Below are 229158 nucleotides of genomic sequence, written 5' to 3'. Positions count from 1 at the left end.
GAAGAGCTCGGAGACGACGCCGCGGAACACGTTCGTTCCTGCCCCGGCTGCGCAGCCGAATACTCCAGCCTCCGCCGCGCCGTCGTGGCGGCAAAGCCCGGACCGGCCGCCATACTCGAGTCGCCCGGGCCGCAGGTATGGGCCGGAATCCACAGCGCGCTGGGGCTTTCCTCCGCAGTCGCCGCTGACCCGCTGGGATCCCCGACATCGTCGGGCTCCGGCCGCCAGTCCTCACCGCCGCAGCCACAGTCGCCGACCGGCACCGTGACGGCGCTTCCGTCCGGCGAGGCGGGCTCTGGCCGGAAGCCGGACCGTAGCGGCGGATCCGGCTGGCTGCGCCGTCCCGGGGTGTGGCTGGCGGCCGCCGCGGCCACAGCGCTGCTGGCGGCTGGGGTCTTCTGGTCCGTGCAGCAGAACCAGCCGGTGGTGACCCCGCTGGCCCAGGCCGAACTGGCGCCGGTAGACCAGCATTCCGCCACCGGATCGGCGCGGGTCGTCGAGGCCAAGGACGGGCAGCGCACGCTCGAGGTCCGGGTGGACAAGAACGAAGCCCGGGGCTACCAGGAGGTCTGGCTGATCGCGCCCGATCTGACCCGGCTGGTGAGCTTGGGCGTGATGACCTCCGAGTCTGGAACTTTCCCGGTTCCGGCCGGGCTGGACCTTGCCGAATACCCGATCGTGGACGTGTCCGACGAGCCTGTGGACGGCAACCCCGCGCATTCCAGCGTGAGTATTGTCCGCGGAATCCTGGCCTCCTGAACTGATCGCCCCCTCTTGCCAGCGACCCCCGGCGAGAACATAGTTGAGGGAATTTACCACTCCACCGCGGGAGGCAGGCGACCATGTTGAACAATGAGGTGCCGGGAAGCGGACTGCTGCAGGGCAAGACCGCGCTGATCTACGGTGCGGGCGGGTCCATCGGCGGGGCGGTGGCCCGGGCGTTCGCGGCGGAGGGCGCCTTCGTGCACCTTGCAGGCCGCACTGAGTCGCGGCTGGAAAAAGTGGCCCGGGACATCCAGGAGGAGGGCGGCCGGGCGGAGACCGCCGTCGTCGATGCCCTGGACGAGGAACAGGTCGACGCGTTTGTGGATCGGGTGGCCAAGAAGAACAAAAGGATCGACATCTCCTTCAACCTCATTTCGTTTGGGGACATCCAGCAGCCGCTGATGGACATCGACGTCAACGACTTCACCCAGCCCATCACCCTGGCCACGCGCACCCACTTCATCACCACCAGGGCAGCGGCGACGCACATGATCAGGCAACGCTCCGGCGTGGTGCTGATGTTCGGAGGCTCCGGTCCCCAGACCATGCCCGGACTCGGCGGCTTCAAGGTGGCCCTGGACGCCATGGAGGGGCTGCGCCGGCAATGGGCCCTGGAACTGGGGAAACACGGCATCCGCGTGGTGACGATGGTGTCCGGTGGCATCATCGAGACGATCCCGTGGCAGGCGGAGGGGCGTGAGGAAATTGTGGTGGAGATAGCCAGGACGGCCCACCTGAACCGCACCGCAACGCTGGCCGACGTCGGAAACGTCGCCTGTTTCGTGGCTTCGGACAAGGCCGGGGCCATCACCGACGCCACGGTCAACATCTCCGCCGGCGCGATTGTGGACTACTAGCGGCTAAGCCACCAGGTTCGCTGCTGCGCCATCCATGTGCTCGAGGATGGTCTGCCGGGCGAGCGAGGCGTCGCCGGACTCGATCGCGGTGACGATCTCGTAGTGCCTGTCGACGCTCATGTTGCTGACGGCACGTTCCACCCCCGCGTACATGATCGACATGCGGATGGAACCCTCAAGGGACTCCCAAGAATGCAGCAGCGTCTCGTTGCCGGTGAGGCGGCACATCGTCCGGTGGAACTCCAGGTCGGATTCGATCCGCTCCTCCAAGCTGCCCTGGGCGGCGGCCGCCATGGCTTCGATCGCGGTGCGCAGCGAAGCGGTGACCTGCACGCGGTCCGGGAGTTCGCACAGGGTCCGGGCGGCGAGCGATTCGAGCGCGGCGCGCACGGCGAAGATGTCGCGGATTTCCTTGGCGTCAAGGTGGCGCACCGACAGCCTGCCCCGCGGCCCGGCAGATAACAGGCCCTCCTGCTCCAGCTGGCGGAGAGCCTCCCGCAGGGTGCCGCGGCTGATCTGGAGCATGTCCGACAGTTCGGTTTCCACCAGGTGCCGTCCGGGTTCGAGTTCGCCGCTGGTGATGGCGATGCGCAGCGCGGACAATGCCTGTTCGCGAAGACTCTTCTTCTCGAGTCCCAGCAACGGTGCTGCAGCTCCGGCCATGGCGGGTGTCCTCAATATCGCGGGGTCAACAAACTACTGTCAACCGTTGGTGTGTTAACTGTCGATCTTACGGGAGAAGCGCGGAACAGGCCGGTGCCTGCGCCGCGCTTCTTTCGCTTCTGCGAACTATCCCAGTTCGGCGAGGACTTTCGCCACGATCTTCTGGACCGTGAGCCCGTAGCGGTCGTGCAGGGTGGGCAGCGCGCCGGCGTCCAGGAACTCGTCAGGCAACGCTACCGGCACCACCCGCTTGCCCAGTCCGGCCGTGACGACGGCGGCGGCGACAGTTTCGAAGAGCCCGCCCACCACGCTGTGGTTCTCCAGCGTCACCGCGAGGCGGTCCGTGTTCAGCTGGGCCAGTACCGTAGCGGCGTCGAAGGGTTTGATGGTGGGGGTGTGGACGACGGCGACATCGACGTGGTGCGCCGCCAGGGCTTCCGCCGCCTGCAGCGCCCGCATGGTCATGAGCCCGCTGGAGATGAAGACAACGTCGGCGCCTCCGCGCAGGACTTTCGCCTTGCCGAGTTCGAAGGTGTAGTCGTACTCGTCCAGCACGGTGGGGACGTTGCCGCGCAGCAGCCGCAGGTATGTGGGCCCCGGGCTGGCCGCGAGCTGGGGAACTGCCTGCTCGATGTCCAGGGAGTCACACGGATCCACGATGGTCAGGTTGGGCATGCCGCGGAAGATGGCCATGTCCTCGGTGGCCTGATGGCTGGGGCCGTAGCCGGTGGTCAGGCCGGGGAGCCCGCCGACGATGTTGACGTTGAGGTTCGGTTCGGCGGCGTCCAGGCAGAGGAAGTCGTAGGCGCGCCGTGCCGCGAAGACGGAATAGGTCGACGCGAAGGGGACCAGCCCGGTCTCGGCCAGGCCTGCCGCGGCGCCGAAGAGCAGTTGCTCGGCCATGCCCATCTGGAAGAAGCGTTCCGGGAAGGCCTGGGCGAAGATGTGCATGTCCGTGTACTTGCCCAGGTCCGCGGTCAGTCCCACGATCTTGTTGTTTTCCTGCGCGGCCTTGACCAGGGCGTGGCCGAACGGCGCGGAGGTGGTCTTCTGGCCGGGGTCCGCGAAGGACGCGATCATGGCCGAGGTCTTCAGCTTCGGTGCTGTGCCCTTCACTGCGGTGGTGGTGTTCATCGGTTGGCCTTCTCGTTGTGTCCTGCGGTCAGCTGCTCACGGCAGGTCTGCCATTCGTGTTCCTCGATACGCATAAAGTGCGCCTTCTCCCGGTCTTCGAGCAGCGGAACGCCGCGGCCGACCTTGGTGTCGCAGAGGATGACCGAGGGACGGCCCGTGGCGGCGGCCTGGGCGGCGGCGTTGTCGAACGCTGCGAGCAGGGCCCCGACGTCGTTGCCGTCCACACGCTGGGTGTACCAGCCGAAAGACCCCCATTTTTCCGTCACGGGTTCCGTACGGAGCACTGTGTCGGTTTTGCCGTCGGCCTGCAGGGCGTTGATGTCCACCATGGCCGTCAGGTTGCCGAGCTGGTGGTGGTGGGCCCCCATCGCGGCTTCCCAGGTGGAGCCTTCGTCGAGTTCGCCGTCGGAGAGGAAGTTGTAGACCCTCGCCGCCGAGCCCTGGTGGCGCAGGCCCAGGGCGATGCCCACGGCGATGGAGAGCCCGTGGCCGAGGGAGCCGCCGGAGATTTCCATTCCGGGGGTGTACGTGGACATCCCGGACATCGGCAGCCGGGAATCGTCCGAGCCGTAGGTGTCGAGTTCCTCTACCGGGATGGTCCCGGCCTCGGCGAGGGCCGCGTAGTGCCCGATCGCGTAGTGGCCCGTGGAGAGCAGGAAACGGTCACGTTCTTCCCACTCGGGGTCCTCGGCGCGGAACCGGAGCTGGTCCGCGTAGACGGCGGCGAGCATGTCCGCGGCGCCCAGGGCCTGCCCCACGTAGCCCTGGCCCTGGACCTCGCCCATGTTCAGGGCGTGGTGCCGGATCCGGTAGGCGGCGCTGCTGACGCGTTGTGTGCGTTCGGTTGCGGTCTCGCCGGGGATCCTCCCGGAGGTGTGCAGTGCCTGTGTTGCTGCCATCAGACGTTCACCGACTCGGGGGTGCTTTTGCTGGCCTCGTCGGCGAGCCGGCGCTCACGCTTGCCCCAGGTTTCGCGGGTCGCGATGGCGGCGCAGAGGCCGATGGCGGCGTACGTGCTGAAGAGCAGGGCCGGGCCCATCCAGCCGAAGCTGACGAAGAGCAGCGTGGTGATGAAGGGGGTGAAGCCGGAGACCATGGCCGAAATCTGGTACGCAAGCGAGGCGCCGGACGCGCGGGTCTTCGCCTGGAAGAGCTCCGGGAACCAGGCGCCCTGGGCGCCGGCGAGGGAGTTCTGGCATACGGCGTAGGAGATCGCGAGCGTGGCGATGATCAAGATGAACAGGCCGGTGTTGACCAGCAGGAACATGGGGATTCCGAACAGCAGCGCGAAGGCGCAGGACCAGATGTAGAGGGGCCGGCGGCCGACGCGGTCCGTCAGGCGGGCCCAGGCCATCGTGGCGAAGATGCCGATGGCCGAGGCGATGCAGAGGGCCACCAGGGTCTGGGTCTTGTCTGCCAGCTGCTGGGTGTGAAGGTAGGAAATCATGTACGTGATGGATACGGCGTAGCCTGCGGTCTCGGCGATGCGGAGGCCGATTCCCTTGACGATGTTGCGCCAGTCGGTCTTGATGACCTCGACGATCGGGGACTTTACGATGGCGCCGCTGTCTTTGACCTCGTCAAAGACGGGGGACTCGGGAACCTTGGAGCGGATGATCAGGCCGACGGCGACGAGCACGATGCTGGCGAGGAACGGGATGCGCCAGGCCAGTTCGCCGCCGAGCTGCACGCTGAAGAGGAAGACGAGGTTGGCCAGCAGGAGTCCGACCGGGAATCCGGCCTGGACGATGCCGGTGTACTTGCCCTTGGACTTCCACGGCGCGTGTTCGTAGCTCATCAGGATCGCGCCGCCCCACTCGGCGCCGAACGCCAGGCCCTGGACGATGCGGACGAAGACGAGCAGTGCCGGGGCCAGCAGGCCGACCTGGCTGTAGGTGGGGAGCAGGCCGATCATGAAGGTGGCGATGCCCATGAGGATCAGCGATGCGACCAGGACAGGTTTACGGCCGAGCTTGTCGCCGAGGTGGCCGCCGATGATGCCGCCGATGGGACGGGCGGCGAAGCCGACGCCCAGGGTTGCGAAGGCGGCGAGGGTTCCTGTGACCGGGTCGCCGGTGGGGAAGAACGCGGTGCCGAAATACAGGGCGGCTGCCGTGCCGAAACCGATGAAGTCGTAGGTTTCGATCACTGCGCCGACGCCGGAGCCGATGGCGACCCGCCTTGCGTCCTTGGTGCCGTGGACCGGGCCCCTCATGGTCAGAGCTTCATTGCTCATGGTGTTTCCCTTTCGAATAGCGGCTGACGCCTCGGCGCCATCACTGTCGACTGTTAACAAATGATACGCCAGTGTGACCCCCGCCATACCTCAATGTCAACAGTCAACTTCAAAGGTTGACTGTTGACAGTCGACTCCGTAGTGTGGTCCACATCACCACCGCCCCCGGGCATGACCAGAGGATCAACGATGATGTTCAACTCCCGACTTGGCTGCTCGTCCATCAGCTTCCGGCACCAGGACCTCCCCACAGCCCTCCGCACCATGGCGGACCTCGGCTTCGAGGAGATCGACCTCGGCGCCCTCCCGGGTGTCTGCGACCACGTCCCCTACGAACTGGACCTGGCCGCCGTCGCAGTCGTTGTTGCTGAAGTAGCGGCCTCCGGCCTGCGGGTGCGTTCGGTCAACGGGGACATCGGGGACCTCAACGCGGTGCTCGACGCCGGCGCGGCGGCGGCCCGCGAACGGCACCTGACGGCGCTGCTCACCCTTACGGCCGATACCGGGGCGAAAGCACTGGTGCTTCCCTGCGGAGCACTTGACCACGAACCGGTCCGGAGCCTCGAGGAGGACCTCGACACCATCGCTGCCGGCCTGATCCACGCCGGACAGCGCGCAACAGGGTTCGGCGTCGAACTCTGGACCGAATCCCTGCACTTCCTCCGGTTCTGCTGGAACCTCGAGCGCGCCGAACAGCTCGCCCGGCGGTTGGCCGGGTCCGGCGTCGGAATCGTTATGGACTTCAGCCACATCGTCGCCGCCGGCGAGGAGCCCCTCGAATACCTCCGGCGCCACGAGGGACGGATCTCCCACGTCCACCTGCGCGACGCGGTGCCGGGAAACATCAACCTCAGCATCGGCAACGGCCACGCGGACTTCGGCGCAGGACTCCGCGGACTCGCGGCGCAGGGCTACGCCGGCCATTTCTCCCTCGAACTCGAAACCCGGGACGTCACTCACGAGGAACGCCCGGCCGCGGCCGCCAAAGCCGCCAGCTTCATCCGACCTCATCTGACCGCCGGTTGCTCCGTAACTGCCGTTATGAACCCTCAAAACGGCCGTTGTGGAGCACTCGATCCCCAGCAAGACAACACACACCATTCAAGGAGCATCATGAGCAACACCATCCAGCGCACCGCAGTATTGACCGGAGCCACGTCTGACCGGGGCATCGGCATCACCACGGCACGCCGCTACGCCAATGACGGCTGGGCGGTCGTGATCCTGGACCTCGACGGCGAGAAGTCCGCCAAGGTGGCCTCGGAGATCGGTAACGAATTCAACGTCCCGGCGTTCGGCCATGAGATCGACGTCGCCAACGAGGGCTCAGTCAACGCCGCCTACCAGGCCGTCGCGGCCGAAGTCCGTTCCGGCAACCTTCCCCCGGTCGGCGCCCTGGCCAACATCGCCGGCATCACCTCGCCCGTGCCGTTCCTGGAAACCACGCTGGAGCTGTGGAACAAGGTCATGGCCGTGAATTCCACGGGCACGTATCTCGTGACCAAGGCCTTCCTGCCGGACATGATCGCCAGCGGCTGGGGCCGGATCGTCAACATGTCCTCTGTCTCGGCCCAGCGCGGCGGCGGCGTCTTCGGCAAAGTCCCGTACTCGGCCGCCAAGGCCGCCATCCTCGGCTTCACCAAGGCCCTGGCCCGTGAAATCGGCAGCACCGGCGTGACCGTCAACGCCATCACGCCCGGCGCGGTGGACACCAACATCCGGGTCGGCAGCACGGAAGAGCAGGAAGCCGCCATCAACGCCGGCATTCCCTTGGGACGGAACGCCAGCACCGAGGAAATCGCGGCCGTCATCACCTTCCTGTCCTCTGAGGAATCCGCCTACCTCACGGGAACCACCATCGACATCAACGGCGGAAGCCACATCCACTAGCAGCCTTCGCCGCCGAAGCTTAGAGAGCCCAAGATGACCAGAATATTCAACGACCCGTCCGACTTTGCCGAGGAAGCCCTGGCCGGCTTCTGCGACCTCCATTCGGATCTGGTCCGGCAGGTGCCAGGCGGTGCCGTCCGCCGCCGACGTTCCGTCAACCCCAAAGTGGCCGTGCTGGCCGGCGGCGGCTCCGGCCACTACCCGGCCTTCGCCGGACTCATTGGCGCGGGACTGGCCGACGGCGCCGTGGTGGGAAACATTTTCACCTCGCCCTCGGCGCAGCAGGCGTATTCCGTCGCGAAGGCCGCGGAGAACGGCGCCGGCGTCGTCTTCGCGTACGGCAACTACGCGGGGGACGTCATGAACTTCGGGATGGCCAGCGAGCGGCTGGCCGCAGAGGGGATCGCCGTGGAGAACGTCCTGGTGACGGACGACATTGCCAGCGCCCCGCCGTCGGAATCCGGCAAGCGCCGCGGCATCGCCGGGGACTTCACCGTCTTCAAGGTCATGGGCGCCGCCGCCGAAGCGGGGGCCAGCCTGGCCGACGTCGTCCGGCTCGGCCGCAAGGCGAACGAGCGGACCAGGAGCATCGGGAGCGCGTTCCATGGCTGCACTTTCCCGGGAGCCGAGGCGCCGCTGTTCACTCTCGAGGACAGGAAAATGGGCCTGGGCCTGGGTATTCATGGCGAGCCGGGGCTGTTTGACACCGAATTGCCGCCAGCGAGGGAGCTGGGACAGGAACTCGTCTCCCGCGTGCTCGCGGAGACGCCGCACGGTGCCGGAGCGCGGATCGCTGTGATCCTCAACGGGCTCGGCTCCACCAAGCACGAAGAGCTGTTTGTGCTGTGGCTGACCGTCGCCCCGCTGCTGCGTGCCGCGGGCTACACACTCGTGATGCCGGAGGTCGGTGAACTGGTCACCAGCCTGGACATGGCCGGCGTCTCGCTGACCGTCACCTGGCTGGATGAGGAGCTGGAACCGCTTTGGACGGCCCCGGCCGAAACACCTGCCTACAGGCGTGGAACGGCGGCGCTGCCGGCAGGGGACGCATCCGCCGAACAGGCCTCCGACGACGCCGCCGGCACCGAAGCCTTTGAAGCCGGGGCGGGCTCGCGTGCCTACGCGGACAACTGCCTGGCTGCCCTCGGCGCCGCCCGCGACGCGCTGCATGAGGCCGAACAGCGGCTGGGCGACCTCGACGCCGTCGCCGGCGACGGGGACCACGGCCGGGGAATGGTCCGCGGAATCGATGCGGCGGCCGCGGAAGCCGCGGAGATTTTCGCCCGGGGCGCGGGTGCCGGCGCCGTGCTGGTCGCGGCGGGTGACGCCTGGGCCGACAAAGCCGGCGGCACGTCCGGCGTGTTGTGGGGCGCCGGCCTGCGGGCCTTCGGCGAATCCCTGGGCAACGAGCATGCCCCCGGCGTGGACGAGCTCGCCGCGGCCGTTCAATCCTTTGCCTCCCGGATTGTTGAACTTGGCCACGCCGAGGTAGGCGACAAGACTATGGTGGACGCGCTCATCCCGTTCACGGAAACGTTCTGCAGGCTGGCAGGAGGAGGGTCCACGCCCGAGGCGATGTGGGTGCAGGCCGCCGGGGCAGCCACCGCAGCGGCGGAACGCACCGCCGCCCTGCGTCCGCGCAAGGGACGCGCCCGTCCGCTGGCGGAGAAGAGCCTGGGGACGCCCGATCCCGGGGCCACCTCGCTGGCCATGATCTTCAGCATTGTTGGCCCGCACCTTTCCGCGGTCCGCCACACGGCCGGGGCGCACTCATGAGCGGCGCGCTGGCAGGCACCCCTGCCGCCGCCGTCGTCTCGGACGGACTGCCGATGGGCATCCGGCTTGTCCTGGGCGCCGACGAGGCCGGTGTCGACTACAAGAACCGGATCCTCGAGGATCTTCGCTCCGATCCGCGGGTCAGCGAGATCATCGACATCGGCGTCAACCGCAGCGACGCCCCCGCGGAGTTCACCCGGCCCTACCCGTACGTGGGCATCGCTGCCGGGGAGCTGATCAGGGACGGGCACGCGGACCGGGCCATCCTGTTCTGCGGCACGGGAATCGGTGTGGCCATCGCAGCGAACAAAGTGGACGGCATCCGCGCGGCCACCGCCCATGACTCGTTCAGCGTGGAACGTTCGGTGCTGTCCAACGACTGCCAGATCCTGACGATGGGACAACGCGTGGTGGGCGTGGAACTCGCCCGCCGGCTTGCCCGGGAGTGGCTGGGCTACACGTTCGACCCCTCGTCGGCCTCGGCGGACAAGGTCAAGGTACTCACGGACTTCGAGGGCTGCTGAGCGGGGCTACCCGACTGTCACCTTGATCCGCTGCACCACGTTGTTGCCCATGCCCTGGTAGTTCCAGGCCTGCTCCAGCGGCTGGGCGGCACCGGTGGCGTCCGTGGCGCGGCAGGCCAGCTCGTGTTCGCCGGGGTCAGCCACCCACGGCAGGGACCAAGCGCACCAGGCGAAGGGCGCGGGCGGGTGCTCCAGGTGCGCCCGCGTCCACTTGCCGTCGATTCCCACATCGACGCGCTGCACCGCGCCCTCGCCGGACCAGGCCCGGCCGGTCAGCATCACCGGCCCGGCCGGCACGATCCGGCTCCTGGTGAAGAAGTCCGGTACGCCCGGCGGGACCATAAGCGAGCGGACCTTGATCCACGTGACGGGCGTGCCGGCGTCGTCCGCGTCCTGCTGATAGCGGTACGAGACCGTCTGCTGGAACCCGTCGAACGGTTTGGTCAGCACCTTGATCGAGGAAAGCCACTTCACGCTCGCCATGCCGTACCAGCCCGGGACCACCAGCCGCAGCGGGTAGCCGTGCTGCGGCGGCAGTTGATTGCCGTTCATCTGGTAGGCGAGGACGATGTCGGGCCGCAGGGCCTCGGCAATCGGGAGGCTCCGGGCAAACTGATGCCGGACGCCGCCCTGGATTCCGCTGTCGGCGCCGGTGAACACCACCTCCACAGCATCCTCCTCGACTCCGGCCTGGGCCAGCAGGTAGGCGAGCGGGACCCCGGTCCACACTGCGGTGCCGACGGCCTCGAGCTGCCAGGGCTGGCTGAGCGGACGGGGCCGCAGCAGCGACCGGCCGTTGCCGGCACACTCCAAGGTCACGGGGATGGTGATCCGCGGCGCCCGGCGGAGCGCCTTGAGGTTGAGCTCCAGCGACCGCTGCACGGCGCCGCCGATCTGCAGATGCCAATGTTCGGCGTCGATGAACGGGATGTCGAAGTGGGTGAGCACATAATGCAGCCCGGGCGGGGTGGTGTCACTCTGCAGGGCCTCCAGCGGCATTGAGTGGTTCCGCACCGCGAGCTGGAGTTCCTCCGCCGTCAGCGGGCCATGGCTCGGTTCGCCGGGGTGCGGCGTGAGCTTCCGTCCGTGGCGCGGCGTCTTCAGGATGGAGGAGTGTCGGGACATCTGCTTTGGCATGGCGCTGCGATTCTGCTCCGGACCAGCCCGGTTTTGGACCGGTGTCACCCTATTCAGGTCTACGCCGCAGCCCGGAGCCCGTCAATACTGGGCCGGACCGGGCGCCCGTGACCGCGCGGGCGGCTAGATCGTGTGCGCCTCGGCCAGGAACTGCGCCAGTCCCAGAGGTTCACGGCCGGTGAGTTCGTGCACGGCCGACGTCGGCCCGGCCAGTTCGCCCGCCGCGATAGCGGTGTAGGTGCTCACCCAGGCGTCCACCTGCCACGGCGCAGCGCCATAGGAAGCCCTCGAGGCGTAAGCCTCCTCGACGGTCTCATTCTGGAAAGTGATGGTCCGGCCGGTTCCGGCGGTGAGGAGGTCGGCGGCTGTGGCCAGGGAGATGTCCTCGGGTCCGGTGAGGTCGTAGGTCCTGCCGACATGCAGGGCCGGGTCGCGGAGCACGGTCACGGCGGAGCGGGCGACGTCCACCCGGGCCACTGCGGCCACGACGCCGTCCCCGGCGGGTCCGCGGATTACGCCATCCTCGCCTGCCAGGAGGGGCATGAAATCCAGATAGAGGTTGTCCCGCAGGAAGGTGTAGTCCATTCCGGACGCCTTGATCCATTCCTCCGTGGCGTAGTGGTCCTGGGCCAGCGTGAAAGTGGAATCGGGCGCGGCACCGAAAAATGACGTGTAAACGATGTGCTGCACCCCGGCGGCCATTGCTGCGTCCACGAAGGCGTAGTGCTGCTGCAGCCGGTCTTCGGCCTCGGCGGCGGAGACCATAAACAGCGTCTTTACCCCGTCCAGCGCACCCTTGGCCTGGACCGAGTCCATGTAGGTGCAGATGACAGGGACGGCGCCTTCCAGGTCCGGGGCCCGGGCGGCGTCGCGCACCAGCAGCCTCTGCGGGCTGCCGGCCTCGGCCAGCAGCCTGGCCACCAGGCCGCCCAGGTTCCCGGTGGAACCGGTGACGGCGAGCGGGGGCAGGCTTGTCATCGGACTAGGCTTCCCGGGAGGCGGGCGACTTGGTCTGCGCCGGGTCCCGTTCGGCGAGCGAGCCGATCGCGGCGTCGATCTTCTCCATGATCCCGGCGTCCAGCTTCACACCGGCGGCCGCCACGTTCTTCTCGATCTGGTCCGGGCGGGATGCGCCCATGATGGCGGAGGCCACGTTCGGGTTCTGCAGGACCCAGGCGATACTCAGCTGTGCCATGGTCAGCCCGGCCTCGTCGGCGATCGGCTTAAGCTGCTGCACACCGGTGAGGACCTCGTCGGACATCCAGCGCTCGATCATTCTCGAGCCGCCCTTGGCGTCCGTGGCACGGCTGCCCTCCGGGGCCGGCTTGCCGGGGTGGTATTTGCCGCTCAGCACACCCTGGGCTATCGGTGACCACACAATCTGGGAGAGGCCCAGCTCCTCGGACGTCGGAATCACCTCCGCCTCGATAACGCGCCACAGCATGGAGTACTGCGGCTGGTTGGAGATCAGCTGGAAACCGAGTTCCTTGGCGAGGGCATGGCCGTCGCGGATCTGGCCGGCCGTCCATTCGCTGACCCCGATGTAGAGCGCCTTGCCCTGCCGCACGACGTCGGCGAAGGCCTGCATGGTCTCTTCCAGCGGGGTCTCGTAGTCGTAGCGGTGGGCCTGGTAGAGGTCCACGTAGTCCGTCTGAAGCCGGGTCAGCGAGCCGTTGATGGCCTCCATGATGTGCTTGCGGGAGAGGCCAAGATCGTTGTGGCCCTTGGGCCCGGTGGGGCCGAAGACCTTTGTGAAAATCTCCAGCGACTCGCGCCGCTCCTCCCGGAGGGCCTTGCCGAGAACGGTCTCCGCGGCCGTGTTGGCGTAGACGTCGGCCGTGTCGAAGGTGCTGATACCGGCGTCGAGCGCGGCCCGGACGCACTGCGTGGCGACGTCGTTCTCCACCTGCGAGCCGTGCGTGAGCCAGTTGCCGAAGGTGATTTCCGAGATCTTGAAGCCGCTGTTCCCCAGGTATCTGAATTCCATGGGTTTCACCGTAGCCGACTTGCCTGCCAGGGGTAAGGCCTCAGCCGGCTTTGCGCTCCTGGGCCTGCGGCTTGGGGCGCTGGTGGTCCTGGGGCGGTCCAAAGGGCGTCCCCTGGGGCTTCCGCGGCAACGGCAGCCGGCCGGGAAGGGACACCAGCGAGCCCGTGTCCAGCATGGACTTCGCGGCGGGCATCGGGGCTTTCCTGAAGGCCGGCGGGACGGTGCCGAGCTGGCCGTTCCGGTCCGTGGCTGACTCCACCAGCGGCGCCACGGCCCTGATGTCCCGGGCCGGAGCCGCGGGGCTGGGCAGTTCGCGGACCGAGACCTTGACGGCGGGGGCCGCCTCCGCCTTGGCGCGCGCGGCGGCGCGGGCATCGGCCTGCGCGACGGCGGCAGCCCAGTCCGGCGACAGGGCGGGTTCCTTCTTGGCGGGCCTTTCGGGTTTCGCCGGTTTGCCAGCGTTCGCTACTCTCACCGGTTTCGTGGCCTTCGGCGGCCGGGCGTGTTCCGTGGTTCCGATGGTCCGGACCGGGCGGTCCCGCTGGACGGTTTCGGCGGGTCGGTCGGTTCGCCCCGCGGTGCCCAGCAGCCCGCGTCCCACAGCCATGATGGTCACAGCGGCCAGCCGCCCGAGGCCGGCAATAACCAGCGTGGCCACAAAAACGAGGAAGAGGCCGAAGAACATGACCACCGCCACACCGAGGGTCCCGAGGAAGGTCAGGTTGAGGGCGATGGTTGTCGGATCTTCCATTTCACCTCTCCTTGCCGGCCTTGCCGCGACGCTTCCCGCCGAGGGCGGCGGGCAACAGCACCCCTTAACCATACGGACTTTTTTCCGGGGACACGCAGGCGTCCCACGTCTTCGCTGAGCCGTGTCAGAGCTGTTATGCGATTCGCTGACCCCTCGGTGGCGGGCCGTGCGTTTATAGTCTGAAGGAGCCCTGCCGGTGTGATCCGGCCCCCGAAAGGACACATGTGACACCCCCAGCCGATGCCCAGCCGGAACAGCCCCCGTTCCACGGCAACTGCCCCTGCCTGTCCGGGGAGCAGTACGCGGACTGCTGCGGGCGTTTCCACGCCGGCGAGGCGGAAGCCCCGACGGCGGAGCAGCTGATGCGCTCCCGGTACAGCGCCTTCGTGGTGCTGGACGCCGGCTACCTCCTGCGCACCTGGCACCCGGAGACCCGGCCGGCCTCACTGGAACTGGACCCGGACATGCAGTGGCGCCGGCTGGACATCATGTCCACTGCACGCGGCGGCCCGCTGGACACCGAGGGGACCGTGGAATTCAAAGCCCACTTCCGGCACGGCGCCGAACGCGGCGTCCACCACGAGACGAGCCGCTTCCGGCGCCTAGACCGCCGCTGGTACTACCTTGATGAAGCCCCCGGACGGTCGCCTGCCTAGCGTTCCTCGACGGTGTCCACCGGGGTGAAGCCGGCGCGGTCCACCTTGCGGTGGAAGTGCATGCCGGCGGTTCCACCGAGGACGGCGCCCACCAGGGCCACCGCTGCCACGACCACTGCGGCGATGATGCTGGTGGTGGTCAGTTCGCCCTCGTTGACCGGGATGCGCGGGAAGCTGTTGAGCTGGGCCAGGATATTGTACTGCTGGCCGGCCACGACGCCGAGGATCGCGACGACGATCGCGGCGATGAGGGCCCAGACCCACACCATCAGGCCCTGCTTGGCGCCGTTGAAGCGCGCCATCCGGCCGGCCACGTAGCCGCCGGAGTAGTAGGACACGAACAGGATGACCAGCAGCACGATGATGCCAACCATTCCCACCGTCTGGTCGCCGGAATTCACGGCCGCGTTGACGTCGGTGTTGGTGGCGAGGCCGACGGCGGTGCCGGCGGCGGCGACCAGCGCCGTCAGCAGGACTGCCATGCCCGTGGCGGCGAGCCAGCCGAAGAAGGCTGAACCGATCTTGATCCCGCCGAACTGCTCTTTCTCACGGGCCACCACGGTTTCCCGGGTGTGGACCTCTTCGACGACGGTGTCATGCACCGGCTCGTCGTGGCGCACGGCGGTCACGGGCTGGCTGCGCGTCGGCTCGGTGCGGACCGGTTCTGCGCGGACCGCTTCGGCCCGCGTGGGTGCGCCGGCTGCTGCACCGGTCGGGATGGCGCGGGTCTCGTTTGCGCCGGCAGTGTCATTGCGGGCAGCATCCTGCCGTGCGTCGTGGATCCGGGCTTCCTGGCTGACGGCCGCATCCTCGTCACGGGTGCGTCGGGGAGTGCGATCTTCGGGGCCTGCTGGGTTGCTCATGAGGACTGCTCACTTTCACTGAATGACCCGGGCCCATTGCTTGAGCCGGGCACCGCAAGGCGGAGACCCGCGTGCAGGTCTCATGTTCAGCTAATCACGGGCAGCAGGAGGTAGCAAGGATGCTTACTATCTATTCTGAGTGGCGCGCCCCCGGGGCGGCTGCCGGATCAGCGGTACTTCCGGTGCAGGTTCTCCTTGACCGAGGCTCGGGGACTGGCATCGGCAATCCAGGGTCCGGTGCCTTCGGACTGGTCCAGTACGCCGGCCTCGAGCCACTCGTAGTCGCCGGCCAGGACATTGCGGGCGAGCACGTGGTCGCCGTCGTCGGTGTTCCTCCACAGCTGGTCGAAGTACTCCTCCACCCGCACGCGCGCCTGCTCGCAGTACGCCTCGGCAAGTTCGTACGCGGAGGCCCCCTTCTCCGGATCGGTCCGCAGCAGCATTTCGGCCCGGGAGCAGCAGGCGGCCATGGCAAAGAGTTCTGCCCCGATGTCCACGATCCGGCCCAGGAACGCCTGTTTGTGCTCGAGCTTCGCCTGCCAGCGGCCCATCCCGTAAAACGTCTGCCGGGCCAGCCGCCGGGAGGAGCGCTCAACGAAGCGGAGCTGCCTGGCGAGCCGGCCGAAGTCGCTGTAGGAACGCGGGTCCATACCGGCGCCGGCGACGAGCTTCGGAAGCCACTTCGCATAGAAGCCGGATGCGCCGACCGCGGCCTTGGCCTTGTCGGACAGGCTGGAATCTTCGGAGGCGAGGGCGCCGGCCGCGGCGAGGTGCGCGTCCACAGCTTCCCTGGCGATCAGCAGTTTCATGATTTCCGAGGACCCCTCGAAAATCCGGTTGATCCGGAGGTCACGGAGCTGCTGCTCAGCCGGCACCGCGCGCTCGCCGCGGGCCTCCAGCGAGTCCGCTGTTTCGAAGCCGCGGCCGCCGCGGATCTGCACGAGCTCGTCGGCGATCCGGCAGGTGATCTCGGTGGACCACAGCTTGGCCAGGGCCGCCTCGATCCGGACGTCTTTCTGCCCGGCGTCGGCCGTTTCGGCGGTCAGTTCGAAGACGGCGTCGAGGGCGAAGGCGCTGGCCGCAATGAACGCAATTTTCTTGCCTACGGCCTCGTGCCGGCCCACCGGCCGGCCCCACTGGGTGCGGGCATTTGACCATTCCCGGGCGATCTTCAGGCTCCATCTCCCGGAGGCGACGCAGAGCGCCGGCAGCGCGAGCCGGCCGGTGTTGAGGGTAGTGAGGGCGATTTTCAGGCCCTGTCCCTCCCGTCCCAGCCGGTTGGCCGCGGGCACCCTCACCTGGTGGAAGCGGGTGACGCCGTTCTCGATGCCGCGCAGGCCCATGAAGGCGTTGCGGTTTTCCACCGTAATGCCGGGGGAGTCCATTTCTACGACGAAGGCGCTGATGCCTCCCTTGTGCACCGTGCCGTCGGCGTCGGTGTGGGAGGGGACCACGGCCATGATCACCACAAGCTCGGCGATCACGCCGTTGGTGGTCCAGAGCTTCACGCCGTCCAGGACGTAGGACCCGCCGTCGTCCGAGGGGACGGCGGTGCTGCCCATCCGGGCGGGGTCGCTGCCGACGTCGGGTTCGGTCAGCAGGAACGCGGTGATGGCGCCGGCGGCGCAGCGCGGCAGGTATTCCTGCTTCTGCGCGGGGGTTCCGAAGACCTTGACGGGCTCGGGAACGCCGATGGACTGGTGCGCGGAGAGCAGGGCGCCGAGGCTGGGGTGTACGGAGCACAGCATTGCCAGCGCCCGTCCGTAGTACACCAGCGAGAGTCCCAGTCCGCCGTAGTCGCGGGGGATCTTCATGCCGAAGACCCCCAGCTCGGCCAGCCCCCGGAGGTACTCGTCGGGGATCCGGGCTTCGCGCTCTATGGTGCGACCGGACATGGTGCGGCAGTAGTCGGTCAGGCGGGCCATGAACGCTTCCCCGCGTTCGACGTCGTCCGCCGGGGCTTCCGGCCAGGGGTGGATCAGGCTGAGGTCAAAGCTGCCGAGGTAGAGGCCCTTGGCGAAGCTGGGCCGGTCCCAGCTGGTCTCGCGGGCGGCTTCGGCGATGGCCCGCGCGTCCGCTGCGGTTGCATCGGGGCCCAGCGTCCCGGGCGGGACCGGGGCCCCGGCGGCCGGGCTGTCGGCTGGATTGTCAGTGGCTGGATTCTCAACGGCGGAGCTCATCGGGCATCTCCTCTAACCGGGGTTACCGGCTCGAGCCCTGGATCCGCCGTGGGTGGAGGACCCTTCAGCTGTCCCGCAATACTACCCGCGGGTAGGTGCCCGTACTAGGGGCCGTTTGGCCCATAATTTCGGCCGCGATATCCCCGACAAAGTCCCCGGCGAAGTCACCCGGAAGCTCCACCGTGGAGGCGTGGTGGACCAGCCGGTCCCAGGCGTGGTTAATGCCGTGGACCAGCCGCAGCAGGATGTTTGCCACGATGATCCAGGCGAGCCGGCCGACGCCCACCAGCACCAGGGCCGCGAACGACGCCGTCATCATGAAGACTGTCAGTACCAGGGCAAACACCAGGGTTCCGATGAACACCAGCGTTCCTGTTTCCACTGCGCTTAGGTCGAACTGCATTCTTCCTCCTGCACCATTGCTTCGGCTGAATCAGTAGCCCGAGCGTAGGGTGGGGGAAGGGCGCTAGCCAGAGTCGGGAGCCCGTGCCGCGGCTCTTGATACGGGATCGAAATCCTACCGGGGCGTAGGTCACGGACCGGTTGCGGAAACCTCACGGCCCGCCCGTTGCAGCCGGCTTAGCCTTGGATCAGTCGTCGTCCCGCTCCGGGGTGCCCTGGCTCAGGACCTGGAAGTCGGAACCGAGCTGCACCTCAACCTGCGTGCCGTCGTTCAGCCGCACCTCCACTTCATAAGCGGAGCCGCCCTCGTTCTCGCGTTCCACTTCGCTTACCGTGCCCTGGCCGACCGTGGCGAGGGCGGCATTGCCCGCCTTGTCCCGGTCCTCGGCGTTCAGCGCGGGCAGGTTGGAATCGTCGTCCTGCCCGGGTGTTTCGGGGGTGTCCGCCCGGAGTGGACGGTCGAGGTTTACCGCGGCAACGCCGGCATCCGGAAACCGGAGTGCGGTGGTCTGGGTGCTGGCTGCAACTGCCACAGTTGCGCCGCCCAAGATGGCGGCCGCTGCCGCTATCCCCGTGATCAGTACTGCTTTTTTGCCCATCGCTGGCTCCTCTCACGTGCTGTTCACAGTCTGCTCCTGAAGAGAGCGGCGCACAACGATGAATGCAAACCGGGGCCTGCGTTAACCTTGTAGCTGGCAGTTTTTCCGTACCGCTGCCCCATCCGGATCCCACGGCAGCTGAAGGAGAGTGCGTGTCCCGCTCCGCCCTGTCCTCCGCCGACGCCATCAGCGCCCGGCTGCGGGACCTCGAACTCCTCACCAAGGGGCCCGCCTGGGCATTGACCCGCTCGGCGCCGTGGGTGATCGCCGTGCTGCAGGCGTCCTTTACCCGGACCCGGCCGCAGCTTCCGCTGGAACAGTTCCACGCCGACGTCGACGCCTTCCTGGAGCAGCTCCGCCGCCAGGATCCGGGGCTGGGCGGCTCGGCCAACGGGAAGACGTTTGGCGACGAGTGGACCCGGAAGAACTTCCTGACCCGCCGGAACCAGTCCGGCCAGATCGTGTACGAAGTCACCGAACCCGCGGCCCGTGTCCTCGCCTTCCTCGACAGCCTCTCCAGCGAACGCTCCACCCTCAACGGCTCGCGGTTGGGCACACTGCTGGGCGACGTCGAGAAGCTCGCCAACGAGACCAATCCGGACCAGAGCGCCCGGCTGGAGTCCCTCGAGGAGGAGATCGGCGAACGCCGCCAGCTGATCGAGGACATCAGCTCCGGGGATTTTGATGGCCTGCTCGACGACGAGGAGGCCGTCGAGGCGGCCGGGAACATCCTCGACCTCGCCGCCAGCCTGCCCGCGGACTACAAGAAGATGCGCGACCGGATCGAGGAGCTGGTGGGGGAGCTCCGCAACCAGATCATCGAGGAATCCCTGAGCAAGGGCGCCACCATGGCCCAGGTGCTCGAAGCGGACAAGCGGCTCCGGCAGAGCCCCGAAGGAAGGACCTTCCGTTCCTTCACTGCGTTCCTGGAGGACCCGCAGCAGCAGTTGCGCTTCCGTTCGGCGATCGGCGAAGTGCTGAGCCGGCAGTTCGCTGATGACCTCAGCCATGACGAACGCGAGACGCTGAAGAACCTCGTTGCGGAACTGCGCACCCAGCACAGCCAGATCCAGCGGATCTACGGCAAGCTCAGCGAGAGCCTTAACACCTACGTCCAGAGCGACGACTTCCGCCAGTCCGTCCGGCTCCGCAAAGTCCTCAGGGAGGCTGAGCAGGCCATCCGGTCCCTGCCGTACGAACGGGAACGCCCCGGGCTGGTCCGCGGTCCGGTGCTGTTCAACGCCGGCTTCGAGTCCCTGGCCATGGTCAAGCTCTTCGACCCGGACGAGTTCGCGGCCCCGCCCAGGCTCGCTGACCCGATCGCCTTCACCGACTCGGACAGGGTGCGCTCGCCGAGGACCGGTAAAGCCAGCCCCGAGGCCATCCGCGGCGCGTTTGCCGGCGCGTCCACCCTGGCCGAGGCCTGGGAGCAGCTCCCGGCCGACGAACGCCACATTAACTCGATCCGCGCCCTGCTCTCCCACGCCCTGCACGAGGGGGCCGGCTTCGACCGCGGCGCCTGGGACACTCTCGACTTCGAACAGATCGACGGCTCCACGCGCACCGCGTACCTGCCGGTCGTCACGCTTAAGAAGGACTGAAGATGACTGAAACTTCCCACGACACGCAGGCCGTAGAGACCGAGGACGGTCACGCAGAGCCGGAGGCCGGCCAGGCCGGGCACGTCCATGCCGCCCCCTTCTCTGTCACCCCGCGGGACACCTTCGTCGACGGCGCTGCCCTGTTCCCGGGCGACACCGGAGTGCTTCCGATGAAGGTCCGCCAGGCCCTCGTGAAACTCCTTAAGGGCCCGTATATCGACGGCGGCCGGGACGAAAAGCTCTGGACCACGCTGCTGGACAACCAGCTGATCCTGCGCAGCCGCCTCTCCGAGCTCTTCCTGACGCTGCAGCTGGACCACGAACGCAAGGTGGCCGTGCTGCGGCCCGTGGACCCCGAGGCCGTCGGCGGCAGTACCCGCTCCAGCATCCTGCGCCAGCAGCGTGCCTTGAGCCGGGTCGAAACCATCGTGCTGCTCCGCCTGCGCCTGCTCCTGGACCGCCATGTCACAGCGCAGACGGACCCCACGATCACGCGCGAGGAGATCGCCGAACTGGTGGCCCACTACCAGCCCTCCGGCCAACAGGACGCCCTCCGCGATTCCGACGTCGTCAACCGCGCCATCACCAAACTCCTGGCCCGCCAACTCCTCCTCACCACAGGCCTGGACGAGGTCTACACCATCTCCAACGCCCTCCCCCTGGCCCTCCCCTTCGAAAACATCGGAGACATCCCCGGCCAGATCGAAGCCCTGGTAGCCGCCTCCACCGACCAGTCCGGCACGGAGCCGCTGCTGGAGCTCGACGGCGACGCGGCAGCTTCCGCAGACGACGACACGGAGGACGAAGCTGATGCCGCGGCTGAAGGCGACCCGGACGACGACCCGGATGCCGAAACGGTCGCCCAAGGCGACCTGACAAACGAAGACGACGACGGCGATGCCGCCCCGGGAGTGGCATCGGGCCTGTCGGAGCCGCGCGCTGAGCTGATCGAAGATCAGCTGCGCGGCGAAGGGGCGGGGGCGGCATCGCCGTCGTCGTCGAACGCAACCACGAACGGAGCAACCAAGTGAGCATCGCGACCATGCTGCCCATGGGCGAGCTCACCAACCCGGGCCAGATGCGCCTTGCCCTCGTCCAGGTCGTCAACTGGGGCACCTTCCACGGCGCCCACACGATGCACGTGGACCGCAACGGCACCCTGCTGACGGGCAATTCCGGCGTCGGCAAGTCCACACTGTTCGACGCGATGCTCCGGGTCTTCGATGCCAGGCCGCGGTCCAACGAGGCTGCGGCCCAGCGCGCCGGCGGCGCAGTCGAGGACAAGCGCACCACGTTCACGTACATGCGCGGCAAGGTGGGGGACAAGGCCGTCGGCGAGGGCTCGGCCAGTGCCTTCCAGCGGCCCGGGGCGACGTGGTCCGCCGTCGCCCTGACGTTCGACAACGCCGCGGGCACCCGGGTGACGGTGTCGGCACTGTTCGACCTGCCCAAGAACGGCACGGAGTCCAGCGTCGGACGGTACTACCTCATCGACAACAAGCCGCTGGATCTCGCGGCGATCGAGGGCATCGCGGAGAAGCGCTTCACCAAGTCGGCGCTGGACGCGATCTTCCCGGACGCCCAGATCTTCGACGTGCACAAGGCTTTCGCCGAACGCTTCCGGCGACTGCTCGGCATCAACTCGGACCAGGCACTGCCGCTGCTGCGCGTCATCCAGGCCGGCAAGGGCCTCGGCGGAAGCGTCAACAACTTTTTCCGCGACCAGGTCCTGGACGCGCCCGCCACGCTCACGGCGGCGGACGACGTCGTCGAGGAATTCAGCAACCTGATGTCCATCCGGCAGCGCCTGGAGGATGTCCGGCAGCAGCGCGACCAGCTGGCACCGGTACCCGGGCTGAACAAGGACTATGCCCAGTCCCTGCTCGACGCGAACCGGTTCCGGGAGCTGGCCGGGGAGGAATTCGAGGCGTACCGGCAGCAGCTGGCCGTCACCGTCCACGAGAAAACGCTGGCCCGGTTCAAGGACCTGGCCCAGGCGAAGGCCAAGGAACTCGGCGCCGAGCGCGGCATCCGGGACGGCCTGGCCAAGGACCTCCGCCAGCTCGAGGCGGACTACAACAACCAGGGCGGCAACGCCATCTCCGCGATCGAGCAGTCGCTCGAGAACGCCCGGGTGGGGCTCAAGCTCCGCCAGCAGGTGGAGGAATCGGCGCGCAAGGCACTCTCGGACGCCGGCCTGGAACTTGAGTGGACAGCGGCGGGCTGGGAGCAGGCGCACGAGCACGCGGCCGCCCGCTCGGCTGAGCTGAAGGACGACTCGGAGGCGCTCAAGGAGCTGCGCTTCGAGGCGTTCGACGGCCACGCGACCAGGAAACGAGAGCTTGCAGCGGCCCAGCAGGAGCTGGTTTCGCTCAAGACCCGCAAGTCCCTGCTGCCGCCGTCGAGCATCGAGAACCGCAGCGCCATCTCTGCGGCCACGGGCGTCCCCGAGGAGCAGATGCCGTTCGGCGGCGAGCTGATCGACCTCGCCGAGGGCCAGGAGCAGTGGCGGCCCGCGGCCGAGCGCGCGCTGCGCAGCCTCGCCACGACGCTGCTGGTCCCCGGCGAGCACTTCGCCGCCGTCACCCGCTACCTCAACGACCATTCCGTCCGTGGCTCGCTGCGCGCGGTGGACGCCTCCAAGCCCCTCGCCGGCGGCGCCTTGGCCGTGGAGGACGCGGCCGACGGCGATCTGCTCACCAAGCTGGACATCCTCACCATGGGTCCCAGCGCTGGGGCCGGGGAGTGGATCCGCGAACGGATCGCTGTCGATTTCGCCTACCCGTGCGTGGAGGACCCCGACGAGCTTGCCCGGCTGGACAAGGGCCTGAGCCTGGGCGGCGTCGTCAAGCGAAACCGCCACACGGTGGAAAAGGACGACCGTTTCACCGGCCGGCAGGACTATGTCCTGGGCTTCGATAACGCCTCCAAACTGGAGCTCGTGGCGGCCCAGGTTGAGGACCTGCAGCAGGAGCTGGCCAAGGCCGCCGAACTCGCGCAAAGCCGGGAGGAATCACATCAGGGGATGAGCCGTCAGCTTGAGGCCCTGCGCCGCGTGGCTGAGGACCACCGGCCCTGGGAACAGGTGTCGGCCGCGGTGGCCGCGGACGAACTCGCCCGGATCGAGCAGCGCCTCAAGGACGCCCTCGCCGCGCAGGCGGACCTCGAACCGCTGCGCGCCAGCATCGAGGCGGCCCGGCACAAGCACCAGTCCAGCACCGAGGCCGCAGCCGTGCTGCAGAGCGAATACAAGGCCGTCGACTCGCAGCTGACCACGGCCGATTCCTTGCTGGACGCCGCCAGGGCGCGCCTGGAGCAGTCGCCGCCGTCGGAAGCCACCGTGGCGGCGCTGGAACCGTACTTCACCGGCTTCGGCGATATTACGGAAATGCACGAGCTGGACAACCTCGCCAACCAGGTCCGGACCCGGCTCCTCGCCGAACTGCACACGGCCGAATCCCGCGGGCAGGCCACGTCGGAGCGGCTCACCCGCATTTTCGAGGGCTTCGTGCGCGAGTGGGGAACGTCGATTTCCGCAGACCACGGCACCTCGATCGGCGCCGCAGGGGAGTTCGAGGCCCGGTACCACGCCATCGTCAGCGACGGGCTGCCCGCGCAGGAGGCCGAATTCCGGCAGTTCTTCAACCAGCGCACGCACGAATCCTTTTCCACCCTGCTGCACCTGCTGGACGAGGAACGCCGCTCCATCACCAGCCGGATCCTGCCGCTCAATGGGATCCTGTCCGCGGTCAACTTCCACGAGGGCAGCTTCCTGGAACTCGACATCAAGCCGACCCTGCCGGCCACGGCCAAGCAGTTCAAGGACGCCATCCAAAACGCCCTCAAAGTCCGGCACACGCGGCCCGGGAAAGCGGCGGCTGCAGCGTCCGGTTCTGCGTCCGGGCCGGAAGCGGACGACGACGCCGAGCTCACCAACCGTTACAAGTCGCTCGAGACGCTGGTGAAGCGGCTCGGTTCGCAGACTCCGGAGGACCGGCGCTGGCGTGCGGAGGTGCTGGACGTCCGCGGCCACCTCTTCATCCAGTGCAAGGAGCACCGCGAGGTGCAGGGTTCGAAGAAGGGTTCACGAAAGACCGAGGTCTTTATGCACGCGGACACCGGCTCGATGTCCGGCGGCGAGCGGCAGCGCTTCACGGCCTTCATTATGGCCGCGGCGCTGAGCTACCAGCTGGGGATCGCCGAGCAGGGCTTCACCACGTACGGCACGGTGATGATGGATGAGGCCTTCGTCCTGGCCTCGGAGGAATTCGCCGGTGCCGGCATCAAGGCTCTTCATGAATTCGGCTTCCAGTTGCTCTTGGCCGCGCCGGAGAACGTGATCGACCTGTCCCGGCACCTCGGCTCCGTCACCGAGATCCTGCGCGACAAGCGCACCAACCGCTCCGGGGTGCTCACCGCCCCCGTGATCGGCCCGCGGCCCGGCTCCGAGGGAACCTGGCGCTCCGAGGCAAACCCGGTGGACATCGTCCTCCGCTGAACGCAGGCGGGCGGCTTGCCGGCCCGCCCTTCCTTGCCCGCCCACCGCAACGCGGGGTCACTTACAGCCCAAAATCCCCACCGGGATGGGCCGTAAGTGACCCCGCGTTGCTGTTTCAACGGGGCAAGACCACGATCTGGGTCAATTACGGTACGAAAAGTTTGCTTAATTCCGGCAAGGATAGGCTAGCCTTACTTAGGTTCGCATCATTGACCTAAGGAATCCCATGCCTCTCCCCGCCCCGAGCCGCGCCCTGCCCAGACGCCGCTTCCTTCGCGCCACTGGACAGGCGGCTGCCGTCCTGGCCGCCGTCGCCCTCTCGCTGACAGGCTGCTCCACCGGCCCGACAAACTCGACCGCGGCAGATGCCCCCAGCCAGTCGGCCAGTTCCGCTTTCCCGGTGACCATCAAGCACGCGTTTGGCGAGACGACCGTGAAGGAACAGCCGAAGCGGGTCGTCACGGTTTCCTGGGTCAATGACGATGTGGCGATTGCCCTTGGCGTGGTTCCGGTTGGCGTCCCGAAGAACGAATGGGGCGGCAATGACCAGGGCTCCACCCCGTGGAAGGACGCCGCCCTCGAAAAGCTCGGTGCCGGATTCGGTTCCGACAAGGCCCCGGTCCAGTTCTCCGAGGCCGACGGCGTCAACTTCACCGAAATCGCCAAGCTCAACCCCGACGTTATCCTCGGCGCCTACTCCGGCCTGACCGAAGAGGACTACAAGAAGCTCAGCGAAATCGCCCCCGTCGTGGCCCACCCCGAGGTGGCGTACGGAACCTCCTGGCAGGATTCCACCACCATCATCGGCAAGGCCCTCGGCAAGGAAGCCGAAGCCACCAAGCTGGTCGCCGCCACCGAGGCCACCATCCGGGACAAGGCCGCGAAGTATCCGCAACTGGCCGGCAAGAGCTTTATCTACGGCAACCTGGACCCCGCCGCCACCGAGAAGATCAGCCTGTACACGGGCAATGACAACCGCCCCCGGTTCCTCAGCTCCATCGGCATGACACAGGCTCCCGTGGTGGACCAGAACTCCAATGGCTCCAAGGAGTTCTACATCCCGTGGTCCGCCGAGAAGGCCAACGAACTCGACTCGGACATCTTCGTGACCTGGGTCGCCGACGCAGCCGCAGCCGCAGCCGTCCAGGCCGACCCGCTGATGGCGCAGATCCCTGCGGTCAAGAACCGCGCGCTCGTCGCGGACACGGACAACACCCTCACGCTGTCCATCTCCGCGTCCTCGCCGCTGAGCCTGCCGTGGTCCCTGGACACCTTCCTGCCGAACCTCGCCGCGGCAGTGGACAAGGCAGCGAAGTAGCCACCTCGCCATGAGCCCACTTACGACGACGGCGGCCCCCGCAGCCGCCCGGCCCGCCCCGAAGCCCGCCACGGCTTCGGCCACACCTGCCCGGGGCCGCCGTGCGCTGTGGCTGCTGGCCGCCGTCGTCGTCCTTGCGCTCGTGACAGCGTCGTCGCTCGCGGTCGGCGCCCGGGGCCTGGCCCTGGAAACCGTCTGGCAGGCGCTGACCGGGTTCGATCCGGCCAACGGCGACCACGCCGTGGTCCATGCCCGGATCCCGCGCACCGGCCTTGGCCTGCTGGCCGGCGGCGCCCTCGGGCTCGCCGGTGCGGCCATGCAGGGCGTGGCGCGCAACCCCCTCGCGGACCCGGGCATCATCGGCATCAACGCCGGGGCCGCGCTGGCTGTCGTCACCGGAATCTACGTGTTCGGTGTGTCCTCGCTGACTGGCTATATCTGGTTCGCGTTCATCGGCGCCGCGGCCGCCGCCGTGCTCGTCTACCTGATCGCGTCGCTCGGCCGGGACGGGGCGACGCCGGTGAAGCTCGCCCTCGCGGGCGCCGCCCTGAGCGCTGGACTCTTTTCGCTGATGAACGTCATCCTGGTGTCCAGCCGAGACACCCTGGACCGCTTTCGGTTCTGGCAGGTGGGCGGAATCGCCGGCCGGGACTGGTCCGTGATCCTCCCGGCCCTGCCGTTCCTGCTGCTGGGAGCCGCGACATTGCTCGCCACCGGCCGGATCCTCAACAATCTGGCCCTCGGCGACGACGCCGCGCGCGGCCTGGGACAGCGTGTGGGGGCCGCCCGCGGCATCACCGCCCTGGGAATCGTCCTGCTCTGCGGATCCGCCACGGCGCTGGCCGGGCCGATCGGCTTCGTGGGCCTCATCATTCCGCACGCCGTCCGCTTCCTGACCGGTCCCGACTACCGCTGGATCCTCCCGTTCTCGCTGATCCTGGCCCCGGCCCTGCTGCTGGCCGCCGACGTGATCGGCCGGGTCATCCTGCTTCCGGGCGAAGTCCCCGCCGGGATCATGACTGCGCTCATCGGGGCCCCGGTGTTCGTCTGGCTGGTCCGGCGCGGCAAGGGGGCCGGGCTGTGACACTCGCCGAAGCCAAAACCCCCGTTGACCTATCACTTACGGTCGCCAAAACCGTTGCTGAGCGACCAAAACTGATAGTGCAACACTGGCGGACCGGCGTCCTGGCCCTCGCCGTCGTGGCGGTCTTCGCCGCGAGCGTGCTCCTAGGCAGCTACACCGTCACCATCCCCGACTTCTTCCGGATCCTGGGCGCGCACCTTACCGGCGGAGAGAGGATCCCGGGCGCCAGCTTCATTGTGATGGAGCACAAGCTGCCGCGGGCCGTCGTGGGAACGCTGATCGGCGCCGCGTTCGGGCTGTCCGGCGCACTGTTCCAGACCATGCTCCGCAATCCCCTGGCCAGCCCCGATGTCATCGGCATCAGCTACGGTGCCAGCGCCGCGGCGGTGACGGCAATCGTCGTCTTCGGCGCCACCGGCGCCGTCGTTTCGGGTGCGGCCTTCGCCGGCGCGCTGGGCGTGGCCACCCTCATCTACGCCATCTCCCGCAGCGGATCCCTTGGGTCCGGCGGGCAACGCGGCGACGCCGCGGGCAGCCGGCTGATCCTGGCCGGCGTGGGCGTCGCGGCGGCCCTCCACGCCGTGGTCAGCTTCCTGCTGACGAGGACGGACATCCGCACGGCCGCCGACGTCCTGGTCTGGCTCAACGGCTCGCTCAACTCTGCAAACTGGGACCGGGCCGGGGTCCTCGGCACCGCACTGCTGGTGCTGGTGCCCGCCGTCGTACTCCTCGCGGGACCGCTGCGCATCCTCGAACTCGGCGACGACACCGCCGCGGGCCTCGGCGTCCGGGTGGGCGCGGCGCGGCTGGCGATCGTGATCACCGCCGTCGGACTCGCCGCGGCGGCGACGGCGGCAGCCGGGCCGGTGGCGTTCGTCGCGTTCCTCGCTGGTCCGATTGCGCGCCGGTTCGTCCGCAAGGCAAGCCTGCCGGCGTCGGCCCTGACCGGCGTGCTGATCGTCCTGAGCGCCGACTACATCGCTGCCAATATCGCACCGCTGCTGCTCGACGGAACGGTCCTGCCGGTCGGTGTCATCACCGGCGCCCTTGGTGCCCCGTTCCTGCTCTGGCTGCTCGTCACTTCCAACCGAAAGGACGCCTGAGATGGCAACCCTTCAGACCTCAGGGCTGACGCTGAAATACGATCAGCGGACCGTGATCGAGGGGCTCAGCACGGAGATCCCCGAGGGCAAGGTGACCATGATTGTCGGCGCCAACGCCTGCGGAAAATCCACCCTGCTCCGAGGCCTAGCCCGGCTGCTCAAGCCCGCGGCCGGCAGCGTCACCCTGGACGGCCGGGACCTCCACAGCCGCCCGGCCCGCGAAGTGGCCCGCACCCTGGGCCTCCTCCCGCAGCACCCCACCGCGCCGGACGGCATCACCGTCCGGGACCTCGTGGGCCGCGGCCGCTACCCGCACCAGGGCTTCTTCCGGTCCCGGCCGGCAGGCGGTTCGAAAGAGGACGAACGCGCCGTGCAGCAGGCGATGGCCGCCACCGAAACACTGGAACTCGCGGGGCGGAACGTCGACGAACTCTCCGGCGGGCAGCGGCAGCGCGTGTGGATCGCGATGGCCCTGGCCCAGGAAACCGAAGTGCTGCTGCTGGATGAGCCCACCACTTATCTGGACCTCACCCACCAGGTGGAGGTCCTGGACCTCATCACAGACCTCAACCGGCAGCGCGGCACCACCGTGGCGATCGTCCTGCACGACCTCAACCTCGCGGCCCGGTACGCGGACCACATCATCGCCATGAAGGGCGGACGGATCGTGGCCGAAGGAAACGCCCGCACCGTGGTCACCGAGGACATGGTCCGCGACGTCTTCGGCCTCGAGTCCCGGGTGCTCCCCGACCCGGTATCCGGCGCGCCCCTGATCATCCCGCTGGGCCGCCACCACGCCGATTCCCCGCACACCACAACCCTGGAGCTGGTCCCATGACTGCCAAGACCCCCGCAATGGAACATGCCCCGGCGGCCCTCAGGACCGCACCCGCCACCGAACCCATGACCCTGGCCTTCGAAGTCCAGGTCACGGCGGTCCAGCAGCTCGGCCCCAACTTCCGGCGGATCACCTTCGGCGGCTATTCGCTGCGGGACTTCGGCGTCAGCGGCAGCACCCTGGACCTGCGCATCAAACTCATGATTCCGTCGCTGGCCGCGGACGGCACCGCCCTGCCGTTGCCGGAGTTCCGTATGGAACAGACCGGCTGGTACCGCGAATGGCTGGCCATGGATCCCGCGACCCGCGGCTCCATGCGCACCTACACCGTGCGGCAGGAACGCCTTGACGCCGTCTACCCGGAACTCGACGTCGACTTCGTGCTGCATTTTGACGACGCCGGCCACGGCGGGCCGGCGGCCAACTGGGCCCTGAACGCCAAACCGGGTGACACCCTGACCCTGATCGGGCCCAACAACCGGGCCGCGCACTGCGTCACGGCCGAAACCTACTCGGGGATCGAATGGCGTCCGGGCCTGGCCCAGCGGGTCCTCCTGGCCGGAGACGAGACCGCCGTCCCCGCCATCAGCGCCATCCTCGAGAGCCTGCCGCCGTACGTGAGCGGTCACGCCATCTTGGAGGTCCCGGAGGCCGGCGACTTCCAGGGCATCACAACAGCCGCCGACATAGAGATCACCTGGCTTGCGCGCGGTGCGGCGATCGGCCGGTCGCGTCCGCACGGCGAACTGCTGCAGGAGGCGGTCCGGGCCGCCGTCACGCGCCCGGGCTGGGTAGGGCTCCGCTCAACGCCGGAACCGGCCGCCGGCCCCGAGCCCGAGGACGTCAACGTGGACCGCGACATCCTGTGGGAGATCCCGGCCCGGATGGATGCCGCGGCGATCAGCGCCAGCCGGAATCCGGACAAGCCCGCCGGGGCGATGCCGTTCTACGCCTGGATCGCCGGTGAAGCGGGCGTGGTCAAGGAGATGCGCCGTTACTTGGTGCGGGACGTGGGGATTGACCGGAAGCAGGTCGCGTTTATGGGGTACTGGCGGCAGGGGAAGGCCGAGCTCTAGGCGACGCTCCCGCAGTAGTTGCCGTTTTCCCGCCGACGCTTCAGCAGATCCTGCCGGGCTTTCGGCCGCAACCGCTGCTTTGCCGTCGCTTAGACACCTCCCGCGGCCGCGGGCGGCCTTGGTCGGCGATGCGCTCCTTCGCAAAGCACCGGCAGCGGCCTTGTGGTCAACTCACCTCTTGTGCGCTTCCGTCACCTGCAACGCGGGGTCATTTAGCGCCCATAATCCCCGCCGGGATGGGCCGTAGGTGACCCCGCGTTGTTTCTCTGGAGGCCTCCCTCGGCAGTCGTGCGGTTCGCTCGGCATTGTGTTCCTCCCGTTTACCCCGCTGTTCCTTGTTGGCCGGGTGTGCTGGATACCGTGGGGCCATGGCTGAGAATCTTCTTGCCCCGGGCGCTCATGGGCGGCGGGTCTATGTTGCCCTGGGGGACTCCTTCACCGAGGGGGTGGGGGACTACAGTGCGCGGCTGCCCAATGGGGTTCGGGGCTGGGCGGACCGGGTGGCGGAGCGGTTGGCCAGGGCGGATCCGGGGTGGGAGTATGCCAACCTCGCGATACGGAGCAAGAGGCTGCGGCACGTCATCGCGGAACAGCTGGAACCTGCGCTGGCCATGGAACCGACACTGGTCACCTTGTACGCCGGCGGGAACGACGTCCTGGATATCGGGACCGACATCCACGCCTTGATGAAGGACTACGAGTTCCTCGTCGCCAGGCTGGCCGCCAGCGGGGCCACGGTGGTGCTGTTCACGGGTTTCGACGTCCGGGTCTCGGCGCTGCTGGAACCCCTCAAGAGGCGGAACGCCGTCTACAACCAGCGCGTCCGCGAGATCGCGGCGAGGTATGAGGCCGTGCTGGTGGATTACTGGTGCTTCGACGCCTTCTACGATCCGCGGATGTGGGATACAGACCGTCTGCACATGTCCAAGGCAGGCCACAAGTATCTCGCCGGCCAGGTCCTGGACCAGCTCGGGGTTCCGCACAAGGTGAAGCCCAGGGACTGGGAGCCGCCGGCGAAACTGGGCCTCCGCGACTGGGAACGCCGGCAGCGGCGCTGGGTCCATGACTGGGTGGTGCCGCTCTTCGGGCGCAAGCTGAGGGGCGTCACACTGGGGGACGAGCTCAGCCCGCGTTGGCCGGAGCCGGTCAGGGTCCCCCCGAAGGCCGGACTGAAGAAGCTGACCGCCAAGATCCCCGCGGCCTGAACTGTGCGCTTCCGCTCGTTTCCGCCGGAGGCGGGCTCAGCTGTCCAGCAGGTTTTCGTAGCCCGGGGCCACCCTGCTCGCGTGGAACTCCTCGACGTCGAATTCGGCCACTCCGTTGACGTAGAACGGATCCTTGGCCAGCGAGGCATCCAGGGCGCCGCGCTCGGCGTTGGACAGCAGCAGCGCCCCAGTGCGGGGGATCTTCCGCCCTGCGACCAGGAAGATGCCCTGGTCGAAGGCATCCTGCAGCCACGTGACGTGCGCCGGGAGATGGAAGTCAACGATCTCTTCGGGGACCTTGTAGGTCAAGGAGACTACATACATACGGTCAGCCTACCGCCTGCCCTCAGGGCACAGACGGGAAATTTTTGTCACGGAATACCGCGAAGTTGAACCGTCAATCTTCAAGTCTCCTAGACTGTATCCATGACTGAAACGCGCTGGCTGAATGCCGACGAACGCCGGGCCTGGCTGGCCCAGGTAAGCATCAACACTCTCCTTCCGGCAGCCTTGGACACGCAGCTGCACCACGCGCGCAAGCTCTCCCTCTTCGACTACAACGTCTTGGCGATGCTCTCCGAGGCCGACGGCCGGTTTTTGCCCATGAGTGAACTGGCTGCGCGCACCAGCGCCTCCCTGTCGAGGCTCTCCCATGTGGTCACCAAGCTGCAGACCCGCGGCTGGGTGGAGCGCCGTCCGCACCCGGGGGACGCCCGCGTCACGACGGCGCATCTCACTGACGCCGGGATGGAGACCATTGTGGAGCTCGCTCCGGGCCACGTCGAGGCCGTCCGCTCGCTGTTCCTCGACGCACTGAGCGAGGACGACGTCGCCGACCTCGCCCGGATCGGCGAGAAGATCGTGGGCCGCCTGGACAAGGACCACTGGATCCTGCGGGAAAACAAGCAGTCCTAGGGGCCGCCCCAACGCCCCGCCCACGGTCCCGCCCACCGTCCCGCCCACCAGGGCGTCGCCTAGTGTTGGCCCTATGGAATCGCCGATCGACAGCTACCTCCGCCAGATCCACGCCGAGATCGCCCAGCTCAAGGACGGCAAGCCCTACAGCACCATCCCGGCCATGGCCAACGTGGACCCGGAGAACTTCGGCATCGCCCTCGCCACCGTGGACGGCAAGGTCTACGAAATCGGGGACACCCGCGAGGAATTCACCATCCAGTCCATCTCCAAGCCCTTTACTTACGGGCTGGCCCTCGAGGACCTCGGCAACGAGGCAGTCGACGCCAAAGTGGACGTCGAACCGTCCGGGGATTCCTTCAACGAAATCTCCCTGGCCGAAGGAACAGGCCGGCCCGCCAATGCGATGATCAACGCGGGCGCCCTCACTGCCACCTCACTGATCAGCGGGTCCGGCGGGCAGTCCGGTTTCAAGCGGATCCTCAGCACGTACTCCGCTTTTGCGGGCCGTCAGCTCTCGGTCAGCGAGAGCGTCTTCGAGTCCGAACTCAAGCACGGGCACCGCAACACGGCGCTCGCGTACCTGCTGCGCTCGTTTAACATCATTGAAGATGACCCGGCGCCGGTCCTGGAGGACTACTTCCGCCAGTGCTCCGTCCTCGTGAACTGCTTCGACCTGTCGATCATGGCCGCCACGCTCGCCAACGGCGGCCGGAATCCGCTCAGCGGCAGGCAGGTGCTGGGGATCGGCCCGGTGGAGCGCGTGCTGTCCGTCATGATGACGTCCGGCATGTACGACGACGCCGGTGCCTGGATCAGCAGCGTGGGCATGCCGGGAAAGAGCGGTGTGGCCGGCGGGATCATCGCAGTGCTGCCCGGTCAGGTGGGCCTGGCCGTCTATTCGCCGCCGCTGGATGAGCACGGCAGCAGCGTCCGCGGCCTCGCCGCCGCCCAGCGCCTCTCCCGGGACATGGAACTGCATTTCGTCCGCGCCGCCCGTACTGGCAGGTCCGCGATCCTCGCCGCATACGACGTGACCGAGACACCCTCGGGCATCCGCCGCAATGACGAGGCCGCGGACGTCCTCCGCGGCCACGGCCACCGTGCCCGCGTGATCGAGCTCAACGGCGACCTGCTCTTCGCCGGAACCGAGTCCATGGTCCGGGAGCTCAGCAGCCTGGAGGACGACGTCGAACTGGTGGTCCTGGACCTGCGCCGCACCGACCAGGTGAGCGAGGTTGCCCTGCGCATGCTGGAATCGGCGCGGGAGGGGCTCTCCGCCGCCGGCCGGGAGCTCGTGCTGATCGAGGCGGACGGGTCCGTCTCGGAAGCCCTGGGGCCGTCCGCGCAGCGTCCGGTGGCGTCCTTCTCGAGCCGGAACGCCGCCGTCGAATACTGCGAAAACCGCCTGCTGGAACGCTACGGGATCCGGCTGCTGCTGCCGGACCACGTGCCCGTCACCGCGTCGCCCGCCCTGTCGCCACTGGACGCGGCGGACGCCGCCGCGCTGGAAGCCCTCATGACCCCAAAGTCATTCGACGACGGCGACGTCATCCGACGGGTCGGGCTGCGGTTCGGCGGGGTCTACTTCATCACCTCCGGCAAGGTCAGCAGCACCTCCCCGGGGCCGAGTACGGAGCGGGTCCAGCTCAATACCCTCAGCGCCGGGATGACGTTTGGCGAGCTGGCCCTGGGCAGCGGCAGCCGGCAGGAAACCACGGTCCGGGCCGTCGGGCCGGTGGAGCTCATGGTGCTCAGCGCGGAGGCCATTGCCGAGCTGGAAAGCACCAAGCCGCGCCTTGCCATCGCGCTCTGGAAGGCCCTGACCCGGGACGCTTACACCCGGGTGGAGCAGTACCTGCGTGAATCGGCGGTGCGGATCCGCGAGTAGCGGTCGGCCACTTTGTTGCCCTGCGTTGATTGACCCCGCTTTGTTTGCTTGGGGCAACTGCTGGCAGACTGGAACCATGGATTTCACGTCCCGTTATGTAGCCCTTGGAGACTCCTTCACGGAAGGCGTCGGCGACGACGACCCCACCCGCCCCAACGGCGTCCGGGGCTGGGCTGACAGGGTGGCCGAGCAGCTTGGCGCGGCCGATCCGGGCTTCGGGTACGCGAACCTCGCCATCCGCGGCCGGAAAATCCGCCAGATCCTGGCCGAACAGGTCGATGCCGCCGTCGCACTGAAACCCACCGTCGTAAGCATTTACGCCGGGGCCAACGACATCCTCCGGCCCAAGGTCGACATCGATGACCTGCTGGTGGACTACGACGCCGGGATCCGCAAGCTCAAGGCCACCGGCGCAACCATTGTGATGTTCACCGGTTTCGACTCCCGCGGCTCGAAGATCTTCGGCACGACGCGCGGCCGCACCGCCATCTACAACGAACTGGTCCGCGGAATCGCCGGTGACCACGGCGCCCTCCTAGTGGACTACTGGCGTTTCAGCGAATACTACGACTGGGGGATGTGGGCGACCGACCGGATGCACATGTCTCCCGCGGGCCATGCCAACATGGCCAAGCGCGTCCTCACCGTCCTGGAGCACGACCACTCGATCGACGTCCCGCCCATGACCCCTGTACCGGAGCTCGGCCGCGCCGAGGCACTCCGCGCCAACGCCCGCTGGGTCCGCGAGTTCGCCGGGCCGTGGGTGGTCCGTCGGGTCACGGGGAAGTCGTCCGGGGACGGCCTGACGCCGCGTTACCCCCGGCTCACGCACCTCTAGGCTCGGAACCCCGGCGTCGCGAGCAGTTCCCCGCTGCCCAGGATGGCAAGCACTTCGATGTCCCAGCTGTCCGTGGCCCAGTTCAGCATGGGCCTCCCGCCCGCGACGATGGCCGTCGCCAGCACGTCCGCGGTGACGATGTCCAGGGCTGCCACCGACGCCTGGCGGAACTCGGAGCGGCGGAATTCCGTGCGCCCCACTCCGGCCCGCCAAATGTGGTCACCGCGCTCCGCGGTCCCGGACGTCGCCAGGGCGGCGAAGCGGCCCGTGCCACCCAAGGGGAAACCCGAGAGCAGCGCCCCGCGATCATGCGGGTCCACAACGCCGGCCAGCCACGGGGACCCGGTTCCCGGTGCCGGCGAACCGCTCACCAGCACGTCGCCCCCGGCGTTCAGGCACCAGTCCTCGACGCCGATGTCCTGCAGTGCCGTCGCTGCCTGGTCGATCGCGTAACCCTTGATGATTCCGGAGAGGTCCAGCACGCCGTCGGGCCGCTCGGGGGTGAAGAACCCCTCGGTCAGGAGCCCCCACGCGGTGGCGTCCGCAAAGCGGGCGCGGAAGGGCGCCGAGGCCTCCCGGAGCGTGACCTCGCCCCTGGCCAGCCGGCTCGCTTCGGAATCGGGACGGTAGAGGCTGAACATCGCGTCCAGGCCGGCAAACACACGTTCGACGGCGTCCGTGGCACCTTCCAGTCGCTGGCCCTCGTCCAGCGACGCTTCGCCGGCCGGCAGGGCGAGGCTGATGACGGTCCCCATGCACTGGAACGTCCTGCTTTTCAGGGCCGGGAGGCCGGGGGCGCTGCGGGCCGGGTGCTCGGCGGGCGAAGGCCTAAAGGTTGGCTGCATCGAGGGCGCCCTGAAGAGAAGTTAGGTAGGCGGCACTGGTGACTGTGGCGCCGCTGATCGTCTGCACCTGGGCGGACTGGGCTTTGAGGACAGCGGCACGCAGCAGCGGCGCGGCCCGGTTGCTGATCTGCACGGACTTGCGGTCATCGTCGGTCAGCTGCAGCGCGGTGACATCCGTGATCACACCGGCTTTCACGGTGATCTGCACCTGCACGGCGCCGAAACGGGTCTGGACCGCGCTGCCGGCGAAGGTTCCGGCGGCCTGCGCCGCGGCCCCTGAGCTGCCGGTCGTTCCCGAGAAGCCAGAGGATCCGCTGGCGGAACCGGAACCGGAAGATCCGCTGGTGCTGCTCCCTCCCGCCCCGGTCGACGAGCCGGACGAAGTGGCGGCTGACGTGGCCGCCGCCGTGCTCCCGGTCTCTGCGACGTGGGCGCCGGACTGCCAGCCGGCCAGAAGGATCCCGGCGGAGGCAAGTGCTGCTGAAACCGCTGCTCGTATTCTCACCAGTCGAACCTTTCGTAGTGGAGTTGTTCTTCGCGGGCACCGGCCCCGCGGGCTGCACTGATCACGCTGCGTGCCCAGGCGTCCGGACCGCAGATGTAGACGTCGGAGTCGGCGATCTCCGGGGCGTAGCTGGCCAGCCGGTGCCCTGAATGAACGGCCGATTCCGGCAGCCAGCTGTGTTCGCCTGTGGTCCGGGGGCCGGTGAGGTGGAACAGGGTGGCGCCGCGGCGGCGGCAAAGCTCCAGGACGTCGTCCCCCAGATAGAGTTCCTCCTCGCTGTGGCCGCGGAGGATCACGGTTGCGTTGCCCGGTTCGAAGGGGGTGCGCTCCAGCAGGGCGCGGAGCGGGGTGATGCCGATGCCCGCTCCGATCATCACCACGCGGTTCCGGCTGCGGGCCGCCGTGCTGAAGAGTCCGTAGGGTCCCTCGATGGCGACCCTGGTCCCAGTTTTCACCCGTGCCAGCTGCGCCGAGCCCCGGCCGAGATTGCGCACGGTGATCCGCAGCAGGCCCCGGCCGGAGGAATCGAACAATACGGGTTCGGCGGAGAGGCTGAACGGGTGCGGATGCCACCACATCCCCGGGGCGAGGAATCTCCAGATGAAAAACCGGCCGCCGCTGCCCGCCAGTTCGTCGAGGTGGCGGCCGGTGAGTTCAATGCTGACGACGCCGGGGGCCTCCGTGACGACGCGGCTCACAATCAGCTGGTGCCGGACAGTGGCTACCAGCGGCTCCAGCACGCGGTAGTGGGCGAGGGCAGCGCCGGTGGCGATGCAGATCGCGAGCCAGTACCAGCGCTGCCAGGTGCCTTCGGCGAAGAGACCGCCGACGCTGAACTGGTGCGGGATCGCGGTCAGCACCGCCGCATAGGTCAACAGGTGGACGACGTACCAGAACTCGTACGGCAGCCGGCGCCGGACCGTCACCACGGAGGTGACCACGACGGCGATGAACAACCCGATGGACACGACGGCGAGCCACATATCAGGGACCAGGGCCCAGAGTGCCACGAGTTCACTGACCGGATCGAGCCCCTCGGCCAGGCCGTAGCCGATCGCGATCAGGATGCCGTGCGCGAGCAGCAGGTAAAGCGACGGTTTGCCGAGTTTCCGGTGAAATTCGAGGGCCCGGTCGTGCCCGACAGCGCCGTCGATCAGCGGAGTGCGTGCCACGAGCAGCAGCATCAGCAGCAACAGGTCCATGCCGGCAAGTCCGGCAACGATCCCCAGGGCCGTGAAGGAACCGGCCGGCGTCGAGAATCCGGTAGCGCCGCCGTCGGCCAGCCACAGGGCGACGGCAAAGGACACCGACGCCCACGCCATCACGGTCAGCAGATCAGCCCGGAGCAAGCGCCTCCGGGACTGGCGGCGGAACCGCTCCACGGGAGCCCGGCTTGGCGTGGCCGGCGCAGCCCGCTGGAGTGAGGATTTCATGACTCCACGGTGCGCCCGGCGCCTATCAATTGGCTGTGAAACCGCTAGGGTGCCGATGTGACTTCGCTCCGGACCAGGTGGCGCCCCTTATACACCGCCGAATACCGGATTGGCCTTTAATTCGTCAAGCTCGTAGACTTGGTAGGCGCTAGGTGGCGCGGAGCGTGTGCAATTGCTCCGGTTGGCGGGATTTGTCTGCGGTATCGACAGTCCCGCGGGCCGGTAGTTAGGGGCTCAAGTTGCGTGCACTCCTGTATTCGCCCGGCATCCCGGTACTTCGCAGTGGCCTTCCGAAAGGTTCCGCCGCCCGGTGACCGTGGCCCACAATCTTCGCCGCAGTGTTGAAGGCAGTCGGTTTACGCCGTCTGCCTGCATACTGCGGAACTACCGAAACCTGTGGGTGCTGGATGCGGACGCCGCCTGTCGCACGGTTACGCGGGAACTCCGCAACCGTTTCATTTATTTTTGAGGAGAGTCGTCATGGCAGCACACTGCCAGGTGACCGGAGCCGAGCCGGGCTTTGGACACAGCATTTCGCACTCGCACCGACGCAACAAGCGCCGGTTCGACCCGAACATCCAGAAGAAGCGCTACTGGGTTCCGTCCCTGCGCCGTAATGTCACCCTGCAGGTCTCTGCACGTGGCATCAAGACCATCGACGTGCGTGGCATCGACGTAGTCGTAGCCGCCATCCTGGCACGAGGAGTGAAGCTCTAATGGCTAAGGACAAGGACGTACGTCCGATCATCAAGCTCAAGTCGACCGCGGGCACGGGTTACACCTACGTGACGCGCAAGAACCGTCGTAACGACCCGGACCGTATGGTCCTGAAGAAGTACGACCCCCGCATCCGCAAGCACGTCGAATTCCGAGAGGAGCGCTAAACACATGGCTAAGAAGTCAATGATCGCTAAGAACGAACAGCGTAAAGTCATCGTCGAGCGTTACGCTGCAAAGCGCCTCGAACTGAAGAAGGCTCTGGTTGACCCCAACTCGACCGACGAAGTTCGCGAAGCCGCTCGCCTCGGCCTGCAGAAGCTGCCCCGCAACGCCTCACCGGTACGTCTGCGTAACCGCGACATCATCGATGGCCGCCCGCGCGGTACCTTCCAGAAGTTCGGCATCTCCCGTGTTCGCTTCCGCGACATGGCTCACCGCGGTGAGCTCCCGGGCATCACGAAGTCTTCCTGGTAATTCAGTACCCCTGAAGCCAGTGGCTTGAGGAAGGGCCGGCGACCAATTGGTTGCCGGCCCTTCTTGCGTTTAACGTCCGACGGCGGGCCGCCGGGCCTGTTGTTGCGGGGCGGCAGGTGTGCGGTCCGGACAGGTGACGCACCGCACACAAGCCCGGTGTCCTTGTTTTGGCCGGGGGGAGGTGTGGTTGGGTGCTGGTTTCGGTGTGGTGGCGGGGTTTTTGGGGGTGTGGGGTGGGGTGTGGGGGTGGATTTGTGTGGGGTGCTGGTGGCGTGTATTGTTGTTCGAGTCGCCGCCGCTGATGCGGAAAGATAGCGACCGACCCCCTTCTGAACGGCCTGCAATATGGTGCGGTTTTTACGCGCTGATTATTGGGTGGGGATCCTGCTTGTGGAGTTGTGAGTCGCGGAAACGTTGATTTGCTTAGGTTCCCGGGTTCGGGTAAGTTAGATAAGTTGCTCCGGAGCGATCCACGGCTGAGGTTGTGGTGGTGCCGGGTGTGTCTGTTGTTTGAGAACTCAATAGTGTGCCAAGTTTGTTGATACCAATTTATTGTATTGAATTGGTTGAATTGACCGGGTTGTCCACCCCGTGGATGGTCTGGTTTTTACAGCTGGTTTCAAATTTTGTGCATTGTGTGCATCCCGTTTTCCCGGGGGCGCATGGTGTGTCTGTTTTACTTCAACGGAGAGTTTGATCCTGGCTCAGGATGAACGCTGGCGGCGTGCTTAACACATGCAAGTCGAACGATGATCCCAGCTTGCTGGGGGATTAGTGGCGAACGGGTGAGTAACACGTGAGTAACCTGCCCTTAACTCTGGGATAAGCCTGGGAAACTGGGTCTAATACCGGATATGACTCCTCATCGCATGGTGGGGGGTGGAAAGCTTTATTGTGGTTTTGGATGGACTCGCGGCCTATCAGCTTGTTGGTGAGGTAATGGCTCACCAAGGCGACGACGGGTAGCCGGCCTGAGAGGGTGACCGGCCACACTGGGACTGAGACACGGCCCAGACTCCTACGGGAGGCAGCAGTGGGGAATATTGCACAATGGGCGAAAGCCTGATGCAGCGACGCCGCGTGAGGGATGACGGCCTTCGGGTTGTAAACCTCTTTCAGTAGGGAAGAAGCGAAAGTGACGGTACCTGCAGAAGAAGCGCCGGCTAACTACGTGCCAGCAGCCGCGGTAATACGTAGGGCGCAAGCGTTATCCGGAATTATTGGGCGTAAAGAGCTCGTAGGCGGTTTGTCGCGTCTGCCGTGAAAGTCCGGGGCTCAACTCCGGATCTGCGGTGGGTACGGGCAGACTAGAGTGATGTAGGGGAGACTGGAATTCCTGGTGTAGCGGTGAAATGCGCAGATATCAGGAGGAACACCGATGGCGAAGGCAGGTCTCTGGGCATTAACTGACGCTGAGGAGCGAAAGCATGGGGAGCGAACAGGATTAGATACCCTGGTAGTCCATGCCGTAAACGTTGGGCACTAGGTGTGGGGGACATTCCACGTTTTCCGCGCCGTAGCTAACGCATTAAGTGCCCCGCCTGGGGAGTACGGCCGCAAGGCTAAAACTCAAAGGAATTGACGGGGGCCCGCACAAGCGGCGGAGCATGCGGATTAATTCGATGCAACGCGAAGAACCTTACCAAGGCTTGACATGAACCGGAAACACCTGGAAACAGGTGCCCCGCTTGCGGTCGGTTTACAGGTGGTGCATGGTTGTCGTCAGCTCGTGTCGTGAGATGTTGGGTTAAGTCCCGCAACGAGCGCAACCCTCGTTCTATGTTGCCAGCGCGTTATGGCGGGGACTCATAGGAGACTGCCGGGGTCAACTCGGAGGAAGGTGGGGACGACGTCAAATCATCATGCCCCTTATGTCTTGGGCTTCACGCATGCTACAATGGCCGGTACAAAGGGTTGCGATACTGTGAGGTGGAGCTAATCCCAAAAAGCCGGTCTCAGTTCGGATTGGGGTCTGCAACTCGACCCCATGAAGTCGGAGTCGCTAGTAATCGCAGATCAGCAACGCTGCGGTGAATACGTTCCCGGGCCTTGTACACACCGCCCGTCAAGTCACGAAAGTTGGTAACACCCGAAGCCGGTGGCCTAACCCCTTGTGGGAGGGAGCTGTCGAAGGTGGGACTGGCGATTGGGACTAAGTCGTAACAAGGTAGCCGTACCGGAAGGTGCGGCTGGATCACCTCCTTTCTAAGGAGCACCTACAACCACCTTGCCTCATGCATTTGAGTGTGGAGGGGTTGTCAGGAGTATATGCCCGTTGCGCAGACGCTAGTTCTGCGGCGGGTGCTCACGGGTGGAATATCAACAAATAGGTGCCTGGCGGCACATGCCGGCGGCAAGTACGGACCCTGCGTCCTCCTTTGGGAGTGCGGTGGTCCTGGAACGCGGCCGGAATGATTCGCTGGGTAGTGTTTGGCACACTGTTGGGTCCTGAGACAACAGGACCATGGTCTGTGCTTCGCCCTTTGGGGTGGGGTGCGGGGTGTGGGACTTGTGTTTCTGGTTTCCTGGCTGCACCGAGCGCGCACGTGAGTGTGTGGGGTGTGTGGTACGGGGTTGTTGTTTGAGAACTACATAGTGGACGCGAGCATCTTTTATAAGAAGCAATTTCCAAGAATATGAACCTGGATCTGGCCCGGGCGCCCTTTGGGGTGTGTGGGTTGGTTTTCGTGGTTCTCTCGAAAATTAGCGTTTTTGATCTTTTGTGGTCAAGTTTTTAAGAGCACACGGTGGATGCCTTGGCATTAGGAGCCGAAGAAGGACGTAGGAATCTGCGATAAGCCTGGGGGAGTCGATAACCGGACTGTGATCCCAGGGTGTCCGAATGGGGAAACCCCGCCAGGGGCGCGAGTTACCTGGTGACCCGCATCTGAACACATAGGGTGCGTGGAGGGAACGCGGGGAAGTGAAACATCTCAGTACCCGCAGGAAGAGAAAACAATAGTGATTCCGTCAGTAGTGGCGAGCGAACGCGGATCAGGCTAAACCGTTCCATGTGTGATAGCCGGCGGGCGTTGCATGGTCGGGGTTGTGGGACTTCCCATTCTGTCTCTGCCGGGGCAGTGGGGTGAGTAGTACAGGCATAGGTGAACGGTCTTGAAAGGCCGGCCAGAGAGGGTGTGAGCCCCGTAACCGAAATGTTGTGTACCGCCCGGTGAAGTATCCCAAGTAGCACGGGGCCCGAGAAATCCCGTGCGAATCTGTCAGGACCACCTGATAAGCCTAAATACTCCCTAATGACCGATAGCGGACCAGTACCGTGAGGGAAAGGTGAAAAGTACCCCGGGAGGGGAGTGAAACAGTACCTGAAACCGTGTGCTTACAATCCGTCGGAGCAACCTTGTAGTTGTGACGGCGTGCCTTTTGAAGAATGAGCCTGCGAGTTAGTGTTACGTCGCGAGGTTAACCCGTGTGGGGAAGCCGTAGCGAAAGCGAGTCTGAATAGGGCGTTGCAGTGGCGTGATCTAGACCCGAAGCGAAGTGATCTACCCATGGCCAGGTTGAAGCGACGGTAAGACGTCGTGGAGGACCGAACCCACTTCAGTTGAAAATGGAGGGGATGAGCTGTGGGTAGGGGTGAAAGGCCAATCAAACTTCGTGATAGCTGGTTCTCCCCGAAATGCATTTAGGTGCAGCGTTGCGTGTTTCTTACCGGAGGTAGAGCTACTGGATGGCTAATGGGCCCTACAAGGTTACTGACGTCAGCCAAACTCCGAATGCCGGTAAGTGAGAGCGCAGCAGTGAGACTGTGGGGGATAAGCTTCATAGTCGAGAGGGAAACAGCCCAGACCACCAACTAAGGCCCCTAAGCGTGTGCTAAGTGGGAAAGGATGTGGAGTTGCGAAGACAACCAGGAGGTTGGCTTAGAAGCAGCCATCCTTAAAAGAGTGCGTAATAGCTCACTGGTCAAGTGATTCCGCGCCGACAATGTAGCGGGGCTCAAGTACACCGCCGAAGTTGTGGATTTCAGATATTAGCTAAGCCGCCCCCTTGCGGGGTTGGTTCAGGCGTCTGGAGTGGTAGGGGAGCGTCGTGTGGGCAGTGAAGTCGCGGTGTAAACCAGCGGTGGAGCCTACACGAGTGAGAATGCAGGCATGAGTAGCGAAAGACGGGTGAGAAACCCGTCCGCCGAATGATCAAGGGTTCCAGGGTCAAGCTAATCTGCCCTGGGTAAGTCGGGACCTAAGGCGAGGCCGACAGGCGTAGTCGATGGACAACGGGTTGATATTCCCGTACCGGCGAAAAACCGCCCATGCTGAACAGGGGATACTAACCGCCCGAAACCTGCCCGATCGCCCTTGTGGCGACCCGGGTTTTGGTGGAGCGCGGGACCTGATCCTGGGAGGCAAGCGTATTAACAGGTGTGACGCAGGAAGGTAGCCGAGCCGGGCGATGGTTGTCCCGGTCTAAGGATGTAGGGCGAACGGTAGGCAAATCCGCCGTTCATGATGCCTGAGACCCGATGGGACCCCCGTATGGGGGGATTCGGTGATCCTATGCTGCCGAGAAAAGCATCGACGCGAGGTTTTAGCCGCCCGTACCCCAAACCGACACAGGTGATCAGGTAGAGAATACTAAGGCGATCGAGAGAATTATGGTTAAGGAACTCGGCAAAATGCCCCCGTAACTTCGGGAGAAGGGGGGCCCCCATCGTGATGGACACTTGCTGTCCGGAGCGTGCAGGGGCCGCAGAGACCAGGGGGAAGCGACTGTTTACTAAAAACACAGGTCCGTGCGAAGTCGCAAGACGATGTATACGGACTGACTCCTGCCCGGTGCTGGAAGGTTAAGAGGACCGGTTAGCCGCAAGGCGAAGCTGAGAATTTAAGCCCCAGTAAACGGCGGTGGTAACTATAACCATCCTAAGGTAGCGAAATTCCTTGTCGGGTAAGTTCCGACCTGCACGAATGGAGTAACGACTTCCCCGCTGTCTCAACCATAAACTCGGCGAAATTGCAGTACGAGTAAAGATGCTCGTTACGCGCAGCAGGACGGAAAGACCCCGAGACCTTTACTATAGTTTGGTATTGGTGTTCGGAGTGGCTTGTGTAGGATAGGTGGGAGACGTTGAAGCCCGGACGCCAGTTCGGGTGGAGTCATCGTTGAAATACCACTCTGGTCACTTTGGACATCTAACTTCGGCCCGTAATCCGGGTCAGGGACAGTGCCTGATGGGTAGTTTAACTGGGGCGGTTGCCTCCTAAAAAGTAACGGAGGCGCCCAAAGGTTCCCTCAGCCTGGTTGGCAATCAGGTGTCGAGTGTAAGTGCACAAGGGAGCTTGACTGTGAGAGAGACATCTCGAGCAGGGACGAAAGTCGGGACTAGTGATCCGGCGGTACATTGTGGAATGGCCGTCGCTCAACGGATAAAAGGTACCTCGGGGATAACAGGCTGATCTTGCCCAAGAGTCCATATCGACGGCATGGTTTGGCACCTCGATGTCGGCTCGTCGCATCCTGGGGCTGGAGTAGGTCCCAAGGGTTGGGCTGTTCGCCCATTAAAGCGGTACGCGAGCTGGGTTTAGAACGTCGTGAGACAGTTCGGTCCCTATCCGCTGCGCGCGCAGGAAATTTGAGAAGGGCTGTCCTTAGTACGAGAGGACCGGGACGGACGAACCTCTGGTGTGTCAGTTGTACTGCCAAGTGCACCGCTGATTAGCTACGTTCGGATGGGATAACCGCTGAAAGCATCTAAGCGGGAAGCTCGCTTCGAGATGAGATTTCCATACACCTTGTGTGTGAGAGGCCCCCAGCCAGACCACTGGGTTGATAGGCCGGATGTGGAAGCGAGGACTAAAGACTCGTGAAGCTGACCGGTACTAATAGGCCGATAACTTACACCACACACCACCTGGGTAAACCAAACCTTCAAAAGAGGTTTACCCGCCAAGGGTGGTAAAAAGAAACAAGACTGCTTGCGTCCACTATGTGGTTCCCAACCAACAAACCCGTTGCTTGAGAACCGACAACAAAATAACAACACCACAACTGCACCCAAAAAGTGCAGGAAGTATGTTGTAACCACAAGATTTCCCACCACCACCCCCAGGGGCGGAACGGTACGGGAGCAAGGGTTACGGCGGTCATAGCGTGGGGGAAACGCCCGGTCCCATTCCGAACCCGGAAGCTAAGACCCACAGCGCCGATGGTACTGCACCCGGGAGGGTGTGGGAGAGTAGGTCACCGCCGGAACATCATTACACGGTCGAGAGCCCCAACCACCAGGTTGGGGCTCTCCCGCATTTAACCCCCACACCACAAAACGGCGCCGCTCAGCGGGGGAATTTCCTGCCGTGGATCCAGGCCAGGAGCTCGAGGGCGAGCCCGCCGGCAACCGCGGCCACGAGCGCTGCCCGCAACAAATCCGCCGGCGGCCAGGTCAAATGGAAGAACTCCTGGGCCAGCGGCAGGTTGAGCAGGATGACGAGGCTGGCGCACATCGCCAGCACCACCGCCAACTTCTTCGCGTCGAGCGGGCGGGAGACCACCGTGAGGATCCACAACCCGACCACAGACAGGGTCAGGACCGAGGCGGACTGCAGCGACTCCGGTCCGGACGCGGCAGCTCCGCCGGAAGCCGCGTACAGGTTCAGGCCCAGCAGTGCACCCGTGACGATGAGCCCGGCGGGGATGGCGAAGGACAGGGACCGCCGCAGGAACCCCGGCCGGTAGCGGCGGGTATTGGCCATCAGCGCCAGGAAGAAGGAGGGAATGCCGATCGTCAGGCCGTCCGTGAAGGATAGCTGGCGCGGCAGGAAGGGAAACTGCAGGTTGAGAAGTCCGAAGCTCACTGCGATCGCGATCGAGTACGCAGTCTTGCTGAGGAACAGCCTGGACACCCGCTCAATGTTGGCAATCACGCGGCGGCCCTCGGCCACCACCCCGGGCAGCCGGTCAAAGCGTCCGTCCAGCAGGACCAGCCGGGCCACGGCCTTCGTGGCCGGTGCGGCCGAGTTCATGGCTATTCCAAGGTCCGCCTCCTTCAGCGCCAGGACGTCATTGACGCCGTCGCCGGTCATAGCGACCGTGTGCCCCCGGCGCTGAAGTGCTGCCACCATGTCCTTCTTCTGGTGCGGACCCACCCGGCCGAAGACCGTATGGTCGCCCATGACCTCTTCAAGCAGCAGGGGGTCCGCCGGGAGTTTCCGGGCATCGTACCCGTCCCCGATATCCAGGCCCACGCTGCGTGCAATCGCCGCGACGGTCCGGGGGTCGTCTCCCGAGATGATCTTCAGCTCGACGCCCTGATCACGGAAGTAGTCGAGCGTTTGCCGGGCATCGGGGCGGATCTGTTCCCGGAACGTCAGCACAACCACGGGATTCACATCTGCCGGCAGTGTTGGGTCCTTAACGGTGATGGTCTTGCCGTCCGCGAAGGCGAGCACGACCGTCCGCAGTCCGGAGGCGGCGAGCCGGCCGGCCCTGTCCAGGACGGCGACCGCGGCCGGACCCGTTTCAGCGCCGCCAGGCCTGGCCCCGAGCACTACTTCAGGTGCGCCGAGGATCCAAGAACCCTGCTGTGGACCTCCGCCGTCGAACGTCACGGAACTCCACTTCCGGGCGGAAGAGAACGGAACCGACGAGATTGCCGGGCTGCCGCCGTCGTGCTCAAAATCCGACTCAAGGCAACGCGACGTGGCGTTTGCCTCGGGATCCGCGGCGAACCACCCCAACGCGTGCTCCCAACCGGGCTTGGCCGGTTCGGACAGCTCATGCACACCGTCAAAGATGATTTGTCCTTCGGTGAGTGTCCCGGTTTTGTCCAGGCAGAGGACATCCACGCGGGCCAGACCCTCGACCGCGGCCAGCTCCTGGATGAGAACCTTGTTCCCGGCCAGCCGGACCCCACCCACAGCGAAAGCCACGCTTGAGAGCAGGACCAGCCCCAGCGGGACCATGGCGATGACGCTTGCAATCACTCCCACCATGGCGGATGTCCAGGTGCCGCTCGTGATGGCCTGCTCCCAGCCGCCCCTCGACTGCATCTCACCGTTGGCAACGATCAGGGCGACCGGCAGCAGCGCCCAAGTGAGCCAGCGCAGGATCCGGTTGAGGCTGTTGCGGATCTCCGAGTTCACCAACGAGAACCGTTTCGCGTCAGCGGCGAGCTTGCTCGAAAAGGATTCAGCGCCCACCCGGACCACTCGGGCGGTGCCCCGGCCGGCGACAATGATCGAACCGGAGAGCACCTCAGTCCCCGCTTCCTTATCCACGGGATCCGACTCCCCGGTGAGGAGGGATTCATCGGATTCCAGTCCTCCGCTCTCAAGGACGGAGGCATCGGCCGTGACCTGGTCGCCGGCCCGCAGAACCAGGACATCGTCAAGCACGACGTCGGCGGTCGGGATCTCCTGCACGGACCCGTCACGCAGAACCCGGGCAAGCGGGGCCTCGAGGACGGCGAGGCGGTCCAGGGAGCGCTTGGCGCGGTACTCCTGCACGACGCCGATGACGGCGTTGCCGATGGCTGCCAGGCCAAAGAGCGCGTCCTGCCAGCTGCCCAGCAGGAGCAGGAAGATAAAGCTCGTGCCCACGATCGCGTTGAACAGAGTCAAGACGTTGGCGCGGACGATCTCCCAGAGGCTGCGGCTGGTTGCGTCCGGCACGCGGTTGTCCAGGCCGCTGCTCATCCGGGAAGCGACGTCGCCACGGGACAGACCGCCGGCGGCAGGTCCGGACACACGCCGATGGAGCAGCTCTGGTCTATGACGCCGGTGTTCTGCCATCACCTCCTGATGGTAACGGGAGGCGCTCCGGAATGCAGGTGATGCAGCCCACAGGGTTGACTTTCCGGGTTTCGCGGGCGCAGGGGCTCCCCTGGGCCCTTGGTTTCGGTGTGGTGGCGGGGTTTTTGGGGGTGTGGGGTGGGGTGTGGGGGTGGATTTGTGTGGGGTCGGTGTCGCGTGTATTGTTGTTCGAGTCGCCGCCGCTGATGCGGAAAGATAGCGACCGACCCCCTTCTGAACGGCCTGGAATATGGTGCGGTTTTTACGCGCTGATTATTGGGTGGGGATCCTGCTTGTGGAGTTGTGAGTCGCGGAAACGTTGATTTGCTTAGGTTCCCGGGTTCGGGTAAGTTAGATAAGTTGCTCCGGATCGATCCACGGCTGAGGTTGTGGTGGTGCCGGGTGTGTCTGTTGTTTGAGAACTCAATAGTGTGCCAAGTTTGTTGATACCAATTTATTGTATTGAATTGGTTGAATTGACCGGGTTGTCCACCCCGTGGATGGTCTGGTTTTTACAGCTGGTTTCAAATTTTGTGCATTGTGTGCATCCCGTTTTCCCGGGGGCGCATGGTGTGTCTGTTTTACTTCAACGGAGAGTTTGATCCTGGCTCAGGATGAACGCTGGCGGCGTGCTTAACACATGCAAGTCGAACGATGATCCCAGCTTGCTGGGGGATTAGTGGCGAACGGGTGAGTAACACGTGAGTAACCTGCCCTTAACTCTGGGATAAGCCTGGGAAACTGGGTCTAATACCGGATATGACTCCTCATCGCATGGTGGGGGGTGGAAAGCTTTATTGTGGTTTTGGATGGACTCGCGGCCTATCAGCTTGTTGGTGAGGTAATGGCTCACCAAGGCGACGACGGGTAGCCGGCCTGAGAGGGTGACCGGCCACACTGGGACTGAGACACGGCCCAGACTCCTACGGGAGGCAGCAGTGGGGAATATTGCACAATGGGCGAAAGCCTGATGCAGCGACGCCGCGTGAGGGATGACGGCCTTCGGGTTGTAAACCTCTTTCAGTAGGGAAGAAGCGAAAGTGACGGTACCTGCAGAAGAAGCGCCGGCTAACTACGTGCCAGCAGCCGCGGTAATACGTAGGGCGCAAGCGTTATCCGGAATTATTGGGCGTAAAGAGCTCGTAGGCGGTTTGTCGCGTCTGCCGTGAAAGTCCGGGGCTCAACTCCGGATCTGCGGTGGGTACGGGCAGACTAGAGTGATGTAGGGGAGACTGGAATTCCTGGTGTAGCGGTGAAATGCGCAGATATCAGGAGGAACACCGATGGCGAAGGCAGGTCTCTGGGCATTAACTGACGCTGAGGAGCGAAAGCATGGGGAGCGAACAGGATTAGATACCCTGGTAGTCCATGCCGTAAACGTTGGGCACTAGGTGTGGGGGACATTCCACGTTTTCCGCGCCGTAGCTAACGCATTAAGTGCCCCGCCTGGGGAGTACGGCCGCAAGGCTAAAACTCAAAGGAATTGACGGGGGCCCGCACAAGCGGCGGAGCATGCGGATTAATTCGATGCAACGCGAAGAACCTTACCAAGGCTTGACATGAACCGGAAACACCTGGAAACAGGTGCCCCGCTTGCGGTCGGTTTACAGGTGGTGCATGGTTGTCGTCAGCTCGTGTCGTGAGATGTTGGGTTAAGTCCCGCAACGAGCGCAACCCTCGTTCTATGTTGCCAGCGCGTTATGGCGGGGACTCATAGGAGACTGCCGGGGTCAACTCGGAGGAAGGTGGGGACGACGTCAAATCATCATGCCCCTTATGTCTTGGGCTTCACGCATGCTACAATGGCCGGTACAAAGGGTTGCGATACTGTGAGGTGGAGCTAATCCCAAAAAGCCGGTCTCAGTTCGGATTGGGGTCTGCAACTCGACCCCATGAAGTCGGAGTCGCTAGTAATCGCAGATCAGCAACGCTGCGGTGAATACGTTCCCGGGCCTTGTACACACCGCCCGTCAAGTCACGAAAGTTGGTAACACCCGAAGCCGGTGGCCTAACCCCTTGTGGGAGGGAGCTGTCGAAGGTGGGACTGGCGATTGGGACTAAGTCGTAACAAGGTAGCCGTACCGGAAGGTGCGGCTGGATCACCTCCTTTCTAAGGAGCACCTACAACCACCTTGCCTCATGCATTTGAGTGTGGAGGGGTTGTCAGGAGTATATGCCCGTTGCGCAGACGCTAGTTCTGCGGCGGGTGCTCACGGGTGGAATATCAACAAATAGGTGCCTGGCGGCACATGCCGGCGGCAAGTACGGACCCTGCGTCCTCCTTTGGGAGTGCGGTGGTCCTGGAACGCGGCCGGAATGATTCGCTGGGTAGTGTTTGGCACACTGTTGGGTCCTGAGACAACAGGACCATGGTCTGTGCTTCGCCCTTTGGGGTGGGGTGCGGGGTGTGGGACTTGTGTTTCTGGTTTCCTGGCTGCACCGAGCGCGCACGTGAGTGTGTGGGGTGTGTGGTACGGGGTTGTTGTTTGAGAACTACATAGTGGACGCGAGCATCTTTTATAAGAAGCAATTTCCAAGAATATGAACCTGGATCTGGCCCGGGCGCCCTTTGGGGTGTGTGGGTTGGTTTTCGTGGTTCTCTCGAAAATTAGCGTTTTTGATCTTTTGTGGTCAAGTTTTTAAGAGCACACGGTGGATGCCTTGGCATTAGGAGCCGAAGAAGGACGTAGGAATCTGCGATAAGCCTGGGGGAGTCGATAACCGGACTGTGATCCCAGGGTGTCCGAATGGGGAAACCCCGCCAGGGGCGCGAGTTACCTGGTGACCCGCATCTGAACACATAGGGTGCGTGGAGGGAACGCGGGGAAGTGAAACATCTCAGTACCCGCAGGAAGAGAAAACAATAGTGATTCCGTCAGTAGTGGCGAGCGAACGCGGATCAGGCTAAACCGTTCCATGTGTGATAGCCGGCGGGCGTTGCATGGTCGGGGTTGTGGGACTTCCCATTCTGTCTCTGCCGGGGCAGTGGGGTGAGTAGTACAGGCATAGGTGAACGGTCTTGAAAGGCCGGCCAGAGAGGGTGTGAGCCCCGTAACCGAAATGTTGTGTACCGCCCGGTGAAGTATCCCAAGTAGCACGGGGCCCGAGAAATCCCGTGCGAATCTGTCAGGACCACCTGATAAGCCTAAATACTCCCTAATGACCGATAGCGGACCAGTACCGTGAGGGAAAGGTGAAAAGTACCCCGGGAGGGGAGTGAAACAGTACCTGAAACCGTGTGCTTACAATCCGTCGGAGCAACCTTGTAGTTGTGACGGCGTGCCTTTTGAAGAATGAGCCTGCGAGTTAGTGTTACGTCGCGAGGTTAACCCGTGTGGGGAAGCCGTAGCGAAAGCGAGTCTGAATAGGGCGTTGCAGTGGCGTGATCTAGACCCGAAGCGAAGTGATCTACCCATGGCCAGGTTGAAGCGACGGTAAGACGTCGTGGAGGACCGAACCCACTTCAGTTGAAAATGGAGGGGATGAGCTGTGGGTAGGGGTGAAAGGCCAATCAAACTTCGTGATAGCTGGTTCTCCCCGAAATGCATTTAGGTGCAGCGTTGCGTGTTTCTTACCGGAGGTAGAGCTACTGGATGGCTAATGGGCCCTACAAGGTTACTGACGTCAGCCAAACTCCGAATGCCGGTAAGTGAGAGCGCAGCAGTGAGACTGTGGGGGATAAGCTTCATAGTCGAGAGGGAAACAGCCCAGACCACCAACTAAGGCCCCTAAGCGTGTGCTAAGTGGGAAAGGATGTGGAGTTGCGAAGACAACCAGGAGGTTGGCTTAGAAGCAGCCATCCTTAAAAGAGTGCGTAATAGCTCACTGGTCAAGTGATTCCGCGCCGACAATGTAGCGGGGCTCAAGTACACCGCCGAAGTTGTGGATTTCAGATATTAGCTAAGCCGCCCCCTTGCGGGGTTGGTTCAGGCGTCTGGAGTGGTAGGGGAGCGTCGTGTGGGCAGTGAAGTCGCGGTGTAAACCAGCGGTGGAGCCTACACGAGTGAGAATGCAGGCATGAGTAGCGAAAGACGGGTGAGAAACCCGTCCGCCGAATGATCAAGGGTTCCAGGGTCAAGCTAATCTGCCCTGGGTAAGTCGGGACCTAAGGCGAGGCCGACAGGCGTAGTCGATGGACAACGGGTTGATATTCCCGTACCGGCGAAAAACCGCCCATGCTGAACAGGGGATACTAACCGCCCGAAACCTGCCCGATCGCCCTTGTGGCGACCCGGGTTTTGGTGGAGCGCGGGACCTGATCCTGGGAGGCAAGCGTATTAACAGGTGTGACGCAGGAAGGTAGCCGAGCCGGGCGATGGTTGTCCCGGTCTAAGGATGTAGGGCGAACGGTAGGCAAATCCGCCGTTCATGATGCCTGAGACCCGATGGGACCCCCGTAGGGGGGGATTCGGTGATCCTATGCTGCCGAGAAAAGCATCGACGCGAGGTTTTAGCCGCCCGTACCCCAAACCGACACAGGTGATCAGGTAGAGAATACTAAGGCGATCGAGAGAATTATGGTTAAGGAACTCGGCAAAATGCCCCCGTAACTTCGGGAGAAGGGGGGCCCCCATCGTGATGGACACTTGCTGTCCGGAGCGTGCAGGGGCCGCAGAGACCAGGGGGAAGCGACTGTTTACTAAAAACACAGGTCCGTGCGAAGTCGCAAGACGATGTATACGGACTGACTCCTGCCCGGTGCTGGAAGGTTAAGAGGACCGGTTAGCCGCAAGGCGAAGCTGAGAATTTAAGCCCCAGTAAACGGCGGTGGTAACTATAACCATCCTAAGGTAGCGAAATTCCTTGTCGGGTAAGTTCCGACCTGCACGAATGGAGTAACGACTTCCCCGCTGTCTCAACCATAAACTCGGCGAAATTGCAGTACGAGTAAAGATGCTCGTTACGCGCAGCAGGACGGAAAGACCCCGAGACCTTTACTATAGTTTGGTATTGGTGTTCGGAGTGGCTTGTGTAGGATAGGTGGGAGACGTTGAAGCCCGGACGCCAGTTCGGGTGGAGTCATCGTTGAAATACCACTCTGGTCACTTTGGACATCTAACTTCGGCCCGTAATCCGGGTCAGGGACAGTGCCTGATGGGTAGTTTAACTGGGGCGGTTGCCTCCTAAAAAGTAACGGAGGCGCCCAAAGGTTCCCTCAGCCTGGTTGGCAATCAGGTGTCGAGTGTAAGTGCACAAGGGAGCTTGACTGTGAGAGAGACATCTCGAGCAGGGACGAAAGTCGGGACTAGTGATCCGGCGGTACATTGTGGAATGGCCGTCGCTCAACGGATAAAAGGTACCTCGGGGATAACAGGCTGATCTTGCCCAAGAGTCCATATCGACGGCATGGTTTGGCACCTCGATGTCGGCTCGTCGCATCCTGGGGCTGGAGTAGGTCCCAAGGGTTGGGCTGTTCGCCCATTAAAGCGGTACGCGAGCTGGGTTTAGAACGTCGTGAGACAGTTCGGTCCCTATCCGCTGCGCGCGCAGGAAATTTGAGAAGGGCTGTCCTTAGTACGAGAGGACCGGGACGGACGAACCTCTGGTGTGTCAGTTGTACTGCCAAGTGCACCGCTGATTAGCTACGTTCGGATGGGATAACCGCTGAAAGCATCTAAGCGGGAAGCTCGCTTCGAGATGAGATTTCCATACACCTTGTGTGTGAGAGGCCCCCAGCCAGACCACTGGGTTGATAGGCCGGATGTGGAAGCGAGGACTAAAGACTCGTGAAGCTGACCGGTACTAATAGGCCGATAACTTACACCACACACCACCTGGGTAAACCAAACCTTCAAAAGAGGTTTACCCGCCAAGGGTGGTAAAAAGAAACAAGACTGCTTGCGTCCACTATGTGGTTCCCAACCAACAAACCCGTTGCTTGAGAACCGACAACAAAATAACAACACCACAACTGCACCCAAAAAGTGCAGGAAGTATGTTGTAACCACAAGATTTCCCACCACCACCCCCAGGGGCGGAACGGTACGGGAGCAAGGGTTACGGCGGTCATAGCGTGGGGGAAACGCCCGGTCCCATTCCGAACCCGGAAGCTAAGACCCACAGCGCCGATGGTACTGCACCCGGGAGGGTGTGGGAGAGTAGGTCACCGCCGGAACATCATTACACGGTCGAGAGCCCCAACCACCAGGTTGGGGCTCTCCCGCATTTAACCACCACCACACAACAAGGCACCCCAGGCCACGGCCGGCCGGCACAGCCAGGTCGTCCGTCTCTTCCTGGCTGCCACGGCACCCGCAGCACCTCCTGCCACAGCCCACTGCCACCGCCGGCACCCCCACTGCTGGTTGCCGCAGCCGAACTACACGTGACAGGCCCGCAGTGGCCGGATGCCGCCGTCGTCGGCCCTTCCGGGAGGAGCGCCGGAGCGTTGCCCCGGAAGGCGCCGGATCTGCGGGAACATCGGGCGGGCCGTGCCGGAGCTGACGAGCTTCCGCTGATGGCGAAATAATGCCTCGAAAGGCGCCGATTCGCGGGTTTTTCCTCAAAAAAGGCCGAAAACACGCGGAATTTGCCACCTCGGCGGCGGCAAGCTGGTAAGTTTTCGGACAGTGGCTTGTGCGCATGCCGTGTGCAGGCTCCAGAAATCATGACCGTCCAGGAGGACATAAATGGCTAAGAACCGTAGTGAACTTGTTGCAGAGGTAGCAGGCAAGGCCGGCACCAGCCAGGCAGCCGTCAACTCCGTGCTGGATGCACTGTTCGAGGTCTTCGAGACCTCTGTCGCCGCGGGCGAAAAGATCACCATCCCGGGCTGGCTCGCAGTTGAGCGCACCGACCGTGCAGCTCGCACCGGCCGCAACCCGCAGACCGGCGAGACCATTCAGATCGCCGCGGGCCACAGCGTCAAGCTGACCGCCGGCTCCAAGCTGAAGGCTGCGGTCTCCAAGAAGAAGTAGTCTTCTTGAATGCTTGAAAGGAGCGGCGACCCACTGGGTCGCCGCTCCTTTTTCGTTAAGCGCGGCTCCCGGCAACGGCGCCAGGGCGTTCGCGGGCGGCTCCCGATTCGGTGAGCAGGCCGGGCGTGGCGGACAATGGACTTGTGCCTTCCGCAGCAAATCCCCGTGCCACAGCAACCACTCCCACCCCCACCGGGGGAGGGAGGGGCCCTGCCGCGGGTTCCGCCGGAATCTCCCGGCCGTGGCTGTTCGCAGGGCTGGCCGCCTTGTTCCTGGGACTTGTTGCCGCCCTGCTGTTCTCGGGCGCAGCAGCAGCCCGGGAGGTCTCCGACCCGGGCGCGCTGGTCCGCTGGGGTCTTCCGGTCAGCAAAGCCGTCCACAACGTCGCACTGGCCACCGTGATCGGCGGGCTCATCTTCGCCGTCGGAATCCTTCCCCGCTCGCTGACCGGCTCGCGGTCCAAGGCCAAGGACGCCCCGGAGCATCCGGCCTTCACCCGCGCTCTGGCAGTCGCAGCCGCGGCCGGCGCCGTCTGGACGCTGTCAGCGATTGCCGTCCTGGTGCTGAGCTATTCGGACATCGCCGGGCAGGGCATCTCCGGGGACCCGGAATTCACCCGTTCCCTGGTCTACTTCATGACCGACATCGAGACCGGCCGCGCCTGGCTGTCCGTCGTCATCATCGCCGCCGTCGTCACCACCGCGCTCTTCGGTGTCCGCTCCGCGGGCGGCCTCGCGGCAACGCTGGTGCTCGCACTCATCGGGTTGGTCCCCTCGGCGCTGATCGGCCACTCCGCCAGCTCCGCCGACCACGAAGGCGCCATCAACTCGCTCGGTCTGCACCTGGTGGGCGTATCGGCCTGGGTCGGCGGCATCATCGTGCTCGCGCTGCTCTCCGGCCTGCTGGGAGCCGCTGCCTCCGGCTCGAAGACCGGCGGCCGGCCGGATATCACCGAACCGACGCTGCGGCGCTTTTCTGCCCTGGCCGGCTTCGCCTTCATCCTCGTCTTCGCCTCCGGCGTGATCAATTCCACCATCCGCCTCACCTCCTGGGCCGACCTCCTCGGCTCGACGTACGGGCAGCTGATCCTGGCGAAGGCGGCGGCGACCCTGGTCCTCGGCGGCATCGGCCTAATGCACCGGCGCTGGGTCATACCGCAGCTGGCCAGCCAAACCGGCGGACTGTCCGCCCGCCGCGTGCTCTGGCAGCTCGTCGCCGTCGAACTGCTCGTGATGGGAGCGACGTCGGGCGTCGCCGTCGCGCTCGGCCGCTCGGCACCGCCGCAGGGTGAGTCCCTGGCCCCCGACGCCACCCCGGCCTTCATCATCTCCGGCTACGAGCTGCCGCCGGAGCTGACCCCGGAGCGCTGGCTGACCGAATGGCGCCCCGACTGGCTGTGGGTCGCCGTCGCGGTCTTTGGCCTGGTGGCCTACATCCTCGGCATGCGGAAAGTTCTCCGGCGCGGGGACTCCTGGTCCTGGTTCCGGGCCGTCAACTGGGTGATCGGGCTCGGGGTCCTGACGTACGTGACGTCCGGCCCGCCCGCGGTCTACGGCCGGGTGCTGTTCTCGGCGCACATGGTGGACCACATGGCCCTGACCATGGTGGCCCCCATCTTCCTCGTCCTCGGTGCACCCGTGACCCTGGCCCTGCGCGCGCTCTCACCGCGGCGGGACAGCTCCCGCGGCCCCCGGGAGTGGCTGCTGATCTTCATCCACTCGAAGTTCTCCCAGCTCGTCACGCACCCGCTGTTCGCCGCAGCCAACTTCGCGGGCTCGATCGTGCTGTTCTACTACTCGGACGCGTTCGGGTATGCGATGCGGGACCACGTGGGCCATGAGCTGATGAACCTGCACTTCGCCCTGACGGGCTACATCTTCGTACTGACCATGATCGGCACCGACCCGCTGCCCCGCCGGGCTCCGTACCCCATGCGGCTGCTGCTCCTGCTGGCCACGATGGGCTTCCACGCCTTCTTCGGGGTCGCGATCATGGGCGGCACCGGGCTGCTGGCCGCGGACTACTTCGGCAACCTCGGCCGGACCTGGGGCGAATCGGCACTGCTGGACCAACAGCTGGGCGGCGCGGTGGCCTGGGGCATCGGCGAAGTGCCCACACTGCTGGTGGCGATTGGCGTCGCCGTCCAGTGGTCCCGTTCCGATGCGCGCGAATCCAAACGCACAGACCGGGCGGCGGACAGGAATAACGACGCCGATCTCACCGCTTACAACGATATGTTTGCCAAGCTGGCCGAGCGCGATGCCCGGCTGGCCGAACGCAGCTCAAAGCTGGAAGGACGCTCATGACCGAAACCGTACGCACCCACCTCCGGGTCCGGGCCTCCGAGCTGGTGGGCCGCAACTGGCTCAACACCGGCGGCAAGTCCCTGGACCTGGAATCCCTGCGCGGCAAGATCGTGCTGCTGGACTTCTGGACCTTCTGCTGCATCAACTGCCTGCACGTGCTGGATGAGCTCCGCCCGCTCGAGCAGCAGTACTCCGACGTGCTTGTCACGGTCGGGGTGCACTCACCCAAGTTCGAGCACGAGGCTGATCCGGTGGCGCTGGCCGCCGCCGTCGAACGCTACGAGATCCGCCACCCGGTCCTGGACGATCCCGAGCTGGACACCTGGAAGGCCTACACGGCGCGGGCCTGGCCCACGTTGGTGGTCATCGATCCCGAGGGCTACATCGTGGCGCACCTCTCCGGCGAAGGCCACGCCGACGGCCTCGCCGTGCTCATCCCGGAGCTGATCGCCGAGCACGAAGCCAAGGGCACCCTGCACCGCGGCGACGGGCCGTATGTGGCGCCGGAGCCGACGTCGGGCACCCTGCGGTTCCCCGGCAAGGCGCTGTTCCTTCCGGAAGGCCGCGGCGTCGGAAGCGCGTCGGAAGCCGGCTCCTGGCTGGTCACCGACACCGGGCACCACCGCCTCGTGGAGCTTTCCACCGACTTCCAGACCGTGCTGGCCACCTACGGCTCCGGTGACAAGGGCCATGCCGACGGCAACGCCGCCACAGCGCGCTTCAACGAACCCCAGGGCCTGGTGCTGCTGCCGGTTGACGTCGCCGCGGAGACCGGCTACGACGTCGTGATAGCGGACTCCGTGAACCACCGGCTCCGCGGACTGTCCCTCGCGGGCGGTACCGTCAGCACCCTGGCCGGCAACGGCGTGCAGCGGCTACTCGAGACGGGACCGGCCCGGGTGGACGAGGAAGGCGCCGCCTACGGCTCCCGACTGGAGGCGGACCCGCTGCGGGTTTCCCTCAGCTCGCCCTGGGACGTGGTCTGGTCCACCAAGCTGAACGCCGTCGTGGTGGCGATGGCCGGCGTGCACCAGATCTTCAGTTTCGACCCGCGCTCCGGCGCCGTGTCCATCATCGCCGGCAACGGCCTCGAGGGCCTGCTGGACGGCCCGGCCGAGGAAGCCTGGTTTGCCCAGTCTTCCGGCCTCGCCGAGGACGCCGACGGCAACATCTGGGTAGCGGACTCCGAGACTTCGGCGCTGCGCAAACTCGTGATCGGCGACGGCGGGACGGTCACCGTCGAATCGGCCGTCGGCAAGGGCCTGTTCGACTTCGGCTTCCGCGATGGTCCCGCCGCTGAGGCGCGGCTGCAGCACCCGCTGGGTGTGACGGTACTCCCGGACGGATCGGTGGCGATCGCGGACACTTACAACGGCGCCGTCCGCCGCTACGACCCGTCCTCCGGCACGGTCTCCACGCTGGCGCGCGGCCTGTCCGAGCCCTCCGATGTGATCGTGGACCACACCCAAGTGGCCGGCGCGGAGCCGCTCCTGGTGGTGGTCGAGGCGAACAAGCACCAGCTGGTCTACGTGCCAATCCCCAAGGAAGCGCAGCAGGTGGACGAGGGCGCGGCCCAGACCCACCGGCCCAAGAGCCCCGTGGCCCCCGGACCGCTGGAGCTGGCCGTCCGCTTCACCGCGCCGACCGGCCAGAAACTCGACGACCGCTGGGGCGACCCGACCCAGCTGAAGATCTCCTCCACCCCGCCGGAGCTGCTCGTGTCCGGCGGCGGGACGTCCGTGGGACTGCTCCGCACCCTGGAGCTGTCCTCCGAGGTTTCCGAGGGCGTGCTGCACATTACCGCCCGCGCGGCGGCCTGCGACGGTCCCGAGGACGCGGACGGCGAAATCCCGGACCACGCGGCCTGCCACCTGTACCAGCAGGACTGGGGCATTCCGGTGCTGCTGACGGCCGACGGCGACACCGAGCTGGTGCTGGACCTGCGCGGAATGGACTGACCTCCGCCGCAGTGGCCCGGTTTTGGCTGCTGTCCGTGACCTTGGTGTCACGGACAGCAGCCTTTTGGCTTTAATGGGGCCCAGGACCGCGGAACCCCGGGGTTTCGACGCCGTGGCGGCCGCAAAAGGCTGCTACCGGTGACGTGAAGATGTCCACATAGGGGGTTCCGGGGGATGCCGGCGCCGCGTGGGCGGGAAACGATGGTCCCATGGATGTCTTGCGGGCCTTGGCCATCTGTGGGGGCGCGGCCCGGCGGCCCGCGCTGGCCCGCTTGGGGATCGACGACGCCGCACTTCGGCGGGCGGTGAGGGCCGGCGTCCTACAGCCGCACCGTGGAATCTATGCCCTCCCGACGGCGGCCCCGGACCATGTGGCGCTGCTGCAGCACAGGCAGTTGCTCACGTGTAGCAGCGCGGCCCCCTTCTACGGTCTCTGGTCCCTGGAGCCGACCGGTCCCGTCCATGTTCAGCACCGGCGCGGGGAAGCCGTCGAGGGGCAGATCGGCCACTCCGGCCTGCTCCTGGAGCCGCATCCGCACCGGCCGGTTGCTGCCCTGGGCGACGTGCTCATCCACGCGCTGAGATGCCTGCCGTTCACTGAAGCCCTGGTTTTGGTGGACTGCGCCGTTGGCCGGGGCGATATGACGGTCGGGTTCCTGCGGGAGCGACTCCCCGGGAAGCGCAATGGCCGCGCCCGCCAGGTGCTGGACTGGGTGGACCGTGGTGCCGAATCCATGCTGGAGACCCTTGCGAGGACGTATTTCCGCCAGGCGGGCATCAGCGTGGAAACTCAAGTCCACATAGACGGCGTCGGATACGTGGATCTCCTGCTGGAGGGCCGGCTGATTGTGGAGCTGGACGGGCGCCATCACGGTGAGTGGACCCAGGTCAAGAAGGACCAGCGGCGCAACAACGCATCCGTAGTGCGGGGATACTCCGTGCTCCGGTACTACTACGACGACGTCGTGCACCACCCGGAGCGGATGCTGGCCGAGGTCCGGGCCGTCCTCGCCGGGGCTAATCTGGTCTAGGCGTCACGGCCGGCAGGTTCTTGGCCCCCGGGAGCTGCGATTTTCGCGGAGTGCCGGGTTGGAGTGCGGCAGGCGGGCCCAAAAGACTGCCCTGCGTGACAGCCGGCGTGCCGCTGCCGGGCCATTCCCGCCGGGGCCGGGGCCTAGTAGCTCAGGAGCGGGGTGACCTTGACGGTGTCCGCGTCGATGTCCAGGCGCGTGGTGAAGCTGAAATCGTGGACTGCGTTGAGTTCCGTCACGGCCCCGGTGAACAGGTCCACCTGCCGGGCCTTGATCTGCGCCTTGCCGTTCAGGGGCGCCACCACCCAGCGTCCGCCGAAGGGCTCGATGCTGACGGTCGGGTACTCGGTGATGCTCCAGTCGATGGTGCCGTCGACGACGCGGTTGTTGGTGGTGTGGTAGAACGGGCAGTCTGGCTGGAGCTTTTGCTGCTTGTCGGCGGTGTCGGCGCAGGTGTCAAGGAACTCCTTCACCTTGCTGCCCACCGCGTCCTTCAGTCCGTTTGTGGCTTCGGTCATCAGATTCAGCGGGGCCGCGGGGACATCCCGGCCGGACAGCGTGGCCTTGGTGGGCGGGGCGGAGAAGTACTCGCCGGCCAGTGAGGCCTCGTATTCGCCCGGGTAGAAGACGGCGAAGGAGTTGCGGCCGTTGGGCATGTTCACCGGAACCCCGTTGAGGGTGGCCTCATTGGAGTTGACCACAGTGACGTCCAGGACCGGCAGGGCGGCCGGAACCATGGCCCACCTGTGGAAGAACAGCCACTCCGTGCTGGACTTTTCCAGCAGAAACTCGGTCCGCAGTGCGCTGCCGTCGATCGTGTAGTCAACCGGGACCATGACCCGGTTGCCACCGCGGTCCTCCGCCTCGCCATACTTCACGCCGCTGATCCGCGCCGTGGCGGTCTGCAGCGCCGTCCCGTCCAGCATGGCCGCGTTGCTTTGGGGCACGGTGGCGTGCAACAGGCCGAGGGCTTTCTCGCCCTCGCCCTTCTGCAGGGCGTCGAGATATTCGCGGACAGGCTGCTGCGGGCTCGCAATGGAGTCGTTCACGATGTTGATCGCGACGACGCCGGCGGCCACGGCAAGCATCAGGCCCAGCAGCCACCCGGCTGCGGTCCTGACCAACGCCTGACTCATTTGCACTTACCTTACGTTACCTGCACCCCACAGGAATCCTCTTGTCACAAGGGCCTCATGTGACAAGATCCGCTCAGCGGCGGCGCTTGGGCGCAGTGCCGAAAACGCCGCGGAGCAGCTCGCGCCCGAGCTGGGTCCCCAGCGACCGGGCCATGCTTTTGAGCCCGCCGCCGAGGGCGCCGCCCAAGGCACCAGCGAGGTCCCCGGCCATGCCGCCGTCGTTCGCGGGCTGGCGCTGGGACTGGCGGGGTGCCTCGCGGGTTTCTTGAGATGAGGGGGCCGGTGCGGGCCGGCTGCTGGGACGGCCCAGTATGTCCTCCTCGATCCGCCGCGCCTCGGCATCGACGCTGGAAGTGCCGCCGTCGGACGCCCCGTCGCCGCGAGCCGCTGGCTCCGCGGCAGCGCCGCTGCCCTCCGACGCCTTGCCGGAGATCTTCTCGTAGGCGGAGACGTTGTCGACGGCGGTGCCGTACTTGGGCAGCAACGCGGAGCCGGCCACGGTGCTCGAGATCAGGGCGTCGGCGCTGGGACCCATCACGGATTCGGGCGCGCGCAGTCGGGTGAGCGCCACCGGCGTCGGGGCGCCCTTCTCGTTCATCACGGTGATGACCGCCTCGCCGATGCCGGCTGACGTAAGGGTTTCCTCAAGGTCGTAATCGCTCATCGGGAAGGTCGAGACAGTGGCTTTGAGTGCCTTGGCGTCCTCCGGCGTGTAGGCCCGGAGGGCGTGCTGCACCCGGTTGGCGAGCTGCCCCAGGACCTCCGCGGGGACATCCTTGGGGGTCTGGGTGACAAAGAAAATGCCAACGCCCTTGGACCGGATCAGGCGCACGGTGGTGGTGATGGCGTCCAGGAATGCCTTCGAGGCGCCGTTGAACAGCAGGTGTGCCTCGTCCAGGAAGAACACCAGCTTCGGCTTGTCCAGGTCGCCGGCCTCGGGCAGGTCCTCGAACAGGTCGGCCAGCAGCCACATCAGGAACGTGGAAAACAGCATCGGCTTGGTCTGCAGGGTGGGCAGCTCCAGGCAGGTGATGACACCGCGCCCGTCAGGGGCGGTGCGCATCAGTTCGGCGGTGTCGAACTCGGGCTCGCCGAAGAACTTCTCCATCCCCTGCGCCTCGAGCGTGATGAGTTCACGGAGGATCACACCGGCCGTCGCCTTCGACAGCCCGCCGAGTTGCTCGAGCTCGTCCTTGCCTTCGGCGGAGGTGAGGAACTGGATGACGGCGCGCAGGTCCTTCAGGTCGATCAGTTCGAGGTTGTTCTTGTCGGCGAAGTGGAAGACCAGCTGCAGGCTCGATTCCTGCGTGTCGTTGAGCTCCATGATGCGGGAGAGCAGGATGGGGCCGAAGGACGTGATCGTGGCGCGCACCGGGATGCCGTTGCCGTCGCCGCCCAGGGCAAGGAACTCCACCGGGAACGTCTTGCCGGACCAGGGCTGGCCGATCCCTGCCGTGCGTGCCATCAGTTTTTCGCTGCCCGTGGCGGCGGTGGCCAGCCCGGACAGGTCGCCCTTGATATCCGCCAGGAACACCGGGACGCCGGCGGCGGAGAGCTGCTCGGCCATCATGTGCAGCGTAACGGTCTTGCCCGTGCCGGTTGCCCCGGCCACCAGTCCGTGGCGGTTCATCATCGAGAGCGGCAGCCGGACGGGCGCATCCTTGTGGACTTCGCCGTCGATGATCGCGGCGCCGAGCTCAATCGTGGGGCCCTCGAGGGTGTACCCCTTCTGGATGGTGGCGACTTTATCTGCGGTGGATTTGATGGCCATGCGGACAGCTTAGCCGGGCCCGGCAACCCGGACCCGGCTTCGGCCGGTGTTCTTTCGGCGGTGTTACCCGGCGAGGGCCTTGAGGACTTCCTGTGCCACGGCCTCGCTGGATTGCGGGTTCTGGCCGCTGATCAGATTGCCGTCGCGCACCACATGGGAGCTCCAGGCGGCGGCGTTCTCGACGACGGCGCCCTTGTCCCGCAGCACGTCCTCCACGAACCACGGCGTGTTCGGCCCGGTGCCGCCGCCCAGTTCCTCCTCGTTGGTGAACACCGTGAGGCGGCGACCCGCGAAGGCGAACGCTCCGGCGTCGTCGGTGGCGCTCAGCAGGCCGGCCGGGCCGTGGCAGAACGGCGCGATGATCTTGCCGGCAGTGTTGGCCGCAACCAGGATTTTGCCGAGGTCCGCGTCCTGGTAAAGATCCGTCATGGGGCCGTGGCCGCCGGGCAGGACGATCGCGTCGTAGCCGGACGGGTCGACGTCGGCCAGCGCGAGCGGCGCGGACAGCTCGGCGTCGATCCCGGCGAGGTACGTGCGGAAGGCATCGGCGCGGTCCTGGCCGCCCGCGGACTCGGCTGCGAGGCTCACTTCGTCCACCGTCGGCTTCGCGCCTCCCGGCGTGGCGATGTGGACGCTGTGGCCGGCGTTGCTGAGGGCCTGGTGCGAAACCACGAGTTCCTCGGCCCAGTAGCCGGTGGGATGTTCGCTGCCGTCCCGCATCGTAAGGGAATCGGCGGCGGATACGACCATCAGAATGCTCGCCATGTGGGGCTCCTGTTCTGCCGGCCACGCGGCCGGCGGTGGAATGTAAAAGGACTTAGGGGCGGCAACTCCCTCAGTCCGCTGAGTATTCCAACCGCCAACGCGCACGGCGGATTTCCCCTGCCCGGACAGGGACCCGACGTAGACTGGGGCATGGCTACCCGGGTATTGACGAAGCTTGTTTCCGCCGCCATGGCTCTTGGCCTTGTCCTGTTGGGTGGTGGAACGGCCAGTGCGGCCCCGCCCCGAAATGCCGAGCCGGTGGGCATTGACGTTTCCTGGCCCCAGTGCGGCAAGACCCTCCCCAAACAGCCGGCGTTCGCCATCGTCGGGGTGAACAACGGCCTCGCCAACACCACTAACCCGTGCCTGGCAGCCCAACTCGCCTGGGCAAACACCGCCCCGTCCCCGGCACTCACCGCTCAGCCGAGGGTGGCGCTCTACGTCAATACGGCCAACCCGGGCCTGCAGGGTTCGTGGTGGCCCAGCTCCAACCGCTACGGCGGCGTGGACGTGGCCAACCCGTACGGTGTGTGCGGCAGCGGCGAGGGCGATTTCCGGGCCTGCTCCTACATGTACGGCTATGCGAAGGCCTACGACGACGCCACCATCCGCGGAGTCGACAACCCGGCGAAGTACGTGTGGTGGCTGGACGTCGAAACCGGGAACAGTTGGCAGACGGACAAGGTCGCCAATGTCGCGGACCTCGAAGGCATGACCGCCTACTTCACCAGCATCAACGCCAAGGTCGGCCTGTATTCCACCGGCTACCAGTGGAACCAGATCGCCGGGACGGTTCCGGCAAGCAGTCCGCTCGCCGGCCTGCCGAGCTGGCTCGCCGGGGCGCGGTCCCTCACCGGGGCCAAGTCCAACTGCTCATCGCCGGCGCTCACCCCCGGCAGCCGCGTCGCCCTGACGCAGTACATCTCCGCGGGGCTGGACTACAACTATTCGTGCCCCTGACCTCGGGGGGAACGGACGTTTTTCCCCTGATTTCGGGCAAAAAAGCCAGACCAAGTAGTCTCCGCCGGAAAAGCGAGTACACCCCCGCAAAAGACACGTAGAACCAGCGAAAACACGAGTGGCGACGGCCCTCCGCGCTGCGTATTTCCGCGCATAGCATCGGGACTACAAAAGGCGGCCACAGCGGGCCGCATTTTTCCGTGTCTCGCCTGGGGGTCTCAAATGCTCAATCTTTCGCACAACTCTGTCTTCACCCGGCGGCTCGCCGCCGCCGTCGTCGTCCCCGGCGTGCTGACCAGCATGCTGCTCTTTGCCCCGCAGGCGACCGCTGCCACCGGATCCGTCAACGGTGTCTGCAACGGGGTGGTCAACCAGCTGGCACACCGGGGCGCCGTCCAGGAGAACCTGCTCAAGGCCTCGGCGAAAAAGAACGCCGACATCATCGCGCGGCTTCAGTCCGAACGCTCTGTCCTGCAGGCCAGCGCTTCGGCCCTGACCGCGGAAATCGATGCGGTAACGGCATCCATCGCCGCCCTCGACGCGGCCCAGCTGGCCCTCGATGGTGAGATCGCTGCGGCGCAGGACGACCTCGCGTCTCTTGAGGCTGAACGGTCCAGCACCGAGGCGGCAATACTCGAATCGCGGCGGAACCTGGCGGGACTCGAGGCGGAGAAGGCAACGGCCCAGAACCAGCTTGCACCCCTGCAGGAGCAGGAAGCGCTGGCGGTGGCCGCCGCGGACGAGTTGAAAGGCCGCGCCGCCGACGTCGAGGCCGAGATCACGGCCACGAACACCCAGCTCAGTGCTGCCCGGGCCGAACAGGAGACGCTTGCGGCCGCGGCCGCCGCCGCCGAGGCAGCACTTGCCGGCAAGAACGCCGAGATTGCTGCTGCCGAGGACCAGCTCACAGCCCTCACAGCCGCGGCCGCCGCCGCCGCTGAGGCCGTGGCAACTGCCGGTAACGCCGTCACCGGGGCCGAGTCGGAGCTGCAGGGCCTTGAGGCTACGGGTACCGCCGCCCAGGCTGAGCTTGACGACCAGTTGGCCAAGATCGACGCCGCGAAGGCGACGCTGGCCGGCCTCCAGGGTGCCGCCACCGCAGCAGCGAACGCCGTCACGGCGCAGAACACCGCGATCGCAACAGCGCAGGGCGAACTCGCCTCGCGGCAGGCCGCTGCCCAGGCCGCGGCCGACGCTCTCACCGCGAAAAACGCCGCGATCACCACGGCCCAGGCAGAGCTCACCACTTTGCAGGCGACCGCCCGGAGCGCGGCCACAGCCCTCGCCGCCAACAGCAACAGGATCGCTGCGGTGGGGGCAGAGATCGCAACGCTGCAGCAGCAGATCACTGCGAAGAACGCGGAAATCACGGCCAAGCAGGCCCAGATCACCACCGCGCAGAACGAGCTCGCCCCGCTGCAGGCCTCCAAGGTGAACCTGGAAACGCAGATCGCGGCTCTCACTGTGCAGATTGATTCGATCAACGGCAATTCCAAAGCCAAGCGCGACCTCATCGCGTTGCGGGAGCTCAAGCAGGGCGAGCTCACCACTGTCACCGGCCAGATCAGCGCGAAGACCGCCACCATTGCCGGCTACCAGGGAGACCTGACCGCCCTCCAAACGGCAGTCACCGGCCTCAACGCACAGCTGACGGCCAAGCAGACGGAGAGCAGCACGCTGCAGCAGCAGGCCGCCCCGCTCCAGGCCTCACTGACCGCAGCCAACGACGCCGTCGCCCTCAAGGAAAGCGAGATCGCAGCGCTGAAGGCGCAGATCCCGGCGCTCCAGTCGGCTGTCACCGGCACCAACGGCGCGGTGGCCAGCAAGCAGGCAGAGCTCACGGCCCTGCAGGGCCAACTCCCCGCACTCCAGACCGCTGCCGCCACTGCAGCCAGCGCGGCCGCCGCGCAGGAGCAACTGGTGGCGGACCTGGAGGCAGCCGTGCCGGCGCTGACCGCCAACGTCACGCAGAGCCAGGACGCGATCGCCGCGCAGAAGCTCGTGCTGGAGCAGCTGAAGGGCGAACTGGCCGCCGCCAACTCCGCCCTCACGGCCGCCCAGGCGGCCGCGGCGGCCAAGGGTTCCGAGCTGGCCGGGCTGCAGTCCCAGCTGCCGGCCCTGACCAAGGCTCTGCAGGATGCCACCGCGGCGGTCAGCACGAAGCAGGCCGAGGTGGCAGCATTGAACACCCAGCTGGACACCCTCGTCGCCCAGGTCACCACGCTGAACGCCCAGATAGCCGCCAAGGAACGCGAGATCCTCAACCTCCAGGCCCAGGTTGCCCCTCTGATGGCGCAGCTTGACGGGCTGAACGGCGAGATCAGCGCCACCGAAACGAAGCTGAAGGAGCTCCAGGCACAGCTCACGGGACTCGACCAGAAGCTGACCGATGCCAACACCACGCTCGCCAACTTGCAGGCCAAGAAGGGCGCCAACAAGGATTCCGTCGCCGCGCAGAAGAAGACGGTGACGGGTCTCCAGGACCAGCTGGGCAGCATCCAGAACCAGATCCGGGCAATAGACGGACAGATTGCCCTGGGTGGTTGCGTCGCCTGACCCTAATAACCAGGCACTGAAAATCCGGAGCAACCGGCGAGCGGACGGGACCGGCCCCAGCGGCCGGTCCCGTCCAGCGTCCACTCCGGTGAAGCACACCGGTGAGGCCCGGCGGGTGCTGGCGACGGGAACCGCCCCACGGGGAGCGTCACAACTGAAGCAGAAATAAGCCGGGGCCCGGCGTCGTTGTCCACAGTGTGCGTGCCGGGATCCGGTGCGGCGCCTGAGACTTCCCGCTACGAAAGGCCGGCTTTTCCGTGACTGTTCCGCTTTCCATCCTTGACCTGGCAACCATCGGCAAGGGCCAGACGGCGGCAGAAAGCCTCGCGGGGAGCGTCGCCATGGCGCAGCTTGCCGAGAAGCTGGGGTACCGGCGGGTCTGGTACGCCGAGCACCACAACATGTCCGCCATCGCTTCGTCGGCCACCAGCGTCCTGATCGCCCATGTCGCCGCGCAGACGGAGAGCATCCGCCTCGGCGCCGGCGGCGTGATGCTGCCCAACCACTCGCCGCTGACCATCGCCGAGCAGTTCGGCACGCTTGAGACCCTGCACCCGGGGCGCATCGACCTGGGCCTGGGCCGCGCGCCCGGCAGCGACCAGAACACGCTGCGGGCCCTGCGCCGGGACCCGATGTCCTCGGACAGCTTCCCGCAGGACGTGCTCGAACTCCAGGGCTACCTCAGCGGCCCCACCCGCATTCCGGGCGTGGAGGCGACCCCGGGCAAGGGCACCGACGTGCCGCTGTACATCCTGGGATCCTCGCTGTTTGGCGCCAAGCTCGCCGCGCAGCTTGGCCTGCCGTATGCCTTCGCCTCGCACTTCGCGCCCAACGCTTTGCAGGACGCCGTCGCCATCTACCGCCGGGACTTCCGGCCCTCCGCGCAACTGGACGCCCCGCACGTGATCGCCGGCGTCAACGTGATCGCCGCGGATTCCGCGGCCGCGGCGCAGGAGATGTTCCAGGCCACCAAACGCGCCCGCGTCTCGCTGTTCTTCGGCAACGGCCGCGTTTTCAGCGACGACGAGGCGGACATGATCCTGGACTCCCCGCAGGGCCAGCACGTGGCCCAGATGATGAAGTACTCCGCCGTGGGGACCCCGGACGCGGTGCTCGAGTACCTCGACGAGTTCACGGCCCACGCCGACGCCGACGAGCTCATCGTCGCGCACCAGAGCACCGCCACGGAGGCCCGGCTGCGCTCGGTGCAACTCCTCGCCGACGTCGCCGGACTGGTCCGGGTCTAACCGCAGGGGCCGGGTTCCGGGCCGCCGTCGGGCCCGTCGTCGGGGTCCCCCGTCACGCACAGCAGGTTAGTGCAAGGTTCGACGCCGCCCAGCCGCGGATTGGCGCGGCGAGGCGGCTTCCCGGACGCCGGTAACCCACACTGCGTGACGCGCGCCGGCGGATGTTACACAGCCGCAACCGCCGGGACACCCGCGGGAAATCGAGCCGGGAGGATACTGGGAGTACGTCCTCAGGGGCGCTTCTCACGCAGGCATTGGGGACGACTCGAAGGACTCCGCGCATGCCCACTCCGCTCAACCAGTCCCTGGCCGAGTCTGCCCTCCTGACAAAGTCCCTGCCGCTGGGCCTGCTCCGCGCCTTTGTGCAGACCAACGCCGCCGACGACGGGCTGACGCCGCAGCTGCTGGCCGAACTCAAGATCCTGGCCCGGACACCGGGACTGCTCGTGGCCTGCAATTATGGCGGGACATTGTGCGAGGCGGAGGGCATCTCCACCGAGACCCTGCCGCTGGGCAGTGCGGCGATTGCCCTCCGGGCTCTGGCCGCCCTCCCGAACACCCACGCGGCCGTCATCTCGGGGCGTTCCCTGCGTGACCTGGCCGCCGTCTCGCGGCTCCCGGCGGAGGTGCACCTCGTCGGTTCGCACGGCGCCGAGTTCGACATGGGCTTCGCCCACGGGTTGTCCCTGGCCACCGAATCCGTGCTGCAGCAGGCAAGCCAGGCGCTCGCCGAAACCGTGGGCGCCTACCGAGGCATCACCATCGAGCGCAAGCCCGTCGCCGTGTCCGTGCACACCCGCCCGGCCTCCCCCGAGGTCGTCGCGCTGGCCACCCAGCAAGCGGAGGAGATCGCCCGCGTGCACGGGCTTTCCTTCATCGTCGACGGCTCCGTCCTGGACCTGTCCGTGGTGGAACCGTCCAAGGCCGCAGCCATGGAGCACCTGCGCTCCATGCTCGGGGTCAGCGCCGCCCTCTATGCCGGGGACGCCTCCAGCGACGAAGCCGCCATGGCCACCCTGCGCGGCCCGGACCTGGGCCTGCGCGTCGGCCCGGGACCAACGGCCGCGGGGCACCGGCTCCGGGACCCGGAGTCCTTCGCGCGGGTCCTGGGCATCCTCTTTGAACTCCGCCGGGCCTGGCTGTTCGGGGAGGACGCCGTCGGCCTGGAACGGCACTCGATGATCGGCAACGGCTCCTCCACCGCACTCATCACCCCGGACGCCAGAATCTGCTGGATGAGCCATCCCCTGCCGGACTCGGGATCCCTTTTTGCCCACCTTCTCGGCGGCGACGCCGCGGGCCACTTCTCCGTGGAACCGGTGAAGGCCTCCCAGGTCCTGGGCCAGCGCTATGTGGACAGCACCATGATCGTGGAAACCCGCTGGGCAGACGTCACCGTCACGGACTACCTGGAACCGGCGCCGGACGGCATCACCAGCCTGGTCCGCGTCCTCTCCGGCACGGGAACGGCGCGGATTGTCTTTGCGCCCCGCCCGGACTACGCCAACGCGCCCTTCAGCATGGAGGCCCGCGGCACGGAGCTGCACGTCGTGGGGACCGCGGACCCGATCATCCTGCTCGCCCCCGGCGTCGGCTTCACGATCACCTCGGACGGCCGCCATGCCACCGCCACGGCCGACGTCGAGCTGCGGCACGGCCCGGTGGTGCTGAACCTGCGCTGCGGCGACACGGAACCCCAAAGGGCGGAACCGCCGGAGGAGAACTCACGCCGCGCCGCCGTCGCGCATCATTCCCGGCGCTGGGTGCAGGCGCTGCAGCTGCCGGCCGTGAAACCCTCCCTGGTCCGCCGGTCAGCCCTGGTGCTCCGCGCCCTGGTCCATGAGCCCACCGGCGCCGTGCTTGCCGCGCCCACCACCTCGCTGCCGGAAGGGATCGGCGGCACGCGGAACTGGGACTACCGGTACTGCTGGCTGCGGGACGGCTCCATGACGGTCAACGCGCTGGTGGACCTCGGCTCCACCGCGGAGGCGGAGGGATTCCTGGCCTGGCTGGGCCGGATCCTGGCCCACGCCCCCGGCCCGGAGTGGCTGCACCCGCTGTATTCGGTCACTGGGGCGCCGCTGTCCACCGAAGCCATCATCGAAAGCCTCCCCGGCTATGCGGGCTCCCGGCCGGTGCGGATCGGCAACGCCGCGGACCACCAGGTGCAGCTGGATGTCTTCGGGCCGATCGCCGAACTGATCGACGCCCTCAGCGCGCGGCAGGGAACACTGGCCGACGCGCACTGGGAGCTGATGGTCCAGATGGCCTCGGCCGTGCTGGCCCGCTGGCACGAGGCCGACCACGGGATCTGGGAAGCCCGGCGGGCGCCCCGGCACCACATCTATACCAAGGTGATGTGCTGGGTGGCGCTGGACCGGGCCCTGCGCACCGCCGCACGGCACGGCCGCACGCCGCTGCCCGAGTGGGAGCCGACGGCCGCGACCATCCGGGAGGAAGTCCTGCGCGAGGGCTGGGACGAGAGCTCGGAGTCCTACACTGTGGCCTATGACAGCCCGGACCTGGACGCCGCGGTGCTGCACATCGGCCTCTCAGGGCTGTTGGACGTCGCGGACCAGCGCTTCCTGGACACCGTCACGGCGGTGGAACGGGAACTGCGGGTGGGGCCCACCGTGTTCCGGTACCGGTACGACGACGGGCTGCCGGGACTGGAGGGCGGCTTCCACATCTGCACGACGTGGCTGATCGAGGCCTACGTTGCGGTGGGCCGGATCGAGGAGGCCTGGGACCTGTTCGACCAGCTGGTCAACCTGTTCGGCCCCACCGGGCTGCTGCCGGAGGAGTACGACCCGGGCACGGAAACCCACCTGGGGAACCACCCGCAGGCGTACTCGCACCTTGGTTTCATCCGCTGCGCCCGGCTGCTGGACGCGCTGCCGAAGAATTAGCGGTTTACCGGGCCCGCATCTCGTTGATCCGGTGGCCCCGCTATTCGCAGGCGACGCCGTCGCGGTCGCCGTCCATCTTCTCGCGGTAGCCCGGCTGGCCGGCCCGCAGCGGAGCGGCGCCGGCGGCACGGGCGGCGGCGCAGTTCGCGTAATACACATCAGCGGGAGCCGGGGCCGCGGGGGCCGGCGCGGCTGCAGGCGCCGGCAGGGACTGCACAGGCTGGGGTTGCGCCGGGGGAGTCGCCGGGGCTGCCTGGTTGGTGGGGGCAGCCGTGTCCGGGCAGTCCCCGAGCACGCGCGCCATCGCATCGTGCTCGGCCCTGGTGACCCACAGCCCGTAGCTGGCCTTGACCGAGATCTGGCGGGCCACGTAGTCGCAGCGGTAGGACTTGTTCGGCGGCAGCCAGGTGGCGGCGTCGCCGTCACTCTTTTGCTGGTTGGCGGGGCCGTCCACCGCGAGCAGGTTCAGCGGATCGTTGGCGAACGCGAGCCGCTGGGCCTCGGTGAGTTGCTGGGCACCCTTCTGCCAGGCGTCGCTGAGGGCCACCACATGGTCAATCTGCACCGCAGAACTGGTGCTGCTGCCGCGAAGGAAATTGACCAGGGTTGCCGTGTACGGGTCGGCCAGGACGCCGGAGAGGACAACGCAGTCCCGCGTGCCGGGCTTGAGGGCGAGGCCGCTGAGGTCCCGGCGGAGCATGTCGTTGCGGGTGTCGCAGCCGTTGCGGTCAACGTCGGCCCAGGCCTGGCCGAACTGGTCGCGCGAGTAACCCGTCTTGGGCGCGCGGCCCTTGACCGGGATCGTGGCCAGCACTTCCAGGGCCTTGCTGGCGAAGGCCGGCTGCTGGTGCGGCGCACTTGAACCGTCGCCGGCGCCGGGAGGTTTCTCGGGGTCCAGCGGGGCGCCCTCGGCGGTGGGCGCCGGGCTTTTGACGGCCGGCGCGGAGCTTTCGATGGCGGGCGGGGCGGCAGCCGGAGCCGTCCCGGGGCTGGCGCAGGCCGTGGCGGAAACCAGCAGCAACCCTGCCAGCCCGGCCGCGATCCAGTCGACGGCGCCCGACCTTGCTTTAACGGATCCGGCGGTGACGGGTGCTTTGTCCCCGCGCTTGTCGTCCTCCCGCATATTGTCCCTGTGCAATTCTTCCCCAATTCGTGCTGTTGCCCCGGGTTTCCGAGGGGCGGCTTAAGACCGGACCCAGACTACCGGTGCCGGACGACAACGCGGGGTCACATCGCGCCCATGCCGGGGGCCGGGATGGGCGCGATCTGACCCCGCGTTGCTTCTATACCGGCCAGAGGGTCAGCGGGACGCCGAGAAGATGGCCGGCGCACTGCCTTCGCCGGTGGCGAGGTCGGCGAGGATCCGCCCGACGACGGGGGTGAATTTGAACCCGTGGCCGGAGAAGCCCGCGCCGATCACCAGCGGCCCGATACGGTCGAGGATGAAGTTCTCGTCCACGGTGGTGGTGTAGGTGCAGCTGATATCCGTGAGGGAGTCGGCATCCACTCCGGGGAGCCAGGTCCGGGCGTAGCGTTGCAGCGCGGCCATTTGGGCAGGCTCCGGCGTGAACGACCTCCGGTCCGGGTCCACGACCGGTCCCACCCCGTGCCACCCTGCCTTGATGCCTTCCCCGGGCGTCTGCATCCCGTAGACCGGCGAGTACCAGTCCGCGAACTCCGGGCCGTGGCCCGGGACGTGGTTGAACCCGGGCCAGACTGCGCCCTCGTCCGTGATGGCGAAGTGAGCAGGCTGTTCCTGCGTCACGGTGAGCCGGGGGATTGGCGCCAGCCCGCCGAGCAGCTTCGAGGTCCACGCGCCGGCGGTGACCACGGCCTGCCGGGCGGTCAGCACCTCGGTGCGGCCGCCGGCGTCGACCGTCAGCCTGACGCCGGAGTCCTTCACTGAGAGCTCCAGCACCTTGACCCGGTGCCGGATGTCGGCCCCGCGGCCGGCGGCGAGGCGCTGCAGCACCGGCAGCGCGGCGTCGGGATTCAGCTGCCCGCCGTCGGGCATGTGCAGCACCTCCTGGTCGAACCGGATGCCGCGCCAGCGTTCGGCCGCCTCCGCGGCAACCAGGAACTCGGCCCGAAGGCCGGCCCCGTGGAGGGCGTTCCGCACGTCGTTCAGCCGGGGATCGGTCCCGTGGTTCACGACGCCGGTGCGCGCCAGCAGGCGCTCGCCGCCGTCGGCCTCGAGCTCGGCCCACAAGCGGACCGCTTCGGCCAGCATCGCGACGTAGTCCGGATCGGCGTACCCGGGGTTGAAGTTCCGCGTGGCGCCGTGCGATGCGCCGTTGCGGTGCCCCGGGCCGAACTGCTCCAGCAGGGTGACATCCCGGCCGCGGCTGGCCAGGGCCCAGGCGGCCGCCGAGCCCATGGCGCCGCCCCCGATCACGACGGTGTCCAGATGGGTGGTGTTCAATGGGTCCTCCGGATGGTGTTGGTGCGGGAAAGCGGGCAGGGCAGGGCAGGCGTCAGGTGAGGAGCAGGGCCACGACGATCATGGCCGGCACGGCCACCACGGTTGTGATCAGCACGGTGTCCTTGGCCACGGCCAGGCCGGTCCGGTAGCGGCTCGCGATGACAAAGACGTTCTGCGCGGTGGGCAGGGCGGACGTGACCACCACGGCGAACAGTGCCTGGTCCTCCAGATGCAGGGCGAAGCGGGCGAAGAGGTAGGCCAGGAGCGGATGGACAACGAGCTTGAAGCCGCAGGCCAGCAGGGTGTCGGCCCGGCGCCCGGCCGCGGCCTGCACCGGACGGGAGCCGTTCAGGCTCATCCCGAAGGCGAGCAGCATGGCCGGAATGGCAGCCCCGCCGATCAGGTGGATCGGCTCGAGCAGCAGGGGAGGGACCTGCCATCCGGTCGCGGCCACCGTCAGGCCCAGCCCTGAGCCGACGATGATGGGATTCCGCAGGATCATCAGCACAAAGCTCAGCGGTGTGGTCCGGTGCGTGCTGGTGGTGGCGTCCAGGGCCATCAGGAACAGGGGAGTGAAGAACGCCAGCTGGAAGATCAGCAGCGGCGCCACGTAGCTGGCATCGCCCAGGACGTATACGGCGATGGGGATGCCGAGGTTGGCGGAATTGGCCAGTGAAGCGCTCATGGAGGACATCAGGGATTCCGCCAGGGAGCGTTTGAGCAGGAACCGGACGATGAGGAAGAAGAGCCCCGCCGTCGCGATGGCGCCGACCGCCGCCACCAGCAGCGGGGCCGCGAAGATGGCGTGGACATTGGCCTTGCTGAGGGTGTCGAACAGCAGGGCCGGGCTGGCGACGAAGAAGGTCAGCGAACTGAGCACGGAGCGGGCGTTCTCGCCCAGGATTCCGCGCCGGCCGACGAACATGCCCACCAGGATGATGCACCAGACCACGAAGAATCCGGCGAGTACGCCTAACACGCGGCGGTCCGCGGTGTGTTGGGCGGGGAAAGGGCGGCGGTCACCCTTCCAGAGTAATCAGCTTTATTAGTGCCGGGTGCCTGTTACGGCGCAAGGCGCCGGTGCCGTCAGTTCAGTCTGCCGTCAGTTCAGGGTGGCGTTGTTCAGCGCAAACGGCGGGCGCATGATCCCGGGCGTATGACCCTCCGCGGGATCGTTGCCGATCTGGACAATCTTGTTGTCCTTATCCACATGGACCACCTTGGGGCTGTAGGCCTTGGCCTCATCCGTGGTCATCTGGGCATAGGTGATCAGGATGATGATGTCGTTCTCGTGCATGAGGTGCGCGGCGGCACCGTTGATCCCGATCACCCCGGAACCGCGCTCACCGGCGATGGTGTACGTCTCCAGCCGGGCCCCGTTGGTGACGTCGACGATGGACACCAGCTCGCCGGGGAGGATGTCGGCCGCTTCCAGCAGATCCAGGTCCACGGTGACCGAACCGACATAGTGGAGGTCCGCGTGCGTGACCGTGGCGCGGTGGATCTTGGACTTGAATATTGTGCGATTCATAACGGGTCCAGTCTAGCGCCGGGCCGCCGGGAGCGCTGTGATCCAGCGAACACCCGACGGGTCAGGGGCCGGCGGGCGGGATGGAGGCGGCCGTCTCGGCCAGGATCTCCCTGGCGGCCAGGATCGCCGGGCGCGTGGCGCTGGAGCGCCGCACCGACGTGAAGATCGTCCGGTGCGGGTCGCCCGGAAGGGTGATCAGCTGCGACGTCGTGCCCCGCCCCGTCCAGACGAGGTCCGGCATGAGGGCCACGGCGTTCCCGGATTCGATCAGCCGGATCTGGGCCTGCAGGTCGGCCGTCTCGAAGCGGACGTCGGGCTCGAACCCTGCGCTGCGGCAGGCCTGCTCGGCCCAGTGCCTGGACGCTGCTCCGCGCGGCTCCATCACCCAGGCCAGCCCGGCGGTATCCGTGAGGGACGTGATGTCCGGCCGGCCGGGGCCGGGCGGAGGAACGGCTAGGCGGATCGCGTCACTTGTGAGGCGGAGGCGGTCGAGTTCGGCATACCGGGGTGCCGCGTGTCCGGGGTACTGCTCGGCAATCACCAGGTCGAAGTCCCGCGCCCAGGTCTCATGCAGGGCCGTCTCGGGTTCCCGCTGGGTCATTTCAATCCGCACCTCGGGATAGCTCGACGCCATCCGCGTAAGGGCGTCCGGCATCAGGGCCAGTGCCGCGGACTGGAAGACCGCGATGCGGACCGTGCCGGTAACGGTGGTCAAGGAGGCGGCCAGGTCCGCCTCGGCCTGCTCCAGCGTTTCCAGCAGTTGGGCTGTGTGGGCCACCAGGACTTCGGCCTGTGGGGTGAGTTGGACCCGGCGCCCGGTCTTGCGAAGAAGTTCGACGCCGGCCTCCTTTTCCAGGAGGGTCAGCTGCTGCGAGACCGAGGAGGGGCTGTACTGGAGCGCCTCGGCGACCTCCGCCAGGGTGCCCCGGATCTTCAGTTCGCGCAGCAGGCGCAACCGCCGGACATCCAGCATCGCTATTCCTTTGTGAATTCTAATGGTTATTGATTAGGAGAATTCACTTTATCTAATGCAATCCCGGTTGCATACTGTTGTCGTTATGTAACACCCATCACAGGGTGGATTGATGGGCGCCACACCTAAATGCGGGAGACCCTGATGGCTACAAAAGACATAGACAGGTCGATCATGCGGCGCAAGCCGATCGACGACATCGAGGAAGAAAACCTGCACAGCGGCCTGATGAAGAGCCTCGGGCTCTGGCAACTGACGGCCATCGGCGTCGGCGGCATCATCGGCGTCGGAATCTTCTCCCTGGCGGGGCTCGTCGCCCACGGCAGCGAGACCGAGCCCGGCGTCGGACCGGCGGTGCTGTTCTCGTTCCTGATCGCGGGCCTGGCCTCCGCGGCCGCAGCCCTGTCCTACGCGGAGTTCGCCGGCATGATCCCGCGCGCGGGTTCGGCCTACACCTATGGCTACGTCGCGCTCGGGGAAATCATCGGCTGGTTTATCGGCTGGGACCTGCTGCTGGAATACATCGCGATCGTGGCCGTCGTGGCCATCGGCATCTCCGGCTACTTCGACGCGTTCCTCTCCGGCATCGGCGTCCAGATGCCGGCCTGGATGACCTCGACGCCGGATGAAGGGCTGGGCGGCATCGTGAACATCCCGGCCATCGCGGTCTGCCTCCTGGTCACCTGGATCCTGTCCCGCGGCGCCAAGACCTTCGGACGTTTCGAGCTCATCGCGGTGGGCTTCAAGGTCGTCCTTATCCTTTTCATCATCGGCCTGGGCATCTTCTATATCGATACCGGAAACTACAACCCGTTTATGCCCAGCGGCTTCGGCCCGGTCGTTGCGGGTGCGGCCACGGTGTTCTTCGCCGTGTTCGGTTACGACGCGATGAGCACCGCGGCGGAAGAAGCCACGGACGGCAAGAAGCACATGCCCAAGGCGATCATCTACTCCCTCATCATCGCGATGCTCCTCTACGTGGCGGCGACCCTGGTCCTCACCGGCATGCAGAACTACCAGGACATCGACCCCAAGGCCGGGTTCGCTTCCGCGTTCAACGGCGTGGGCCTGCCGGTGGTCGCCACGATCATCTCCGTCTTTGCGGTGATGTCCATCCTGACCGTGATGCTCACCTTCCTGCTGGGCGTGACCCGGGTCTGGTTCTCGATGAGCCGGGACGGGCTGCTCCCCGGCTGGTTCGCCAAGACGGACCACCACGGCACCCCGCAGCGCGTCACCTGGATCGCCGGGATCGGCTCTGCCCTGCTGGCGGGCGTCTTCCCGATCAAGGCGGTCGCGGACCTCACCAACATCGGCATCCTGGCGGCGTTCGTCGTCGTCTGTTTGTCGGTCATCGTGTTCCGCTACACGAAACCAGACGCGCCGCGGACCTTCCGCCTGCCGTGGATGCCGGTGGTTCCAGCGTTCGGCGTGCTGGCATCGGCGTTCCTGATGCTTCAGCTGCACTGGGAGACCTGGGCCCGCTTCGGCATCTGGCTCGTCATCGGCCTGATCATCTACTTCGGCTACGGCCGCAAGCACTCTCTGATGAACCCGGACAGCCCGCGGCATGAGGAGCTCGTGGAGATGCACCGCCACATCGACTAGCCGCGCCCACCCGAGTTGCGCTGTCACCTTTGGCTCCCATCGACGCCCTTTGGGAGCCAGAGATGATAGCGCATTCGTGTGTCCGGGAGCGGTTCCGCCCGGCCCGCAACCCTTCGATTTTTCTAACCAGTATTGCTTAGAAAACATCGCTTTATCTTATGAAAATCGGGTCGCATACTAAATCAAGAAGGGTCCATATTTTGAGAAAGAACGAGTACCAGCCATGACCAACATTTCAACGGAGTCCGATGTGAACACAGGCAACGCCGCCGACCACGCACCCGTCTCGGAAGGCTCCCCGGTCCTTGAAGCCGCAGCCCTCGCCGAGGAGACCATCGGGCTGGTCCGGCACTGGCTCACCGAGGCGTCGAAGTTCCCCGTCGATGCCTCCGCCGAGCAGCTCGCCGGCGTCCTGAAGGACCCCAACGGCCTCGACTTCACCGTGGGATTCGTCGACGGCGTCGTCCGTCCCGAGGACCTTCAGGTCGCCGCCCGGAACCTCGCCGCGCTGGCGCCGAAGGTCCCCACCTTCCTGCCCTGGTACATGCGCAGCGCCGTCCGCCTTGGCGGCACCATGGCCCCGGCCCTGCCGCGGGTGGTCATCCCGGTCGCCCGCCGTGTGCTCCGCGAAATGGTCGGCCACCTGATCGTCGACGCCACCGAAGCCAAGCTCGGCCCCGCCATCGCCAAGATCCGCAAGGACGGCATCAAACTCAACGTCAATCTCCTCGGCGAGGCCGTGCTCGGCGAACATGAGGCGTCGCGCCGCCTGGAGGGAACCCACAAGCTCCTGTCCCGCCCCGACGTCGACTACGTCTCCATCAAGGTCTCCTCCACCGTGGCCCCGCACTCGGCCTGGGCCTTCGACGAGGCCGTGGAGCACGTCGTCGAGAAGCTCACCCCGCTCTTCACCCGCGCCGCGTCCTTCGCCGCCGGCGGACAGAAGGCCAAGTTCATCAACCTGGACATGGAGGAGTACAAGGACCTGGACATGACCATCGCGGTCTTCACCCGGATCCTGGACAAGCCGGAATTCAAGGACCTCGAGGCCGGCATCGTGCTGCAGGCCTACCTCCCGGATGCCCTCGCCGCCATGATCCGGCTGCAGGACTGGGCCGCCGCCCGCCGCGCCGACGGCGGCGCCGCGATCAAGGTCCGCGTCGTCAAGGGCGCCAACCTGCCGATGGAACAGGTCGAGGCGTCCCTGCACGACTGGCCGCTCGCCACCTGGAACACCAAGCAGGACTCGGACACCAACTACAAGCGCGTCATCAACTACTCGCTGCACCCGGACCGGATCCGCAACATCCGGATCGGCGTCGCCGGCCACAACCTCTTCGACATCGCCTTCGCCTGGCTCCTCGCCAAGCAGCGCGGAGTAGAGTCCGGCATCGAATTCGAGATGCTGCTCGGCATGGCCCAGGGCCAGGCCGAAGCCGTCAAGAAAGACGTCGGCTCGCTCCTGCTCTACACCCCGGTGGTCCACCCCGCCGAGTTCGACGTCGCGATCGCCTACCTGATCCGCCGGCTCGAAGAAGGCGCCAGCCAGGACAACTTCATGTCCGCGGTCTTCGAACTCAGTGAGAACGAATCCCTCTTCGAGCGCGAGAAGCAGCGCTTCCTCGCCTCCCTCGCCAAGCTCGACGACGAGGTCCCGCTGCCGAACCGGCGGCAGAACCGCAGCCTTCCGGCCGAGCCGATGCCGCACGACTCCTTCGAGAACACCGCCGACACCGACCCCTCGCTGCCGGCCAACCGCGACTGGGGCCGTGCCATCCTGGCCCGCGTCGCGACGTCGACCCTCGGCAACGCCGCCGTCGAGGCCGCCACGATCAACGATGCCGCGACGCTCAACACGGTGATCGACACCGCGGTGGAGAAGGGCAAGGCCTGGGGTGCCCTCTCCGGGGCCGAGCGCGCCGCGATCCTGCACCGCGCCGGCGACGTCCTGGAGGCCCGCCGCGCCGAACTGCTCGAGGTCATGGCCAGCGAGACCGGCAAGACGATTGACCAGGGTGATCCGGAAGTCAGCGAGGCCGTTGACTTCGCGCACTACTACGCCGAGTCCGCCCGCAAGCTCGACGACGTCGACGGCGCCACCTTCGTGCCCGCCAAGCTCACCGTGGTGACCCCGCCGTGGAACTTCCCAGTGGCCATCCCGGCCGGCTCCACCCTGGCCGCGCTCGCCGCCGGTTCCGCCGTCGTGATCAAGCCTGCCAAGCAGGCCCGCCGCAGCGGCGCCGTGATGATCGAGGCACTCTGGGAAGCCGGCGTTCCGCGGGAAGTGCTGACCATGGTCCAGCTGGGCGAGCGCGAGCTCGGCCGGCAGCTGATCTCCCACCCCGCCGTGGACCGCGTCATCCTCACCGGCGGCTACGAGACCGCAGAGCTGTTCCGGTCCTTCCGCCAGGACCTGCCGCTGCTGGCCGAGACCAGCGGCAAGAACGCCATCATCGTGACCCCGAGTGCCGACCTTGACCTCGCGGCCAAGGACGTTGCTTACTCCGCCTTCGGCCACGCCGGCCAGAAGTGCTCCGCGGCCTCACTGGTGATCCTGGTCGGATCGGTGGCCACGTCCAAGCGCTTCCACAACCAGCTGATCGACGCCGTCACCTCGCTGAAGGTCGGCTACCCGGAGGACCCCGCCAGCCAGATGGGCCCGATCATCGAACCCGCCAACGGCAAGCTCCTCAGCGCCCTGACTACCCTCGGCGAAGGTGAAAGCTGGGCTGTCGAGCCGAAGAAGCTGGACGGGACGGGCAAGCTCTGGAGCCCGGGCGTCCGCTACGGTGTGCGCCGCGGATCCTACTTCCACCTCACCGAGTTCTTCGGCCCAGTCCTGGGTGTGATGACCGCGGCGACCCTTGAGGACGCCATCGCCATCCAGAACCAGATCGAGTACGGACTCACCTCCGGTCTGCACTCGCTGAACCCGGCGGAAGTGGGTCTTTGGCTCGACACCGTCCAGGCCGGCAACCTCTACGTCAACCGCGGCATCACCGGCGCAATCGTGCAGCGCCAGCCGTTCGGCGGCTGGAAGAAATCCGCCGTCGGCGCCGGCACCAAGGCCGGCGGGCCCAACTACCTCGTCGGACTCGGCGAATGGGTAAGCAAGGCCAGCACCGCGGCCGGAGCCCCGGCCGCCGTGTCTCACGCGGGCGTCCGACGGATCGAACAGGCGGCCACGGACTTCCTGGACGCCGGCGAGCTGGGCGCGCTGCAGCGTGCCCTGGCCTCCGACGCCGTTGCGTGGGCCGAGGAGTTCGGCACGGCCAAGGACGTCTCCGGACTGAGCGCCGAGCGGAACATCTTCCGCTACCGCGCACTGCCGGTCACGGTGCGGCTCTCCGAGGGCGAGCCCCTTGCCCGACTGGTCCGGACAGTGGCGGCCGGCGTGCTGGCGGGCTCGGCACTGACGGTGTCCACCGCCGTCGAGCTCCCCGCCCAGCTGCGCACCGTGCTCTCCGGCCTGGGCATCGACGTCGCCGTTCAGAACGACGCCGACTGGCTGGCCTCCGCGGGCAAGCTGGCCGGAACGGCCAGGCTCGCCACCTCACGGATCCGGCTTATCGGCGGCGACGCCAAGGCCCTTGCCGAGGCGACCGGCGGACGCCCCGACCTGGCGCTCTACTTCCACCCGGTCACTGAGGCCGGACGCGTTGAGCTGCTGCCGTTCCTGCACGAGCAGGCCATCAGCATCACGGCGCACCGCTTTGGTACGCCCAACTTCATCTCGGACGGTCTGATCTAGGGCCGGCCACCCCGGCCCGCCTCCATAGGGCAGGCACAAACGAGCCGGGCAGCCACCCTCCAATGGTGGCTGCCCGGCTCGTGGTCTGTAGGCGTGCCCGGCGCCGGCGGACTCAGCCGAAGTACCAGCCGGGCGGAACCCAAGAGGCGGGCACCGCGTGCGCGGAGAAGTCGTCGCAACCCGAGCAGAAGTACGTGACCTCGCCGAGTTTGTTGATGGAGCCGTCCCGGTGATGGGTCGCAGGGACAAAAGTCTCAAGGTAGATGAACTCGTCGGTCCCGCAGCGCTCGCAATACGGGCTGCCGACATATTCGGCCTCAACCAGTGTGGTGGGATGCGGGTCCAGGCGTCCGCGGCTGGGGTGTTTGGCGGCGGCGCCGCGGTGCACTGCCTGGGAAAACGTGCCCACGGGCTTGAGGCTGTGGGCTGTCGATGCGGAGGGGGAGTGTGGGCGGTTAATGGCTGGCGTCACTGTCGGCCTATCCCGAACGCCTCCCATGGCCGCCGCACGGCAGACACAAAGGACAACGTTCGTCATTTCGAATCGTTGTCATAGGCCTCTGCTTGACCTGCAACACACTCAGGATATGCCACGAATCCGAGTGGATCAATGGTATGCGTAAGTACGCAATCCGAGTAGGTACATAAGCGTGTACGCAGGCCGTGAAAACAGTGATTTCCGCTGCGGCGCCGGTGGCGGCTCAGGCGGGGCGCTTCAGCGTCCGGCCCGCGATCGTCTGGGTCAGCGCCTCGATCACCTCGGTGTTGGCCAGGGGGTTGCGGATCAGGGTGAAATCGACGTCGCCCACCGGCGGCAGGTCGAAGCGCCGCGTGATGATCTTCAGGTCCTCCGGCACCAGCGAAGCCGGCATGACCGCCACGCCGATGCCGGCCCGGACGGCCGCCAGCACGCCGCTGATCTGCCGGGTGGTGCAGGTGATGCGCCAGGTCCGTCCGGCGGCTTCGAGGGCATCGATGGCAAGCTTCCGGCTCAGGCTGGGGGAGGGATAGGCAATGAGCGGCACCGGCTCGGCCGGGTCCAGCGAGGTCTGTTCCAGGCCCACCCAGGCGAAGGAGTCCTGCTGCACCACGGTGCCATCCTTGGCCCCGGCCACCCATTTGACGAAGACGAGGTCCAGCTGGCCGGCGTTGAGCCTCTTGTAGAGCTGGTCGCTTTGGCCCACGGTCAGTTCCAGGTTGATCTGCGGGTAGACCTGCCGGAACTCCCGCAGGATTCTCGGCAGGCCGGTGATTGCGAGGTCGTCCGCCGTGCCGAAGCGCAGCCGGCCGCGCATGGCCGATCCGGAGAAGTAGCGGGAGGCGGCGTCGTGGGCGGACAGGATGCTGCGGGCGAAGCCGGCCATGGCGTCCCCGTTGTCGGTCAGGCGCACGTCCCTGGTGTCCCGTGCCACCAGGACGCGCTTCGCGGCGGTCTCGAGCTTGCGCACGTGCTGGCTGACCGTCGGCTGGGCCAGGCCCAGCCGTTCGGCCGCCTTGGTGAAGCTCAAGGTTTCGGCCACGGCAAGGAAAGACCGCAGCTGGGCCGGTTCGAACATGCGGGCTCCTGACCTGCGGCGAACTCGCGCCACATTGCGTTCCGTAATGCTAGTTATGCGGTGAATAATCTTCCACAATCCGCTGCGGCCAGCTTAGCGTTAAGGCATCCCAGCTCACCCGCTCCTTTGAGGACTTTCCGTGGCACCCCCTCCGCCTTTAGAGGCCAACATAACCGCACTGCCCGACACCACCACCGCGCCCCTCGCCGTCGTCAACGCGCCGCTGCCCTGGCGCCACACCTTCATCTCGCTGAAAGTCCGCAATTTCCGCATCTTCGCGATCGGGCACTTTATCGCCGTCATCGCCCTGTGGATGCAACGGATTGCCCAGGACTGGCTGGTGCTCCAGCTCTCCGGCTCCGTCACCGCCGTCGGAATCACGGTGGCGCTGCAGTTCCTGCCCTCGCTGTTCCTGGGCCCGTGGGCCGGCATGATGGCAGACCGCTTCGCGAAGCGCAGGATCCTGATGCTCTGCCAGTCGGTGGCCGCGGTGCTGGCGGCCATCCTCGCGGTGCTGGCGCTGAGCCAGCGGATCGAGGTCTGGCACGTCTACGTGATCGCGCTCGCACTGGGCCTGGTCACCGTGCTGGACCAGCCCGCTCGGCAGGTCTTCGTCAATGAGCTCGTGGGGCCGGCCTACCTCCGGAACGCCATCAGCGTGAATTCCACGACATTCCAGCTTGGCGGCCTGATCGGGCCGGCGCTCGCCGGGCTGCTGCTCACGGCGGTGGGCGCCGGGTGGGCGTTCGCCGCGAACGCCGTCGCCTGCTGCTTCACGGTCGCGATGCTGCTCACCCTGCGGAAGGACCAGCTGCACCTCAGCGCCCCGGTGCCAAAGCGCAGGGGGATGCTCCGCGAAGGGCTGAACTACGCCCTGAGCAAGCCCACCATCTACTGGCCCTGGCTGATGGCCGGCTTTGTCGCAGTCTTCGCGATGAGCCTGCCGGTGCTGCTTGCAGCCTTCGCGGACCACGTGTACGACGTCGGCGCCGGCGGCTACGGACTGCTGAACGCGCTCGTGGCCCTCGGTGCGCTGGCCGGGGCGATCACCTCGGCCCGCCGGCGTGAACTACGGCTGCGCTCGGTGATGCTCGGTGCCGGAATGTACGGGCTGATGCTCTGCCTGGCCTCGCTGGCGCCGTCCATGGTGTGGTTCGGGGCGGCGATGGTGCTGGCCGGGTTCTGGTGCCTGATGTTCCTGACCGCGGCGAACCAGCTGGTCCAGATCAGCTCCAACATGGCCATCCGCGGACGCGTCATGAGCCTTTACATCATGGTGCTGATCGGCGGGCAGGCGATTGGCGGGCCGATGATCGGCTGGCTGGCCGAACACGTGGATCCGCACACGGCCATCCTCGTCTCCGGCGGGGTGCCGGCGGTCGCCGCGGCGACGGTCGCCGTCGTGCTGGCACGCCGGGACCAGCTGATGCTCAAGGTGGACCTGAAAGACCGGCGCAAGCTCCTGAGGATTGTCCGGACAGCGTAGCTTTCCGCGCCGTTTTCGGACAGCCGCTGCGTGGATCCACGCAGCGGCTGTCCGTTTCCACAGCGGAAACCGGGTGCTAGTCCGCGACGGGCAGGTGCGGGTACTCCGGACCCCGCTGCTGGAATTGCAGCACATCCGGGTTGAGGACCACGCCGTCGCGGATTTCGATCGCGCGGCGGATGGTCTCGTTCTCGGTCCAGGCCGCGGGCCCGGTGATCACGGTTTCCAGGAACGGCAGCAGCGCCTCGCTGATTTCCCAGCTGGCAGAGTTCCACAGGTAGGACGGGCTGTGGTCCACCGCGTAGTAATCGATATGGTCCCCGACCTTGAACATCGGCTCGGTGAACGTGGTGGTTTTCGCCCAGCTGAAGCCCATGCCCTCGTCGCAGGACACATCCACGATCAGGCTGCCGGGCCGGAACTTGTCGAGGTCCTCGGTGCGCAGGTACGTCAGCGGCGCGTTCGGGTCCTGCAGGGTGCAGTTGACCACGATGTCGCTCTCGGCGAGGAACGGTGCCAGCGGCACGCGGCCGCGTTCGGTGATGACCTCGCTGAGGAACGGCGCCTTGTGGTCGTGGTCGAACTGCGCGATGCGGACGGAATGGATAGGGGAACCCACCGCCGCGACGCCGCGGTTGGTCAGCACCTGGACGTCATGGATGCCGTGGGCGTTGAGGGCCGTCACCGCACCGCGGGCCGTGGCTCCGAAGCCGATGACGACGGCGCTCAGGCGGCGGCCATAGTCGCCCGTGGAACCGGTCAGCGCCAGGGCGTGCAGCACGGAGCAGTAGCCGGCCAGCTCGTTGTTCTTGTGGAACACGTGGAGACCGAAGCCGCCGTCGCTGGCCCAGTGGTTCATCGCCTCGAAGGCGATGAGCGTGAGCTTCTTGTCGATCGCCAGCTGGGTGATGGCCCGGTCCTGGACGCAGTGCGGCCAGCCCCAGAGGACCTGCCCGTCGCGCAGTTCGGCGAGGTCTTCGGGCTGCGGCTTGGGCAGGAGGACGACGTCGGCCTCGGCCAGCAGTTCCGCACGGGGGGCGATGCGCCCCACGAGCGGCGCCAGGTGGGCGTCCGAGACGCCGAAACGCTCGCCGTAGCCTTCCTCCAGGATGAGCTGCTGCCGGAGTTCCGGGGCGATGCGGTCCAAGTGGAGGGGGTGGATCGGGAGGCGCCGTTCGTCCGGCTTCCGCGTGGTGGCCAGGACTCCGAGGGTGAGGTGGCTCATGGTGCCGCTCACTTCTTTTTGGCACCTGCCGGCTTGGAGCTGGTGGCCTTGTCCAGGGAGCTGGGCGGGGCTGCGGCGTCCCGCTTCTCGGCGCGCTTTTCCTTGATGGATTTAGCGGATTTCTTGGATGCTGCTTGACGGGGGGACTTGTCAGCCATGATCGCTCCTGTAGCGGAACCGAAGAGGTTCCTGACTTCGAACGATACAGGTAGCGACCTAACGGCCCCCGGGCCGCCTGCTGGAGAGAGTCCTGCAGGGGGAATGGAGCGGCTGACGGGAATCGAACCCGCGTATCAAGCTTGGGAAGCTAGCGCTCTACCATTGAGCTACAGCCGCAGTGGGACTGGCCAGAATGCTGGACCTGGTCCCGGGGAACAACGAGATTTACCTTACCCCAGCCGGGCGGCATCTCAGAACACCCGTGCCGGTTCTGGCCGCTCCAATCGTTCCCGCAGCCATCCGAGGCATGCTGCCCCTTCCGCCTGCTGGAAAGCGCGCAAGGTAGGAAGTCCCGGCGGGGACGGCCTGCGGGCGTTGTCGAGGAAATAGCCGGCCAGTGCCGCGAGCACCGAATCCACCTGCTCAGGCGCGGCGGACGTGAACACGAGGTGCTCCCGGAGGGCTGCCTCCGTGTCGCACGCCGGGTCGTTGACCCGCGCATCGACGAGGAGGGTGAGGGCGTCGAACCACGACGCTCCGTGTGCCGCCCAGGGCCAGTCCACAATGACGGCCCGCCCGCCGCCGTCGATCAGGACGTTGTCGGCCCGAAGGTCAACGTGCGCGAGCCGATCCCCGCCCACGTTGTCTGCCGCGGCGGCGGACAGCGACTCCAGCAGGGCGTGGTGCCCTGCCGCCCACGGGTCCAGTCCGGGGTGCGGGTCGTTGCGCAGCCTCGCCCAGCCCTCGAAAATACCCCGTACCTCGTCTGTCAGCGAGGGCAGGATCTCAAGTGCCTCCGGTTGCAGGGGGCGTGCGGAGATTGCGTCCACGGCATCAAGGACAGCGTGAAGGTCGGGGCCTGACAGTTGCGGGTGACGTCCGTCAACGTCGCTGAACACCAGGGCGACCCATTCGCCGTCGTCGTGGGTGCCGACAAGTTGCGGGATGGGAAGCCCGGCAGGGAGCAGGTTCATGATCCGGGCCTCCCTGCGATGCAGCTGCGGCGACTCGGAGTTCAATGAGCCGGTAACCGCCTTCACGAAAAAGCGGGTTCCTTTGGCTGTAACCACCCGGTCCGCACTGCCGGGGGAGTAGCCCCCGGGCTGGGTGTGGGCGGCGATGACGGGACTGCCCACCATGTCCTCGACGGCGGAGCGGACGGAATCGGGAAGGTCAGCCCACCCGATGCGCGGACGGCGTTCCGGCGTGGCCGGACTGGAGGCAGCGGCGCGGGGTTCGGCCCCGCCGGCGTCGTCGTCCGTGTCGGTGGTCTGCTTCGGCGGAGGGTCGCTCATGGAGTAACAGTAGCGGCGAGCCTGCGGGGACGTTGGGAAGCCCGCGGTCCTGCGCTGCCGGCACAGCCCCGACCGGCGCAGTCCGGAACGGTTGGCGGAGCGTCACGGCCATCGCGGCGCGCAGACCTCTATAGCCTAGATCCATGACTGTTCTCCCGATCAATGGCCGGCGGTGGTAATGGACCCCGCGCCGGCGCTGGACGCCCAGCCGGACCCCGGACCGGACGCTTCGCCCGCAGGCGGATCCGCCGTTCCCCGGCAAACCCCGCGGCACCAGCAGCTGATCGTCACGATCTACGGCCTGTACGGGCGTGCCAACGGCGGCGCGCTGCCCGTCTCGGTGCTGATTTCCATGCTCGATGATCTCGGCGTCGAGTCTTCCGGCGTGCGCTCGTCCGTGTCCCGGCTCAAGCGCCGCGGCGTGCTGGAAAGCGTCAGGGAGGGCGGGGTGGCCGCCTACCGGCTGGCCCCCAACCTGGAGGATGTCTTCCAGGAAGGCGACCGCCGCATCTTTTCGCCCCGGCGTGCGACGGCGGCCGACCGCTGGCTCCTCATCGCCTTCTCCGTCCCGGAGTCCCAGCGCCACCTCCGCCACCAGCTGCGCAGCATGCTGACCCGGATGGGCTTCGGTTCCGTGACGCCGGGGCTCTGGATTGCCCCGGGCAACACCTTCGAGGACATCAGCCACCAGCTCGAGCGGGCCGGGCTGACCGAATATGTGGAATTCTTCAAGGCCGAGCACCTGACCGCCGGGGACGTCAAGGACAAAGTCTCCCGCTGGTGGGACCTGCCGGCCCTTGAATCGCTCTACGCGGAGTTCATCGAACGATTCGCACCTGTGCTGGAACGCTGGGAACCGGCGGGGGCGCCGGCACCCGGGCCCGACGCCGACCGGGCGGCCTTCGCTGACTACGTCCAGCTGCTCACCCAGTGGCGCCGGCTGCCGTACCTGGATCCGGGCCTCCCGGAGGAGTTCCTGCCGCCGGGCTGGCGCGGGCTGACCGCGGAGCGGATCTTCGCGGAGCTGCACCGCCTCCTGAACGGCCCGGCCCGCCAGCACGCCGAGCGGCTGCTGGGGGCCACGGGCAGTTCCGGGACTGCGTAGCGTTAACCTGCCCGCTTAGCCCTGGCCCGACACGACGGCGACGGCCTGGATCTCGATCAGCGCCTCGGCCTGCCAGAGCCGCGTGACGCCGACGCCGGCCATCGCGGGATAGTCGGTGCCCGCCATCTCCCGCCAGATGCGCCCGATTTCGCGGCCGTTCTTCTGGTAGTCCTCGACGTCGGTCAGGTAAATGGTGACGTTGACCAGGTCCGAGGGCATGCCCCCGGCCTCAGCCAGCGTGGTGAGGACGTTGGAGAAACACTGGCGGAACTGCTCCACGATGCCGCCGGGAACGATGTCGCCGTTGCTGTCCATGGCCGTCTGGCCGCCCAGGTAAACGGTGTTTCCGGCCAGGACGCCGTGGGCGAAACCGGAGGGCTTGGCCAGGGCTGCGGGGTTGATGACCTTGTGGTTCATGGTGGCTCCTCATTGAGTCGGCGGTGCTGGTGAAAGTCCGGGGGGTGGTAACTGCGAACGGACGGATCCGGCACATCTGCCGGTCTATCCAAACCGGTGAATTCGTGTTAACTTGAGCATATGTGACGACCGTAAAAATGTCGACATACCCCGTCGGGGGATGGCACAGTTAGCACGTCACGGGAATCGGCAAAGGGGCCGGTTCCGCCGTCGAACCGGAAGTGAAGAATCATGCGCCTTGCGACCGTCATTACGGCAGCCCGCGACGCCAGCGGTGGCCCGGCTACCCGCGCCGCTGTGCAGTCGGGGGACCGTTTTGTGCTTCTTGCCGCACGGGACCTCAGCGAACTGCTGGAGACTGCCGGCTGGCGGGAGCAGGCGGCTGCCGCCGCCGCGGGGGCGGCCGGCGGAGTTCGGCACGAGTCCATCCCCGTCGACGCCGCCCGGTTCGCCACCGTGCTGCCGCGCCCGTCCAAGGTCATCTGCTGCGGACTGAACTACGCCGACCACATAGCTGAAATGGGCCGGGAGCTGCCTGAATTCCCCACCCTGTTCGCCAAGTATGCGGACACCCTGATCGGCGACGGCGAGGTCATCGACGCCGCCGGCCACGGCGCCAAGGTTGACTGGGAAGCGGAACTGGCGGTCGTCGTCGGCGCCCCGCTCAAGAATGCCTCGCCGGAAGAGGCCGCCGCCGCGATCGCCGGCTACACCGTGGCGAACGACATTTCCCTGCGCGACTGGCAGAGTCGCACCCTGCAGTGGTTTCAGGGCAAGGCCTTCGACCGCACCACCCCGCTGGGTCCCGTGCTGGTGACCCCGGACGAATGCGACCCTGAAGCCGGCGTCCGGGTCCGTTGCCTGGTCAACGGCGAAGAGGTCCAGAACGGCAACACCAAAACGCTGGTCTTCACCGCGGCCGCCCTGCTGTCCTACATCTCCACCTTCACGCAGCTGCGCCCCGGCGACGTCGTCCTTACCGGCACCCCCGGGGGTGTCGGCATGGGCGCCACGCCGCCGCGCTACCTGCGCGACGGCGACGTCGTCACCACCGAGGTCGAGGGCATCGGGACGCTCACCAACACCGTCCGGCTCTAAGCACCAACCCACCCTGCAGACCCGCCAAAAGAGAGGTACCACCATGACAGAACAGATCACAGACCAGGTTGTCCCCGTCGTTACCCGCAAGGGTGCCGAGCACCGCGACACTGGCCAGTCCGGTGGCGCCGTCCGGATCTCCGGCGTCAGCACACAGCACACCCCTGCTACAAAGATTTGGTACGGCCAGGTCAGCAACGAACCCGGCTACCGCTCCTTCCCGCACCACCACGGCGAAGCCGAGACCGGCGGCTACGTGCTGCGCGGCCACGGCCGGATCTACTTCGGCGAGGACTACAAGGAGTTCATTGACATGACCGAGGGCGACTGGGTCTTCGTTCCGCCGTACATGCCGCACGTGGAGGCCAACATGAGCATCACCGAGGAACTCGTCTGGCTCACGGCGCGCACGCCGGAGAACATCGTGGTGAACCTCGACGACGTCGACGACTCCACGCTCGAAGGATACCGCCGGGTATGAATCCGACGTCGGAGATCCTCCTGTCCGCCCTCGAGTTGACGCCGGTCGAGCCGGACTTCCTCGACGAGGCCTACACCGCCACGACGCAGTACGTGCCGTGGCCCAAGGCCTACGGCGGGGACATGGTGGCGCAGGCCGCGGCCGCGGCGATGCGTTCGGTGGGGGATGACCGCTCGCTGCACTCGATGCACAGCTACTTCATGCGGCCGGCGGACATCGGTGCCGAGGTCCGGTACGAGGTGGAGCGGCTCCGCGACGGGCGGGGCTACTCCACCCGGCAGGTCCGCGCCTACCAGGGCGGCAAGACCGTCTACGTGGCCATGGCCTCCTTCCACGCGGAGGAACCCGGTGAGGAATTCGCCCGGGCAATGCCGGCCGGGATCCCGGATCCGGAGTCGCTGCCGTCCTCCGCCGACGTGCTCGACGGCGTCGACGGCGACGCCGCGGCCTACTGGTCCGGCGGACGCAGCTTCGACATGCGCCATGTGCCCGGCGCCGTCTACCTCAGCGTCGAGGGGGAGCAGGTGCCGCACCAGGCGGTCTGGGTGAAGGCCTTCGACCGGCTCCCGGACGACCCGGACCTGCAGCGGGCCGCCCTGGCCTACGTCTGCGACTACACCATCCTGGAACCGGTGCTCCGGGTGCACGGCTACGCCTGGGGCGACCCGGGCCTGGTCACGGCCAGCTTGGACCACGCCATGTGGTTCCACCGCGAAGGCCGGGTGGACGACTGGCTGCTCTACGTCCAGGAAGCCGTTTCGGCGCAGGCCAGCCGCGGCCTGGCGCAGGGGCACTTCTACGACCGGCAGGGCAGGCTCCTCGCCACGGTGGTCCAGGAAGGCATGATCCGGAAGTCGGCTGCTCCGTAAGTGCCCTTTTGGCCCGTCACAACGGCCGTTTCGGAGCACCCGATGATCGCTCCCCCTCCTATCAACGACGATACGAAAGGCTTGCCATGGATCTGACGCCCTCGGCGCACCAGGACACCTTTGCGCGCGACCACCTGCCCCCGGCAGAGCAGTGGCCCGCGCTCGAGTTCACGCTCCCGGAACTGCAGTACCCGCAGCAGCTCAACGCCGCCACCGTGCTGATTGACGACGCCGTCCGCAGCTTCGGCGCCGACCGCCCCGCCCTGCTCACCCCGGACGGCGGGTCCTGGAGCTACGGGGAGCTGCAGCGCCACGCCAACCAGGTGGCCCAGGTCCTCGTTGAGGACTTCGGGATCGTCCCCGGGAACCGCGTTATGCTGCGCTCGCCGAACAACCCGTGGCTGGTCGCCGCCTGGCTCGGCGTGCTCAAGGCCGGCGCCGTCGTCGTCACCATCATGCCGGCGCTGCGCGCTAACGAGATCCGGACCCTGCTGGAACTGACCCGGCCGGCCGCCGCCCTGTGCGACAGCCGGTTCCTGGACGATCTGGCCGAGGCCGCCGGAAACGACGTGCCGGTGCTGGCCATGGGGGGCAGCACCGGCGCGGACCTCCTGGCACGCTGTGCCGCCAAGAGCGGCGAGTTCACCGACGTCCCGACGGCGGCTGACGACGTCGCGCTGCTTGGCCCGACGTCCGGCACCACCGGGACGCCGAAGATCACCATGCATTTCCACCGGGATATCCTCGCCAACGCGGACACCTTCGCCCGGCACATCCTGGCGCCGACGCCTGAGGACGTCTTCGCCGGGTCCCCGCCGCTGGCCTTCACCTTCGGACTCGGCGGACTGGTGGTCTTCCCGCTGCGCTTTGGCTCCGCGGCGCTCCTGACCGAACGCGCCACCCCGCTCGAACTGGCGCAGGCCGTGCACGCCGCGAAGGCCACCATCCTGTTCACCGCGCCGACGGCCTACAAGGCCATCCTCAAGGAAGGCGCCGAGGGCCTTCTGGCCACGCTCCGCACCGCCGTCTCCGCCGGCGAGCACCTGCCCGCCGAAACCTGGCGCGCCGTCCATGAACGCACCGGCCTGAAGCTGGTCAACGGGATCGGCGCCACCGAAATGCTGCACGTCTTCATCTCCGCGGCAGGGGACGACATCCGTACCGGCGCCACCGGCACCGCCGTCCCCGGCTACCGGGCCGCCATCCTTGACGACGACGGCCGGGAACTTGGCCCGGACGCCGTCGGACGCCTCGCCGTGATCGGCCCCACCGGCTGCCGCTACCTCAACGACTCCCGCCAGGCGGACTACGTCGTCAACGGCTGGAACGTCACCGGCGACACCTTCAGCCGGGACAGCGACGGCTACTTCTACTACCAGGCCCGCTCCGACAACATGATCGTGTCCTCCGGCTACAACATCGGCGCCCCCGAGGTCGAAGCCGCGATCGACCAGCACCCGGACGTGATGGAAAACGCCGTCGTCGGCCGGCCCGACCCGGACCGCGGCAGCGTCGTCTGCGCCTTCATCGTGCTGCGCGAGGGCGTCGATGCCGACGACGCGAAACGCAAGGAAATCCAGGACTTCGTGAAGCAGGCCATCGCCCCGTACAAGTACCCGCGCCAGGTGCATTTCGTTGACGGCCTGCCCCGCAACCCCAGCGGCAAACTCCAGCATTTCCGGCTGCGCGAGCAGCTGGCCGCTGACACCGCCACCCCCGAACACCAGAACGCTTGAGAGGCACCACATGAAAATCGCAATCATCGGCGGCGGTCCGGGCGGACTCTACTTCGCCGCCCTCATGAAGCAGCTGGACCCGAACCACGAGGTCACCGTCTGGGAACGCAACGCCGCGTCCGACACCTTCGGCTTCGGCGTCGTCTTCAGCGACGAAACCCTCGGCGGCATCGGCAACGCGGACACCGTGATCGCCGAGTACATGTCCGAGCGTTTCGCCCGCTGGACCGACATCGATATCCACTTCAAGGACGCGCAGCACACGGTCGGCGGGCAGGGCTTCGCCGCCATGAGCCGCAAGGAGCTGCTCGAGCTGCTGCAGCGCCGCTGCGCCGAACTCGGCGTCGACCTGCGCTTCAGCACCCTGGCGCCGGACGTCGGGGAACTCAGCCGGGACTACGACCTGGTCCTCGCCGCGGACGGCCTGAACTCCGCCGTCCGCTCCCGCTACGCCGACGTGTTCCGGCCCAGCCTGGACGTCCGCAGGTCCAAGTACATGTGGCTCGGCACCGACCTCGTCTTTGAGGCGTTCAAGTTCTTCGTCAAGGACACCGAGCACGGCGTCATGCAGATCCACGGCTACCCCTACTCGGACGAGGGCAGCACCTTCATCGTCGAAATGCACGAGGACGTCTGGCGCAGCGCCGGTTTCGACGCCACCGAGCACCAGGCGTTCCTGCCCGGCGAAAGCGACGAGGCGGCCGTGGCCGCCATCCGAACCATCTTCGCCGAGGAGCTTGAGGGCCACGAGGTCCTGGTCAACAACTCCAAGTGGATCAACTTCACCACCGTCCGCAACGAGTCCTGGCGGCACGGCAACATCGTGCTCCTCGGCGACGCCGCCCACACCGCGCACTTCTCCATCGGCTCCGGCACCAAGCTGGCCATGGAGGACTCCCTCGCCCTGGCCGCCTGCCTGCACGAGCACTCCGAGCTCGAAACAGCCCTGGAAGCCTACGAAACGGAACGCCGGCCGGTGGTCGAGTCCACCCAGCGCGCCGCGCAGGCCTCGCTCGAATGGTTCGAGAACATCGGCATGTACAAGGACCAGAACCCGGTGCAGTTCTGCTTCAACCTGCTCACCCGCAGCCGCCGGATCACCTACGACAACCTCAAGCTGCGCGACCCCGAGTTCGCGGCCCGGGTGGACGAGGAATTCGCCCGCACCCAGGGCATCGCCGGCAGCGCCCCCGCCATGTTCCAGCCATACCGGATCGGCGGGCTGGAACTGAAGAACCGGATCGTCGTCTCACCGATGGACATGTACTCCGCCACCGACGGCGTCCCGGGCAACTTCCACCTCGTCCACCTCGGCAGCAAGGCCCTCGGCGGCGCCGGCCTGGTCATGACCGAGATGGTCTGCGTGTCCGAGACCGGCCGCATCACGCCGGGCTGCAGCGGCCTCTACACCGACGCCCAGCAGGAGAGCTGGCGGGAGATCGTCGACTTCGTGCACAGCCGTTCGACGGCGGCCATCGGCGTCCAGCTGGGACACTCCGGCCGCAAAGGCTCCACCAAACTCATGTGGGAAGGCATCGACGAGCCGCTGCCCGAGGGCGGCTGGGAACCGGTGGGCCCCTCGGCCATACCGTACGGCCCCGGCAGCCCGGCACCCCGCGAAATCAGCCGGGCTGAAATGGAGCAGGTCCGCGACGAGTTTGTCGCCGCCACCGTCCGTGCGGCCGCCGCCGGATTCGACCTGCTGGAGCTGCACTGCGCGCACGGCTACCTGCTCTCCTCGTTCCTCTCGCCGCTGGCCAACCTGCGCACCGACGAATACGGCGGATCGCTGGAGAACCGGCTCCGCTACCCGCTGGAAGTCTTCGACGCCGTCCGCGCCGCGTGGCCCGCGGACAAGCCGTTGACCGTGCGGCTTTCGGCCACCGACTGGGCTCCCGGCGGCAACGACGAACACGACGCCGTCGCGATTGCCCGGGCCTTCGTCGAACACGGCGCCGACGGCGTGGACGTCTCCTCCGGCCAGGTGGTCAAGGAGGAGAAGCCCGCCTACGGCCGCAGCTACCAGACCCCGTTCGCGGACCGCATCCGGCAGGAAGTGGCCCACAAGGCAGGCGTGGCGGTGATCGCCGTCGGGGCGGTGTCCTCCTACGACGACGTCAACTCGATCCTGCTGGCCGGGCGGGCGGACCTGTGCGCCCTCGGCCGCACCCACCTGTTTGATCCGCAGTGGACCCTGCATGCGGCGATCGAGCAGGACTACCGCGGGCCGGGCGCCGACTGGCCGCAGCAGTTCCGTGCCGGCAGCCGCAAGCCGCCGGCGGCCCGCACCGACGCGGTCCGGCCCCGGCTCGCGCTCGTGCGGGAGCCGGAGATCGCCGAACTGCCCACCCACCTGCGCTGGACGCCGGCGAAGGTGCCGGCGTCGGTCTAGGGTCGGTACGGAATCGCCGCCCGGCGCGACTGCTGCAAGGCACCGCAAGGGCGCGGTGCCGGGCAGCGGCCGGGCGGGCTAGTCCTGGCTTTGCGCCGCGCGGGCGGTGACTTTGGCCGCCAGGTCCGCCGGCCACGGGCTGGCGGCCGCGGCGCCCTGGGCGACATGCGCCGTGACGAAGGATCCGTGCGCGGCGAGGACCCGGGGTTCGCCCCGGAACTCCTCGCCCCACACCTCAAAGCTGAACGTCAAGGACGTGCGGCCGATTTTCTCCACTACTACGGTGGTGGTGACCCGCTGGCCGAAGTACAACTTTGCCCGGTAGTTGAGCTCGTGGCGAACCCGCGGTGCCGACGGAAAGTACCCCGGCAGATCCATGTCCCGGAACAACTTGGCCTCGCAGGCCTCGACAAAGCGGAGCACCGCCGAATTGTGCTGGTGCCCCGCGGCATCCGTATCCACCCATTCAATGGTCCGTTCCAGGGTTGCCGTCGCGGCAATGCAGGGGAGGGACTGGGTGGGGTTCATGGATGCCGCCTGAAAGTTCGAAGAGCAATACGAGTGCATTACTGAGTGGGAGGTAAGTCCATGCTAGTAGTTTCACAAAGTTCACTGGACGCGCTGGTGCAGGCCGTCGATGCCCCGCAGGAGACTGTTCCGGCGACCGTGGCCCGGCTCGTCGGCCGGACCCTGGCGGAGCTCGGCGTCGGGCATGTCTTCGGCGTCGTCGGCAGCGGCAACTTCGAGGTGACCAATGCCCTGCGCCTCGCCGGAGTGCCCTTCACCGCGGCCCGGCACGAGGGCGGCGCGGCCACGATGGCCGATGCCTACTCCCGGATGTCCGGGCGGGTGGGCGTCGTCAGTACCCACCAGGGCTGCGGGCTGAGCAACGCGATCACCGGGATCGGCGAAGCTGCCAAGAGCCGCACGCCGCTGATCGTGCTGACGGCCGACACTCAGGCCTCCGCGGTCCGGTCCAACTTCAAGATCGACCAGGATGCCCTCGCCCGCAGCGTCGGGGCCGTGAGCGAGCGGATCCATTCCCCGGCAACCGCCGTCGCGGACACCCTCCGGGCCTTCCGCACGGCACGGAACGAACGCCGCACCGTAGTTCTCAACCTGCCCCTCGACGTCCAGTCCGCCCCTGCCCCCGCCGCGCACCCGGGCGGGCACCCGGCCGTGGTTGCCGACGCCCAGCCGGTCCGCCCCTCCGCCGCCAGCGTCCGGCGCCTGGCGCACCTGATTAACGCCGCAGAGCGCCCGGTCTTTGTGGCAGGACGCGGCGCACGGACCGCCGGGGAGCAACTGCGGGCCCTGGCAGCCCACGCCGGCGCGCTCGTGGCCACATCGGCGGTGGCGAACGGGCTGTTCCAGGACGAGGACTTCAACCTCGGGATCTCCGGCGGGTTCTCGTCGCCGCTCAGCGCCGGGCTGATCCAGGGCGCCGACCTGATTATCGGCTGGGGCTGCGCGCTGAACATGTGGACCATGCGGCATGGCCACCTGATCTCGGACGGGACCGCCGTGGTGCAGGTCGACGTCGAGGACTCCGCGCTCGGCGCCAACCGGCCCGTCGACCTGGGCGTGGTGGGTGATGCCGCGCTGACCGCGGCGGATGTCCTCTCGGAGCTGCGGACGCTCCAGCCGGAACCGGCCGGGAAGTACCGCACCGCGGAGAACGCGGCCGCCATCGCAGAACGCTCGCGCTGGAACGGCGTCGAAACGCCGGACCTCTCCGGCGGCGGGCGGATCGATCCCCGCGTGCTGAGCCGCGAACTGGACGCCATCCTGCCCGCGGACCGGATTGTCTCGATCGACTCCGGCAACTTCATGGGCTACCCCAGCACCTACCTGAGGGTCCCCGACGAGTTCGGCTTCTGTTTCACCCAGGCCTTCCAGTCGATCGGCCTGGGCCTCTCCACGGCGATCGGAGCCGCGATGGCCAGGCCGGACCGGCTGCCGGTACTCGGCGCCGGGGACGGCGGGTTCCTGATGGGCATCAGCGAACTGGAGACCGCCGTCCGCCTGGAGCTGCCCCTGGTCTGCATCATCTACAACGACGCCGGCTACGGTGCGGAAGTCCACCACTTCGGCGCCGGCGGCACGGATGAGGGCGGCGCCGACGTCGGCCCTGCCGTCGATCTCAGTACCGTCACCTTCCCCGACACGGACATCGCCGCGATCGCCCGTGGCTTCGGCGCGGACGCCGTGACGGTCCGCAGCGTGGCGGACCTCAAAGAGGTCCGCGCCTGGGTGCGGGAGCGTCCCGCCCGTCCGCTGGTCATCGATGCCAAGATCGCGTCCGACGGCGGCGCGTGGTGGCTGGCCGAGGCATTCAAGGGGCACTGACACCCGCCCCCGGCAATCGATGACGATCGTTACGAAAACGATATATGCTGATTTGTTTACTGTCGGAATCAATGCGTGACACAGTGGGCACAGCATGTGAGCTACCACACAAATCCCCAATGAAATCTCAACGAGAGGTACATCCATGACGCAGTCAATGTCGACTGAGTTGCGCAACGAGGCCACACCTCGCTGGAAGGGCCACGCGGTCCTCATCCTGTGCTTCGTGGCCATCGTCTTTGATGGCTATGACCTGGTGGTCTACGGTTCCACCGTCCCCACGATCCTGAAGTTCCAGGAATGGGGTGTCACCCCCGCGCAGGCAGGCCTGATCGGCAGCCTGGCCCTGGTCGGGATGCTGGTCGGCACGCTCTCCGTCGGCATCCTGACCGACAAACTGGGCCGCCGCCGCATCATGCTGGCCTGCATCGCCTGGTTCTCCACCTGCATGCTGCTCACGGCCTTCGCTCCGACCGCCGAGGTCTTCGGCTTCCTGCGGTTCCTGACCGGCCTGGGCCTGGGTGGCATCGTGCCGACCTGCATTGCGCTGACCGTCGAGTACGCCCGCAAGGAGCGCCGCCAGATCGCCAACGCCGTCATGTTCAGCGGCTACTCGGTGGGCGGCGTCGGCGCATCGCTGCTCGCCATCAACCTCCTGCAGCACATCGACTTCCGCTGGATGTACGCCATCGGCGCCCTGCCCCTGGTCACCCTGCTCCCCATCGCCTGGAAGCTCCTGCCCGAATCGGTGGCGTACCTGGCCCGCAAGCAGCGCATCGAAGAAGCCAGAGCCACCGCGGACCGGTACGGCCTGGTCTACTCGGACATCGTCACGGCCGAGGACGTCAAGACAGGCGCCGAAGCACCCAAATCAGCCATGAAGACCTTGTTCACCCGCAAATGGGTCCGCTCCACGGTCCTGTTCGCGCTCGCCAACTTCTGCGGCCTGCTGCTGGTCTACGGGCTGAACACCTGGCTCCCGCAGATCATGCGCCAGGCCGGCTTCCAGCTCGGGGATGCCCTGACGTTCCTGCTGGTCCTCAACGCCGGCGCGATCGTGGGCTCCATCAGCGCCTCCGTGCTGGCGGACAAGATCGGCATCCGCAAGGTAGTGACGGCGTCCTTCCTCCTCGCCTTCGTCGCCATCCTGATGCTGAGCCTCCAGCTCCCGCTGGCGATGCTGCTCGTGATCGTCGCCTTCGCCGGCCTCGGCTCCGTGGGAACCCAGATTCTGGTGGGCGGCTACTGCGCCACCCACTACCCGCAGTCCCTGAGTGCCACCGCCCTCAGCTGGTCCCTTGGCATCGGGCGCATCGGCGCCATCTGCGGGCCGCTGATCGGCGGGCTGATCGCCGGCATGGCCTTCGGCTGGCAGCTTAACTTCTACATGTTCGCGGCCTTCGCCGTGGTCGGCGCCATTGTGGTGTTCTCGGTGCCGAAGCTGACCGAAAAGTAGCCCCTGGATCAGCCGCTGCGAAGGAGTCACGGACCAGTACACAGTCCGGAGGCCCATAACTCTTCGATAAAGGCCCGCCCCCGCAGCCGCGCGGGGCGGGCCTTGCTGTCTATCCTGAAGGGGTTAGCTGCAGTTCCGGGGAAGCGGGCTACGCCCATCAGCTGTCCGCCGAGCAAGGATTTCCGTGGCAATCGCAGAGTACGACGTCGTCATCCAACGGGATGCCATGAGCGTGTATGACTTCCTGCTGGACGCCCGCAACCTGCCCAGCTGGCGTGCAGGCGTCCGCAGCATTGAGCTGGAGTCCGGCGCCGCAGGGACGAAGGGCGCCGTGTACCGGCAGACCATCGCGGGCCCCGGCGGGCGCACCCTCAGCGGAGATTTTGAGATCACCGAGGCGCGGCCCGGGGCTGAGATCCAGTACAGGGCCCTGGCCGGGCTGGAGCGGATGCACGGCGGCTACTACCTGAGCACGGAAGGCGGCAGCACCCGCGTCCGTTTTGCCCTCGAGCGGGAGCCCCAGGGAATCATGGCCCGGCTGAGGTCCCCCTTCCGCCGGCGGATGAAGGCTGAAGTCTGCCAGCTGGAGCAGCTCAAATCGGTGCTGGAAGACCAACTGGAAGAACAGTCCGGGCCGTAACGGCAGTGCCGTAACACTGGCCCCGCGCACATTTGTTCCCCGCGGGTACGGTAATTTTGAGACTGTGCTGATCTCAGACCGCGACATTCGTGCCGAAATTGATTCCCAACGGATCGTTCTGGAGCCGTTCGACCCCGCCATGGTCCAGCCATCGTCGGTGGACGTCCGGATCGACAAGTTCTTCCGGCTCTTCGACAACCACAAGTACGCCCACATCGACCCGGCCGAGGAACAGCCCGAGCTGACCCGCCTGGTCGAGGTCGAGGCCGGCGAACCCTTCATCCTCCACCCCGGGGAATTTGTTCTGGGTTCCACGTACGAGACGGTGACGCTCCCCGACGATATCGCCGCCCGGCTCGAGGGCAAGTCCTCGCTGGGCAGGCTTGGCCTGCTCACGCACTCGACCGCCGGATTCATCGATCCTGGCTTCTCCGGCCACGTGACCCTGGAGTTGTCCAACATGGCGACGCTGCCGATCAAGCTGTGGCCGGGCATGAAGATCGGCCAGTTCTGCTTCTTCCGGCTCACCTCGGCCGCCGAACACCCGTACGGCTCCGGCGAGTACGGCAACCGCTACCAGGGCCAGCGCGGCCCGACGGCCAGCCGCAGCCACCTGAACTTCCACCGCACGGACGTCTGAGAACGCAACCGCGGGACGCGGTACTGACGGGCTGTGCGGCGCAGGCCTGCAGTGCGGTCAGATCCCGTCGGCCGTCCGGACCGCGGGCGGCTTTGCCGGGCGGCGCAGCATCGCCACGACCGGCTCCACGAACCGGGCCGCGAGCGGGCCCGTCACGGCCATAATCAGCACGTAGGCCGTCGCCAGCGCCGCGAGCTCCGCGGGGACGACGCCGGAGGCCACCGCGAGCCCGGCGATCACGATCGAGAACTCTCCGCGGGCGATCAGCGCGGCGCCGGCACGGAAGCGGCCCGGCACGCCGATCCCGGCGCGCTTCGCCGCCCAAATCCCGGTGAGCATTTTGGTGGTCGCCGTGACAATGGCCAGGAGCAGGGCCCAGCCAAGAACTGGCGGGATGGTGGAGGGGTCCGTGTTGAGGCCGAAGACCACAAAAAAGATCGCCGCGAAGAGATCCCGCAGCGGCTCCAGGATCCGCGTTGCGTTATGCGCGGTGGCACCTGAAATCGCAATTCCGAGCATAAAGGCGCCCACCGCCGCGGACACCTGCATGGCCGCGGCGAGACCGGCCACCAGCAGCGCCGCCCCAAGCAGATTGAGCAGGAACACCTCGGAGTTTTCGCTGTGCACGGCCTTGGATACGTGATGGCCGTGCCGCAGCGCGACCAGCAGGACCACAGTGACGACGGCGAGTGAGATCCCGACGGTCTGCAGCCCCACAACGAAGCTGACCCCGGCCAGGGTCGCCGTCAGGATCGGCAGGTAGATGGCCATGGCCAGATCCTCAAACACCAGGATCGAGAGCACCACCGGAGTTTCGCGGTTGCCGATCCGGCCAAGGTCCGTGATCACCTTGGCCGCGATCCCCGACGAGGAAATGTACGTGACGCCGCCCATCACCATCGCTCCGACCACGCCCCAGCCCAGCAGGATCGCGAGCAGGGCGCCCGGCAGGAAGTTCAGCACCAGGTCCAGGACGCCGGCCTGCCACGAGCGGCGCAGCCCGGTGACCAGTTCGGCGGCCGTATATTCCAATCCGAGCATAAGCAGGAGGAGGATGACGCCGATCTCGCTTGAGAGATGTGCGAATTCGTGCATACCTTCGAGCTTCACAACGCCGCCGGCCCCGAAGAACAGGCCGCCGATGAGGTACAACGGGATAGGGGACATGCCGATCCGCCCGGCCAGCCTCGCCAACATGCCGAGGCAAAAGACGACGGCCCCGAGTTCAATCAGGGTCAGTGCGAGCGGATCCATGCCGTCAGCCGTTGCGGAGGATGCCGGCCGCCGTGTCGAGGCCTTCTTGCGTCCCTACCGCAACCAGGAGATCGCCCGGGTGCAGGACGACGTCGGGTCCCGGTGAGGGGACCACCTCGCCCTCGCGCATGATCGCGACGATTGAGACGCCGCTGCGGGTCCGGATAGCGGCTTTGCCCATCGGCTGGTTCTGGAACGGGGAGCCGGCGGCGATGGAGAACTGCCGGGTGACGATCCCGGGAACCTCGCGGTGGGCTTCCGAAAGCTGCATGGCCAGGCGCTGGCCGCCCAGCAGGTTACCCAGTGCAGCGGCCTCGTCGGCCGTCAGCGGGATGGACGCCTGGCAGGTGTCCGGATCGTCCCACGTGGAGACGATCAGTTCGGTTTGGCCCTCGCGGTACTCCACGACGCCGATCCGCCGCCCGGAGGCGGTCATGAAGTCCTTGCGCCGGCCCAGTCCCGGGAGGTCTGTTTCATCCACGTTCATTCCTCCAGCCTAGTGCGCCGCATGGCTTTTCGGGCAGCGTCAGGAGGCGGGGACGATCGCGATTTCCGTCTTGTCCGGAGCCTTGACGGGGAGCAGGAGCAGCAGCCCGGCGAGGAGCACCACCATGATGCCAAGGATGCCCCAGCGCTGCGCCTCGCCCGGCTCCACCAACGGGGCGGCAACCGCGATGCACAGCGTGAAAAGGGCGGGGGCGAGGAAACTGACGGCCCGGCCCGTGGTGGCGTAGAGGCCAAACAGTTCTCCGGTTTCCCCGTGCGGGGCGAGCCGGGCCAGATAGGCCCGCGAGGAGGACTGCGCCGGCCCCACGAAGAGGCACAGGAACAACCCGAAAATCCAGAAGGTGGTGGTGCCGGCCCAAGCCATGCCGAAGATGGAATGGTTGTCGTTGCCGAGGACCAGGATCGCGGTGCCGGCGGTCAGCAGCCCGGCCAGCGAACCGGTGATCACCGCCTTCGGCCCGATCCGGTCGTCGAGGAAGCCTCCCAGGATGGCGCCCGCTGCGGCCACGACGTTCCCGAAGATGGCGAAGAAGATGACTTCTTTGAGCTCGAAGCCGAAGGTGCCCGCGGCGATGATGCCGCCGAAGGTGAACACGGCGGCCAGCCCGTCCCTGAACACGGCGCTGGCCAGCAGGAAGTAGATGGTGTGCGGGCTGGTCCGGTAGATCGCCTTGATCCGACGCCCCAGCAGGCCGTAGGAGGCCAGGAACCCGAGGCTGGCACCCTGCCTGGACCGGGGAAGCTCCGGGACGGCGAACAGGACGGGCAGCGCGAAGATGAAGAACCACAGCGCGGAGAACACTGCGACCAGGCGGATGTTCAGGCCATCCGCCGTCGAGGCGCCGAACCACTCGAAGCTGGGCTGGACAAAAAGCTGGAGCACCACCAGCAGCGCCACAATGCCGCCGAGGTAGCCCATGCCCCAGCCAAAGCCGCTGACCTTGCCGATGTTCTGCGGGGTGGAGATCTGGGTGAGCATGGCGTTGTAGTTCACGCCGGCAAACTCGAAGAATACGTTCGCCAGTGCAATCAGGGTCACGCCGAGCAGCAGGAACTCCGGCCGGGGGAACACAAAGAAGCACAGTGCGGTCAGGAGCGCGACGGCGGCGGTGTTGACCCCGAGCCAGAGCTTGCGGCGTCCGCCCGTATCGGAGCGCTGCCCGGTGACGGGGGCGAGCAGGGCGATGGCGGCGCCCGCGACGGCGAGTGCGCCGCCCAGGACAGCGGAGGCCTGGTCCTCGCCGCCGAAGGCATTGGAGGTCAGGTAGACGGTGAAGACGAAGGTGGTCATGACCGCGTTGAACGCGGCAGAGCCCCAGTCCCAGGCAGCCCAGGCGAGGATGCGGCCTTTGCGGGAGACCTGGCTTCCGGATTCCAGTTCCGAGGCGGGACGCATGGCCTCTTGGGCGGCGGCGGAGTTCATAGCTCGAATATTATCCGCACCGGGCACACGGCCCGGCGCACCCTGCGGAAAGAATTTGTCAACGCTTGGTAAACTGTCCGGACCGAACCTAACCAATGCCCCGCCTGCTCCAACTTTTGACAATCGAATTCCTGACGTTGCGGAGATACCAGTGATCACAGTCCTTGCCGTGCACTTTGCGGTGGCTGCTGTGGCGCCGTTTCTCTTCCGGAAGTTCGGCCGGAATTCGTTCTTCGCCCTCGCGGCGGTGCCCGCGGGCTCGTTCGTCTGGCTGATCCTCCAGCACGGCGCCGTCTATTCCGGTGAAAACCTGACCGGCGCTGCCGGCACTGCCGGCCCCGGCGTGTCCGAGGTCCTGCCGTGGATCCCCGAGCTGAGGATTGAGCTCGCCTTCCGGATGGACGCCCTGGCCTGGGTCATGTCCCTGCTGGTCCTCGGCGTGGGGGCGCTGGTCCTGGTCTACTGCGCCCGGTATTTCAAGGACAAGGACGACTACCTCGGCGGGTTTGGCGCCCAGCTGCTGGCCTTCGCCGGGGCCATGTTCGGCCTGGTTACGGCAGATGACCTGCTCCTCATGTTCATCTTCTGGGAACTGACCACCGTCCTGTCCTACCTGCTGATCGGCTACGCACGGACCCGGCTGTCAGCACGGCGCTCCGCGTTGCAGGCCCTCGTGGTGACCACCGCCGGGGGCCTGGCCATGCTGGTGGGCCTGATCATCCTCGGCTTCAACGCCGGGACCTACCGGATCTCCGCGATCCTCGACCAGGCGCCGGCCCTCGTCGCCGGGCCGGCCGCCGGAGCCGTGACGGCCGCCGTCGTTCTCATCCTGATTGGCGCGATCACCAAATCCGCGCTGATCCCGTTCCACTTCTGGCTCCCCGGCGCCATGGCTGCCCCCACCCCGGTGAGCGCCTACCTGCACGCCGCGGCCATGGTGAAAGCCGGCATCTACCTTGTGGCGCGGCTGGCGCCCGGATTCGCGGACACCACTTTTTGGCTGCCGGTGGTGCTAGGCCTGGGCCTGGCCACGATGCTGGTCGGCGGCTACCGGGCGCTGCGGCAGACCGATATCAAGCTCATCCTGGCGTACGGCACAGTCAGCCAGCTCGGCTTCATGACCATGGTGGTAGGCCTCGGCACCCCCGACGCGGCCCTCGCCGGCATCGCGCTGCTCCTCGCGCACGGCCTCTTCAAGGCCACCCTCTTCCTGGTGGTGGGCATCATCGACCACCAGGCCGGAACCCGGGACATCCGCAAGCTCTCCGGTGTCTACCGGTCCTCCCGTGCCCTTGCGATCGTGGCCGCGATCGGCGCCGCCTCGATGGCCGGCATCCCGCCGCTGGCCGGTTTCGTCGCGAAGGAATCGGTCTTCGAAGCCTTCGTCCACTACGCCTCAGACCCTGCCGCCGGCCTGTGGGGGCCGGTGGTCCTGGCCGGCCTGGTCGTGGGGTCCATCCTGACCTTCGCGTACAGTGCACGGTTCATGTGGGGCGCCTTCGCCGTCAAGTCCGGCGTCGACGCCACCCCCTTCAAGCCGATCCAACCGGCCTTCCTGGCCGCCCCCGCCATTCTCAGCCTCCTGACCATCGTCTACGGACTGTGGCCGGCTCCGGTGGACGGCTGGATCCAGCCGTACGCGGCACTGTTCGTGCCCGCCGGGGAGGACGTGGCAGCCGCCGCCGGCCACCTGGCGCTCTGGCACGGCCTGACCCCCGCCCTGGGGCTGACCGCCATTTCCTTCGCACTCGGCCTGGCCATGTTCTACGGCCGCAACACCGTCGCCCGGCTCCAGGGACTGGTCCCGGGCTGGATCGACGGCGACCGCACCTACCAGCTGACCATCGGCGCTCTCGACGACGTCGCCGTTTGGATCACCGGGCGGACACAGCGCGGTTCGCTGTACTTCTACCTGTCCGTCATCCTGACCGTCGCGTTCGTCCTGCCGCTCACCGCGCTGGTGCTGGCCAACAAGCCGCTGCCCGGTGACCTCTACTTCATCGACCCCAACTCACCGCTGCAGATCGTCGTGGGTGCGGGGATCGTGATCGGCGCGCTGGCCGCCGTGCGCGCCAACAAGCGCTTCCTGGCCGTCCTCATGGTGTCCGTTACCGGCTACGGCATCGCCTTGATGTTCGCGCTGCAGGGCGCCCCGGACCTCGCGCTGACCCAGATGCTGGTGGAGACCATCATCCTGGTGGCCTTCGTCCTCGCCATGCGCAGCCTGCCCGCCGAACTGCGGGACCGCACCGGCGGACGGTACCGGGTGGTCCGCGTGATCATCGGGGCCGCCTTCGGCGTCACGATGGTGTTCGCCGCCATCTACGCCCTCGGCGCCCGCGTGGCAGCGCCCGTCTCGCTCGAATTCCCGCAGCTGGCGTACGAAGGTGGCGGCGGACTGAACATCGTCAACGTGACCCTCGTTGACATCCGTGCCTGGGACACCTTCGGCGAGATCTCCGTGCTGGCACTGGCGGCCACCGGCGTCGCCAGCCTCATCTTCGTCCGTGGCCGCGGCGACCGGAGCCCTGCGTCGTCGAGCGTCGCGGAGGGCACTGTCGGACGGCGGAAGCCCGGCGCCCCGGGCAGGGGCAACACCCGCGACGACGCCGCGCTTGCCATGAGCCGCCGTTTTGCCGCCTCCAGCCGCGACGCGTGGCTCGTTGCGGGGCGGACCCTGGCGCCGGAACGCCGCTCGATCATCTTCGAAGTGGTCACGCGGCTGATCTTCCACTCGATGATCGTCTTCTCGATCTACCTCCTGCTGGCCGGCCACAACCTCCCCGGCGGAGGCTTCGCCGGGGGCCTCACCGCCGGGCTTGCACTCACCATCCGCTACCTGGCCGGCGGCCGTTTCGAGCTGCGCGAAGCCACCCCGGTCAGTGCCGGCGCGCTGCTGGGCATAGGCCTAGCCACGGCCGCGGCCTCCGGCGTCGCGCCGCTGCTGCTGGGCGGCCAGGTATTCCAGTCCGCCATTCTCGAGTTCTGGCTGCCGGTCTTTGGCGACGTCAAGTTCGTCACCTCCACCATCTTCGACATCGGCGTGTACATCGTGGTCGTCGGGCTGGCGCTGGATGTCCTGCGCAGCCTGGGCGCCGAGATCGACGAGCATTTCGAGGAGCACCCGGCGGAACCGTCCGAAGACCAGGAAGCCGGCGATGTCCCGGCCGAAACCACAGCCAAGGGGAAAGCATGAGCGTTAACCTGACCCTGCTGACGGTCATGGGGGCACTGTATGCCTGCGGCATTTACCTCATCCTGGAACGCAGCCTCACCCGGGTCCTGCTGGGCCTGATGATGCTGACCAACGCCACCAACCTGCTGATCCTCACCACGGGCGGCTATGCGGGCCTGGCGCCGTTGTTCAGCCAGGGCACCGGTCCCGGCGAGTACAACGATCCGCTGCCCCAGGCCCTGATCCTCACGTCGATCGTGATCTCCTTCGCCGTCACGGCGTTTATGCTCGGGCTCATCTACCGCACCTGGGTGCTGGCCCGCGAGGATGAGATCCAGGACGACGCCGAGGACCGGCGCGTCGCCAAGACCCCCAGCTTCGACGTCGAGGACGACTCCGTGATCCCGGTGGAAACGTCCGAATTCCCGTTGACGATGATCGGCGGGGACGGCGACGCGATATCCAACACCCCCGCCGGGGCCGCCGGGGCCTCCGGCGCCACCGTGAAGGTGGGCGACCACAAGCTCGAGGCCGCCGAGACGGCGTCGGAAGAACAGCCCGGCTCCCTCAACGTGGCAGCACCCAAGCAGGAAGGAGGCCGACAGTGAACATTGCCAGTTTCGCCCCGCTCGCCGTCCTCTTTCCCATCCTCGGCGCTGCCCTGACATTCCTGCTGATCCGGCACACGAGGGCCCAGCGGACCGTAAGCATCGCCGTCCTTTCCGTAACGCTGCTGCTCGAATGCTGGCTGCTTGCCTCCGTCTGGGACGGCGGCACAGCGGCGGTCAATATCGGCGGCTGGCTCCCGCCCTGGGGCATCGTGATGGTGGTGGACCAGTTCTCCTCGCTGATGCTCGTAGTGTCCTCCTCCGTGAGCCTGGCCGTGTTGGTCTACGCCACCGGGCAGGGCATGGCCGACGGCGACCAGGACGCGCCGGTCTCGATCTTCCACCCCACCTACCTGATCCTGGTGGCTGGAGTGTCCAACGCCTTCCTCTCCGGGGACCTGTTCAACCTCTATGTGGGCTTCGAGATCCTGCTGACCGCGAGTTACGTGCTGATGACACTCGGCGGGACCGGTCCGCGGATCCGGGCCGGAGTGACCTACGTTGTGGTCTCGGTGGTATCGTCCGTGCTCTTCCTGATCGCGATTGCCATGATCTACGGGGCCACGGGGACCATCAACATGGCCGACCTCGCCATCAAGCTCGCGGAGCTGGATCCGGGCACCCGGAACCTGCTGCACGTCATGCTGCTCGTGGCGTTCGGGATCAAGGCCGCGGTGTTCCCGCTGTCCTTCTGGCTGCCCGACTCCTACCCAACGGCGCCGGCCCCGGTCACAGCCGTGTTCGCCGGCCTGCTGACCAAGGTGGGCGTTTACGCCATGGTCCGGACAGAAACGCTGCTGTTCCCGGGAGACACGTTCAATACGCCGCTGATGGTCGCCGCCCTGCTGACCATGGTGGTCGGGATCCTCGGCGCCCTGGCCCAGAGCGACATCAAACGACTCCTGTCCTTCACCCTGGTCAGCCACATCGGCTACATGGTGTTCGGCCTGGCTATGTCCTCGGTGGCCGGGCTGGGCGCCGCCGTGTTCTACGTCGCCCACCACATCACCATCCAGACCAGCTTGTTCCTGGTGACGGGCCTGATCGAACGCCGCGGCGGCAGTTCCTCGATGGACCGCGTCGCCGGCCTGGCCAAGCTGTCCCCATTGCTGGCGGTGCTGTTCTTCGTCCCCGCCATGAACCTGGCGGGCATCCCGCCGTTCTCCGGTTTCCTGGGCAAACTAGGCCTGCTGCAGGCCGGCGTCCAGCTCGGCACCCCGCTGGCCTATGCGCTGGTGATCGGCGGTGTGCTGACCAGCCTGCTGACACTGCTGGCCATCGCCAGGGTCTGGAACCGCGCCTTCTGGCGAAAGCCTGAGGATGCCGAACACCCCGACCCGGTGCTGCTGGCGGATCCCGCCGACTCGGCCAGGGGCGACCGGGCCGGAAAGACGAATGTCACCCTCCTGCCGCGGACGATGGTGGGTTCCACGCTGGGGCTGGTCCTCTTCGGCGTCGGGCTGACGGTCTTTGCCGGGCCGCTGTTCCGGGTGGCGGACCAGTCCGCCGTCGACATGCTGGACCGGACCTCGTATATCCAGGCTGTCCTCGGCGAGGGAACACCCGTTCCGGCGCTCTCCCAGCCTCGACCGGACCCCGCCGGCGTTCCGCCGGCCAGCGGGGAGGAGCGCAAATGAGCCGGAAACGGATATCCCTGCGCCAGGAACTGCCGCTGCTGGTCTGGCTCGTGATTGTCTGGGCCGCACTGTGGCAGGACTTCAGTCCGGGCAACCTGCTCTTCGGCGCCCTCATTGCGGTGCTGGTGGCCCGGCTGTTCTACCTGCCCCCGGTGGAACTCGGCGGACGCTTCAACGTGCTGCGCGCCGTTCCGTTCGCCCTGATGTTCCTGGCCAGGGTCGTGGTGGCGAGCTTCCAGGTCCTGTTCCTGGCCGTGGCAAAAGGCCCCAACGTCGTCAGCGCCGTGGTCGCCGTCCCGCTGCGGAGCCACTCCGACCTGCTGGTCACCGCCACGGGGCATGTGACCGCGTTGATCCCCGGATCGCTGGTGGTGGAAGTCGACCGCTCCACGTCCACGCTCTACATCCACGGCATCAACGTCCGCAGCGCCGAAGATGCCGCGCAGCTGCGCGCGGACGTCCGCAACACCGAAGCCGGTTTGATCAGGATCATGGGCACCAAAGCCGAACTGTCCGCCCTCAACCAGGAGCTGGTGCCATGATGCAGCTTGTCCTGACTGTCACCGCCGTCGTGCTGTCCCTGGCCGCCGGGGGAGCGATCATCCGGATCGCCAGGGGTCCGTCGCTGCTGGACCGTGTGCTCGCCGCTGACGTGCTGCTGGCCATCCTGGGAGCTGCGTTGTGTATCGACATGGCCGTGAACCGGCACCTGAACAACCTCATGCTGCTCGTGGCGGTGTCCCTGATCGGGTTTGTCGGCTCAGTGACGGTGGCCCGGTTCGTCGCCGACCGAAGGGAGCAGCCCCGTGAATCCTGAGACGTTTTCCGGCGATGCCGTGATCGACGCCGTCTCGGCCGTTTTCCTGGTGGTCGGCGCGCTGATGTCCCTTGCCGCGGCGGTGGGGCTGCTGCGGTTCCCGGACCTCATGACCCGGATGCACGCGGCCACCAAGCCGCAGGTGCTGGGGCTGTTCCTGCTGCTGTGCGCGCTGGGGCTTCAAATGCGCACCTGGTGGGTCTGGCCCGTGCTGGTGGTGGCCTGGATCTTCCAGCTGCTGACGGTGCCGGTGTCGGCGCACATGGTGGGCCGGGCCGGTTACCGCACCAAGCACCTGCACCCGGAGCTGCTCAGCACCGACGAACTGGAAGCCGTGGTGCAGCAGGCGGCCGGAACGCGCGGTTTCACGGACGACGACGGCGACGAGGTTACCGGCGGGCGGTGATGGCTGGTGCGCCCTAAACGAGGCGCTTTAGACGATGTCCTGGGTCTTGGCGAAGCGCGTGATTGCGCGCTGCGTGCCGCGGTTGGCGAGGACCTGGATGATGGCGCTGACGGACGCTGAGATCAGCGCGAAGGTCAGTGCGTGGCGCAGTGTGGTGGGGACGTCGTCGTCTTGGCCCTTGGGCGGCTTGCTGCCCGTGGACTTCTCCCAGACGGTGTCGACGAGTTTGGTGCCAGCGAAGCCGGCCAGCAGGCTGACGCCGGTGCCGAGCAACTTGATGAGGATGTTCATTCTGCGGACTCCTTGGAGGCGGGAACTGGGCTTCCCCTAGCGTAGCGTTCTTGGCCCGGCGGTCCAGCCAGGCAGGCAGGGGGCGGGACAGGTCAGCCTGAGGTACCCGCGCGGCCGAGGATGTCCGACAGGGCCTCGACCACCAGTTCATGGTCGGCTTTCTGCGGCAGACCCGACACCGTGACGGTGCCTACCATCCCGGTTCCGCGCACGTAGATGGGGAAGGCCCCGCCGTGGGCGGCAAATTCCTTCTCATCGAACCAGGCGTTGTCCTCGATCATCCGCCCCGCGGCCCGGGCCCGGAGTCCCACCAGCAGCGACGGGACCTCGTACCGCACGGCCGTGCGCTGCTTGGCCCTGATCCAGCGCTCGTTGTCCGGGGTGGCGCCCTCCAGCGCCGCATGGAAAAGCACCTGCTCGCCCTTGGTGATGTCGATGGCGATCGGGTGGGAGCGCTGCCTGCCCAGTTCCACCAGGCGGAGCCCCAGATCCAGGGCGTCGTCCTTGCTGAAAGACCGGAACTGCAGTTCGTCCATTTCCGCCAGGATGCTGCCGATGAGTGCCGCCAGGGAGCCGTGCGGCTGCGGTTCGGCGGAGTCCGGATCGTAGCCGGGTGAAGGAACTGGTGAGGTGGTCACGTGATTCAGCTTCCGTTGGTTGGCCGCCGTCGGGTAGCCAAACGGCCGCGGCGGTGTCCGGTGTTCCATGCCCTGCCGACTCTACCAAGCAAGGGTCCGCAGGTCACCGGCGGCCAAGCCGGCGGATTGTGACGGACGGGCCCGGAAAACAACCTCTTCCGGGTGTAAACTGGGCCACGCCCACAAGGGCTATTTTCAATACGACAGGGGAGCGCCGCCGTCGGGCATCACCGGGGAAATCCGGGGAAACCACAGGTGGGCGCTGAGAGTGCGGACAGCCGCAGACCCTCGAACCTGATCCGGTTAGTACCGGCGCAAGGGAGTCGAGTTCTCGGAGTGCCCGGAGCGGTGGCAGAAGCCGCGGCCCGGGGCACTCTCCCCTCCTGTTCCTCAGGAGGACGATATGACTGATACATCTGCTGCATCTGTGAAACAAACGCGCACCCGACTCAACTACAACTGGCGTGTAGTGGACATTGTGGTGGCCGCGTTGATCGCGGTGGCGGGCGGCGTGATCTTCTGGGCCTGGTCCCAGGGCGCCAACCTCATTTCCGCCCCCGTCAACGCCTTCTACCCGCCACTCACCGGGCTCTACGCCGGCGGCTGGATGATCCCGGCGGTGCTGGGCATGCTCATCATCCGCAAGCCGGGCGCCGCACTGTTCTGCGAAGCGGTGGCCGCCACGGGCGAGCTGATCATGGGCTCGCAGTACGGCACCACGGTGCTGATCTCCGGGATCCTGCAGGGCCTCGGCGCGGAACTGGTGTTCGCCGCGTTCATCTACAAGAAGTTCAACCTGCCGGTGTCCCTGCTGGCCGGGGCCGGCGCGGGCCTGTTCTGCGGGCTGAACGATGCGTTTATGCCCTGGGGCTGGAACATTGCCTACGCAGGCGGTGACAAGCTTGCCTACATCATCTTCACCGCCATCTCCGGCGCTGTGATCGCCGGCGGCCTGTCCTGGCTCGCCACCCGGGGACTGGCCAGGACCGGCGTGCTGAGCTCCTTTGCCTCCCGCAAGGCGGCTACGGAGCCCGTCTTCTCCTGATGCCTGCCTTAGAGGGGGTCCGCCCGGCCTCGATCACCGCTCGCGGCTGGGGCTGGCGGCACGCCGGCCGGTCCCGGCCCGCCGTCAGCGGCCTGGACCTGGACATCCGGCCCGGGGAGCGCGTGCTGCTGCTGGGGCCCTCGGGCGCCGGCAAGTCCACGCTGCTCCACGCCCTGGCCGGGGTGCTGGGCGACAGCTCCGCCGGTGACGCCGGCCGTACGGCCGGCACCGCGCCGGCTGACAGCGAGGACGCAGACGAGACCGGCAGCCTGCTGATCGACAGCGCCCCGCCCCGGGCCCGGCGTGGCCGTGCCGGGCTGATGCAGCAGGACCCGGAGACCCAGGTGGTGCTCTCGCGCCTTGGCGACGACGTCGCTTTCGGCGCGGAAAACCTGTCCGTACCCCCGGCGGACATCTGGCCACGCGTGGCGGAAGCGCTCGACGACGTCGGGCTGGGCCGGCTGCCGCTGGACCACCCGACGTCGGCCCTCTCCGGCGGCCAGAAGCAGCGGCTGGCACTGGCCGGCATCCTCGCGATGCGCCCCGGGTTGATCCTGCTTGACGAACCGACCGCCAACCTGGACCCCGACGGCGTCCTGGAAGTCCGGGACGCCGTCGGGCGCTGCCTGGACAAAACCGGGGCCACCCTGGTGGTGGTGGAACACCGCGTCTCGGTCTGGAAAGACCTCGTGGACAGGATTGTGGTGCTGCAGCCGGGATCCGCCACGGACTCCGCCGTGCTGATCGACGGGCCGCCGGACCAGGTCCTGGCGCAGGCGCGGGACATGCTCACCGCGGCCGGGGTCTGGGTACCCGGCTACGTGCCGGAGACCCGGGCACGCGGATCACGGACCCCCGGCCAGGAAGCCGCGGCCGGCACTTCGGGGCAGCTGCTGCTGGCCGCGGAGGATCTGGCGGTCTCGCGGGAACGGCAGCGGCGGGCGGGACTCCGAGGCGGCTTCCGTCCCATTCCGCCGGAGCCTGTGCAGTCCGGCATCTCGGCCCAGGTCCGCGCCGGCGAGGCGCTCACCATCACGGGACCGAATGGTTCGGGGAAGTCCACCTTCGCCCTGACCCTGGCCGGCCTGCTTGCGCCGGTCTCCGGCCGGGTGTCCGCCACCCTGGCACTCAGCGCCGGCGCCGGGATCGATCCGTACCGGTGGAAGGCCCAGCAGCTGATCGCCAGGATCGGCACCGTGTTCCAGGAACCCGAACACCAGTTCGTCACCGGACGCGTCCTGGATGAGCTGATGTTCGGCCCCCGGCACCTGGGCCGCGGCGGGGAACGCGTCGACGAGCTGCTGGAGCGGCTGCGGCTGACCGAGCTGGTGGACGCCAACCCGTACACGCTCTCGGGCGGCGAAAAGCGGCGCCTGTCCGTGGCCACTGTCCTCGCCGCGCACCCCCAGGTGCTGGTCCTGGACGAACCCACCTTCGGCCAGGACGCCAACACCTGGGCCGAACTCGCCTCGTTCCTGTCCGAATTGCTCGACGGCGGCACTGCCGTCGTCTCAGTGACGCACGACGCCGAATTCAGCGAGGTCCTCGGCGGCACCAGATTGAGCCTCCACGCCCCGGAACACGGGGAACCGGGCCGGGAGCCCGGGCCACAGGAGCCTGAACGCCGGGAGCCTGAACGCCGGGAACCGGGGAAGGTCCAAGCACCATGAGGCAGGAACTGACTCTGCGCGGCAACCATGCGCTGCTGACGCGCGCAAACCCGCTGGCGAAGTTCGCCGCCGTTATGCTCATCACGATGGTGCTGGCGCTGTCCATCGACTGGGTGTCAGCCTCGGTGGCGCTCGCCTTCGAACTGGCACTGCTGCCGCTGGCCGGGCTGACCCTCGGCGTGCTCTGGCAGCGGGGCTGGCCCCTGGTCCTCGCCGCTGCGCTGGGCGGCTGGAGCACAACGATTCTGGCACCGGACAGCGGGAGCATCCTGCTCGACGCCAGGATCTGGTCGATCAGCGAAGGGTCCCTGGAGCTGGGGCTCGGATTTATGATCCGCGGCCTGGCCATCGCGCTGCCGGCAGTATTGCTGATGAGCTGCACCGATCCCACGGACCTGGCCGACGCCCTCGCGCAGAAGGCGAAACTGCCGCACCGCTTCGTCCTCGGCACCCTGGCGGCGCTGCGCCTTGTGGGACTGATGGCCGAGGAATGGCAGACCATCGGCATGGCCCGCCGCGCCCGCGGCGTGGGCTCCCACGGGAACCCGCTGCAGCGGCTGCGGGCCACCCTGGGGCAGAGTTTCGGGCTGCTGGTGCAGGCCGTCCGGCGCGCCTCCCGGCTGGCTGTCACCATGGAGGCCCGCGGCTTCGGCAGCGCACAACGGACCTGGGCCCGGACGTCGGTCTTCAGCGGCCTGGACGCCTGGGTGTTCCTGGGCGGGCTGCTGATTGCCGGAGCCGCCGTCGCCTCCGCCCTGGCTGCGGGGACTTGGAACATGGTCTTCCTGGCGAGGCAATAGCGCCAGTTATCGCACAGTGCGGGTAGCACTGTGAGATTAACGGCATTCCGGCGGGTTTTCCCGGAGTTAATAAATCATGCGTGATATTTTCGGGGGATGACTCAAGAGACTGCTGAACACGTCGGAGCCCTGCTTCGCGCCGCCCGCGGCCAGAAGGGCTGGACCCAGGGGCAGCTCGCTGCCGAGCTGGGAACCAGCCAGAGCGCCATCGCCCGCATGGAACAAGGCAAGCAGAACCTGAGCCTGAAAATGATCCAGCGGCTCGAGTCCATCTTGGGCCGGAGCATCGTGAAGGTGGGGCGGCCCGCCATGACGCACCTCCGGGTCGAGGGCGGCCGCACCCTGTCCGGCGCCGTCGACGTCAACAGCAGCAAGAACGCCGGCGTCGCGCTGCTGTGCGCCAGCCTGATCAACCGCGGCACCACCACGCTGCGGCGGCTCGCCCGGATCGAGGAGGTCAACCGGATCGTCGAGGTGCTGACCAGCATCGGCGTCGAATGCACCTGGCTCAACGCCAACGACCTTCAGATCCGGCGCCCCGCCGTGCTGGACCTCGACTCGATGGACGTCGAGGCCGCCCGCCGGACCCGCAGCGTCATCATGCTGCTGGGCCCGCTCCTGGACGAATCCAGTGAGTACCGGCTGCCCTACGCGGGCGGCTGCGACCTCGGCACGCGCACCGTGCAGCCGCACATGCAGGCGCTGCGCCAGTTCGGCCTCAGCGTCGACGCCAAATCCGGCTTCTACGCGGTGCAGGCCCCGCCGTCGGACGGGCACGACCGCTCCTTCGTGCTCAGCGAACGCGGCGACACCGTCACCGAAAACGCCATCATGGCCGCCGCCCACCGTCGCGGCCGCACCATCATCCGCAACGCCAGCCCCAATTACATGGTGCAGGACCTCTGCTTTTACCTGCAGATGCTCGGGGTGGAGATCGAGGGCGTGGGCACCACCACCCTGAAGATCACCGGCCGCCCCTCGATCGACGTCGACATCGAGTATTTCCCGTCCGAGGACCCCATCGAGGCGATGAGCCTCATCACCGCCGGAATTGTCACGGACTCGGAAGTCACCATCCGCCGCGTTCCGATCGAATTCATGGAAATCGAACTCGCGACGCTGGAGCAGATGGGCCAGCGGCTCGAGGTGTCCGGGGAGTACCTTGCCCGCAACGGGCGGACCCGGCTGGTGGATGTCACCACCAAGCCCTCGGAGCTGAGCGCCCCCGAGGACAAGATCCACCCCATGCCGTTCCCCGGGCTGAACATCGACAACCTGCCGTTCTTCGCGGTCATCGCCGCGAACGCCACGGGCCAGACGATGATCCACGACTGGGTTTATGACAACCGTGCGATCTACCTGACCGAGCTGAACAAGCTCGGCGCCCAGGTGCAGCTGCTGGACCCGCACCGGATCTACGTCAACGGGCCAACCAAATGGCGCGCGGCCGAGGTTGGCTGCCCGCCGGCCCTGCGCCCCGCGGCCTGCCTGCTGCTGGCGATGCTCGCCGCCCGCGGCGTCTCGGAACTGCGCAACATCTACGTGATCGAGCGCGGCTACGAGGACCTGGCCGAGCGGCTCAACACCATCGGCGCGAAGATCGAGTACTTCCAAGACTGAATGCGCCGAATGTACCGGCCGGCTCCCAGCAACGCGGGGTCAGATCGGACCCATCCGGAGGATCAGCATGGGCCCGGAGTGACCCGCGTTAAGGTAGGGGCGTTTCGGGGGTTCCTGCCGCACAATAGATTTATGCGCACCTTCGGCGTGGAGGAAGAACTGCTCATAGTGGATCCCGAAACGGGGATGCTGCTTGCCCTGGCCGATGCCATGCTGCCCGTCCTGGTGCCGCCGAAGCAGGACGCCGCCCTGATTCTCCCGGGGCAGCAGCCGGTCCACGACGACGGCGCCGACTTCAGCTACGAGCTCAAGCTCGAGCAGATTGAAACCCAGACGCGGCCTTGCCTTGACTACCCGGAGCTGCTCCGGCAGCTCAGGCAGGGCCGTGGCCTTGCGGACCGCGCCGCCCGGGCGCACGGCGGCCGCGTCGCTGCCCTCGCCACGTCCCCCCAGGGCGCCGCCACCCACTTGACGCCGAAGCAGCGCTACATGACCATGCAGCAGCGCTTCGGGCTCACGGTCCGGAACCAGCTGACCTGCGGGCTTCACGTCCACACCTTCGTCGAGTCCCCGGAGGAAGGCGTGGCGGTGATGGACCGGATCCGCGACAAGCTCGCCGTGCTGATAGCCCTCAGCGCAAACTCCCCGTACTGGAATGGCGCCGAGACAGGGTTTGAAAGCTACCGCACCCAGGCGTGGAACCGCTGGCCCGGGTCCGGCCCCACGATGATCTTCGGCAGCCTGCCCGTCTACCGCAGGGTGGTGACCCGGCTCGTGGAAAGCGGCGTCCTGATGGACGAGGGGATGGTCTACTTCGACGCCCGGCTGGCCCGGTTGCATCCCACTGTGGAGATCCGCGTCGCCGACGTCTGCCTGCGGGCCGAGGACGCGGCGCTGATCGCAGTGATCGTGCGCGCCCTCGTCGAGTCGGCGTCCCGGGAATGGAACGACGGCGTCGATCCAGCCCCGGTGCCCACGCTGCTGCTGCGGATGGCCGCGTGGCAAGCCAGCAACTGCGGACTGCGCGGGCAGCTGCTGGACTTCGGAACCTTCACCCCTGCCCCTGCCGCGGAAGTGGTCCATGCCCTGGTGGACTTCGTGGCCCCCGTGCTGGAGGAGCAGGGCGAGCTGGACCTGGTCCGCGAGGGCGTCGGCCGGATCCTGGCGGAGGGCTCGGGCTCGCAGCTGCAGCGCGAGCCGTTCCACACGGGCGGGCTGGCCGCCGTCGTCGCCCGGGCGGTCGAGGTGACCACAGAGGGGACCGCCGCCAACCAGGCTGACCAGGGGCCGTCGCTGGGACGGGTCCGCCAGGGCTGACGGGAGCGGCCTAGACCTGCTTGAGCGCCTGGCCCAGGTCGCGGACCAGGTCCTCGATGTCCTCGAGTCCCACGGAGAGGCGCACCACGCCGTCGCTCAGCCCGATCGCCGCGCGGCCCTCCGGCCCCATGGCGCGGTGCGTCGTGGTGGCGGGATGGGTGATGAGGGACTTCGAATCGCCCAGGTTGTTGGAAATGTCGATGATCCTCAGGGCGTCCAGCAGCGCGAAGGCGGCCTCCTTCGCGGAACGCCCGGCGGACGGGGAGAGCTCGAAGGTCAGCACGGTGCCTCCGGCCTCCATCTGCCGTGCGGCCAGTGCGTACTGCGGATGGGACGCCAGCAGCGGGTACTTGACCCAGCTGACCGCGGGCTGCTCCTCGAGCCATCCGGCCAGCCGCAGGGCGGAGGCGGAGGAGTGGTTGACCCGCAGGGCCATGGTCTCCAGCCCCTTGGTCAGCACCCACGCGTTGAAGGCGGAGAGCGCCGGGCCGGTGTGGCGCATGAGCTGCTTGACCGGGCCGTCGATGAACTCCTTGGTGCCCAGGATCGCGCCGCCGAGCACCCGGCCCTGGCCATCGATGTGCTTGGTGCCGGAGTAGACGATCACGTCCGCGCCCAGCTCCCCGCAGCGCTGCAGCAGGGGAGTGGCAAAGACATTGTCGACGACGACCGTGGCCCCGGCGGCGTGCGCCAGCCCGCTCACGGCGGCGATGTCCACGATTTCCTGCATCGGGTTCGACGGCGACTCGAAGAAGACCGCCGTCGTGGGTTCCGACAGTGCGGCGCGCCACTGCTCCAGGTCCGGGCCGTCCACGAAGACCGTTTCCACACCCCAGCGCGGAAGGATCTCGTTGAGGATTACGAAGCACGAGCCGAACAGCGAGCGGGCCGCGACCACCCGGTCGCCCGCGGCCAGCAGGGCGCCGAGGGCCGTGAAGACGGCTGACATGCCCGAGGCGGTGGCGAAGCAGGCCTCGGTGCCTTCGAGCAGCCGGAGCCGTTCCTGGAAGGTGGCCACCGAGGGGTTGCCGTAGCGGGAGTAGACGAAGCGCTCGTCCTCGCCGGTGAAGGCGCGCTCCGCGGCGGCCGCGGATTCGTAGACGAAGCCGGAGTTCAGGAAGATCGGCTCGGAGGTTTCCTGGAAGCCGGTGCGGTCGAGTCCGCCGCGGACAGCCTGGGTATCCGGGCTCCAGCCGGCGGCGTCAGGATTGAAGGCCAACTTAGTGCTTTCCGGCGTTTGTGGGCAGGCCGCGGTTCTTCCAGCCGTTGACAGTGCGCTCACCGTGGCGGTCCGGTTCGCCTTCAAAGCCCTCAAGGACGTTGTACGACGTGTAGCCGGCCTCGGTCGCGGCGATCGCGGCGGCGATGGAGCGGGCGCCGGACCGGCACAGGAAGACCAGTTCGGTGCCCTGCCCGGCGGGGGCCTGGCCCTTCAGCTGCTGCTTCAGCTGTTCTATGAACCGCGCGTTGGGGAGCCCGCCTGCGAGGTTCCACTGGATGAACAGCGGATCATTGCGCGATCCGCCCGCCGACGCAGTGTCCGGAATGCCGATGTGGGCCCATTCGCCCTCGGTGCGCACGTCCACCAGGATGGCGCCGTCCTCGAGCTTGGCCCAGGCCTCCTGCGGGCTGAGGTCCCCGGCGTAGCTCACGCGTGGCCCTCGCCGTCGAACTCCAGGTCGTCCACGGCATTGGCGACGGCCGCATCGGCACTGGCGATCGCCGCCGGCAGCACCACGGCCTGGGCCACGATGACGCTGCCGCCGTTGGACGTGGCGGCCGGGCCCCCGTGCAGCACATAGCCCTCGGCCAGGGCGGCCGAGACGCGCTCGCAGAAGGCGCGGTCATCGGGGCCGGTGAACAGGCGGTAGGCCAGTCTCTCCCCGCCGGCCCCGGGGACGGCGGGGGCGGCGGGGCCCGGGGCGGGCACTGTACGGGTTGCTGTCTCGGGGACAGCGGGGGCGGACGCGTCAGGCACGACGGATCTCCTTCTTTCACGCTTGCAGCTCGAATGGTCGATATGCCGAGTATTCACCTGAGGCACCCCGCCGCGAAAGGGAGGGTTGCCGACCGGCCAGTCAGGGCTTGGCGCCGGTTCTCATTACTCACCAAAAACGTAACACCCGCGACGCCGGCCGGCACCGCCGCCGTCGTCATGTTAAGTAACGGAATCCGCCGGACCGCGGGGACCCAATCGGCGGTCCCGGGAGGATAATGACGGGAGGTGAAGTCCCTTTACGCCGGATGAAATCAGGTGGCCGTGAACGCCTCGGATGCTCCTACAGTCGCTCCCATGCTGCATTTTGGGTGGTTTGTGGGCCACGGCTTCGGAGTCCAGGGCTGGGGTACCCCCGGTTACGGGATCGGCTACGACTGGAAGAAGCCGGCGCTGTACCAGGACGCGGTGCGGGCCTTTGAACGGTCCGGGCTGGACCTGTTCATCATCGAGGATTCCCTCACCGTCCCGGACACCTACGGCGGCACCGCGGAAGTCTCCCTGGCGCAGGCGTCGTTCGCGCCCAAACACGATCCGCTGGCCCTCGTGCCGTATCTGTTCTCCGCCACGACGCACCTGGGCATCGTGCCGACGATCAGCGCATCCTTCTACCCGCCGTTCACCGCGGCGCGGCTGCTGGCCACCCTGCAGCACTTCTCGAACGGGCAGCTGGGCTGGAACGTGGTGACCTCCGGCAGCGACCTCGCCGCCCAGAACTACGGCCTGGACCAGCAGATCGAACACGACCGGCGCTACGAGAAGGCCGAGGAATTCGTGGACGTGGTCCGCCGGCTCTGGCGAAGCTGGGAACCGGACGCCATCCGGGAGGACGCCGAAGGGGGCGTTTTCGCAGACCACACCAAGGTCCACCCGATCCACCACGACGGCGAATTCTTCAAGGTCCGGGGGCCGCTGAACACTGCACCCATGCCGGAGGAACCTGTGCTGGTGCAGGCGGGCGCCTCCCCCCGGGGCAAGGCCTTCGCCGGGGGCAACGCCGACGTCGCGATTGCCCTCGCCAGGGGAGCGGACGGGATGAAGGCGTACCGGGACTCCATCCGGGCGGAGGCCGCCGCCGCGGGCAGGAACCCGGACGACGTTAAGGTGCTGTTTGTCCTCAAGCCCACGGTGGCCGGCTCGCGGGCGGAGGCGGAGGAACTGCGGGCCCGCCGCCGGGAGCTGACGCAGCGGGACATCGACAGCCAGCTCAACTCCATCTCGTATCTTTCCGTCATCGATTTCCGGCAGTTCGACCTCGACGCCCCGCTGCCGGAACTGCACACGAACAGCAACCAGGGCACACTCGACCACTTCACCAAGGCCGGCCCGCCGGGATCTACGCTGCGCCAGCTCCTCCAGGCCCGCAGCGGCGGCGCCGGGGACAGCATCATCGGAACCGCCGAGGAGATCGCTGACTACCTCGAGGACACCGGGGCGCAGGTGGGCGGCGACGGCTTCCTGTTCTCCGGGTTCGTCGACCCGGTGACCGTCCACGGCGTCCTGGACAGGCTGACCCCCGTGCTGCGCCGCCGGGGCTTGTTGCGGACCAGCTACGGCGACGGCGGCTTCCGCCGGAACCTGCTGGACTTCTAGCGCCATGCCCGCCCGGCCGGCCGCGCCAGCGTCGTTCCTCATCGGCACAGCCCGGCTGCATGCCCGGGACGTCGCCGCGGCGGCCGCCGACCCCTCCGTGCGGGTGGTCCTGAGCGAACAGGCCCTCGGAGTGCTGGGCCGCTCCCGGGAAGTCGTCCAGCGGGCCATCGAGTCCGGGCACAAGGTCTACGGCCTCAACACGCTGCTGGGGTCCGGCCGCGACACGGCAGTCGCGGAGGAATCCATCCTCGCCTACCAGGTCCAGGTGGTCCGCTATCACGACAGCGGCGTCGGCGGGTTGCTGGACGCCGCCGAAGCCCGCGCCACAGTCCTCGCCAGGCTGATCGGCTTCAGCCGCGGAGGCTCGGGAGTGCGCCCCGAGACGGCCCGTTTCTACGCCCGGCTGCTCAACCGCGGCGTGCTTCCCGCCATCCCGCGCGACGGCTCCGTGGGATCCTCGGACCTGACCCAGCTCGCCGCCGTCGCCGCCGTCGCCATCGGGGAGGGACAGGTCCTTTCTCCGGACGGGCCGCCCGTCCCCGGCGCGCAGGCGCTCGCCGCCGCCGGGCTTGAGCCCCTGGCCCTGGGGCCGGGGGAGGCCCTGGCCCTGGTCAGCGCGAACTCCTACTCGATCGGCGTGGGTGCGCTCCTGCTGGGGCGGCTCCTGCGCCTGGCCGACCTGGCCGACACCGCGCTGGCGCTGTCGCTGGAAGCGACAGCACGGTACGACGGCGGCGGTAACCTCAGCCCCTTCTCCGCGGCCGTGCAGGCGGCCAAGGCCGTCGACGGGCAGGCCGTCTCCGCCGGCAACGTCCGCCGGCTGGTCCGCGGGGGGTGGCTGGAGCAGGACGGCCGCGAGGCCTCGGTGCAGGACGCCCTGTCTTTCCGCGCTGCCCCGCAGACCCACGGCGCCTTTCGCTGGCAGCTCAGCGCCCTCGAGGAAGCACTCGAAGTGGAACTCAACGGACAGGGCGACAACCCCCTGACCGATCTGGCCTCGGGGCGGATGGTGTCCGGCGGGAACTTCCAGCCCATGCAGCTGGCCCTGGCCTTCGAAGCCCTCCGCGTGGGCCTGGCACACCTGGGGATCAGCAGCGAACGCCGGATCGCCAAACTCTATCCGCCGCAGCGCCGGATCCGGCAGCAGCACCTAGCCGCGGCGAGGGACGGCGCCGCGCTGGAACGCGAGGAACTCCCGGGCCTGCTCTGGTACTCGGCGGCCGGTCTGCTGGCCGAGCTGAAGACCCTTGCGGCACCGGCCACCCTGGGGGCTCCCACCCTTTCCGCCGACCTCGAGGACCACTCCACCCTGGCGCCGCTGGCCCTGCAGCAGCTCGAGCGCTCCGCTGACGCCGCCGAGAAGCTCTTCACCATCGAGGCGCTGACGGCGGCCTACCTGCTGTCCCGGGCCGGTGACAGTGCCGGTGACATTGCCGGTGCCGGAGACGCTGATACCGACCAGGGGGCGGCGGGGCCCGGAGCGCGGCCCCTCGGGGCTGGGACGGGTGCCATCCAGGCGCGCCTTGCACACGTCCTGGCCCAGGGCGCGGCCGGCGGCTTGACGGCGTCCGCACTGCTGGACGCGGCGCGCGATGATCTGCACTCCGCCCTCGCGGAACGTGCCACAGGGGAGGGGGAAAGCCATGACGGGGAAGCACACGGTCGCGGAGAAGCTGCCCAATGACGCGGATGCCGTCCTGGCCCGGGTGGGCAACACCCCGCTGGTGCGGCTGGGAACGATCAGCAGGGGCCTGGCCAGCGCGGTCTACGTCAAACTCGAATCGGAAAACCCGGGCGGGTCAATCAAGGACAGGACAGCCCTGAGCATGGTCCGGGCCGCCGAGCGCAGCGGGGCGCTGCAGCCCGGCGCCACGATCGTGGAGAGCACCTCGGGGAACACCGGAATCGGACTTGCCCTGATCGGGGCACTGACCGGCCATCCGGTGGTTGTGGTCACGGGTGACTCGATTTCGGCCGAGAAGCTGGCCGCCCTGCACCGTTACGGCGCGCGGGTGGTGATCACGGACTGGGACGCACCGTCCGGATCGCCGGAGAACGCGCGGGCGGTGGCGGCACGGATCACGGCGGAGACGCCGGGGGCGTGGCGTCCGCTGCAGTTCGACAACCCTGCCAACCCGCAGGCGCACTATGACACCACGGCGCCGGAGATCTGGGAGCAGACCGGCGGCACGGTCACCCATTTTGTCGCGGGTGTGGGCACCGGAGGCACCATCAGCGGCACCGGCCGCTACCTCAAGGAAAAATCGGCAGGCCACGTCGAGGTGATCGGCGCCGATCCATTCGGCTCGGTCTACAGCGGCGGGCATGCGGGGCAGATCCTGGTGGATGGGGTGGGGAACACCTGGCCGGAGGCCGACTGGCCGAAAGCCTTCAACCGTTCCACGGTGGACCGCTTCCTGCGCATTCCGAACGACGAGGTCTACACAACGGCGCACCGGCTGCTGAACGATGAGGGACTGTCGCTGGGACCGTCCTCCGGACTCGCGGTGGCGGCCGCCCTTCGGGTGGCGCTCGCCGCGCCGCACGGCTCGGTGGTGGTGGCCATCGCCCCCGACGCCGGCAGCAACTACCTGAGCAAGGCCTTCAATCCGGTGTGGCTGGCCGAGAACCATATCCGGCTGGCGTCAGACGTCGTGGAGGACTTGGTGGAACCGAGTACCGGCCGCCGAACCTGAGTACCCGGCAGACGGGCGGCGGTGCCGGCCCCGCGCAATTCCGAGTACCCGCTACTCGGGTTTTCCGGGAGACCCCCCGTTTTTACTGAAGGGGCACGTCCAGCAGTGCCCAGAAGGTCTCATGCGCCACGAAAATCGCCGGGGGGCAATTTCACATGATGTCGATCCACGTTCCGCGCTCAACCATCATTGGTAGTGCACCGCCGGCAAGCCGCCGGGCCGCCGGTTACCGCCCTGCCTGCCGGCGGGGCCGGGGAAAGGGGCGGGCATGAAGCCCCGGGTCCTGCTCACCGGCGCCGGCGGCCCGGCGGGCCGGGCCCTGGCCGCCCAGCTAAAATCCCGCGGCATCCCCGTCCTCGGCACTGACACCCGCGAGCTTCCCGCCGGTGCCGGCATCACCGTGGTGCCGGTGCCGGCGGCCACCGACCCGGAGTTGGTCTCGGCACTCCGCCGCCTCGTCATCCGCGAGGGCATCAACCTGGTCATCCCGACGGTGAGCGCGGAACTTCCTCTTCTGGCGGCGTACCGGGCAGCGTTCGGCTCCGGTGTGCGCGTCATCATCGGCGAACCCGGGCCCGTGTCGGTCGCCCATGACAAGCTCTTCACCGCCTGGCAGCTGCAGTCCGCGGGCATCCCTGTTCCGCGCTTCGGCGTGCCCAATGACTTCGCCGACGCGGACGCCGCGATGGCGGCGCTGGGAGGCCCCGTTGTGGTCCGGCCCCGGCAATCCCGCGGGGAGCACCCCGCCGTGGTCATCGACCCAAGCTCAGAGGTCGACTGGCACAGGCTGCCGGAGGGCCAGATTGTCCAGGAGTTCATCCCCGGTGCGGGGTACGGACCCATGGTCTTCGGCAGTCCGGCGCACAACGGATGCGAGCCGTTCGCCGTCGTCGTGGAAAAGACCGGACTGGACCGCGGCGCCGTGGGCAAAGCAGTCGCGACGCGGCGGGTGGAAGTGGACGAGGCCACGGACGTGGGCACTGTGGCCATGGCCGCCGTGCGCTCGCTGGGACTGACAGGGCCGGCGGATGTCGATGTCCGCCGCCGCGCCGACGGGACCCCGGTGGTCCTTGACGTGAACGCCCGTTTCGGCGCGAACAGCTGGCGTGCCCCGGAACTGCTCGACGCCGTTCTGGCCTGCTGCGCGCTGCCGTCCTTCAACCCGGCGTCGTTTACGGGGGCCACGGGAGGGTGCGCCAGTGTCCTGGTCTGACCCGCGCCGCGGGGTGAGCACACTGTGGGACCAATGGCCCAGCGTGTCCATCATTGTCCCGGCCTGCAACGCGGAGGCCAGCATCGCCGCGTGTGTCCGGTCCATCCAGCTCACCCGCTATGAGCGCTGGGAACTTGTCCTCGTCGACGACGGCTCCACGGACACCACCGCGGAACTCATGGCGGCGCTGGCCGCAGCGGACCCGCGGATCAAAGTCGTCCGGCAGCCCCGCGCGGGGAGGGCCGCGGCGCTGAACCTCGGCAGCCACCATTCCGCCGGAGACGTCCTCATTTTCGTGGACCCGGAGGCCACTATCTCCCGGCGGACCGTAGACCGGCTCCTTCAGGGCTTCGATGACGAAAGCACGGGAGCCGTCGTCGGCGATAACCGGCCGCCGGGCGGCGCTCCGGGGCCGGTCTGGGCGCTGCCCGGGAGCGGCCATGCGGTCCGCAGTCTGGTCCGGCAGGCACTCAGTGCGGCCGGGCTGGTCCCCGCCAGCCGAATCGTGGCCATGCCCAGCCGGGTCCTCGCGGACGTGGGCCCGTTTCCGGAGGGCGCGCAGAACGAGGTCCTTGCCCTGGCCTGGCGGGTGCGCAAAGCCGGCCGCCGGGTCGGGTTCGTTCCCCAGGCCTGGTCCTAGGCGGGGCCCCGGACGGGCCTACTGAATCGTGGCGTAGAGCGCGTTGAGCTCGGCAGTGAGCTGCCGGCGCAGTTCCGGGGTGCCGATTTCCTTGCCGTCGATGTGGTTCACGGGCGCCAGCAGCCGGATGCTCGAGATCAGCCAGACGGCGTCGGCGTCGTACAGGTCGTGGGGCTCCAGCGGGCCGTAGCCCAGCTCCCAGCCGGCGGCCCTGGCCGCGGTGAACAAGGCGCCCTGCGAGGTGCCGGGCAGGATCCCGCTGTCGAGCTGGGGGGTGATGAGGCGGCGGATGGTGCGGACCCCGCCGGCCCCGTCGTCGGTGGTCTCCAGATGCGCCAGCAGAACGGTCGACGTCGGGCCCTCCAGGACCCGGCCGTCCGCGGACGTGAAGATGACGTCGTCGGCGCCCTGGGCGTGGGCGTAGCGGAGCGCTGCCATGTTGACGGCGTAGGAGAGCGTCTTGGCGCCCATAAGCAGCCACGGGGCCCGTTCCCCGACTTCGCTGTCGTAGCCGCGGTCCAGCAGGATCACATCGACCCCGGTCTCGCGCTGCCGCCGCCCGGCGGGGCCCGGGGCGGACGCCTGGACCCAGCAGGTGGGCGTCCCCGCGCCTTCGACGCCGCGGGTCACCAGGAGCTTGACCACGAGTTCGTCGTCGGTAATGGCCCCGTGCCCCGGCAGGTGCAGGCTCCGGTACTCGCTGATTGCCGACGAGATGGCCCGGCGCCAGGCTTCCTCCGCCGGGATGTCCAGCTCCAGGAGCCGGGCGGACCCGGCCAGCCGGTCCAGGTGCGCCTGGAGCTTGCGGGGCTGCCCGCCCACGGCCAGCAGCGATTCGAAAACCCCGTCGCCGCGGGTGGCGCCCTGGTCCGTCGCCATCAGCTGCGGCTTGGACGCATCGGCCAGCCGGCCGTCCTCGAAGGCGGGGTCGAGGAAGACCAGCACCGTGGCGGGGGAGGGAGCGGCAGCAGGAGAAGTCATGGCTTCAGCTTAGTGCGGCGGGCTACGGGATAGGATTTGACCGTTGCCCGTTCCGGAACTGTTCCGCGGGTCTGGAACCTGAGGGGTACGCCTGTGCTGTGGCCGTTTTCGCTGGCGGGATCGCTCCCGTCCTGGGTGATCCTGATCCTGACCGTGGTGGACCTCGCCATCCGAGTGCTTGCCCTCGGCATCATCCCGGGAAACCGCCGTCCAACCACGGCCATGGCCTGGCTGCTGATCATCTTCTTCGTCCCAGCCGTGGGCCTGGTCCTGTTCCTGCTCTTCGGCAACTTCCGGCTCTCCCGCAAACGCCGTGCGCAGCAGGACGCGGTGAACACCCGGGTCCGCGCCGGCACGTCCGAGCTTGCGATGCTCGAAAGCGGCTACGACGGCCCGGAATGGGTGTCCTCCGCGGCGGAACTGAACAAGACGCTGGGCTCGCTGCCGATGGTGGACGGCAACCACGTGGAACTCCTGCCGGGCTACCCGGACTCGATCAAGGCGATGGCGGCCGCAGTCCGGAAAGCGGAGTCCTTCGTCAATGCCGAGTTCTACATTCTGAGCTCGGACCACGTCACCGACGATCTGCTGACCGCGATGGAAGAGGCCGCCGAGCGCGGCGTCGAAGTCCGCCTCCTGTTCGACCACCTGGGAACCCTGCGCATCAAGGGCTACCGCAAGCTGATCGCCCGGCTCAAGGCCGGCAAGATCCGCTGGCGGCCCATGCTGCCGCTGAACCCGCTGCACGGGCAGTGGCGCCGGCCGGACCTGCGCAACCACCGCAAGATCATGGTGATCGACGGCGAGGTGGCTTTCACCGGTTCGCAGAACCTGATCGAGCCCTCCTACAACAACCCCCGCCACCGCAAGATCGGCCGCGAATGGGTCGAGCTGATGGCCTGCCTGCGCGGGCCGATCGTCACGACCCTCAACGTCGTCTTCGCCACCGACTGGCTCAGTGAGACCGACGAGTCGCTCGAGGGTCAGCTCGCGCACCGGCCCGAACTGCACGCCGGCAACATCACGGCCCAGGTGGTGCCCAGCGGCCCCGGCTTCATCACGGAAAACAACCTGCGGCTCTTTAACACGCTCATCTACTCGGCGCAGCACAAGATCTCGATCTGCAGCCCCTACTTCGTCCCGGACGACTCGCTGCTGTACGCGGTGACGACGGCGGCGCAGCGCGGCGTCGACGTCGAACTCTTCGTCTCGGAAAAAGGCGACCAGTTGCTCGTCCACCACGCCCAGCAGTCCTACTACGAGGCGCTCCTGGAGGCCGGGGTGCGGATCTACCTGTACAAGGCCCCGTTCGTCCTCCACGCCAAGCACTTCACCATCGACAACGAGGTGGCCGTGCTGGGTTCGAGCAACATGGACATGCGCTCCTTCTCGCTGAACCTTGAGGTGTCGGTGATGCTCCTGGGCGAGGACATCGTGCGGCGGATCAGCGCGGTGGAGGACACCTACCGGGGCATTTCGCGCGAACTGACCCTCGACGACTGGATGAAGCGGCCGATGGGGGTCAAATACGTGGACAACGTGGCCCGGCTGACGGCCACGCTGCAGTAGTCCGCCCGGCCTCAGTCCTGCGGGAACTCCGCACCGAGCGCCGAGAGCACGCCGAAGGCCTTGGTCCGGATCTCCTCGTACTCCTCCTGCGGCGATGAATCCGCCGTAATCGCGCCGCCCACGCCGAGGCTGAGTCCGGTGCCGCCTCCGGTCTGCCCGCTCAGCACCAGGGTCCGGATCGCGACGGCCAGGTCGGTGGCGCCGTTTAGTGAGAAGTAGCCGATCGCGCCGGAGTAGACGCCGCGGGGCGCGCCCTCGAGCCGGTCCAGGATGGCCATGGTGCTGACCTTCGGGGCGCCGGTCATGGAGCCCGCGGGGAAGCAGGCCGCGACGGCCTCGGCCCGGGGCATGCCGGGCCGGAGCCTGGCATCGATCGTGCTCACCATCTGGTGGACCGTGGCGTAGCTTTCGATCGCGCAGAGCCGGCTGACCGACACCGAGCCGGGCACGGCGAAATGGCTGAGATCGTTGCGGAGCAGGTCAACGATCATGATGTTCTCGGCACGGTCCTTCGGGGAGGATTCGAGTTCCTGCCGTAGCCGTTCGTCCTGCACGGGGTCCGCGTCCCGGTGCCGGGTGCCCTTGATCGGCTCGGCGCGCATCCCGCCGTCGGCCGCGATCCGCAGGAACCGTTCGGGCGAGGTGCTGGCCACGGTGAGGTCTCCGAAGCGCAGGTAGCTGGCGAATGGGGCCGGATTCCGCCGGCGGAGCGCCAGGTAGGCCTGCCGCGGGTCCAGCGCCGAGCTGGGCAGCTCCGCCGTCAGGGCTGTGGTCAGGCAGACCTCGTAGGTGTTGCCCTCGGCAATCTCGAACTGGGCCTCGGTGATCTTTGACTTGTAGGCCACTTCCGAGTCCCGTGCGGTGAAGTCCAGCGGGGCGGCGCCGGCGCCGGCGCCGCCGCTGACTCCGTCCAGCCCGGATGCAGCGTGCCCGGGTGCCGCCAAGGCAGCGGCCGCGCGGGCCCTTTCGAGCCAGTCCCCGGCGTCCGCGGCGTCCAGGGTGAGCAGCCAGACGGTGCGCTCCACATGGTCCAGCACCACGGCGCGGCCGGCGAACAGCAGGCAGGCGTCGGGGGATTCGGCCCTCACATCACTGCCGCCGGTCTCGCGTTTAAGTTCGTAGCCGAGGTAGCCGAGCCAGCCCAGGATGAACTCACAGGGGTAGCCCTCGGGCCCGCGGAGGGCGCGCCGGCCCCAGACCCCGTCGAGCCAGCGGAAGAAGGGGCCCTCGGTCCGGACACTGGCGTTGCCGATGCTCACCCGGGTGCTGCCCGAACTGTGCCGGACCGACTGGCCGAAGGGGCCGCCGTCGTCCGCCAGGATGCTGAAGCGGCTCCGTTCCGCCGCGGCGTTGCCCTCCGGCGCCAGTGAGGAGTCGAGCCAGACGGCATTGGCCGAGCTGCCGAAGAGGGACTCGAACAGCCGGGCAGGGTCCGGGGCGCCGTCGATCCGTTCGGCGCGGAGTTCGAGGCCGCGGCGGGCGGCAAGCTCAGGGACCAGCACCGGGGAAAGCGCCGGGAGGTACTGGAGTGCCTGGAGCACTTCCGCCGGGGCGGCGCCGTCGGCAAGGTTGTGCACCAGGACGTCGGCATGGGACGGGACGTCGTCCTGGGCCAGCCACTCCTGCTCCTGCGCGGCCCACTCATCCCAGTAGGGTTCATAGCTGTCGCCGTCCCGGGCCAGGGCCCTGCTGCGCCGGTCCTGTTCGGGGGAATCGGCCCAGATGACTGCCGACAGGTAGGGGCGGGCTGCCTCAGCGGCCGCGCCCACGCCTTCCACCAGGACGATCTCGGCGGGGAGGGTGGTGCGGGTGTCGCCGTCGTAGTGCGCGTTCCAGTCCCAGCTGACCCACTCGGCCGGTTCGCCGCGGTGCAACGGGGCCAGGACGGTCGACGCGTAGCGCTCAATGCCGGCCGCGAGCCCGTTCCAGCCGGGGTAGATGTCCTCAAGGTGGAAGAGCGACACCTTGTGGTGCTCGCGGAGCCGTGCCGCCAGTTCGATCGCCAGGGTGGTCTTGCCGGCGCCGGAGCGTCCGTCGATGGCGATGATGACGGGTGCGGGACTCATGAAATAGAGCGTAGCGGCTGCTGTGCATTGGGTTGATCACTGCCGGGATGCTGCCTGTTCGGCTGGCGGCGCATTGCGAGCTCCGTCCGGATGTGGGCCACGATCCCGGGGAGCGCCGCGTGGATCAGGTTCCAGGTGACGTCGAAGTCCGCGTGGCCGCCGTACCAGGGGTCTTCGATGCCCTGGTCGAGGGGGTCCTTGCCCGCGACGGCCGGATCGAAGCTGCGCAGCATCCTGATTTTGGACAGGGACTCGCGGTCCGGTGCCGCCTGCTGCAGCCAGCCGAAGTGGTCCACGTCCAGGGCCAGGATGAGATCGCGGCTCCGGAACCAGTCTGCCCGCCATTCGCGCGCCACATGACGGTCCGAGGGGATGCTGTGGGCGGTGAGCTTGCGGGCGGCGCGCGGGTCAATCGGCCGGCCCACCTCATAGGCCGTGATTCCTGCCGAATCCACGACGGCGCCGGCCAGGCCCTCGGCTGCGATGGCCTCCGCGAGCATCAGTTCGGCCATCGGCGACCGGCAGATGTTCCCGGTGCAGACCGTGATGATCCGGTACTGGCTCGACATTGAGGTCATAGTGCAAGCATGAATCATGCTGGTCCTCTTGGCTAGTTGCCCGGCGGCGGGTATTACAAAGCTAGTCACACTTGTATTCCGCACTGTCATGTGCGGGTCTGCGGCCTGCCGGGCGCCCGCCGGCCGCGGGCGTCAACGCGGGAGGTCCGTCAGTGGATCAGGGCCAGCATGACGCCGACGGCCATGAACAGTACGCCGAACGTCTGGTTGAGGATCCGCTGCCCGCGGGCATCGTGCGTGAAGCGCTGGAAGGACTTGGCCGCGGCCGCGAAGAATAACCACATGACCAGGATGTCGATCACCACCACGGTGGCGGCCAGGATCAGGTACTGCGGCAGGAGCGGGTCCCCCGGGCGGATGAACTGCGGCATAAAGGCCAGGAAGAACACGATGGCCTTGGGGTTCAGCAGGTTGACCCACAGGCCGCGGCGGAACATGGAGGCGGCCGGCTCGTTGCGCAGTGCTGCGGCCTTTTCCTGGTCCAGGTCGGGCTTGTGCCGGAACTGCTGGATGCCCAGATAGACCAGGTACGCCGCGCCGGCGTAGCGGATCACGTTGAACGCAACCGGCGAGCTGGCCACCAGGACTCCGACGCCCAGGGCCACGATCACGACGTGCACGATCAGTGCGGCCTGCTGGCCGAGGATTCCCCAGATGGAGCGCCGGAAACCGGAGTTCAGCGAGTTGCTCATGGTGTTGATGGCGCCCGCGCCGGGCGTGAAGCTGATCAGGACGCCGGCGCCCGCCAGGGCCAGCCACAGGGAGGGTTGCACTGATCCAGCTTACGGCCGCGGACGGGCCCGCCCGGCCGCAGCTTCACAACGCCGTCACACACCGTGTGCTGCCGGCCGTCGGGAGGCCGCAGGGCGCTTGACTCTCCCCCTCAGCTGCGGCGCAGGCCGTAGCTCAGAATCATGTTGCCCTTGCTGGTCTGCTGGGATGACTGCAGCTCAAGCCGCGTCAGGGGATCGCCGTCGTTGAAGAGCCGCCGGCCACTGCCGGCCACCACAGGATGGACGATCAGCATCAGGCTGTCCAAGAGCCCGGCGAAGAACAGTTGGCGGACCAACGAGATGCTACTGAAAACGCCGATATCGCCGCCGTCGCCTTCCTTCAGGCCCGCGACGAAATCCTCCAGCGGCCCCGCGATCAGTTGCGAGTTCTGCCACGCCAGATCGCCGGTCAGGGTGCGGGACGCCACATATTTGGGCAGCGGATTGATGAACGCGCCGAAGTCGGCGTCGGCTTCTGCGTTCGGCCAGTACTCCGCCCATTGCTGGTACCCAACGCGGCCCAGGAGCCCTGTATCGATCCGGCCCATCATCTCGTTCATCCCCGCGCCGAGTTCCTCATCGAAGCTGTCGAATTGCCAAAGGAAAGGGTCTTCCACCACGCCGTCCACGGAACTGAAAAGTCCGGCCGTCACGTTGCGCATGCTTCCTCCTCGTCACAGTGTGTCTGAGTGCACCCTAGCGGCAGATCCGCCGGCGGGGAATGGCTGTCGTATACCCGCTCCCGTCTCCCTGTCCGCCGGCGGCCCGCGGGTGGAGACAGCGCGGGCGCGGGACGCTACGATGCTCTCAACCGCGGCATCAGCGCTGCAGCCAGGCTTGGGGGAGTCGATGGACAGGATTGTCGGAACAATGGTTGCCGGTGCCGTCCTGCTGACCGCGTCGTCCTGCGCGCTGCCGGGGGCCGAACAGCCGTCCGCAGCCGCCACCCAGGCCGCCGCCACGGCAGCCGCAACGCCCGGGACTGCAGTCACGCCGTTCCTGCCGGATCCCGGAAGCACCGCGGGCCCGGCCGCCGCGGCCCTGCCCGAAGCGAAGTTCGCCAACCCCGACTACTACGCCATGCCCGGCCAGACCATCAACTTCGACGTCTCGGAATCGCTGCCCCGCGGGGTCAACATCGCGCAGTACGAATGGGACTTCGACGGCGACGGCGGCATTGACCAGGCGGGGCCGATCCCCGTGGCGACCCACAGCTACCCCGCGGCATTCGAGGGCACCGCGACGGTGCGGATCACCCATGCCGCCGGAGGATTGTCGACGGCATCAACCGGAGTCCACATCGGGCGCGGGCCCCGGGACGGGCTCCCCGTGGCCCCCGTCAACGTGAGCGTTCTGGTGACCGCCCACTCAGATGGCATCAGCATCGTCCAGGTCTCCTGGGAACCAGGCGGGCTGGAGCCCTACCGCTGGGGTGTCGCCGTGGACGGCATTCCTGCGGGGGTCGTGGAAGGCAAGGCGCGAACCGCGACCATAACGGATGTCCGCCGGACCAGGGACTTGGAAATCGGTGTGGTGGGCTTCACCGAGAACCAGGCCATGGGGACCCTCGCCAGCGTGATTCTTCCCGCGCTGAGCGAATAGGCGCCGCGCTCCGGCACCGAATCAGGCCCTGGCGATGACTTCGCCGTTGGGGATCAGGAACCAGCCGTCGTCCGTGGAGCCCCACCGGTGCCAGCCCGCGGAGATCCGGGCCAGATCGGCGGCATTGGCGAAGCCGTACTCGAGCGCCTGGTCCGCGAAGGCCGAATGCAGCACCCGTTCGCCCCACACCCGTGCCTGCCAGCGGCGCTGCTGGCCGGTGGCGTAGAGCCAGTTGCTGCTGGACGGTGCGACGTCGGTGAAACCGGCGGACTGCGCCCAGGACACCAGGCGGCGGCCGGCGTCGGGCTCTGCCCCGTTGCGGCGGGCGATCCGCTGGTACAGCTCCATCCACTCATCCAGCTCGGGGACGGCCGGGAACCAGCTCATGCCGTGGAAATCGGCGTCGCGCACCGCCACGATCCCGCCGGGTTTGGCGACGCGGCGCATTTCCCGCAGGGCAGCGACCGGGTCGGTGAGGTGCTGCAGCACCTGGTGGGCGTGGACGACGTCGAACGTTTCATCCTCGAAGTCGAGGTCGTAGATATTTCCGGCGACAAACTCGACGTTCTGCACGCCGCGCTCGGCTGCAAGGGCAGCCGCCTGGCCGATCACGTCCGGCGAGCGGTCCAGCCCGGTGACCTTCCCGGGGGAGACGAGCCCGGCGAAGTCGCAGGTGATGCTGCCGGGGCCGCAGCCGACGTCGAGCACCGAGACCCCCGGGGTCAGGTGCGGGATCACAAACGCCGCGGAGTTCTCCGCCGTCCGCGAGGCGTGGGCGCGGACCACGGACTCGTGGTGGCCGTGGCTGTACACATCTTCAGGCTGCTGCGCACTCATAATGAAACGCTACCGCCGCGGGCCGGAAAATCCGCGAAAGCCGGGGACCGCAGTTGGGAAGCAGTTGGAAAGCAGCCGGGAAGACGGCAGGATTTCGCGCGTGCCCGTCAGTTTTGCCGCTTCTTCCCCGGGCCGTTCCGCGGATGATTAGAGGAGTGAACATCAACAGCAGCAAGCAGGCAGGGCTCGGCCTGTTCCGTGCCACCGGGATCTATGTCGGGGCGATCCTGGGGTCCGGCATCCTGGTCCTCCCGGCGATCGCCGCCAAGGAAGCCGGGCCGGCGTCGCTCCTGGCCTGGACCCTGCTGCTCGTGTTCTGCACACCGGTGGCCTTCAGCTTCGCGGAGATGAGCCGGCAGCAGCCCGACGCCGGCGGGATCGCCCACTTCGTGACGCGCGCCTACGGGCGCCGCGCCTCGGCCGCGGCCGGCTACCTCTTCTACTTCGCCATTCCGTTCGGCGCTCCGGCGACGGCCGTCATCGGCGGCAACTACATCGCCCACGCCCTGGGCGGCGGACGCGCGACGGCGTTGGTGGCAGCCGCTCTGCTGCTGGCCGCCGCGTTCGCGAGCAACGCCGTCGGGATCCGGATGTCCAGCGGCATCCAGCTGGTGCTGATGGTGCTGCTGGTCGGGCTGCTGGCGTTGGCGGTCGCCCTCGCCGCGCCGTTCGCCAAGGCGGAGAACTTCGAGCCGTTCGCCCCGCACGGCTACTGGGCCGTGGGCGGGGTGGCCAGCCTGCTCTTCTTCTGCTTCGCAGGCTGGGAGGCGGTCACACATCTCGCCGGCGAATTCCGCCACCCGGAAAGGGACCTCAGGCGGGCCACGTGGCTCACCCTGATTGTGGTCGGCGTGGTGTACATCGGCGTCGTCGCGGCCTCGATCGCCGTTCTGGGCCCGGCTCTCCCCGGAAGCGACGTGCCGATCGCGCAACTGCTCGAAAAAGGACTGGGCGGACTCGCCGCCCCGCTGACAGCCATTGCCGCCGCGGTGCTGACCTTCGGCCCGATTAACACCTTCGTGGCCGGTGCCAGCCGGCTGGGTGCGAGCCTCGCGTCCGACGGCGTGCTGCCGCGGTCCCTCGCGCGGGGCGCCGGGCCGGGCCGGGTGCCCGCGGCCAGCCTTGGACTGCTGGCGGCGATGACGTTCCTGTCCTTCGGGGCGGCCGTGGCCGGACTGAGCAACATGCAGTTCCAGATCGCGGCGGCGTCGGCGTGTTTCACCGCAGTGACGGCGTTCGGCCTGGTTGCCGGGATCCGTTTGCTGCCTGCGGGGACGACGGCCTGGTACGGCGTTATTGTGGCCGCCGTTGTCATGCTGGCCGTGCTGCTCTTCAGCGGCTGGGCTCTTGTGGTCCCGCTGGGCCTGGCCGCGGGGGCGTTGTGGGCGGCCCGCCCGGCCCGTACGGCGGGTTCGCCGGGCCGGAGGCCGGCGGGCTGGAGCATACTGCCGGCGCGGCGACCGAAAACGGCAGCTACCGCGGGTCAGCTGCTGGAGGCGGTACCGGCTGCTGCGCCGCCTCCTGCCCGGCCCTGACTGTCGCGTCGATCATCGAGGTCATGAACCGCGTGGCGATCTCCAGTTCCTCCGGAGTGAACTGGGCCATTGCGGCGTCCATATGGCGGGCCAGCGGCATGAACATGGCGCTTCCGTCGCGGTATGCCTTGGGGGTCATCCGGAGCTGGACCTGGCGGCGGTCCGTGCCCTGCCGTTCGCGGACCACGTGCCCGGAGTTGTACAGCCGGTCCACCAGCGCCGTCGTGGCGGGCGAGCTGAGATGGAGTTCCTTGCGGAGCACCCCCGGCGTGACGATCTGGTTCCGCGCGGTGTGCTGCATGATCACGGCCAGTGCGTTGAGGTCCGTGCGGTGCATGTCATTGCGTCCGCCGGCTGAATCCACGTAGCGGTTGGCCTCGAGGCTGAACTCCTGAAGCAGGCGGACCAGCGGCGGCGGACCGGAGGAATCGGGGCGCCCCGAGGAATCAGCTGTCACGGTGCACCTCCCCTCTTCCGTTGGCCGGTCCGCAGTTGCTCCGAGGACAGCGCCCTCCGGAGTTTACTTCAGCAGGCGACGCATCGGACCGGACCGGAATGATTCCCAACTTTTTGGATTCCATGGTTTATCTCCATCGTGGAGATAGTCTATGATTGAGTCAATTCTACTCCTCCGAGGAACGCACGAGAAGGATCCATGAAAACCACCCCACTGCACAGTGCCCGTGTCCCCTTTTGGCTGCGCTGGCTGGTTCCGGTCCTGCTCGTCGTCACCTGGCTGGCCATCGCCGGAATCGGCGGACCCACCTTCGGCCGGCTGGACGAGGTCTCCTCGAACGACCAGGCGTCCTTCCTGCCGGCCGGGGCCGAAGCCACTGCGGCCCAGGACTGGCAGGCCAAGTTCCGCGACTCCAACGAGATTCCCGCCGTCATCGTCATCGAAAGCGACTCCGCCTTCACCCCTGCCCAGCTCGGCGAGGCGGCAGCCCTCAAGGGCAACCTGGAGGCCGTCGGCGCCGGAAGTACCGTCGTCGGCCCCATCCCGTCAGAGGATGCCAAAGCCGTGCAGTTTGTGGTCCCGATCGATTCGGCCGGCGAAGTCAAGGTAACGGTGAAGGAACTGCGCGAGGCGGTGCAGGAATCGGCGCCGGAGGGCATGCAGACCTTCGTCACCGGCCCGGCCGGGCTCACCGCGGACCTCGTTAGTGCCTTCGCCGGGATCGACGGCATCCTGCTGCTGGTGGCCCTCGGCGCGGTGTTCCTGATCCTGCTGATCGTCTACCGCTCGCTGCTGCTGCCGATCGCCGTTTTGTTCACCTCGGTCTTCGCCCTCTGCGCCGCCATCCTGCTGGTCTTCGGCATGGCCAAACTGGGGTGGATCCAGCTCAACGGCCAGAGCCAGGGCATTCTGTCCATCCTGGTGATCGGCGCCGCCACGGACTACGCGCTGCTCTATGTGGCGCGCTTCCGTGAGGCCCTGACGCACAACACCAACCGCACGGCCGCCGCGCTCACCGCGTGGAAAAACTCGTGGGAACCCATCGCAGCCTCCGGGGCCACGGTCATCATCGCCCTGCTGTGCCTGCTGTTCTCCGACCTCAACTCCAACAAGGCCCTCGGCCCGGTGGCGGCCGCGGGCATCCTGTGCTCGCTCTTCGCCGCACTGACCCTGCTCCCGGCGCTGATGGCGCTGCTGGGCCGCGCCGCGTTCTGGCCGTTCCGCCCCAAGCTGCTCCCGGAGACCGGACGCGAGCCCGATCTCGTCACCGGCCTCGAGGGGCAGAAGGGTGTGTGGCGGGCCACCGGTTCCCTGGTTTCCCGCCGGCCCCGGACCGTCTGGATCGCCTCCGTGCTGCTGCTCCTCGTCGCCTCGGCCGGCGTCCTGCAGCTCAAAGCCAACGGCGTCCCGCAGACGGACGTCATCCTCACCGCCTCCAACGCCGTCGACGGCCAGAAGGCCCTGGCCCGGCACTTCGACGCCGGTTCCGGCAGCCCCGCCGTGATCGTCGCCGACGAGGCCAATGCCCAGGCCGTGCTGGCGAAGACCCAGGCGACCGGCGGCGTCGGGGACGCCTACCTGCTGGCCGAGGGCGGCGCGCCGATCATGGCGGGTGCCACGGCTGCCCCTGGCGCCCCCGCCCCCGCGTCTCCCGCAGTGCGCGACGGCAAGGTGCTGATCAACGCAACACTGAATTTCGCGGCGGACTCCAACGAGGCCGAAAACGTTGTTGTGGACCTCCGCCGGGATCTGAAGAAGATCGACGCCGGCGCACTCGTCGGCGGCGTGACCGCGACAGCCCTGGACACGAACACCACCGCCCAGCGTGACCTCGTCACCATCATTCCGGTGGTCCTCGCCGTCATCCTCGTGATCCTTATGCTGCTGCTGCGCTCGGTGCTCGCGCCGGTCCTGCTGGTCGCCTCCGTGGTCCTGTCCTACGGCGCCGCCATGGGTGTCTCCGCCTTCGTGTTCAATAACGTCTTCGGATTCCCGGGCGCCGATGCCACGGTTCCGCTGTTCGGCTTCGTCTTCCTCGTCGCACTGGGCGTGGACTACAACATCTTCCTGATGAGCCGGGTCCGGGAGGAATCTTTGAAGCACGGCACCCGGCCCGGCATCCTGCGCGGTCTCGGCGTCACGGGCGGGGTGATCACCTCCGCTGGCGTGGTGCTCGCGGCCACCTTCGCGGCCCTGGGCGTTATCCCCATCATGTTCCTGGTGCAGCTCGCGTTCATCGTGGCCTTCGGGGTGCTGCTGGACACCGTCCTGGTCCGCTCCCTGCTGGTCCCCGCCCTGGCCTACGACATCGGGCCGCGGATCTGGTGGCCGGGCAAGCTGGGACGCCCCGAGGCGGACGCCGCCGCCCGCACCCTGCCCGCCGCCCCGGAGCCGGAGCCCGCAGAGGCCGGGAGCCGCTAAACGGAACGCCGCTGGCCGAACCCCGCCCGTCGGGACTCAGACCGCAGCCGCCGTCACCGTGCCTGGTCCCCCCACCAGGCAACCGTGGCGGCGGCTGCATCCGTCAGCGGGGTCGGCGCCACGCCCAGGGCGGACTGGCTCGCAGTCGAATCCATCACGAACGGGCGCTCGAACTGGTACAGCGTCTCGGCGATTTCCCGCATGTCAGGGGAGAACACCGTCATCGCCTTCAGCGCCCATCCCGGTATCGCCGAGACACGCGGGGCCCGGGCGCCGGCTGCCCTGGCGAATGCCCCCGCAAGCTCGCGCTGGGTCAGCGCAGGTCCGGTAGGCGCATGCCACACCCGGTTCCAGGTGTTCGGCTTGTCCGCCGCGGCGATCATGGCGGCCGCGAGGTCGGGAACGTACGTGAAGGAATGCGGCTGGTCCGCCCGGCCGACCACCTGCATTGGCTTGCCGGCCGTGACGGGACGGACCATGCGCTCGCCGGCGTGCGACATGCGGACCCGCGGCCCGAAGAAATCGCCCGCCACCACGCTCACGGTGTCCGTTGCGGACGCCGCCCGGGCCTTCAGCAGCGCGGTGCGGACACCACGCTTGCCGCCCTGCGCCTCGCGCGGACCCTCCTCGGTCATCGGCCGGTCAGGCTCGCTGTACGAGTACAGGCTCTCAGGGAAGACGACGACGGCGCCCGCCTCGCCGGCCGCGGCCAGCACAGCCTGCTCGGCGCCGGGCAGTTCCGCCGCCCAGGCCTTCGCGCTGTACCTGGAACCGTGGATGCAGTGGAACACGGCAGTGGCGCCGCGAAACAGCCCGCCGAGCTGCGCCGCGTCGGACACATCCACGGCCCTCTTCTCGATGAGCGGGTGCTCCGGCCCGCTGCCGGAACGGGTGAGCACACGCACCCGGCGGCCCGCAGCGGCGAGCTGCTCGGCAACCGTCCAGCCAACCGGCCCGGCTCCGGTGACCACAAACAAAGCCGGGGGCGGGGCCTCCGGGGACTCGGGCTGGGACACTGTGTGCTTCCTTTCGTTGGATTCGCCGCTCCGTGAGAGCAGCGCTCTCTGAAACAGGATGCGTCCGCCGTTGAAGAAAGTCAAGAGCAGTGCTCACATTTGTTGACACTGCTCTGTTTTGTGGAATGCTGGAGCCGTGCCACAGACCACCAGCGCCCCTTCGGAGAAGCCGCCCACACCCCGCGAGCGGGCCCGGGCCCGGACCATTGAGGACATTGTGCGCCTCGGCCGGGAGCACCTGGCCCTGCATGGGGCCGCAGCACTGTCGCTGCGCGCCGTGGCCAGGGATCTCGGCGTCGTCTCCTCCGCGGTCTACCGGTATGTGGAGAACCGCGAAGAGCTGCTGACCCTGCTGCTCGTCGATGCGTACAACGAACTCGGCGACGAGGTGGACGCCGCCGTGGCCAGCCTGCCCGCGGACGATTTTGCCGGCCGGTTCAGCGCCCTGGGAGGCGCGGTGCGGCGTTGGGCCCTGCGCGAACCGGCCCGCTACGGGCTCCTTTTCGGCAGTCCCGTGCCCGGCTACCGGGCGCCTGCCGAGCGGACTACCGGCCCGGGCACGCGGGTCATCTACGCGCTCATGGCGCTCCTCGACGGAGCCTTCCGCGCCGGCCGGCTGACCGCGCCCGGCGGTCCGGCTGCCGTCGCCGCACCGCTGGCCGCCGACCTGGAGCACATCCGGGCCGGGATGGGACTAGCCGTGCCGGACAGCCTGCTGGCGCGCGGCGCGCTCGTCTGGACCTCGCTGTTCGGCGCCATCAGCTTCGAGGTCTTCGGCCAGTACGGCGCGGACACCTTCGCTGCCCCGGATGAACTCTTCGCCCATCACATGGCCGCGCTGGCGGACCTCGCAGGTCTTGGCCCCTCGGCGGGCGCTTCCGGCGGGCGGGCTGCCGTCCAGCCGGCGTAGCGTCACGGATGTAGTTCCCTTTCCCCCTGCGCCCCCTGTTGCCTCCCGGCGGCGCTCGATAGACTGCCACTGCGCCTGCCTGGGCGCGCCGAAGCTTCCAGGAGGGATCCCACCATGTCCGAAAACAACGAGTTTGACCGCAAGCCAGTAGAGCCCGAAGCAGAGGCCGCCGAAGGCCAGTACGTCGAGGGGGACTACGGCACCGCGGGCGCTGCCGGGGAGAATCCGGCTGAGGCCGCCGAGGGCGAATACGCCACCGGAGACTATGGTTCGGCGGGCGTCGCCGGCACCACCGCCGTCGGCGCCGAAGAAGGCGACTACCCCGAGGGTGACTACGGGGCGGCAGGTGGCACCCGCCCGACGCCGGCCGCCGGCGAAGAGGGGGAGTATCCCGAAGGCGACTACGGCGCCGCCGGCGCCCGGACGGCCAGTGGCCGTGCCGCCGAAACTGCCCCCGCAAGGGACGAGACTGACGGCGAGGAGGGCCGCGGCGAACGCTAGGCGGCGGCTTCGCGCACAGCGAACAGCGCGGCCTCGGTGCCGGGGCTGTCCGGGCGCGCCCCGGAATTCCGGGGAAACCTGCCCCTGAAGAGTCCTTCTGTCGTGCCAAAAACATCAAGTTGAGCGCCCTGCGCTCAACTTTGAATTGACTTTGAAACGGCCCTGAGTAAAGTTGAGTGCAGATCGCTCAATAAGGCTCGGGTCCGGCGAATCGATACGTCGCGGGCCGCAGCCATCCCAGCAAGTTTCCAAGGAAAGAAGGAAGCAACACATGTCACGTGCAGTAGGTATTGACCTCGGAACAACCAACTCCGTCGTCTCCGTTCTCGAAGGCGGCGAGCCCACCGTCATTGCCAACGCCGAGGGTGGCCGCACCACGCCGTCGGTTGTTGCGTTCTCCAAGTCCGGCGAAGTGCTGGTCGGCGAGATCGCCAAGCGCCAGGCCGTCAACAACATTGACCGCACCATCGCTTCCGTCAAGCGCCACATGGGCACCGAGTGGTCCGTCGCAATTGACGACAAGAAGTACACGGCGCAGGAAATCTCCGCCCGTATCCTCATGAAGCTCAAGAACGACGCCGAGTCGTACCTCGGTGAAAAGGTCACGGACGCCGTGATCACCGTTCCCGCGTACTTCAACGACGCCGAGCGCCAGGCCACCAAGGAGGCCGGCGAAATCGCGGGCCTGAAGGTCCTGCGCATCGTCAATGAGCCCACCGCGGCCGCACTGGCCTACGGCCTGGACAAGGGCAAGGAAGACGAACTCATCCTCGTCTTCGACCTCGGCGGCGGAACTTTCGACGTCTCCCTCCTCGAAGTGGGCAAGGACGAAGACAACTTCTCCACCATCCAGGTCCGCTCCACTGCCGGCGACAACCGCCTCGGCGGCGACGACTGGGACCAGCGCGTGGTCAACTACCTGCTGAACCAGCTCAAGGTCAAGGGCATCGACCTGTCCAAGGACAAGATCGCCCTGCAGCGCCTGCGTGAGGCAGCCGAGCAGGCCAAGAAGGAACTCTCCTCCTCCACCAGCACTAATGTCTCCCTCCAGTACCTCTCCGTCACCCCCGACGGCCCGGTGCACCTGGACGAGCAGCTGACCCGCGCCAAGTTCCAGGACCTCACCAAGGACCTCCTCGAGCGCACCAAGAAGCCGTTCCACGACGTCATCAAGGAAGCCGGCATCCAGCTTTCCCAGATCGACCACATCGTGCTCGTCGGCGGTTCCACCCGTATGCCGGCCGTCTATGACCTGGTCAAGGAACTCGCCGGCGGCAAGGAGCCGAACAAGGGCGTGAACCCGGATGAGGTCGTCGCCGTCGGCGCCGCACTGCAGGCCGGTGTCCTGAAGGGCGAGCGCAAGGACGTTCTCCTGATCGACGTCACCCCGCTCTCCCTCGGCATCGAAACCAAGGGCGGCATCATGACGCACCTGATCGAGCGCAACACGGCCATCCCGACCAAGCGCTCCGAGACCTTCACCACGGCGGATGACAACCAGCCGTCCGTGGCCATCCAGGTCTTCCAGGGCGAACGTGAGTTCACCCGCGACAACAAGCCGCTGGGCACGTTCGAGCTGACCGGTATCGCTCCGGCCCCGCGCGGCGTCCCGCAGGTCGAGGTCACCTTCGACATCGACGCCAACGGCATTGTGCACGTGTCCGCCAAGGACAAGGGCACCGGCAAGGAACAGTCCATGACCATCACGGGCGGTTCCAGCCTCTCCAAGGAAGACATTGACCGCATGGTCAAGGACGCCGAGGAGCACGCAGCAGAGGACAAGGCCCGCCGCGAGGCAGCCGACACCCGCAACACCGCCGAGCAGCTCGCCTACTCCGTGGACAAGCTGATCGCCGACAACGCCGACAAGCTGCCGGAAGAGGTCAAGACCGAGGTTCAGGCCGACGTCGACGCCCTCAAGGCAGCACTCGAAGGCACTGATGACGCCGCCGTGAAGACCGCGTTTGAGAAGCTGCAGGCTTCCCAGGGCAAGCTCGGCGAGGCCATCTACGCCCAGGCAGGGTCCCCGGACGGCGCCACCGGCGCCCAGGGTGCACCGGCCGGCGAGCCGGCAGCCGGCACCGACGAGGACATCGTCGACGCCGAGATCGTTGACGAAGACGAGAAGAAGTAGCCATGCCGCACCACGGTAACGAAGAAGAGCACGGTTCTTCCGAGAGCCGTCGCGACGCTGAGCAGCGGGAGAACGAGCCGCAGAAGCCGATCATCCACGACAACCGCAAGGTTGATCCGAAGACCGGCCAGGCCCGCCACCCCGACCAGGAGCACACCGATGCTGCGGACTCCCGTTCCGGGGATGCGCTGTCCCAGGCGGAGGACATCCTCAACAGTGTTGAGGTGCCGGCCGCGGAGTCAGTGGCCCAGGGTGCCGACGGGGCCGAAGCGGAGGAGCTCAGGAATGATCTTCGCCGCCTGCAGGCCGAGTACGTCAACTACCGCAAGCGCGTCGAACGCGACCGTGCCGTGGCAGGGGAGATGGCCGTCATCGGCGTCCTGAACTCCCTGCTCCCGGTCCTGGACGACGTCGACGCCGCCCGCCAGCATGGTGACCTCACGGACGGACCGTTCGCCGCGATCGCCGCCAAGCTGGAGAACGCGCTGAAGACGTACGGCCTGGTGCGCATCGATGAGACCGGCGTGGAGTTCGACCCCACGATCCACGAGGCCCTCATCCAGCAGCCCGGCCCGGACGTCGAGATCGACACCGTCAGCCAGGTCCTGCGCTCCGGCTACAAGTCCGGCGACCGCGTGCTCCGCGCAGCACAGGTCATCGTGGCTGTACCGGCGTAGTGACCTTCGCGGAATGAGACAAGGGGCCCCGCCCCTTCGCGTGGTGGCTCGGTCCTGACGGACCAAGCCACCACGCTCCGGCAGCGGATATTGGCCTTCCCAACACTCGCAAGCTCGTGTCGGGGCCCTCGGCCAGATCCTTAGATGCCACTCCCGGGCCCCTTGTCTCACTCCGCTCAGCGGTAGTCTCGCCTTATCTCTTTGTATTTTGAAAGGAAACGCCATTGGCTAGCCAGGACTGGGTGGACAAGGACTTTTATAAGATCCTTGGAGTCGCCAAGGACGCTTCCGACGCCGACATCAAGAAGGCTTACCGGAAGCTCGCGCGGCAGCACCACCCGGACACCAACGCGGGCGACACGGCTTCGGAGAAGAAGTTCAAGGACATCTCCGAGGCCTACTCCGTGCTTTCCGATCCCGACGAGCGCCAGCAGTATGACGCCATCCGGGCCATGGGCGGCGCACGGTTCGCCCCCGGTGGCGGCGGCGGTGCAGCCGGCGGCGGGGCTGGCTTCGAGGACCTCTTTGGCGGCCTGTTCACCGGCGGCGGGGGACGCCACTCCGGCGGCTACAGCACGGCTGGCGGCATTCCGCCGGAATTCGCCGACCTCTTCGGCGGGGGCGGCGGATTCGGCGGGGGCGGCCAGTCGTTCCAGCGTGCACCGCAGAAGGGCGCGGACCGCACGGCGTCCACCTCCATTTCCTTCGCCGGGTCAATCCGTGGCACCACCATCGGCCTGCGTGAACCTGACGGCGAAGTCATCGACGTGCGTATCCCGGCCGGCATCAAGGACGGCCAGAAGGTCCGTGTCCGCGGCAAGGGCCAGTACGGTCCGGCCGGCTACGGGGACCTCATGGTCAGCGTCTCGGTGAAGCCGCACGATTTCTACGTCCGCGACGGCGACAACCTGCGCATCCACGTCCCGGTCACGTTCCCGGAGGCGGCCCTGGGCGCCGACATCGAGGTTCCCACCATCGACGGCGACAAGGTCAAGGTACGCGTCCCGGCCGGCACGCCGTCGGGCCGTACCCTCCGGGTCAAGGGGCGCGGCGTCAAACACGCCAAGGCCACGGGGGACTTGCTGGTGACGATCGACGTCGCCGTCCCGCGGAAGCTGAACAAGGACGCCGAAGCGGCCGTGAAGGCCTTTTCCGCGGCTACCGCCGGCGAAGACGTCCGCGCTGAACTGGCAGCCAAGGCCCGGCTCTAGGAACGGGTGCCTGCCATGGCCATCGACTACGAGCAGCCGATCTTCGTCATCTCCGTCGCCGCGGAGCTGGCGGACATGCACCCCCAGACGCTGCGGCAGTACGACCGGCTGGGGATCGTCTCGCCCAGCCGAGCCCCCGGCAAGTCCCGGCGGTATTCGCAGCGGGACATCACCATGCTCCGCGAGGTGCAGCGGCTCTCCCAGGAGGGCGTTTCGCTCGAAGGCATCAAGCGGATCCTGCAACTGGAAAACCAGGTTGCCGCCCTGCAGCGGCGCGTCACCGAACTGAGCGAGGAACTCGAACGACGCCCGCGCGCCCTCGATTCCCGCATCTTTGCCGCCGGAGCCGCGGGCGACGTGGTCAGCCTGGCCCGCGGCAAGCGCCCCCGCGCCCGCTCGCAGGCCGTTGTGGTGTGGCGGCCGCGGAACAGCGAATGACGGAGCCACCTGCCGGTTCCTCTTCCCTCCGCCCCCATCCCTCCACGTAGTCAACGCCGCAGGGTGAGTACTGGCGCCCGGGTACCGGGTAGCCGCCGCTCGTAAAGACGGGTACAGCGTTCACGTGACTTCCGGGCCGTCCGGCCGTTTGAATTGTCCAAGGCAGGAACCTGGCGTTACAGCCAGTGAAACAGCGAGGACAGCCGGGGGGCACCGCATGTTTGATCCATCTTGGCCGGGTAAATCGGCACCTGGACCCGCACTGATCGCGGGCAGGTCATGAACTCCGGGCTCCAGGTCCTGGCCATGTTCGCGGGCTCCCTGCCGGGCTCGATCCTGCTGTCCTTGGGCCAGACCGTCGTCGTCGTCTGTGTCTGCTTCGACATGGTCCGCGCCCTTTCGGTGCCGCGGTCCCACCGCCGCTACGTGGCCAACACCGTCTTCGCGACGCTGGCCTGGCCCTCGATCCTGATCAGCGCGGTCACCGTGCTGATCGATGCCGCCAGCGGTACGTGGCAGGATGTTGCGGCCGGAGTCTTCGTGATGGTCATGGTGGTCTTCCGGTGGCGCCACGGCGGCGACGAGGACAGCTGGTGGAAGGGCAAGGGCAAGAAACTGGCCACCTGGTTCCGCGACCAGACGGCCTCCCGGTCCGCGGCTGCCCCGGCAGCCGCCTGACCCCAACAACGCGGGGTCACTCCGCGCCCATCCCAACGGGTCTTACCGGCGCGACGTGACCCCGCGTTCAGTAGCTGGCGGCGGGACGGGCAGGCCCGCTCACCGGGCCCGGCGGGACGTAGTCGGCGGCGAGAGCCTCGGAGCCGCGTGCCAGCAGCGCCACGTCGGCGCCCACGAGCACGAACGCCGCACCGGCTGCCAGGTAGGCGCGGGCCGTTTCCGGGTTGAAGGCGTTCACCCCGGCGGGTTTGCCGGCCGCTTTGGCGGCGGCAAGGCAGTGTTCGACGGCGGCGCGCACCTGCGGGTGTTCCTGCTGGCCCAGCAGCCCCAGGGAGGCGGCGAGGTCGGAGGGGCCCAGGAAGATCGCATCCACTCCGTCCACGGCCAGGATGTCCTCTACCGCTTCGACGGCCGCGGAGGATTCGATCTGAACGGTGACGCTGACGGTGTCGGAAGCCCGGGCGAGGTAGTCGGGGACCCGGTTCCAGCGCGCGGCCCGGGCCAGGGCGGAGCCCACGCCCCGCACTCCGTGGGGCGGGTAACGGGTGGCGGCCACCGCAGCACGCGCCTCGGCGGCCGAGTTCACCATGGGGACCAGCAGGTTCTGGACGCCCAGGTCCAGGTACTGCTTGATCAGCACCGAGTCGTTGACCGGCGGCCGGACCATCACCTGGACCGGATAGCCGTTCACGGCCTGGAGCTGGGCGAGGATGGATTCGAGCCCGTTGGGGCTGTGCTCGGCGTCGATCAGCAGCCAGTCCAGCCCGGAGCCGGCGCAGAGCTCCGCCACCAGGGGGCTGCCCGAGCAAACCCACATCCCGGCCAACGGACGGCCGGCAGCACCGGTTTGGTTGCGCAGGGCGTCCCGGAAAGTTGCGTCTGGTTCTACTCGAAGCGGCATGTGATGCTCCCCAATGGTCCGTAGTCGGCGTGGACCGTATCACCCTTGTACACCCACATCGGCCGGGTGAAGGAGCCCGCCAGGATGATGTCGCCCGCCTTCATGCTGTCCCCGTGCGCGGCGATCTTGTTGGCCAGCCAGTGCACCCCGTTCGCCGGGTGGTCAAGGACCCCGGCGGCAACGCCGGTTTCCTCCACGGTCTGGTTCTTGTAGAGGATGGCGGAGACCCAGCGCAGGTCCACGGCATCGGGCTTCACCGGGTTGCCGCCGATCACCATGGCACCCATCGCGGCGTTGTCCGAGATGGTGTCCACGATGGTCCGGCCCTCCATCTCGATCCGGGAATCCAGGATCTCAAGGGCCGGAACCACGTAATCGGTAGCCCGCAGGACATCAAAGATGGTGCAGCCGGGGCCCTTGAGCGCGTCTTTCAGCACGAACGCAAGTTCCACCTCCACCCGGGGATGGGTATAGCGGTCCCACTCCACGGAGCAGCCGGTCTCGAGCACCATGTCATCGAAGATGGCGCCGTAGTCCGGTTCGGTGATGCCCGTGGCGGCCTGCATGGCCCTGGACGTGAGGCCGATCTTGCGGCCCACCAGCTTCCGGCCGGCGTCCTCGTTGCGCCGCCGCCACAGCTGCTGCACGGCGTAGGAGTCCTCCACCGTCATGTTCGGGTAGCGGGCCGTCAGCCGGGGGACCGGTGTCCGGCTGCGGCCGGCTTCCAGCAGTTCGTCGGCGATGGCCTCGATCGTCTTGGCATCCAGCATGGCTACAGCTGCGCCCCGAGCTTGAAACCCTCGGCTTCAGAGCCCTCCTTGCGGGTGTAGGAGAACCCGTCGGCCCCCACGGTCACGGCCATTTCAGAGGCTTCGGTGCGTTCGATGACGGGCTGGGGGTTGCCGTCGAGGTCAAGGACCAGGGAGGCCTCGGTGTACCAGGACGGGACCACCGGGTTGCCCCACCAGTCGCGGCGCTGGTTGTCGTGCACGTCCCAGGTGATGGTCGGGTTGTCCGGGTCGCCGGTGTAGTAGTCCTGCGTGTAGATCTCCACGCGGTGGCCGTCCGGGTCCAGGATGTAGAGGTAGAAGGCGTTGGAGACACCGTGCCGGCCGGGGCCGCGTTCGATCCGGTCGCTGATGCGCAGGGCGCCCATCTTGTCGCAGATCTGGATGATGTTGTGCTTCTCGTGGGTGGCGAACGCGACGTGGTGCATGCGCGGGCCGTTGCCGCCGGTCAGGGCGGTGTCGTGCACGGTCTGCTTGCGGTGCATCCACGCGGCGTACGTGACGCCGTCGGAGTCCTGGATGTCCTCGGAGACGCGGAAGCCGAGGTCCTCGAGGTATTTGCGGCCGCGCGGGACGTCCGGGGTGACCTGGTTGAAGTGGTCCAGCCGGACCAGCTCGCCGGCGGAGTAGAGGTCGTAGCGCTGGGTGAGGCGTTCCACGTGCTCCACCTCGTAGAAGAACTCGTAGGGGAAGCCCAGCGGGTCCTCCACCCGGACTGCGTCGCCGATGCCCTTGGTGAAGCCGTCCTTGCGGCGCTCCACCCGGCAGCCCAGTTCCTTGTAGTACGCCTCGGCGGCGTCCACCTCGGCGGGGGACTTCACCCGGTAGGCGAAGGCCGCGACGGCGGCGATGGGTCCCTTGCGGAGCACCAGGTTGTGGTGGATGAACTCCTCCAGGGACCGGAGGTAGATGTTGTTTTCGTCTTCTTCGGTGACGTGCAGGCCCAGGAGGTCCACGTAGAAGGCGCGGGACTTGGCCAGGTCGGTGACGACGATCTCCATGTAGGCGCAGCGGACGATGTCCGGAGCCGGGACCGTGGGGGTGGGGACGAAGTTGGTCATGGGATTCTCTCTTCTTTGAAAGTTGGTCTGGTTGGCGCTGGCTGGAATTAGGCGCCGAATTTGGGGGTATGGACCGTGCCGAGGGTGATGTGGACGGCCTGCTGGTCGGTGTAGAAGTCGATGGAGCGGTAGCCGCCCTCATGGCCGAGTCCGGAGGCCTTGACGCCGCCGAACGGGGTGCGGAGGTCGCGGACGTTGTGGCTGTTGAGCCACACCATGCCGGCTTCCACGTTCTGCGAGAAGTTGTGCGCGCGGGTCAGGTTCTGGGTCCAGATGTAGGCGGCGAGGCCGTACCTGGTGTTGTTCGCCAGGGCGAGGGCCTCGTCGTCGGTGTCGAACGGGGTGATGGCCACCACGGGGCCGAAGATCTCCTCCTGGAAGATCCGCGCGTCCGGTGCGACGTCGGCGAACACGGTCGGGGCGATGTAGTTGCTGTTGTTGAGCCCGGCGGGCAAATTCTCCGGGCGGCCGCCGCCGGCGAGCAGCCGGCCCTCAGTCTTGCCGATCTCCACGTAGGAGGCCACCTTGGCGTAGTGCTCCGGGTGGACCAGGGCGCCCACCTCGGTCTTGGGGTCGTGCGGGTCGCCGACCACGATCTTCTTGGCGCGGGCGGCGTACTTCTCGCAGAATTCCTCGTACACGGCGCGCTCCACCAGGATCCGGGAGCCCGCGGTGCAGCGTTCGCCGTTGAGCGAGAAGACGCCGAAGAGGGCGGAGTCGATCGCGGCGTCGAGGTCGGCGTCGGCGAACACGACGCACGGGGACTTGCCGCCGAGCTCCATGGACAGGCCCTTGAGGTTGGCCGCGGCGTTGCGGAAGATCGTCTGGCCGGTGGTGGTCTCGCCGGTGAAGGAGATCAGCGGGACGTCCGGGTGCTTCACCAGCGCGTCGCCAGCTTCCTCGCCGAGGCCGTTGACCAGGTTGAAGACGCCGTCGGGCAGGCCGGCGTCCTTGAAGATCTGCGCCCACAGGGAGGCGGACAGGGGAGTGAATTCGGCCGGCTTGAGCACCACGGTGTTTCCCGTGGCCAGTGCGGGGGCGAGCTTCCAGGACTCGAGCATGAAGGGCGTGTTCCACGGCGTGATGAGGCCTGCGACGCCGATCGGCTTGCGGTTGACGTAGTTGATCTGGGCGCCGGGGACCTTCATGGCGTCGTCGAACTGGGCCACGATCAGGTCCGCGAAGAAGCGGAAGTTCTCCGCCGCGCGCAGCGCCTGGCCCTTCGCCTGGGTGATGGGCAGGCCGGTGTCGAAGGTCTCCAGCTCGGCGAGCCGGGCCTCCTGGGCTTCGACGGCGTCGGCGATCCGGTTCAGGACGCGGGCCCGCTCGCGGGGCTTCATCTTCGGCCACGGGCCGTTGACGAACGCCTCGCGGGCGGCGGCGACGGCGAGGTCGATGTCCTCTTTCTGGCCGGCGGCCGCAGTGGCGTAATTCGTGTTGGAGACCGGGTCCAGGACGTCGAACGTCTTGCCGCCCACGGAATCAACGAATTCGCCGTTGATGTAGTGCTGGATGTGGGTGGGAAGGTCCTGCGGAACGTAGTGGGTGGTGGCAGCAGGTGCAGTAAACGTCATTGTTGTCTTCCTAACTAACTGATGGTGCAACGCGGGGTCACTTACGGCCCATGTCAAGGGCCTTAATGGGCGCTAAGTGACCCCGCGTTGCTTTGGGCAAGGTACGCGTCCAGGGTGGCGGAGCGATGCAGCCGGGCTGCTTTTTCGATGGCGTCCGCGCCGGCCCCGGACTCGATGAGCTTCAGGAGCGCCTCGTGTTCGTCCACGGACTCGTGGGCACGGCCCGGGACGAAGCGGAAAGTGGAGGACCGCAGCGAGGCGAGCCGGTTCCAGCCCCGGTGGACGAGGTTCAGGATGTGCGGATTGGGGCAGTGCTCGAACAGGACGCTGTGGAAGTCGCGGTTCAGCGCGGTAAAGCGGACGGGGTCGAAGTGCTGCAGGCAGTCCCGCATCTCGGCGTTCACCGCACGTGCGCGCGCAATGTCCGCCGGCCCGATCAACGGGGCCGACAGGGCCGTGGCCGCACCTTCGATGATGCTCAGCGTCTGCATCGTGTAGAGGTATTCGGTGGGGTCGATGCCCGCCACTGTGGCGCCGACGTTCCGCTCGAACGTGACCAGGCCCTCGGCTTCGAGCCGGCGGATGGCTTCCCGGACCGGGACCACGCTGACGCCCAGGTCCTCGGCGATCTTGGCCAGCACCAGCCGGTAACCGGGGGAATAGCTCCCGTCCACGATCCGGGCCTTGACGGCCGCGTAGGCCCGCTCGGACTTGCTGGCTGTTGCCGCCGCAGCGATCGTGGCAGCGGCTGCGGCCCTGGCGGTCGCTGTCATTGGGTGTTCCCCGCTTCCCATTCCGTGTACTTGGCGCGCCATTCGGCGTTCAGCGGGTAGAGGCCGTCCACGCTGTGGCCCTGCCGCACCATCTCGGTGATGAACGTTTCCTCACGTTCCTGCGCGATGGAGTCGTCCGCGAGCTCTTCGGCGAGGGCCGGCGGGATCACCAGGATGCCGTCCGAATCCGCCACGATGATGTCCCCGGGCTGCACGGTGGTGCCGCCGCAGGCGATGGTGATGTCGGTGTCCCACGGGATGTGCCGACGTCCCAGGACTGCGGGGTGCGGGTTGGAATAGTACGTGGGCATCTCCATGGCGGCCACGGCCGAGAAGTCACGGACACCGCCGTCGGTGATGATGGCCGCGGCGCCGCGGACCTGGGCGCGCAGGGCCAGGATGTCGCCGATGGTGCCGGTGCCCTTTTCGCCGCGGGCCTCCATGACCAGGATCTCGCCCTCGTTGACGGAATCGATCGCCTTCTTCTGGGCGTTGAAGCCGCCGCCGTGGGTTTTGAAGAGGTCCTCGCGGTTGGGCACGTAGCGCAGGGTCCGGGCGAGGCCCACGATCCGCTTCTCCGGCCGGGTGGAGCTGAGGCCGTCGATGCTGACGTTGTTCAGGCCGCGCTTGCGCAGCTGGGAGGACAGGGTGGCCGTGCAGACGCTTTCCAGCTTCGACTTCAGCTCCGGGGTCAGGACATGCCCGACGTCGGCAGTCGCCGCCGCTGGTGCCTGAAGCGTGAGCCCCGCCGCTTCGCGTGAGCCGTAGGCTTCCTCCCGCTGGAGATCATCGGTCTTCGGCCGGGCGCCGAAGTCGGCGAACGGCGTCGAACCTTCCGTCACCCGGGTGGCCAGCCGGCCGGTGCTGGCGTCTGTTCCGCCCGGCGTCGTGCTGACTTCAACCTCGACGACGTCGCCCGGCTGGGCGACGGAGGCGCCGGCCGGGGTGCCGGTGAGGATGATGTCTCCCTCCTCGAGGGTGAGCAGCTGGGACAGGTCGGCGATAAGGCGGGCGAACGGGAAGAGCAGGTCTTCGGTGGTGTCGTCCTGCACCAGTTCGCCGTTGTGCCAGGTGCGGATCCGCAGCTTGGCGGGGTCGACGGTGTCCGCGGCGATGAGTCCGGGGCCCACGGGGGTGAAGCCGTCGCCGCCCTTGGACCGGAGGTTGGAGCCCTTGTCGGCGTAGCGGAGGTCGTAGACGCCGAGGTCGTTGCTGGCCGTGACCCACTCGACATGGCGCCAGGCGTCCTCGATGCCGACCCTGCGGGCGGGCTTGCCGATGATCAGGGCGATCTCGCCTTCGAAGCCGAGGAGTTCGCAGCCCGCCGGGCGCTCCACCAATGAGGGGGATTCGGCCGAGCCGGATGCCAGGGAAGAGGAAGGCTTCAGGAAGTAGGAGGGCTGCTCCGGCGTGCGGCCGCGCTGGGCTGCCCGGCTGGGGTAATTGATATGCACCGCGATGACCTTGCGGGCCGCTGCCAGGAGGTGGTCGGTGACCTGTTCCAAGTGTTACTCCTCATCGAGTACGAAATCGTATACGAAAACTATTGCGCGGGGAGCGGGGAACGTCAACCCCGGCGCGGGAGATTTCCCGGGCGCTTGTAACCCACGTCATACCTGCCGTAGAGTTTTGGAACACCACAAGTTTCAATTATCGAACGCGGCGTTCAAATAACGAACAGCTGTGACTGTGACAGACCGCCACACAATGAAGTGAGGAAAGCCCGTGCAGTTCCACCACCACGGTTACGTATCCGGTGACCCGCGAATCCAGCCGGCCTCCGGCGTCGGCATCGACCGGCCCGCACAACTTCCCGATGAGGTTGACGTGCTCATTGTGGGCAGCGGACCCGCGGGCATGCTCGCGGCCGCGCAGCTGTCCCAGTTCCCTGGCATTACGACGCGGATCGTGGAGCGCCGCGGCGGCAGGCTCGCCATCGGCCAGGCCGACGGCATCCAGGCCCGGAGTGTCGAGACCTTCCAGGCCTTCGGCTTCGCGGAGCGGATCATCGCCGAGGCGTACCGGATCACCGAGATGGCCTTCTGGAAGCCGGACCCCGCGGACCCCTCCCGGATCGTCCGCAGCGCCCGCGCCGTCGACGACACGACGGGCATCAGCGAATTCCCGCACCTGATCGTCAACCAGGCCCGCGTGCTGGATTACTTCGGCGAGTTCATGGCGAACGCTCCCACACGGATGTCGCCCGACTACGGCTATGAGTTCCGCAGCCTCGAGGTCGGCGAGGGGGAGTACCCCGTCGCCGTCACGCTACAGCACTCGGCCGGCCCCGACGAAGGCCGGGAGCGCATTGTCCGGGCCAAGTACGTCGTCGGCGCGGACGGCGCTCGGAGCAAGGTGCGGGACTCGATCGGCTGCACGCTCGCCGGCGACCAGGCCAACCACGCCTGGGGCGTTATGGACGTCCTCGCCGTCACGGACTTCCCGGACATCCGCACGAAGTGCGCGATCCAGTCCGGCTCGGGCGGCAGCATCCTCCTGATTCCCCGCGAAGGCGGCCATCTCTTCCGCATGTACGTCGACCTCGGCGAGGTCCCGCAGGGCGACGCCGGCGCCGTCCGCAGCACCACCATCGAGCAGATCATCGGCAAGGCGAACGCGATCCTCCACCCCTACACGCTCGACGTGCGCAACGTCGCCTGGCACAGCGTGTACGAGGTGGGCCACCGCCTCACCGACCGGTTCGACGACGTCCTCCCGGACCAGCGCGGCACCCGCACCCCGCGCGTGTTCATCACCGGCGACGCCTGCCATACGCACAGCGCGAAGGCGGGACAGGGCATGAACGTCTCCATGCAGGACGGCTTCAACCTGGGCTGGAAGCTCGGACACGTCCTCGAGGGCCGCAGCCCGGAAAGCCTGCTGTCCACGTACTCGGCCGAGCGCCAGGTCATCGCGAAAAACCTCATCGACTTCGACAAGGAGTGGTCGACGCTCATGGCGAAGAAGCCGGAGGAGTTCGAAAGCCCCTCCGAGCTCGAGGACTTTTACGTCAGCACCGCCGAATTCCCGGCCGGGTTCATGACCCAGTACGCCCCCTCCATGCTCATCGGCGGCCCGGCGCACCAGGACCTGGCCACCGGCTTCACCATCGGCAAGCGCTTCAAGTCCGCGCCCGTGGTGCGGGTCTGCGACACCAATCCGCTGCACCTGGGCCACCAGGCCATGGCGGACGGCCGGTGGCGCATCTACGTCTTCGCCGACGGGGCCGCGGCGGGAGCACCGTCGCCGACCACTGACCTGGCCGCGTGGCTGGCCGGCGCGCCGGACTCACCGCTCGCGGCCACCCCCGAGGGCGCCGACCGTGACGCGTGGTTCGACGTGAAGGTGATCTACCAGCAGGAGCACACCAGCGTGGACATCGGCGCGGTGCCGTCGGTGTTCAAGCCGCAGGTGGGACCGTTCAAGCTCAACTACCTTGAGAAGGTCTACGCCACCGATCCGGCGGCGGACATTTTCGAGCTGCGCGGCATCGACCGCGGCGGCGCTGTGGTGGTGGTGCGCCCGGACCAGTACGTGGCCAACGTCCTGCCCCTGACGGCGACGGCAGAGCTCGCCGCGTTCTTCGCGCCCCTTCTGCAGGCGGGCCACCGTGCCCCCGAATTCCAGGACCACGCGGGCTAAGCTCCTGGTTCGGTGACGCTCCTGCCCAGTTAATGCCTCCTGCACCTCAACTCGCGCCCAGGTTTCCGCGGAATCCCGGGGGTTCCCGGGCGTTGAGAATGGGGTGCGGCACCGAGTAACTGGGCAGGATCGTCGCCGCTCGGGACTGCCCCTCCGCGCGCAGGTTGATCACCGCAACGCGGGGTCAGATCCGGCCCATCTCCGGGGGCCTTACCGGCGCTATGTGACCCCGCGTTGCTGGTTGGATCAACCGCATCAGTCGGTGAACAGGCCGGCCAGGTCCTCGGCGGTGAGCGCCCCGCCGGACAGCGCGTCGCCCGCCATGACGTCGGCAAACAGCTGGGATTTCCGTGCCTTGAGCGCCATGACCTTTTCCTCGATGGTGTCCTTGGCGACGAGCCGGTAGACCATCACGTTGCGGGCCTGGCCGATCCGGTGTGTGCGGTCCACGGCCTGCGCCTCCGAGGCCGGGTTCCACCACGGGTCCAGCAGGAACACGTAGTCCGCCTCCGTCAGGTTCAGGCCGAACCCGCCGGCCTTGAGGCTGATCAGGAACACCGGGGCGGCGCCGTTCTTGAACTCATTAACGACGTCGGTGCGGTTGCGGGTGCTGCCGTCGAGGTAGCAGAACTCTATGTTCTCCTCGATCAGCCGTTCCCGGACCTTGCCCAGGAAGCCGGTGAACTGGCTGAAAATGAGGGCCCGGTGGCCTTCCGCCACGAGGTCCTCCAGCTGCTCGAACAGCACATCGAGCTTGCTGGACCGCACACCGGAGAGCGAGGGATCGATCAGCGACGGGTCCAGGCTGAGCTGCCGCAGCAGCGTGAGGGACTGGAAGATGGTGAAGCGGTTCTTGTTGACGTCGTCGATCAGGCCGAGGATCTTCTGGCGCTCCCGCTGCAGGTGCGTCTGGTAGACCTTCTGGTGCCGCGGGTTCAGCACCACTTCGAGGATCTGCTCCTGCTTCGGCGGCAGGTCGTGGATGACCTGCTCCTTGGTGCGCCGCATCATCAGCGGACGGACCCGACGCCGGAGCTTGTCCAGTTGCGCCTTGTCGCCGTTCTTTTCCACCGGCTTCTGGTAGTACTCGGCGAACCGCTTCGGGCTGGAGAAGAGCCCCGGCGCGACAATCGAGGTGAGCGCCCAGAACTCCATCAGGTTGTTCTCCAGCGGCGTGCCGGTGATGGCCAGTTTGAACACGGCCGGAAGCTTCCGGGCGCACTGGTAGGCCTTGGACTGGTGGTTCTTGACGAATTGGGCCTCGTCCAGGACCAGTCCCGCCCATTCCTTGGCGGCGTAGGCATCGTAGTCGATCCGGAACAGGGCGTAGGAGGTGATGACGATGTCCGCACCGGCCATCGCCTCTGCGGGGTTCGAGCCGCTCTTGGCAAACGTTTCGCCGATGGCCCGCACCGTGAGGCCCGGGGCGAACCGTGCAGTCTCGGCCTCCCAGTTGCCCACGACGCTCGTGGGGGCGACGACGAGGAAAGGTGCGGCGGGCGCATTGGGGCCCGCGCCGGGCGCCGGGCTGGCGGCAGCACCGCCGTCGGACGCTTCCGTCCCCACTGCCGCGTCTTTGGCGGCGCAGATCAGCGCCAGCGCCTGCACCGTCTTGCCCAGGCCCATGTCATCGGCCAGCACCCCGCCCAGTCCGTGACGGTAGAGGAAGCTCAGCCAGTTGAAGCCCTCCAGCTGGTACGGGCGGAGCTCGGCGTTGAGGGTTGCTGGCAGTGGCAGTCCCTGCACGCCGCCTTCCAGCAGCCCGCCGACAGCCTCGCGCCAGGCCGTGGCCTGCTGGTCCACGATGCCGAGCTGGGCCAGTTCGTCCCAGAGCCCTGCCTGGAAGCGGCTGATCTGCAGAGGCGCGTCCTTGTTGTCCTGGAGTTCCCGGGCCTCTTCAATCAAAGCCCGGAGCTGGTGCAGTTCGGGCAGGTCCAAGGAGAAGTAGGCCCCGCTGGGGAGCAGCATCTTGGTCTGGCCGGCCGCCAGGGCTGAGAAAACGGCTGCGAAGGACACCGGCTGGCCCTCCAGGGAAATCTGGATGCCCAGGTCGAACCAGTCACGCTGCTCCGTGGCCTTGGTGGAGATGGACACCACCGGGGCCTCTTCGGCCTCCCGGTAGTCGGCGATTTCCCCGGCCGTGTCCACGGAAACGCCGGGGACCTCGCGGAGCCGGGGGAGCAGCTCCTCGGTGAAGGCCAGGGTGTCGAGGCCGCTGAGTTCAGCCGAGGCCGCCAGCCGCGGCGTTCCCCAGCCGCCGGTGGCCGACTCGCCAAGGGCCGGCACCACGTCCCAGGGCTGCCCGACTGCCTCGAGGATCCGGGCCTCGGCGGGGTCGTCCCGGTAGCCGTGATCGCCGGGGTGGCGCCACAACGGCTGGGCTGTGACGAGCTTGCCGGACTTGTAGTGCCACTCCCAGTGCAGCCGGACGCGGTGGCCGGCGCCGTAGTTCGCCAGCAGCGACAGGGTGGGAACGGCCAGCTGGGGCAGTTCCACGGACTCATCGGTGGCCGTGACCCGGGCGCTCTGCTTGAGCTTGGGGTAGAAACCGGTCAGGAACCGGCTCTCATCGCGGGCCGGAATGTGCAGCGTGGTTCCGGCCGTGACGAAGGTCAGGAGCTCCTCGCTGAGGCCGCTCTCTAGCGGGGCGAGCGTGATGACGGAGTCCGCGGGGGCGACGCCGGGCAGGGCGTCCGCCCCGGAGGTCAGGAAGATCCCGTGGGCCGGACGCCCGATCGTGCCGACTGATGCCGGATCAACAATCTCCCCCTCCACCGTGATGGTGGGGGCGAGCGACAGGCCGCCGGCGTCCCCGCCGGCGGCCGGCTCGACGGCGTCGGTTCCCTCGGCCGGTGCGGTCCCGTACCGGGTCAGGTTGAGTCCGACGGCGGCCGGCTGCTCAACGAGCCGCACCGGCTCGGAACCCCGGCTGTGGACGAGGGCGACGCCGACCTTCCGGGCCTGGGCCAGCAGGCTCCACAGGTTCTTGCCGGCATAGGTGTTCAAACCCAGCCACAGCCCGGTCCCGGCGTGCTGGCGGTTGGCCTGGGCGGTGTGCGCGGCGAGGAACTCCTGCATCCACTCGACGTGGGCCTCGTTGCATTCGCGCCGGTAGCTCAGGTAGCTCAGGGTGTTCCACGAGACATCGCCCCGGATCCATTTGCCCTTGGCGCCCATGATGACGGGACGCGCCTTCAGTTGCCGGACGCTGCGCAGCGGATCGCGGCGGCCGGTGTAGGAGAAGTGCGGGGCGGGTTCCTCGATCTCGAACTGGAGGGCCAGCGGAATGCCGTTGGTGGACTGGGTGATCCCTGGCTGGGCGATCAGAGGGCTGAGGGCCTGTTCCCAGTCCGGGACATCCAGCACCGGGACCTGCCGGGACAGCCGGCTCACATCGGCGGGGGCGAGCAGTTGGACCCGGATGGCCGGGTTGTCCTCGGCAGAGAACAGCAGGGCGGCCACATGCTTGCAGTCTTTCCGGACCGGGCAGCTGCAGACCCCAACGGTGCAGCTCCAGCCGCCCGCCTTCCGGACCAGCTTCGCCGTCGTCGAATACGGCACGTCGGCGCCGCCCCGCACCTTGCCAAGCATGAGGCCGGTGGCGGCATCGAAGGAAATCCCGGAAACGCGGCTCCCCATGGCGTAGGCGAGCCCGGCCGCGAGTGAGCGGTCGTTGATTGCGGGAGTCTGTATTGCCAGTGCCGCACTCTCGTCCGGATGGGATGGCATGTGCGCACTACTTTCAGCAGTTGGTCATCTGATCCATCTTAGCGAGCCGGGCGGGCCCCTCGAACTCAGGGGGCGGCCAGGGACGTGAGGACGACGGCGCGTGGCACGGTTCCGAAGGCTGCCTGGCGGCTGTCACAGGCAACGGACCACACGGACGCGGAAGGAAGCGCGGATGCCGGGGGCCGGCTGGACGGGTTCTTCCCTGCGGCTAGGCCGCCAACGCTGTGTCGAAGAGGCGCTCGGCCAGCCGGAGCAGGTGTGCAGGCGCATCAGCTTCGTCGCCGTTGTTTCCGTGTCCGAGGAAAACCACCGTTCCGCTGACGGTCTCCTCAAGATGTAGGCCTGCTTCGCGGATCAGCACTTCGGCCCGGGCGTTCAGTGGCAGGGGGATGAAGTCTGCCTCGTCGTTCAGATAGATGTGCCACCCGGTGCCAGTGATTGCTCCGACGTTTCCTTCAACCAGGGCCTGCCGTGTGGCCAGGGACGTGTCGATCTCTTCGACGCGAACGGGGTGGCTAAGGCGGGCCGGAATAATGAGGGCTCTATTTGTCTGGAGCATGACCGGGTCTTTCTCTGTCTGAACGATCAATAATTTCCACAGGTTTTGAAAATGGGGCGCACCCGGGAATCACCTGGTGCCCGGGGCAAGAAATGTTAAGCGCCGGACAACGTTCTGTGGTGTAAATTGTTTCGTCAGTACGAATTTGAACGTTTTCGTCCGGCTGCCCGCGGTTCTCCCTGCACGAAGGGCCCCGCCCCGAGGGGTGTTGCGCGGGGCCATCCGCCTGTGACCGTGCCCCGCTGCACTTAGTGCGTCAGGGCCGGGGTGTCACCTCTGGTTTTTACGCGGCTTTGCGAACAGAATTTCGCTGGATTCGTTTTTTGCCTTCTTTTCGGCCCTTTTTTCGAGAATCGATTTTCCCGTTTTCTTGGCATTGATGGTTCTGGGGGATTTTCCTGACAATGGAATCACGCCTTTCTAAACGCTATCTACCCATCACCATACCTACTTATATTTTAAATGCCAGTCCGCGGGTTGGGGGGAAATTAGGGGCCGGACGCTGACGCAAAAAGAGACCCGACAAGTGCCGTCCGGACGGAGGCGCCACTTGACGTTCTTTCGCGGCTCCCGCCGCCATCCCCGCCCGTCCCGGGTCACCCAAACTTCGCCAGACGTTCAGCTCCGGCTCAACCACAGCGCCGGAGGTGCAACGTACGTTGAAAGGGTTCGGAGCGGCACCCGCCTAAGCAGTGAGGATTTTCCATGAGCAACGGCCTTTCCACCACCCTTCCCGCCACCGGATACGCGACGGTCCTGCCGCGGGAGAGCATCAACGGCAGCGACGCGGACGTCGTCGACGCGAACGTGAACGTGGTCAACATGATGTACGCGGAGTTGCTCGACATCGAGGAAATTGCTCCGAACGCCCTGGGCAGCTACTACGTTGACTTCTACCTGACGCAGTGTCTGGGCGGCGGGTTCGCCCAGTACGTGTTCTCCGCGCCCGAGCGCGCGGAGATCGACGCCTGCGTCCGGGCAGGGCTGGAAGGCATGGGGGCAGCCGCGCACCTTGACCTCTTCAACCGCAGCGTGGCTGCCTTCGACTCCCTCACCGAGGAGGAGGCCGACGCGTACCTTGACGGGGATACGGACCTGGAAGGCGACGCCGACGGCGGTGTGCCGGACGCCGTGCGCCTCCTCGAAGAGCTCGACGGCGAGTTCGAAACCCTGCTGCAAACCGAAGACATCATCGCGCTCAACGCCGCCTGGCTCAGGAGCCAGGCAGACCTCCTCGTCCTGGACGATGAGGAGCTCGACCGTCACATCGCCGAGCGTGTGTCCCGGATCCCCAACCTTGCGGAACGCCAGGCCGAGGCCGCCGAGGATGAGCTGCTGGACACCCCGGAATTCGAGATGATCATCCGCGAGCTGTGCTCCGTGGCCGGGCACACGCTCCTGAAGATCACTATGGGCGACCCCAACTATGAGCACGAGGGCCAGACCGCCCTGGCCTGGCATTTCACCACGGACCAGGGCGAGTTCCTTATGCTGGACGATGAGCGCGAAGCAGTCATGATCCACCCGGACACCAAGGAGATCCTGGCCGCCGTCGAGTTCGAGGAAGAGGACGACTGAGCCGAAGTTTCGGCCGCCGGGGACAGCCCAGCTGCAGGTCAGTACCCGGCGGCGGCGGTGATCATGTCACCGGAGGGCGCGACGAGATACCAGACGCCCCCGACGCCCTGGCCTGTAATGTCCCCCGCCGCAAGATCCTTGGCGTAGTAGTACACGGGCATCCCGTTGATGGTCAGCTGCTTCTTGCCGTCGGGGGTGGCAATCGTGCCCACGGTGCCGGTGACGCCGTCGACGGTCGGTGTGTCAGACGTGGCGAGGACCGGAGGCCAGGCCTCGAGGCAGCCGCCGGTGCAGGCGCTCTTCCCGGAGTCCTTGACGTCCTTCGTGTAGTAATAGACGCTCATGCCCTTGCCGCCCACCACGATCTTGCCGGCGGAGGAATCCGCGACCAAGAGGTCCGCTGCGGCTGCGGCCGGAGCCGACGTCGAAACGGGGCCCGACGTTGAAGGAGCCGTTGCGCTGGTTGGCGGCGCCGCCGTCGTCGCGTAAGGGTTGCTTCCGCCGCCGCCGCCGGCACAGCCGGAGAGTAGTGCGGCGAGGGCTAAAGCGGACAGGCCGATGCTGAAGTGGGTTTTCATCTGCTGCTCCTTGACTCGAATGCCTTGACTCGAATTGCTCCGTTGCTCGAACCGGCGAACGGGTCCGGCCGGCGCTAACCGTTACGACGCCGCCGGGGTAAGAATGGTTCACAACGGGCCCCGGATGCCGCCCCGGAACCGGAGCGCGTGAACTTTTCCGGCGCTCTGCACGTCGTAGGGGCAGAAACGCGGGAACCGAAGGGCGGAACCGAAGGGCAGAAGCGCGGGGCGGAACCGCAGAGAGGGGAGGGCCGTCATGCCGCTGGACGAAGACGTGGTGGCTGCGATCTACCGCGACCACGGAGCGGCGCTCAGGCGCTTTGTCCTCAGTGCCTGCCGGGATCCTCAACTGGCGGATGACATCGTGCAGGAGACCGTGCTGCGGGTCTGGCAGCAGGCTCCGCACATCACCGGAAGCATGCGCAGCTACCTGTTCCGGACCGCCCGAAACATCATGATTGACAACTACCGCAAGGCCCAGCGCCGGCCCCGCGAGACGACGGACCGGGAGCTGGCCGACCCGGCCGGCGGCGCGGAACGCGTCGACGAACTCCTCAACCGTGTCCTGATGGAAGAGGCGTTGCTGCGGCTCAGCGCGGAGCACCGCGACGTCCTCGTGGCCCTCCATTACCGCCGCTATACCGTCCAGGAGGCATCGGTCAGTTTGAATATCCCGAGTGGAACAGTGAAGTCCCGGGCGTTCTACGCCGTACGGGCCCTCCGGACGATCCTTGATGAAATGGGGGTGCAACGGTGAGTGCTGCAGACCCGCACCAGCTGCTCGGCGCCTACCTGCTGGGTGGCCTCGCGCCTGACGATGCCGCCGCTTTTGAGCAGCACTTGGCCCGTTGCACGGACTGCCGGCAGGAGCTGGACGAATTGGCCAGCCTCCCGGCGCTGCTGGACGCGCTCCCGGTGCCCGACGCCGTCGCCCTCGGCAAGGTGGCCGGGCGGGAACCGGCGGTGTCGGTTCCCGCGCCGGCTTCCGTGCCGCGGCGGCTGCTCGATGAGCTGTCCTCGCGGCGCCGGAAGGCACGGCTCCGGTGGTCCGCGGCGCTGGCCGCGGTGGCGGCGGCGTGCCTCGCCGCAGGGGTTCTGGGCGCGCCGCTGGTCAACCCGCCGCCCAAACCGGACGCCAGCTACTCCGTCCAGGCCAGCAATGGACTGCAGATCACGGTGGGCATGGTCAAGAAAACCTGGGGCACTGAGCTCGCGGTCGATGGCCGGAGCCTGCCGGTGGACGGCACCTTATCCGTCTGGGTGAAGGACAGCGGCGGCGGCGAAGAGCGCGCCTGCGCGTGGACGGCCACGCCCAGCGGAAGGGTCAGGATCACCGGGGCCACGCCCGTGCAGCTGGCGAATATCGCCAGCGTGGAGATGCGGAACGGGGAGCAACAGACGATGGCCGTCATCGCCGTGCCCCGCGGTTAGCGACGGCGGCGAGCCCCGCCTGCCTATTCCGTCACACCCCTCTGCTCTACTCAGGGTGGGAGAGCTGTCGGCTTCTCCACCACCTGCGGCATGGACGTCCGCACCTGCGAATGGGGATTCGTTATGGAACAGGCTTATGTGGTTGTCACGTCAGGGAAAGAACTCGCGCTGCGCCTGACGGGGGCCGGACGGACCAGACCGGCGGCCGTCATTTCCTGGCATCCGGAGCAGCGGGACAACCGAATCGACGTGGAACACATCGCCCGGGAGATTGGCGACCTGGCCGAGGTCTATTGGCTGGAAAACGGCCCGGAAAGCTATGCCTTTGGTGACAGCCTGCCGGCCGGGGCGCACGTGTTCGGGAATGCGGCGCGCGTCTATTCGGAGGATCTCCGCTGGATGAAGGACGTGCACCGCAGCCCGCTCCGGACGGCGCGGGACCGCCAGGCGGCTGTCCGCGCGGCCGAGGACATCATTGAAGACGTGCTGAACCTGATCACCGTGGTTCCGCCGAAGGCTGCGCCGGTCCGGACGGCGCCCCGGCGCGTCAGTGGCATCGTCAAGGCGTTCGCCAGCGCGGGTTCCCGCGCTATCGTCGAACTCGTCGACGGCAGCTGCTGCACCATCCAGCGCGAACACGTTTCCCCGCCGGTCCGCCTCGACTGGATGCTGGAGCTCGGGCAGCCCGTCGACGGCGACCTCAACGACGAGGACAAGACGCTTGACATCAAGGACCTGCGAAAAACTCCCCGGCTCGCGGAGCTCTACTGCTCCGGCGACCTCGTCCTCGCCCTGGCCGAAGAGGTCTGCGCCAACAGCGCGAAGCTCACCCTCTACCCCGGCTCCAGCTGGTCCGTTGAACGGGCCCGCGTCTCCTCCAATCCCCTCGACGCCGTGGACAGCCTGGTGACGGAGGGTGAAGTGGTGGTGGCGCGGTTCCTGAGGGAATGCGGAAGGGTGGTCTTGTCCCTGCTGGACGTCGATGATGACGCCGACGTCCTGGACGCGCCCGCGCTCCTGACTGGCGGTACCCCTTGGCTGCAGTCCGGCCGGCACCTCACGGAGCAGTCGGTCTCGGGACGGACATTTCCCGCCGAAGCCGCAGGCGTCCCCGGAACGGGAGCCGTTGGCGCGGAGGAGGACGGTGGTTCCGCGGCGGCGGCGGTGCCCGATGCCAGGCCGCCGGTTGCGCTGATGACCGTCCAGCTCCAGCTGGAAGCCGAACGGAGGAAGGTCGCGGCTTTGCAGGAACTGGTCTCCGCCGCCAGCCAGTCCGGCGCCGGACTCGTCAGCCTCCAGCGGGAACTTGATGCCCTCCGGGCGGAACTGGCAGCGGAACAACACATCGCGGAGGCAGCCCGGGCGACGCTGCAAGGCACGGCCGTCCGGCTTGCCCGGCAGCAGGAGGAACTCCTCGACCTACGCGCCTACAAGCGCAGGGCGCAGCCCGCTCTCAAGCGCGCGCTGACTGCCGATTCTGAGGGGTTGTTCGCGGCTGACGAGGAACGGCTGACGCATGACGTTTATCTCGCGTGGGCAAAGAACGTTCCGGCGTCCGACAAGGCGCGGCAGGCGCTGCCTTCGGACTGGACGGCCAGTCCCGGGTTTGCGGCATCACTATACGGCTTCACCGAGCCCGGGGTCGTGGCCAAGGCGCTGAAGGCCACGGTCGAGGTCTTGACCGGGGCGGCGGAGCGGAACGCTGCGCGGGAAGTCCATGCGCTCCGGGCAAACTCGGGCGGCGACGCAGCCCAGACGGTGCGTGAGGACGGGGCGAAATGTTTCCGCGCTGCGATCGAGCAGAACGTGGCGTCGGCCCGGCGGCTTCACTACTGGCGCCTGCAGGACGGCACGATTGAGCTGTCCCGCGTCGTGGTCCACGACGACTTCAAACCCTAAGGCACGGGGCAGTGCGGACCCATCATGAAGCACTGCGAACCCCACCAGGAATACGACGGCGGCGACCACACGATCGTGGCCGCCGCCATCCGCTCCCTCAGTGCAGGCTAAGCCCGCAGCGGAGCCAGGCCGTCCGCCTTCACCGTTGCTGCTGCCGACAGATCGCTGAAGGCACCGCGGTACCGGGTTGCGGGGTGGGTCGGCTCGAGCTTCGGGCCACGGCCGAAAACCTTCTCGCGCAGGGTGCCCGGCGCGTACTCCGTCTGGGCCAGGCCCCGGCGCTGCAACTCGGGCAGCACGCCCTGGATGAAGTCGGTGTAGGACCCGGGGATGATCTGGTTGATGATGTTCACACCATCGATCCCGGCATCCTGCCACCGTTCCAGTTCGTCCACGATCTGTTCCGGCGTACCGGCGATCTGCTGGGCCTTGGCCCGGTATCGCGCCAAGTCACCAATGGTCGGCTTGCCGCCGGGCACGGACGCGATGGCCGCCTGAAGAACGCCCTGGGCACCCTCGGTCTCGATCTCGCCCAGCGGGGTATCGAGCGGGAGACCACCGAAATCGACGCCGATCCCGCCGCCGATATGCGCGATGATCGTGTGGAGGTCCAGGTAGTCGTCGTATTCGGCCTGCTTGCGGGCGACCTCTGCTTCGGTGCCGCCGATCACGAAGGACAGTCCGCCGAAGATCTTGACGTCGCCGGCGGCCCGGCCTGCCGCGGCCTCGAGGGCCCGGATCGAGGCAGTCTGCTTCTTGACGTAGTCAACGTTGGGCGCAAAGAGGAAGGTTGCCTCCGCGTTCTCTGCGGCGAATTTCTTGCCGCGGGAGGAGCTCCCCGCCTGGAACAGGAAGGGGGTGCGCTGCGGGCTGGGCGCGACCAGGTGCGGACCGTCAATGGAGTAACGGGACCCCCGGTGGTTGATTTTGTGGACCTTGGCCGGGTCCGCGTGGATGCCGCGGACCTTGTCGGCCAGCAGCGCGTCGTCGTCCCAGGAACCCTCCCAGAGCTTGTAGGCAGCCTCGGTGTATTCCTCGGCCCAGTCGTACCGGTCGTCGTGCGGAGTGAGCCCGGCGTTGCCGAAGTTCCGGTGGGCGTTCTCCAGCACGCTGGTAACGATGTTCCAGGCGACACGGCCATTGGAAATGTGGTCAAGTGTCGACAGCTGACGGGCCAGCTGGAACGGATCCGACTGGATCACCGAGCTCGTCATGGCGAGGCCAATATCCTTGGTCACGGCGGCCAGCGCGGAGCAGAGTACTAACGGATCGTTCGAGGGGACCTGCAGCCCCCGCTCCACCAGCGAGGCCCAGCCGCCCTCGTGGTCACCGTACAGCCCCACTACGTCGGCGAAGAACATCGCATCGAACTTTGCGTCCTCCAGCTCGCGGGCCAGGTCGACCCACAGCTGCAGCTCGTTGAAGCGGTGCTGCTGCGCCTCCGGATGCCGCCATTGACCGCCCAGGATGTGAGTGGTCGTGTTCATCACGAAGGCGCTCAGGAGCAGCCGGGGACGTTCGTCAAAGGTTCCCATCAGGAATCACTCCCCTGGATGTGCTGGGTTGCCTGAACCGCATCTCCGATGCTGTGGAGGCCCGTGGGAATGGTTCCGTTGATGTGATAGTCGCCGACGGACCGCGCCTTGAACACCGCCGGGTTGTGGGTGGCTACCGTGCGGGCGTTGCGCCAGTGCCGGTCAAGGCCCTTGCCCCGGCTGGTCGACGAAGCGCCCGTGACATCGAACAGCTCATTGGCAGCGGCCAGGACCAGGCCGGGGACCGTCACATGGGCCTGCTGCACTCCGAGCTCGGCCCGGACGAAGGCGGCGTCCGCATCAAGTCCGAGGGAAGCGTCGACGGCAGCATCCAGATCGCGTGCGGCCGCCACCACGATGGACCGGGCGGCGTACACGCCGGCGGCGATCTGGCCAACGCGTTCCTGGATCAGCGGATCGTTCCGGAACAGCGAACCTGACCCGGTATTGAAGGTGCGGGTGCGGTCGCGGACCAGCGTGCTGGCGTCGCGAAGCGCCGCCTGGCCGATTCCGACGAGCACGGCCAACAGTACGAGCTGGAAGAAAGCCGGTTCCAGCGTGCTGGTGACCTTGCGCTGGATGATGTCCCCGGCGTCGACCTCCACGTCCTCAAAGATGGCCGTTCCGGTGCCGGTGAGCGGCTGCCCGAACCCGTCCCAGTCGTCAAGGATCGTGACTTTGGGGTCGTCCACCCGGACCAAAGCGTACTGGCGGCCCTCGCGGCCCTCCGTGCTCGCCATGACCACGACCCAGTCGGCGAAGATGCTGCCGGTTGTGTAGTACTTTTCGCCCTTCAGCAGCCAGCGGCCCCCTTCCTCGCGAAGCTTGGTCTGGGTGGTGCCCAGCGCGTTGCCGGAGCGTTCCGTCGCAGCGTTGCCGAAGATCTCCCCGGCGAGGACCCGCGGAAACCAGCGGTTACGGAACTCGACCGGCTGCAGGGCAATCGTTTCCACGAACGAGAAGTGCGATCGCAACAGGTGTGAAACGTTGGAGTCCGCGGCGGCGAGTTCGATCAGCAGCCGGCTCAGGTGCTCGTAGCTGACGGGCTCCCCGCCGTGCTCGGCGGGGACACGGATGGTGGTGAAGCCGCTTTCCTTCAGCCAGGCGACGGGCTCGAACGGCAGGACGCGGTTGGACTCGCGTTCCAGGGCGCCTTCTGCGATCCGCGCGAAGACATCCTGGAAGCGCGCGGACAGCGCAGCGTAGCGGGCCTCCTCGCTGAGTTCTCTTACTTCTATCGAGACAGTCATCATGTTCCTAACGTTGAAGGGGTACTGACGTTCTTAGTTGCCGGTCGCCGCGACGAGTTCGCGCAGCCGGTGGCCGGGGTTCGAATCGAGCAACAGGCGGGTGTATTCGCTTTGCGGGGTGGAGAAGACCTGCGCAGTCGGGCCGACTTCGCGCAGCTGGCCCCGGCTCATCACGCCGACGTCATGGGCGAAGCGTTCAACAACGTGCAGGTCGTGGGAAATGAACAGGTAGGACAGTCCCAGGTCGCGTTGCAGGTCTTCGAGCAGAACCAGGATCTGGGCCTGCGTCAGGACGTCCAGGGCGGAGAGGGCCTCGTCCAGCACGATGGTGCGGGCGCCCAGGGCGAGGGCCCGGGCGATCGCCACGCGCTGGCGCTGGCCGCCGGACAGCTCCTTGGTCCGGCTGCCGGCGACCCGGGCGGGGAGGTTCACCTGGTCAAGGAGTTCGGCAACCCGGGCACGACGTTCCAGCCGCGACCCGACACGGAAATTCACCAGGGGCTCGGCGACGATGTCCCGTACGGTGAGCCTCGGGTCGAGCGCCGAATCCGGATTCTGGTACACCAGCTGCAGGGAGCGCCACAGCTCCCGCTTGTCTTTGCCCTGGATTGACGTGACATCGTTCCCGTGGACCTCCACGGTGCCTGACGTAGGGTCCAGCAGCCGCATGATCATGCGGGCCGTGGTGGACTTGCCCGACCCGGACTCGCCGACCAGAGCGAAGGTGGTTCCCTGGCGCACCGCAAAACTGACGTCATCCACGGCGCGGTGTTCAGTCTCGCCCTTGCCGAAGATCTTGGTGAGTCCGCGGACTTCGATCGCCGCAACGGGCTCCTCGCGGGCCGTAACCGCTGCGCCTTGGTCGGTTTTCGGCGCGGCCGGAGAGGCCTCCCGGAGCAGCCTGAGCGTGTAGTCGTCCTCCGGCTGCGCCAGGATGTCGGTGACCGTACGGTCTTCAAGGATCCTGCCCTGCCGCATCACCACGATCCGGTCGGCCAGATCGGTGGCGACGGCCAGATCGTGGGTCACAAAGATGACGGACGTCCCGTGGTCCCGCGCCAGCCTGCTGAAGACCTCGAGCACCCGCCGCTGCACCGTGACGTCCAGCGCCGACGTCGGCTCATCGGCAATCAGCAGCTTCGGTCCCAGGCTGAAAGCGATTGCGATCAGGACCCGCTGCTTGAGTCCGCCGGAGAGTTCGTGGGGGTACTGTTTCAGCCGTTCCGCCGGCCGGTCGATGCCCACCAGCTCGAAAAGCCGGATGACCTCCGCCCGGATCTCGCTCCTGGAGCGCTTGCCTTCCTCCGGGTGCAGCCGGAAGACCTCGGCCACTTGGGATCCGACCGTCTTGACCGGGTCCAGCGAACCGCCGGGATCCTGCGGAACCATGCCGATCTTGCGGCCACGGACTTTCTCCATGGCGCGTTCGGAAAGCGCGGTCAGCTCAATGCCGTCGAACACAATGGTTCCGGCAGAGATCCCTCCGGCTTTGGGGAGAAGGCCGATGAGCGATTTGGCCAGCGTGCTCTTGCCGGAACCGGATTCGCCAACGACGGCGACGATTTCACCCGGCTTGAGGACCAGGTCGAGTGAATCCGCGGCCACGACGGCCCCTGGACCGCGGCCGTATTGGACCTGCAGTCCGCGCACCTCAAGTAGCGGCCCGGGCTCGGTGATGGGTTTTACTGCGTTGAGAGTCATGGGGCTCCTCACTAGAACCGGAAGATCTTGAGAAGCTGGCGTCCGAGACCGGCCAACAACACCACCGTCAGCACGATGACCAGGCCGGGGAGGCTTGTCATCCACCACGCGCCGGCGAGGTACTGCCGACCCTCGGAGATCAGCAGGCCCCATTCCGGGGTGGGGGGAGGTGCGCCGAAGCCGAGGAAGCCAAGCCCGGAAATTGCGAGAATGGCAGCGCCAAGGTCGACGGCCAGCAGAGCGAGGACCGGGCCGCATGAGTTCGGCAGGACATGCTTCCAGACGACGGACCGGTAGGATCCCCCGTTGAGGAAAGCGGCCTCGACGTAGTCCAGGTTGCGGACGCGCAGGACTTCCGAGCGCACCACGCGGGCGAACGAGGCAATCGAGGCGATGCCCACACCCACACCGAGCGAGATCGGTCCCGGGGCGAACGCCGTCACGATGATCAGGGAGATCAGGAATCCGGGCACCGCCAAAAGCACGTCCACGAGGCGCATGGTGCCCGCATCGGCGGCCCTCCCCGCCGTCGCGGCAAAGAGGCCCAACGCCGTTCCCGCCACGAAACCGATCAGGACAGCGAGTCCTGCGGTGAGCAGGGTCTGCGAGGTGCCGTAGACGACCCTCGTGTAGACGTCCCGGCCCAAGTGGTCGGTGCCGAACCAGTGCCCGGCACTTGGCGGCTGGAATTTCTGCTTCGGAATGCCACTGATGGGGTCGAAAGCACTGAACAGGCCCGGCAGGAAGGCCCACCCCAGAACGATCAGCAGCGGAATGACGGTCAGCCACAGGCCCGCCGAGCGCAGGATGCTTCCTTGGCGCCCTTCCTGGCCACGGACGGCGCCGCCGCCGGCCGGCGGCAGCGCCAGCTCGGGGCCAGGATCTGTTTGTAGTAGCTCGATACTCACAAGGTTCTCCGTTCCGTCTCAGGCAGCCAGTGCTTTTGGCGAGCCGTGGGCACTGCTCTTGAGGATGCGGGGATCCAGCAGCGGATACAGCAGGTCGACGATCAGGTTCACTGCAACGAACGCCGACGCCGTCAGGAGGACCAGACCCTGGACCAGCGGGACATCCTGGCCTGTGACGGCCTGAAGGACCACCGAGCCCAGGCCGGAGCGGGCGAAAACGGTCTCCGTGATGACGGAACCGGCAAGCAGCGTCCCGACCGTGATGCCGGCAATGGTCATTGCCGGACCCGCGGCATTCTTCAGGGCGTGGCGGTAGAAGATCCACGCGGGGGATGCGCCCTTCGCCCGCAGCACGTCGACAAAAGGCTGCTCATAGACGTGGGTGATGCTCTTGAGCAGTACCTGCGCGATCGGGGCGGAAACGTGAAGGGCCAGGACCAGGACGGGAACTGCCAGCGACGCAAAGGAGCCGTCCGGGAAAAGGGACATCACCCCGAGCTGGATGGACAGCAGCTGCAGCAGCACGAGTCCGAGCCAGAACACCGGAACCGCTGCGAACAGCGGCGGGAGATTGGTGATGAATCGCTTCAGCGCCGCCGAGCGGCTCAGCGTGGCCGAGGCCACGAGGGCCACCGCGAGGACGACGGCCAACACGAAGGCGCTGGAGGCCAGCGCCAGGGTGGACCCGGCCACCGCGCCGATGCGGGTCGCCACCGACTGCCCGGAGGCCAGGGAATACCCCACGTCTCCACCGAGCAGCTGCCCAAGCTGGCTGAAGTACTGCACCAGCAGCGGCTGGTCGTAGCCGTATTGGGCCTTCATGGCATCGATCGTTGCCTGGTCCGCCGCAGCGTCCGCCGAGAGGAAGATCGTGACCGGATCGCTGGGCAGCAGCTGGACTGCCAGGAAGACGAGCGTGTACGCCAGCCAGATGACAAGCAGTGCCTGCCCGAGGCGCCGCGCAAAGTAGGGGCCCATAACGACCTACTTGCCGGTCTTCCAGGCACCCTGGAAGACCGGCGCGGTACCGGAGGTGAAGTCGACATGCGCCTTCGCGTTGGCGCCGTAAACCTGGACTTCGTCCCAGAGCACGAGGGCCAACGCCTGGTCGACAACCAGCGCGCGCTGCTCTTCGGCGACCAGCTGCTTGTGCGCTGCCGGGCTGGCGGCGGCGCGTTCCGTGGCAAAGAGCTCATTGAGCTGCTGGTCCGCGTTCAACGTCTGGGTATTGGTGACCGGGCCGAAGACCGGGCCCAGGCCGCCGTAGGCGAACTGCCGGGTGCCAAAGAATTCCACGTTGGGATCCTTCATCGCGGTCGCCAGGAAGGCGTTGTCTGCCGCGCGGTTGACCAGCTTCACGCCGATCTTGCGCCACTGCTGCTCGATCAGTTCGAAAGCGGGTTTGATGACCACGGAGTTGTTCGACGACGTGACGGTGACCTCGAGCTTCTGGCCGTCCTTGGCGCGGATGCCGTCGGAGCCAACCGCCCAGCCGGCCTCCTCCAGCAGGCTCTTCGACTTCTCCGGGTTGTAGGCCAAATCGGCGGAGAAATCAGTGAAGTCAGGCGCTTCACGGTTCAGCACGGAGCCGGCGAGTTCGTAGCTGTCGGAGAGCACCGTGTCCTTAAGCGTCGGCCGGTCGATGCCCAGCTGCAGTGCCTGGCGGACCTTCGCGTCCGCGAGTTTGCCGCTGCCGATCCGCACGGCTGCCATGTTTGCGGTCAGGTCAATGCCCTTGGCCGGCAGGACCTGGTTGCCGCTCCCGGCCAGGGCGGTTTCGTCGGCCGGCTGCAGGCCGCGGACCAAGTCAACCTGGCCGGTCTGCACAGCGCCCGCACGGTGCGCCACTTCCGGCAGGTACTTCACGACGACCTTGTCCAGATAGGCGGCGCCCTGGTTGGCGGCACCTTCCGGGGCCCAGGCGTAGTCGGAACGCTTAGCCAGGACGATTTCCTCGTCGGCCTTCTCTGATTCGAAGGTGAAGGGACCGGAACCGGAGATCTTCGCGATGGCCGACTGGCCGGCGTTGTCCAGGGTGAGGGTCTTCGGCGAAACGAGTCCGGCGGTGACGGAGGACGTGGCGCGCAGGAAGTTGGCGTCGGGGGAGGACAGTGTTACTTCCACCTGGTCCTCGCCGATGACCCGGGAGGACTGGTAGGTGGAGAAATCAACGTTCGGCTGGATCTTCGCGCCCTCGATGCCCTTGCCCAGGGCCTCGAAGTTGGCCTGGACAGCCTTGGCGTCCAGCGGTGTTCCATCGCTGAAGGTCACTCCCGGGCGGATCGTGAAGGTGAACTTTGTCTGGTCCTCGCTCGCGGTGAACTTGCTGGCGATCCAGGGGACAAGCTCGCCCTTCTTGGCATCGAAATAGGTCAGCCGGTCCAGCACGCTGTTGAGGACGTTCGCTTTTTCGTAGAAGCGCGCCGCCTGGGTCTGGAAGTTGTTGATCGGGGTGACCTCGGCGAAGACGAACGTTCCGCCCTGCACCGGAGTTCCATCCTGGACCTGCGAGGCCGCGGATCCGGCCGGGTTGGCGCCGCAGGCGCTCAGGGCCAGGGCCGCCGCCCCCATCAGGGTCAGCAAACGCAGCGCGCGGCGTTTTGCCTTCGCGTTCGTCGTTGCCGTGCGTGATTCATTGGTATCCATCGGGGATCCTCTCGGTCATGACCGAGGAACTCCAGAACCGCAGGCCCCACACACGCCGGCCGCCGCAGGGCGCAGGTTGGTGGGAACTTGGGATCGTGGCAATATCCATCGGTCCTGGCATTAGCACCGTGCCCGAAGGTGGTTGCTACGGCGTCATCGAGCCAGGTCTCTCAGCCGATCTGGATGGTTGGTAATTCGTTCAGAAGGACGTTTTTTGTTGCCCCGACCGTTTCCGGTGGAGGCAACACCTACTTTCCTGCAGAATCTTCGATTTCCCAATAATTACGACACGTTCTGCAACAAACGATCACAAACGCCCGGTTTCCCGTGGGCGTCCGGAATGTGGCGTTACATTTTTGCGAGTTTCGCCCGCACCATCATGAAGATGCCGTAGCAGATCAGGCCCACGCCGACGGCGGCCAGCATGTACACGCCGAAGGGCTGGTCGCGGAGGGCCTTCAACCCGCCGTCGATCCCGGTTGACTCCTCGGGGTGCACTTTGACGGTGGCAATGATGACCAGGAGTCCCACGAGCAGCAGGGCGATCCCTTTGGCCGCATAGCCCACGACGCCCAGGACCGTCACCGCCGTCCGCGCTTTTTGCGAGGCCGGAAGGCGGAGGTATTTGGCGAATGACTGGCGGAAGCCCCTGATGGCGTACACGATTCCCGTGATTCCCACGGCCGCCCCGATGGCGAGCAGGAGGACGTAGCCGCCGGGGGCTTTCATCACGGACGCCGTGAGATCGCTCGTGGAGCTGCTTTGGTCAGACCCGGCGCCGTTGGCGAACGAGAACAGCGTGATGGCCAGCCCGGCGTAGACGACGGCCTGCAGCGCGGCTTTGAGCTTCTTGGCCAGTTTCTTTTTGGCCGGCAGGTGCTCGAAATCGAAAATGGCGTCACTGGTCTGCCAGATGGCGAGGGCAACGCAGGCCGCAAATGAAGTCCACAGCAACAGCGGGCCGGCCGGCTGGCTGGCGAGCTGCTGGACCGCGCCGCTGACGTCGGCCTTGCCTTCCCCACCCATGGCCAGCCGGATTGCGACCAGGCCGATGAGGAAGTGCAGGACGCCGCTCACGGCGAAACCGGCACGGGCCACGAGCTCCAGCGCACGGGAATTCGTGATGTCTTCCGCAGCGTCCGCAGCGGTTTTCATTTCTTTTTTGATGGCGGGTTCCTCAACTGGCTCGGTGGTTCTGCCGGGCCTCTGGCCGGCCCGGTTCTTGCATCTTCCGCAATCGTGCCACGCCGAGCCGCCCACGAACAGCACCCGGGAATCCGGACTTTGGCAGGCACCGCCTCGGCGGACCCGAAAGGCCGGCCCGTCGGCTGGCGGCGGCCTTTTCCCGGGCTACCGGCGCCGGTAGCTCAGGTCAAAGATCAGCCGGCCCGCCTCGTGCGCTTTGTTCTCGAAACTCGTCAGGATCCGGCCGTCGAACCGCGGAGCCCAGCCGCCCGTCTCGTCGGTGCCCTCGTTCGGGCCGGTGTGTTCTGTGCTCACAGGCGCGCGGCCCTCCTTGACGGGGGCGCCGCCCACAAGGGACTCGACGCCGGATTCCCACACCTTGGTGAGGGGGCTCTCGGAGCCGCTGCGCTCGCCGTCGTGCAGGTTCTCGAAGTCGGGGGAGCCGGCCAGGACTTCCCGGACGTGCACGGCGTAGTTGGACCAGTCCGTCGCGATACGCCAGAGGCCGCCGGGCTTGAGGGCCCGTGAGGCCAGTTCGGCGAAGGCCGGCTGGATGAGGCGGCGCTTGTGGTGCCGGGACTTGTGCCAGGGGTCCGGGAAGAAGACCCAGAGCTCCGTCACGGAACCGGCCGGCAGCATGGTGGCGAGCACCTCGGGGGCGTTCGCCTCCACGACCCGGACGTTGCTCAGGCCGCGGCTGTTGATCTTGATCAGGGTGTTGGCCAGCCCCGGCGTGTAGACCTCCACGGCAAGGAAATCCGTGTCCGGGTTCTCCTCCGCGGCGTGGCAGACGGCGTCGCCGAGCCCGGAGCCGATCTCCACGATCAGCGGCGCCTTGCGGCCGAACTCGGCTTCGGCGTCGAAGACGTAGTCCGGGTGTACGGAGGTGTTGGCGATGTGCCGGGGGACGTCGACGGCCCACCGGTCCGAATGTTCCTCCCACGCAACCTGCCGGCGGCCCTGCAGCCTGGTGCCGCGGCGCACGAAGCTGACCGGGCGGCCGCCGTACGTGCCGAAGGAGGCCTGGCTGCCGGGGGTCACGGGGCGCGGTGGCTGCGGCGTTTCGGGGGATTCTGGGGTTTCACTCATCCCTTCCAGAATAGTGGAGTTCCGGCGTCGGGCCGGTGGGACCGTGGCACGCGTTCCTGTCCGGGGTCCGTGGCAGACTGTCCGCATGAACGACGCAATACGCGAATACTGGGACGGGCAGGCGGCGGACTTCGACCGGGAAGCCGACCACGGCCTGCTGGATCCGGGCGTCCGCCGGGCCTGGGCGGACCTGATCCTGCCGCTCATCCCGTTGCCCGGCAGCGACGTGGCGGATTTGGGCTGCGGGACCGGCAGCCTGTCCATGCTGCTCGCCGGGGCCGGACACCGCGTCCGGGGCCTGGACCTGTCCGCCCGGATGGTGGACGCGGCGCGGGCCAAGGCCGCCGGAGCGGCGGAAGCGGCCGGCGGCCGGCTTCCGGCTGCCGTTGAATTCCTGCAGGGTGATGCCTCGGCGCCGCCGTACGCGCAGGCGGGCTTCGACGTCGTCCTGGCCCGTCACGTGCTGTGGGCACTCCCGGACCCGGACGCCGCGCTTGGCCGGTGGACGCGGCTCCTGCGCGGACCCGGAACGCTGGTCCTGGTGGAAGGGATGTGGGGCACCGGGGCTGGCATCCCCTCGAACGAGTGCCGGGAACTGGTCCTCCGGCACCGCCACCACGCCGACGTCGTGCCGCTGACGGACCCGGCGCTGTGGGGAAAGGAAATCAGCGACGAACGCTACCTGATCCTCAGCCGGAACTGAAGGGGGCGCCGGCGGGGCGCTGCTGCCAAGGCCAGCGCTGTTGACAACGCCTGCGGCGAGCGGCCTGCCAGAATGGGTCCGTGACTGCACCGAAGAACTCCCAGGACTCCACCGTCGGCGGCCTCGACATCGAGGACGGCCGGGGCATGCTGGTGGACGCCGAAATCGACGACGTCCCGGCCGCGGAACCCACCCGGGTCGCCAGCCGCCGCGCCCTGGCCTACCTGGGCGTGTGCCTGGTGTTGATCGGGCTGAACCTCCGCACCGTGTTCTCCAGTTTCTCTGCGGTTCTTCCGGAGGTGACGGCCGACGCCGGGCTGCCCGGCTGGGCGGTAGTGGTCCTCACCACCGTGCCGGTGACGCTGCTCGGGGTGTTCGCCCCGCTGGCTCCCGTCCTGGCGCGCCGTTTCGGGGCCGAGCGCGTCCTGCTGGGTGCGATGGCGGTCCTCACCGCCGGGCTGCTGCTGCGGCCCTTGGAGGCCGGAGGCGCCGGCCATCTCCCCGCCCTGCTGGCCGGAACGGCAGCCTGCGGCGCCGCGATCTCGCTCTGCAATGTGCTGCTGCCCGGCCTGGTGAAGCGCGACTTCCCGCACCGGCTCGGCCTGATGGGCGGCCTCTACACCACGGCGATCTGCGCCTCAGCGGCCCTCGGCGCAGGGTTCACTTACCCGGTCTTCAGCGCGACAGGGGAGTGGACTGCGGCGCTGCGGTTCTGGGCGTTGCCCGCCGGCGTCGTTCTCCTGCTGTTCGTGCCGGTGGCCATCCGGCAGCGCCATGGCCGCCAGCGCCTGTCGCGCGGCGGCGTGAATGTTTGGCGCTCGGGGATTGCCTGGCAGGTGACCATCTTTATGGTGCTGCAGGCGATGATGTCCTTCAGCGTTTTCGCCTGGCTGGCACCGATCCTGCGCGAACGCGGCGTGGACGGCGGCACGGCCGGGCTGATTGTCTCTGTCTCGATCGTGCTGCAGATGTTGGGGTCCCTGTTTGCCCCGGCGCTGGCCACCCGTTTCCGGGACCAGCGCGGCATCAACACCGTGGTGGCGCTGATGACCGGCGGCGGCTTCGCACTGAGCATCTTCGGTCCGCTGGAGCTCATCTGGCTGTGGACCGGGCTGCTGGGCCTCGGCCAGGGCAGCCTGACCGCCGTCGCGCTCACCATGATCATGGTCCGCACCCGGGACGGGCACACCGCCGCGCACCTGTCCGGCATGATGCAGGGCGTCGGCTACGGGGTGGGCTCCACCGGCACCCTGCTGGTGGGCCAACTGCACCAGGCCACGGGGTCCTTCGCGGCGGCCGGGGTGCTCTTCCTCGCCGTCGGATCGCTGGCCGCGGTGTTCGGCTACCGCGCGGGGCGGAACCGCTTCGTCGGCGGCTGACGCCCGGCAGTTGGACTCAGCGGCGCCCGGGCCTTCAGGTACTGGTCGACGAGGTAGTCAGCAATGGCCAGGCAGGACGTTGCGGCCGGGGACGGCGCGTTCCTCAGCAGCGTCACCGGCCCCACCTGGTCCACGGCGAAGTCGTCCAGCAGCGATCCGTCGCGGCCCCAGGCCTGGGCGCGGACGCCCGAGGCTGTCTTCGCCGTCAGGTCCGCCATGGTGAGCTCGGGGATGAAGCGCCGCGCCTTGCGGTAGTAGGCCGGTTTGAAGAGTGACGCGCTGATCTCGTCGACGCCCATCCGCCAGTGCTTTTTCGCTAGCGGGCCGGCCCCGGGCCACCTCAACGAATCCCAGGAGTCCTTCACCGAGACCGAGCGCCAGCCGTAGCCCTCGCGGGCGAGTGCCGGGACGGCGTTGGGACCCACGTGGACGTCGTCGTACACGCCGCGGGTGAAGTGCACGCCGAGGAACGGGAACCGGGGGTCCGGCACCGGGTAGACCATGCCCCGCACCAGGTGGTTCCGTGCCGGGTTGAGTGACCAGTATTCGCCCCGGAACGGGAGGATTTTCGGTGAGGGGTCGGCGCCCACCAGGCGCGCCACGACGTCGGACTGCAGGCCGGCGCAGGCGATCACCCGGTCGAAGACGTGCTCGGACCCGGCAGTTCGTACCCGCACAGTGCTGCCTTCAACAGCCATCGCCACCACCTGCTGCCCGAGCAGGATGGTGCCGCCGGCCGCCCGGACGTCCTGGGCCATCGCTTCGGTAATTGCCGCGAAATCCACGACGGCGGTGTGCGGCGAGTGGACCGCAGCTACCCCCGCGACGTGCGGTTCGATCTCCTGCAGCCGGGCGGCGCCGTTGAGCCTGGCCAGGCCGGGCACGCCGTTCGCCCGGGACCGCCGCTCAATTTCGGCCAAGGCGGGCAGTTCGGTCTCGTCGACGGCGACCACCAGCTTGCCGACTTCCCGGTACGGAAGGTTCTTCTGCAGGCAGAAGTCCCGCAGGGCGGCGCGTCCGGCAACACACAGCCGCGCTTTCAGCGATCCCTCGGCGTAGTAGAGGCCCGCATGCACGACACCGGAGTTGTGCCCGGTCTGGTGGGCGGCCAGGCGGTGCTCCTTCTCAAAGACCGTGACGTCGCCGGTCCCGGCCAGGGCGAGGGCGCGTGCCAGCGCGATGCCAACAATCCCGCCACCGATGATTCCGATTCGTTCAGTCACGTCATTGTGTCCTTGTCGCCGCGGTCTTCACGCGAGTATAGACCGCGGCTGCCGCGTCGCCGCTGGGCTCCCTGCGCCGCGGTTTGTTGGGGTGGGCCGGAGCGGTCGTGCGCCAGTCCCGCCGGCTGTGGCATGCTTCCCCTTGAGCCAACATTCCATGACTATCGATCAGGCCTTGACCTTGCCCCGCATCACACCAGCCCCGACCCTGGAATCAGCCGGCATCTTCCACCGCGAATACCTGCTGGTGACCCTGGGCGCTTGTGCCCTCGTGTTCCTGGCCGCCTTCGAATCACTGGCGGTGACCACGATCATGCCGCTGGTCAGCCGTGAGCTGGATGGGGCCGCCTTTTACGCCTTGGCGTTCGCCGGCCCGCTCGCCACCGGCGTCATCGGCATGGTGGCCGCCGGCAACTGGTCTGACCGGCGCGGCCCGGTGGGGCCTCTGTACGCGTCCGTGGCCATGTTCGTGCTGGGCCTGCTGATCGCCGGAACAGCGTCGGCCATGCCTGTCCTCGTGGCGGGCCGGCTGGTCCAGGGCCTGGGCGGCGGCGCCATGACCGTGGCGCTGTATGTGGTGATCGCCCGGGTCTATCCGCCCGTGCTGCACCCGAAGATCTTCGCCGCGTTTTCCGCGGCGTGGGTGATTCCCTCGCTGGTGGGACCCTTCGCCGCCGGCATCGTGGCGCAAATGCTCAGCTGGCACTGGGTCTTCCTCGGCGTCGTGGGCCTGGTCGTTCCGGCCCTGCTGATGATCGTGCCCGCCCTGCGAGGGCTGCGCGGAACGCCCGACGGGGGAACGCCCGACCCAAGGGCTGCGGAGGGCGCCGCCCCGGGGGACATGTCCACCCCTTCCCCGCGGAAGGCCGCGGGCTACGGCCGGCTGGCCTGGGCCGCCCTCGCGGCGCTCGCCGTGCTCGGACTCAACCTCTCGTCCCGGCTGCCGGTGGCGGGCGGAGTCGTGGCCGTGGCCGCCGTCGCCGTGGCCCTCATCGCCGTCCGCCCGCTGGTGCCGCGGGGCACGCTGACGGCCCGCCGCGGGCTCCCCAGCGTCATCCTGACCCGCGGCCTGGCTTCAGCGGCGTTCTTCGGCGCCGAGGTCTACCTCCCGTACCTGCTGGTGGAGCGATACTCCTTCTCGCCCACCTTCGCCGGATTGGCGCTCACGGGCGGAGCCGTCTCGTGGGCCGCGGGCTCCGCTGTGCAGGGACGGCTCGGGTCGCGCCTGGACCACCGCCGCGCGGTGCGAACCGGCGCGGCCATGGTCCTCGCCGCCGTCGTCCTGGTGCTCGCGACCACGCTCCTGGGCTGGCCGGCCGCCGTCGCGATTGCCGCGTGGGTGGTCGCGGGTGGCGGTATGGGCGTGATGTACGCACGGCTGAGCGTCATGACCCTGGCCCTGTCCAACAGGGACAACGAGGGCTTCAACAGCTCGGCCATGTCCATTTCCGATTCGCTCGGCGGGGCGCTGTCGCTCGCCACGACGGGAATCATTTTTGCCGCGTTCACGACGACGGCGGCGTCCTTCGGCGGCGTCTTCGCCCTGACGGCGCTGATCGGCGTCGCCGCCGTCGTGGTCGCCCCGCGGGTTTCCCGGCGCGCGTAGCGCGGGCGCCGCATCCGCTGCGTTCCCAGCGGTGAGGCGACGTGAAGCGCCCGTGTAAAGGCCGGTGTTAAAGCAACGGAGCTCCGGCCGGTGGTTCCGGCCGGAGCTCCTTGCCCGGTGCCTTTCGGCCCCGAAGGCGGGTGATGCCTAGCTTGCTGCGGGCACTGACGCGGCGTCGCGGACTGCTTTCCATTCCGCGATCCGGGCCTGCTGCAGCGGCGTCTGGCGGTTGAAGTACCAGGCCGCGCCCAGCATCAGGAACCAGAGCGGCGCGACCAGCAGGGCGAGCCGGGTGTCGTCGGCCTGGCCAAGCGCTACCAGCATGAAGCCGAAGAAGGCGAGCACCACGTACGGCATGAAGCCCGAGCCCGGCATCTTGAACTTCGAAGCCGCGTGCAGCTCGGGACGGCGGCGGCGGAACACGATGTAGCTGATCAGGATCATGGACCAGACGAACATGGTGAGCACGGAGGCCACCGAGGTGACCACGGTGAACGCGCCGATCACGGAGTCGCCCGAGTAGAGCAGGATCAGCCCGGCCAGCAGGAAGATGCAGGAAAACAGCAGGGCGTTTTGCGGAACCTTGCGGATGCTCAGCTTGCCGAAGGCCTTCGGGGCGTTGCCGTCCTGGGCCAGGCCGTAGACCATGCGCGAGGTGGAGTAGATGCCTGAGTTGGCGCTGGAGGCAGCGGAGGTGAGGACCACCAGGTTGATGACCACGGCGGCGATGCCGAGGCCGGCCAGGGTGAACATGCCGATGAAGGGGCTGCCGGCGGCATCGATGGTGCGCCACGGGTTGACCGCCATGATGACCACCAGGGCACCCACGTAGAACAGCAGGACGCGGATGGGGATGGAGTTGATGGCGCGCGGCAGGTTCTTCTCGGGGTCTTTGGTTTCTGCTGCCGCGGTGCCCACGAGCTCGATGCCGGCGAAGGCGAAGATGGCGATCTGGAAGCCGAGGATGAAGCCGAACATGCCGTGCGGGAACATGCCGCCGTCGTTCCACATGTTGGCCAGGTTCGCCACTGCGCCGTTGGGGGAGGTGAAGTTCGTGGCGATCATAACGATGCCGGTGCCGATCAGCGCCAGGATGGCCACCACCTTGATGATGGCGAACCAGAATTCGGCTTCGCCAAAGGCCTTGACGGTGGGGAGGTTCAGCAGGATCAGGACAACAGGAGTGATCAGGGCCGGGATCCAGAGGGGTGTGCCGGGCGCGAGCTTGTCCACATAACCGGCGATCGCGACGATGTCGGCCACGCCGGTCACCACCCAGAAGAACCAGTAGGACCAGCCCGTGAAGAAGCCCGCCCAGGGGCCCAGGAGATCGCCGGCGAAGTCGCTGAAGGACTTGTAGTTCAGGTTGGAGAGCAGGATCTCGCCCATGGCCCGCATGACGAAGAACAGCATGAAGCCGATGATCATGTAGACGAAGATGACGGATGGGCCGGCCAGTGAGATGGTTTTGCCGGAGCCCATGAACAGTCCGGTGCCGATTGCGCCGCCGATGGCCAGCAGCTGGATGTGGCGGTTGCCCAGGGCGCGGGCGAGGTGCGGTTCCTGGCCTTGGCTGCTGGGGGAGGACTCTGGAGCGATGTTCGGGACAGCCGTGGTGGTGCGTTCAGACATTAGGCTTCTTCCTTGTTACAGGCGGGCCGCGGGCGGAGAGCATTCCGCCGGAGGCCCGCACGGATCCATCGAAGGTGTGACGGAGGTAACACTTTGTCGTGTGAATTAAGCGTACGGGCGGCATTCCGGGGTCCCCGCGGCGCCGCCGTCCGGCGGGCCGCCGCCGTCGTGCGTCCCGGGGCGGGGCCTGCGGGGGTCGCGTAAGCCGCAACGGCCGTGCGGGGAAAAGGCCCGCCCCGCCGCGAATCCGGGAATTTTCGACGCCGGCGCCAGCCTGCCGCCGCCGGTCCGGCCGGTCCTGCGGAGCGGGTGTGCGCGCCGTACTGACCTTCGACAAGTGTCGACTATCCGCGCCCCACTTGTCGTCCCGTGTCCCATGTCATATCTGAAGCCGCCAGGCCGGGCACGCGAGGTCGACGGCCGACCCCGGGGCGCAACCTAGTCCTTGCTGAAGCCCTGCTTGAGCTTGCGGGCGACGTCCTGGACGTTTTCTCCGATGTCCGCCGCCGCGCGCTTCGCCCTGTCGCCGGCCTCCTGCAGCTTGGCCTTGGCCTGGTCATGCTGGCCTTCGCGCTTGAGATCTTCGTTACCGGTGAGCCTCCCGGTGCCTTCCTTCGCCGCGCCGAGGTGGTTGATGACCGTGCAGTTGACCTTGTCCATTGCCAAGATTCTGCCCTTCCGGTGATGACTGCCGTAGCGGTTTTGCTGGCCGACCCGGCCTTGGCGGTCCGGTCAGCTCCGAAAACCTTGGATCGGGTAACGGAGGTTATTCGAACCTGGCGGGAAACGGATGGCCCCGGCAACCGGTCGAGCCCCCGGCGCCCGGGACACGCGAGATCGCCGGGTCCTTCCGGCGACCCAGCACGTAACCGGCGACGTCGACGGCGGATGGGGTGCTGCCGGGCCCGCTCAGCGGGCGGCGAGGCGGGTGGCGCGCAGGACGGCGTCGGTCAGGGCGGCAGCTTCGCCGTCGGGCCCGGTGGCGCTGCGGTGCCGCGTGTCCACGACGTCGAGCCGCCACTCCGGCGCCTCAATGCCCAGCTCGCGCGCCAGCTGCTCGGCCGTGTAGAACTTCTCCGGCGCATGGTGGTGCTGCCCCCACGGCGGCAGCCCCTCGGGGTGGTGGCCCACAATCAGCAGCGTCCCGCCGGTCCGAACCGCGGCGGCGGCCAGCTGCAGGGCCTGCTGCCAGGGCATCACCGTGGAATGCAGGAACTGGGCCGTGACCAGGTCGAAGAGTTCCCCGGGCACCCAGGTGGCGAGATCCTGCCGCAGCCACGTGATGTTCCCGCTCTGGCCGCGTTCCTGCGCATGCGCGTCCGCCCGCTCCAGCGCAACGGCGGAGACGTCGACGGCGGTGACCTTCCAGCCGCGGCTGGCGAGCCAGATGGCGTCCGCCCCCTCGCCGCAGCCCAGGTCAAGGGCCGTCCCGGGCGGAAGGGGCGCGGCCTCGGCGATCAGCTGGGGGTTCGGTTCGCCGCTCCAGATCCTGCTCCGGCTCCGGTACTTTTCGTCCCACACCTCGGCCGCGCTGGTGTTGCTGCCCTCCGCGGGGTGATCGTGCTCCGTCATCGCTGTCCTCGCCGGTCGTGGGGTGGTGGGTCGATTTCCACATCATGGCAGGGGAACACCGCCGGTGGAACCAACGGCTGGGCGACACAAGAAAATCACCGCATGGAAACGCCGTCGAAACCTTGGTGGTGGAGGCTGGAGCCGGAGAGCGGAATGACGCTGGGGTGAATCCGGATCCGGGGAGGGGACAGGCCATGACTGCAGAGGTTTCGCAACAGATTCAATCGTGTGGGGAGCTTTCGGTGGGGGACGAGATTGAAGCGTGGCATAACGGCAGGCTCTTCCACCGGGGCAAGGTGATCAGGACGGTGGCAGCCACGGACCTGTTCTGGATCCTGGACGAGCGGACGGGCACCCGGCGGCTGATCGACGCCGAGGCCCTGGTCATCGTGCGGGTAGCGGTCCCGGCCGCCGGCCGCGCCATCGCGGCGACGTTCGGTGCCGCGGCCGGAAGTGAGCCGTCCGCGCTGCCGCCGGAGCGGGCCCCGGAGGCCGTGCGGCCGGCGTCGCACGTCCCGCTGTTCCAAGCCCCTGCACTGGTGCCCTGAGCGGGCGAAAGCGGTCCTGGCCTCGCCGGATGATAGACTGAAGGAACTTGATGTGCAGTGATGCCCACTTTGGTCTTGAATGATCGGTCCGGTTCATCAACCGGTTCCCCTGCTGGATTCGTTCCGGATTCCGTTTCAGGGAGTGGGACTTTTTCATGTGAGAGGCACATCCTGCGTCGATGAACGCGTTCTATTTGGTCCCGGCCGCTACTGCCGCAAGGTTGGTAGCAGCCCGGTTGATCACCTGACTTTTCTTCGGCGAACCCCTGGGCCAACCGGCACCGGGGGCCGATATCCGCACGGATACCGCCTGAAAGACCTTTGAAACTTATGACTACTTTTGCTGCCCTCGGCACGCCCAAGGCCCTCGCCGACACCCTTACCGCCCAGGGGATCGTGGAACCGTTCCCCATCCAGGTCAAGACCCTGCCGGACACCCTGGCCGGACGCGACGTCCTGGGCCGCGGCCGCACCGGTTCCGGCAAGACCATTGCTTTCGCGATTCCGCTTGTAGCACGACTCGCTGAGCGGGAAGCCAAGCACTTCCGCAAGCCCGGCCGCCCGATGGGCCTGGTCCTCGCGCCGACCCGTGAACTGGCCACCCAGATCAACGCCACCATCGAGCCGATGGCCAAGGCCATGGGCCTGAACACCACCGTGATCTACGGCGGCATTTCCCAGGCCCGCCAGGAAAAGGCGCTGCGCGCCGGCGTCGACATCGTCATCGCCTGCCCGGGCCGCCTGGAGGACCTGATCCGCCAGCGCATCCTGACCCTCGAAGGCGTCGAGATCACCGTGCTGGACGAGGCCGACCACATGGCCGACCTCGGCTTCCTCCCGGTGGTCAAGAAGCTCATGGACATGACCCCCAGCCAGGGCCAGCGACTGCTCTTCTCCGCCACCCTGGACAACGGCGTGGACAAGATCGTCCAGCGCTACCTGTCCAACCCGCTCACCCACGCAGTGGATGAGTCGCAGGCCGCGGTGACCACCATGGAGCACCACGTCCTCGTCGTCAACGACCAGACCGTCAAGAAGCAGCTGATCGTCGAGCTCGCCTCGGGTGCCGGCCGCCGGGTGCTCTTCCTGCGCACCAAGCACCACGCCCGCAAGCTCGCCAAGACCCTGACCGACGCCGGCATCCCCGCCGTCGACCTGCACGGCAACCTGTCGCAGAACGCCCGTGACCGGAACCTGGCCGAGTTCTCCTCGGGCGAGGTCCGTGTCCTGGTCGCCACCGACGTCGCCGCCCGCGGCGTCCACGTCGACGACGTCGAGCTGGTTATTCACGTGGATCCGCCCACGGAGCACAAGGCGTACCTGCACCGCTCGGGCCGTACCGCCCGCGCCGGCTCCGACGGCACCGTGGTCACGCTGACCCTGCCGGAGCAGCAGTCCGACGTCAAGAAGCTCATGAAGGCTGCCGGCGTCGAGGTCAACTTCGAACGCGTCACCGCCAACTCGCCGCTGGTTGCAGAACTGGTGGGCGAAATGGCCGACAAGATCGATCCGCGCACCCGCGCTGCACTGCTGGCCGCCAAGTCCAACCAGGGCGGCGGCAGCTCCACCGGTGCCAACGCCGAGCGCAAGCGCGCCCGCCGCACCACCCAGGCTGCACCCACCGCGGGTGGCCGTGGTGGCCGTGGCGGACGCGGACGCGTCGGAGCCGAGGCTCCCCGTACCGATCTTCCCCGTGCCGAGCGCCGTGCCGTGGCCTACGAAGGCCAGGCTGCTGCGCGCAACGCCGCCGAGCGTGTCATCGAGCGGAACGAGGACCGGATGGATGCCGAGCGCGCCGAGCGCCGCAGCGCCCGCGCCCGCTCGACGTCGTACGGCACCCACCGCAACGATGTTCCGTCTGCAGGCGGCCGCGCCTCGGCCGGCCGCGGTTCCGACGGCCGCGCAGCCGAAGGACGCAGCGACGCCCGGGGTGCTTCGGCTCCCCGCAGCGGAGCACCCCGCAGCGGAGCCCCGCGCACCGGTGGCGCTCCCCGCACGGGTGGCGCAACCGGCGGCCAGCGCGGCGGACGCCCGGCAACGGGCCAGCGTGCAGCTGCCGGCGCCAAGTCCGGCAACGCCGGCGGCAACGCGGCTGTCTGGTCCTCCAACACCGGTGGCACCTCGGGCGGATCCTACGCAGGCGGCGGCAACGGCCGCTCCGGCGAAGGCCGTCCGGCACGCAGCGGCGGCCCCCGCCGCGCGTCGGCCCCGGCGTCGAACGAACGCCGCAGCCGCTAGGATTTCGGTTTTTCGCTACGCAAACGGACGGACGCTACGGGGATTCCCGCAGCGTCCGTCCGAAAGCGTAGCGCCAGTCTGAAACCGCAGCGACAGCTACCAGCCGCGGGCGCGCCACTCCGCCAGGTGCGGACGCTCCGCGCCCAGGGTGGTGGGCTTGCCGTGGCCCGGGTGCACCACGGTGTCATCCGGATACACGTCGAACAACCGCTCGCTCACGTCGGTGAGCAGCTGGGCAAACCGCGCGGGATCCTTCTGCGTATTGCCCACCCCTCCCGGGAACAGCGAGTCGCCGGAGAAGATGTGTGCCGGGCCTTCCGGGTCCTGGTACACGAGCGCGATCGACCCCGGAGTATGGCCGCGCAGGTGCACTGCCGTCACGTCGAAGCCCTCGAAGTTGCCGACGTCCCCGTGATCCAGCAGCACATCCACCGGCACCGGCAGCTCCGGGGCGTCATCCGTCCCGGCCGCCGTCTTCACTCCGGTGGCTGCCACCAGGCCCGGCAGCGCGCGGACGTGGTCCCAGTGCTGGTGGGTGGTGGCAACCAGCGCCAGTTTCGGCGCCGCGGAGGTATCCGCGGCGGCGTCGGCGAGCAGCCCCTGGATGGCGGCCAGATCATCGGCCGCATCGATCAGGAGCTGGGCGCCGGATGCCTTGGCCGTCAGCAGATACACGTTGTTGTCCATTTCGCTGACCGAAATCCGGCGGATGGTGATGTTCCGTAACGAGTGAATAAGCGAGTCCATGGGCTTCAGTCTACGGAGGCGCTATTCACGGCCCTGCGACACCCAGTTGGGGTCCGCCGAGCGGGAGCCGACGACGGCGTCCGCGGCGGCGTCGAGCTTCTCCAGTTGCGCCGGGGTGAAGTCGAGCGTCAAAGCGCCCAGGTTTTCGTCGATCCGGTCCGCCCTGCGGGTGCCGGGGATGGGGACCACGGGCGGTCCCAGGCTCCGGCCCTGCGTGAGCAGCCAGGCCAGGGCCACCTGGGCGGGAGTTGCAGCCTGCCCGGAAACGGCAAGTTCGGCCGCGACTGACTGCACGGCGGCGACCACACCCTGGTTGGCGTCCAGCGCCGCTTCGGCGAAGCGGGGGATGTTGCGGCGGAAGTCGTTGCTGCCCAGCGCCGCCGCATTGACGGTGCCGGTGAGGAATCCCCGGCCCAGCGGCGAATAGGGCACAAAACCCACGCCGAGTTCGGCCGCCGCGGGAACAACGCTCCGTTCCACATCGCGGCTCCAGATGGACCACTCGCTCTGGACCGCAGCGATCGGGTGGACGCTGCTGGCCTCACGCAGCTCCGCGGCAGTCACTTCAGACAGGCCAAGGTGCCGCACTTTGCCGGCCTGCACAAGCTCCGCCATGGCCTCCACGGTTTCCACTATCGGAACGCGGAGGTCACGGCGGTGCATGTAGTACAGGTCGATGGTTTCGGTGCCCAGCCGCCGCAGGCTGCGGTCCACGGCCTGCCGCACGTAGGCGGCGTCGCCCCGGATGTCGGAGTACCCGGTGGCCGGGGTGCCCACCAGCCCAAACTTGGTGGCCAGCTGCACCTCGCCGCGGCGTTCCCTGAGCAGTTTGGCGATCAGCTCCTCGTTGCTCCCCCCGCCGTAGATGTCCGCCGTGTCGATGAAGCTGACGCCGGCATCCACCGCGTGGTGCAGGGTCCGCAAGGCCTCGGCCGGATCCACCTCCCCGTACACAGGGGTCAAGGCCATTCCGCCAAACCCCAGGGGGCTGACCATCAGGCCGTCGCCGAGCCGGACTGTTGCTGCCGTCATCTTTGGTCTCCATTCGCTGTTTCTAGCCCCAACCCGAGTCCGTTCCGGTGTATTCCGACGCTCCTGCCCGGTTACTTGCTGCGGACGGGCCGGAGCCACGGCGTGTCGCCACGGAATGCCCTTCAGGGCGCGGACTAACTGGGCGGGAGCGCTGCGGCAGGCTCGGATTTCCCGGCTGGCAGGAGCTTCAGCCCAGCCGCGCAGCCGACGATCCCGGCGATGAACAGCAACTTGAGCGGGCTGGCCGGTTCGACGCCGGTCGCCATCGCCCAGCCGACCGTGAGCGCCGCGCCGATCCCCACCCAGACGGCGTAGGCCGTGCCGAGCGGGATGCTTTTCACGGCCAGGCCCAGCCCCACCATGCTCAGGGTCGCGGTCAGCGCGAACACGAGGGTGGGCAGGGGTTGGGTGAAGCCGTCGGAGAGGCCCAGGGCCGTGGCCCAGACCGCCTCCAGTACGGCGGAAGCGAGCAGGATGAGCCAGGAAAGGGTCGTTGCCGGGGCTTCGGTTGCCGATTTGGGCGTACGCATCGCGGCCATGGCTACGCCACCACCTTCAGGCCGGCAACGCACGCGACGATCCCGCCGAGCAGCAGGATCCGCGCCGCCGTCGCAGGCTCCACTTTGCTGACCATGGCGTAGGCGGAGGTCAGCACGACGCCGACGCCCACCCAGACGGCGTAGGCGGTTCCAGTGGGGATGGACTGCATGGCGACGGCGAGCCCGCCGGTGCTGGCGAGCACGGAGACAAGGAAGACGGCGGCCGGCGCAATCCGGCGGCGGCCTGTGGCCTGCGCTGTCCGGTGCAGGGCTGCGGCCCAGACGGCTTCCAACGAGCCCGAAAGAATAAGAATTAACCACGACATGACTGCTCCTGTGGCCAGTCTTGTCGCGTGCCGGGTACTGATCCGTCGTCCGGAGGCCCAAGAGGGGGCCTTGATTCCAGCTTAGCAACGCCCCTGCGCAGTGGCGAACCGCCGGCCAGCCACCCAAGCGCCGGACCCAGCCCCAATCCCACCATCGAGTGCTCCCCACCGGCGCCCTCGCCTCGCAAGCTCGGCCAGGGAACCCTGCCGGCGTGGGCCCACGCAACTGCCGTTTTGAGGGTTCATAACGGCAGGTGCGGAGCAGTCGATGGGGACACGGTGCGGGTCAGAGCGCGGTCGCGCCGCTCCAGATCCGGAACGTCCGGCCCACGGCGTAGACGCTGCAGCCCTCCTCGGCCGCGGCGAGGTCCCCGGCGGCGATGTCTGAGGCTGCCGAGACGATGGCGCGGCCGTCGGAGTTCACCAGCGTGGCCCGTTCCCCGATCCGGCGCAGCACGGGCATGGCGCCGCGCTCCAGCCGCTGCACGGTGACGTCCATCCCCACAATGCCCGCCACCGGCCCGTCCGGGCGGCAGAACACCGGGTGCGTGAAGGTCAGGACGTACTCGTCCGTGCAGAGGAAATCGACGTAGGGTCCGGTGACGTGGGCTTGTCCGGTTTCCACCGGGATGCGGAACCACTCGGACTTGACGTACCGGCTGATGGAGTTGGGGCTGAAGTTGGCGAGGGCGTCCACATGCTCCAGCTCCTCGCCCTGCCACCAAGCGATGTAGCTGCGTTCCGGCCCCAGCAGACCCGCGTTGGCGAGGAAGCCTGCGCCGGCAACGTAGCCGTCCGGAGTCCGGACCAGTTCTTCGACCACCGGCCGGATGAGCTTGTCCACGGCGGTGCCGGTGACCTTCGCGGAGAGGGCCGCCAGCGCGGTCCCCGTTTCCGCTGCCCACGCCGCCAGCCTGCCCTCGATGCCGGTGATGGCGGCGTCGAGTTCCCCGGCGTGCAGGGTGATCGTGCCGGGGGAGGCGGTGGTTTCAGACATCGGGTCCCTGCCTTAGCTCGAAGGATCTGGTCAGTAGCGTTTCGACTGCTCATTCAGCAGCCAGTCCGTGGTTGCGGTCACGAGTGCTTTTACTGCCGCTTCCGCGGCTGACGGTTGGTGAAATTCGACGGCGGCCGCGACCTCCTCGAGGAGGACCGCCGTCGTCGCACGGTAGCCGGAGTCGGCGCAGGGCAGCAGCGTGAGGGTGCCCAGGTCTGCCTGCAGCCGGATCAGTTCCCGGGCCAGCCTGGCCGAGCGGGCGATGGCGGCCACCTCGAGCAGGAACTCCGAGAGGGCCAGCCGCCAGTGCAACGGATCCGCGTCCGCGGTGGGGATGAAGGAACGCAGGATCGCCATGTCGGCGGCGTCCGAGCGCCGCGCCGCAACGCCGGCGCAGGCGGCGGCAATGGCCTGGTAGTGCAGTCCCAGGTCGCTGATCTGGAGCCGGGTCAGTTCGCGCAGCTGGTCCAAGGCGCGTTCCCGGGAGGGCAGGACGTCATCCGCAATGAAGCTTCCGCCGTTGCGGCCCCGGGCCGTGCGGATGATGCCAGAGGTCCGCAGCTGGGACAGCGCCTCGCGGGCCGTCACCGCGGAGACTCCCAGGGCGGCGGCGAGTTCCGTTTCATTGGGCAGCCGCTGGCCGCTGGTGAGCAGCCCGGTTTCCACGGCCTGCTCAATCCGGCCGCAGACCTCGTCCACCAGCCCCCGGGACTTGATGGGAGTGAACACGGCCGCCAGGCTCCGCGAGGCGCCCTGCGGTGTCAGCAGCATCCGGGCCTCCCTGGGATTCTTTTGGCGTCGCGGTTCCGGATCCAGGGGCGGCGGCTGGGGCTGCCTGCGCCCGGTTGAAAGCCATCCTAATCCGGGCTTTCGCGGGGGTCTATACACAAAACCTATGGAGTAATAGTATTTGGCCCAGCAGCCTGTTGTGGCCTGGATCACACCCTGCTGTGTCGCATCTAAGACGATCCGGCAACGGAGTTAGGCGCACCCCATGACCGAAACGCTCGCAGCCGGCCGGCACACGGGAACGGACGCGGTTCCGGCGATCCGCCTGCGGAAACTCACCAAAGTCTTCGGCGACACCGTCGCCGTCAACGCCGTGGACCTGGACATCCGCCAGGGCGAGTTCTTCTCGATGCTGGGACCGTCAGGCTCCGGCAAAACCACTGTCCTGCGCCTGATCGCAGGCTTCGAGCTGCCCACCTCCGGAAGCATCGAACTCGAGGGCAAGGACGTCACCGGAATGGCGCCTTTCGAACGGAACCTCAACACCGTTTTCCAGGACTACGCGCTGTTCCCGCACATGTCCCTCATCGACAACGTCGCCTACGGCCTGCGCGTGCGCGGAATGCCCAGGAAGGAGCGCCACGAGCGGGCCCGCGAAGCCCTGGAACGCGTGCAGCTGGCGAAGTTCGTGGGGCGCAAGCCCGCCCAGCTCTCCGGCGGCCAGCGCCAGCGCGTGGCCCTGGCACGGGCGCTGGTGGTGCAGCCCAAGGTCCTGCTGCTGGACGAGCCGCTCGGCGCACTGGACCTGAAGCTCCGGCAGCAGATGCAGGTGGAACTCAAGGAACTGCAGCGCTCGCTCGGGATCACCTTCATCTTCGTCACCCATGACCAAGAGGAGGCCCTGACCATGAGCGACCGGATCGGCGTGTTCAATAACGGAAGCCTGGAGCAGATCGGCACGGCACACGAGATCTACGAGCGCCCCGGCGGTGCATTCGTGGCCAACTTCGTCGGCACCTCCAACATCTTCGACGCCGGCCTCGCCCAGAAACTCTACGGCCGCGCGGAGCAGGTTTGCATCCGGCCCGAGCGGCTGCGCCTGTCCTGGGCGGCCGTCCCGGAACCGCGCGACGGCGTCACCTCCCTTCCCGGAACCGTCACGTCGCTCGTCTACGTGGGGCACGCCACCCAGGTCCGGGTGCAGCTCGACGACGGTCCCGTCGTCGTCGTGCTGGCACCCGAAACGCTGCCCGGCGGCGACGCAGAACTGCTGGACCGGCGCGTCGCGGTGAGCTGGGACGACGACGACGCCGTCTGGCTGCCGTCCGGCGGTTCCTGAGCGTCCGTCCATGCACAGAGTCTGGTTCACCCCACAACGAAAGGTAAGGATCATGGCATCAAGGAACAGGGCCTCCCTGGTGGTTGGGGTGGCCGCGGCGGCAGCCCTCGTACTGGCGGGCTGCGGCACCACCGGCGGGGGATCTGCCACCCAGTCCGCGCAGCCGGTCAAGTCTGAAATCGGCCCGGGCGAAGGGCAGCTCTCCATCCTCGGCTGGCCGGGTTACGCCGAAGACGGCAGCAACGACCCCGCCGTCGACTGGGTGACGCCCTTCGAGACCGAGACCGGGTGCAAGGTGAACTTCAAGCCCTTCGGCACCTCGGACGAAGCCGTCACCCTGATGCGCACCGGTCAGTACGACGTCGTCTCGGCGTCCGGCGACGCCTCGCTGCGGCTGATTGCCGGCAACAATGTGGAGCCGGTCAACATGAGCCTGCTGAAGAACTACGCCGACGTGTACCCGTTCCTGAAGGACAAGGCCTGGAACACCGTGGACGGCAAGAATTACGGGATGCCGCACGGCTGGGGAGCCAACCTGCTGATGTACTCCGTGGATAGCGTCACCCCGGCGCCCACCTCCTGGAGGGCCGTGTTCGACGACGCAGCCCAGCACAGCGGCAAGGTCACTGCCTACGACTCGCCGATTTACATTGCCGACGCCGCCGTGTACCTGATGGCCCACAAGCCGGAGCTCGGCATCAAGAACCCCTACGCGCTGGACAAGGACCAGCTCGCGGCCTCGGTTGACCTGCTGAAAGAGCAGCGCAAGCACATCGGCGAGTACTGGAGCGACGTCGTCAAGGAGGTCCAGGCCTTCGCCAGCGGCAGCACGGTGGTCGGCACCACCTGGCAGGTGGGCGCGAACATCGCCAGTGCGAACGGGACCAACGTGGAGACGCTGCTCCCCGAAGAGGGGGCCACCGGCTGGTCGGACACCTGGATGATCAGTTCGGAGTCCAAGAACAAGAACTGCGCCTACCTGTGGCTCGATTACATCGCCAGCCCCAAGGCCAATGCGGCAGTGGCGGAGTTCTTCGGGGAATCGCCGGCCAACCCCAAGGCCTGTGACCTGACCGCGGACAAGGCACACTGCGAGACCTACCATTCCGGCGACGAGGCCTACGCGAAGCAGATCTGGTACTGGACCACCCCGGTGGCCAAGTGCCTGGACGGCCGAACAGACGTCCAATGCACGGACTACTCGGCGTGGACGAAGGCCTGGACCGAGATTAAGGGCTGAGATGGCGCTCCAGACGCAGCACCCGGTCCCCGGGGCGCCGCCCGCACGTGCCGCGGTGCCCCGGCCCAAGGCCCACAGGTTCTCGGCGCTGCTGCACCGCTCGCCGAACCTTCGGCTGGCGGGGCTGGTTACCGCCCCGGCCGGCTGGCTGGTGCTCGTCTACATCGCGGCTCTGGCGGCGCTGCTGATTACCGCGTTCTGGACCGTGGACACCTTCACCGGCAAGGTGTCCACGGACTGGACCACCGAAAATATCGTGACAGTCCTGACCGATCCGGTCTACCAGCGGATCACCCTGCGGACACTGTGGATCGCGATCGCCGTGACCCTGATCGACCTGGTCCTCGCGCTGCCCATGGCGTTCTTTATCGCCAAGGTGGCCAGTCCCCGCTGGCAGAAGCTGCTGGTAGTGGCGGTGCTGATGCCGCTGTGGGCCAGCTACCTCGTCAAGGCCTACGCGTGGCGCAATGTGCTGGCCGACGGCGGGCTGCTGGAGTGGCTGGGGGCACCGGTCGGGCTGGAGTCGCCGGGGTACGGCGAAACCGCGGTGATCCTGACTCTGGCCTACATCTGGCTGCCGTTTATGATCCTGCCGATCTACGCGGGGTTCGACCGGGTCCCCGATACGCTGCTGGAAGCCTCCGGCGACCTCGGCGCCAAGCCACTGGCCACCATGCGCCTGGTCATGTTCCCCCTGCTGGTCCCCTCCATCATTGCCGGGACGATCTTCACGTTCTCGCTCTCGCTGGGGGACTACATCACGGCCCAGATTGTCGGCGGCACCACCCAGATGCTCGGCACCGTGGTCTACGCGAACGTTGGGGCCGCGAACAACCTGCCGTTCGCCGCGGCCGTCTCGCTGGTCCCGATTGCCATCATCACGCTGTACCTCTTCATCGTCCGGCGCTCCGGCGCCCTCAACAGCCTGTGAACAGTGAGGCGTTTAGCCCGGAGCAGGCGGCAGGAGCACCATGAGACTTTCCCGAAGCGCCAAAGTCATCCTCGGCGTCGTCACCGCGCTGGTGTTCCTGTTCATCTATGTCCCGCTGCTGCTGGTTGTGGTGAACTCCTTCAACGCGGACCGGACCTTCGGCTGGCCGCCGCAGGGGTTCACGCTGGAGTGGTGGGGGCGGGCCCTGGACTCCGCCGGCGTCCGCGAGGCCGTGGTCTCCTCGCTGTGGGTGGCGGCGGTCTCGACGCTCATTTCGCTGGTGCTGGGGACGCTCCTGGCGTTGGCGTTGCTGCGCTACAAATTCTTCGGCCGGGACGTGATCAGCCTGCTCGTGATCCTGCCGATCGCGCTGCCCGGCATCGTCACCGGCATCGCCCTGAACAACATGTTCACGACGATCCTGGGGGTCTCGCTGAGCATGTGGACCGTGGTGATCGCGCACGCCACGTTCTGCATGGTGACAGTGTTCAACAACGTCATTGCGCGGCTGCGCCGGATGCAAAGCGGACTGGAAGAGGCGTCCGCAGATCTGGGCGCCGGCGTGTTCACCACGTTCCGGCTGGTCACGTTCCCGCAGCTCCGCTCCGCCCTGCTGGCCGGCGGGCTGCTGGCCTTCGCGCTGAGCTTCGACGAGATCATCGTGACGACGTTTACCATCGGCGCCGGGGACACCACCCTGCCGATCTGGATCCTGCAGAACCTCTTCCGGCCCAACCAGGCGCCGGTGGTCAACGTCGTGGCCGTCGTCCTGATCGTCGTCTCGATCGTGCCGATCTGGCTCGCGCAGCGCCTGTCCCAGGATTCGGTGGGTATCGGCGGCACACGTGTGAAGGCTACTGAGGGCTAATCCTCGACGCGGTCGATCGACACAACGGCCAGGAACCCGCGGCCCAGGATCTCCGGGGTGTCGGTGTCGGATCCGACGACGGCGTCATAGCGGGCGAGCGTTGTGGGCTCGGTGGCTGCGGCCGGTCCGGCGGCGGCCGCGCCGGGCGTGACCGCGGCCTGGCCTTGCAGCAGGATTCCCAGCTGGCCCTCGAACACCGGATGCGCCCGCTTCTTGGAGAGCTCGACGATGGAGGTGTAGCCCTTGAAGGCGCCGGTGCGGGTGATGACGTTCAGGTCGCGGATGTCGCCCGTCGGCAGCGCCCCGGACGTCGCGGCGTCGCCGGAGAACCGGTACGGGCGGTACTTCTCCAGCGGGTGCTCCGCGCCGTCGACGCTCAGCAGCAGCAGTTCGCCCTCCACCACGGTGAGGACGCGGTCCATGCCGGGGAACGCCGAGAAGTCGCCTGCCTTGGAGACGTCGGCGATGCTCACCCGCCAGTCCCAGCCGCCGTTGGGCCCCGGGCTTTCTGCGGAAGACGTCGACGCCGTATGGCTGGCCACTTCGCGGGTCACCCCGCCGCCGTTGCGCCAGGGTTGGGCTTTCAGCTCGGCAAAGCGGATGATCTCCATCCCACCACCCTATCCGCCGCGCTCCCGGCGGATTCCCGACGCCGCGGCGGCGGGCGGGAACGTCATCGCGGCGCCCGTCATGTGGGTGCCCGGCGCGCCGGCGTGCCCTGGACCTTGCTAACGTCGGAGGCAGGAACCACTTTAGAAGGAGCCGGATGTTCGTCAAGGTATGCGGGCTCAGCACCCCCGAGTCGGTCCAGGCCGCGGCAGGGGCCGGGGCGGACGCTGTCGGCTTCGTCCTGACCGGCAGCCCCCGCGAAGTGACGCCGGCGCAGGCACGGGAACTCCTGGCCCACGTCCCGGCCGGACTCCCCGCCGTCGGCGTCTTCCGGCACGAAGCCGCGGCGGACGCCGTCGTCCGGGCCCGCGAGGCCGGACTGGACTGGGTCCAGCTTCACGGGGACCGCACGCCCGAAGACGTGCGCACGGTGCATGACGCCGGGTGCAAGCTCATCAGGGCCGTCACCATGTCCGCCGCGCCGGACGCGTTCGCCGACTGGGGCGAGGACCTGCTCCTGATCGACGCCGCCGTCCCGGGTTCCGGCGAGGCCTGGGACTACGCCTCGGTCCGCGACAAAGGGCTGGCAGGACGGAACTGGCTTCTGGCCGGCGGGCTCGATCCCGCGAACGTCGCCGGGGCCGCCTCGCAGGCAGGCGCCTGGGGCGTGGACGTCTCCTCCGGTGTCGAGTCCTCCCGCGGGGTGAAGGACCTGGCCAAAATCCGGGCCTTCTTGGCGGCGGCCAAGTCCCTGGCCGCGACAAGCTGAACCGCGGCCCTGAACCGCGGCCCTGAACTGCGGCCCTGAACTGCGGCCCTGAACTGCGGCCCTGAACTGCGGCCCTGAACTGCGGCCCTGAACTGCGGCCCCGAACTGGGGGCCGCTCGAAACCGGCGGCAGGAATGCCGCCGGACCCTTCCTTGTTGCCCCTGACATGAAGCGCATCGGATTCCTGTCCTTCGGGCATTGGGGGCCCGGCGAGGGATCCCGCACCCGGACCGCCCGCGACGCCCTGCTGCAGGGCATTGAACTGGCCGTCGCCGCCGAGGAACTGGGCGTGGACGGCGCGTTCTTCCGCGTGCACCACTTCGCCCGGCAGCAGGCCTCCCCGTTCCCGCTGCTGGCCGCCGTCGCCGCCCGGACCAGCCGGATCGAAATGGGAACCGGCGTAATCGACATGCGCTACGAAAACCCGCTGTACATGGCCGAGGAGGCCGCCGCGACGGATCTGATCAGCGGCGGGCGGCTGCAGCTGGGGATCAGCCGCGGCTCACCCGAACCCGCCCGCGACGGCGCCGCCGCCTTCGGCCACGTGCCCGCCGACGGCGAAACCGCGGCGGACATGGCCAGGAGGCACACCGCGATGTTCCGCCGCGCGATCTCCGGGGCCGGGATGGCGGAGGCCGAGCCGCGCTACGCCGGCGGCGGGTCCGGGCTGCTGCCCGTGCAGCCGCACTCCGCGGGCCTCGGCGAGCGGATCTGGTGGGGCGCCGGCTCGCGCGCCACCGCCGTCTGGACCGCGGAACAGGGCATGAACCTGATGAGCTCCACGCTGCTCACCGAGGACACCGGTGTGCCGTTCGACCAGCTCCAGGCCGAGCAGATCGGCATGTTCCGCCGGGCCTGGGCCGACGCCGGCCATTCCCACGAGCCGCGCGTATCGGTGAGCCGCAGCGTTCTGCCGATCGTCGACGACGAGGACCGGAGGTTCTTCGGCCTCAGCGCCCTGCGGGAAAAACTCGACCAGGTCGGCGTGATTGACGGGCTGGTGGCCCGGTTCGGCCGGAGCTACGTCGGCGAGCCGGACGCCATCGCCGAGGAGCTGGCCGCCGACGCGGCCGTGCGGGACGCCGACACCCTGCTGCTCACGGTCCCCAACCAGCTCGGCGTGGACTTCAACGCCAAGCTGCTGGGCACAGTGGTCCGGCACATCGCCCCGGCGATCGGCTGGGCGCCGAAGCCCCGGTTGTAGCGTCCCGGGGACAGCGCAGGGCTAGCCGGGCCGCGGCGCCGTGGCTAGCATGGCTCCTTGGGGGAGTACCCCGATGACCCGGCGGGCCCGGCCCGCCAATTGTGTGAAGGAGACCGTTGTGACTCTGCCCCAAGGTTTGACCCCCGGCGTCTGGACGCTGGACATGTCCCACAGCGAAGTGGGTTTCAGCGTCCGGCACGCTGGCATCAGCAAAGTCCGCGGCCGCTTCAATGAGGCGACTGCCGAGGCCAGGGTGCGGGACTCCCTGGCGGATGCCAGCCTCCATGCGAGCATCAAGACCGCCAGCTTTGATTCCGGCGATGCCAACCGCGACGCCCACGTCCGCGGCGAAGACTTCTTCGACGTCGAGAAGTATCCGGAGATGACATTCCGCGCCACGGGGATCCGGGGCGACGGCGAGGACTACGTGCTGACCGGCGACCTGACCATCCGCGACGTCACCAAGCCCATCGAGCTGGAGGTCGAGTTCACCGGCGTCGCTGTTGACCCGTTCGGCGCCACCCGTGCGGGGTTCAGCGCGGAGGCGGACATCAGCCGCAAGGCTTTCGGCCTGACCTGGAATGCTGCCCTCGAAGCGGGCGGGCTGCTGGTCAGCGACAAGGTCAAGATCAATGTCGAGGCCGCCATGGTGAAGCAGGCCTAGAAACGGCCTGCAGGTCTAGAAGAGCAGCAGGACGAAGCCGCCCACCGTGGAAACGATGCCCACGCCGGTGAGGATCCAGCCCAGGGTCCAGGCGGCATTGTCCTGCTTCGGCGGGGTGAGCCCCCAGCGGGACGGGTGGCACACATCGTAGAAGAGGTCGACGTCGGACCCGACCACCAGGTCATGCGACTCTGCCGCCGGCAGCAGGGACCGGTGGTCGGCGTCGTGGTGGTCCGTCCAGCTGTAACCCGTGAATCCGCCGGCGCTGATCACCTTGCCCGTGGTCCCGGTCCACTCGCAATGCCGCCGCCGGGCGATCCAGCCCGACACCAGCAGCGGCAGGCCCAGGACGAAGCCCACCCACGTCATGACTTCGAGGATGGGGCCGAGCAGGTCCCCGAGGTTGTTCATCTCCGTATCCCGGCTGCGGCGTCAGCGGGAGATGCGCGAGCGGCGCAGGAAGAACAGGATGCCGGCACCCGCCAGGACCAGGAGGCCCACATAGAGCAGGAACTGCACGGCCTCCACAACAATCCCGACCACCAGCAGGACGAGCGCAACGATCAGGGCAAACTTCAGGAGTGCAGGCATGCTCCAAGTATTGTGCCCTTTCGTGCGTTCGCAAAGCTCCTCACCCGCGGCCCGCGTCACCGGGGGCAATTCAGGAATTGTTCAGGGTGAACCCCTAGGCGGGATCGGCCTCCGGCGGAGGACAATGGAGCCATGAAGACATTGCTTAACATCATCTGGCTGCTCTTTGGCGGGCTGTGGCTCGCGCTCGGATACTTCGCAGCCGGGGTCATCTGCTGCCTGCTGATCGTCACCATCCCGTGGGGGCTCGCATCGTTCCGCATCGCCAACTATGCGCTCTGGCCGTTCGGCCGCACGGTAGTGGACAGGCCGGGCGGAACCGGGCTGTTCTCCCTGCTCGGGAACGTCATCTGGTTGCTTGTCGCCGGCATTTGGATCGCGATCGCCCACGTGGTGACCGCTTTTGCCATGGCCATCACCATTGTCGGCATCCCGCTGGCCATCGCCAACCTCAAGCTCATTCCGGTCTCGCTTATGCCCCTGGGCAAACAGATCGTCCCGACTGACAGGCCCTTCGTGACGACCTACAGCAAGGCCTACCGCTAGCCACCATCAGAGGAGGACCGCAATGTCCGAGCATGTCACCGCTGGTCCGGCAACGGCCGGCCAGGGTGAGCCCCCCACTTCGACCGAAGACCTCATGCTGGTCATTACCCGCGAATTCCAGGCCCCCATTGCCCGGGTGTGGTCCGCATTGACCGACCCGGAGCAGGCACCGGCGTGGTGGGGACCGCGGGGCTTCCACACTCCGCGCGAGAGCATCGACGCGGATCCGGAGGTCGGCGGCCTTTACCGGGCCTGCATGGTCCAGGACAGCACGGGAGACGAGCTCTGGTGGAGCGGCGTCCACACGGACATCGAGCCACCCAATCTCCTGGTGTTCACCCATGCCTGGGACAAGCCGGACGGGACCCGCGGCTTTGAGACCGAGGTGACCTTCCAACTGGACGAGCTCGACGGCGGCACCCGGATGACGTTTATCCAGGGCCCCTTCGAAACGATCGACAGCCGCGACGCCCACGGCGTCGGCTGGCGCGAGTCCTTCGACCGCCTCGCCGAACACCTCCGCCGCAGCCCCTGACCAGCCAAAGCAACGCGGGGTCACTTAGAGCCCATCCCGAGGGGATTTATGGGCGCTAAGTGACCCCGCGTTGCAGTTCCGGCTACGGCTTCAGGGCCGCGGATTCACGCGTCTCGTAGCTGATGCTCTGCAGTTCCTCGTCGGCTTCATTGACCTGAAGGACGTACCCGTCGGGATCCGTGACGGTGAAGAACCGGCCGAAGGTTTCGTCAATAATCGCGGACGGCGCGAAGCCTGCCGAGGCGAGGCGCCCGGCCAAGGGCTCCAGCTTCTCGTCACTGGTGAACTGCAGCGACACCGCGCCGGCGTCGAGGTGGGTGCTGGGGGCGGCGGCGATATGGAGCCCCAGCCCGCCGCCGTCGCCGCGCAATTCCGCCCAGGTCCCGCTGGTCGCAGCGGCCTGTTCCGTGAGGCCGAGCATGGCGTAGAAGCGGTTGGACGTCTCGATATCCCGCACGTAGCGGATCGGCGTGATTCTCATTTTCCCGTGCCTTCCTTGCTGTTGAGGACTTGCGTCAGTGCTTGTTCCACATAGGCCGACAGGGACAGGCCCTCTTCGATGGCGGCATGTTTGACCTGCTTCACCAGCGGCGCCGGCAGGTACACGTTGAACTGCGTTTTCTCGACCATGGCTAGAATGCTAGCAATCTAGTACCTGTTTGGCTAGGGGACGGGCGGCCCGCCTACCCGAGCTCGGCCCGCAGGTTCCGCCGCGCCGCCTCCAGCCACAGTTCCCTGCCCCGCTGGGTGTGGAAGAGCGGCTCCAGCTGCAGGAGCCGGCGGACGACGGCGGCGCGTCCGGCGGCGAAGTCGTCGTCACCGATGTGCGCAAAGTCCTGCCGGACGGCGGCCAGATACCGGGCGTAGGCGTCCGGGGTTCCGCCCAGCACGGAGAGGTCGGCGTCGCTGAGCAGGGCGGCGGCGCCGTCGCCGGTCTCCGGCTCGTGGTCGGCCGTCATCCGCACCAGGCGGGCCACCTCGTCCACGTCGGCCGCGGGGAGGCCCGCGTGGACCAGCCGGTCCTCGGCGAGCCGGGCCGACTCCTCCTCGTCCTGGCCCCCGATCCCGCGGTAGACGGCGTCGTGGAACCAGGCGGCGAGTAGCACGGTGCGCGGCGGATCGGCCGGTTCGGTGAGGAGGTCCAGGGCCTCCAGGACGGCGAGCAGGTGCGTGCGGCCGTGGTACTTCCGGTGCTCCTCGCCCCAGCGGTCCAGGAGGTCCAGGAAGAGGGAGTCGTGTCCCGGCAGAACGGCGTTCCAGCGGGTCAGCAGGGGAAGCTTGAGGGAGGCGCTGCGCCGCCGGGCCGGGATCCGCAGGCCGCTGGCGATCAGTTTGCGGACCAGGACGCGGCCCTCCACCGGGACGGCCCCGGCGGCCACCAGCGCGCTGTAGCGGGTTTCGGCGACATCGTAGTGGTCGCCGTCGAACGCCCGTTCCGGGATGCCGGCGGCCGCTGCGAAGGCGTGCAGTTCCGTCAGCGACGTGTCCGAGATCAGGTGCGAGAAGTGCGTTCCGTGCGCCGGCCAGAGTGGGGGGTCCAGGTAGATGGCCATACTGGAAGTCTAGACAGCCGGCGGGTCAGCCCTGGCTGGCGTCCACGCCCGCGGTGTCGGACTGGTCTTCCTGCGGCGTCCGGGCCTGGCGCGGCTTGGAGCGCACGCCCTGGCCCTTTTCGTTCAGCCGGGTCTCATGCTCGGCCTCGGCGATGGCCTGGGGAGTGATGGCGTCTGCCGAGTTCCACGCCTTGATCGCGGCCCAGCCCACAGCCACAAGGGGAACGGCGAGGATCGCTCCGATGATGCCGGCAAGGATGGTGCCGGCGGTGAGGGCCAGCAGGATGACGAGGGCGTGGACGTTGAGCGCCTGGCCCATCACGACGGGCTGAAGGAAATTGCCCTCCAGCTGGTTGACCACGATCACAACAATGATGACGATCAGCGCCGCGAGCGGACCGTTGGCTACCAGCGCGACGAGCGCCGCGAGAATGCCGGCCAGGGTGGCGCCGATCAGCGGAATGAAGGCGCCGATGAAGGTCAGCGCGGCGAGCGGCAGCGCGAGCGGCACGCCCATGATCACGAGCGCCAGGCCGATGAAGAACGCGTCCACGAAGGCCACGATGGACGTTCCGCGCACATAGCCGCCGAGGACGTTGAGGCTCCGTTCCCCGGCGCGGCGCGCCTTGACCAGCTTCTCGCCTTTGAACGCCCGCAGCACGAACGCCCAGATGCTCTCGCCGTCCTTCAGGAAGAAGAACAGGATCACAGCCATAAGCAGGGCGCCGGTGATGAAGTTGCCGGCCGCGCTGAGCCCGGAGATCGCCCCCGCGCCGACGGTGCTGCTGGTGGCGAAGTCGATGGCGGCGTCGCGTGCCTGCTGGATCTGCTGGTCATCGATCGGGAAGGGGCCCGTGCGGATGAAGTCGTAGACCCGGTCGAAGCCCTCCGTGGCCTTGCTGCCCAGTTCATCCGCCTGGCTCATGACGGCCAGGACGATGCCGGTGATCACGGCCCCGAACGCGAGGAGCAGCAGCACGAAGGACACGGTGGTGGCGGCCGTGCTGGGCCAGCCGCGGCGGCGCAGCCAGTGCACGAACGGCGCGATCGCGGCGGCGAGGATCAGCGCCAGCAGGGCCGGGATCACCACGAGCCGGACCTGGATCAGGGCGTAGACCACCACGACGGTCAGGACCAGCAGCAGGAGCACTTGCGCGGTCCTGATGCTGGCGCGGCCCAGGCTGTCGCCCCAGGGGGTTGTCTTGTCCGGACTGCGCATGCTGATTTTTCTCCCACGATCGGATGGTCACGTTACTTACCAACCGTCTCACAGCCGGGACCGTAAGCCCGCGGGACGTGCCCGTGGAACAGGACGCGCCGGGCCGGATGGTCTGGCTGCCGTAGGGCTGCCCGGACCGAACTCCCGCTTCGCCCGCGCCAAGGATTTGCGGTTCAGAAGGGGCCATTACTCCGCAAATACGGGCTAGAGTTGCCCCATGCCTAATATTCGCGTTTCGGAAGCGGCCCGGTTGCTGGGGGTCAGCGATGACACCATCCGGCGCTGGACCGAGAACGGAAGCCTGACCCCGCACAAGGACGACGCCGGGCGGCTGGCCGTGGACGGGCTGGAACTGGCGCGGCTCGCCCGGGAGCAGGCACAGCTGCCGGATGACCCGGCCAGGGCGGGCAGCTCGGCCCGCAACCGCTTCGTCGGCCTGGTCACGGCCATCACCGCCGACACCGTCATGGCCCAGGTGGAACTGCAGTGCGGGCCGTTCCGGGTGGTGTCGCTGATGAGCAGCGAGGCCGTGCGGGAGCTGGGCCTGGAGCTCGGCTCGGTCGCGACCGCCGTCGTCAAGGCCACCACCGTGATCATCGAAACGCCCAAAGGCAAGGGCGTCATATGAGGCCCGGGCGCAAGGCAGCCGCAGCGCTGGCGGCAGGGATCTTCGCTGCCGGCCTGGCGGGCTGCGCAGCACCGGCCGGATCCGGGAACGCGGGCAAAACCCTTACCGTCTTCGCCGCGGCGTCCCTTAAGGGCCCCTTCACGGCGCTCGCCGAGCAGTTCGAGGCCGCGCACCCGGGAACCACGGTGACACTCAGCTTCGCAGGGTCCTCCGACCTCGCCGCCCAGATCAGCCAAGGTGCCCCCGCCGATGTCTTCGCCTCCGCCGACACCAAGAACATGGCGAAGCTGGGCAGCGCGGGCCTGGTCGAAGGAACACCGGCGGACTTCGCCACCAACGTCCTGACCATCGCCGTGCCCCCGGCCAACCCGGCGTCCATCACCTCCTTCGCGGATCTCGCCCGGCCGGGCGTGAAAGTTGTCATCTGCGCGGCCCAGGTTCCCTGCGGGGCGGCCACGAAGACGGTGGAACAGGAAACCGGCACCAGCCTGGCACCGGTCAGCGAGGAATCGTCCGTGACCGATGTACTGGGCAAGGTCGTCTCCGGAGAGGCCGATGCCGGGCTGGTCTACGTCACGGACGTCAGGGCCGCCGGGGACAAGGTGCAGGAGATCCGCTTCGCCGAGTCCGCGCAGGCCGTCAACACCTACCCGATCGCCGCGGTGCGGACCAGCCGGAACAAGGGCCTTGCGGCGGCCTTCATTGCGGAGGTCACCGGTCCCGAGGGCAGGAAAGTCCTCGGCGGCGCCGGCTTCGGAACCCCCTAGGGCCTTATATGAATCGTCGAAGAGACACGTCCTACACCGGGATTCCGCGCTGGGTCATGGCCATTGCCGCTGTGGGGGCGCTGTTCGTGCTGTTGCCGCTCGTGGGCATGGTGGCCAGAGTCAACTGGCTTGAGTTCATCCCGCTGGTCACGTCCGAATCGTCCCTCACTGCCTTGGGGCTCAGCCTCCGCACCGCCGCGGCGAGCACTGTGCTGTGCGTGCTGTTCGGGGTGCCGCTGGCGCTCGTGCTGGCCCGCGGCGACTTCCCCGGCAAGCGGCTGCTGCGTTCCTTCGTCCTGCTGCCGCTGGTGCTGCCCCCCGTAGTGGGCGGCATTGCGCTGCTCTACGCCTTCGGCCGGCAGGGCCTCCTGGGCAGGAGCCTCGAAATCGCCGGCCTCCAGATCGCGTTTTCCACGACGGCGGTGGTCCTCGCCCAGACGTTCGTGGCCCTGCCGTTCCTCGTGGTCAGCCTCGAGGGTGCGCTCCGCTCGGCCGGGAGCCGGTACGAGGCCGTGGCCGCCACGCTCGGCGCACGACCCACGACCGTGCTGCGCCGGGTCACCCTGCCGCTGGTCCTGCCCGGGCTGGCTTCGGGAGCCGTGCTCTCCTTCGCCAGGAGCCTGGGCGAATTCGGCGCCACGCTCACCTTCGCCGGGAGCCTGCAGGGAGTGACCCGCACGCTTCCGCTGGAAATCTACCTGCAGCGGGAGACGGACGCCGACGCCGCCGTCGCGCTGTCCCTGCTGCTCGTTGTGGTGGCGGTCGTCGTCGTCGGGCTCTCCTACCGGGGGCCGGCGCCGGCCGGTTCCGGGAGCAGCAGGGTCCGCAGCGCGGGCCAACCAGAGCGGGTGGCGGCATGACGTTCACTCTCGACGCCGCCCTCGCCGCCCGCCGCTTCGAGGTCTCGTTGAGCCTGGCGCCGGGCGAAACGGTGGCCGTGCTCGGCCCGAACGGGGCGGGAAAATCCACCCTGCTGTCAGTAATCGCCGGGCTGGTCCGCCCGGACACCGGCCGGTCCGAAGTGAACGGCCGGATCCTGTTTGAGCTCGGCCCTGGCGTGCACACCTGGACCGCGCCGCACCGCCGCGGAACGGCCCTGCTGGCCCAGGATCCGCTGCTGTTTCCGCACCTGAGCGCCCTTGAAAACGTCGCCTTCGGGCCGCGGAGCGCCGGGGTGCCGAAGCGGGAAGCCCGGGAGGCTGCCCGGCACTGGTTGGCCGAGGTCGACGCCGCAGACCTCGCCGACCGGCGGCCCGGGGAACTGTCCGGCGGGCAGGCGCAGCGGGTGGCGGCGGCGCGGGCGCTGGCCGTGGACCCGGAGGTGCTGCTGCTGGACGAGCCCCTGTCTGCGCTGGACATCCACGCGGCTCCGCTGCTGCGGCGGCTGCTCAAGCGGGTGCTGGCCGGGCGGCGGGCCGTCATCGTCACCCATGACGTCCTGGATGCGTACATGCTCGCGGACCGGGTGATTGTTATGGAGGAGGGCCGGATCACGGAGGACGGACCCACCCGGGAGGTCCTCCGGCGGCCGCGCAGCCGCTTTGCCGCGGGGCTGGCCGGGCTGAACCTGGTCCCGGGGACCGTAACGACGGCCGGAATCCGGTCCGGGGCGGGGCTCGAGTTCGCCGGCCAGCACGACGCGCCGCTAGTACCAGGGCAGGCTGGGGTGGCGGCGTTCCCGCCGTCGGCCGTGTCCGTCTTCCTGAGCGAGGCGCACGGCAGCCCGCGGAACTCGTTCCGTGTCACGGTCACGGACCTGGAGCCGCACGGCGACCAGATCCGGGTCCGGGCCGGGGAGCTGTCCGCCGACGTGACCCCTGCCGCCTCCGCCGACCTCGGCCTGGCTCCCGGCCTCGAGGTCTACTTCGTGGTCAAGGCGGCGGCGGTGTCGATCTACCCGGCCTGACGGCGGCCGGAGGTGCCGGACTCGCCCCGGTCCTTGCGAACGGGGTGCTGGCTGACGATCGACACCCGGTTGAAGGCGTTCATGGCGATCACCAGCCAGCTGACGGCGGCGAACTCCGCATCCGTGAGGTGTTTCCGCGCGGCTGCGCCCTCGTGCTCGCGGGAGCGGGCGTCGGAGATGTTGGTGATGGCCTCGGCCAGGGTCAGGGCGGCGCGTTCCTTCTCGGTGAACAGGTCCGTGTCCCGCCAGGCCGGGAGGACGGCGAGGCGCTGGGCCGTTTCGCCGTTTTTCACTGCGTCGCCCACGTGCAGGTCCAGGCAGTAGGCGCAGCCGTTGATCTGCGAGATGCGGACGTTCAGCAGCTCGATCAGGGTCTGGTCCAGGCCGGCGTCATCAGCGGCTTCCTTGGCTTTCAGGCCCAGCCCGTTAAGGGCCCGCCAGGCGGCGGGGTGGGCCTTGTCCAGGAAGACGGACCGGGTGCTGGTGTGCTGCGCTGCTGCTGTCTCATCCATGGTCAAAAGACTACCTATGGAAATTGCCCCAAATGCTGCGTGACAAATCTGTCATACCTGTGACAAGATGCATAAACAGCGAATTTCCCTGCAGGAGCGGTTCCCCCGACCGCTCCAAGGAGTTGGTCTCCCGACATCGGACCAGCCCCATCAATCGACGGTCGGCTCCTTGGGGGAGCCGACCGTCGAAATGGTTTAACCGGGCCGCGCTGAGGCTGCGTGCGAGGGGACATGTCCAGTGCTCGAGCCCAACCCTGGGGGACATGTCCAGTCTTTGGCCCGGAGAGTGGGCACAGTGGGACTATGTCCAACGGTTGCAGCTAGCGGAGGGCATGTCCCACACTCTTGTAGCCTGGCCCGGGCTCCGGCGGCTTCAGCCCGGGGGACATGTCCAGGCTTTGGCCCGGAGGGTGGGCATATGGGGACTATGTCCAGTGGCGGGAGCTAGCGGAGGGCATGTCCCGCGGTGCGCGCCACGCGGGCGCCGGCGGCCACCATCGCGGCCGCGTCGCTGGCAACAATGACGTCGTCGAAGTTGCTGGCGTAATCGCCCAGGTCGGAACCTACGGACCCGACGACGGCGTACACGCTCCTGGCGCCGCGCCGGGCAAGAACGGCCGCGATGATCTTGCCCTGGCCGGTCTGTGAGTCCAGACGGCCCTCTCCAACCACCACCGCGCTGCAGCCGGAGAGGTGCTGCTCGAAGTCCAGGAGGTCCAGCACGTAGTCCGCGCCGGAGGCCAGTGCAGCCCCGTAGCGTGCCCACATCCCCCCGGAAAAACCTCCGGCGGCCCCGGTTCGGTCCACGGTGCGCGGGTCACGGCCGTGTTCGCGGAGAAACGCCTGGGCCTGCTGCTCAAGCCGGTCGGTGAGCAGATCCACGGCCGCCGGGCCGGCGCCTTTCTGAGGTCCGAAGACCCGTGCGGCATCGCCGAACCGGGTGGTGACGTCGCTCAGGACCGCCACCTCTGCGCCGCGGAGTCCGCCGAGTTCCTCGATCGCGGCGATGGCGCCGGCGCCGCCGTCGGTCGTGGCGGACCCGCCGCATGCCACCAGGATCCGGCGGGCCCCCAGCCGGGCGGCCTCGGCGATCAGCACGCCGGTGCCGTAGGTGCTGGCAACCAAGGGATCCCGCCCCCGGCTGGAGGGCAGGTTGAGTCCGCTGGCGGCGGCGAGTTCCACGACGGCGGTCCCGTCCGCCGTCAGCCCGATCGCCGCCGTGACGGCATCGCCCCACGGTCCGACGGTGCTGACGCTGACCTGCCGTGCGTCCAGGCCCCGGACCAGCACGTCAAAGGTTCCTTCGCCGCCGTCGGCCACCGGCAGCTCGATCGCATCGCCCCCGGCGGACCGGATCCCGGCCGCGATGTGGCGGGAAACCTCGACGGCGGTGAAGGTCCCCTTGAAGCTGTCCGGGGCCACGAGGATGCTCATGTGCTTAGAAACCGACCTTGTCGCGGCCCTTGAGCTGCAGCATTTCGCGGGCCTCGTCCGGGGTGGCGACCTCGAAGTTGAGAGCCTCGAGGATGGTGCGGATCCGGGTGACCTGCTGCGCGTTGGAAGTTGCGAGCTGTCCGGGGCCGATCCAGAGCGAGTCCTCCAGCCCCACCCGGACGTGGGAGCCCATGGCGGCGCCGATGGTGGCCAGGGGCATCTGGTTCTTGCCGGCGCCCAGGATGGACCACTGGTAGTCGTCGCCGAGGAGCCGGTCCGCGGTGCGGCGCATGTGCATCAGGTCCTCCGGGTGGGCGCCGATCCCGCCGAGCAGGCCAAAAACGGACTGGACGAACAGCGGGCCCCTGGCCAGGCCGCGGGCGTGGAAGTGCGCCAGGTTGTTCAGGTGCGAGATGTCGTAGCACTCGAACTCGAAGCGCGTTCCGTTCTCGTTGCCGATGCCCAGGATGGTCTCGATGTCCTGGAAAGTGTTCTTGAAAACCAGGTCGCGGCTCTTCTCGAGGCCTTCCCGCTCCCAGTCGTGGCCGAACTCGGTGAAACGGTCCAGCATCGGGTACAGGCCGAAGTTCATCGAACCCATGTTGAGGGACGCGAGTTCGGGCTTGAACAGGGCCGCGGGCTGCATACGCTCTTCCACGGTCATGTGCGGCGAACCGCCGGTGGTGATGTTGATGACGGCGTCGGTGTTGCGCTTGAGCTTGTCGAGAATCGGGGCGAAGTGTTCCGGATCCTGGGACGGCCGCCCGTCCCGGGGGTCGCGGGCGTGCATGTGCACGATCGCGGCGCCGGCCTCCGCGGCGCCGATGGCGGCGTCGGCGATCTCATCGGGGGAGACCGGCAGGTGCGGGGACATGGACGGGGTGTGGATGGCGCCGGTGACGGCGCTGGTGATGATGACTTTGCGGGAAGCAGCCATGGGAACGTCTCCTAGGGTGGGCCGAATTTTCCGGGCGGGCCGGATCAGTAGAGTTTCTCGGTGTTGCCGTCGACGGCCAGGGCCTGGCCGTTGACGTTGCGGGCCATGTCGCTTGCGGCGAAGGCGGCCATGTTGGCGATGTCCTCGGCTTCGATGAGCCGTCCCAGCGAGGACTGGTTGAGGTAGAGCTCGGAGACCTGGTCCGCCGGCAGATCCAGCATTTGCGCCTTGGCCGCGATGACCGCGTCGATCCGGGGGCCGTTGACCGCGCCGGGGCAAATGGCGTTGACCCGGATCCGGTCTGGGCCGAGTTCGATCGCGAGGGTCTTGGTCAGCCCGATGACGGCCCACTTCGACGCCGAATAGGCGCTGCGCCCGGCCATGCCCAGCCGCCCGGCGGCGGAGGAAAGGTTCACGATCGAGGCTTCCCGGCCCTGACGCAGCATCGGCAGGGCGTGCTTGATGCAGAAGAACTGGCCGTGGATGTTGACGTCGAAGGTGGTTTTCCAGGCGGCCGTGTCCAGCGATTCGAGCGGGCCGGTGGGCCCGGCGATGCCGGCGTTGTTGACCAGGACGTCCAGGCCGCCCAGTTCCGACTGGACCAGGGCCATCAGTTCGCGGACCTGGTCCTCGTCGGAGACGTCGCTGACGGCGGCGGCGAGGCCGTTGACGCGGGCCTTCTCGACGGCGTCGGGGTCAATGTCCGTGACGAAGACGGCGGCGCCGAGCGACTGGAACTTGGTGGCGATGGCCAGGCCGATGCCGTTGGCGCCGGCGGTGACCAGCACCCTCTTTGAACTGAAATCCATGACAATCCTTGCGTTGGTGGAGCGGTGGACTGATCCTGCTGACGCCCGCGGTTCAGGCGCGCGTCAGCAGGATCAGTCGGGTCCGTGTGGCTTTAGTGGGCTGCGGGGGCGAGCTGGGGCTTTTCGGCACCGCGCTTGAGCACGAGCGAGAGAAGTGCGCCGATGATGCACATGCCCACGATGAACCAGAGCCCGGAGAGCTTGGAGCCGGTGGCGTCCTGCATCATGCCCATCACGTACGGGCCGAGGAAGCCGCCGCAGAGGCCGATGGTGTTGACGAAGGCGATGCCGCCGGCGAGGGCGGCGCCGGTGAGCCGGGTGGCCGGGTAGGTGAAGAGGATCGGCTGCAGGGCGAAGAAGTTGAACGCGGCCAGGCAGAAACCGATCATGCCGAGCAGGGGGCCGCCGACGGCGCCGAGGGCGAAGCCGGAGACGATGCCGATCATGGTGCCGGTGACCAGCAGGCGTGAGCGCCGGCCGTCGGTGGCGAACCGGGGAATCAGCAGGGCGCCGGCGGCGGAGAAGATCCACGGGATGGCCGTCAGCAGGCCGATCTGCAGCGGGTTGAGCTTGCCGTACGTGCCGATGATCGAGGGGAGGAAGTAGGACAGGGCGTAGACGGCGATCTGGTGCGTGAAGTAGATGCCGACCACCAGCAGGATCTGCTTGTCCCGGAGGATGTCGCGGAGACGGTGGTTGCCGGACGCTTCAGCGCCTGCCTTTTCCTCGGCGGCGATGCGGGCTTCGAGGTCCGTGGCTTCTTCAGGGGTGAGGAACGTTGCCTGGGTGGGGCGGTCCGGAAGCTTTTTCCAGACCACGTAGGCCAGGATGCAGGCGGGCAGGCCCTCGATGATGAACATCCACTGCCATCCGTGCAGGCCGCCGAAGCCGTCCATGGTGAGGAGCAGGCCGCCCAGCGGTGCGCCGACGATGTTGGCGATGGACACGCCCAGCAGGAACATGCCGTTGGCTTTCGCGCGGTCCTTCACGACGAACCACTGGGTCAGGAAGTACATCACGCCGGGGAAGAGCCCCGCCTCGGCGACGCCGAGCAGCATCCGCATGATGTAGAAGGACCATTCGCCCTGCACGAAGGCCATGCAGGCGGAGATGATGCCCCACGTGATCATGATCCGCATGATCCAGAAACGCGCGCCCACCTTGTGCATGATCAGGTTGGACGGGATTTCGGAGAGGGCATAGGTCAGGAAGAACAGCCCGGCGCCAATGCCGTAGGCGGTGGCGGAGATGCCGAGGTCAATCTCCAGCCGGTCCTTGGCCATGCCGATGTTGGTGCGGTCCAGGAACGCCATGATGTAGGCGCCGATGAGGAGCGGCATGACTCTGCGGAGGATCACACCGTTGATTTCCTTTGGTGTGCGCATCTTCGTTGGTGCGGATACAACTGACATGGGTCTTCGTCCTTGAATTGGTGGTCAGGGCAGGTGGATGGGCGGTTCGGGCAGCCCGGAGGCCGGGCAGCAGGGCAGGGGCCAGGGTGGCTGGCCGGAAGTGCGGTGTGTTGGCGGGGTTAGCGGGCCGGAGGGGTGCAGCCGCAGGTCCGCCCGATATGCAGGCGGTGCGGGCACACTTTTGAGCTGTAGGTGCCGGAGGGGGCTTCGATGCGTCTGAGCAGCATGGCGAAGGCCTCGTGGGCCATTTCCTGCTGGGGCTGGACGATGCTGGTCAGGTTGATGAGCCCGGATCGGCTGTGCGGGAGTCCGTCGCAGCCGGCGACGGCGACGTCCTCCGGAATCCGCAGTCCCTGGGCCAGGGCGTATTCCATGACGCCAATGGCCAGTTCGTCGCTCCCGCACACGACGGCCTGCGGCGGTGTCTCCGCGGAGAACAGACGCTCGGCCGCCAGCCGTCCGCCTTCGTTGTTGACCCGTGTGCTGATCTTGCGGTCACCGCTGATGGTGATTCCCGCGGCAGCGGCGGTGCGGACGAACGCCTGTTCCCGGGCCAGGGACGCGGTGGAAAACCGCGGCCCGATCACCGTGGCGATCTCCGTGAATCCATGGCTCAGGATGTGCTGCATCAGCGTCGTCGCCGCGGCGTCGTCGTCGATCCCGACAAAGTCGGAGTCGAGGAAGTCGGCCCGCCGCGAGAGGCAGACATACGGAATCCGGGCGGCCCTCAGGGTGCGGAGCGCGGTGGCGTCGTCCCGGAGTGACGCGGCCAGGATGATGCCGTCCACGTTGCGGTTGGCGAGGGTCGATGTGACCTGCGCGAGCACGTCCGGATCGTCCTGGGTGGTTGCGACGAAAACCTCGTAGCCGGAGTCGGCCGCGGCGGAAATGATGCCCTGGGCCCACCTCGGAAACATGGGGTTGATGATGTTCGGCAGGATCAGGCCGATCACCCGGGTGCGCTGGACATCGGTGGACTGCGAGGACTTACGGGGCCTGAAGCCCAGCTCGTTTGCCACGTGGATGATGTGGCGCCGGGTTTCCGGCGAGACGCCGCTCTTGCCGTTGAGGACGTAGGACACCGCGGCGGAGGAGACCCCTGCCGCCCGGGCCACAGCAGCGGCCGACACGTGCGGGGCGGGGCGGTCCGCGGCAACACTTGTGGCGTTCGTGCGCATCCCGGCCCTCCTTCGCGTTGTTGTTGGCTCCTGTGACCTCAGTTACAGTAGGGAGGCCGTCCGGCATTAAGCAACGTTAAGTGATTTCCCGGCCGGACCGAAAACGCTGCCCGCCCGGTTGGTTTGTCAGGCGCCCCCCAGGTGGCATGTCCCCCTGGGCGCCAACCCAGGGGGACATGTCCAGTCCTGGGCGCCAAGGCTGGGCATAGTGGGACCATGTCCAGTGGCGGGCCCGGGCGGAGGGCATGTCCCGGGGTGGCGGGCCGGGCGCCCGCGGGGACTCCGGCCCTAGACAGCCATTTCGCCGTCGGCAAACATGGACCCAAAGGGACTCGATGCAAAGTTGAGCGGAGTACACTCAACTTTAATACCAGCATGTTCCCGGAAGGAGCTCTCTTTGGACGCCAAATTCACCACCAAGAGCCAGGAGGCTCTCGCGGCTGCCGCCATGAACGCCTCGACGGCGGGCAACCCCCAGCTCGAACCCGCGCATCTGCTCAAGGCGCTGATGGACCAGCGCGAGGGCGTCGCCGTCGCACTTCTCCGCGCCACGGGGGCGGACCCGGATTCCGTCAGCGTCCAGGCCAGCTCGGCCATCAAGGCACTGCCCTCCACGTCCGGCAGTTCGGTGCAGCAGCCGCAGTTGTCCCGCACCGCGCTGCAGGCCATCAAGAACGCCCAGAACGAGGCCGAGCGGCTCGGTGACAGCTTCGTCTCCACCGAACACCTGCTGCTGGGGCTCGCGTCCGGAAGCGACGCCGTCGGGAAGCTGATGCGCGACGCCGGTGCCTCCCACGAGGCCCTGCTCGCCGCCCTGCCGGGTGTCCGCGGCGACCGCAAGGTGGACAACGCCGACCCGGAAAACTCCTTCCAGGCGCTGGAGAAGTACGGCACCGACCTCACCGCGGTCGCCCGCTCCGGAAAACTGGACCCGGTGATCGGCCGCGACGCAGAGATCCGCCGCATCATCCAGGTGCTGAGCCGCCGCACCAAGAACAACCCCGTCATCATCGGCGAGCCCGGCGTCGGCAAGACCGCCGTCGTCGAGGGCCTTGCGCAGCGGATCGTCGCCAATGACGTTCCGGAAAGTCTGCGTGGCAAGACCCTGATCGCACTGGACCTCGCCTCGATGGTGGCCGGTGCCAAGTACCGCGGCGAGTTCGAGGAGCGGCTCAAAGCGGTCCTGGAGGAGATCAAGAGCTCCGAGGGCCAGATCGTCACGTTCATTGACGAGCTCCACACCGTGGTCGGCGCAGGCGCCACCGGGGACAGCTCAATGGACGCCGGCAATATGCTCAAGCCCATGCTCGCCCGCGGCGAGCTGCGGCTGATCGGTGCGACCACGTTGGACGAGTACCGCGAGAACATCGAAAAGGACCCCGCCCTGGAGCGCCGGTTCCAGCAGGTCTACGTGGGCGAGCCCAGCGTGGAGGACACCATCGGCATTCTGCGCGGACTCAAGGAACGCTACGAGGCCCACCACAAGGTCTCCATCTCCGACTCCGCCCTCGTGGCGGCCGCGACCCTCTCGAACCGGTACATCTCCGGCCGGCAGCTGCCGGACAAGGCGATCGACCTCGTGGACGAGGCGGCGTCCCGGCTGCGCATGGAAATCGATTCCGCCCCTGAGGAGATCGACCAGCTGCGCCGCCAGGTGGACCGCCTGACCATGGAGGAACTCGCCTTGGCCGGCGAGACGGATCCCGCCTCGGTGGAACGCCTCGCGGCCCTGCGCGCGGACATGGCGGACAAGAAGGAAGAGCTCGCGGGCCTGAACGCCCGCTGGGAGGCCGAGAAGGCGGGCCTGAACCGGGCCGGCGACCTCCGTGCCAAGCTTGATGAGCTGCGTTCCAAGGAAGAGAAGGCCGAACGTGAGGGCGATTTGGAGACGGCGTCCCGGTTGCTCTACGGCGAGATCCCCGCTCTGGAAAGGGAGCTGAACGCCGCCGCCGAGGCCGAGGCGGCCGTGCCGGATAAGTCCGGGCAGATGGTCGCCGACGAGGTCACCGCGGGCGATATCGCCGAGGTGATTTCGGCCTGGACCGGGATCCCCGCGGGCCGCATGCTGCAGGGCGAGAGCCAGAAGCTGCTGGAGATGGAGCACGTGCTGGGCGAGCGGCTGATCGGCCAGACCAAGGCTGTCACCGCGGTCTCGGACGCCGTCCGCCGCGCCCGGGCCGGGATCAGCGACCCCAACCGGCCCACCGGTTCCTTCCTGTTCCTGGGCCCCACCGGCGTCGGCAAGACCGAGCTGGCGAAGGCCCTGGCCGACTTCCTGTTCGACGACGAACGCGCGATGGTGCGGATCGACATGTCCGAATACTCGGAGAAGCACTCAGTGGCCAGGCTCGTCGGTGCCCCTCCCGGCTACGTGGGCTATGAGGAGGGCGGCCAGCTTACCGAGGCCGTCCGTCGCCGGCCGTACTCCGTGCTGCTGCTGGACGAGGTGGAGAAAGCCCACCCGGAGGTCTTCGACATCCTCCTGCAGGTGCTCGACGACGGCCGCCTCACCGACGGCCAAGGGTGCACGGTGGATTTCCGCAACGTGATCCTGGTCCTGACCTCCAACCTTGGCAGCCAGTTCCTGGTGGATCCGGGCCTGGACGCCGCAGCCAAGCGCGATGCCGTCATGGCCACCGTCCACGCTTCCTTCAAGCCCGAGTTCCTGAACCGGCTCGATGAAGTGGTGCTGTTCGACCCGCTGAGCATCGAGGAGCTGTCCCGGATCGTGGAGCTGCAGGTCAAGGAACTGGGCGAACGCCTCAAGGACCGCCGGCTCAACCTGGAAGTGACCGAGGGGGCCAGGGCCTGGCTCGCGGTGACCGGCTTCGATCCGGCCTACGGCGCCCGGCCGCTGCGCCGCCTGGTGCAGCGCGAAATCGGCGACCGCCTGGCCAAGGCCATCCTGGCCGGCGACATCACCGACGGCGACACCGTGCTCGTGGATACGGCACCGGACTTTACGGAGCTGACTATGGGCGGGGCCGAAGCGTCGGACCGGCCCGACGGCGGCGCCTCCACCGGCAGCGGGCTGTCCGTCCGGCGCAAGGAGTAGGATCTCGCGTCGGACACGAATGGCCAGCCGGACTTTTGCTCCGGCTGGCCATTCTCTCGCGCAGATTTCCCGCGCGGGTTCCCTGGGAAGCCCCTAGGGGACCAGCGATTCCATGATGACGTTCCCGGTGTCCGCGGTGACGTAGCAGTCCACCCGGCGGTCCCCGTTGTCCCAGCTCGAGGAGCTCGGGTAGGCGAGCTTGTAGCTCAGAACGTAGTCCGCAGACTTGTCGGTCAGGGGCGCGGCTTTGCAGGCGTCCAAAGCCCGCTGCTTGAGCGGATCCCTGCCCGGGTAGGCGTCGGATGCCGCGTAGTGTTCGATAGCGATCAGCTGCGCGGAGTGGCCGGTGGCGCAATCCACAATGGTGGACTGCGGCGCGTCCGGGTCGAAATCCTTGAAGCAGTCGCCGGCCTGGAAGTCCATTGGGCCGACGCCCTCCAGCGGAAGCGCCCCGCGGCTCGCGGGGGCGGACGGCGTCGTGGCGGCGGCAGCGGCCGGGGAGGTATCAGCGGCAGGCTGCTTGCTGGCGCCGAGTGAGGTCAGCCACCAGATCAGGAGGCTCATAACGACGACGGCGGCCACCGCGGCGCCGAGCCTTGCGGGACTCTGGCGGCGGAGCCGGCCGCCGAGCTGCGATGCCTTCGCAGCTGCTGCCTTGCCGGCCCCAGCCAGGGCGCCGCCTGCGGCTCCCGCAGCGCCCCGGGAGGTTCCGGGACGCCGGGAGCCGGGCTGCCCGGCGTCGGGCCGGTTGACCGGCGGCACAAAGGGGCGGACGGGCGGCGGTGCGGGCGGTGCCGCCGGCTGCGCAGGGGGCTGCGCAGCAGGACGCGCAACCGGAGGCTCGCCGGGGGCGGCCGCCGGGACCACCGGCGTCGCGGAGGTTGGCGGTGTTGAAGGCTTCGGGGGCACGGCAAACTGCATGGCGGGGGCAGACCGTCCGCCGGGTACACCGGCAGGGGGAACCCCAGGCGCGCCGGCGCCGCCGGGCCTTTCGTTCTCTTCGGTCACTGAGGATTCACCACTTTCGTGCGTCTTTGCCGCGGCTGGACGCCCGGCGGAAGGACCCGTTTCCGTAAGTCCACTACGGAACTCTATCTAAGATGCCGTGCGGGCCGCATGCCGCCGGGGCGCCGTACGGGCCCGCGGTGCGGGCAACACTGTCCACGGCCGCCGTCGCGGGGAGCAGTTGCAGCAGAAAGCATGTAATCTAGGTGTACGACAAATTGACCAAACATTCCGGGGCCTCACCGATCGCCAATGGTGACCACCTCCGGTCCGAGTACAAAAGGGGGTCACGCCATGGGGCGCGGCCGTCAAAAGGCAAAAGCTACCAAGCAGGCTCGGGATATTAAGTACTATTCCCCGAACACTGACTACTCTGCTCTTCAGCGTGAGCTCAAGAGCTCTGAGGGTCGTGCACCGAGTCGTTTCTCGAGTGAGCCCGTTGAGCCGGACTATTCGGCTTATGTGGATAAGTACGCGGACGATGTGGAAGAGGACGACGACGAGGTAGATACCCGTCGGATAGGTTAGTCGACACTTCTTTCCGGCATGCTGTTCCGCTAGCGGATTGCCGACCACGTGATTTCAGGCCCGCCGGCCACTCCCTGTACGGGCGTGGACGGCGGGTTTTCTGCTGCCCGGATTTTGCGGCCGGCCCCGGGCGCCGCGATGGACAGGACAGTTGTCCATGCAGGGCCCTCAGGCTAGGTTGAAGCTGCCGGCTCCACGCGTCCCCGCAGCAAAAGTTTCCGGAAGGATTGCCATGACCATGCGCACGGGATTCACCGAAGGCGAGGTCTGCTGGACGGACCTCCAGACCAGCGACGTCGGCGCGGCCAAGTCCTTCTATGCCGCCGTGTTCGGCTGGCGCTTTGAGGACCTGCCCACCCCGGACGGGCGCAGCTACGCGCAGGCGTTCGTGGGCGACGATCTGGTCACGGTCATCGCTCCGCAGAACCCGCAGCAGGAGTCCGCCGGAGCGACCCCGCGGTGGAACGTGTACTTCGCGTCCCCCGACGCAGCGGAACTCGCCGCCGGCATCGGCCACGCCGGCGGAACCCTTGAATTTGGTCCGGAGGCGGTGGGCGAAACCGGTGTGATGGTCTTCTTCGCCCCGCCCGGAGGCGGCACCACCGGCGCCTGGCAGGCCGGGAGTCACGTCGGTACCGCCCGCGGCGGGGAACCCGGAGCCCTGACTTGGGCCGAACTGTTGACGCCCGAGCCGCAGTCCGCCGTCGGATTCTTCCAGCAGATCTTCGGGCACGACGTGACCGAATACCCGCAGGACGACGGCGGCAAGTACACCACACTGATCGTGGACGGCGCCGAGGTGGCCGGAATCGCGGCGGTCCCGGCGGACGCGGAAGGCACGCTCAAGCCGGGGTGGCAGGTGTTCTTCGGGGTGTCGAGTGTCCCCATCGCCGTTGCAGCGGCTGTGGCTGCCGGCGGCACCGTCCTGATTGAACCGGACGAGGCCGAGGAAGACGGCACCATCGCCACCCTCGAGGACCCGCAGGGCGGCGTGTTCAGCTTGCTGGAGGTCTAGGCCGGCTTAAACACACATCGAGTGCTCCAAAGGTGCCGTTTTGGAGGTGCTAAACGGCAGCTATGGAGCACTCGATGTTGGTGAGGAGCGGGTTAGGCGTAGGCGTTGACCAGCCGGACGGCGCCGCCGTCGACGCCCTTGGCGCCCTGGACGTAGTCCGGTCCGGTCTTGACCACCGAGTCAGAGTTTTCCTCGACGGTGCCCATGACCCAGGCCGGCAGTCCGCGTTCGTTGAGGCGGTTGACGGCGGCGTCGGCGGCTTCGGGGGAGACGATCGCGACCATGCCGACGCCGAGGTTCAGCGTGCGCTCCAGGTCGGCCAGCGGGACGTTGCCCAACTCGGCGACGAGCCGGAAGATCGCCGGGAGCTGCCAGGTGGCGCGGTCCACGGTGGCCAGCAGGCCCTGCGGCAGGACACGGGCCAGGTTGGCGGCGAGGCCGCCGCCGGTCACGTGGCTGAAGCCGTGCACGGCCTGGCCGGCGGCGGAGCCGTTCACCGGGAAGGTGCGGGCCAGGTCCAGGCAGTCTGCGGCGTAGACGCGGGTCGGTTCCAGGAGTTCCTCGCCCAGCGTGCGGCTGAACTCGGAAACGTGGCGGTCCAGGGCCCAGCCGGCATGGTTGATGACGCGGCGGACCAGGGAGTAGCCGTTGGAGTGCAGCCCGGAGGAGGCCATGCCGATCACGACGTCGCCGGCGCGGACGCGGTCCGGGCCCAGCAGGTCGGCGGCTTCGACCACACCGGTGGCGGCACCGGCCACGTCGTATTCGTGTTCGCCCAGCAGGCCCGGGTGCTCGGCGGTTTCGCCGCCCACCAGGGCGGTGCCGGCAACGGAGCAGGCGGCCGCGATGCCGCGGACGATGTCCGCGATGCGCTCCGGAACAACCTTGCCGCAGGCGATGTAGTCAGTCATGTACAGCGGCTCGGCGCCCACCACCACGATGTCATCGACCACCATGCCGACGAGGTCGAACCCGATGGTGTCGTGGATGTCCATGGCCTGCGCGATGGCGACCTTGGTGCCCACGCCGTCGGTGGACGTGGCCAGCAGCGGTCGCTTGTAGGTGAGCAGCTTCGAGACATCGTACAGGCCGGCAAAGCCGCCGACGCCGCCGATCACCGACGAGTTGTGGGTCGCCTTGATGGCGCCCTTCATAAGTTCGACGGCGCGGTCGCCCGCTTCGACGTCGACGCCGGCGGAGGCGTAGGTGATGCCGACGGCGTTCTGGGCGGCGTTCATGTCAGCGGCCGGGGAGGCGGAAGTCATACTGGCTCTTTCTTGTCGGCTGTGGTGACGCGGTCGGCATCGGTGAGCAGTTCTTCGAATTCGGCGTCCGGTCCCGGATCGCAGCCCGTGGCGCCGGCCTTCTCGGCGGGGTCCTCATCCGCGGCGGTGCCGGGATCGACGTCGGTCCCCGCAGCGGAGCGGGCGGGCCCGGGGCCGGCGGGAGCGGGTGCCGCGGTGCCGGCGGGGATGCCGCCGAGGTCGGTGCGTTCGAGCAGGTTCTTACCCAGCTTGTCCGCGGCCGGAAGCTCGATCGGGTACTTGCCGGTGAAGCAGGCGGTACACAGGCGTTCGCGCGGCTGGCGGGTGGCTTCGATCATGCCGTCTTCGGAGATGTAGGCCAGCGAGTCGGCGCCGATGGCCTGGGTGATTTCATCGATCGTGGCGCCGTTGGCGATCAGTTCCGCGCGGGAGGCGAAGTCGATGCCGTAGAAGCAGGGCCACTTGACCGGCGGGGAGGAGATTTTGATGTGGACGCTTGCGGCGCCCGCTTCCCGGAGCATCCGAACGATGGCGCGCTGCGTGTTGCCGCGGACGATCGAGTCGTCCACCACCACCACGCGTTTGCCGCGGATCACGGATTCCAGGGCGTTGAGCTTGAGCCGGATGCCCAGCTGGCGCAGCGTCTGCGAGGGCTGGATGAAGGTCCGGCCCACGTAGGAGTTCTTGACGAAGCCGTGCGCGAAGGGGATCCCGGATTCCTCGGCATAGCCCACCGCGGCGGGGGTGCCGGACTCCGGTACCGGGATAACGATGTCCGCTTCCTGGGTGTTCTCGCGGGCCAGCTGGCGGCCCATCTCCACCCGGGACTCGTACACGGACCGGCCTGCGATGGAGGCGTCGGGGCGGGCGAGGTACACGTATTCGAAGACGCAGCCGGCCGGCGTCGCCTCGGCGAAGCGCTCCGAGCGGACGCCGTCCTCGTCGATGGCGATGAATTCGCCGGGTTCGATTTCGCGGATGAAGCTGGCGCCGACGGTCGCGAGGGCGGACTGCTCGGAGGCGACCACCCAGCCGCGTTCCAGCCGGCCCAGGCAGAGCGGGCGGATGCCGTACGTGTCGCGGGCCGCGTAGAGGGTGCCTTCATCCATAAAGACGAAGCAGAAGCCGCCCTTGATCTTGGGCAGGAGTTCCATTGCGGTCTGTTCGAGCGACTTGCCCTCTTCGCCCTCGAGCAGGGCGGTGACGAGGGCGGTGTCCGAGGTGTTGCCCTGCTTCATTTCGCCGCTGAGCTGGCCGCCGTTGCGGTCCTCGATCATGGCCTTGAGCTCGGCGGTGTTGGTCAGGTTGCCGTTGTGGGCCAGGGCCACGGTGCCGGTCGCGGTCGCACCCAGGGTGGGCTGCGCGTTGGCCCAGTGGCTGGCGCCGGTGGTGGAGTAACGGCAGTGGCCGACGGCCAGGTGCCCGGTCAGGGTGTTCAGCGTGGTCTCGTCGAAGACCTGGGACACGAGTCCCATGTCCTTGTAGACGTTGATCCGCTTGCCGTCGCTGGTCGCTATGCCAGCAGACTCCTGACCGCGGTGCTGCAGTGCGTACAGCCCGTAATAGGTGAGTTTTGCAACCTCTTCGCCGGGAGCCCAGACCCCGAAGACGCCACATGCGTCCTGGGGGCCTTTTTCGCCAGAGAGAAGGTCATGAGAAAGTTTTCCATCGCCGCGTGCCACTGGTTGATTATCTCACGTTGTGCGCTAGGACTTTCCCGGTGGCCCGTTTATGACCTGCGGCCGCTCAGGCCCCCTGCTGGTCCCCATCGTCGGGAACGGAATCCGGGACGGACTCGACGACGGCGCGCTTGGCCCGCCGGACGCTCAATCGGTCCAGGACAAGAGCAACCGCGCCGCCCAGAATGACGCCGCCGGCGCCGCACATAATCATGAAGAAGCCGAACACGGCGGCGGCATCGTAGCTTTCATCGCCGGGGAGGCCGTACGCGAGGAAGGCAGCCACGCCGAAGCCCACTAGTCCGCCCAAAACCAGGAACGGCACGTACTTCGGCGCCCGGCGCACGGTGATTTCGCGCCGTTCGGGGACGTGCTGCTCGCCTGGGGTGCCGGGGTTTTCGGGGGTAGACATGGTGTTAAGCCTACTGCCCCGGAAGCCATTGCTACGGCCCGGTGCGGGGGCGCACACTAAAGGGTGGGGGAGGGCACGGAACAGCCTAGGAGCGCCATGTCAGCCTCAACGGAGCAGATCAGGGACCAGCAGCGCCGCACCTGGGATGAGTTCTCCGCAGGCTGGCGCAAATGGGATGAGGAATTGCTCGGCTGGCATGCCCCCTTCGGCGACGCCGTTATTCAAGAGGCCTGGCTCCGCCCGGATTCCGTGGTCCTCGACGTCGCGGCCGGAACCGGCGAACCGGGCCTGACGGCTGCCGCCCTCGTTCCGCGCGGAAGCGTCGCCCTGCTGGATCTCTCCGCGGGGATGCTGGGGGTTGCCTCCGAGAAGGCAGCCGCCCGCGGGCTGTCGAACGTCCATGCCGTCGTCGGAGACGCCGCCGCCCTGCCGTTCGACGACGGATCATTCGACGCCGTTCTCTGCCGGTTCGGCTTTATGTTCTTCCCCGGGATAACCGCGGCGATGGGCGAAATGGTGCGCGTGGCCAAGCCTGGCGCCCGGATCAGCGCCGCTGTCTGGGGCCGGGCCGCCGAGAATCCGTGGGCCAGCCTGGTCCTCGGCACGATCGCACGCCACAGCGAACTGCCTCCCCCGCCTCCGGGCACGCCGGGACTGTTCCGCTGTGCGGCGCAGGGGTTCATGGGCCGGATCTTCCGGGAGGCCGGCTTGGTCGACGTCATCGAGCGGAAGGTCAGCACGGACCTGGTACAGGCGTCACCGGAGCTCTACTGGGAGTTCATGACCGACATCGCGACCACCGTGGCCGTGGGCCTGGCGCGGGCGGACCGGGAAGCCCGGGAACTGATCCGCTCCGACGTGTTCCAGCTGCTGGGCCGCTATGAGCACGACGGCGCCCTCCGGCTCCGCTCCACGGCGACCATCGTGGCGGGGACCCGGGTGTAGGCCTTTTCCGCGCCGTTTTCCGGTTCACGCCACGATTTCGGACCGGCGCGGCTTGGATCCGGGGAGCCTGTGTCTGATTCCGCGGCAGTTTTCCGGAAGCGTGTCCGGATCAGCGGCGACAGGACCGAAGTGTCGCCCGCGGAACGCCCGCCTCCGCCAGGAACGCGGCAAACCTTGCGGGGCTGGAGAGCTCAGACCACGTCCAGCGGACCACCCGCCGGCCCGTGGCACGGATCCGGTCCTCCCGGCGCTTCTCGTCGGTGAGAGCCTGCGCCGGTGTCCGGCCCCGAAGATACTCCGGATTGCGGTATTTCACGAGGCCGTCGAATTCTCCGCACAGCCGGTCCTCGGGCCAGTCAAAGTCTGTGAATGCCACCAGCCCGTGCCCGTCCCGGATTTCGACCTGAAGGACGGGAACCCGGAAGCCAAGCCGGTGCATCATGGCACGGCTGACGGATTCGCCCGGCGAACCGGACGCAGGATCGGCAAACTCCAGGGCGGCGCGGATTCGCCGGGCCGCGGCCGCCGTGTAATGACCGTCGACGCCGGCGTCGAGGTCCGCTTTGCTGAGCGGTGCAAGGGCGCCGGGCTGGGTCCGGAGGACGTGGTCGAATACCGTGACGCCCTGCTCAAATGATTCGAAGGCTGCCAGGTCCAAGGCCGTCCGCGCGCGGCCCGTGACCAGCAGCCCGTGGCGTTCCTCGATCCGGGCCGAGTCCAAATCGACGAAATGCCGGCGGACACCGGCACGCGAGCGCCCGCCGCCGGCGTCGGAGGTGCATGCGTGCACCCGATGCTGAACGCCCAGCACGGGCAGGTCCCAGAGCACAGCGGAGGACTGGCGGCAGAACACAGTACGGCTCTTCAACGTAGTGGCCGCCGCCCGGATGAGGAGCGGATATTGGTCCCACGGAGTCAGCGCCTCCCAGTCCTGGGCCCGGACGTAGACGCCCTGCCGGATGCGGCGGAGCTGCCCGGACTTCGCTTTCCGGGCAAGGCCCCGAGCGTCCTGGCCAAGCCGTGCGAGATCGCTGGTGAGAATCAGTTCGGGTAGGTCCATGCCACAGATGGTGGTCCGCGAAGACGGGCCGGGCAACGGGATGGGGGACGGACGTGGAGAACTTTCCCCTGGTGGCTTCGACCCGGCGCGGCGGTATCGGACAGACGGACCGCGGATACTCGCAGCGCGACGATCCGAAGGTGCAGCAGGGCAGTGCTTCGGCATGGACCTCGTTGGCGAGCAGTGGGCACATGAAGGCATGCCCGCCCGGGAACCCGGCCAAGGCGTGCGGGGTGTCCTGGGAGGTACCGAGGACCCGGACGGGAACGCGCGGCGACGTCGGAAAAGGCGCGGCTGAATCGGACCGCCGCGCCTCGGATCCCGTGTGCGCTGATCCGAAACCGGTGCGCCAGCCCGGAGGCGGGGCGCCCGTCCGAAACCAGTGCCTCCGTCCGAAAACGCCGCGGGAACGCGGCGGGCCCGGGTCAGGCCGGGATAGCGGGGCCTGAGGCATCGGCGATGATGGCCCGGACGGAGTTGTTGCGCTTGTCGTGCGTGAGCTCAACCAGGCCCAGCGCTTCCAACAACGGCGGCAGGTACATGCCGAACCGGCCGCGGTATCCCTTCCGCAGCCCGTACCACCCGCCCACGGGGTTCCCCGGATCACGCCCCCATGCCTCGACGGTTCCTTCGGCGGCAGGCTTGTTCTCATCGGCGGCACCCAGCGGCACCCAATCGACCCGCTCCATCAGCCACAGCTGAAGGTCCTCAATGGCCCGGAGGTGATACTTCAGCGTCGTGGAACCGACCTGGCATACAAGGGCTGCGGGATCGGACTCCTCGTCCCGGTACATCGTGTACTCGGACGTTCCGGGGGCTGTCTTGAGCACCCAGGGATCCTGCTTGGTTCCAGTTGCCACGTGTCCGCCTTCGCGTAGGCCGTTGCCGGCGCTGTTTGGACCGAGCCTACCCAGTGCGCCCGGCCGGCGCGAGAGCCTAGACGCCGAGCGCGTCCTTCAGCGCGGCGACGTGGCCCTGCGCCTTGACCTGGTACTGGGTCAGCCGGACACTGCCCTCCGGATCCACGACGACGGTGGAGCGGACGATCCCCTCCGTGACTTCGCCGTTGACCAGCTTCTCGCCCCACGCGCCGTAGGCCAGCGCCACGGCGTGGTCTTCGTCGGCGAGCAGCGGGAAGGTCAGTGCGAAGTCGCCCGTGAACTCGGCAAGGGCTTCCGGGGCGTCGGGGGAGATGCCCAGCACCTCGTAGCCGGAGCCCTGCAGGGAGGCAAGGCTGTCGCGGAAATCGCAGGCCTCGGTGGTGCACCCCGGGGTGGCGGCCTGCGGGTAGAAGTACACAATGACGTTCTTGCCGCGGTAATCGGCCAGTGACACTTTCTGTCCCGAGGCGTCCGGAAGGGTGAACTCCGGGGCGGGGGTGCCTGGCTGGAGCTTGATGGTGGGATTGGGGCTCATGGGGATTCCTTCGGGGTTTGTGGGTCTGCGGATAAAGCGGTCTGTCGATGCACAACGACTGGTTCAGATGCTGTATTCCGCCGGCCCGCGCACTTCTGTCCCGGCTGTGGATGCAGCGCCCTGGCCGCCGCGGCGGAGCAGTTGTCCGCCGGGGGTGCGGCCGTCGATTTCCTGGCCGCGCAGGAACGTCCGGCGGACCACCCCGGAGAGGGTTTTGCCGTCGTAGGGGGTGATGGGGTTCCTGTGCTTGAGCTTGGCGGCGTCCACCACGAAGGAATCCTCGGCGGCGAAGATCGAAAAATCGGCGTCGTACCCCACGGCGAGCTGGCCCTTGGTGGCCAGCCTGGCGAATTCGGCGGGCCGGCGGGCCATCCAGGACACCACCTGTTCGAGCGGAATGCCGCGGTGCCGGGCCTCCGTCCAGACCAGCGCCAGGCCCAGCTGGAGCGAGGAAACCCCTCCCCAGGCCACGGCGAAGTCGCCGTTTTGCAGGTCCTTGAGGTCCAGCGTGCTGGGGGAGTGGTCGGAGACGATGCAGTCGATAACTCCGTCCTGGAGGCCCTTCCAGAGCAGGTCCCGGTTGGCGGCCTCGCGGATCGGTGGGCAGCACTTGTAGGCGGTGGCCCCATTGGGGATTTCCTCGGCCGTGAGGGTCAGGTAGTGCGGGCACGTCTCCACGGTGAGGCGGACGCCGTCGTGCTTGGCGCTGGCGATCATGGGCAGGGCGTCCGAGGAGGAAAGGTGCACGATGTGGGCGCGGGCGCCGGTCCAGCGGGCCCGTTCGATCACCTCGGCGATGGCCTTGTTCTCCGCGCCGCGGGGCCGGGACGCGAGGAACGTCGCGTACTGGTCACCGCCCGCGTGCGGGGCATGCTCGATCGCTTGGGGGTCCTCGGCATGGACGATCATGAGCGAATCGAAGGACTTGAGCTCGGCGAGGTCCGCTTCGAGATCCTCGGCGTCCAGGTGCGGGAACTCGTCCACTCCGGAGGGCAGCAGGAAACACTTGAAGCCGAAGACCCCCTCGTCGTGCAGCGGGCGGAGGTCCGCCCTGTTGCCGGGCACCGCTCCGCCCCAGAACCCGACGTCGACGAACACCTGCCCGCCGGCCACCTCGCGCTTGCGCTTGAGGCCATCCACCGTGGTGGTGGGCGGGATGCTGTTCAGCGGCATGTCGATGATCGTGGTCACGCCGCCGGCCGCCGCTGCCCGGGTCGCGGAGGCAAAGCCCTCCCACTCGGTGCGGCCGGGCTCGTTGACGTGGACGTGGGTGTCCACGAGGCCCGGGAGCAGGGTTTCGTCGTCCGAGAGCTCAATGACGGTGGCGCCGGAGAGCCTGACGCCGAGCGGCTCGACGGCGGCGACCTTGCCGCCCCGGACCCCCACCTCGCGCGGCGCGGTCCCCGCCGTCGTCAGGACGCGCTGGCCCCGGATGACGAGGTCGAAGGTTTCTTCGGGCATTCGGGTTCTCCTTGCTCACTGCGTCTTCCGGGTTCCCCGGCATGCACCGCGAACCATTGCGGGGCACATTGGGGGAGTCGGCGTCGAAAACTGCGACGGCGGCCGGCGCGTCCGTGTCGAAGTGCCCCCTGATGGGCGACGACGGCGGCGGTGCGGTCAGCGGGCCGGCTGGCGGAGGGCCCAGTCGAAGGCGGTTGCTGCCGGTTCCTTGTATTCGAGGCCGATGTAGCCCTCGTAGCCGAGCTGGCGGCTCCGGGCGATCCAGTCGTCCAGGGGAAGCCCACCTGTTCCGGGGGCACCGCGGCCGGGGCTGTCAGCGATCTGGATGTGGCCAAAATCCTGGGCGTGCTTGTCGATCACAGCGGCGACGTCGTCCCCGTTGACGGACAAGTGATAGAAGTCGGCGAGGAGCTTGATGTTCCCCGCGCCGGTTTCCTCCTTGACCCGGGCGATGGTCCGGAGGGCGTCGTCGGCGGTGAGGAGCGGGTAGCGCGGTGCCGCGCTGACCGGTTCGAGCAGCACGGTTCCGCCGATGCGGGCCACGGCGTCGGCCGCGGCCGTGAGGTTCTGGACCGCCAGTTCGTCCTGGGCTTCGGGGGTGCGCCCGTCCATCCGGTTGCCGTAGAGGGCATTGAAGGACCTGCAGCCGAGACGCCCGCCGATGCCCGCCACCACGTCGATGTTGTCCCTGAATTCGGCGGAGCGGCCCGGCCAGGACACCAGCCCGCGGTCCCCGGCCGGCATGTCGCCTGCGTTGAAGTTCAGGCCGGTGAGCTGGACTCCCGCGTCGGTGACCGCCCGTTCGAAGCGGGTGAGCTCGGCGTCGCCGGGGACGGAGCTCGCGAAGGGCCACCAGAACTCGACGGCGTCAAAACCGGCAGCCTTCGCCGCGGCGGGCCGTTCCAGGAGCGGCAACTCGGTCAGCAGGATGGAGCAGTTCACGGAGTACGCCATAGTGGGTCCTTTCTGGTGCGCGGGGGAAACTTCCTACCCCTTGGTGGGATCCTTCCGGGCCGCCAGGCCCACCAGCGCCCCGATGCCGATGCCGATCAGCAGGCCGGTGAAGGGCTTGTCGGCGCTGACAACCCCGATGACCAGGCCGAGGGCCGCGCCAAGGAGCATTCCGATCCACAGGGACTCGTACTTCACAGCCTCAGGCTAGCAAGCCCTGTCTAGGTCAGGCGGACCTGCCGGTTGACGTCCTTGTAGAGCAGGTAGCGGAACGGGCCGGGTCCGCCGGCGTAGCAGGCCTGCGGGCAGAACGCGCGGAGCCACATGAAATCTCCGGCCTCGACTTCCACCCAGTCGTCGTTGAGCCGGTAGACGCCCTTGCCCTCCAGGACAAAGAGCCCGTGTTCCATCACATGGGTCTCGGCGAAGGGGATCGACCCGCCGGGCTGGAACGTGACGATGTTGACGTGCATGTCATGGGCCAGATCGTCCGGGTCCACGAACCGGGTGGTCGCCCAGGCGCCGTTGGTGCCGGGCATGGGCCGGGGCTCGACGTCCTGGTCCCGGGTGACGAAAGACTTCGCCGCGAAGCCGTCCAGCGGCTCATAGGCCTTGCGGATCCACTGGAAGCTGGCCGCCTCCCCGGCCCCGTCGTTGGACACCTTCCAGTCCGAACCCGCGGCGAGGTAGGCGTAGCCGCCGGGCTCAAGACGGTGGCGCTCGCCGTCGAGCGTCAAGGTCAGTTCGCCTTTGGTGAGGAAGATGACGCCTTCGACGCCGGCCTCCGCCTCGGGCCTGTCACTGCCGCCGCCCGGCGCCACTTCCACGATCAGCTGCGAGAAGGTCGTGGCGAAGCCGGCGATGGGGCGGGCGATGATCCAGGACCGGGTTTTGGTCCAGCCGGGCAGGTTGGACGTGACGATGTCGCGCAGCACGCCCTTGGGGATGACGGTGTAGGCCTCTTTGACCACGGCGCGGTCGGTGAGGAGCTGGGTTTGCGGGGGCAGGCCGCCCTCGGGGGAAAAGTAGCTGCTCATGGGATCGCTCCTGGTCGGGGTCAGTGGTTGGGGGAGGCTGACGGCTGCGCCCGCCGGGGGTGTGCCAGGCCCGTCAGCCTGGGCACGCCAAGGCCGGTCAGCTCGAGGACTTCGCCGGCGCCCGCGGCACCGCACTGGATGCCGCGCAGCACGAAGGCGGCCAAGGCCCGTGCGGTGGCCGGTTCGTCCAGGACCCCGCCGTCAACGTGCTCCACGTAGTTGCGGAGCCGTGCGGCGGCGGCCGGAAGGCCCTGCCGGTAGAACGCGTACGTGGCGGCGAAACGGCTCGGCAGCTGGGCGGGGTGGAGATCCCAGCCCTGGTAGTAGCCGCGTTCCAGCGACCGGCGGACCAGCCGGCCGTGGAGCCGCCAGGCGTCCTGCACGCCGTCGCCGACTGGCAGGACATTGCTGGACCCGTCGGAGAGCCGGATGCCGGTGCCGGCCACGGCAAGCTGCATCACCTCTTTGGCGTGGTCCGCCGCCGGGTGTTCCATCGACTGGTATTCCGCGGAGATCTGCAGGGAGGCCGAGTAGTCGTAGGTGCCGTAGTGGAGCGCGCTGATCCGGCCGGGGACGGCGTGCGGCAACTGCGCCACCGGGGACGTGCCGTCCGGGCCGAGGATCAGCTGCGGCGTTTCCACCTGGACCTCGAAGCGCAGGCGGCCGGCGGGCAGCGAGTGGACCTTCTCCAGCCGGGACACGGCGTAGTCCATAGCCTGCACCTGGGCCACGGTGGTGACCTTGGGCAACGTGAGGACCAGCCCTTCCGGGAGCTCGCCGGCGGCGGCCAGGCCGGAGACGAACAGGTCCAGGGTGCGCAGTCCACGGGCGCGGGTGGGCGCCTCGAAGCACTTGAACCGGATCCCGATGAAGGGCGGGGCGCTGCCGTCCGCGACGGCGGCGGCGACGGCGGCTGCGGCAGCGACGGCGTCGGCGTCCTCGACGTCGTCACCCCGGTCCCCGTAGCCGTCCTCGAAGTCCAGCCGGAGGTCCTCGATCGGCTCGCTGCCGAGCTTCGCGGCCACACGGGAGGCGACGGCGGCGGCCATCGCGGCGTCCTGGCCGAGCAGTGTTCCCAGCTGTTCCAGCCCGCCGTGGGCGTCCGCGGCAGCCTGCGCCTGGGCGCCCCAGCCGGCGGCGAAGCCGGGAGTGAAGCGGTCGGCGGGGACGTAGACGGTGTGGACCGGCTGGCGGGAGCCGTCGTCGCCCGGGTAGCTCCGCTCCAGCAGCAGGTCCGTTGCCGCCAGCTGGGCATCGATGCTGTCCAGGTCGGCGCCGGAGAGAGCCCGGGAGGGTGACCCAGGCCGGGCGCCGGAGGCCGGCCCGGAGGGAGGCGCAGCCACGGGCTCAGTCCACCAGTTCGTAGGCAGGAGTGGTGAGGAAGTCCGTGTACTCCTCGGAGAGGCAGATGTCGCCGATGAGCTTGCTGGCGGGCTGGTAATGCTTCGCGAAGGCGTCCTCGCCCACCTCGCCGCGGAGCTTCTCGGTTTCCTCTGCGAGGATCCCGGCCACCAGTTCGCGGGTGACCGTCCGGCCGGTGTCGGCGAGGACCACCTGGTTGCGGATCTGCTGCCAGACCTGCGAGCGGGAGATCTCC

The 229158-nt window shown here is 67.5% G+C and carries 196 protein-coding genes, 1 tRNA gene, 6 rRNA genes, 2 pseudogenes and 4 riboswitches (2 of these 209 only partly in view); of the genes and pseudogenes, 103 read left to right on the top strand and 102 right to left on the bottom strand.

Translation table 11 applies throughout. The features are described from left to right. Both LDO13_RS17315 and LDO13_RS17310 read left to right on the top strand, forming a co-directional pair. Positions 1-759: the 3' portion of an anti-sigma factor gene (locus LDO13_RS17315; protein ID WP_224047893.1), read on the top strand. The gene continues 45 nt to the left of window position 1, outside the view; only the last 759 of its 804 coding nucleotides appear in the window; its start codon lies off the left edge, out of view; it ends in the stop codon at positions 757-759. A gap of 83 nt (positions 760-842) precedes the next feature. Next, a complete protein-coding gene (locus tag LDO13_RS17310; protein ID WP_224047892.1) occupies positions 843-1622 on the top strand; it encodes an SDR family oxidoreductase in 780 nt (259 codons plus the stop codon). Between the two features lie 3 nt (positions 1623-1625). Here the strand turns inward: LDO13_RS17310 and LDO13_RS17305 are convergent, their stop codons facing one another. From LDO13_RS17305 to LDO13_RS17290, 4 genes are all read right to left on the bottom strand, one after another. After that, positions 1626-2285 (bottom strand): GntR family transcriptional regulator, encoded by a 660-nt coding sequence (locus LDO13_RS17305; protein ID WP_224047891.1) that lies wholly within the window; start codon positions 2283-2285, stop codon positions 1626-1628. Positions 2286-2411: 126 nt separating this feature from the next. Then, positions 2412-3419: a transketolase C-terminal domain-containing protein gene (locus tag LDO13_RS17300; protein ID WP_224047890.1), complete on the bottom strand. Its 1008-nt coding sequence runs from the start codon at positions 3417-3419 to the stop codon at positions 2412-2414. Next, on the bottom strand, positions 3416-4318 hold the full coding sequence (locus tag LDO13_RS17295) for a transketolase (protein ID WP_224047889.1): 903 nt from the start codon (positions 4316-4318) through the stop codon (positions 3416-3418). The genes LDO13_RS17300 and LDO13_RS17295 overlap by 4 nt, the downstream gene beginning before the upstream one ends. Then, a complete protein-coding gene (locus LDO13_RS17290) occupies positions 4318-5655 on the bottom strand; it encodes an MFS transporter (RefSeq protein ID WP_224047888.1) in 1338 nt (445 codons plus the stop codon). Before LDO13_RS17290 ends, LDO13_RS17295 begins: the two co-directional genes overlap by 1 nt. A 192-nt stretch (positions 5656-5847) precedes the next feature. On the opposite strand from LDO13_RS17290, the pseudogene LDO13_RS17285 reads away from it, so the two are divergent. From LDO13_RS17285 to LDO13_RS17270, 4 genes and pseudogenes are all read left to right on the top strand, one after another. Then, a pseudogene (locus LDO13_RS17285) lies at positions 5848-6669 on the top strand (sugar phosphate isomerase/epimerase); the annotation flags it as partial. 99 nt (positions 6670-6768) lie between these two features. Further along, positions 6769-7545, top strand: coding sequence for an SDR family NAD(P)-dependent oxidoreductase (locus LDO13_RS17280; protein WP_224049829.1), 777 nt, complete (start codon positions 6769-6771; stop codon positions 7543-7545). Positions 7546-7578: 33 nt separating this feature from the next. Then, complete coding sequence (locus tag LDO13_RS17275) at positions 7579-9321, top strand: dihydroxyacetone kinase family protein (RefSeq protein WP_224047887.1); 1743 nt, start codon at positions 7579-7581, stop codon at positions 9319-9321. Between the two features lie 53 nt (positions 9322-9374). Further along, positions 9375-9845, top strand: coding sequence for a ribose-5-phosphate isomerase (locus LDO13_RS17270; RefSeq protein ID WP_224049828.1), 471 nt, complete (start codon positions 9375-9377; stop codon positions 9843-9845). Between the two features lie 6 nt (positions 9846-9851). On the opposite strand, the gene LDO13_RS17265 is transcribed toward LDO13_RS17270, so the two are convergent. From LDO13_RS17265 to LDO13_RS17250, 4 genes are all read right to left on the bottom strand, one after another. Further along, positions 9852-10970 (bottom strand): sulfite oxidase, encoded by a 1119-nt coding sequence (locus tag LDO13_RS17265; protein ID WP_224049827.1) that lies wholly within the window; start codon positions 10968-10970, stop codon positions 9852-9854. Between the two features lie 135 nt (positions 10971-11105). Further along, the gene (locus tag LDO13_RS17260) at positions 11106-11960 is read right to left on the bottom strand and encodes an SDR family oxidoreductase (protein WP_224047886.1); all 855 of its coding nucleotides are present in this window, start codon (positions 11958-11960) and stop codon (positions 11106-11108) included. Between the two features lie 4 nt (positions 11961-11964). Beyond that, positions 11965-12969, bottom strand: a complete 1005-nt coding sequence (locus tag LDO13_RS17255; RefSeq protein ID WP_224047885.1) for an aldo/keto reductase family protein — start codon at positions 12967-12969, stop codon at positions 11965-11967. Between the two features lie 40 nt (positions 12970-13009). Next, positions 13010-13720: a hypothetical protein gene (locus tag LDO13_RS17250; protein ID WP_224047884.1), complete on the bottom strand. Its 711-nt coding sequence runs from the start codon at positions 13718-13720 to the stop codon at positions 13010-13012. A gap of 224 nt (positions 13721-13944) precedes the next feature. Here LDO13_RS17250 and LDO13_RS17245 point away from each other — a divergent pair, with 224 nt between their 5' ends. After that, positions 13945-14376 (top strand): YchJ family protein, encoded by a 432-nt coding sequence (locus tag LDO13_RS17245; protein WP_224047883.1) that lies wholly within the window; start codon positions 13945-13947, stop codon positions 14374-14376. Here the strand turns inward: LDO13_RS17245 and LDO13_RS17240 are convergent. From LDO13_RS17240 to LDO13_RS17225, 4 genes are all read right to left on the bottom strand, one after another. Beyond that, entirely contained in the window at positions 14373-15239 is an 867-nt protein-coding gene (locus LDO13_RS17240) for a TIGR04086 family membrane protein (protein ID WP_224047882.1), read from the bottom strand. The genes LDO13_RS17245 and LDO13_RS17240 overlap by 4 nt on opposite strands. A 167-nt stretch (positions 15240-15406) precedes the next feature. Then, positions 15407-17419: an acyl-CoA dehydrogenase family protein gene (locus LDO13_RS17235; RefSeq protein ID WP_224047881.1), complete on the bottom strand. Its 2013-nt coding sequence runs from the start codon at positions 17417-17419 to the stop codon at positions 15407-15409. 64 nt (positions 17420-17483) lie between these two features. Continuing rightward, a complete protein-coding gene (locus LDO13_RS17230) occupies positions 17484-17822 on the bottom strand; it encodes a hypothetical protein (RefSeq protein WP_224047880.1) in 339 nt (112 codons plus the stop codon). 187 nt (positions 17823-18009) lie between these two features. Continuing rightward, a complete protein-coding gene (locus tag LDO13_RS17225; RefSeq protein ID WP_224047879.1) occupies positions 18010-18420 on the bottom strand; it encodes a hypothetical protein in 411 nt (136 codons plus the stop codon). 152 nt (positions 18421-18572) lie between these two features. On the opposite strand from LDO13_RS17225, the gene LDO13_RS17220 reads away from it, so the two are divergent. The 9 genes and pseudogenes from LDO13_RS17220 to LDO13_RS17180 all read left to right on the top strand — a co-directional run bounded on the left by LDO13_RS17220 (position 18573) and on the right by LDO13_RS17180 (position 31143). Continuing rightward, on the top strand, positions 18573-20021 hold the full coding sequence (locus LDO13_RS17220) for a DUF3375 family protein (protein ID WP_224047878.1): 1449 nt from the start codon (positions 18573-18575) through the stop codon (positions 20019-20021). A gap of 2 nt (positions 20022-20023) precedes the next feature. Continuing rightward, positions 20024-20800, top strand: a pseudogene (locus tag LDO13_RS17215) (DUF4194 domain-containing protein); the annotation flags it as partial. 248 nt (positions 20801-21048) lie between these two features. Continuing rightward, positions 21049-24519, top strand: coding sequence for an ATP-binding protein (locus tag LDO13_RS17210; RefSeq protein ID WP_224047877.1), 3471 nt, complete (start codon positions 21049-21051; stop codon positions 24517-24519). 226 nt (positions 24520-24745) lie between these two features. Beyond that, positions 24746-25837, top strand: coding sequence for an iron-siderophore ABC transporter substrate-binding protein (locus tag LDO13_RS17205; RefSeq protein WP_224047876.1), 1092 nt, complete (start codon positions 24746-24748; stop codon positions 25835-25837). A 10-nt stretch (positions 25838-25847) separates the two neighbouring features. Next, a complete protein-coding gene (locus LDO13_RS17200) occupies positions 25848-26921 on the top strand; it encodes an iron chelate uptake ABC transporter family permease subunit (protein WP_224047875.1) in 1074 nt (357 codons plus the stop codon). A 71-nt stretch (positions 26922-26992) separates the two neighbouring features. Beyond that, complete coding sequence (locus tag LDO13_RS17195) at positions 26993-28024, top strand: iron ABC transporter permease (protein ID WP_346347040.1); 1032 nt, start codon at positions 26993-26995, stop codon at positions 28022-28024. 1 nt (position 28025) lies between these two features. Beyond that, positions 28026-28862: an ABC transporter ATP-binding protein gene (locus LDO13_RS17190; RefSeq protein WP_224047874.1), complete on the top strand. Its 837-nt coding sequence runs from the start codon at positions 28026-28028 to the stop codon at positions 28860-28862. Between the two features lie 65 nt (positions 28863-28927). Beyond that, on the top strand, positions 28928-29938 hold the full coding sequence (locus LDO13_RS17185) for a siderophore-interacting protein (RefSeq protein WP_224049825.1): 1011 nt from the start codon (positions 28928-28930) through the stop codon (positions 29936-29938). A 368-nt stretch (positions 29939-30306) separates the two neighbouring features. Then, complete coding sequence (locus LDO13_RS17180; protein ID WP_224047873.1) at positions 30307-31143, top strand: SGNH/GDSL hydrolase family protein; 837 nt, start codon at positions 30307-30309, stop codon at positions 31141-31143. A gap of 36 nt (positions 31144-31179) precedes the next feature. On the opposite strand, the gene LDO13_RS17175 is transcribed toward LDO13_RS17180, so the two are convergent. Beyond that, positions 31180-31467, bottom strand: coding sequence for a YciI family protein (locus tag LDO13_RS17175; protein WP_224047872.1), 288 nt, complete (start codon positions 31465-31467; stop codon positions 31180-31182). A gap of 102 nt (positions 31468-31569) precedes the next feature. On the opposite strand from LDO13_RS17175, the gene LDO13_RS17170 reads away from it, so the two are divergent. The 3 genes from LDO13_RS17170 to LDO13_RS17160 all read left to right on the top strand — a co-directional run bounded on the left by LDO13_RS17170 (position 31570) and on the right by LDO13_RS17160 (position 34787). After that, positions 31570-32058 (top strand): MarR family transcriptional regulator, encoded by a 489-nt coding sequence (locus LDO13_RS17170; RefSeq protein ID WP_224047871.1) that lies wholly within the window; start codon positions 31570-31572, stop codon positions 32056-32058. A 73-nt stretch (positions 32059-32131) separates the two neighbouring features. After that, positions 32132-33949, top strand: a complete 1818-nt coding sequence (gene glsA, locus LDO13_RS17165) for a glutaminase A (protein ID WP_224047870.1) — start codon at positions 32132-32134, stop codon at positions 33947-33949. Between the two features lie 76 nt (positions 33950-34025). Then, positions 34026-34787: an SGNH/GDSL hydrolase family protein gene (locus tag LDO13_RS17160; RefSeq protein ID WP_224047869.1), complete on the top strand. Its 762-nt coding sequence runs from the start codon at positions 34026-34028 to the stop codon at positions 34785-34787. Here the strand turns inward: LDO13_RS17160 and LDO13_RS17155 are convergent. The 3 genes from LDO13_RS17155 to LDO13_RS17145 all read right to left on the bottom strand — a co-directional run bounded on the left by LDO13_RS17155 (position 34784) and on the right by LDO13_RS17145 (position 37570). Further along, positions 34784-35542, bottom strand: coding sequence for an FAD:protein FMN transferase (locus LDO13_RS17155; RefSeq protein WP_224049824.1), 759 nt, complete (start codon positions 35540-35542; stop codon positions 34784-34786). The genes LDO13_RS17160 and LDO13_RS17155 overlap by 4 nt on opposite strands. Before the next feature lie 73 nt (positions 35543-35615). After that, complete coding sequence (locus LDO13_RS17150; RefSeq protein ID WP_224047868.1) at positions 35616-36137, bottom strand: FMN-binding protein; 522 nt, start codon at positions 36135-36137, stop codon at positions 35616-35618. Continuing rightward, positions 36134-37570 carry a ferredoxin reductase family protein gene (locus LDO13_RS17145; RefSeq protein ID WP_224047867.1) on the bottom strand — a complete coding sequence of 479 codons (1437 nt, stop codon included), beginning with the start codon at positions 37568-37570 and terminating at the stop codon, positions 36134-36136. Before LDO13_RS17145 ends, LDO13_RS17150 begins: the two co-directional genes overlap by 4 nt. Before the next feature lie 480 nt (positions 37571-38050). Here LDO13_RS17145 and rpmB point away from each other — a divergent pair, with 480 nt between their 5' ends. The 6 genes from rpmB to rrf (LDO13_RS17115) all read left to right on the top strand — a co-directional run bounded on the left by rpmB (position 38051) and on the right by rrf (LDO13_RS17115) (position 44974). Next, positions 38051-38287: a 50S ribosomal protein L28 gene (gene rpmB, locus LDO13_RS17140; protein ID WP_011693744.1), complete on the top strand. Its 237-nt coding sequence runs from the start codon at positions 38051-38053 to the stop codon at positions 38285-38287. Beyond that, positions 38287-38454 carry a 50S ribosomal protein L33 gene (rpmG, locus tag LDO13_RS17135; protein ID WP_011693743.1) on the top strand — a complete coding sequence of 56 codons (168 nt, stop codon included), beginning with the start codon at positions 38287-38289 and terminating at the stop codon, positions 38452-38454. The genes rpmB and rpmG overlap by 1 nt, the downstream gene beginning before the upstream one ends. Positions 38455-38458: 4 nt before the next feature. Beyond that, positions 38459-38764 (top strand): 30S ribosomal protein S14, encoded by a 306-nt coding sequence (gene rpsN / locus LDO13_RS17130; RefSeq protein WP_026266887.1) that lies wholly within the window; start codon positions 38459-38461, stop codon positions 38762-38764. 681 nt (positions 38765-39445) lie between these two features. Continuing rightward, a 16S ribosomal RNA gene (locus LDO13_RS17125) occupies positions 39446-40969 on the top strand. A gap of 519 nt (positions 40970-41488) precedes the next feature. Continuing rightward, a 23S ribosomal RNA gene (locus LDO13_RS17120) occupies positions 41489-44626 on the top strand. A 231-nt stretch (positions 44627-44857) separates the two neighbouring features. Next, positions 44858-44974 (top strand): 5S ribosomal RNA (gene rrf / locus LDO13_RS17115). Together the 16S, 23S and 5S rRNA genes form the textbook arrangement of a ribosomal RNA operon. Positions 44975-45054: 80 nt before the next feature. On the opposite strand, the gene LDO13_RS17110 is transcribed toward rrf (LDO13_RS17115), so the two are convergent. Then, on the bottom strand, positions 45055-47463 hold the full coding sequence (locus tag LDO13_RS17110) for an HAD-IC family P-type ATPase (RefSeq protein ID WP_224047866.1): 2409 nt from the start codon (positions 47461-47463) through the stop codon (positions 45055-45057). 631 nt (positions 47464-48094) lie between these two features. Here LDO13_RS17110 and LDO13_RS17105 point away from each other — a divergent pair. The 7 genes from LDO13_RS17105 (at position 48095) to LDO13_RS17075 (ending at position 59720) form a co-directional block, all read left to right on the top strand. Further along, positions 48095-49618 (top strand): 16S ribosomal RNA (locus LDO13_RS17105). A 519-nt stretch (positions 49619-50137) separates the two neighbouring features. Then, a 23S ribosomal RNA gene (locus LDO13_RS17100) occupies positions 50138-53275 on the top strand. Positions 53276-53506: 231 nt separating this feature from the next. Next, positions 53507-53623 (top strand): 5S ribosomal RNA (gene rrf, locus LDO13_RS17095). Between the two features lie 514 nt (positions 53624-54137). Next, positions 54138-54425: an HU family DNA-binding protein gene (locus tag LDO13_RS17090; protein WP_024367639.1), complete on the top strand. Its 288-nt coding sequence runs from the start codon at positions 54138-54140 to the stop codon at positions 54423-54425. Between the two features lie 230 nt (positions 54426-54655). After that, positions 54656-56731 (top strand): cytochrome c oxidase assembly protein, encoded by a 2076-nt coding sequence (locus LDO13_RS17085; protein ID WP_224049823.1) that lies wholly within the window; start codon positions 54656-54658, stop codon positions 56729-56731. Continuing rightward, entirely contained in the window at positions 56728-58689 is a 1962-nt protein-coding gene (locus LDO13_RS17080; protein ID WP_224047865.1) for an NHL domain-containing thioredoxin family protein, read from the top strand. The genes LDO13_RS17085 and LDO13_RS17080 overlap by 4 nt, the downstream gene beginning before the upstream one ends. 209 nt (positions 58690-58898) lie before the next feature. Continuing rightward, positions 58899-59720, top strand: a complete 822-nt coding sequence (locus LDO13_RS17075) for a DUF559 domain-containing protein (protein ID WP_224047864.1) — start codon at positions 58899-58901, stop codon at positions 59718-59720. A gap of 143 nt (positions 59721-59863) precedes the next feature. On the opposite strand, the gene LDO13_RS17070 is transcribed toward LDO13_RS17075, so the two are convergent. The 3 genes from LDO13_RS17070 to LDO13_RS17060 all read right to left on the bottom strand — a co-directional run bounded on the left by LDO13_RS17070 (position 59864) and on the right by LDO13_RS17060 (position 63392). Continuing rightward, entirely contained in the window at positions 59864-60856 is a 993-nt protein-coding gene (locus LDO13_RS17070) for a hypothetical protein (protein WP_224047863.1), read from the bottom strand. 73 nt (positions 60857-60929) lie between these two features. Continuing rightward, entirely contained in the window at positions 60930-62627 is a 1698-nt protein-coding gene (locus LDO13_RS17065; protein WP_224047862.1) for a helicase HerA-like domain-containing protein, read from the bottom strand. Positions 62628-62690: 63 nt separating this feature from the next. Beyond that, on the bottom strand, positions 62691-63392 hold the full coding sequence (locus LDO13_RS17060; RefSeq protein ID WP_224047861.1) for a type 1 glutamine amidotransferase domain-containing protein: 702 nt from the start codon (positions 63390-63392) through the stop codon (positions 62691-62693). 150 nt (positions 63393-63542) lie between these two features. On the opposite strand from LDO13_RS17060, the gene LDO13_RS17055 reads away from it, so the two are divergent. The 4 genes from LDO13_RS17055 (at position 63543) to LDO13_RS17040 (ending at position 71064) form a co-directional block, all read left to right on the top strand. After that, positions 63543-64352, top strand: a complete 810-nt coding sequence (locus LDO13_RS17055) for a hypothetical protein (protein WP_224047860.1) — start codon at positions 63543-63545, stop codon at positions 64350-64352. A 222-nt stretch (positions 64353-64574) separates the two neighbouring features. Continuing rightward, positions 64575-66908: a chromosome segregation ATPase gene (locus tag LDO13_RS17050; protein WP_224047859.1), complete on the top strand. Its 2334-nt coding sequence runs from the start codon at positions 64575-64577 to the stop codon at positions 66906-66908. A 257-nt stretch (positions 66909-67165) separates the two neighbouring features. Then, positions 67166-68155, top strand: coding sequence for an LLM class flavin-dependent oxidoreductase (locus LDO13_RS17045; RefSeq protein WP_224047858.1), 990 nt, complete (start codon positions 67166-67168; stop codon positions 68153-68155). Positions 68156-68436: 281 nt separating this feature from the next. Continuing rightward, complete coding sequence (locus LDO13_RS17040) at positions 68437-71064, top strand: trehalase-like domain-containing protein (protein ID WP_224047857.1); 2628 nt, start codon at positions 68437-68439, stop codon at positions 71062-71064. Positions 71065-71104: 40 nt separating this feature from the next. Here LDO13_RS17040 and LDO13_RS17035 read toward each other — a convergent pair whose 3' ends face one another. The 5 genes from LDO13_RS17035 to LDO13_RS17015 all read right to left on the bottom strand — a co-directional run bounded on the left by LDO13_RS17035 (position 71105) and on the right by LDO13_RS17015 (position 75990). Next, positions 71105-72187: a DUF1524 domain-containing protein gene (locus LDO13_RS17035; RefSeq protein WP_224047856.1), complete on the bottom strand. Its 1083-nt coding sequence runs from the start codon at positions 72185-72187 to the stop codon at positions 71105-71107. A 177-nt stretch (positions 72188-72364) separates the two neighbouring features. Next, complete coding sequence (locus LDO13_RS17030; RefSeq protein WP_224047855.1) at positions 72365-73486, bottom strand: FAD-dependent oxidoreductase; 1122 nt, start codon at positions 73484-73486, stop codon at positions 72365-72367. Positions 73487-73538: 52 nt separating this feature from the next. Next, positions 73539-74465, bottom strand: coding sequence for an AEC family transporter (locus LDO13_RS17025; RefSeq protein WP_224047854.1), 927 nt, complete (start codon positions 74463-74465; stop codon positions 73539-73541). Between the two features lie 123 nt (positions 74466-74588). Then, positions 74589-75017: an aspartate 1-decarboxylase gene (panD, locus tag LDO13_RS17020; protein WP_224047853.1), complete on the bottom strand. Its 429-nt coding sequence runs from the start codon at positions 75015-75017 to the stop codon at positions 74589-74591. A gap of 61 nt (positions 75018-75078) precedes the next feature. Further along, positions 75079-75990: a LysR substrate-binding domain-containing protein gene (locus LDO13_RS17015; protein ID WP_224047852.1), complete on the bottom strand. Its 912-nt coding sequence runs from the start codon at positions 75988-75990 to the stop codon at positions 75079-75081. A 144-nt stretch (positions 75991-76134) separates the two neighbouring features. On the opposite strand from LDO13_RS17015, the gene LDO13_RS17010 reads away from it, so the two are divergent. Next, complete coding sequence (locus LDO13_RS17010) at positions 76135-77598, top strand: amino acid permease (RefSeq protein WP_224047851.1); 1464 nt, start codon at positions 76135-76137, stop codon at positions 77596-77598. A 223-nt stretch (positions 77599-77821) separates the two neighbouring features. After that, a complete protein-coding gene (locus tag LDO13_RS17005; RefSeq protein ID WP_224047850.1) occupies positions 77822-81349 on the top strand; it encodes a bifunctional proline dehydrogenase/L-glutamate gamma-semialdehyde dehydrogenase in 3528 nt (1175 codons plus the stop codon). Positions 81350-81461: 112 nt separating this feature from the next. Here LDO13_RS17005 and LDO13_RS17000 read toward each other — a convergent pair whose 3' ends face one another. Further along, positions 81462-81758, bottom strand: a complete 297-nt coding sequence (locus tag LDO13_RS17000; protein ID WP_224047849.1) for a hypothetical protein — start codon at positions 81756-81758, stop codon at positions 81462-81464. A gap of 292 nt (positions 81759-82050) precedes the next feature. After that, positions 82051-82905 (bottom strand): LysR substrate-binding domain-containing protein, encoded by an 855-nt coding sequence (locus LDO13_RS16995; protein ID WP_224047848.1) that lies wholly within the window; start codon positions 82903-82905, stop codon positions 82051-82053. Positions 82906-83044: 139 nt separating this feature from the next. On the opposite strand from LDO13_RS16995, the gene LDO13_RS16990 reads away from it, so the two are divergent. Then, complete coding sequence (locus LDO13_RS16990) at positions 83045-84391, top strand: MFS transporter (protein ID WP_224047847.1); 1347 nt, start codon at positions 83045-83047, stop codon at positions 84389-84391. Between the two features lie 76 nt (positions 84392-84467). Here LDO13_RS16990 and LDO13_RS16985 read toward each other — a convergent pair whose 3' ends face one another. From LDO13_RS16985 to LDO13_RS16970, 4 genes are all read right to left on the bottom strand, one after another. Then, entirely contained in the window at positions 84468-85616 is a 1149-nt protein-coding gene (locus LDO13_RS16985) for a N(5)-(carboxyethyl)ornithine synthase (protein WP_224047846.1), read from the bottom strand. An 8-nt stretch (positions 85617-85624) separates the two neighbouring features. Beyond that, complete coding sequence (locus LDO13_RS16980; protein WP_224047845.1) at positions 85625-85774, bottom strand: hypothetical protein; 150 nt, start codon at positions 85772-85774, stop codon at positions 85625-85627. A gap of 104 nt (positions 85775-85878) precedes the next feature. Beyond that, positions 85879-85952, bottom strand: a tRNA-Gly gene (locus tag LDO13_RS16975). 74 nt (positions 85953-86026) lie between these two features. Then, positions 86027-87070: a phosphotransferase gene (locus tag LDO13_RS16970; protein WP_224047844.1), complete on the bottom strand. Its 1044-nt coding sequence runs from the start codon at positions 87068-87070 to the stop codon at positions 86027-86029. A gap of 178 nt (positions 87071-87248) precedes the next feature. Between LDO13_RS16970 and LDO13_RS16965 the strand changes: the two genes are divergently transcribed. Beyond that, on the top strand, positions 87249-88175 hold the full coding sequence (locus tag LDO13_RS16965) for a PaaX family transcriptional regulator C-terminal domain-containing protein (RefSeq protein WP_224047843.1): 927 nt from the start codon (positions 87249-87251) through the stop codon (positions 88173-88175). 15 nt (positions 88176-88190) lie between these two features. Here the strand turns inward: LDO13_RS16965 and LDO13_RS16960 are convergent, their stop codons facing one another. Beyond that, positions 88191-88592, bottom strand: coding sequence for a RidA family protein (locus LDO13_RS16960; protein ID WP_224047842.1), 402 nt, complete (start codon positions 88590-88592; stop codon positions 88191-88193). 231 nt (positions 88593-88823) lie between these two features. On the opposite strand from LDO13_RS16960, the gene LDO13_RS16955 reads away from it, so the two are divergent. From LDO13_RS16955 to LDO13_RS16935, 5 genes are all read left to right on the top strand, one after another. After that, positions 88824-89690: a fumarylacetoacetate hydrolase family protein gene (locus LDO13_RS16955; RefSeq protein WP_224047841.1), complete on the top strand. Its 867-nt coding sequence runs from the start codon at positions 88824-88826 to the stop codon at positions 89688-89690. Between the two features lie 43 nt (positions 89691-89733). After that, complete coding sequence (locus tag LDO13_RS16950) at positions 89734-90171, top strand: cupin domain-containing protein (protein WP_224047840.1); 438 nt, start codon at positions 89734-89736, stop codon at positions 90169-90171. Continuing rightward, complete coding sequence (locus LDO13_RS16945) at positions 90168-91040, top strand: acyl-CoA thioesterase II (protein WP_224047839.1); 873 nt, start codon at positions 90168-90170, stop codon at positions 91038-91040. The genes LDO13_RS16950 and LDO13_RS16945 overlap by 4 nt, the downstream gene beginning before the upstream one ends. A gap of 86 nt (positions 91041-91126) precedes the next feature. Next, on the top strand, positions 91127-92776 hold the full coding sequence (locus tag LDO13_RS16940; RefSeq protein ID WP_224047838.1) for an AMP-binding protein: 1650 nt from the start codon (positions 91127-91129) through the stop codon (positions 92774-92776). A 10-nt stretch (positions 92777-92786) separates the two neighbouring features. Further along, positions 92787-95168: a bifunctional salicylyl-CoA 5-hydroxylase/oxidoreductase gene (locus LDO13_RS16935; protein ID WP_224047837.1), complete on the top strand. Its 2382-nt coding sequence runs from the start codon at positions 92787-92789 to the stop codon at positions 95166-95168. 78 nt (positions 95169-95246) lie between these two features. Here LDO13_RS16935 and LDO13_RS16930 read toward each other — a convergent pair whose 3' ends face one another. After that, positions 95247-95696: a thioesterase family protein gene (locus LDO13_RS16930; protein WP_224047836.1), complete on the bottom strand. Its 450-nt coding sequence runs from the start codon at positions 95694-95696 to the stop codon at positions 95247-95249. Positions 95697-95756: 60 nt separating this feature from the next. Here LDO13_RS16930 and LDO13_RS16925 point away from each other — a divergent pair, with 60 nt between their 5' ends. The 4 genes from LDO13_RS16925 (at position 95757) to dcd (ending at position 100253) form a co-directional block, all read left to right on the top strand. Next, positions 95757-97517, top strand: a complete 1761-nt coding sequence (locus tag LDO13_RS16925) for a thiamine pyrophosphate-binding protein (protein WP_224047835.1) — start codon at positions 95757-95759, stop codon at positions 97515-97517. A 145-nt stretch (positions 97518-97662) separates the two neighbouring features. Then, positions 97663-98973, top strand: coding sequence for an aromatic acid/H+ symport family MFS transporter (locus LDO13_RS16920; RefSeq protein WP_224047834.1), 1311 nt, complete (start codon positions 97663-97665; stop codon positions 98971-98973). Between the two features lie 184 nt (positions 98974-99157). Beyond that, positions 99158-99613, top strand: coding sequence for an SRPBCC family protein (locus tag LDO13_RS16915; protein WP_224047833.1), 456 nt, complete (start codon positions 99158-99160; stop codon positions 99611-99613). A gap of 64 nt (positions 99614-99677) precedes the next feature. Then, the gene (gene dcd / locus LDO13_RS16910) at positions 99678-100253 is read left to right on the top strand and encodes a dCTP deaminase (RefSeq protein WP_224047832.1); all 576 of its coding nucleotides are present in this window, start codon (positions 99678-99680) and stop codon (positions 100251-100253) included. Positions 100254-100310: 57 nt separating this feature from the next. Here the strand turns inward: dcd and LDO13_RS16905 are convergent, their stop codons facing one another. The 3 genes from LDO13_RS16905 to LDO13_RS16895 are packed head-to-tail and all read right to left on the bottom strand — an operon-like array spanning position 100311 to position 103437. Then, positions 100311-101507, bottom strand: a complete 1197-nt coding sequence (locus LDO13_RS16905) for a cation:proton antiporter (RefSeq protein WP_224047831.1) — start codon at positions 101505-101507, stop codon at positions 100311-100313. 4 nt (positions 101508-101511) lie between these two features. Next, complete coding sequence (locus LDO13_RS16900) at positions 101512-101994, bottom strand: cation:proton antiporter regulatory subunit (protein WP_224047830.1); 483 nt, start codon at positions 101992-101994, stop codon at positions 101512-101514. A gap of 39 nt (positions 101995-102033) precedes the next feature. Next, positions 102034-103437 (bottom strand): MFS transporter, encoded by a 1404-nt coding sequence (locus tag LDO13_RS16895; protein ID WP_224047829.1) that lies wholly within the window; start codon positions 103435-103437, stop codon positions 102034-102036. 151 nt (positions 103438-103588) lie between these two features. Between LDO13_RS16895 and LDO13_RS16890 the strand changes: the two genes are divergently transcribed. The 6 genes from LDO13_RS16890 to mnhG are packed head-to-tail and all read left to right on the top strand — an operon-like array spanning position 103589 to position 110080. After that, positions 103589-106633 carry a Na+/H+ antiporter subunit A gene (locus LDO13_RS16890; RefSeq protein WP_224047828.1) on the top strand — a complete coding sequence of 1015 codons (3045 nt, stop codon included), beginning with the start codon at positions 103589-103591 and terminating at the stop codon, positions 106631-106633. Beyond that, a complete protein-coding gene (locus LDO13_RS16885; RefSeq protein ID WP_224047827.1) occupies positions 106630-107220 on the top strand; it encodes a Na(+)/H(+) antiporter subunit C in 591 nt (196 codons plus the stop codon). Before LDO13_RS16890 ends, LDO13_RS16885 begins: the two co-directional genes overlap by 4 nt. Beyond that, positions 107217-108857, top strand: a complete 1641-nt coding sequence (locus LDO13_RS16880; RefSeq protein ID WP_224047826.1) for a Na+/H+ antiporter subunit D — start codon at positions 107217-107219, stop codon at positions 108855-108857. Before LDO13_RS16885 ends, LDO13_RS16880 begins: the two co-directional genes overlap by 4 nt. Further along, the gene (locus LDO13_RS16875) at positions 108854-109399 is read left to right on the top strand and encodes a Na+/H+ antiporter subunit E (protein WP_224047825.1); all 546 of its coding nucleotides are present in this window, start codon (positions 108854-108856) and stop codon (positions 109397-109399) included. The genes LDO13_RS16880 and LDO13_RS16875 overlap by 4 nt, the downstream gene beginning before the upstream one ends. After that, positions 109396-109674 carry a monovalent cation/H+ antiporter complex subunit F gene (locus LDO13_RS16870; protein ID WP_224047824.1) on the top strand — a complete coding sequence of 93 codons (279 nt, stop codon included), beginning with the start codon at positions 109396-109398 and terminating at the stop codon, positions 109672-109674. The genes LDO13_RS16875 and LDO13_RS16870 overlap by 4 nt, the downstream gene beginning before the upstream one ends. Continuing rightward, positions 109664-110080: a monovalent cation/H(+) antiporter subunit G gene (mnhG, locus tag LDO13_RS16865; protein WP_224047823.1), complete on the top strand. Its 417-nt coding sequence runs from the start codon at positions 109664-109666 to the stop codon at positions 110078-110080. Before LDO13_RS16870 ends, mnhG begins: the two co-directional genes overlap by 11 nt. 27 nt (positions 110081-110107) lie before the next feature. Here the strand turns inward: mnhG and LDO13_RS16860 are convergent, their stop codons facing one another. Together LDO13_RS16860 and LDO13_RS16855 are read right to left on the bottom strand one after the other, a co-directional pair. Next, the gene (locus LDO13_RS16860; RefSeq protein WP_224047822.1) at positions 110108-110371 is read right to left on the bottom strand and encodes a DUF4235 domain-containing protein; all 264 of its coding nucleotides are present in this window, start codon (positions 110369-110371) and stop codon (positions 110108-110110) included. Positions 110372-110463: 92 nt separating this feature from the next. Beyond that, positions 110464-111009 carry a heme-degrading domain-containing protein gene (locus tag LDO13_RS16855; protein ID WP_224047821.1) on the bottom strand — a complete coding sequence of 182 codons (546 nt, stop codon included), beginning with the start codon at positions 111007-111009 and terminating at the stop codon, positions 110464-110466. Positions 111010-111204: 195 nt separating this feature from the next. Next, positions 111205-111348, top strand: a riboswitch (TPP riboswitch). Between the two features lie 64 nt (positions 111349-111412). Between LDO13_RS16855 and LDO13_RS16850 the strand changes: the two genes are divergently transcribed. The 5 genes from LDO13_RS16850 (at position 111413) to LDO13_RS16830 (ending at position 117461) form a co-directional block, all read left to right on the top strand. Next, complete coding sequence (locus LDO13_RS16850; protein WP_224047820.1) at positions 111413-112054, top strand: ECF transporter S component; 642 nt, start codon at positions 111413-111415, stop codon at positions 112052-112054. Further along, positions 112054-113724 carry an ABC transporter ATP-binding protein gene (locus tag LDO13_RS16845; protein ID WP_224047819.1) on the top strand — a complete coding sequence of 557 codons (1671 nt, stop codon included), beginning with the start codon at positions 112054-112056 and terminating at the stop codon, positions 113722-113724. The genes LDO13_RS16850 and LDO13_RS16845 overlap by 1 nt, the downstream gene beginning before the upstream one ends. Beyond that, positions 113721-114524, top strand: coding sequence for an energy-coupling factor transporter transmembrane component T (locus LDO13_RS16840; protein WP_224047818.1), 804 nt, complete (start codon positions 113721-113723; stop codon positions 114522-114524). Before LDO13_RS16845 ends, LDO13_RS16840 begins: the two co-directional genes overlap by 4 nt. A 96-nt stretch (positions 114525-114620) precedes the next feature. Next, positions 114621-116144, top strand: a complete 1524-nt coding sequence (locus LDO13_RS16835; protein WP_224047817.1) for a UDP-N-acetylglucosamine 1-carboxyvinyltransferase — start codon at positions 114621-114623, stop codon at positions 116142-116144. Positions 116145-116276: 132 nt separating this feature from the next. Then, positions 116277-117461, top strand: a complete 1185-nt coding sequence (locus LDO13_RS16830; protein ID WP_224047816.1) for a glutamate--cysteine ligase — start codon at positions 116277-116279, stop codon at positions 117459-117461. A gap of 10 nt (positions 117462-117471) precedes the next feature. On the opposite strand, the gene LDO13_RS16825 is transcribed toward LDO13_RS16830, so the two are convergent. The 3 genes from LDO13_RS16825 to LDO13_RS16815 are packed head-to-tail and all read right to left on the bottom strand — an operon-like array spanning position 117472 to position 119391. After that, positions 117472-118680, bottom strand: a complete 1209-nt coding sequence (locus tag LDO13_RS16825; RefSeq protein ID WP_224047815.1) for an O-succinylhomoserine sulfhydrylase — start codon at positions 118678-118680, stop codon at positions 117472-117474. 1 nt (position 118681) lies between these two features. Next, positions 118682-119113, bottom strand: a complete 432-nt coding sequence (locus LDO13_RS16820; RefSeq protein ID WP_224047814.1) for a rhodanese-like domain-containing protein — start codon at positions 119111-119113, stop codon at positions 118682-118684. Further along, complete coding sequence (locus LDO13_RS16815; RefSeq protein WP_224049822.1) at positions 119110-119391, bottom strand: DUF1737 domain-containing protein; 282 nt, start codon at positions 119389-119391, stop codon at positions 119110-119112. The genes LDO13_RS16820 and LDO13_RS16815 overlap by 4 nt, the downstream gene beginning before the upstream one ends. A gap of 61 nt (positions 119392-119452) precedes the next feature. Then, a riboswitch (SAM riboswitch) is annotated at positions 119453-119567 on the bottom strand. Between the two features lie 187 nt (positions 119568-119754). Between LDO13_RS16815 and LDO13_RS16810 the strand changes: the two genes are divergently transcribed. The 5 genes from LDO13_RS16810 to LDO13_RS16790 all read left to right on the top strand — a co-directional run bounded on the left by LDO13_RS16810 (position 119755) and on the right by LDO13_RS16790 (position 125599). Then, positions 119755-121050, top strand: coding sequence for an NtaA/DmoA family FMN-dependent monooxygenase (locus LDO13_RS16810; protein ID WP_224047813.1), 1296 nt, complete (start codon positions 119755-119757; stop codon positions 121048-121050). 4 nt (positions 121051-121054) lie between these two features. Beyond that, positions 121055-122734, top strand: a complete 1680-nt coding sequence (locus tag LDO13_RS16805) for an aromatic amino acid ammonia-lyase (protein WP_224047812.1) — start codon at positions 121055-121057, stop codon at positions 122732-122734. After that, the gene (locus LDO13_RS16800) at positions 122694-123746 is read left to right on the top strand and encodes a cysteine synthase family protein (protein ID WP_224047811.1); all 1053 of its coding nucleotides are present in this window, start codon (positions 122694-122696) and stop codon (positions 123744-123746) included. The genes LDO13_RS16805 and LDO13_RS16800 overlap by 41 nt, the downstream gene beginning before the upstream one ends. Positions 123747-124014: 268 nt before the next feature. Beyond that, positions 124015-124959, top strand: a complete 945-nt coding sequence (locus LDO13_RS16795; RefSeq protein WP_224047810.1) for an ATP-grasp domain-containing protein — start codon at positions 124015-124017, stop codon at positions 124957-124959. Then, positions 124946-125599, top strand: a complete 654-nt coding sequence (locus LDO13_RS16790) for a glycosyltransferase (RefSeq protein ID WP_224047809.1) — start codon at positions 124946-124948, stop codon at positions 125597-125599. Before LDO13_RS16795 ends, LDO13_RS16790 begins: the two co-directional genes overlap by 14 nt. Positions 125600-125617: 18 nt before the next feature. Here the strand turns inward: LDO13_RS16790 and LDO13_RS16785 are convergent, their stop codons facing one another. Beyond that, positions 125618-126580, bottom strand: a complete 963-nt coding sequence (locus tag LDO13_RS16785; RefSeq protein WP_224047808.1) for an aminodeoxychorismate lyase — start codon at positions 126578-126580, stop codon at positions 125618-125620. Between the two features lie 93 nt (positions 126581-126673). On the opposite strand from LDO13_RS16785, the gene cls reads away from it, so the two are divergent. Next, positions 126674-128149: a cardiolipin synthase gene (gene cls, locus LDO13_RS16780; protein WP_224047807.1), complete on the top strand. Its 1476-nt coding sequence runs from the start codon at positions 126674-126676 to the stop codon at positions 128147-128149. Positions 128150-128160: 11 nt separating this feature from the next. Here cls and pabB read toward each other — a convergent pair whose 3' ends face one another. The 4 genes from pabB to LDO13_RS16760 form a co-directional block, all read right to left on the bottom strand. Then, positions 128161-130215 carry an aminodeoxychorismate synthase component I gene (pabB, locus tag LDO13_RS16775; RefSeq protein WP_224047806.1) on the bottom strand — a complete coding sequence of 685 codons (2055 nt, stop codon included), beginning with the start codon at positions 130213-130215 and terminating at the stop codon, positions 128161-128163. Continuing rightward, a complete protein-coding gene (locus tag LDO13_RS16770; RefSeq protein ID WP_224047805.1) occupies positions 130212-130793 on the bottom strand; it encodes a low molecular weight protein-tyrosine-phosphatase in 582 nt (193 codons plus the stop codon). The genes pabB and LDO13_RS16770 overlap by 4 nt, the downstream gene beginning before the upstream one ends. 149 nt (positions 130794-130942) lie before the next feature. Next, positions 130943-131566, bottom strand: coding sequence for a LysE family transporter (locus tag LDO13_RS16765; RefSeq protein ID WP_224047804.1), 624 nt, complete (start codon positions 131564-131566; stop codon positions 130943-130945). Between the two features lie 110 nt (positions 131567-131676). Beyond that, the gene (locus LDO13_RS16760; protein ID WP_224047803.1) at positions 131677-132228 is read right to left on the bottom strand and encodes a dihydrofolate reductase family protein; all 552 of its coding nucleotides are present in this window, start codon (positions 132226-132228) and stop codon (positions 131677-131679) included. Positions 132229-132415: 187 nt separating this feature from the next. On the opposite strand from LDO13_RS16760, the gene LDO13_RS16755 reads away from it, so the two are divergent. Next, positions 132416-133168: a PKD domain-containing protein gene (locus tag LDO13_RS16755; protein ID WP_224047802.1), complete on the top strand. Its 753-nt coding sequence runs from the start codon at positions 132416-132418 to the stop codon at positions 133166-133168. A 21-nt stretch (positions 133169-133189) separates the two neighbouring features. On the opposite strand, the gene LDO13_RS16750 is transcribed toward LDO13_RS16755, so the two are convergent. Continuing rightward, the gene (locus LDO13_RS16750; RefSeq protein WP_224047801.1) at positions 133190-134005 is read right to left on the bottom strand and encodes a methyltransferase domain-containing protein; all 816 of its coding nucleotides are present in this window, start codon (positions 134003-134005) and stop codon (positions 133190-133192) included. A gap of 155 nt (positions 134006-134160) precedes the next feature. On the opposite strand from LDO13_RS16750, the gene LDO13_RS16745 reads away from it, so the two are divergent. After that, positions 134161-135540 (top strand): amino acid permease, encoded by a 1380-nt coding sequence (locus tag LDO13_RS16745; protein ID WP_224047800.1) that lies wholly within the window; start codon positions 134161-134163, stop codon positions 135538-135540. On the opposite strand, the gene LDO13_RS16740 is transcribed toward LDO13_RS16745, so the two are convergent. Continuing rightward, positions 135479-135997: a MarR family winged helix-turn-helix transcriptional regulator gene (locus LDO13_RS16740; RefSeq protein WP_224047799.1), complete on the bottom strand. Its 519-nt coding sequence runs from the start codon at positions 135995-135997 to the stop codon at positions 135479-135481. The genes LDO13_RS16745 and LDO13_RS16740 overlap by 62 nt on opposite strands. A gap of 198 nt (positions 135998-136195) precedes the next feature. Between LDO13_RS16740 and LDO13_RS16735 the strand changes: the two genes are divergently transcribed. Continuing rightward, the gene (locus tag LDO13_RS16735; protein ID WP_224047798.1) at positions 136196-138418 is read left to right on the top strand and encodes an MMPL family transporter; all 2223 of its coding nucleotides are present in this window, start codon (positions 136196-136198) and stop codon (positions 138416-138418) included. Between the two features lie 53 nt (positions 138419-138471). On the opposite strand, the gene LDO13_RS16730 is transcribed toward LDO13_RS16735, so the two are convergent. Next, on the bottom strand, positions 138472-139395 hold the full coding sequence (locus LDO13_RS16730; protein WP_224049821.1) for an NAD-dependent epimerase/dehydratase family protein: 924 nt from the start codon (positions 139393-139395) through the stop codon (positions 138472-138474). A gap of 175 nt (positions 139396-139570) precedes the next feature. On the opposite strand from LDO13_RS16730, the gene LDO13_RS16725 reads away from it, so the two are divergent. From LDO13_RS16725 to LDO13_RS16695, 7 genes are all read left to right on the top strand, one after another. Continuing rightward, positions 139571-140344: a TetR/AcrR family transcriptional regulator gene (locus tag LDO13_RS16725; protein ID WP_224047797.1), complete on the top strand. Its 774-nt coding sequence runs from the start codon at positions 139571-139573 to the stop codon at positions 140342-140344. A 114-nt stretch (positions 140345-140458) separates the two neighbouring features. Further along, complete coding sequence (locus tag LDO13_RS16720; RefSeq protein WP_224047796.1) at positions 140459-140845, top strand: hypothetical protein; 387 nt, start codon at positions 140459-140461, stop codon at positions 140843-140845. 271 nt (positions 140846-141116) lie between these two features. Beyond that, positions 141117-142979: a molecular chaperone DnaK gene (gene dnaK / locus LDO13_RS16715; RefSeq protein ID WP_224047795.1), complete on the top strand. Its 1863-nt coding sequence runs from the start codon at positions 141117-141119 to the stop codon at positions 142977-142979. Between the two features lie 2 nt (positions 142980-142981). Then, entirely contained in the window at positions 142982-143656 is a 675-nt protein-coding gene (gene grpE, locus LDO13_RS16710) for a nucleotide exchange factor GrpE (RefSeq protein ID WP_224047794.1), read from the top strand. A gap of 224 nt (positions 143657-143880) precedes the next feature. Next, positions 143881-144867 carry a DnaJ C-terminal domain-containing protein gene (locus tag LDO13_RS16705; protein ID WP_224047793.1) on the top strand — a complete coding sequence of 329 codons (987 nt, stop codon included), beginning with the start codon at positions 143881-143883 and terminating at the stop codon, positions 144865-144867. A 15-nt stretch (positions 144868-144882) separates the two neighbouring features. Continuing rightward, positions 144883-145305, top strand: coding sequence for a helix-turn-helix transcriptional regulator (locus LDO13_RS16700; protein ID WP_224047792.1), 423 nt, complete (start codon positions 144883-144885; stop codon positions 145303-145305). 279 nt (positions 145306-145584) lie between these two features. Continuing rightward, positions 145585-145983, top strand: coding sequence for a hypothetical protein (locus LDO13_RS16695; RefSeq protein ID WP_224047791.1), 399 nt, complete (start codon positions 145585-145587; stop codon positions 145981-145983). A gap of 67 nt (positions 145984-146050) precedes the next feature. Here LDO13_RS16695 and LDO13_RS16690 read toward each other — a convergent pair whose 3' ends face one another. The 6 genes from LDO13_RS16690 to LDO13_RS16665 all read right to left on the bottom strand — a co-directional run bounded on the left by LDO13_RS16690 (position 146051) and on the right by LDO13_RS16665 (position 152585). Next, the gene (locus tag LDO13_RS16690; protein WP_224047790.1) at positions 146051-146884 is read right to left on the bottom strand and encodes an HpcH/HpaI aldolase/citrate lyase family protein; all 834 of its coding nucleotides are present in this window, start codon (positions 146882-146884) and stop codon (positions 146051-146053) included. Beyond that, positions 146869-147654 (bottom strand): 2-oxo-hept-4-ene-1,7-dioate hydratase, encoded by a 786-nt coding sequence (gene hpaH / locus LDO13_RS16685; RefSeq protein ID WP_224047789.1) that lies wholly within the window; start codon positions 147652-147654, stop codon positions 146869-146871. The genes LDO13_RS16690 and hpaH overlap by 16 nt, the downstream gene beginning before the upstream one ends. Before the next feature lie 2 nt (positions 147655-147656). Continuing rightward, positions 147657-148733, bottom strand: coding sequence for a 3,4-dihydroxyphenylacetate 2,3-dioxygenase (gene hpaD, locus LDO13_RS16680; protein WP_224047788.1), 1077 nt, complete (start codon positions 148731-148733; stop codon positions 147657-147659). A gap of 47 nt (positions 148734-148780) precedes the next feature. Next, entirely contained in the window at positions 148781-150307 is a 1527-nt protein-coding gene (hpaE, locus tag LDO13_RS16675; RefSeq protein WP_224047787.1) for a 5-carboxymethyl-2-hydroxymuconate semialdehyde dehydrogenase, read from the bottom strand. A gap of 62 nt (positions 150308-150369) precedes the next feature. Further along, on the bottom strand, positions 150370-151080 hold the full coding sequence (locus LDO13_RS16670) for a GntR family transcriptional regulator (RefSeq protein WP_224047786.1): 711 nt from the start codon (positions 151078-151080) through the stop codon (positions 150370-150372). Then, on the bottom strand, positions 151077-152585 hold the full coding sequence (locus tag LDO13_RS16665) for a fumarylacetoacetate hydrolase family protein (RefSeq protein WP_224047785.1): 1509 nt from the start codon (positions 152583-152585) through the stop codon (positions 151077-151079). Before LDO13_RS16665 ends, LDO13_RS16670 begins: the two co-directional genes overlap by 4 nt. A 220-nt stretch (positions 152586-152805) precedes the next feature. On the opposite strand from LDO13_RS16665, the gene LDO13_RS16660 reads away from it, so the two are divergent. After that, the gene (locus LDO13_RS16660; RefSeq protein ID WP_224047784.1) at positions 152806-154722 is read left to right on the top strand and encodes an FAD-binding monooxygenase; all 1917 of its coding nucleotides are present in this window, start codon (positions 152806-152808) and stop codon (positions 154720-154722) included. Between the two features lie 255 nt (positions 154723-154977). On the opposite strand, the gene LDO13_RS16655 is transcribed toward LDO13_RS16660, so the two are convergent. Both LDO13_RS16655 and LDO13_RS16650 read right to left on the bottom strand, forming a co-directional pair. Then, complete coding sequence (locus tag LDO13_RS16655; RefSeq protein WP_224047783.1) at positions 154978-158451, bottom strand: DEAD/DEAH box helicase; 3474 nt, start codon at positions 158449-158451, stop codon at positions 154978-154980. A gap of 208 nt (positions 158452-158659) precedes the next feature. After that, entirely contained in the window at positions 158660-159010 is a 351-nt protein-coding gene (locus LDO13_RS16650) for a DUF3846 domain-containing protein (RefSeq protein WP_224047782.1), read from the bottom strand. A 705-nt stretch (positions 159011-159715) separates the two neighbouring features. Here LDO13_RS16650 and LDO13_RS16645 point away from each other — a divergent pair. Next, positions 159716-160588 (top strand): hypothetical protein, encoded by an 873-nt coding sequence (locus tag LDO13_RS16645; protein ID WP_224047781.1) that lies wholly within the window; start codon positions 159716-159718, stop codon positions 160586-160588. 38 nt (positions 160589-160626) lie between these two features. On the opposite strand, the gene LDO13_RS16640 is transcribed toward LDO13_RS16645, so the two are convergent. Continuing rightward, positions 160627-161166, bottom strand: coding sequence for a hypothetical protein (locus LDO13_RS16640; RefSeq protein ID WP_224047780.1), 540 nt, complete (start codon positions 161164-161166; stop codon positions 160627-160629). A 256-nt stretch (positions 161167-161422) separates the two neighbouring features. Between LDO13_RS16640 and LDO13_RS16635 the strand changes: the two genes are divergently transcribed. The 3 genes from LDO13_RS16635 (at position 161423) to LDO13_RS16625 (ending at position 164496) form a co-directional block, all read left to right on the top strand. Continuing rightward, a complete protein-coding gene (locus LDO13_RS16635) occupies positions 161423-161923 on the top strand; it encodes a sigma-70 family RNA polymerase sigma factor (protein ID WP_224047779.1) in 501 nt (166 codons plus the stop codon). After that, positions 161920-162597: a zf-HC2 domain-containing protein gene (locus tag LDO13_RS16630; protein WP_224047778.1), complete on the top strand. Its 678-nt coding sequence runs from the start codon at positions 161920-161922 to the stop codon at positions 162595-162597. The genes LDO13_RS16635 and LDO13_RS16630 overlap by 4 nt, the downstream gene beginning before the upstream one ends. Positions 162598-162720: 123 nt before the next feature. Continuing rightward, positions 162721-164496: a hypothetical protein gene (locus LDO13_RS16625; RefSeq protein WP_224047777.1), complete on the top strand. Its 1776-nt coding sequence runs from the start codon at positions 162721-162723 to the stop codon at positions 164494-164496. A gap of 107 nt (positions 164497-164603) precedes the next feature. Here the strand turns inward: LDO13_RS16625 and LDO13_RS16620 are convergent, their stop codons facing one another. The 8 genes from LDO13_RS16620 to trmB all read right to left on the bottom strand — a co-directional run bounded on the left by LDO13_RS16620 (position 164604) and on the right by trmB (position 174810). After that, positions 164604-166031: an NtaA/DmoA family FMN-dependent monooxygenase gene (locus LDO13_RS16620; RefSeq protein WP_224047776.1), complete on the bottom strand. Its 1428-nt coding sequence runs from the start codon at positions 166029-166031 to the stop codon at positions 164604-164606. Next, positions 166031-167281: an acyl-CoA dehydrogenase family protein gene (locus LDO13_RS16615; protein ID WP_224047775.1), complete on the bottom strand. Its 1251-nt coding sequence runs from the start codon at positions 167279-167281 to the stop codon at positions 166031-166033. The genes LDO13_RS16620 and LDO13_RS16615 overlap by 1 nt, the downstream gene beginning before the upstream one ends. Positions 167282-167314: 33 nt before the next feature. Then, on the bottom strand, positions 167315-168982 hold the full coding sequence (locus tag LDO13_RS16610; RefSeq protein WP_224047774.1) for an ABC transporter ATP-binding protein: 1668 nt from the start codon (positions 168980-168982) through the stop codon (positions 167315-167317). A gap of 11 nt (positions 168983-168993) precedes the next feature. Next, entirely contained in the window at positions 168994-169890 is an 897-nt protein-coding gene (locus LDO13_RS16605; protein WP_224047773.1) for an ABC transporter permease, read from the bottom strand. 18 nt (positions 169891-169908) lie between these two features. After that, complete coding sequence (locus tag LDO13_RS16600) at positions 169909-170868, bottom strand: ABC transporter permease (protein WP_224047772.1); 960 nt, start codon at positions 170866-170868, stop codon at positions 169909-169911. Positions 170869-170874: 6 nt separating this feature from the next. Next, on the bottom strand, positions 170875-172536 hold the full coding sequence (locus LDO13_RS16595; RefSeq protein ID WP_224047771.1) for an ABC transporter substrate-binding protein: 1662 nt from the start codon (positions 172534-172536) through the stop codon (positions 170875-170877). Between the two features lie 102 nt (positions 172537-172638). Continuing rightward, positions 172639-172726: riboswitch (SAM riboswitch) on the bottom strand. Between the two features lie 158 nt (positions 172727-172884). Continuing rightward, positions 172885-173691, bottom strand: a complete 807-nt coding sequence (locus LDO13_RS16590) for a DUF1206 domain-containing protein (RefSeq protein ID WP_224047770.1) — start codon at positions 173689-173691, stop codon at positions 172885-172887. A gap of 195 nt (positions 173692-173886) precedes the next feature. Beyond that, positions 173887-174810 (bottom strand): tRNA (guanosine(46)-N7)-methyltransferase TrmB, encoded by a 924-nt coding sequence (trmB, locus tag LDO13_RS16585; RefSeq protein ID WP_224047769.1) that lies wholly within the window; start codon positions 174808-174810, stop codon positions 173887-173889. Between the two features lie 85 nt (positions 174811-174895). Here trmB and LDO13_RS16580 point away from each other — a divergent pair, with 85 nt between their 5' ends. Both LDO13_RS16580 and LDO13_RS16575 read left to right on the top strand, forming a co-directional pair. Next, positions 174896-175513, top strand: a complete 618-nt coding sequence (locus LDO13_RS16580) for a class I SAM-dependent methyltransferase (protein ID WP_224047768.1) — start codon at positions 174896-174898, stop codon at positions 175511-175513. 146 nt (positions 175514-175659) lie between these two features. Further along, positions 175660-176892, top strand: a complete 1233-nt coding sequence (locus LDO13_RS16575; protein ID WP_224049820.1) for an MFS transporter — start codon at positions 175660-175662, stop codon at positions 176890-176892. Here LDO13_RS16575 and lhgO read toward each other — a convergent pair. After that, positions 176856-178115, bottom strand: a complete 1260-nt coding sequence (lhgO, locus tag LDO13_RS16570) for an L-2-hydroxyglutarate oxidase (RefSeq protein WP_224047767.1) — start codon at positions 178113-178115, stop codon at positions 176856-176858. The two genes, LDO13_RS16575 and lhgO, sit on opposite strands and share 37 nt — an antisense overlap. Positions 178116-178272: 157 nt before the next feature. Between lhgO and LDO13_RS16565 the strand changes: the two genes are divergently transcribed. Beyond that, positions 178273-179721 carry an MFS transporter gene (locus tag LDO13_RS16565; RefSeq protein WP_224047766.1) on the top strand — a complete coding sequence of 483 codons (1449 nt, stop codon included), beginning with the start codon at positions 178273-178275 and terminating at the stop codon, positions 179719-179721. A 147-nt stretch (positions 179722-179868) separates the two neighbouring features. Here the strand turns inward: LDO13_RS16565 and LDO13_RS16560 are convergent, their stop codons facing one another. From LDO13_RS16560 to LDO13_RS16550, 3 genes are all read right to left on the bottom strand, one after another. Continuing rightward, a complete protein-coding gene (locus LDO13_RS16560) occupies positions 179869-181353 on the bottom strand; it encodes an amino acid permease (RefSeq protein ID WP_224047765.1) in 1485 nt (494 codons plus the stop codon). A gap of 438 nt (positions 181354-181791) precedes the next feature. Continuing rightward, positions 181792-182013 carry a CsbD family protein gene (locus LDO13_RS16555; protein ID WP_224047764.1) on the bottom strand — a complete coding sequence of 74 codons (222 nt, stop codon included), beginning with the start codon at positions 182011-182013 and terminating at the stop codon, positions 181792-181794. A 249-nt stretch (positions 182014-182262) separates the two neighbouring features. After that, complete coding sequence (locus LDO13_RS16550; RefSeq protein WP_224047763.1) at positions 182263-182925, bottom strand: class I SAM-dependent methyltransferase; 663 nt, start codon at positions 182923-182925, stop codon at positions 182263-182265. A gap of 242 nt (positions 182926-183167) precedes the next feature. Here LDO13_RS16550 and LDO13_RS16545 point away from each other — a divergent pair, with 242 nt between their 5' ends. Beyond that, positions 183168-183473 (top strand): hypothetical protein, encoded by a 306-nt coding sequence (locus tag LDO13_RS16545; protein WP_224047762.1) that lies wholly within the window; start codon positions 183168-183170, stop codon positions 183471-183473. Positions 183474-183803: 330 nt separating this feature from the next. Continuing rightward, entirely contained in the window at positions 183804-185711 is a 1908-nt protein-coding gene (locus LDO13_RS16540) for a DEAD/DEAH box helicase (RefSeq protein WP_224047761.1), read from the top strand. Between the two features lie 96 nt (positions 185712-185807). Here LDO13_RS16540 and LDO13_RS16535 read toward each other — a convergent pair whose 3' ends face one another. The 6 genes from LDO13_RS16535 to LDO13_RS16510 all read right to left on the bottom strand — a co-directional run bounded on the left by LDO13_RS16535 (position 185808) and on the right by LDO13_RS16510 (position 190123). After that, the gene (locus tag LDO13_RS16535; RefSeq protein WP_224047760.1) at positions 185808-186458 is read right to left on the bottom strand and encodes an MBL fold metallo-hydrolase; all 651 of its coding nucleotides are present in this window, start codon (positions 186456-186458) and stop codon (positions 185808-185810) included. Positions 186459-186479: 21 nt separating this feature from the next. After that, positions 186480-187490, bottom strand: coding sequence for an aldo/keto reductase (locus LDO13_RS16530; protein WP_224047759.1), 1011 nt, complete (start codon positions 187488-187490; stop codon positions 186480-186482). Between the two features lie 134 nt (positions 187491-187624). After that, on the bottom strand, positions 187625-188020 hold the full coding sequence (locus LDO13_RS16525) for a multidrug efflux SMR transporter (RefSeq protein ID WP_224049819.1): 396 nt from the start codon (positions 188018-188020) through the stop codon (positions 187625-187627). Positions 188021-188031: 11 nt separating this feature from the next. Continuing rightward, entirely contained in the window at positions 188032-188355 is a 324-nt protein-coding gene (locus LDO13_RS16520) for an SMR family transporter (RefSeq protein ID WP_224047758.1), read from the bottom strand. A gap of 9 nt (positions 188356-188364) precedes the next feature. Next, positions 188365-188429, bottom strand: a riboswitch (guanidine-III (ykkC-III) riboswitch). 212 nt (positions 188430-188641) lie between these two features. Then, complete coding sequence (locus LDO13_RS16515) at positions 188642-189352, bottom strand: cache domain-containing protein (RefSeq protein WP_224047757.1); 711 nt, start codon at positions 189350-189352, stop codon at positions 188642-188644. Between the two features lie 30 nt (positions 189353-189382). Continuing rightward, entirely contained in the window at positions 189383-190123 is a 741-nt protein-coding gene (locus LDO13_RS16510) for a GntR family transcriptional regulator (protein ID WP_224047756.1), read from the bottom strand. Between the two features lie 223 nt (positions 190124-190346). Between LDO13_RS16510 and LDO13_RS16505 the strand changes: the two genes are divergently transcribed. Genes LDO13_RS16505 through LDO13_RS16490 form a run of 4 tightly spaced genes read left to right on the top strand, consistent with a single transcriptional unit; the run spans position 190347 to position 194459 of the window. Continuing rightward, positions 190347-191420, top strand: coding sequence for an ABC transporter ATP-binding protein (locus LDO13_RS16505; RefSeq protein WP_224047755.1), 1074 nt, complete (start codon positions 190347-190349; stop codon positions 191418-191420). A gap of 52 nt (positions 191421-191472) precedes the next feature. Next, positions 191473-192660 (top strand): ABC transporter substrate-binding protein, encoded by a 1188-nt coding sequence (locus LDO13_RS16500; RefSeq protein WP_224047754.1) that lies wholly within the window; start codon positions 191473-191475, stop codon positions 192658-192660. A gap of 1 nt (position 192661) precedes the next feature. Further along, positions 192662-193591: an ABC transporter permease gene (locus LDO13_RS16495; protein ID WP_224047753.1), complete on the top strand. Its 930-nt coding sequence runs from the start codon at positions 192662-192664 to the stop codon at positions 193589-193591. A 40-nt stretch (positions 193592-193631) separates the two neighbouring features. After that, on the top strand, positions 193632-194459 hold the full coding sequence (locus LDO13_RS16490; RefSeq protein ID WP_224047752.1) for an ABC transporter permease: 828 nt from the start codon (positions 193632-193634) through the stop codon (positions 194457-194459). Here LDO13_RS16490 and LDO13_RS16485 read toward each other — a convergent pair. Then, positions 194456-195070, bottom strand: a complete 615-nt coding sequence (locus tag LDO13_RS16485; RefSeq protein WP_224047751.1) for a HutD family protein — start codon at positions 195068-195070, stop codon at positions 194456-194458. The genes LDO13_RS16490 and LDO13_RS16485 overlap by 4 nt on opposite strands. Before the next feature lie 155 nt (positions 195071-195225). Between LDO13_RS16485 and LDO13_RS16480 the strand changes: the two genes are divergently transcribed. The 3 genes from LDO13_RS16480 to LDO13_RS16470 all read left to right on the top strand — a co-directional run bounded on the left by LDO13_RS16480 (position 195226) and on the right by LDO13_RS16470 (position 197705). Beyond that, positions 195226-195837 carry a phosphoribosylanthranilate isomerase gene (locus tag LDO13_RS16480; protein WP_224047750.1) on the top strand — a complete coding sequence of 204 codons (612 nt, stop codon included), beginning with the start codon at positions 195226-195228 and terminating at the stop codon, positions 195835-195837. 166 nt (positions 195838-196003) lie between these two features. Further along, complete coding sequence (locus LDO13_RS16475) at positions 196004-197041, top strand: LLM class flavin-dependent oxidoreductase (RefSeq protein WP_224047749.1); 1038 nt, start codon at positions 196004-196006, stop codon at positions 197039-197041. Positions 197042-197159: 118 nt separating this feature from the next. Next, positions 197160-197705, top strand: a complete 546-nt coding sequence (locus LDO13_RS16470; RefSeq protein WP_224047748.1) for a YceI family protein — start codon at positions 197160-197162, stop codon at positions 197703-197705. Positions 197706-197720: 15 nt separating this feature from the next. Here the strand turns inward: LDO13_RS16470 and LDO13_RS16465 are convergent, their stop codons facing one another. Together LDO13_RS16465 and LDO13_RS16460 are read right to left on the bottom strand one after the other, a co-directional pair. Beyond that, the gene (locus LDO13_RS16465; RefSeq protein ID WP_224047747.1) at positions 197721-198116 is read right to left on the bottom strand and encodes a hypothetical protein; all 396 of its coding nucleotides are present in this window, start codon (positions 198114-198116) and stop codon (positions 197721-197723) included. 21 nt (positions 198117-198137) lie between these two features. Next, a complete protein-coding gene (locus tag LDO13_RS16460; RefSeq protein WP_224047746.1) occupies positions 198138-198296 on the bottom strand; it encodes an LPXTG cell wall anchor domain-containing protein in 159 nt (52 codons plus the stop codon). 132 nt (positions 198297-198428) lie between these two features. Between LDO13_RS16460 and LDO13_RS16455 the strand changes: the two genes are divergently transcribed. Beyond that, on the top strand, positions 198429-198842 hold the full coding sequence (locus LDO13_RS16455) for a YccF domain-containing protein (RefSeq protein ID WP_224047745.1): 414 nt from the start codon (positions 198429-198431) through the stop codon (positions 198840-198842). Between the two features lie 22 nt (positions 198843-198864). Beyond that, positions 198865-199377: an SRPBCC domain-containing protein gene (locus LDO13_RS16450; RefSeq protein ID WP_224047744.1), complete on the top strand. Its 513-nt coding sequence runs from the start codon at positions 198865-198867 to the stop codon at positions 199375-199377. 82 nt (positions 199378-199459) lie between these two features. Here the strand turns inward: LDO13_RS16450 and LDO13_RS16445 are convergent, their stop codons facing one another. Genes LDO13_RS16445 through LDO13_RS16430 form a run of 4 tightly spaced genes read right to left on the bottom strand, consistent with a single transcriptional unit; the run spans position 199460 to position 202149 of the window. Beyond that, a complete protein-coding gene (locus LDO13_RS16445) occupies positions 199460-199858 on the bottom strand; it encodes a VOC family protein (protein WP_224047743.1) in 399 nt (132 codons plus the stop codon). Then, complete coding sequence (locus tag LDO13_RS16440) at positions 199855-200007, bottom strand: CopG family transcriptional regulator (RefSeq protein ID WP_224047742.1); 153 nt, start codon at positions 200005-200007, stop codon at positions 199855-199857. Before LDO13_RS16440 ends, LDO13_RS16445 begins: the two co-directional genes overlap by 4 nt. Before the next feature lie 53 nt (positions 200008-200060). After that, positions 200061-200930, bottom strand: a complete 870-nt coding sequence (locus tag LDO13_RS16435) for a DUF4031 domain-containing protein (RefSeq protein ID WP_224047741.1) — start codon at positions 200928-200930, stop codon at positions 200061-200063. Positions 200931-200955: 25 nt separating this feature from the next. After that, positions 200956-202149 carry an AI-2E family transporter gene (locus LDO13_RS16430; protein WP_224047740.1) on the bottom strand — a complete coding sequence of 398 codons (1194 nt, stop codon included), beginning with the start codon at positions 202147-202149 and terminating at the stop codon, positions 200956-200958. 217 nt (positions 202150-202366) lie between these two features. On the opposite strand from LDO13_RS16430, the gene LDO13_RS16425 reads away from it, so the two are divergent. The 4 genes from LDO13_RS16425 to LDO13_RS16410 are packed head-to-tail and all read left to right on the top strand — an operon-like array spanning position 202367 to position 205450. After that, positions 202367-202777: a TOBE domain-containing protein gene (locus LDO13_RS16425; protein WP_224047739.1), complete on the top strand. Its 411-nt coding sequence runs from the start codon at positions 202367-202369 to the stop codon at positions 202775-202777. Beyond that, complete coding sequence (gene modA, locus LDO13_RS16420; RefSeq protein ID WP_224047738.1) at positions 202774-203544, top strand: molybdate ABC transporter substrate-binding protein; 771 nt, start codon at positions 202774-202776, stop codon at positions 203542-203544. The genes LDO13_RS16425 and modA overlap by 4 nt, the downstream gene beginning before the upstream one ends. An 8-nt stretch (positions 203545-203552) precedes the next feature. Beyond that, positions 203553-204404: an ABC transporter permease gene (locus LDO13_RS16415; RefSeq protein ID WP_224047737.1), complete on the top strand. Its 852-nt coding sequence runs from the start codon at positions 203553-203555 to the stop codon at positions 204402-204404. Continuing rightward, the gene (locus LDO13_RS16410; RefSeq protein ID WP_224047736.1) at positions 204401-205450 is read left to right on the top strand and encodes an ABC transporter ATP-binding protein; all 1050 of its coding nucleotides are present in this window, start codon (positions 204401-204403) and stop codon (positions 205448-205450) included. Before LDO13_RS16415 ends, LDO13_RS16410 begins: the two co-directional genes overlap by 4 nt. Here the strand turns inward: LDO13_RS16410 and LDO13_RS16405 are convergent. From LDO13_RS16405 to LDO13_RS16380, 6 genes are all read right to left on the bottom strand, one after another. Further along, positions 205438-205962, bottom strand: coding sequence for a carboxymuconolactone decarboxylase family protein (locus LDO13_RS16405; protein ID WP_224047735.1), 525 nt, complete (start codon positions 205960-205962; stop codon positions 205438-205440). The genes LDO13_RS16410 and LDO13_RS16405 overlap by 13 nt on opposite strands. Before the next feature lie 444 nt (positions 205963-206406). Beyond that, on the bottom strand, positions 206407-207396 hold the full coding sequence (locus LDO13_RS16400) for a glycerate kinase (RefSeq protein WP_224047734.1): 990 nt from the start codon (positions 207394-207396) through the stop codon (positions 206407-206409). Between the two features lie 4 nt (positions 207397-207400). After that, complete coding sequence (locus tag LDO13_RS16395) at positions 207401-208333, bottom strand: 3-keto-5-aminohexanoate cleavage protein (protein WP_224047733.1); 933 nt, start codon at positions 208331-208333, stop codon at positions 207401-207403. Positions 208334-208377: 44 nt separating this feature from the next. Beyond that, complete coding sequence (locus LDO13_RS16390) at positions 208378-209142, bottom strand: SDR family oxidoreductase (protein ID WP_224047732.1); 765 nt, start codon at positions 209140-209142, stop codon at positions 208378-208380. Positions 209143-209234: 92 nt separating this feature from the next. Further along, a complete protein-coding gene (locus LDO13_RS16385) occupies positions 209235-210554 on the bottom strand; it encodes an MFS transporter (RefSeq protein ID WP_224047731.1) in 1320 nt (439 codons plus the stop codon). A 119-nt stretch (positions 210555-210673) separates the two neighbouring features. After that, on the bottom strand, positions 210674-211732 hold the full coding sequence (locus LDO13_RS16380; RefSeq protein WP_224047730.1) for a LacI family DNA-binding transcriptional regulator: 1059 nt from the start codon (positions 211730-211732) through the stop codon (positions 210674-210676). 397 nt (positions 211733-212129) lie between these two features. On the opposite strand from LDO13_RS16380, the gene clpB reads away from it, so the two are divergent. Then, positions 212130-214787: an ATP-dependent chaperone ClpB gene (gene clpB, locus LDO13_RS16375; protein ID WP_224047729.1), complete on the top strand. Its 2658-nt coding sequence runs from the start codon at positions 212130-212132 to the stop codon at positions 214785-214787. A gap of 93 nt (positions 214788-214880) precedes the next feature. On the opposite strand, the gene LDO13_RS16370 is transcribed toward clpB, so the two are convergent. Further along, the gene (locus LDO13_RS16370; protein ID WP_224047728.1) at positions 214881-215696 is read right to left on the bottom strand and encodes a septum formation family protein; all 816 of its coding nucleotides are present in this window, start codon (positions 215694-215696) and stop codon (positions 214881-214883) included. Positions 215697-216086: 390 nt separating this feature from the next. Here LDO13_RS16370 and LDO13_RS16365 point away from each other — a divergent pair, with 390 nt between their 5' ends. Together LDO13_RS16365 and LDO13_RS16360 are read left to right on the top strand one after the other, a co-directional pair. Then, the gene (locus LDO13_RS16365; protein WP_224049818.1) at positions 216087-216320 is read left to right on the top strand and encodes a DUF3073 domain-containing protein; all 234 of its coding nucleotides are present in this window, start codon (positions 216087-216089) and stop codon (positions 216318-216320) included. 232 nt (positions 216321-216552) lie between these two features. Beyond that, a complete protein-coding gene (locus tag LDO13_RS16360; protein WP_224047727.1) occupies positions 216553-217335 on the top strand; it encodes a VOC family protein in 783 nt (260 codons plus the stop codon). Positions 217336-217427: 92 nt separating this feature from the next. Here LDO13_RS16360 and purM read toward each other — a convergent pair whose 3' ends face one another. From purM to LDO13_RS16345, 3 genes are all read right to left on the bottom strand, one after another. Further along, the gene (gene purM / locus LDO13_RS16355) at positions 217428-218600 is read right to left on the bottom strand and encodes a phosphoribosylformylglycinamidine cyclo-ligase (protein ID WP_224047726.1); all 1173 of its coding nucleotides are present in this window, start codon (positions 218598-218600) and stop codon (positions 217428-217430) included. After that, positions 218597-220282, bottom strand: a complete 1686-nt coding sequence (purF, locus tag LDO13_RS16350; RefSeq protein WP_224047725.1) for an amidophosphoribosyltransferase — start codon at positions 220280-220282, stop codon at positions 218597-218599. Before purF ends, purM begins: the two co-directional genes overlap by 4 nt. 64 nt (positions 220283-220346) lie before the next feature. Next, positions 220347-220691, bottom strand: coding sequence for a hypothetical protein (locus LDO13_RS16345; protein WP_224047724.1), 345 nt, complete (start codon positions 220689-220691; stop codon positions 220347-220349). Between the two features lie 96 nt (positions 220692-220787). Between LDO13_RS16345 and LDO13_RS16340 the strand changes: the two genes are divergently transcribed. After that, entirely contained in the window at positions 220788-221636 is an 849-nt protein-coding gene (locus LDO13_RS16340) for a methyltransferase domain-containing protein (RefSeq protein ID WP_224047723.1), read from the top strand. 109 nt (positions 221637-221745) lie between these two features. Here the strand turns inward: LDO13_RS16340 and LDO13_RS16335 are convergent, their stop codons facing one another. The 9 genes from LDO13_RS16335 to aceB all read right to left on the bottom strand — a co-directional run. Next, positions 221746-222696: a type IV toxin-antitoxin system AbiEi family antitoxin domain-containing protein gene (locus LDO13_RS16335; RefSeq protein WP_224047722.1), complete on the bottom strand. Its 951-nt coding sequence runs from the start codon at positions 222694-222696 to the stop codon at positions 221746-221748. 425 nt (positions 222697-223121) lie between these two features. Beyond that, a complete protein-coding gene (locus LDO13_RS16330) occupies positions 223122-223556 on the bottom strand; it encodes a DUF6855 family protein (protein WP_224047721.1) in 435 nt (144 codons plus the stop codon). Between the two features lie 76 nt (positions 223557-223632). Then, positions 223633-224112 carry a thioredoxin-dependent thiol peroxidase gene (gene bcp, locus LDO13_RS16325; RefSeq protein WP_224047720.1) on the bottom strand — a complete coding sequence of 160 codons (480 nt, stop codon included), beginning with the start codon at positions 224110-224112 and terminating at the stop codon, positions 223633-223635. A gap of 63 nt (positions 224113-224175) precedes the next feature. Further along, a complete protein-coding gene (allB, locus tag LDO13_RS16320; protein WP_224047719.1) occupies positions 224176-225573 on the bottom strand; it encodes an allantoinase AllB in 1398 nt (465 codons plus the stop codon). Positions 225574-225729: 156 nt separating this feature from the next. Further along, the gene (locus LDO13_RS16315) at positions 225730-226527 is read right to left on the bottom strand and encodes a TIM barrel protein (RefSeq protein WP_224047718.1); all 798 of its coding nucleotides are present in this window, start codon (positions 226525-226527) and stop codon (positions 225730-225732) included. A 33-nt stretch (positions 226528-226560) separates the two neighbouring features. Then, positions 226561-226722, bottom strand: coding sequence for a hypothetical protein (locus LDO13_RS16310; RefSeq protein ID WP_224047717.1), 162 nt, complete (start codon positions 226720-226722; stop codon positions 226561-226563). Between the two features lie 23 nt (positions 226723-226745). Beyond that, complete coding sequence (locus LDO13_RS16305; protein ID WP_224047716.1) at positions 226746-227561, bottom strand: bifunctional allantoicase/(S)-ureidoglycine aminohydrolase; 816 nt, start codon at positions 227559-227561, stop codon at positions 226746-226748. 20 nt (positions 227562-227581) lie between these two features. Beyond that, positions 227582-228904, bottom strand: a complete 1323-nt coding sequence (locus LDO13_RS16300) for an aldolase (protein ID WP_224047715.1) — start codon at positions 228902-228904, stop codon at positions 227582-227584. Between the two features lie 4 nt (positions 228905-228908). Further along, positions 228909-229158, bottom strand: partial view of a malate synthase A gene (gene aceB, locus LDO13_RS16295; RefSeq protein WP_224047714.1) — the final stretch only. Its footprint extends 1349 nt past the window's final position; 250 of the gene's 1599 nt are visible here — the last part of the coding sequence; its start codon lies beyond the right edge, outside the window — the gene reads right to left on this strand; the stop codon is at positions 228909-228911.

Origin of the sequence: Arthrobacter sp. NicSoilB4 (assembly GCF_019977335.1) — a bacterium.
Lineage (GTDB): Bacteria > Actinomycetota > Actinomycetes > Actinomycetales > Micrococcaceae > Arthrobacter.
The sequence above is the reverse complement of the archived record's forward strand: the minus strand, read 5'-3'. Positions and strand labels throughout refer to the sequence as shown.

Bases quoted from the DNA above. Each gene is read 5' to 3' on its own strand.
- LDO13_RS17310 (WP_224047892.1), top strand. From the start codon at position 843: ATGTTGAACAATGAGGTGCCGGGAAGCGGACTGCTGCAGGGCAAGACC.
- LDO13_RS17305 (WP_224047891.1), bottom strand. From the start codon at position 2,285: ATGGCCGGAGCTGCAGCACCGTTGCTGGGACTCGAGAAGAAGAGTCTT.
- LDO13_RS17300 (WP_224047890.1), bottom strand. From the start codon at position 3,419: ATGAACACCACCACCGCAGTGAAGGGCACAGCACCGAAGCTGAAGACC.
- LDO13_RS17295 (WP_224047889.1), bottom strand. From the start codon at position 4,318: ATGGCAGCAACACAGGCACTGCACACCTCCGGGAGGATCCCCGGCGAG.
- LDO13_RS17290 (WP_224047888.1), bottom strand. From the start codon at position 5,655: ATGAGCAATGAAGCTCTGACCATGAGGGGCCCGGTCCACGGCACCAAG.
- LDO13_RS17280 (WP_224049829.1), top strand. From the start codon at position 6,769: ATGAGCAACACCATCCAGCGCACCGCAGTATTGACCGGAGCCACGTCT.
- LDO13_RS17275 (WP_224047887.1), top strand. From the start codon at position 7,579: ATGACCAGAATATTCAACGACCCGTCCGACTTTGCCGAGGAAGCCCTG.
- LDO13_RS17270 (WP_224049828.1), top strand. From the start codon at position 9,375: ATGGGCATCCGGCTTGTCCTGGGCGCCGACGAGGCCGGTGTCGACTAC.
- LDO13_RS17265 (WP_224049827.1), bottom strand. From the start codon at position 10,970: ATGTCCCGACACTCCTCCATCCTGAAGACGCCGCGCCACGGACGGAAG.
- LDO13_RS17260 (WP_224047886.1), bottom strand. From the start codon at position 11,960: ATGACAAGCCTGCCCCCGCTCGCCGTCACCGGTTCCACCGGGAACCTG.
- LDO13_RS17255 (WP_224047885.1), bottom strand. From the start codon at position 12,969: ATGGAATTCAGATACCTGGGGAACAGCGGCTTCAAGATCTCGGAAATC.
- LDO13_RS17250 (WP_224047884.1), bottom strand. From the start codon at position 13,720: ATGGAAGATCCGACAACCATCGCCCTCAACCTGACCTTCCTCGGGACC.
- LDO13_RS17240 (WP_224047882.1), bottom strand. From the start codon at position 15,239: ATGAGCAACCCAGCAGGCCCCGAAGATCGCACTCCCCGACGCACCCGT.
- LDO13_RS17235 (WP_224047881.1), bottom strand. From the start codon at position 17,419: ATGAGCTCCGCCGTTGAGAATCCAGCCACTGACAATCCAGCCGACAGC.
- LDO13_RS17230 (WP_224047880.1), bottom strand. From the start codon at position 17,822: ATGCAGTTCGACCTAAGCGCAGTGGAAACAGGAACGCTGGTGTTCATC.
- LDO13_RS17225 (WP_224047879.1), bottom strand. From the start codon at position 18,420: ATGGGCAAAAAAGCAGTACTGATCACGGGGATAGCGGCAGCGGCCGCC.
- LDO13_RS17205 (WP_224047876.1), top strand. From the start codon at position 24,746: ATGCCTCTCCCCGCCCCGAGCCGCGCCCTGCCCAGACGCCGCTTCCTT.
- LDO13_RS17200 (WP_224047875.1), top strand. From the start codon at position 25,848: ATGAGCCCACTTACGACGACGGCGGCCCCCGCAGCCGCCCGGCCCGCC.
- LDO13_RS17190 (WP_224047874.1), top strand. From the start codon at position 28,026: ATGGCAACCCTTCAGACCTCAGGGCTGACGCTGAAATACGATCAGCGG.
- LDO13_RS17185 (WP_224049825.1), top strand. From the start codon at position 28,928: ATGACCCTGGCCTTCGAAGTCCAGGTCACGGCGGTCCAGCAGCTCGGC.
- LDO13_RS17180 (WP_224047873.1), top strand. From the start codon at position 30,307: ATGGCTGAGAATCTTCTTGCCCCGGGCGCTCATGGGCGGCGGGTCTAT.
- LDO13_RS17175 (WP_224047872.1), bottom strand. From the start codon at position 31,467: ATGTATGTAGTCTCCTTGACCTACAAGGTCCCCGAAGAGATCGTTGAC.
- LDO13_RS17170 (WP_224047871.1), top strand. From the start codon at position 31,570: ATGACTGAAACGCGCTGGCTGAATGCCGACGAACGCCGGGCCTGGCTG.
- glsA (WP_224047870.1), top strand. From the start codon at position 32,132: ATGGAATCGCCGATCGACAGCTACCTCCGCCAGATCCACGCCGAGATC.
- LDO13_RS17160 (WP_224047869.1), top strand. From the start codon at position 34,026: ATGGATTTCACGTCCCGTTATGTAGCCCTTGGAGACTCCTTCACGGAA.
- LDO13_RS17155 (WP_224049824.1), bottom strand. From the start codon at position 35,542: ATGGGGACCGTCATCAGCCTCGCCCTGCCGGCCGGCGAAGCGTCGCTG.
- LDO13_RS17145 (WP_224047867.1), bottom strand. From the start codon at position 37,570: ATGAAATCCTCACTCCAGCGGGCTGCGCCGGCCACGCCAAGCCGGGCT.
- rpmB (WP_011693744.1), top strand. From the start codon at position 38,051: ATGGCAGCACACTGCCAGGTGACCGGAGCCGAGCCGGGCTTTGGACAC.
- rpmG (WP_011693743.1), top strand. From the start codon at position 38,287: ATGGCTAAGGACAAGGACGTACGTCCGATCATCAAGCTCAAGTCGACC.
- rpsN (WP_026266887.1), top strand. From the start codon at position 38,459: ATGGCTAAGAAGTCAATGATCGCTAAGAACGAACAGCGTAAAGTCATC.
- LDO13_RS17090 (WP_024367639.1), top strand. From the start codon at position 54,138: ATGGCTAAGAACCGTAGTGAACTTGTTGCAGAGGTAGCAGGCAAGGCC.
- LDO13_RS17080 (WP_224047865.1), top strand. From the start codon at position 56,728: ATGACCGAAACCGTACGCACCCACCTCCGGGTCCGGGCCTCCGAGCTG.
- LDO13_RS17075 (WP_224047864.1), top strand. From the start codon at position 58,899: ATGGATGTCTTGCGGGCCTTGGCCATCTGTGGGGGCGCGGCCCGGCGG.
- LDO13_RS17070 (WP_224047863.1), bottom strand. From the start codon at position 60,856: ATGAGTCAGGCGTTGGTCAGGACCGCAGCCGGGTGGCTGCTGGGCCTG.
- LDO13_RS17065 (WP_224047862.1), bottom strand. From the start codon at position 62,627: ATGGCCATCAAATCCACCGCAGATAAAGTCGCCACCATCCAGAAGGGG.
- LDO13_RS17060 (WP_224047861.1), bottom strand. From the start codon at position 63,392: ATGGCGAGCATTCTGATGGTCGTATCCGCCGCCGATTCCCTTACGATG.
- LDO13_RS17055 (WP_224047860.1), top strand. From the start codon at position 63,543: ATGGCTACCCGGGTATTGACGAAGCTTGTTTCCGCCGCCATGGCTCTT.
- LDO13_RS17050 (WP_224047859.1), top strand. From the start codon at position 64,575: ATGCTCAATCTTTCGCACAACTCTGTCTTCACCCGGCGGCTCGCCGCC.
- LDO13_RS17040 (WP_224047857.1), top strand. From the start codon at position 68,437: ATGCCCACTCCGCTCAACCAGTCCCTGGCCGAGTCTGCCCTCCTGACA.
- LDO13_RS17035 (WP_224047856.1), bottom strand. From the start codon at position 72,187: ATGCGGGAGGACGACAAGCGCGGGGACAAAGCACCCGTCACCGCCGGA.
- panD (WP_224047853.1), bottom strand. From the start codon at position 75,017: ATGAATCGCACAATATTCAAGTCCAAGATCCACCGCGCCACGGTCACG.
- LDO13_RS17015 (WP_224047852.1), bottom strand. From the start codon at position 75,990: ATGCTGGATGTCCGGCGGTTGCGCCTGCTGCGCGAACTGAAGATCCGG.
- LDO13_RS17010 (WP_224047851.1), top strand. From the start codon at position 76,135: ATGGCTACAAAAGACATAGACAGGTCGATCATGCGGCGCAAGCCGATC.
- LDO13_RS17005 (WP_224047850.1), top strand. From the start codon at position 77,822: ATGACCAACATTTCAACGGAGTCCGATGTGAACACAGGCAACGCCGCC.
- LDO13_RS16995 (WP_224047848.1), bottom strand. From the start codon at position 82,905: ATGTTCGAACCGGCCCAGCTGCGGTCTTTCCTTGCCGTGGCCGAAACC.
- LDO13_RS16985 (WP_224047846.1), bottom strand. From the start codon at position 85,616: ATGAGCCACCTCACCCTCGGAGTCCTGGCCACCACGCGGAAGCCGGAC.
- LDO13_RS16980 (WP_224047845.1), bottom strand. From the start codon at position 85,774: ATGGCTGACAAGTCCCCCCGTCAAGCAGCATCCAAGAAATCCGCTAAA.
- LDO13_RS16970 (WP_224047844.1), bottom strand. From the start codon at position 87,070: ATGAGCGACCCTCCGCCGAAGCAGACCACCGACACGGACGACGACGCC.
- LDO13_RS16965 (WP_224047843.1), top strand. From the start codon at position 87,249: ATGGACCCCGCGCCGGCGCTGGACGCCCAGCCGGACCCCGGACCGGAC.
- LDO13_RS16960 (WP_224047842.1), bottom strand. From the start codon at position 88,592: ATGAACCACAAGGTCATCAACCCCGCAGCCCTGGCCAAGCCCTCCGGT.
- LDO13_RS16955 (WP_224047841.1), top strand. From the start codon at position 88,824: ATGCGCCTTGCGACCGTCATTACGGCAGCCCGCGACGCCAGCGGTGGC.
- LDO13_RS16950 (WP_224047840.1), top strand. From the start codon at position 89,734: ATGACAGAACAGATCACAGACCAGGTTGTCCCCGTCGTTACCCGCAAG.
- LDO13_RS16945 (WP_224047839.1), top strand. From the start codon at position 90,168: ATGAATCCGACGTCGGAGATCCTCCTGTCCGCCCTCGAGTTGACGCCG.
- LDO13_RS16940 (WP_224047838.1), top strand. From the start codon at position 91,127: ATGGATCTGACGCCCTCGGCGCACCAGGACACCTTTGCGCGCGACCAC.
- LDO13_RS16935 (WP_224047837.1), top strand. From the start codon at position 92,787: ATGAAAATCGCAATCATCGGCGGCGGTCCGGGCGGACTCTACTTCGCC.
- LDO13_RS16930 (WP_224047836.1), bottom strand. From the start codon at position 95,696: ATGAACCCCACCCAGTCCCTCCCCTGCATTGCCGCGACGGCAACCCTG.
- LDO13_RS16925 (WP_224047835.1), top strand. From the start codon at position 95,757: ATGCTAGTAGTTTCACAAAGTTCACTGGACGCGCTGGTGCAGGCCGTC.
- LDO13_RS16920 (WP_224047834.1), top strand. From the start codon at position 97,663: ATGACGCAGTCAATGTCGACTGAGTTGCGCAACGAGGCCACACCTCGC.
- LDO13_RS16905 (WP_224047831.1), bottom strand. From the start codon at position 101,507: ATGGATCCGCTCGCACTGACCCTGATTGAACTCGGGGCCGTCGTCTTT.
- LDO13_RS16900 (WP_224047830.1), bottom strand. From the start codon at position 101,994: ATGAACGTGGATGAAACAGACCTCCCGGGACTGGGCCGGCGCAAGGAC.
- LDO13_RS16895 (WP_224047829.1), bottom strand. From the start codon at position 103,437: ATGAACTCCGCCGCCGCCCAAGAGGCCATGCGTCCCGCCTCGGAACTG.
- LDO13_RS16885 (WP_224047827.1), top strand. From the start codon at position 106,630: ATGAGCGTTAACCTGACCCTGCTGACGGTCATGGGGGCACTGTATGCC.
- LDO13_RS16875 (WP_224047825.1), top strand. From the start codon at position 108,854: ATGAGCCGGAAACGGATATCCCTGCGCCAGGAACTGCCGCTGCTGGTC.
- LDO13_RS16870 (WP_224047824.1), top strand. From the start codon at position 109,396: ATGATGCAGCTTGTCCTGACTGTCACCGCCGTCGTGCTGTCCCTGGCC.
- LDO13_RS16860 (WP_224047822.1), bottom strand. From the start codon at position 110,371: ATGAACATCCTCATCAAGTTGCTCGGCACCGGCGTCAGCCTGCTGGCC.
- LDO13_RS16850 (WP_224047820.1), top strand. From the start codon at position 111,413: ATGACTGATACATCTGCTGCATCTGTGAAACAAACGCGCACCCGACTC.
- LDO13_RS16845 (WP_224047819.1), top strand. From the start codon at position 112,054: ATGCCTGCCTTAGAGGGGGTCCGCCCGGCCTCGATCACCGCTCGCGGC.
- LDO13_RS16840 (WP_224047818.1), top strand. From the start codon at position 113,721: ATGAGGCAGGAACTGACTCTGCGCGGCAACCATGCGCTGCTGACGCGC.
- LDO13_RS16835 (WP_224047817.1), top strand. From the start codon at position 114,621: ATGACTCAAGAGACTGCTGAACACGTCGGAGCCCTGCTTCGCGCCGCC.
- LDO13_RS16830 (WP_224047816.1), top strand. From the start codon at position 116,277: ATGCGCACCTTCGGCGTGGAGGAAGAACTGCTCATAGTGGATCCCGAA.
- LDO13_RS16810 (WP_224047813.1), top strand. From the start codon at position 119,755: ATGCTGCATTTTGGGTGGTTTGTGGGCCACGGCTTCGGAGTCCAGGGC.
- LDO13_RS16805 (WP_224047812.1), top strand. From the start codon at position 121,055: ATGCCCGCCCGGCCGGCCGCGCCAGCGTCGTTCCTCATCGGCACAGCC.
- LDO13_RS16800 (WP_224047811.1), top strand. From the start codon at position 122,694: ATGACGGGGAAGCACACGGTCGCGGAGAAGCTGCCCAATGACGCGGAT.
- LDO13_RS16795 (WP_224047810.1), top strand. From the start codon at position 124,015: ATGAAGCCCCGGGTCCTGCTCACCGGCGCCGGCGGCCCGGCGGGCCGG.
- LDO13_RS16785 (WP_224047808.1), bottom strand. From the start codon at position 126,580: ATGACTTCTCCTGCTGCCGCTCCCTCCCCCGCCACGGTGCTGGTCTTC.
- pabB (WP_224047806.1), bottom strand. From the start codon at position 130,215: ATGAGTCCCGCACCCGTCATCATCGCCATCGACGGACGCTCCGGCGCC.
- LDO13_RS16770 (WP_224047805.1), bottom strand. From the start codon at position 130,793: ATGACCTCAATGTCGAGCCAGTACCGGATCATCACGGTCTGCACCGGG.
- LDO13_RS16760 (WP_224047803.1), bottom strand. From the start codon at position 132,228: ATGCGCAACGTGACGGCCGGACTTTTCAGTTCCGTGGACGGCGTGGTG.
- LDO13_RS16755 (WP_224047802.1), top strand. From the start codon at position 132,416: ATGGACAGGATTGTCGGAACAATGGTTGCCGGTGCCGTCCTGCTGACC.
- LDO13_RS16750 (WP_224047801.1), bottom strand. From the start codon at position 134,005: ATGAGTGCGCAGCAGCCTGAAGATGTGTACAGCCACGGCCACCACGAG.
- LDO13_RS16735 (WP_224047798.1), top strand. From the start codon at position 136,196: ATGAAAACCACCCCACTGCACAGTGCCCGTGTCCCCTTTTGGCTGCGC.
- LDO13_RS16720 (WP_224047796.1), top strand. From the start codon at position 140,459: ATGTCCGAAAACAACGAGTTTGACCGCAAGCCAGTAGAGCCCGAAGCA.
- dnaK (WP_224047795.1), top strand. From the start codon at position 141,117: ATGTCACGTGCAGTAGGTATTGACCTCGGAACAACCAACTCCGTCGTC.
- grpE (WP_224047794.1), top strand. From the start codon at position 142,982: ATGCCGCACCACGGTAACGAAGAAGAGCACGGTTCTTCCGAGAGCCGT.
- LDO13_RS16700 (WP_224047792.1), top strand. From the start codon at position 144,883: ATGGCCATCGACTACGAGCAGCCGATCTTCGTCATCTCCGTCGCCGCG.
- LDO13_RS16695 (WP_224047791.1), top strand. From the start codon at position 145,585: ATGAACTCCGGGCTCCAGGTCCTGGCCATGTTCGCGGGCTCCCTGCCG.
- LDO13_RS16690 (WP_224047790.1), bottom strand. From the start codon at position 146,884: ATGCCGCTTCGAGTAGAACCAGACGCAACTTTCCGGGACGCCCTGCGC.
- hpaH (WP_224047789.1), bottom strand. From the start codon at position 147,654: ATGCTGGATGCCAAGACGATCGAGGCCATCGCCGACGAACTGCTGGAA.
- hpaD (WP_224047788.1), bottom strand. From the start codon at position 148,733: ATGACCAACTTCGTCCCCACCCCCACGGTCCCGGCTCCGGACATCGTC.
- hpaE (WP_224047787.1), bottom strand. From the start codon at position 150,307: ATGACGTTTACTGCACCTGCTGCCACCACCCACTACGTTCCGCAGGAC.
- LDO13_RS16670 (WP_224047786.1), bottom strand. From the start codon at position 151,080: ATGACAGCGACCGCCAGGGCCGCAGCCGCTGCCACGATCGCTGCGGCG.
- LDO13_RS16655 (WP_224047783.1), bottom strand. From the start codon at position 158,451: ATGCCATCCCATCCGGACGAGAGTGCGGCACTGGCAATACAGACTCCC.
- LDO13_RS16650 (WP_224047782.1), bottom strand. From the start codon at position 159,010: ATGCTCCAGACAAATAGAGCCCTCATTATTCCGGCCCGCCTTAGCCAC.
- LDO13_RS16645 (WP_224047781.1), top strand. From the start codon at position 159,716: ATGAGCAACGGCCTTTCCACCACCCTTCCCGCCACCGGATACGCGACG.
- LDO13_RS16640 (WP_224047780.1), bottom strand. From the start codon at position 161,166: ATGAAAACCCACTTCAGCATCGGCCTGTCCGCTTTAGCCCTCGCCGCA.
- LDO13_RS16635 (WP_224047779.1), top strand. From the start codon at position 161,423: ATGCCGCTGGACGAAGACGTGGTGGCTGCGATCTACCGCGACCACGGA.
- LDO13_RS16625 (WP_224047777.1), top strand. From the start codon at position 162,721: ATGGAACAGGCTTATGTGGTTGTCACGTCAGGGAAAGAACTCGCGCTG.
- LDO13_RS16620 (WP_224047776.1), bottom strand. From the start codon at position 166,031: ATGGGAACCTTTGACGAACGTCCCCGGCTGCTCCTGAGCGCCTTCGTG.
- LDO13_RS16615 (WP_224047775.1), bottom strand. From the start codon at position 167,281: ATGACTGTCTCGATAGAAGTAAGAGAACTCAGCGAGGAGGCCCGCTAC.
- LDO13_RS16610 (WP_224047774.1), bottom strand. From the start codon at position 168,982: ATGACTCTCAACGCAGTAAAACCCATCACCGAGCCCGGGCCGCTACTT.
- LDO13_RS16600 (WP_224047772.1), bottom strand. From the start codon at position 170,868: ATGGGCCCCTACTTTGCGCGGCGCCTCGGGCAGGCACTGCTTGTCATC.
- LDO13_RS16595 (WP_224047771.1), bottom strand. From the start codon at position 172,536: ATGGATACCAATGAATCACGCACGGCAACGACGAACGCGAAGGCAAAA.
- LDO13_RS16590 (WP_224047770.1), bottom strand. From the start codon at position 173,691: ATGAAAACCGCTGCGGACGCTGCGGAAGACATCACGAATTCCCGTGCG.
- trmB (WP_224047769.1), bottom strand. From the start codon at position 174,810: ATGAGTGAAACCCCAGAATCCCCCGAAACGCCGCAGCCACCGCGCCCC.
- LDO13_RS16580 (WP_224047768.1), top strand. From the start codon at position 174,896: ATGAACGACGCAATACGCGAATACTGGGACGGGCAGGCGGCGGACTTC.
- LDO13_RS16575 (WP_224049820.1), top strand. From the start codon at position 175,660: ATGCTGGTGGACGCCGAAATCGACGACGTCCCGGCCGCGGAACCCACC.
- LDO13_RS16565 (WP_224047766.1), top strand. From the start codon at position 178,273: ATGACTATCGATCAGGCCTTGACCTTGCCCCGCATCACACCAGCCCCG.
- LDO13_RS16560 (WP_224047765.1), bottom strand. From the start codon at position 181,353: ATGTCTGAACGCACCACCACGGCTGTCCCGAACATCGCTCCAGAGTCC.
- LDO13_RS16555 (WP_224047764.1), bottom strand. From the start codon at position 182,013: ATGGACAAGGTCAACTGCACGGTCATCAACCACCTCGGCGCGGCGAAG.
- LDO13_RS16550 (WP_224047763.1), bottom strand. From the start codon at position 182,925: ATGACGGAGCACGATCACCCCGCGGAGGGCAGCAACACCAGCGCGGCC.
- LDO13_RS16540 (WP_224047761.1), top strand. From the start codon at position 183,804: ATGACTACTTTTGCTGCCCTCGGCACGCCCAAGGCCCTCGCCGACACC.
- LDO13_RS16535 (WP_224047760.1), bottom strand. From the start codon at position 186,458: ATGGACTCGCTTATTCACTCGTTACGGAACATCACCATCCGCCGGATT.
- LDO13_RS16530 (WP_224047759.1), bottom strand. From the start codon at position 187,490: ATGACGGCAGCAACAGTCCGGCTCGGCGACGGCCTGATGGTCAGCCCC.
- LDO13_RS16525 (WP_224049819.1), bottom strand. From the start codon at position 188,020: ATGCGTACGCCCAAATCGGCAACCGAAGCCCCGGCAACGACCCTTTCC.
- LDO13_RS16520 (WP_224047758.1), bottom strand. From the start codon at position 188,355: ATGTCGTGGTTAATTCTTATTCTTTCGGGCTCGTTGGAAGCCGTCTGG.
- LDO13_RS16515 (WP_224047757.1), bottom strand. From the start codon at position 189,352: ATGTCTGAAACCACCGCCTCCCCCGGCACGATCACCCTGCACGCCGGG.
- LDO13_RS16510 (WP_224047756.1), bottom strand. From the start codon at position 190,123: ATGCTGCTGACACCGCAGGGCGCCTCGCGGAGCCTGGCGGCCGTGTTC.
- LDO13_RS16505 (WP_224047755.1), top strand. From the start codon at position 190,347: ATGACCGAAACGCTCGCAGCCGGCCGGCACACGGGAACGGACGCGGTT.
- LDO13_RS16500 (WP_224047754.1), top strand. From the start codon at position 191,473: ATGGCATCAAGGAACAGGGCCTCCCTGGTGGTTGGGGTGGCCGCGGCG.
- LDO13_RS16495 (WP_224047753.1), top strand. From the start codon at position 192,662: ATGGCGCTCCAGACGCAGCACCCGGTCCCCGGGGCGCCGCCCGCACGT.
- LDO13_RS16490 (WP_224047752.1), top strand. From the start codon at position 193,632: ATGAGACTTTCCCGAAGCGCCAAAGTCATCCTCGGCGTCGTCACCGCG.
- LDO13_RS16485 (WP_224047751.1), bottom strand. From the start codon at position 195,070: ATGGAGATCATCCGCTTTGCCGAGCTGAAAGCCCAACCCTGGCGCAAC.
- LDO13_RS16480 (WP_224047750.1), top strand. From the start codon at position 195,226: ATGTTCGTCAAGGTATGCGGGCTCAGCACCCCCGAGTCGGTCCAGGCC.
- LDO13_RS16475 (WP_224047749.1), top strand. From the start codon at position 196,004: ATGAAGCGCATCGGATTCCTGTCCTTCGGGCATTGGGGGCCCGGCGAG.
- LDO13_RS16465 (WP_224047747.1), bottom strand. From the start codon at position 198,116: ATGAACAACCTCGGGGACCTGCTCGGCCCCATCCTCGAAGTCATGACG.
- LDO13_RS16460 (WP_224047746.1), bottom strand. From the start codon at position 198,296: ATGCCTGCACTCCTGAAGTTTGCCCTGATCGTTGCGCTCGTCCTGCTG.
- LDO13_RS16455 (WP_224047745.1), top strand. From the start codon at position 198,429: ATGAAGACATTGCTTAACATCATCTGGCTGCTCTTTGGCGGGCTGTGG.
- LDO13_RS16450 (WP_224047744.1), top strand. From the start codon at position 198,865: ATGTCCGAGCATGTCACCGCTGGTCCGGCAACGGCCGGCCAGGGTGAG.
- LDO13_RS16445 (WP_224047743.1), bottom strand. From the start codon at position 199,858: ATGAGAATCACGCCGATCCGCTACGTGCGGGATATCGAGACGTCCAAC.
- LDO13_RS16440 (WP_224047742.1), bottom strand. From the start codon at position 200,007: ATGGTCGAGAAAACGCAGTTCAACGTGTACCTGCCGGCGCCGCTGGTG.
- LDO13_RS16435 (WP_224047741.1), bottom strand. From the start codon at position 200,930: ATGGCCATCTACCTGGACCCCCCACTCTGGCCGGCGCACGGAACGCAC.
- LDO13_RS16430 (WP_224047740.1), bottom strand. From the start codon at position 202,149: ATGCGCAGTCCGGACAAGACAACCCCCTGGGGCGACAGCCTGGGCCGC.
- LDO13_RS16425 (WP_224047739.1), top strand. From the start codon at position 202,367: ATGCCTAATATTCGCGTTTCGGAAGCGGCCCGGTTGCTGGGGGTCAGC.
- modA (WP_224047738.1), top strand. From the start codon at position 202,774: ATGAGGCCCGGGCGCAAGGCAGCCGCAGCGCTGGCGGCAGGGATCTTC.
- LDO13_RS16415 (WP_224047737.1), top strand. From the start codon at position 203,553: ATGAATCGTCGAAGAGACACGTCCTACACCGGGATTCCGCGCTGGGTC.
- LDO13_RS16410 (WP_224047736.1), top strand. From the start codon at position 204,401: ATGACGTTCACTCTCGACGCCGCCCTCGCCGCCCGCCGCTTCGAGGTC.
- LDO13_RS16405 (WP_224047735.1), bottom strand. From the start codon at position 205,962: ATGGATGAGACAGCAGCAGCGCAGCACACCAGCACCCGGTCCGTCTTC.
- LDO13_RS16400 (WP_224047734.1), bottom strand. From the start codon at position 207,396: ATGAGCATCCTCGTGGCCCCGGACAGCTTCAAGGGGACCTTCACCGCC.
- LDO13_RS16395 (WP_224047733.1), bottom strand. From the start codon at position 208,333: ATGGCTGCTTCCCGCAAAGTCATCATCACCAGCGCCGTCACCGGCGCC.
- LDO13_RS16390 (WP_224047732.1), bottom strand. From the start codon at position 209,142: ATGGATTTCAGTTCAAAGAGGGTGCTGGTCACCGCCGGCGCCAACGGC.
- LDO13_RS16385 (WP_224047731.1), bottom strand. From the start codon at position 210,554: ATGTCAGTTGTATCCGCACCAACGAAGATGCGCACACCAAAGGAAATC.
- LDO13_RS16380 (WP_224047730.1), bottom strand. From the start codon at position 211,732: ATGCGCACGAACGCCACAAGTGTTGCCGCGGACCGCCCCGCCCCGCAC.
- LDO13_RS16365 (WP_224049818.1), top strand. From the start codon at position 216,087: ATGGGGCGCGGCCGTCAAAAGGCAAAAGCTACCAAGCAGGCTCGGGAT.
- LDO13_RS16360 (WP_224047727.1), top strand. From the start codon at position 216,553: ATGACCATGCGCACGGGATTCACCGAAGGCGAGGTCTGCTGGACGGAC.
- purM (WP_224047726.1), bottom strand. From the start codon at position 218,600: ATGACTTCCGCCTCCCCGGCCGCTGACATGAACGCCGCCCAGAACGCC.
- LDO13_RS16345 (WP_224047724.1), bottom strand. From the start codon at position 220,691: ATGTCTACCCCCGAAAACCCCGGCACCCCAGGCGAGCAGCACGTCCCC.
- LDO13_RS16340 (WP_224047723.1), top strand. From the start codon at position 220,788: ATGTCAGCCTCAACGGAGCAGATCAGGGACCAGCAGCGCCGCACCTGG.
- LDO13_RS16335 (WP_224047722.1), bottom strand. From the start codon at position 222,696: ATGGACCTACCCGAACTGATTCTCACCAGCGATCTCGCACGGCTTGGC.
- bcp (WP_224047720.1), bottom strand. From the start codon at position 224,112: ATGAGCCCCAATCCCACCATCAAGCTCCAGCCAGGCACCCCCGCCCCG.
- allB (WP_224047719.1), bottom strand. From the start codon at position 225,573: ATGCCCGAAGAAACCTTCGACCTCGTCATCCGGGGCCAGCGCGTCCTG.
- LDO13_RS16315 (WP_224047718.1), bottom strand. From the start codon at position 226,527: ATGGCGTACTCCGTGAACTGCTCCATCCTGCTGACCGAGTTGCCGCTC.
- LDO13_RS16305 (WP_224047716.1), bottom strand. From the start codon at position 227,561: ATGAGCAGCTACTTTTCCCCCGAGGGCGGCCTGCCCCCGCAAACCCAG.